General features: G+C 36.1%; 213 protein-coding genes, 16 tRNA genes, 1 rRNA gene, 5 pseudogenes and 2 riboswitches (1 of these 237 cut by a window edge). Of the genes and pseudogenes, 27 read left to right on the top strand and 208 right to left on the bottom strand.

What is annotated here, in order from left to right; translation table 11 throughout:
- The 27 genes and pseudogenes from BQ5371_RS01145 to BQ5371_RS01025 form a co-directional block, all read right to left on the bottom strand.
- Positions 1-1,437, bottom strand: the 5' portion of a protein-coding gene (locus BQ5371_RS01145) for a DEAD/DEAH box helicase (protein WP_205408020.1). It extends 699 nt beyond the left edge of the window; the window shows 1,437 of its 2,136 coding nt (coding positions 1-1,437); the start codon lies at positions 1,435-1,437; its stop codon lies off the left edge, out of view.
- Positions 1,434-2,330 carry a HamA C-terminal domain-containing protein gene (locus BQ5371_RS01140; protein WP_071132124.1) on the bottom strand — a complete coding sequence of 299 codons (897 nt, stop codon included), beginning with the start codon at positions 2,328-2,330 and terminating at the stop codon, positions 1,434-1,436. Before BQ5371_RS01140 ends, BQ5371_RS01145 begins: the two co-directional genes overlap by 4 nt.
- A 491-nt stretch (positions 2,331-2,821) precedes the next feature.
- Positions 2,822-3,583, bottom strand: a complete 762-nt coding sequence (locus BQ5371_RS01135) for a nucleotidyl transferase AbiEii/AbiGii toxin family protein (RefSeq protein WP_071132123.1) — start codon at positions 3,581-3,583, stop codon at positions 2,822-2,824.
- 77 nt (positions 3,584-3,660) lie between these two features.
- Positions 3,661-4,248: a type IV toxin-antitoxin system AbiEi family antitoxin domain-containing protein gene (locus tag BQ5371_RS01130; RefSeq protein ID WP_071132122.1), complete on the bottom strand. Its 588-nt coding sequence runs from the start codon at positions 4,246-4,248 to the stop codon at positions 3,661-3,663.
- 462 nt (positions 4,249-4,710) lie between these two features.
- Positions 4,711-5,487 carry a hypothetical protein gene (locus tag BQ5371_RS01125; RefSeq protein ID WP_071132121.1) on the bottom strand — a complete coding sequence of 259 codons (777 nt, stop codon included), beginning with the start codon at positions 5,485-5,487 and terminating at the stop codon, positions 4,711-4,713.
- Between the two features lie 246 nt (positions 5,488-5,733).
- Complete coding sequence (locus BQ5371_RS07050) at positions 5,734-5,982, bottom strand: recombinase family protein (RefSeq protein ID WP_205408019.1); 249 nt, start codon at positions 5,980-5,982, stop codon at positions 5,734-5,736.
- A gap of 679 nt (positions 5,983-6,661) precedes the next feature.
- Complete coding sequence (locus BQ5371_RS01115; protein ID WP_071132120.1) at positions 6,662-8,338, bottom strand: recombinase family protein; 1,677 nt, start codon at positions 8,336-8,338, stop codon at positions 6,662-6,664.
- An 86-nt stretch (positions 8,339-8,424) separates the two neighbouring features.
- Positions 8,425-8,589 (bottom strand): hypothetical protein, encoded by a 165-nt coding sequence (locus BQ5371_RS07035; RefSeq protein WP_050973567.1) that lies wholly within the window; start codon positions 8,587-8,589, stop codon positions 8,425-8,427.
- 484 nt (positions 8,590-9,073) lie between these two features.
- A pseudogene (locus BQ5371_RS01110) lies at positions 9,074-9,265 on the bottom strand (sigma-70 family RNA polymerase sigma factor); the annotation flags it as partial.
- A gap of 71 nt (positions 9,266-9,336) precedes the next feature.
- Positions 9,337-10,995, bottom strand: a complete 1,659-nt coding sequence (locus tag BQ5371_RS01105) for a recombinase family protein (RefSeq protein ID WP_071132119.1) — start codon at positions 10,993-10,995, stop codon at positions 9,337-9,339.
- 108 nt (positions 10,996-11,103) lie between these two features.
- The gene (locus BQ5371_RS01100; RefSeq protein ID WP_071132118.1) at positions 11,104-11,406 is read right to left on the bottom strand and encodes a hypothetical protein; all 303 of its coding nucleotides are present in this window, start codon (positions 11,404-11,406) and stop codon (positions 11,104-11,106) included.
- A complete protein-coding gene (locus BQ5371_RS01095; RefSeq protein WP_071132117.1) occupies positions 11,403-12,767 on the bottom strand; it encodes a relaxase/mobilization nuclease domain-containing protein in 1,365 nt (454 codons plus the stop codon). Before BQ5371_RS01095 ends, BQ5371_RS01100 begins: the two co-directional genes overlap by 4 nt.
- A 1-nt stretch (position 12,768) precedes the next feature.
- Entirely contained in the window at positions 12,769-13,113 is a 345-nt protein-coding gene (locus tag BQ5371_RS01090) for a plasmid mobilization protein (RefSeq protein ID WP_071132116.1), read from the bottom strand.
- 646 nt (positions 13,114-13,759) lie between these two features.
- The gene (locus tag BQ5371_RS01085; protein ID WP_071132115.1) at positions 13,760-14,185 is read right to left on the bottom strand and encodes a sigma-70 RNA polymerase sigma factor region 4 domain-containing protein; all 426 of its coding nucleotides are present in this window, start codon (positions 14,183-14,185) and stop codon (positions 13,760-13,762) included.
- Positions 14,186-14,693: 508 nt separating this feature from the next.
- The gene (locus BQ5371_RS07185) at positions 14,694-14,792 is read right to left on the bottom strand and encodes a cysteine-rich KTR domain-containing protein (protein WP_258773544.1); all 99 of its coding nucleotides are present in this window, start codon (positions 14,790-14,792) and stop codon (positions 14,694-14,696) included.
- Positions 14,789-14,857: a cysteine-rich KTR domain-containing protein gene (locus tag BQ5371_RS07180; RefSeq protein WP_230315044.1), complete on the bottom strand. Its 69-nt coding sequence runs from the start codon at positions 14,855-14,857 to the stop codon at positions 14,789-14,791. The genes BQ5371_RS07185 and BQ5371_RS07180 overlap by 4 nt, the downstream gene beginning before the upstream one ends.
- Before the next feature lie 72 nt (positions 14,858-14,929).
- On the bottom strand, positions 14,930-16,849 hold the full coding sequence (tet(O), locus tag BQ5371_RS01080; protein ID WP_071132114.1) for a tetracycline resistance ribosomal protection protein Tet(O): 1,920 nt from the start codon (positions 16,847-16,849) through the stop codon (positions 14,930-14,932).
- 366 nt (positions 16,850-17,215) lie between these two features.
- Positions 17,216-17,590, bottom strand: a complete 375-nt coding sequence (locus tag BQ5371_RS01075; RefSeq protein ID WP_054353813.1) for a TnpV protein — start codon at positions 17,588-17,590, stop codon at positions 17,216-17,218.
- Between the two features lie 82 nt (positions 17,591-17,672).
- A pseudogene (locus BQ5371_RS01070) lies at positions 17,673-17,903 on the bottom strand (sigma-70 family RNA polymerase sigma factor); the annotation flags it as partial.
- Positions 17,904-18,214: 311 nt separating this feature from the next.
- Positions 18,215-19,567, bottom strand: coding sequence for an MATE family efflux transporter (locus BQ5371_RS01060; RefSeq protein WP_000806663.1), 1,353 nt, complete (start codon positions 19,565-19,567; stop codon positions 18,215-18,217).
- Positions 19,568-19,593: 26 nt separating this feature from the next.
- Positions 19,594-21,339 (bottom strand): ABC transporter ATP-binding protein, encoded by a 1,746-nt coding sequence (locus tag BQ5371_RS01055; protein WP_071132113.1) that lies wholly within the window; start codon positions 21,337-21,339, stop codon positions 19,594-19,596.
- Positions 21,332-23,122: an ABC transporter ATP-binding protein gene (locus BQ5371_RS01050; protein WP_000933065.1), complete on the bottom strand. Its 1,791-nt coding sequence runs from the start codon at positions 23,120-23,122 to the stop codon at positions 21,332-21,334. Before BQ5371_RS01050 ends, BQ5371_RS01055 begins: the two co-directional genes overlap by 8 nt.
- Complete coding sequence (locus BQ5371_RS01045) at positions 23,112-24,581, bottom strand: ABC transporter ATP-binding protein (RefSeq protein ID WP_019116057.1); 1,470 nt, start codon at positions 24,579-24,581, stop codon at positions 23,112-23,114. Before BQ5371_RS01045 ends, BQ5371_RS01050 begins: the two co-directional genes overlap by 11 nt.
- Positions 24,566-25,279, bottom strand: coding sequence for an energy-coupling factor transporter transmembrane component T family protein (locus BQ5371_RS01040; protein ID WP_071132112.1), 714 nt, complete (start codon positions 25,277-25,279; stop codon positions 24,566-24,568). The genes BQ5371_RS01045 and BQ5371_RS01040 overlap by 16 nt, the downstream gene beginning before the upstream one ends.
- Complete coding sequence (locus BQ5371_RS01035) at positions 25,269-25,865, bottom strand: MptD family putative ECF transporter S component (protein ID WP_001049471.1); 597 nt, start codon at positions 25,863-25,865, stop codon at positions 25,269-25,271. The genes BQ5371_RS01040 and BQ5371_RS01035 overlap by 11 nt, the downstream gene beginning before the upstream one ends.
- 123 nt (positions 25,866-25,988) lie before the next feature.
- Positions 25,989-26,627 (bottom strand): TetR/AcrR family transcriptional regulator, encoded by a 639-nt coding sequence (locus BQ5371_RS01030; protein WP_001273433.1) that lies wholly within the window; start codon positions 26,625-26,627, stop codon positions 25,989-25,991.
- A gap of 287 nt (positions 26,628-26,914) precedes the next feature.
- Entirely contained in the window at positions 26,915-28,192 is a 1,278-nt protein-coding gene (locus BQ5371_RS01025; RefSeq protein ID WP_071132107.1) for an IS110 family RNA-guided transposase, read from the bottom strand.
- 423 nt (positions 28,193-28,615) lie between these two features.
- Between BQ5371_RS01025 and BQ5371_RS01020 the strand changes: the two genes are divergently transcribed.
- From BQ5371_RS01020 to BQ5371_RS06790, 3 genes are read left to right on the top strand one after another with little or no spacing between them, the layout of a single operon-like run.
- Entirely contained in the window at positions 28,616-32,641 is a 4,026-nt protein-coding gene (locus tag BQ5371_RS01020; RefSeq protein WP_071132111.1) for an antirestriction protein ArdA, read from the top strand.
- A 2-nt stretch (positions 32,642-32,643) separates the two neighbouring features.
- Positions 32,644-32,850 carry a transposon-transfer assisting family protein gene (locus BQ5371_RS01015; RefSeq protein WP_071132110.1) on the top strand — a complete coding sequence of 69 codons (207 nt, stop codon included), beginning with the start codon at positions 32,644-32,646 and terminating at the stop codon, positions 32,848-32,850.
- A complete protein-coding gene (locus BQ5371_RS06790) occupies positions 32,847-33,212 on the top strand; it encodes a cysteine-rich VLP domain-containing protein (RefSeq protein WP_083377362.1) in 366 nt (121 codons plus the stop codon). The genes BQ5371_RS01015 and BQ5371_RS06790 overlap by 4 nt, the downstream gene beginning before the upstream one ends.
- A gap of 176 nt (positions 33,213-33,388) precedes the next feature.
- Here BQ5371_RS06790 and BQ5371_RS01010 read toward each other — a convergent pair whose 3' ends face one another.
- From BQ5371_RS01010 to BQ5371_RS01000, 3 genes are read right to left on the bottom strand one after another with little or no spacing between them, the layout of a single operon-like run.
- Complete coding sequence (locus BQ5371_RS01010) at positions 33,389-33,646, bottom strand: hypothetical protein (protein ID WP_071132109.1); 258 nt, start codon at positions 33,644-33,646, stop codon at positions 33,389-33,391.
- 2 nt (positions 33,647-33,648) lie between these two features.
- Positions 33,649-34,995, bottom strand: coding sequence for a relaxase/mobilization nuclease domain-containing protein (locus BQ5371_RS01005; protein ID WP_071132108.1), 1,347 nt, complete (start codon positions 34,993-34,995; stop codon positions 33,649-33,651).
- Positions 34,956-35,285, bottom strand: a complete 330-nt coding sequence (locus BQ5371_RS01000; protein ID WP_009905253.1) for a plasmid mobilization protein — start codon at positions 35,283-35,285, stop codon at positions 34,956-34,958. Before BQ5371_RS01000 ends, BQ5371_RS01005 begins: the two co-directional genes overlap by 40 nt.
- Positions 35,286-35,680: 395 nt before the next feature.
- Between BQ5371_RS01000 and BQ5371_RS00995 the strand changes: the two genes are divergently transcribed.
- Positions 35,681-36,958, top strand: coding sequence for an IS110 family RNA-guided transposase (locus BQ5371_RS00995; RefSeq protein WP_071132107.1), 1,278 nt, complete (start codon positions 35,681-35,683; stop codon positions 36,956-36,958).
- A 272-nt stretch (positions 36,959-37,230) separates the two neighbouring features.
- Here BQ5371_RS00995 and BQ5371_RS00990 read toward each other — a convergent pair whose 3' ends face one another.
- Entirely contained in the window at positions 37,231-37,584 is a 354-nt protein-coding gene (locus BQ5371_RS00990; RefSeq protein WP_009447119.1) for a helix-turn-helix transcriptional regulator, read from the bottom strand.
- A gap of 384 nt (positions 37,585-37,968) precedes the next feature.
- Between BQ5371_RS00990 and BQ5371_RS00985 the strand changes: the two genes are divergently transcribed.
- The 6 genes from BQ5371_RS00985 to BQ5371_RS00960 all read left to right on the top strand — a co-directional run bounded on the left by BQ5371_RS00985 (position 37,969) and on the right by BQ5371_RS00960 (position 42,801).
- Positions 37,969-38,148, top strand: a complete 180-nt coding sequence (locus BQ5371_RS00985) for a cysteine-rich KTR domain-containing protein (RefSeq protein WP_002588768.1) — start codon at positions 37,969-37,971, stop codon at positions 38,146-38,148.
- A 23-nt stretch (positions 38,149-38,171) separates the two neighbouring features.
- Entirely contained in the window at positions 38,172-39,161 is a 990-nt protein-coding gene (rlmN, locus tag BQ5371_RS00980) for a 23S rRNA (adenine(2503)-C(2))-methyltransferase RlmN (protein WP_002569187.1), read from the top strand.
- Positions 39,162-39,697: 536 nt separating this feature from the next.
- The gene (locus BQ5371_RS00975) at positions 39,698-40,138 is read left to right on the top strand and encodes a sigma-70 family RNA polymerase sigma factor (protein ID WP_050636981.1); all 441 of its coding nucleotides are present in this window, start codon (positions 39,698-39,700) and stop codon (positions 40,136-40,138) included.
- Positions 40,119-40,379 carry a helix-turn-helix domain-containing protein gene (locus BQ5371_RS00970; protein ID WP_016289899.1) on the top strand — a complete coding sequence of 87 codons (261 nt, stop codon included), beginning with the start codon at positions 40,119-40,121 and terminating at the stop codon, positions 40,377-40,379. Before BQ5371_RS00975 ends, BQ5371_RS00970 begins: the two co-directional genes overlap by 20 nt.
- Positions 40,380-40,796: 417 nt before the next feature.
- Positions 40,797-41,024 carry a transposon-encoded TnpW family protein gene (locus BQ5371_RS07095; RefSeq protein ID WP_004607973.1) on the top strand — a complete coding sequence of 76 codons (228 nt, stop codon included), beginning with the start codon at positions 40,797-40,799 and terminating at the stop codon, positions 41,022-41,024.
- A gap of 100 nt (positions 41,025-41,124) precedes the next feature.
- A complete protein-coding gene (locus BQ5371_RS00960) occupies positions 41,125-42,801 on the top strand; it encodes a recombinase family protein (RefSeq protein ID WP_009447114.1) in 1,677 nt (558 codons plus the stop codon).
- A gap of 63 nt (positions 42,802-42,864) precedes the next feature.
- On the opposite strand, the pseudogene BQ5371_RS00955 reads toward BQ5371_RS00960, so the two are convergent.
- The 25 genes and pseudogenes from BQ5371_RS00955 to ruvC form a co-directional block, all read right to left on the bottom strand.
- Positions 42,865-43,041, bottom strand: a pseudogene (locus BQ5371_RS00955) (recombinase family protein); the annotation flags it as partial.
- Positions 43,042-43,080: 39 nt separating this feature from the next.
- Positions 43,081-43,575: pseudogene (locus BQ5371_RS00950) on the bottom strand (type IV secretory system conjugative DNA transfer family protein); the annotation flags it as partial.
- 41 nt (positions 43,576-43,616) lie between these two features.
- On the bottom strand, positions 43,617-43,781 hold the full coding sequence (locus BQ5371_RS00945; protein WP_071132104.1) for a transposon-encoded TnpW family protein: 165 nt from the start codon (positions 43,779-43,781) through the stop codon (positions 43,617-43,619).
- Positions 43,782-43,882: 101 nt separating this feature from the next.
- A complete protein-coding gene (locus tag BQ5371_RS00940; protein ID WP_071132103.1) occupies positions 43,883-44,500 on the bottom strand; it encodes an SAP domain-containing protein in 618 nt (205 codons plus the stop codon).
- 23 nt (positions 44,501-44,523) lie between these two features.
- Entirely contained in the window at positions 44,524-44,892 is a 369-nt protein-coding gene (locus BQ5371_RS00935) for a nuclear transport factor 2 family protein (protein ID WP_071132102.1), read from the bottom strand.
- Positions 44,893-44,902: 10 nt separating this feature from the next.
- Positions 44,903-45,322: a nuclear transport factor 2 family protein gene (locus BQ5371_RS00930; protein WP_071132101.1), complete on the bottom strand. Its 420-nt coding sequence runs from the start codon at positions 45,320-45,322 to the stop codon at positions 44,903-44,905.
- Between the two features lie 61 nt (positions 45,323-45,383).
- Positions 45,384-46,844: a MobQ family relaxase gene (gene mobQ, locus BQ5371_RS00925; protein WP_071132100.1), complete on the bottom strand. Its 1,461-nt coding sequence runs from the start codon at positions 46,842-46,844 to the stop codon at positions 45,384-45,386.
- A 242-nt stretch (positions 46,845-47,086) separates the two neighbouring features.
- Positions 47,087-47,407 carry a DUF3847 domain-containing protein gene (locus BQ5371_RS00920; RefSeq protein ID WP_071132099.1) on the bottom strand — a complete coding sequence of 107 codons (321 nt, stop codon included), beginning with the start codon at positions 47,405-47,407 and terminating at the stop codon, positions 47,087-47,089.
- Between the two features lie 108 nt (positions 47,408-47,515).
- Entirely contained in the window at positions 47,516-48,811 is a 1,296-nt protein-coding gene (locus BQ5371_RS00915) for a type II restriction enzyme (protein WP_205408017.1), read from the bottom strand.
- Position 48,812: 1 nt separating this feature from the next.
- Positions 48,813-49,667: a DNA adenine methylase gene (locus BQ5371_RS00910; RefSeq protein ID WP_071132097.1), complete on the bottom strand. Its 855-nt coding sequence runs from the start codon at positions 49,665-49,667 to the stop codon at positions 48,813-48,815.
- A gap of 13 nt (positions 49,668-49,680) precedes the next feature.
- The gene (locus tag BQ5371_RS00905) at positions 49,681-49,893 is read right to left on the bottom strand and encodes a helix-turn-helix domain-containing protein (protein WP_071132096.1); all 213 of its coding nucleotides are present in this window, start codon (positions 49,891-49,893) and stop codon (positions 49,681-49,683) included.
- Between the two features lie 89 nt (positions 49,894-49,982).
- Entirely contained in the window at positions 49,983-51,644 is a 1,662-nt protein-coding gene (locus tag BQ5371_RS00900) for a recombinase family protein (protein WP_071132095.1), read from the bottom strand.
- Between the two features lie 54 nt (positions 51,645-51,698).
- A pseudogene (locus BQ5371_RS00895) lies at positions 51,699-52,256 on the bottom strand (type IV secretory system conjugative DNA transfer family protein); the annotation flags it as partial.
- Positions 52,253-52,738 (bottom strand): PcfB family protein, encoded by a 486-nt coding sequence (locus BQ5371_RS00890; protein ID WP_071132093.1) that lies wholly within the window; start codon positions 52,736-52,738, stop codon positions 52,253-52,255. The pseudogene BQ5371_RS00895 and the gene BQ5371_RS00890, both read right to left, overlap by 4 nt.
- On the bottom strand, positions 52,735-53,586 hold the full coding sequence (locus tag BQ5371_RS00885; RefSeq protein ID WP_071132092.1) for an ATP-binding protein: 852 nt from the start codon (positions 53,584-53,586) through the stop codon (positions 52,735-52,737). Before BQ5371_RS00885 ends, BQ5371_RS00890 begins: the two co-directional genes overlap by 4 nt.
- Entirely contained in the window at positions 53,583-54,353 is a 771-nt protein-coding gene (locus BQ5371_RS00880; protein ID WP_071132091.1) for a replication initiator protein A, read from the bottom strand. Before BQ5371_RS00880 ends, BQ5371_RS00885 begins: the two co-directional genes overlap by 4 nt.
- 87 nt (positions 54,354-54,440) lie before the next feature.
- Entirely contained in the window at positions 54,441-54,722 is a 282-nt protein-coding gene (locus BQ5371_RS00875; RefSeq protein WP_135354778.1) for a CD1845 family protein, read from the bottom strand.
- A gap of 3 nt (positions 54,723-54,725) precedes the next feature.
- The gene (locus BQ5371_RS07025) at positions 54,726-54,887 is read right to left on the bottom strand and encodes a hypothetical protein (protein WP_001843395.1); all 162 of its coding nucleotides are present in this window, start codon (positions 54,885-54,887) and stop codon (positions 54,726-54,728) included.
- Entirely contained in the window at positions 54,884-56,128 is a 1,245-nt protein-coding gene (locus BQ5371_RS00870) for a class I SAM-dependent RNA methyltransferase (RefSeq protein WP_071132089.1), read from the bottom strand. Before BQ5371_RS00870 ends, BQ5371_RS07025 begins: the two co-directional genes overlap by 4 nt.
- Before the next feature lies 1 nt (position 56,129).
- The gene (tgt, locus tag BQ5371_RS00865) at positions 56,130-57,284 is read right to left on the bottom strand and encodes a tRNA guanosine(34) transglycosylase Tgt (protein WP_071132088.1); all 1,155 of its coding nucleotides are present in this window, start codon (positions 57,282-57,284) and stop codon (positions 56,130-56,132) included.
- Entirely contained in the window at positions 57,284-57,814 is a 531-nt protein-coding gene (locus tag BQ5371_RS00860; protein WP_071132087.1) for a GNAT family N-acetyltransferase, read from the bottom strand. The genes tgt and BQ5371_RS00860 overlap by 1 nt, the downstream gene beginning before the upstream one ends.
- A 117-nt stretch (positions 57,815-57,931) precedes the next feature.
- Positions 57,932-59,050, bottom strand: a complete 1,119-nt coding sequence (gene queA / locus BQ5371_RS00855) for a tRNA preQ1(34) S-adenosylmethionine ribosyltransferase-isomerase QueA (protein WP_071132086.1) — start codon at positions 59,048-59,050, stop codon at positions 57,932-57,934.
- A gap of 14 nt (positions 59,051-59,064) precedes the next feature.
- Entirely contained in the window at positions 59,065-60,198 is a 1,134-nt protein-coding gene (gene ruvB / locus BQ5371_RS00850) for a Holliday junction branch migration DNA helicase RuvB (RefSeq protein WP_083377359.1), read from the bottom strand.
- Between the two features lie 125 nt (positions 60,199-60,323).
- The gene (ruvA, locus tag BQ5371_RS00845) at positions 60,324-60,932 is read right to left on the bottom strand and encodes a Holliday junction branch migration protein RuvA (protein ID WP_071132085.1); all 609 of its coding nucleotides are present in this window, start codon (positions 60,930-60,932) and stop codon (positions 60,324-60,326) included.
- Between the two features lie 37 nt (positions 60,933-60,969).
- Positions 60,970-61,482, bottom strand: a complete 513-nt coding sequence (ruvC, locus tag BQ5371_RS00840; protein ID WP_071132084.1) for a crossover junction endodeoxyribonuclease RuvC — start codon at positions 61,480-61,482, stop codon at positions 60,970-60,972.
- Positions 61,483-61,959: 477 nt separating this feature from the next.
- Between ruvC and BQ5371_RS00835 the strand changes: the two genes are divergently transcribed.
- Positions 61,960-62,412, top strand: coding sequence for an arginine repressor (locus BQ5371_RS00835; protein WP_071132083.1), 453 nt, complete (start codon positions 61,960-61,962; stop codon positions 62,410-62,412).
- Between the two features lie 14 nt (positions 62,413-62,426).
- Positions 62,427-64,049 (top strand): DNA repair protein RecN, encoded by a 1,623-nt coding sequence (recN, locus tag BQ5371_RS00830; protein ID WP_071132082.1) that lies wholly within the window; start codon positions 62,427-62,429, stop codon positions 64,047-64,049.
- Positions 64,050-64,238: 189 nt separating this feature from the next.
- Here the strand turns inward: recN and radC are convergent, their stop codons facing one another.
- The 20 genes from radC to BQ5371_RS00735 form a co-directional block, all read right to left on the bottom strand.
- Positions 64,239-64,916, bottom strand: coding sequence for a RadC family protein (gene radC, locus BQ5371_RS00825; RefSeq protein ID WP_205408016.1), 678 nt, complete (start codon positions 64,914-64,916; stop codon positions 64,239-64,241).
- Positions 64,917-65,093: 177 nt separating this feature from the next.
- Positions 65,094-65,801 (bottom strand): (d)CMP kinase, encoded by a 708-nt coding sequence (gene cmk, locus BQ5371_RS00820; protein ID WP_205408015.1) that lies wholly within the window; start codon positions 65,799-65,801, stop codon positions 65,094-65,096.
- Positions 65,802-66,323, bottom strand: coding sequence for a transcriptional regulator NrdR (nrdR, locus tag BQ5371_RS00815; protein WP_071132080.1), 522 nt, complete (start codon positions 66,321-66,323; stop codon positions 65,802-65,804).
- Positions 66,324-66,345: 22 nt separating this feature from the next.
- Positions 66,346-67,428 carry a trigger factor gene (tig, locus tag BQ5371_RS00810; protein ID WP_071132079.1) on the bottom strand — a complete coding sequence of 361 codons (1,083 nt, stop codon included), beginning with the start codon at positions 67,426-67,428 and terminating at the stop codon, positions 66,346-66,348.
- Between the two features lie 426 nt (positions 67,429-67,854).
- Positions 67,855-70,029: a peptidase U32 family protein gene (locus BQ5371_RS00805; RefSeq protein WP_071132078.1), complete on the bottom strand. Its 2,175-nt coding sequence runs from the start codon at positions 70,027-70,029 to the stop codon at positions 67,855-67,857.
- Positions 70,030-70,159: 130 nt separating this feature from the next.
- The gene (locus BQ5371_RS00800) at positions 70,160-71,578 is read right to left on the bottom strand and encodes a sodium-dependent transporter (protein WP_071132077.1); all 1,419 of its coding nucleotides are present in this window, start codon (positions 71,576-71,578) and stop codon (positions 70,160-70,162) included.
- Positions 71,579-71,788: 210 nt separating this feature from the next.
- A complete protein-coding gene (locus BQ5371_RS06980) occupies positions 71,789-71,944 on the bottom strand; it encodes a hypothetical protein (RefSeq protein WP_159428251.1) in 156 nt (51 codons plus the stop codon).
- A gap of 20 nt (positions 71,945-71,964) precedes the next feature.
- Positions 71,965-72,315, bottom strand: a complete 351-nt coding sequence (rplT, locus tag BQ5371_RS00795; protein WP_071132076.1) for a 50S ribosomal protein L20 — start codon at positions 72,313-72,315, stop codon at positions 71,965-71,967.
- Positions 72,316-72,333: 18 nt separating this feature from the next.
- Complete coding sequence (rpmI, locus tag BQ5371_RS00790; RefSeq protein WP_071132075.1) at positions 72,334-72,534, bottom strand: 50S ribosomal protein L35; 201 nt, start codon at positions 72,532-72,534, stop codon at positions 72,334-72,336.
- 20 nt (positions 72,535-72,554) lie between these two features.
- Positions 72,555-73,133, bottom strand: a complete 579-nt coding sequence (gene infC / locus BQ5371_RS00785) for a translation initiation factor IF-3 (protein ID WP_331462925.1) — start codon at positions 73,131-73,133, stop codon at positions 72,555-72,557.
- A 152-nt stretch (positions 73,134-73,285) separates the two neighbouring features.
- The gene (locus BQ5371_RS00780; RefSeq protein ID WP_071132074.1) at positions 73,286-75,037 is read right to left on the bottom strand and encodes a proton-conducting transporter transmembrane domain-containing protein; all 1,752 of its coding nucleotides are present in this window, start codon (positions 75,035-75,037) and stop codon (positions 73,286-73,288) included.
- Positions 75,038-75,226, bottom strand: coding sequence for a hypothetical protein (locus tag BQ5371_RS00775; protein ID WP_071132073.1), 189 nt, complete (start codon positions 75,224-75,226; stop codon positions 75,038-75,040).
- Positions 75,227-75,237: 11 nt separating this feature from the next.
- Complete coding sequence (locus tag BQ5371_RS00770) at positions 75,238-76,731, bottom strand: monovalent cation/H+ antiporter subunit D family protein (RefSeq protein WP_071132072.1); 1,494 nt, start codon at positions 76,729-76,731, stop codon at positions 75,238-75,240.
- On the bottom strand, positions 76,728-78,206 hold the full coding sequence (locus tag BQ5371_RS00765) for a complex I subunit 5 family protein (RefSeq protein WP_159428250.1): 1,479 nt from the start codon (positions 78,204-78,206) through the stop codon (positions 76,728-76,730). Before BQ5371_RS00765 ends, BQ5371_RS00770 begins: the two co-directional genes overlap by 4 nt.
- Positions 78,206-78,580, bottom strand: coding sequence for a sodium:proton antiporter (locus BQ5371_RS00760; RefSeq protein ID WP_071132070.1), 375 nt, complete (start codon positions 78,578-78,580; stop codon positions 78,206-78,208). The genes BQ5371_RS00765 and BQ5371_RS00760 overlap by 1 nt, the downstream gene beginning before the upstream one ends.
- The gene (mbhE, locus tag BQ5371_RS00755) at positions 78,577-79,377 is read right to left on the bottom strand and encodes a hydrogen gas-evolving membrane-bound hydrogenase subunit E (RefSeq protein ID WP_071132069.1); all 801 of its coding nucleotides are present in this window, start codon (positions 79,375-79,377) and stop codon (positions 78,577-78,579) included. The genes BQ5371_RS00760 and mbhE overlap by 4 nt, the downstream gene beginning before the upstream one ends.
- Before the next feature lie 25 nt (positions 79,378-79,402).
- Positions 79,403-79,645: a Na(+)/H(+) antiporter subunit B gene (locus BQ5371_RS00750; RefSeq protein WP_071132068.1), complete on the bottom strand. Its 243-nt coding sequence runs from the start codon at positions 79,643-79,645 to the stop codon at positions 79,403-79,405.
- A gap of 1 nt (position 79,646) precedes the next feature.
- Positions 79,647-80,075: a cation:proton antiporter gene (locus tag BQ5371_RS00745; protein WP_071132067.1), complete on the bottom strand. Its 429-nt coding sequence runs from the start codon at positions 80,073-80,075 to the stop codon at positions 79,647-79,649.
- The gene (locus BQ5371_RS00740; RefSeq protein WP_071132066.1) at positions 80,075-80,335 is read right to left on the bottom strand and encodes a monovalent cation/H+ antiporter complex subunit F; all 261 of its coding nucleotides are present in this window, start codon (positions 80,333-80,335) and stop codon (positions 80,075-80,077) included. Before BQ5371_RS00740 ends, BQ5371_RS00745 begins: the two co-directional genes overlap by 1 nt.
- The gene (locus BQ5371_RS00735; protein WP_135354774.1) at positions 80,328-81,020 is read right to left on the bottom strand and encodes a Na+/H+ antiporter subunit E; all 693 of its coding nucleotides are present in this window, start codon (positions 81,018-81,020) and stop codon (positions 80,328-80,330) included. The genes BQ5371_RS00740 and BQ5371_RS00735 overlap by 8 nt, the downstream gene beginning before the upstream one ends.
- Positions 81,021-81,211: 191 nt before the next feature.
- Here BQ5371_RS00735 and BQ5371_RS00730 point away from each other — a divergent pair, with 191 nt between their 5' ends.
- The 4 genes from BQ5371_RS00730 to BQ5371_RS00715 all read left to right on the top strand — a co-directional run bounded on the left by BQ5371_RS00730 (position 81,212) and on the right by BQ5371_RS00715 (position 85,251).
- Positions 81,212-82,111, top strand: coding sequence for a radical SAM protein (locus BQ5371_RS00730; RefSeq protein ID WP_083377358.1), 900 nt, complete (start codon positions 81,212-81,214; stop codon positions 82,109-82,111).
- A 125-nt stretch (positions 82,112-82,236) separates the two neighbouring features.
- Positions 82,237-82,908: a transcriptional repressor LexA gene (lexA, locus tag BQ5371_RS00725; protein WP_071132064.1), complete on the top strand. Its 672-nt coding sequence runs from the start codon at positions 82,237-82,239 to the stop codon at positions 82,906-82,908.
- A gap of 69 nt (positions 82,909-82,977) precedes the next feature.
- Positions 82,978-84,342: a uracil-xanthine permease family protein gene (locus tag BQ5371_RS00720; RefSeq protein WP_071132063.1), complete on the top strand. Its 1,365-nt coding sequence runs from the start codon at positions 82,978-82,980 to the stop codon at positions 84,340-84,342.
- A 90-nt stretch (positions 84,343-84,432) separates the two neighbouring features.
- Positions 84,433-85,251 (top strand): zinc dependent phospholipase C family protein, encoded by an 819-nt coding sequence (locus BQ5371_RS00715; protein WP_071132062.1) that lies wholly within the window; start codon positions 84,433-84,435, stop codon positions 85,249-85,251.
- Positions 85,252-85,378: 127 nt separating this feature from the next.
- On the opposite strand, the gene rarD is transcribed toward BQ5371_RS00715, so the two are convergent.
- Together rarD and BQ5371_RS00705 are read right to left on the bottom strand one after the other, a co-directional pair.
- The gene (gene rarD / locus BQ5371_RS00710; RefSeq protein ID WP_071132061.1) at positions 85,379-86,257 is read right to left on the bottom strand and encodes an EamA family transporter RarD; all 879 of its coding nucleotides are present in this window, start codon (positions 86,255-86,257) and stop codon (positions 85,379-85,381) included.
- Positions 86,254-86,706: a COG2426 family protein gene (locus BQ5371_RS00705; RefSeq protein ID WP_071132060.1), complete on the bottom strand. Its 453-nt coding sequence runs from the start codon at positions 86,704-86,706 to the stop codon at positions 86,254-86,256. The genes rarD and BQ5371_RS00705 overlap by 4 nt, the downstream gene beginning before the upstream one ends.
- Before the next feature lie 174 nt (positions 86,707-86,880).
- On the opposite strand from BQ5371_RS00705, the gene BQ5371_RS00700 reads away from it, so the two are divergent.
- The gene (locus BQ5371_RS00700; protein ID WP_071132059.1) at positions 86,881-88,260 is read left to right on the top strand and encodes an aminopeptidase; all 1,380 of its coding nucleotides are present in this window, start codon (positions 86,881-86,883) and stop codon (positions 88,258-88,260) included.
- 247 nt (positions 88,261-88,507) lie between these two features.
- Here the strand turns inward: BQ5371_RS00700 and holA are convergent, their stop codons facing one another.
- Both holA and BQ5371_RS00690 read right to left on the bottom strand, forming a co-directional pair.
- On the bottom strand, positions 88,508-89,539 hold the full coding sequence (holA, locus tag BQ5371_RS00695; protein WP_071132058.1) for a DNA polymerase III subunit delta: 1,032 nt from the start codon (positions 89,537-89,539) through the stop codon (positions 88,508-88,510).
- Between the two features lie 131 nt (positions 89,540-89,670).
- On the bottom strand, positions 89,671-92,103 hold the full coding sequence (locus tag BQ5371_RS00690; RefSeq protein ID WP_071132057.1) for a DNA internalization-related competence protein ComEC/Rec2: 2,433 nt from the start codon (positions 92,101-92,103) through the stop codon (positions 89,671-89,673).
- Between the two features lie 146 nt (positions 92,104-92,249).
- Between BQ5371_RS00690 and BQ5371_RS00685 the strand changes: the two genes are divergently transcribed.
- Positions 92,250-95,093, top strand: coding sequence for a transglycosylase domain-containing protein (locus BQ5371_RS00685; RefSeq protein ID WP_071132056.1), 2,844 nt, complete (start codon positions 92,250-92,252; stop codon positions 95,091-95,093).
- A 105-nt stretch (positions 95,094-95,198) separates the two neighbouring features.
- Here the strand turns inward: BQ5371_RS00685 and rpe are convergent, their stop codons facing one another.
- The 12 genes from rpe to BQ5371_RS00625 all read right to left on the bottom strand — a co-directional run bounded on the left by rpe (position 95,199) and on the right by BQ5371_RS00625 (position 107,591).
- Positions 95,199-95,849, bottom strand: coding sequence for a ribulose-phosphate 3-epimerase (rpe, locus tag BQ5371_RS00680; RefSeq protein ID WP_071132055.1), 651 nt, complete (start codon positions 95,847-95,849; stop codon positions 95,199-95,201).
- Positions 95,850-95,867: 18 nt separating this feature from the next.
- The gene (rsgA, locus tag BQ5371_RS00675) at positions 95,868-96,812 is read right to left on the bottom strand and encodes a ribosome small subunit-dependent GTPase A (RefSeq protein WP_071132054.1); all 945 of its coding nucleotides are present in this window, start codon (positions 96,810-96,812) and stop codon (positions 95,868-95,870) included.
- A gap of 6 nt (positions 96,813-96,818) precedes the next feature.
- On the bottom strand, positions 96,819-98,501 hold the full coding sequence (gene pknB, locus BQ5371_RS00670) for a Stk1 family PASTA domain-containing Ser/Thr kinase (protein ID WP_071132053.1): 1,683 nt from the start codon (positions 98,499-98,501) through the stop codon (positions 96,819-96,821).
- A complete protein-coding gene (locus BQ5371_RS00665) occupies positions 98,491-99,255 on the bottom strand; it encodes a Stp1/IreP family PP2C-type Ser/Thr phosphatase (protein WP_083377356.1) in 765 nt (254 codons plus the stop codon). Before BQ5371_RS00665 ends, pknB begins: the two co-directional genes overlap by 11 nt.
- Complete coding sequence (rsmB, locus tag BQ5371_RS00660; RefSeq protein ID WP_071132052.1) at positions 99,234-100,490, bottom strand: 16S rRNA (cytosine(967)-C(5))-methyltransferase RsmB; 1,257 nt, start codon at positions 100,488-100,490, stop codon at positions 99,234-99,236. Before rsmB ends, BQ5371_RS00665 begins: the two co-directional genes overlap by 22 nt.
- Complete coding sequence (locus BQ5371_RS00655; protein WP_071132051.1) at positions 100,487-101,224, bottom strand: zinc metallopeptidase; 738 nt, start codon at positions 101,222-101,224, stop codon at positions 100,487-100,489. The genes rsmB and BQ5371_RS00655 overlap by 4 nt, the downstream gene beginning before the upstream one ends.
- A gap of 28 nt (positions 101,225-101,252) precedes the next feature.
- On the bottom strand, positions 101,253-102,194 hold the full coding sequence (gene fmt / locus BQ5371_RS00650; RefSeq protein ID WP_071132050.1) for a methionyl-tRNA formyltransferase: 942 nt from the start codon (positions 102,192-102,194) through the stop codon (positions 101,253-101,255).
- A complete protein-coding gene (gene def / locus BQ5371_RS00645; protein WP_071132049.1) occupies positions 102,191-102,694 on the bottom strand; it encodes a peptide deformylase in 504 nt (167 codons plus the stop codon). The genes fmt and def overlap by 4 nt, the downstream gene beginning before the upstream one ends.
- Positions 102,695-102,713: 19 nt before the next feature.
- Positions 102,714-104,717, bottom strand: a complete 2,004-nt coding sequence (gene priA, locus BQ5371_RS00640) for a replication restart helicase PriA (RefSeq protein WP_071132048.1) — start codon at positions 104,715-104,717, stop codon at positions 102,714-102,716.
- 32 nt (positions 104,718-104,749) lie between these two features.
- Positions 104,750-105,760, bottom strand: coding sequence for an aspartate--ammonia ligase (gene asnA, locus BQ5371_RS00635; RefSeq protein ID WP_071132047.1), 1,011 nt, complete (start codon positions 105,758-105,760; stop codon positions 104,750-104,752).
- Between the two features lie 143 nt (positions 105,761-105,903).
- A complete protein-coding gene (locus BQ5371_RS00630) occupies positions 105,904-106,563 on the bottom strand; it encodes an epoxyqueuosine reductase QueH (protein ID WP_235821158.1) in 660 nt (219 codons plus the stop codon).
- Between the two features lie 80 nt (positions 106,564-106,643).
- Positions 106,644-107,591 carry an AEC family transporter gene (locus tag BQ5371_RS00625; RefSeq protein WP_071132046.1) on the bottom strand — a complete coding sequence of 316 codons (948 nt, stop codon included), beginning with the start codon at positions 107,589-107,591 and terminating at the stop codon, positions 106,644-106,646.
- A 116-nt stretch (positions 107,592-107,707) separates the two neighbouring features.
- Between BQ5371_RS00625 and BQ5371_RS00620 the strand changes: the two genes are divergently transcribed.
- Positions 107,708-108,694, top strand: a complete 987-nt coding sequence (locus BQ5371_RS00620; protein WP_071132045.1) for a TIGR01212 family radical SAM protein — start codon at positions 107,708-107,710, stop codon at positions 108,692-108,694.
- On the opposite strand, the gene BQ5371_RS00615 is transcribed toward BQ5371_RS00620, so the two are convergent.
- From BQ5371_RS00615 to BQ5371_RS00470, 30 genes are all read right to left on the bottom strand, one after another.
- Positions 108,686-109,480 carry a YibE/F family protein gene (locus BQ5371_RS00615; RefSeq protein ID WP_071132044.1) on the bottom strand — a complete coding sequence of 265 codons (795 nt, stop codon included), beginning with the start codon at positions 109,478-109,480 and terminating at the stop codon, positions 108,686-108,688. The genes BQ5371_RS00620 and BQ5371_RS00615 overlap by 9 nt on opposite strands.
- Positions 109,474-110,511, bottom strand: a complete 1,038-nt coding sequence (locus tag BQ5371_RS00610; RefSeq protein ID WP_135354772.1) for a YibE/F family protein — start codon at positions 110,509-110,511, stop codon at positions 109,474-109,476. Before BQ5371_RS00610 ends, BQ5371_RS00615 begins: the two co-directional genes overlap by 7 nt.
- Before the next feature lie 157 nt (positions 110,512-110,668).
- Positions 110,669-111,283, bottom strand: coding sequence for a thymidine kinase (locus BQ5371_RS00605; protein ID WP_071132042.1), 615 nt, complete (start codon positions 111,281-111,283; stop codon positions 110,669-110,671).
- The gene (locus BQ5371_RS00600; protein ID WP_071132041.1) at positions 111,284-112,444 is read right to left on the bottom strand and encodes a YibE/F family protein; all 1,161 of its coding nucleotides are present in this window, start codon (positions 112,442-112,444) and stop codon (positions 111,284-111,286) included.
- Between the two features lie 136 nt (positions 112,445-112,580).
- Positions 112,581-112,656: transfer RNA gene (locus BQ5371_RS00595), tRNA-Phe, on the bottom strand.
- A gap of 34 nt (positions 112,657-112,690) precedes the next feature.
- Positions 112,691-112,767 (bottom strand) — tRNA-Ile (locus BQ5371_RS00590).
- Positions 112,768-112,788: 21 nt separating this feature from the next.
- Positions 112,789-112,865: transfer RNA gene (locus BQ5371_RS00585), tRNA-Pro, on the bottom strand.
- A 44-nt stretch (positions 112,866-112,909) separates the two neighbouring features.
- Positions 112,910-112,986 (bottom strand) — tRNA-Pro (locus tag BQ5371_RS00580).
- 6 nt (positions 112,987-112,992) lie between these two features.
- Positions 112,993-113,068: transfer RNA gene (locus BQ5371_RS00575), tRNA-Trp, on the bottom strand.
- A 15-nt stretch (positions 113,069-113,083) separates the two neighbouring features.
- Positions 113,084-113,176, bottom strand: a tRNA-Ser gene (locus tag BQ5371_RS00570).
- Between the two features lie 32 nt (positions 113,177-113,208).
- Positions 113,209-113,297, bottom strand: a tRNA-Ser gene (locus BQ5371_RS00565).
- A 4-nt stretch (positions 113,298-113,301) separates the two neighbouring features.
- Positions 113,302-113,377, bottom strand: a tRNA-Lys gene (locus BQ5371_RS00560).
- A gap of 4 nt (positions 113,378-113,381) precedes the next feature.
- Positions 113,382-113,457 (bottom strand) — tRNA-Gln (locus BQ5371_RS00555).
- Positions 113,458-113,481: 24 nt separating this feature from the next.
- A tRNA-Arg gene (locus BQ5371_RS00550) sits at positions 113,482-113,558 on the bottom strand.
- Positions 113,559-113,603: 45 nt separating this feature from the next.
- Positions 113,604-113,677: transfer RNA gene (locus BQ5371_RS00545), tRNA-Gly, on the bottom strand.
- Positions 113,678-113,681: 4 nt separating this feature from the next.
- Positions 113,682-113,756 (bottom strand) — tRNA-Gly (locus BQ5371_RS00540).
- A 9-nt stretch (positions 113,757-113,765) separates the two neighbouring features.
- Positions 113,766-113,850: transfer RNA gene (locus tag BQ5371_RS00535), tRNA-Tyr, on the bottom strand.
- A gap of 6 nt (positions 113,851-113,856) precedes the next feature.
- A tRNA-Thr gene (locus BQ5371_RS00530) sits at positions 113,857-113,931 on the bottom strand.
- A 33-nt stretch (positions 113,932-113,964) separates the two neighbouring features.
- Positions 113,965-114,041, bottom strand: a tRNA-Asp gene (locus BQ5371_RS00525).
- A 3-nt stretch (positions 114,042-114,044) separates the two neighbouring features.
- Positions 114,045-114,120, bottom strand: a tRNA-Val gene (locus tag BQ5371_RS00520).
- Positions 114,121-114,296: 176 nt separating this feature from the next.
- A complete protein-coding gene (locus BQ5371_RS00515; RefSeq protein ID WP_071132040.1) occupies positions 114,297-114,929 on the bottom strand; it encodes a YigZ family protein in 633 nt (210 codons plus the stop codon).
- 2 nt (positions 114,930-114,931) lie between these two features.
- The gene (gene hslU / locus BQ5371_RS00510) at positions 114,932-116,362 is read right to left on the bottom strand and encodes an ATP-dependent protease ATPase subunit HslU (protein ID WP_071132039.1); all 1,431 of its coding nucleotides are present in this window, start codon (positions 116,360-116,362) and stop codon (positions 114,932-114,934) included.
- A gap of 37 nt (positions 116,363-116,399) precedes the next feature.
- Positions 116,400-116,939: an ATP-dependent protease subunit HslV gene (gene hslV, locus BQ5371_RS00505; protein ID WP_071132038.1), complete on the bottom strand. Its 540-nt coding sequence runs from the start codon at positions 116,937-116,939 to the stop codon at positions 116,400-116,402.
- An 11-nt stretch (positions 116,940-116,950) separates the two neighbouring features.
- Positions 116,951-119,041, bottom strand: coding sequence for a type I DNA topoisomerase (gene topA, locus BQ5371_RS00500; RefSeq protein WP_071132037.1), 2,091 nt, complete (start codon positions 119,039-119,041; stop codon positions 116,951-116,953).
- Positions 119,042-119,596: 555 nt separating this feature from the next.
- Positions 119,597-119,809, bottom strand: coding sequence for a DUF3923 family protein (locus BQ5371_RS00495; protein ID WP_071132036.1), 213 nt, complete (start codon positions 119,807-119,809; stop codon positions 119,597-119,599).
- A 223-nt stretch (positions 119,810-120,032) separates the two neighbouring features.
- Positions 120,033-121,964, bottom strand: a complete 1,932-nt coding sequence (gene lysS / locus BQ5371_RS00490; protein WP_071132035.1) for a lysine--tRNA ligase — start codon at positions 121,962-121,964, stop codon at positions 120,033-120,035.
- Positions 121,965-122,132: 168 nt separating this feature from the next.
- Positions 122,133-122,606, bottom strand: coding sequence for a transcription elongation factor GreA (gene greA / locus BQ5371_RS00485; protein ID WP_071132034.1), 474 nt, complete (start codon positions 122,604-122,606; stop codon positions 122,133-122,135).
- Between the two features lie 183 nt (positions 122,607-122,789).
- Entirely contained in the window at positions 122,790-123,908 is a 1,119-nt protein-coding gene (locus tag BQ5371_RS00480) for an alanine racemase (protein ID WP_071132033.1), read from the bottom strand.
- On the bottom strand, positions 123,889-125,709 hold the full coding sequence (locus tag BQ5371_RS00475) for an AMP-dependent synthetase/ligase (RefSeq protein WP_159428249.1): 1,821 nt from the start codon (positions 125,707-125,709) through the stop codon (positions 123,889-123,891). Before BQ5371_RS00475 ends, BQ5371_RS00480 begins: the two co-directional genes overlap by 20 nt.
- A gap of 143 nt (positions 125,710-125,852) precedes the next feature.
- Complete coding sequence (locus BQ5371_RS00470; RefSeq protein WP_071132032.1) at positions 125,853-127,640, bottom strand: AMP-dependent synthetase/ligase; 1,788 nt, start codon at positions 127,638-127,640, stop codon at positions 125,853-125,855.
- A gap of 110 nt (positions 127,641-127,750) precedes the next feature.
- Between BQ5371_RS00470 and BQ5371_RS00465 the strand changes: the two genes are divergently transcribed.
- On the top strand, positions 127,751-128,353 hold the full coding sequence (locus BQ5371_RS00465; protein ID WP_235821157.1) for a phosphoribosyltransferase family protein: 603 nt from the start codon (positions 127,751-127,753) through the stop codon (positions 128,351-128,353).
- 177 nt (positions 128,354-128,530) lie between these two features.
- Here BQ5371_RS00465 and BQ5371_RS00460 read toward each other — a convergent pair whose 3' ends face one another.
- From BQ5371_RS00460 to srtB, 3 genes are all read right to left on the bottom strand, one after another.
- Positions 128,531-129,802 (bottom strand): G5 domain-containing protein, encoded by a 1,272-nt coding sequence (locus BQ5371_RS00460; protein WP_071132031.1) that lies wholly within the window; start codon positions 129,800-129,802, stop codon positions 128,531-128,533.
- Positions 129,803-129,879: 77 nt separating this feature from the next.
- Positions 129,880-131,310, bottom strand: coding sequence for an alanine/glycine:cation symporter family protein (locus BQ5371_RS00455; protein WP_071132030.1), 1,431 nt, complete (start codon positions 131,308-131,310; stop codon positions 129,880-129,882).
- Between the two features lie 253 nt (positions 131,311-131,563).
- A riboswitch (glycine riboswitch) is annotated at positions 131,564-131,661 on the bottom strand.
- A gap of 9 nt (positions 131,662-131,670) precedes the next feature.
- A riboswitch (glycine riboswitch) is annotated at positions 131,671-131,743 on the bottom strand.
- Between the two features lie 113 nt (positions 131,744-131,856).
- Positions 131,857-132,768: a class B sortase gene (gene srtB / locus BQ5371_RS00450; protein ID WP_071132029.1), complete on the bottom strand. Its 912-nt coding sequence runs from the start codon at positions 132,766-132,768 to the stop codon at positions 131,857-131,859.
- A gap of 250 nt (positions 132,769-133,018) precedes the next feature.
- Here srtB and BQ5371_RS00445 point away from each other — a divergent pair, with 250 nt between their 5' ends.
- The gene (locus BQ5371_RS00445) at positions 133,019-134,659 is read left to right on the top strand and encodes a phosphohexomutase domain-containing protein (RefSeq protein WP_071132028.1); all 1,641 of its coding nucleotides are present in this window, start codon (positions 133,019-133,021) and stop codon (positions 134,657-134,659) included.
- Between the two features lie 168 nt (positions 134,660-134,827).
- On the opposite strand, the gene BQ5371_RS00440 is transcribed toward BQ5371_RS00445, so the two are convergent.
- The 7 genes from BQ5371_RS00440 to BQ5371_RS00410 all read right to left on the bottom strand — a co-directional run bounded on the left by BQ5371_RS00440 (position 134,828) and on the right by BQ5371_RS00410 (position 140,490).
- On the bottom strand, positions 134,828-135,064 hold the full coding sequence (locus BQ5371_RS00440; protein ID WP_071132027.1) for a CsbD family protein: 237 nt from the start codon (positions 135,062-135,064) through the stop codon (positions 134,828-134,830).
- Between the two features lie 78 nt (positions 135,065-135,142).
- Complete coding sequence (locus BQ5371_RS00435; RefSeq protein ID WP_071132026.1) at positions 135,143-136,021, bottom strand: diacylglycerol/lipid kinase family protein; 879 nt, start codon at positions 136,019-136,021, stop codon at positions 135,143-135,145.
- A 29-nt stretch (positions 136,022-136,050) separates the two neighbouring features.
- Positions 136,051-136,476, bottom strand: coding sequence for a hypothetical protein (locus tag BQ5371_RS00430; protein ID WP_071132025.1), 426 nt, complete (start codon positions 136,474-136,476; stop codon positions 136,051-136,053).
- Positions 136,477-136,760: 284 nt separating this feature from the next.
- Complete coding sequence (groL, locus tag BQ5371_RS00425; RefSeq protein WP_071132024.1) at positions 136,761-138,386, bottom strand: chaperonin GroEL; 1,626 nt, start codon at positions 138,384-138,386, stop codon at positions 136,761-136,763.
- A gap of 14 nt (positions 138,387-138,400) precedes the next feature.
- Complete coding sequence (locus tag BQ5371_RS00420; protein WP_071132023.1) at positions 138,401-138,682, bottom strand: co-chaperone GroES; 282 nt, start codon at positions 138,680-138,682, stop codon at positions 138,401-138,403.
- A gap of 147 nt (positions 138,683-138,829) precedes the next feature.
- Complete coding sequence (locus tag BQ5371_RS00415) at positions 138,830-139,666, bottom strand: DNA-3-methyladenine glycosylase family protein (RefSeq protein WP_071132022.1); 837 nt, start codon at positions 139,664-139,666, stop codon at positions 138,830-138,832.
- Positions 139,663-140,490 carry a hypothetical protein gene (locus BQ5371_RS00410; protein WP_071132021.1) on the bottom strand — a complete coding sequence of 276 codons (828 nt, stop codon included), beginning with the start codon at positions 140,488-140,490 and terminating at the stop codon, positions 139,663-139,665. The genes BQ5371_RS00415 and BQ5371_RS00410 overlap by 4 nt, the downstream gene beginning before the upstream one ends.
- 83 nt (positions 140,491-140,573) lie before the next feature.
- On the opposite strand from BQ5371_RS00410, the gene BQ5371_RS00405 reads away from it, so the two are divergent.
- Positions 140,574-140,741 carry a 4Fe-4S binding protein gene (locus BQ5371_RS00405; protein ID WP_071132020.1) on the top strand — a complete coding sequence of 56 codons (168 nt, stop codon included), beginning with the start codon at positions 140,574-140,576 and terminating at the stop codon, positions 140,739-140,741.
- Between the two features lie 134 nt (positions 140,742-140,875).
- Here the strand turns inward: BQ5371_RS00405 and BQ5371_RS00400 are convergent, their stop codons facing one another.
- The 18 genes from BQ5371_RS00400 to BQ5371_RS00315 form a co-directional block, all read right to left on the bottom strand.
- A complete protein-coding gene (locus tag BQ5371_RS00400) occupies positions 140,876-141,502 on the bottom strand; it encodes a redox-sensing transcriptional repressor Rex (RefSeq protein ID WP_071132019.1) in 627 nt (208 codons plus the stop codon).
- Between the two features lie 32 nt (positions 141,503-141,534).
- On the bottom strand, positions 141,535-141,768 hold the full coding sequence (acpP, locus tag BQ5371_RS00395; RefSeq protein WP_071132018.1) for an acyl carrier protein: 234 nt from the start codon (positions 141,766-141,768) through the stop codon (positions 141,535-141,537).
- Between the two features lie 160 nt (positions 141,769-141,928).
- On the bottom strand, positions 141,929-143,854 hold the full coding sequence (abc-f, locus tag BQ5371_RS00390; RefSeq protein ID WP_071132017.1) for a ribosomal protection-like ABC-F family protein: 1,926 nt from the start codon (positions 143,852-143,854) through the stop codon (positions 141,929-141,931).
- A 12-nt stretch (positions 143,855-143,866) separates the two neighbouring features.
- Positions 143,867-144,883, bottom strand: a complete 1,017-nt coding sequence (tsaD, locus tag BQ5371_RS00385) for a tRNA (adenosine(37)-N6)-threonylcarbamoyltransferase complex transferase subunit TsaD (protein ID WP_071132016.1) — start codon at positions 144,881-144,883, stop codon at positions 143,867-143,869.
- A gap of 173 nt (positions 144,884-145,056) precedes the next feature.
- Positions 145,057-145,833, bottom strand: a complete 777-nt coding sequence (tsaB, locus tag BQ5371_RS00380) for a tRNA (adenosine(37)-N6)-threonylcarbamoyltransferase complex dimerization subunit type 1 TsaB (RefSeq protein ID WP_071132015.1) — start codon at positions 145,831-145,833, stop codon at positions 145,057-145,059.
- A 94-nt stretch (positions 145,834-145,927) separates the two neighbouring features.
- Positions 145,928-146,395, bottom strand: coding sequence for a tRNA (adenosine(37)-N6)-threonylcarbamoyltransferase complex ATPase subunit type 1 TsaE (gene tsaE, locus BQ5371_RS00375; protein WP_071132014.1), 468 nt, complete (start codon positions 146,393-146,395; stop codon positions 145,928-145,930).
- Positions 146,396-146,416: 21 nt separating this feature from the next.
- Positions 146,417-147,853 (bottom strand): dipeptidase PepV, encoded by a 1,437-nt coding sequence (gene pepV, locus BQ5371_RS00370; RefSeq protein WP_071132013.1) that lies wholly within the window; start codon positions 147,851-147,853, stop codon positions 146,417-146,419.
- A gap of 106 nt (positions 147,854-147,959) precedes the next feature.
- Entirely contained in the window at positions 147,960-149,234 is a 1,275-nt protein-coding gene (locus BQ5371_RS00365) for an ABC transporter substrate-binding protein (RefSeq protein ID WP_071132012.1), read from the bottom strand.
- Entirely contained in the window at positions 149,212-150,159 is a 948-nt protein-coding gene (gene dusB, locus BQ5371_RS00360) for a tRNA dihydrouridine synthase DusB (RefSeq protein ID WP_071132011.1), read from the bottom strand. The genes BQ5371_RS00365 and dusB overlap by 23 nt, the downstream gene beginning before the upstream one ends.
- Positions 150,143-150,961 (bottom strand): type III pantothenate kinase, encoded by an 819-nt coding sequence (locus tag BQ5371_RS00355; protein ID WP_071132010.1) that lies wholly within the window; start codon positions 150,959-150,961, stop codon positions 150,143-150,145. The genes dusB and BQ5371_RS00355 overlap by 17 nt, the downstream gene beginning before the upstream one ends.
- A gap of 1 nt (position 150,962) precedes the next feature.
- Positions 150,963-152,534 carry a helix-turn-helix domain-containing protein gene (locus BQ5371_RS00350; RefSeq protein ID WP_071132009.1) on the bottom strand — a complete coding sequence of 524 codons (1,572 nt, stop codon included), beginning with the start codon at positions 152,532-152,534 and terminating at the stop codon, positions 150,963-150,965.
- A complete protein-coding gene (gene ftsH, locus BQ5371_RS00345) occupies positions 152,531-154,678 on the bottom strand; it encodes an ATP-dependent zinc metalloprotease FtsH (protein ID WP_071132008.1) in 2,148 nt (715 codons plus the stop codon). The genes BQ5371_RS00350 and ftsH overlap by 4 nt, the downstream gene beginning before the upstream one ends.
- Positions 154,679-154,762: 84 nt before the next feature.
- Complete coding sequence (gene tilS / locus BQ5371_RS00340; RefSeq protein WP_071132007.1) at positions 154,763-156,211, bottom strand: tRNA lysidine(34) synthetase TilS; 1,449 nt, start codon at positions 156,209-156,211, stop codon at positions 154,763-154,765.
- An 11-nt stretch (positions 156,212-156,222) separates the two neighbouring features.
- Complete coding sequence (locus BQ5371_RS00335; RefSeq protein WP_235821156.1) at positions 156,223-157,104, bottom strand: TatD family hydrolase; 882 nt, start codon at positions 157,102-157,104, stop codon at positions 156,223-156,225.
- Positions 157,105-157,237: 133 nt separating this feature from the next.
- Positions 157,238-158,848 carry a methionine--tRNA ligase gene (metG, locus tag BQ5371_RS00330; protein ID WP_071132006.1) on the bottom strand — a complete coding sequence of 537 codons (1,611 nt, stop codon included), beginning with the start codon at positions 158,846-158,848 and terminating at the stop codon, positions 157,238-157,240.
- 132 nt (positions 158,849-158,980) lie between these two features.
- Positions 158,981-159,199, bottom strand: a complete 219-nt coding sequence (locus BQ5371_RS00325) for a hypothetical protein (RefSeq protein ID WP_071132005.1) — start codon at positions 159,197-159,199, stop codon at positions 158,981-158,983.
- A gap of 58 nt (positions 159,200-159,257) precedes the next feature.
- Positions 159,258-160,880, bottom strand: a complete 1,623-nt coding sequence (locus BQ5371_RS00320; RefSeq protein ID WP_071132004.1) for a GH25 family lysozyme — start codon at positions 160,878-160,880, stop codon at positions 159,258-159,260.
- A 34-nt stretch (positions 160,881-160,914) separates the two neighbouring features.
- Positions 160,915-161,592, bottom strand: coding sequence for an N-acetylmuramoyl-L-alanine amidase family protein (locus BQ5371_RS00315; RefSeq protein WP_456297575.1), 678 nt, complete (start codon positions 161,590-161,592; stop codon positions 160,915-160,917).
- A gap of 417 nt (positions 161,593-162,009) precedes the next feature.
- Between BQ5371_RS00315 and BQ5371_RS00310 the strand changes: the two genes are divergently transcribed.
- Entirely contained in the window at positions 162,010-162,840 is an 831-nt protein-coding gene (locus tag BQ5371_RS00310) for a pyridoxamine kinase (protein ID WP_071132002.1), read from the top strand.
- A gap of 145 nt (positions 162,841-162,985) precedes the next feature.
- On the opposite strand, the gene BQ5371_RS00305 is transcribed toward BQ5371_RS00310, so the two are convergent.
- The 34 genes from BQ5371_RS00305 to BQ5371_RS00145 form a co-directional block, all read right to left on the bottom strand.
- Positions 162,986-163,411 (bottom strand): hypothetical protein, encoded by a 426-nt coding sequence (locus BQ5371_RS00305; RefSeq protein WP_071132001.1) that lies wholly within the window; start codon positions 163,409-163,411, stop codon positions 162,986-162,988.
- 4 nt (positions 163,412-163,415) lie between these two features.
- Positions 163,416-164,261 carry a metal ABC transporter permease gene (locus tag BQ5371_RS00300; protein ID WP_071132000.1) on the bottom strand — a complete coding sequence of 282 codons (846 nt, stop codon included), beginning with the start codon at positions 164,259-164,261 and terminating at the stop codon, positions 163,416-163,418.
- Positions 164,261-164,938 (bottom strand): metal ABC transporter ATP-binding protein, encoded by a 678-nt coding sequence (locus BQ5371_RS00295; protein WP_071131999.1) that lies wholly within the window; start codon positions 164,936-164,938, stop codon positions 164,261-164,263. Before BQ5371_RS00295 ends, BQ5371_RS00300 begins: the two co-directional genes overlap by 1 nt.
- A 43-nt stretch (positions 164,939-164,981) precedes the next feature.
- Positions 164,982-166,004: a metal ABC transporter substrate-binding protein gene (locus tag BQ5371_RS00290; protein ID WP_135354771.1), complete on the bottom strand. Its 1,023-nt coding sequence runs from the start codon at positions 166,002-166,004 to the stop codon at positions 164,982-164,984.
- Between the two features lie 43 nt (positions 166,005-166,047).
- Positions 166,048-166,449: a Fur family transcriptional regulator gene (locus BQ5371_RS00285; protein WP_071131998.1), complete on the bottom strand. Its 402-nt coding sequence runs from the start codon at positions 166,447-166,449 to the stop codon at positions 166,048-166,050.
- Between the two features lie 189 nt (positions 166,450-166,638).
- On the bottom strand, positions 166,639-167,532 hold the full coding sequence (locus tag BQ5371_RS00280) for an NTP transferase domain-containing protein (RefSeq protein ID WP_071131997.1): 894 nt from the start codon (positions 167,530-167,532) through the stop codon (positions 166,639-166,641).
- 19 nt (positions 167,533-167,551) lie between these two features.
- On the bottom strand, positions 167,552-169,123 hold the full coding sequence (locus BQ5371_RS00275; protein WP_135354770.1) for a BCCT family transporter: 1,572 nt from the start codon (positions 169,121-169,123) through the stop codon (positions 167,552-167,554).
- Positions 169,120-170,898, bottom strand: a complete 1,779-nt coding sequence (locus tag BQ5371_RS00270) for an NTP transferase domain-containing protein (protein ID WP_071131996.1) — start codon at positions 170,896-170,898, stop codon at positions 169,120-169,122. The genes BQ5371_RS00275 and BQ5371_RS00270 overlap by 4 nt, the downstream gene beginning before the upstream one ends.
- 127 nt (positions 170,899-171,025) lie before the next feature.
- Positions 171,026-171,178 carry a hypothetical protein gene (locus BQ5371_RS06975; RefSeq protein ID WP_159428248.1) on the bottom strand — a complete coding sequence of 51 codons (153 nt, stop codon included), beginning with the start codon at positions 171,176-171,178 and terminating at the stop codon, positions 171,026-171,028.
- A 31-nt stretch (positions 171,179-171,209) separates the two neighbouring features.
- On the bottom strand, positions 171,210-172,439 hold the full coding sequence (gene dltD, locus BQ5371_RS00265) for a D-alanyl-lipoteichoic acid biosynthesis protein DltD (RefSeq protein ID WP_071131995.1): 1,230 nt from the start codon (positions 172,437-172,439) through the stop codon (positions 171,210-171,212).
- Complete coding sequence (locus tag BQ5371_RS00260) at positions 172,436-172,675, bottom strand: phosphopantetheine-binding protein (protein ID WP_071131994.1); 240 nt, start codon at positions 172,673-172,675, stop codon at positions 172,436-172,438. Before BQ5371_RS00260 ends, dltD begins: the two co-directional genes overlap by 4 nt.
- 171 nt (positions 172,676-172,846) lie before the next feature.
- Positions 172,847-174,004: a D-alanyl-lipoteichoic acid biosynthesis protein DltB gene (dltB, locus tag BQ5371_RS00255; protein ID WP_205408014.1), complete on the bottom strand. Its 1,158-nt coding sequence runs from the start codon at positions 174,002-174,004 to the stop codon at positions 172,847-172,849.
- Positions 174,005-175,579 carry a D-alanine--poly(phosphoribitol) ligase subunit DltA gene (gene dltA, locus BQ5371_RS00250; RefSeq protein WP_071131993.1) on the bottom strand — a complete coding sequence of 525 codons (1,575 nt, stop codon included), beginning with the start codon at positions 175,577-175,579 and terminating at the stop codon, positions 174,005-174,007.
- Positions 175,580-175,697: 118 nt separating this feature from the next.
- Positions 175,698-176,768: a Gfo/Idh/MocA family protein gene (locus BQ5371_RS00245; RefSeq protein ID WP_071131992.1), complete on the bottom strand. Its 1,071-nt coding sequence runs from the start codon at positions 176,766-176,768 to the stop codon at positions 175,698-175,700.
- A 15-nt stretch (positions 176,769-176,783) separates the two neighbouring features.
- Positions 176,784-177,923, bottom strand: coding sequence for a DegT/DnrJ/EryC1/StrS family aminotransferase (locus BQ5371_RS00240; RefSeq protein ID WP_071131991.1), 1,140 nt, complete (start codon positions 177,921-177,923; stop codon positions 176,784-176,786).
- A 36-nt stretch (positions 177,924-177,959) separates the two neighbouring features.
- Complete coding sequence (gene wecB, locus BQ5371_RS00235) at positions 177,960-179,072, bottom strand: non-hydrolyzing UDP-N-acetylglucosamine 2-epimerase (RefSeq protein ID WP_071131990.1); 1,113 nt, start codon at positions 179,070-179,072, stop codon at positions 177,960-177,962.
- A 34-nt stretch (positions 179,073-179,106) separates the two neighbouring features.
- On the bottom strand, positions 179,107-180,402 hold the full coding sequence (locus tag BQ5371_RS00230) for a lipopolysaccharide biosynthesis protein (protein ID WP_071131989.1): 1,296 nt from the start codon (positions 180,400-180,402) through the stop codon (positions 179,107-179,109).
- An 11-nt stretch (positions 180,403-180,413) separates the two neighbouring features.
- A complete protein-coding gene (locus BQ5371_RS00225) occupies positions 180,414-181,025 on the bottom strand; it encodes a YveK family protein (protein ID WP_071131988.1) in 612 nt (203 codons plus the stop codon).
- On the bottom strand, positions 181,015-182,118 hold the full coding sequence (locus BQ5371_RS00220; RefSeq protein ID WP_071131987.1) for a glycosyltransferase: 1,104 nt from the start codon (positions 182,116-182,118) through the stop codon (positions 181,015-181,017). The genes BQ5371_RS00225 and BQ5371_RS00220 overlap by 11 nt, the downstream gene beginning before the upstream one ends.
- Positions 182,115-183,353: a hypothetical protein gene (locus tag BQ5371_RS00215; RefSeq protein ID WP_071131986.1), complete on the bottom strand. Its 1,239-nt coding sequence runs from the start codon at positions 183,351-183,353 to the stop codon at positions 182,115-182,117. The genes BQ5371_RS00220 and BQ5371_RS00215 overlap by 4 nt, the downstream gene beginning before the upstream one ends.
- 31 nt (positions 183,354-183,384) lie before the next feature.
- On the bottom strand, positions 183,385-184,251 hold the full coding sequence (locus tag BQ5371_RS00210) for a LicD family protein (protein ID WP_071131985.1): 867 nt from the start codon (positions 184,249-184,251) through the stop codon (positions 183,385-183,387).
- A gap of 49 nt (positions 184,252-184,300) precedes the next feature.
- Positions 184,301-185,218 (bottom strand): DapH/DapD/GlmU-related protein, encoded by a 918-nt coding sequence (locus BQ5371_RS00205; RefSeq protein ID WP_071131984.1) that lies wholly within the window; start codon positions 185,216-185,218, stop codon positions 184,301-184,303.
- 10 nt (positions 185,219-185,228) lie between these two features.
- Entirely contained in the window at positions 185,229-186,557 is a 1,329-nt protein-coding gene (locus BQ5371_RS00200; RefSeq protein WP_071131983.1) for a nucleotide sugar dehydrogenase, read from the bottom strand.
- 57 nt (positions 186,558-186,614) lie between these two features.
- Positions 186,615-187,868: a glycosyltransferase family 4 protein gene (locus BQ5371_RS00195; protein ID WP_071131982.1), complete on the bottom strand. Its 1,254-nt coding sequence runs from the start codon at positions 187,866-187,868 to the stop codon at positions 186,615-186,617.
- 15 nt (positions 187,869-187,883) lie between these two features.
- Complete coding sequence (locus tag BQ5371_RS00190) at positions 187,884-188,570, bottom strand: sugar transferase (protein ID WP_331462924.1); 687 nt, start codon at positions 188,568-188,570, stop codon at positions 187,884-187,886.
- Entirely contained in the window at positions 188,567-189,781 is a 1,215-nt protein-coding gene (locus tag BQ5371_RS00185) for a DegT/DnrJ/EryC1/StrS family aminotransferase (protein WP_071131981.1), read from the bottom strand. The genes BQ5371_RS00190 and BQ5371_RS00185 overlap by 4 nt, the downstream gene beginning before the upstream one ends.
- Positions 189,782-189,953: 172 nt before the next feature.
- Positions 189,954-191,840, bottom strand: coding sequence for a polysaccharide biosynthesis protein (locus tag BQ5371_RS00180; RefSeq protein ID WP_235821155.1), 1,887 nt, complete (start codon positions 191,838-191,840; stop codon positions 189,954-189,956).
- Between the two features lie 15 nt (positions 191,841-191,855).
- Complete coding sequence (locus BQ5371_RS00175) at positions 191,856-192,803, bottom strand: transketolase family protein (RefSeq protein WP_071131980.1); 948 nt, start codon at positions 192,801-192,803, stop codon at positions 191,856-191,858.
- On the bottom strand, positions 192,796-193,629 hold the full coding sequence (locus tag BQ5371_RS00170; RefSeq protein ID WP_235821154.1) for a transketolase: 834 nt from the start codon (positions 193,627-193,629) through the stop codon (positions 192,796-192,798). The genes BQ5371_RS00175 and BQ5371_RS00170 overlap by 8 nt, the downstream gene beginning before the upstream one ends.
- Positions 193,630-193,654: 25 nt before the next feature.
- Positions 193,655-195,058, bottom strand: coding sequence for a magnesium transporter (gene mgtE, locus BQ5371_RS00165; protein ID WP_083377351.1), 1,404 nt, complete (start codon positions 195,056-195,058; stop codon positions 193,655-193,657).
- 127 nt (positions 195,059-195,185) lie between these two features.
- Positions 195,186-197,165 carry an NAD-dependent DNA ligase LigA gene (gene ligA / locus BQ5371_RS00160; protein WP_235821153.1) on the bottom strand — a complete coding sequence of 660 codons (1,980 nt, stop codon included), beginning with the start codon at positions 197,163-197,165 and terminating at the stop codon, positions 195,186-195,188.
- A 147-nt stretch (positions 197,166-197,312) separates the two neighbouring features.
- Positions 197,313-199,625, bottom strand: a complete 2,313-nt coding sequence (locus BQ5371_RS00155) for an ATP-dependent helicase (RefSeq protein WP_071131978.1) — start codon at positions 199,623-199,625, stop codon at positions 197,313-197,315.
- Positions 199,626-199,986: 361 nt separating this feature from the next.
- Positions 199,987-202,263, bottom strand: a complete 2,277-nt coding sequence (locus BQ5371_RS00150) for an InlB B-repeat-containing protein (RefSeq protein WP_071131977.1) — start codon at positions 202,261-202,263, stop codon at positions 199,987-199,989.
- A 62-nt stretch (positions 202,264-202,325) separates the two neighbouring features.
- Positions 202,326-204,353 (bottom strand): SpaA isopeptide-forming pilin-related protein, encoded by a 2,028-nt coding sequence (locus tag BQ5371_RS00145; protein WP_071131976.1) that lies wholly within the window; start codon positions 204,351-204,353, stop codon positions 202,326-202,328.
- A gap of 567 nt (positions 204,354-204,920) precedes the next feature.
- Between BQ5371_RS00145 and gdhA the strand changes: the two genes are divergently transcribed.
- Positions 204,921-206,267, top strand: a complete 1,347-nt coding sequence (gdhA, locus tag BQ5371_RS00140; RefSeq protein ID WP_071131975.1) for an NADP-specific glutamate dehydrogenase — start codon at positions 204,921-204,923, stop codon at positions 206,265-206,267.
- A 264-nt stretch (positions 206,268-206,531) separates the two neighbouring features.
- Positions 206,532-207,554, top strand: a complete 1,023-nt coding sequence (locus BQ5371_RS00135) for an MBL fold metallo-hydrolase (RefSeq protein WP_071131974.1) — start codon at positions 206,532-206,534, stop codon at positions 207,552-207,554.
- A 93-nt stretch (positions 207,555-207,647) separates the two neighbouring features.
- On the opposite strand, the gene BQ5371_RS00130 is transcribed toward BQ5371_RS00135, so the two are convergent.
- From BQ5371_RS00130 to BQ5371_RS00115, 4 genes are all read right to left on the bottom strand, one after another.
- Positions 207,648-211,274 (bottom strand): UvrD-helicase domain-containing protein, encoded by a 3,627-nt coding sequence (locus BQ5371_RS00130; RefSeq protein WP_071131973.1) that lies wholly within the window; start codon positions 211,272-211,274, stop codon positions 207,648-207,650.
- Positions 211,275-211,370: 96 nt separating this feature from the next.
- Positions 211,371-212,177, bottom strand: coding sequence for a hypothetical protein (locus BQ5371_RS00125; RefSeq protein ID WP_071131972.1), 807 nt, complete (start codon positions 212,175-212,177; stop codon positions 211,371-211,373).
- Positions 212,171-212,866 (bottom strand): ATP-binding cassette domain-containing protein, encoded by a 696-nt coding sequence (locus BQ5371_RS00120; protein ID WP_071131971.1) that lies wholly within the window; start codon positions 212,864-212,866, stop codon positions 212,171-212,173. The genes BQ5371_RS00125 and BQ5371_RS00120 overlap by 7 nt, the downstream gene beginning before the upstream one ends.
- 1 nt (position 212,867) lies before the next feature.
- Complete coding sequence (locus BQ5371_RS00115) at positions 212,868-213,233, bottom strand: GntR family transcriptional regulator (protein ID WP_071131970.1); 366 nt, start codon at positions 213,231-213,233, stop codon at positions 212,868-212,870.
- Positions 213,234-213,374: 141 nt separating this feature from the next.
- Between BQ5371_RS00115 and gpmI the strand changes: the two genes are divergently transcribed.
- Positions 213,375-214,889: a 2,3-bisphosphoglycerate-independent phosphoglycerate mutase gene (gene gpmI / locus BQ5371_RS00110; RefSeq protein ID WP_071131969.1), complete on the top strand. Its 1,515-nt coding sequence runs from the start codon at positions 213,375-213,377 to the stop codon at positions 214,887-214,889.
- On the opposite strand, the gene BQ5371_RS00105 is transcribed toward gpmI, so the two are convergent.
- The 6 genes from BQ5371_RS00105 to BQ5371_RS00080 all read right to left on the bottom strand — a co-directional run bounded on the left by BQ5371_RS00105 (position 214,881) and on the right by BQ5371_RS00080 (position 219,851).
- Positions 214,881-215,309: a type II 3-dehydroquinate dehydratase gene (locus BQ5371_RS00105; protein WP_071131968.1), complete on the bottom strand. Its 429-nt coding sequence runs from the start codon at positions 215,307-215,309 to the stop codon at positions 214,881-214,883. The genes gpmI and BQ5371_RS00105 overlap by 9 nt on opposite strands.
- Before the next feature lie 3 nt (positions 215,310-215,312).
- Entirely contained in the window at positions 215,313-216,971 is a 1,659-nt protein-coding gene (locus BQ5371_RS00100; protein WP_071131967.1) for a shikimate kinase, read from the bottom strand.
- An 89-nt stretch (positions 216,972-217,060) separates the two neighbouring features.
- A complete protein-coding gene (gene aroF, locus BQ5371_RS00095; protein WP_071131966.1) occupies positions 217,061-217,879 on the bottom strand; it encodes a 3-deoxy-7-phosphoheptulonate synthase in 819 nt (272 codons plus the stop codon).
- A 101-nt stretch (positions 217,880-217,980) separates the two neighbouring features.
- Positions 217,981-218,274: a DNA-directed RNA polymerase subunit omega gene (gene rpoZ, locus BQ5371_RS07125; protein WP_071131965.1), complete on the bottom strand. Its 294-nt coding sequence runs from the start codon at positions 218,272-218,274 to the stop codon at positions 217,981-217,983.
- Between the two features lie 6 nt (positions 218,275-218,280).
- Entirely contained in the window at positions 218,281-218,904 is a 624-nt protein-coding gene (gene gmk / locus BQ5371_RS00085; protein ID WP_205408013.1) for a guanylate kinase, read from the bottom strand.
- Between the two features lie 59 nt (positions 218,905-218,963).
- Entirely contained in the window at positions 218,964-219,851 is an 888-nt protein-coding gene (locus tag BQ5371_RS00080) for a YicC/YloC family endoribonuclease (RefSeq protein ID WP_071131963.1), read from the bottom strand.
- Between the two features lie 154 nt (positions 219,852-220,005).
- Here BQ5371_RS00080 and BQ5371_RS00075 point away from each other — a divergent pair, with 154 nt between their 5' ends.
- A complete protein-coding gene (locus BQ5371_RS00075; RefSeq protein WP_071131962.1) occupies positions 220,006-221,682 on the top strand; it encodes an Rqc2 family fibronectin-binding protein in 1,677 nt (558 codons plus the stop codon).
- On the opposite strand, the gene BQ5371_RS00070 is transcribed toward BQ5371_RS00075, so the two are convergent.
- From BQ5371_RS00070 to rrf, 14 genes are all read right to left on the bottom strand, one after another.
- Positions 221,660-222,628, bottom strand: coding sequence for an RluA family pseudouridine synthase (locus BQ5371_RS00070; protein ID WP_235821152.1), 969 nt, complete (start codon positions 222,626-222,628; stop codon positions 221,660-221,662). The genes BQ5371_RS00075 and BQ5371_RS00070 overlap by 23 nt on opposite strands.
- 27 nt (positions 222,629-222,655) lie before the next feature.
- Positions 222,656-223,126: a signal peptidase II gene (gene lspA, locus BQ5371_RS00065; RefSeq protein ID WP_071131961.1), complete on the bottom strand. Its 471-nt coding sequence runs from the start codon at positions 223,124-223,126 to the stop codon at positions 222,656-222,658.
- A 5-nt stretch (positions 223,127-223,131) separates the two neighbouring features.
- The gene (locus tag BQ5371_RS00060) at positions 223,132-223,896 is read right to left on the bottom strand and encodes a DivIVA domain-containing protein (RefSeq protein WP_071131960.1); all 765 of its coding nucleotides are present in this window, start codon (positions 223,894-223,896) and stop codon (positions 223,132-223,134) included.
- 39 nt (positions 223,897-223,935) lie between these two features.
- Positions 223,936-224,223, bottom strand: a complete 288-nt coding sequence (locus BQ5371_RS00055; protein ID WP_071131959.1) for a YggT family protein — start codon at positions 224,221-224,223, stop codon at positions 223,936-223,938.
- Positions 224,224-224,232: 9 nt separating this feature from the next.
- The gene (locus BQ5371_RS00050; protein ID WP_071131958.1) at positions 224,233-224,745 is read right to left on the bottom strand and encodes a cell division protein SepF; all 513 of its coding nucleotides are present in this window, start codon (positions 224,743-224,745) and stop codon (positions 224,233-224,235) included.
- Positions 224,746-224,831: 86 nt separating this feature from the next.
- Positions 224,832-225,521, bottom strand: a complete 690-nt coding sequence (locus BQ5371_RS00045) for a YggS family pyridoxal phosphate-dependent enzyme (RefSeq protein ID WP_071131957.1) — start codon at positions 225,519-225,521, stop codon at positions 224,832-224,834.
- Between the two features lie 2 nt (positions 225,522-225,523).
- A complete protein-coding gene (locus BQ5371_RS00040) occupies positions 225,524-226,543 on the bottom strand; it encodes an HlyD family efflux transporter periplasmic adaptor subunit (RefSeq protein ID WP_071131956.1) in 1,020 nt (339 codons plus the stop codon).
- Between the two features lie 95 nt (positions 226,544-226,638).
- Positions 226,639-227,373 (bottom strand): tRNA (guanosine(37)-N1)-methyltransferase TrmD, encoded by a 735-nt coding sequence (trmD, locus tag BQ5371_RS00035; RefSeq protein ID WP_071131955.1) that lies wholly within the window; start codon positions 227,371-227,373, stop codon positions 226,639-226,641.
- Positions 227,363-227,986 carry a ribosome maturation factor RimM gene (gene rimM / locus BQ5371_RS00030; protein ID WP_071131954.1) on the bottom strand — a complete coding sequence of 208 codons (624 nt, stop codon included), beginning with the start codon at positions 227,984-227,986 and terminating at the stop codon, positions 227,363-227,365. Before rimM ends, trmD begins: the two co-directional genes overlap by 11 nt.
- A gap of 144 nt (positions 227,987-228,130) precedes the next feature.
- Complete coding sequence (locus tag BQ5371_RS00025; RefSeq protein WP_071131953.1) at positions 228,131-228,364, bottom strand: KH domain-containing protein; 234 nt, start codon at positions 228,362-228,364, stop codon at positions 228,131-228,133.
- Positions 228,365-228,390: 26 nt separating this feature from the next.
- Complete coding sequence (gene rpsP / locus BQ5371_RS00020) at positions 228,391-228,633, bottom strand: 30S ribosomal protein S16 (protein ID WP_071131952.1); 243 nt, start codon at positions 228,631-228,633, stop codon at positions 228,391-228,393.
- Between the two features lie 57 nt (positions 228,634-228,690).
- On the bottom strand, positions 228,691-230,034 hold the full coding sequence (gene ffh / locus BQ5371_RS00015) for a signal recognition particle protein (RefSeq protein WP_071131951.1): 1,344 nt from the start codon (positions 230,032-230,034) through the stop codon (positions 228,691-228,693).
- A gap of 3 nt (positions 230,035-230,037) precedes the next feature.
- On the bottom strand, positions 230,038-230,403 hold the full coding sequence (locus BQ5371_RS00010; protein ID WP_083377349.1) for a sigma factor-like helix-turn-helix DNA-binding protein: 366 nt from the start codon (positions 230,401-230,403) through the stop codon (positions 230,038-230,040).
- A gap of 163 nt (positions 230,404-230,566) precedes the next feature.
- Positions 230,567-230,683, bottom strand: a 5S ribosomal RNA gene (gene rrf, locus BQ5371_RS00005).
- Positions 230,684-230,686 lie beyond the last annotated feature (3 nt).

Raw genomic sequence — 230,686 nt, 5'->3', positions numbered from 1 at the left:
CCTTCTATCTCTATCTTCAACATAATCATCAGGGATATTAAATAAAATCTCATTTGAAATATCTTTTTGATCAATAAAAGGAACATCTATGGAAAAATCTTCAGGTGAAAGTTGTTCATTAAATAAATAAACATTTCCTGTATAATACTTTCCCATTCTTCCCGCCCTTCCTTTGATATTTGCAAAATCAAAAAAATCTATAACTTTAATGCCTTTATTATTACTGAATATTAATATGTTTTTCGCAACCGTATTTACTCCCTCTATTAATGATACAGTGGCAAACAAAATTTGTAGAATCCCTTCATTGAACATTTCAATTTCAGAAGAAACAATATGCCTTGGTAAAGCCCCATTATGAGCTCCAATCCCATACTTCATGAGTTTTTTAAGATCCCATTTTTCAGATATATTTTCATCCATCCATTCAAATATTGGTAAATTTCTATTCACAACATCAACATTTTTAAAGTAGTCTATGTACTCATTTGCTAACTTATATGCTTCATTAGGTGATTTTACGTACACTATACTTGGCTCTTTTAGGCCCTTACGCAATTTAAATAGCTCTTGTTTCTTTTCTTTGTTTTTAAATGGTTTATTGTTCTTTCGAACTTCTATAATATTAGTATTCACCAATGAATAATCTGTCTTGAAAAATTCCACATCATAAATTTTTATAAATTTATCTGAAAGCGAGTTAACAGAAGGTGTTAAAAACAAAGATTGAGGTTTATCATTCATTATCTTCATTATAGAAATATTTAAAGCATCCACTCTATCATCATTTCTCAAATTACTAACCTTATAGAATTCATCAACAATAAAAAAATCAATTTTAGGCATAGCCTCATATTCAAGTACTCTCTCTGCTGTCAAAATAAAAATATTTCTATCTGTAGCTTTTTGTTTGGTGTTAATAACAATATTATAATAATCTAAATATTTACACATATTTTTTCGTGTTTCATCAATTAATGCAAGTGTTGGTTGAATTATCAAAATATTTCTATACTGTTTTCTGGCAACAAACTCTTCAATAAGTAGGCTTTTTCCAAAGCTCGTAGGTGCACTAACCGCAACATTTTTCTTTAAATTAATTGCTATTTCAATTTCCTTTTGTTTCTCATGAAAGTATACACCAGTTAAATATTCAGATTTAAAAAAATTACTTCTAATACTAGATTGCAAAGACTGATTATAATTTTCAATATTTTTAATTTTGTCAATATAATAAGGATAAAAACCTGCTCTTTCAACCAAGTCCAACCAAATTAATTTAGCCTCATTATTTACTTTATCCCAATTTTCTAGTATATTTATTAAAATTTTTCTAGCTTCAGTTGTATCTATAACAGAAGAATAATACTTAGTACATTTCCAATTATATTCAAAATTTTTCAAATATTTAATATTAAATTCCATAACTTCATTCAAATTTGTTGTCCTCCTTTTAATTTTTGATGCAAAGAAGATACAAATTCTCTCTTGTTATCTAAAGGAAACAGTAACAAATAAACATTGAGAGAATCTGACCATGGATGTAATTTTAACAAATTATTCATCCTATTATATAGCTTGTCAACTTCTTTATTTAAAGTTTCCTCAAAACTATCTTTATTAAAATTTGCTAAGCTATCACTTTCAAACGCAGCAAACAAACATACATTAATATTGGCTAATTTTCTGAGAATTTTAGTATTAGGATCTAATAATTCTAAAATAAAATCATCACAAGCTGCTTTAGAATCGTGTATTCGATTTGTAATTATTTGAAATTCGCTGTCTAGAAAATTAACATTAAAATGATTCACTACATCTTTTGCAAGTTCATCAATTGCTGTTTTAGGATTTTTATATAGTTTAGATTCTCCTAACCATATAATTTTTTCTTTAACATCTACATGAACCGCATCAAATCCATGGGCAACACTACCCACACTATCTTTAAAATATATTTTAGATATTAATGCATCGGCTCTAAAGTATTCGTGTAAAAGATGATATAGAAGTAACTCTCCAAATTCTCCTCTCTTGATATATTTGTCTTCTGTTGAATTAGAATTTAAATATTCTCTACTGGCTTCTTGAATTTCTTTTATTGTATATAGTTTTTTCATTGCTTCTCTTACAGTAGGTACTAAACCAATTTTATCTTTTTTCTCGTTCATCACATCAGTACCAAACGCAAAAGCAGGAATATCATCAAAAAGTTCATCATAGAACTTATCTTTTACTTGTCCATATCCACTATCAAGTAAATCAAAACTAATATAATAAATATGTAAATAATTATTTACTTCTATATTTGTTGAATGATTATGACTCAATTTTTTCTCCTTTAATTTTATTTTTGTTATATCTCAACTTAAGAAATTTAATCACTAAAATAATTAATTTAATATATGAAAACTTACTTCTAATTACTAACTCGTATATTATATATAATCTTTATTTATGCACTCTAATATATCTAGCATACCCCAATCAAAAAAATCACAAATTCTAAGAAAAACATCTGCATTTATATTTTCCCGTTCTTCATTTTATAAAACTTACTTTTACTAACTTTTGCCTTTCCCATCAATTCATGACTTATCATGTCTAAATCTATCCGTTTTTTTAATAGATTATAACTAAAAATTCTCAATATGCTCTACGTCAAAAACTACTATTTATTATATTATACCATTAAATTTTCGTTTAATATAAAAACGTTATCCTTGAAATAACATTTGTCTGTTAAAAAAGAAGTAGATTAATTCTACTTCTAATACTTAATATTTTCTTGTCTATAATTTCCAAACAGTACCCTGGAATATTACATCTCACTAACCCTATTTGAAATAATCGTCACTACATCAACCACCTTATCAAAAGTCAAATCTCCAATATACTTATTTTCACTGAGATATACTTCCCATAAGGATCTTAGGTATAAATCTTCTTTTATGTCCTCGATTATTTCCTCATAGTCTTTCATTATCTCCTGACTTCCCCTTTTATTTGAGGTTCTCTCTATTGCTTCTTTTAAAATTTCATAGTTTATCTCATCTTTTTTTAGTTTGTAGAGGGTATACAGGTCGTAAAAGTCTCTCATTCTTGTCGTTGTTATATTTCTTCTGATTATTGTTTCGTATTTTTCAGCTAAAATTGTTTCTAATGGATATGCCATTATTTTTATATTTTCTTTGCTAAAGATACAGGGATATGTGTATTCTATTTCCCTTGGTGTTATTGCATCTCCTGTTGTTAGGTCTAGTTTCATTGGATTTTTAGTTTTCCCAACATTTGCTATTAGTGAAATTCTAAAGTTCTCGTACTCATCATCTTCCCTAATATAACTGATGTCTTTTATTTCAAATTTTATTCCATCATCTACATTGATATTTATTATTTCTTCTACAATTTCTTTTATTTTTTCTTCTTTTAGGGCTATGCCTTTTATGGTTGTGTCCATGTCAATAGTTGTTCTATTTTCAATTCCGATTAATGATGATATAAGGAATCCACCTTTTATTACAAAATTATTTTTGTACTTTGATTTAGATAGCCTTTCTAAAAATCTTTTGAAAAAATATATTTAAAGAACTTCTTGGGATTTTAAATTTTTCTTCTCTGCCATGCTTCTTATCTTGCCCTTTATACTCTCGATATTAATCACGATAATACCTCCATATATTTCCTAATTTCATCTTCTATTTTAAATAGTCTACTGTATTTTATGAGTCGTCTTAGATTTTTATTTGATGATTTAAAGTATCTTTTTAAGGCTTCTGTGAAAATTTGTTTATCTATTTTTTCTCTGTTGATTATAATGTCGCAAATTGTTCGATCAATGTCGTAAACTGGTATAAAATTGCCTTGCGGTGATTTTATTTCTGTCTTTCCGAATTCGTATAGATCTTTTTTTACATAGTGAACTTGTAAATCTTCATATCTTTTTTTGATATGGCTGGCATTATAGCCTTGAGGTACAGATATATGAAATACATTTGGAGTTCTATCTGATAGGTTGTGGAGGTATAGGGCTGTTTGATGGGAAAATATAATTCGATTACTATTTGATGATATTAAAACAAAATCGTCTATAACTTTTCCTTTTAATTGATATAGTCCTGGTCTTAATCTTTCTAATTGTCCACTCTTTGTTAATTCTGATAAATTATGCCTGGTATTTCCAAGTTCTTCTGCTTCTTTGTTTGTGATTACTAATTTTTCTTGTATATATTCTTTAAGTGTATTCATAGTCCGCCCCCCTCTCATTTACGCTTTTATTATATGCTATAAAAGCGAATATGTAAAGTTGGCTATTAGAGTTTTGTATTTTGAAAAGGATGTAGCGAGTCCTTACTCCCTTTAATAAAAAAAGAGTAGCTTATTAAGCTACTCTTGTAGAAAGTACAAAATGAGTTTATATTACTACTTTTATCTTTATGTTTCCTCATACCAGTTGCAAAACTACTCTTACAATCATATGATTTTATTGAGTATTTTTGATGTATCCCTCTTAATCTTTTTCAAAAATAAAATGCTTATAAAACTGCTTAAAATGCAGGATTTCTAAATTTATATCTTTTGTATTAACGCTATGGCTTCCACATGTGATATTTAGGTTATATTCTATCTTGTTATTATTTCATAAAATAGCTAAATATTCTTCTTTTTCATCATTATTGTACGCACTATTATTTATTTTGATTTGGCTATTTATCTGTATAGTAACGAATTGTATTTTACCATCTTTATTTCTGGTGTTCTCCCATAAGAAAAGTCGAGATACCCTAAAATTGCTATATCATATTCTTTATTCTCATCTATTTTATCTTCAATTCTTCCACGAAATACTTTTGTTTTATATCCCCATGTCCCATCTCTTCTTTTGGTATAAATTAATAATTTAAAAAATTCTTCAAATGGCTCGACTCGCCCCTCTTGCTCTGCTTGTTTCACTGGCTCAACCTTTAATTTAACTTTTCCATAGAATATAAAAACTTTATCTTCATATTCTTTATCTAACCACATACTAAGACTCTTTCTTGGGATTGTTCGTTTTATTGAATTTCCCCCGTTAAAACTTTTTATAATAAGTGGATTATCTCCTTGTGTTTGACTTTTTATGCTTATATCTACTGATGAATCTCTATTCATCAGCATATTTAATGCTGATTCGAGCCTATCTTGAATTTGATCTTCACTAATTGTTTCTACATACTCAATTATTTGTTTTTTACTAGCATAATCATAATTATAGGAACAGTTATCTAAATGACTTGAACTAGGTTCTTTTGATAAATATTCACGGCACCTTGATGTTTTATGTGTAAAAGATAGTATAGCTTCTTTACATTCTGGGCATCTCATACGACCTTGAAAAAAAGATATATCTCCATTATTTTTTTCATATCGCTCTTGAACTTCAGCTAATGTATGAATTCTACCGTCATTAATAAAATAAAAATCATTATATTGTTTTCTTTTCACCATTTTACCTCATTTATTTCTGCAATTTTACATTCTCGATTATTAATTATTCTTAACTGTATTTTTTGAACTATATTTTCTACTCTTTCTATTATTCTCTTAATCAAGATTACTTCTACTTGGTTTTTCTTCTTGAACTTTATTAAATACTTCATCAGTAATAATTGATTCATGATTGTCTTTTTGAAGATAATAATTATCTTTATTTACTGAATCTATTAGTTTTACAGAACCTGTATGCTTTACATTTTATAACATGCTCTCAATACTTCTCTTAGGCCATTTGTTTTCCCTGTTGTGGATTTTATTCTCTTTTTCAAGTTCTTTGACAATGCCTATGAAGCTTATCCCATTTAAGTACCAATTAAATATTTTCTTGACTATTTTTGATTGTTGGAATTTTATAATCAAGTCTCCATTTTCATCATGATCATAGCTACAGTATTTTCGATTATAAAGTTTTGATGTGCCTTGTGTCGCTCTTTTTTTAGAACCCATTTTATATTTTCACTTCGCTGTTTATTTTCTGATTGCACTAAAGATTCCATAATGTATATATCATATCTGTATCATCTTCTTGTCTATCTAAGTTTTCTTGTTCAAAGATGATTATTGCAATGGATTGCTTAATTAATTTTAATCCTTCTAAGGCAATTGCTGTGTCTCAACCATATAGGCTAACGCTCTTTGTAACGATTATAATAATGTCTTCTTTCTTTATATATTCAAGCATTCTTAAGAATTCTTTTCTGCTTGATTTAGCCATGCCTGATGCAATATCAATATCTACAAGTTTCCAATTGGAATAATAAGAGTCTAGTTAAAGCAGATATTTGAGCAACCAAGTATTTAACTGGTCTCTATCCGCAATGCTGACTCGTGCATAGATTCCTGCTCGCTGGATTTGTAATTATTTTTTAGGTAATATCATATGCATTTTTTATTCATATTGAACCCTTAATTCAACTTAATTATTATATATTTTTATTATATGATAAGTAGCTCTATATTATCCACCCCGTTAACTCCACCTAAAATAACCATAGTATCCTCACACCCTGCAATAATCTATTCTTGAACTTATCCTACAAGTTGTTTTCCAAATATAAAATTGGCTTTTAAGGCTTCTTTTAAATTCTAAATTCCATTGATTTCAACAGTCTTATAACCCATTATCTTATTTTCTTGACAGCAAACAGACACTCTCAACATGCTCATCATTGTCCAAACTTATATTTAGATCCTCATCAATGATAGGTAGCTTAAAAGTAATGGATTTTAGCCATTGCCCATTTGCCTGCTTCTCTTCATAAATTTGAATTTCAGAGATGAGTGCTTCTATTAGCTGCCTGCGTTCAACATCGTTCATGACTTTATAAAGTTTGTCAAAATAAATCAAAACCTTATATATATTATCGCCAGTAAGTTTTTCAGCTTCAATAGTTTGTTTCTTTGCTTTTGCATCAATTAACAATGATTCTAATTCTTCAATTTTATCGTACATACGATAAAGTCTATCATCTAAATCCTGTTTTCTTCGTTTGTAGTGCTTATCATCAACATCTAAATTATCTATTTCCTCAATGAGCTTAAATTTTGTGGAATGACTTTTCCTTAGCTCTTTTTGATAATTATCTATCTCATTTTCAATCGCTGATGTATCAACCTTCATGTTGATTTTTTCCTTCATCATAGATGCAAATTTAGGATTGCTAACTAACTTGATTATTACCTCAGCGACAGCATCATCTAACAATTCTTCTCTAATTTGTTTGTTATAGGTGCATTTATGTCCTCTATTCATAAGTCTATGCTTACAACCATAGTAATAGAAGTCTTTATACTTCGTCCCATCTTTTTTATATTTTATGGATTTGTTTCCAAACATTCCAGCACCACATATCGGACACTTTACTATTCCTGATAATAAGTGTGTCCTCATGTTCTTGCCCTTATTTACATGTTCATACTTTTTAGCTTGTGCTTTCAGCTTAACTTGTGCAGCCTGCCACAATTCATCTGGGATTATTGCTTCATGAATGCCTTCTGCTACTAAATAATCGTCCTGCTCTACTTGTCTGTATTCATTCCTTGTACCATGAACTTTTTCTAAAGTTCTTCTTCCAAATGCTATTTTCCCATTATATACAGGATTCTTTAATATCTTTCTTATAAGACCTGCATCAAACAAAGGATTCTTTCCGTTCTGTCTTGGGATTTTTCTAATTCCATGATTCTCTAAGTATTTAGATATCCCATTGGCTCCTATCGTAGTATTTACATACTGGTCGAAAATCGTTCTTATGGCAACTGCCTCTTCCTCATTTATAAACAGCTTGCCGTCTTCAAGTTTATAGCCATACGGAGCAAAGCCACCATTCCATTTACCCTCTCTTGCCTTTTGAATACGACCTTCCATTGTTTGGACACGAATGTTTTCTCTTTCTATTTCAGCCACTGCTGATAAAACAGAAATCATTAGTTTCCCAGCATCTTTGGATGAATCAATGCCATCTTCAACGCAGATAAGATTAACTCCATAATCCTGCATTATTTGCAAAGTCGAAAGTACATCAGCAGCATTTCTTGCAAATCTCGATAATTTAAATACAAGAACGAAAGACACCCCATCCTTTCCAGATTTTATATCTTCCATCATACGAGTAAACTGAACTCTACCTTCTATAGATTTTCCAGACTTACCCGCATCTTCGTATTCACCAACAATCTCATAATCATTATAGAGAGCAAAAGCCTTCATTCTTGATTTTTGTGCCTCTAAAGAATAACCGTCTATCTGTATTGATGTAGATACTCTTGTATAGAGGTATACTTTTATTTTTTCTTTTGACATAGCATTAACCTCAATATCCTTTTCTATATCTTTATATTTTTACCAATTGTGGTTTGGACTTATATATCAAGTATATTATAGCACTTTTATCGTTTTTTCTCAATCTGTGTTTTTGCTATGTCAAATTTATTTTTATCTTCTATATTTTTTACTGGAGTTGGATTTGGAAGATTATCTAAATCTAAAACTCCAGCGTACTTTGTAATCAGATTCGCAATTAAATCAGCCAATCCATTCCAGTCATTATCCACTAACACACCTCCTCCGCTTTAAATTTTCCTTAATTAACTATTATTTATCTTACTAAGTTTTATGACATTGGTAGGTGCTTGGCAGCAACATAGGAATCTCACCTCCGCCCCTTATTAAGACGAGCCGGCTTAAACTATTGAAGTATCATTATCACTACTTGTATCACCGAACAGATTGCCACCTCTGTTTTTTATGTATTCTTATTTATCGCTCACTTTCTTGTATCCTTGGCTAACCCAGTATTCATAGAACCGAAATTGCTTTCAGCAGAAAGATCATGGCGTAAGTCATAATTCTCCACAAGTAGATAAAGTCCTACCTTGGTCTATTCAGTTGTCAAAGATCAATATTTGAAAGGGATTATTTTCTTTACATTTTCCTATTTGCCATAAGCAGGCTTCTCTCTTATTGAATAAAGTAAAGGAAGTCAAATTCCCCTTCACTTTACATAAGGAAAATTTGACCCCTTTGGTTACCGAAGTTCTACAGTTCTTCGATGAATTTTTTTAACTTTTCAAGTATTTTGTTTCTTCTTTTGATTAAAGCCGGATGTGTAATACTTTTGATCTTTGCCACTGAACGAACCGTTTCATCATTGAAATACAAGCGTTCAATAATATCCCTTTCTTCAGCATTGAGCCTTGATATAGCATTTCTGACTGTTTCAATCATGAGTTAAACCAGATAGGGATAAAAATAGATATGTATCGGCAGGAGTACAGATTTACTCCTGCTTTCGCCTTTATTCAGGCGGTTTGACGTGTAGTACGCCGCATATATTCCCGCTCCATTTCCCGCATTTCCTCGTCTGTGGGAATATCCACAATCCCGACATAGGAATAGTAAATGTCGATTTGCTGTGTCCGTTTCCCGTCCTTTTTCTCACGCTCATGGATTACGATTTTATCCACAAATGCGTTTAGGATTTCGGGCGTGAGTTCGTCAATGCGGGTATATTTCTTCGTGACGGCTATCAGCTTTGCTACATTGGTCACTTCCATATCGGCTTGGCTGACCTCTGCGGTCAACGCTTCGATTTCACGCTTTAACTGTCCCTGCTCCGCTTCATATCCGTCTGACAGCTTGTAAAAGCGTTCGTCATTCAGTTTTCCGCTGACATTGTCCTCGTAGATTTTGCGGAACAGGCGGTCAAGCTCATCCATCCGCTTTTCGTCTTTTTCTATCTGTTTCTGCTTTGCGGACAGTTCGTATCGGCGTTCCGCAAGGGTGGTGTCTATCTGCCGTCGGATAAATACCCGCTCAAACTGCTGTAAATAGGACAGGAAATGCTGAAGCTGTTTCAAAACCAACTGGTTTAATGCGTCCTCTCGGATATAATGCTGCGTGCAGTTCTGCGTGCGGCTCGTCCGTTTGTACTGCGAACAGCGGAAATGGGCGTATCCGTTGGCAGTGGCAAGGCTTAACTTTGCCCCGCAGTCGGCACAATAGAGCAGTCCAGAAAACATGCTCGTAATCCCGCTTTTGTTCGGTCTGCGTTTGTTTTCCCGTATTATCTGTACCTTTTCCCATATATCCCTGTCAATGATGGGGGCATGGGCATTTTCGATATACGCCCGCCTGTCCTTTGCGGTGGGGATGCGTTTTTTGCTCTTAAAGCCAAGCCTTGTGGATTTGAAGCTTTCCGTTATGCCGATATATGCTACGTTTTCCAGAATGGCGGCTACGGCAGATGTTTCCCAGCAATACGGGTCTTCCGACACTTTTGCAACGCCGATTCCCTTTGACGCTTTGTAGGCTGACGGGGTAAGCGTCCTGTCTTTCCAGAGGGTTGTGGCTATGGCAGACACGCCCTTTCCCTGCATGCAGAGGGAGAATATCCTGCGGACGACTGCCGCCGCTTCCCCGTCCACAAGCCATCGGGTCTTGTCATCTGGATTCCGTAAATATCCATAAGGCGGCGCACCCAGATGTTCGCCTGCAAGCCCCTTCGCTTTCTTAACTTCCTTTACCTTTTTGCTCGTGCTTTTGGGATACCATTCGTTAAAAAGGTTGGTAAAGGCGGCAAATTCATTGCTCTCAAGGCTGCCAGTGTCCACGTTGTCCATGATGGCGATGAACCTCACGCCCGCTTCGGGATAGATGATTTCGGAGTAAGAGCCGACCTCAATATAATTCCTGCCGAAGCGTGACAAATCTTTGACAATGACTGTCTTTACAAGCCCTTTTTCAATATCCGCCGACATTTCCTTAAAGCTTGGGCGGTCAAAATTCGTACCCGTATAGCCGTCGTCCACATAGAATTTCGGGTTAGGGAAACCGTGTTCCTTTGCGTACTTCATCAGATATTCTTTCTGGTTTACAATGCTGTTGCTCTCGCCTTCCCGTCCGTCGTCCTGGCTTAAACGGCAGTACAAGGCGGTAAATTTTTCCTGCTGTCTTTTCATAAGGTTCTCCTTTCCGACAGCAGACACGGTATTGTGAAGTGTAGGTACAGTGTACCATACCTGTCCTCAAACTTCAACGCTTTAAAGCGGTAATTCTTCTGCGGTCTGCTATGCTCCGTCATCGCCACTCCAATCCCCGTCATTATAACATTCATATCCCTGCATGCCACGCATAAAAATATCCGTAAGCTTGGAAAGCAAATCCCGCCCGTCCTTTCGGAAATGGGCGTCGACGGTGTATTCCGTGCCGCCGATTTTCTCGGTAAAGCTCATCTGCTCTGGAACACGGACAAGGGGAGTGACGTTTTGGACGGGCGGCAGAGGGGGATATACTTTATCGGGATTTACCATAGGGGCGTCCCTGTATTCCTCCATGATTGCCTGTATTTCTTCTTCGGACTTTCTGCTCATCGCAATGATTCCTCCCTCCTGCGGTCTGTTTTGCCTGCCCTCCCGTTCTGGTTTGAACGCTGTTTTTCAGCCGTATCGTGGATTTGGTTTAAACAATCATCAATGTGGGCAGAGCGTTTTTCAATTCCATCCGCATATTTCAGCCGCTTTCGCAGTTCTGTTATCTGCTCCGTCACTCCGTTTTTTTCTTCTCGGAGCGTTTCTTTCTCGGCGGGTGAAGCACGCCGTATCTTATTCTGCAAGTGCCGCCGATAGTCGGTAAGCATGTCCATTTCCGTCTGGTTTTTCTCCCTGTCGGCGTGCAAATCGGAGAGGGTGGAGATGTCATGCTCTGACATATAGCGTACCTGTGCGGTAATCTCGTCCAGTTTCCGAAGCTCCTCTTTCATCAGCGGGCTTGTCGGCTTGTAGTCCGTGCCTTTCGGGAATATCCCCAACTGATAGCACCAGTAATAATACAACGCTAAGATTCCCGTGGTTTTCTGGTGCGGTTTCCAAGCCTTTTTATATTCCTCTGGCATATGGGGAGAGTAGGAAATCCTCGCTTTATAGTTCCCGTACCTTGCCCTTGTGCCTAAATGTGAGCGGATAAAATCGGGCGTTAAGCGTTCATCAAGCGTATCTAATCTTGTAAAATGCTTATACTGCGGCAGCTTCATCTTCCAATGCCCGCCCGAAAAATCAACCTCGTAGCCTTTGTCGGTAAGGTATCTCATCATGTGCGGAATATCCCGACTGCCGCTGATTGCCTCCGCCAAATCTTCCAGATAGACGTTGTAGCGTGTCGGCTTGCCGCTCTTTTCATCCAGATACAGCGGTCTTGAAGGGGCTTTCTTCGGGTTCTCAATCACCGATAATCCGTACTCTCTGCACAAGCGGTCTGACGTTTCCCTTAGCCGTTTCTGCTCCGATTTTGAGTAATTATATTTGCTCCCATCCAGATAGGAAACGGAGTTGAAGCAGAAGTGGTTGTGGAGATGCCCCCTGTCAAGGTGGGTGGCAACGATTATCTGGTACTTGTCGCCCCACATCTCCCTTGCCAGTTTCAAGCCGATTTCGTGGCATTGTTCGGGCGTTACCTCGTCTGGCTTGAAGCTCTGGTAGCCGTGCCAAGCGATATACCCGCCTGTCTTCTGGTACTGCTTTTTCGTCAGAATCATCTGCTGTAACGCTGTTTCTTTTAAACAGTTGATGGCGGAAACAAACTCTCCATTGTCCGTTTTCTCTGGATTTTTCACATAGGAGAACACGTCAAAGAAGTCCTGCATCTCCTTATTCGGCACGGTCTTTTCTGGATTTTCCACATAAGAAATCAGGTCTTTCAACCGTCCTTCGATGTGCCAGAGGCTCGTTGCCGCCATATCAGACTACCCCTTTCCCTGCATATTTTTCCATATCAAACGGTTGTGGCATAGTAAATCTCTGCTGCAAATCCATCACTAACTGCTCAATCTCCTTACAGATTTCAGCGGCGGCAGGATAGAAAGGGACGCATTTTCTGAAAGCATCATGCACTTCATAGAGCTTGCCTAGCAGTTCCCAAAACTCGGTTTGCGGCATTGGCTGTGGGGCATTTCCCCTGCATAACTGACGCATAAATTCTGCTGCGGACAGACCGCAGGCGGATGAATACTGCTTTAATTTTTCATGTTCTTCTTCGCTCAATCTAAAAGTAATGCATACTTTTTCTGATTTTTCTCTACTCATTTTTCTTAATCCTCCAGTCTTATTTTTTCTTTTATCGGGGTAGCTAGGGGCGCTGGACGTCCAGTGGACGTCCGCTTAGCGCCGACCGAAGCGGAGCGTAGACCTGTCCCCTAAGTTAGTCCACACGCCTTTAGGCTGTGGATTGGGATTGTGGCTGACACAATCCGATGCTCGCTATCCCTGCGGACATCTCCGCAGGGCAACTTTTCTGTGCAGCGACATTCTTTATACCTGCCCTTACCCTCCGAAAAGAAAATCCTATGTGCTTCCACCTCCGTTCTGGATTTGATTACCTTTGACTTTTGGATAAATGAAAAAGCCGCTGCACCACACCACGAACGACAAGAGGATTCCCTCTCAATCTGATTCGCAATGTTATGTAGCGGCTTTGAAATTCAAAACCCATGTCAGCCTTGTCGATTGACCAACATTTCAATTTTATATCTATGTACTTATTTAATTTTCAATCTTCCAATTTCCCCATTTGTATTTTAGAATACCATAGCGGCAATATGGCTGTCAAGATTTTGCACAAACTTTTTAGTATTCCCTATGGACAGGGATTTTATTCACTTATTCTAAAATTGGGCGGGAGAATTTTATCCCCCACCCAATAGCCCATAAGAAAGCGTGCTGTATTAGATGCCTATAAAATCTTCTGCAACTTTTTTCTGAGATGGTCTAACCGTGCATAGATAGCACCCGTCGTTAAATGCACAAGCGGGGCAATCTCTTTTGTGGAATAGCCCTGCATTTTCAGCAGAACGATTTGCAGAGTACGCCTGTCCACCGTAAGCAATGCCTGATACAGATTTTCATCCTCGATTTCATCTAATAAATCCGTAACGGTCTTTATCTCGGATGATTGCTCTTTGTCTGCCATTCCCTCAAGGTATTCCCCGAAATCGCTTGTCCAATGGTAAAACCGCCTGTTGGAATTAAAGTCTGCCCTGTCGTCTATACGGATTTGTTCAATGGTAGTTTCATCAACTCCATGTTCCCGCAACACTTTTTCCTCGGCTTCTTTCCAGATACGCCACTTCCTGTCCTCACGTCCGTTGTTATATGCCATTCTTTTTTCCTCCAATCAATCTGAATTGAGCAGGCTTTAGCCTGCGATGAAATGTAAAAATCCAGATGGAGAGGCGGGGAACGACACCCAAAACAAGTAACAGCCCTGCGGCGTATTCCGATAAAAAACGACAAAAGAAAAACCGCAAAGGCTCTGTGACCTCTACGGTTATGGGAAATACTAATTCTGTTGTATGGAGATTGTACTTCTACCTTCATGGTGAGAAGTACCGTTGCACTGGCAGGGATTTTTTTAACTGGCTTCCTGCCAGTCCCTGATATGCTATGTATAGATAAACTTTGCTTTATATAAGCAGATGGACAACCGCCCGAAAAAAGGAACATAAAAACCCTCCAAATTTAAAAACAAATTCAGAGGGTAATTTAGGGTATAACAAAATAACCCACCCGAATATCGTTTTTTTATTTGGTGAGTTTGTTCTTTCAAATACGAAACAAAAAGAGCCGATGATTCGTGAATTGTTCCACAATTTCATCGACTCTGCGTCTTAAGCGTCTGGCTCTTTGATGACAGTTATCTTCAAGTTGTCAACTTTAATCAATCTTTCTTGTCTGCATTTTGGACAATAAAGGGGATAATTCTTCAAAACTTCTTCAAAACAGTGTCTTTCCTAATTTTATTACGGGTTTTGCTCCCACAAACAGGGCACAATATCTATTCGCATTTCATCATAATTAGCTTCTAATCCTTTCAAATCTCATTTTATACGACTTTCGCAAGCTGTTAGGCTAACTTGTGGAACATATGCCGAACCTTATCTATACGGCTATTCGGGCGGCGGGGTTGGCAAATAAGTTTACCAGTAGCTGGCTGGTATCCTTTTAACTCTGTCAAGCAGACTCCCTGCCCATTTGTGAAATAAGTTAAATCGTTCCTGTATTCTTGAATACATCTGGCAGGGATTTCTCCTTTCAGAATGACCTCGTCATTCTTTATCTGGGTACTTACAATATCTGCACAATACCTTGGGGCATCATGATACGCCCGTGAGAGATATTCCTGCGGTGCATAAATTTCAAATTGGAGATATGGCTCTAATAGTTCTGTCCCTGCTTTTTTTAAAGCCTGCTCCAATACGATAGGGGAAAGCAGCCGAAAGTCTGCGGGGGTACTTACAGGACTATAATACAATCCATATTCAAAACAGATTTTACAGTCTGTCACTTTCCATCCATACAGCCCCTGCCCGCAGCCATAGAGGACCCCCTCCATAACCGCATTTTGGAACGATTGGTTTAAATATCCAAGTGAAACTCTGCTTTCATACTGCACTCCGCTTCCAATAGGGAGCGGCTCTATGGACAACCCGACAGAAGCCCAGAAAGGGTTTGGCGGGACTTCTATGTGGATGGTATATTCTGCTTTTCTAAGCGGTCTTTCCATATATATAACAGTAGGCTCTTTTATTTCTGCCTCCACATGATATTTTTCCTCAAGGATGGCACAAATGACTTCCATCTGCACTTTCCCCAAAAAAGAAAGTATAATCTCATGCGTTGTAGTATCCACATAATATTTTAAAAGAGGGTCGCCATCTGAAATTTCTGTAAGTGCCCCAAGCAATATTTCCCGCTGTTCAGATTTCTTTACTGCAATCGTTGTTTGGAGCATAGGGAGAGGATTTTCAATAAATGCTCTCTGCGGCAACAGCATTTCGTTCCCCAAAATACTGTTTAGCTGCAAAACATCATTTGGTAAAATTACAATATCACCAGAGCAGGCTGTATCGGATGAACATAATTCCCCGTTTGTCGGAACACACATCTCTGTGATTTTTATTTTCTCTTTTTCAGATATTCTAATAACATCCCTCAAATGCAATGTTCCGCTATATATACGCACATAAACAAAACGCCGCCTTTTCTCCGAATATTCAATCTTAAAAACCTGCCCGCATAGTTCAGATTGACCTTCAGGCGTTGATGAATAAAACTTACTGGCAATCACTTCTATAAGCTGCCGAATCCCAAGATTGTTTTTAGCGCTTCCGTGATAAACGGGAAATAACGTTCCGTTTTGGAATCTCCTGTTTTCTTCCTGTTCCAGTTCTGACATTTTAAACGGTTTCCCTGACATATATTTCTCTAATAGTCCATCGTTTCCCATAATTACCGCATCCCACTGTCCCATATCGTCATTGTCCGTTACATTTATATGGGGATGCTGCCCAACCTTTTGCTTCACTATAATTTCCGAAGAAAGCTTTGCTTTCATTTCCCGATATACCATTGGCAAATCAATCCCCTCTTGGTCAATTTTATTGATGAAAAAAATTGTCGGAATCTTCATTGTCTGTAGTGCATGAAACAGTATGCGGGTCTGTGCCTGTATGCCATCCTTTGCAGAAACTAATAATACTGCTCCGTCTAATACGGATAAAGAACGGTATACTTCCGCCAAAAAATCCATATGGCCTGGCGTATCTATAATGTTGACTTTTACATCCTCCCACTGAAAAGATGCCACTGCTGTCTGGATAGTGATTCCCCTTTGACGCTCCAAATTCATTGTATCTGTCCTTGTTGTGCCTTTATCTACGCTCCCTAGTTCTGCAATTGCACCACTGGTATACAATAAACTCTCCGTTAAGGTTGTCTTTCCTGCGTCAACGTGAGCCAGAATGCCTAAGTTAATTATTTTCATGTGATTTTCCTCCTATCAACACCCAAAAAAGGGCATAAAAATACCCAGTGATAAATACTCCTATCACTGGGTAAATAACTCCCATAGCCCCAAAACACTTATATGTTTTCGGGCATATAAAATTACATGATAAAAGTATTCTTAAACTGGGTACAAAAAACCAAGCCCCATATTAAAAGTGAAACGGGACTGCTACTTTTTGTTCCCACTATCAAATTGACAGTTTATTTAAGAATACCTTGCCGCATATTTATTAACTCCTTGTATAAAACTGAATCTAATTATATTCCTTAACCCTTTATTTGTCAAGCTGACAAACTAAAGCAGAAAAAGTGGCAGGATTTCACCCTGCCACTAATCATCTGTTTATGCAAAAATAATTTCCTTTTCCACAATCTCCCTCGCACAAGCCCTTATGTTATTCATTCTTCCAGTCCATTTTAAGGCGTTTTCTGCCTTTAACTGTTCTGTTATGCCCTGTGCTTGTTTCATGCCCTCTATGAGCCGTTCAAAGCGTTCCTGTGCCTGTCTGTCAATGTCGGCAAGGTAAGCATTGAGCCTGCCGCTTGTGAGAAGATTGGTGTATGTAATTTTGCGGTACTCCCGCAGATAGTCCAAGTGCCGCCGTCCGAATAAGTCTATCGGCTGTTCCTTTTCGGGTGGTATGGTAAGGCAGGGTAAAATGTATTCGCCTTGCCGTTCGTATCTGCCGCCCATTTCCTCAAAGATTGATTGTACCATTTGTTTTTCCTCCAAATAAGATATTCACTCCATAATCATGTCTGCTATCATTAACACAATTTACGTTTTCTCCTTATCTGGTTTCATTCATCATCTGTGTTTCAACAATCTTTTCTACATCAACGCTTTCATCAGCGATGTTATCTACAAAGTGTCCGTCATGATCCAATGATGAAAAAAAGAGCAAGTGGTTTTTTCTGTCCACCTGCTCTAAATACTTCTCGTGTTCTCTTTCTCGCCAGTAGACTTTGTATATCTGCTCACTGACTTTTACCTTTTCTCCTCTGACATAAAGGTAATATTCTCTTGCCATAATGTTTCCTCCATTCTTTTTTTGTCTGCGTTTTCAGGCAAAAAAAGGAGGACTCCTGCATCTTGGCATAAGAAGTCCTCTAAAACGAAAGAAACTTGTTCTTCCTTTAATTATATTTAATTGTTTAGACGAACATATGGAAAGACAAACAGCTATAAAGCTTATAGGAAAAAGGACTATTTTTATTGTGGTTTATTCTTTCAAATAAATATATAGACTTTTCCATTTCTATCCCTCCATTTTATAGCTAACCATTCCTCATAAATTAAGCCTTCTACTATTTCAGGTATTCACGCACATAATAAGAAATTTTATGCTTGTACTTTTTCTTTGCTCATCTTATTTAGTTCTCCAAGCATCATGAAGATTCCAACAACAATCATAATGAAATCAACAAGTGGCTGCGTAAACCAAACTGCTTTTACTCCAAATGCCATTGGCAAAAAGATCATTGCGGGAACAAATAAGAATAACTGTCTAAGCATAACAATAGTTCCGGCTTTCTTTCCGTTTCCGATTGATTGGAAGAAAGTAACAGTCATAACCATTACTCCATACAAGATAAAGACGGAATAGAACAATCTAAAATTTCCAACCCCTTGTGCAATGATGTTTGCTTCTACACCAAATAGCGAAAGTATCTGACTTGACAGCAATAGGGATGGAACCCAAAAGATTCCTGCAAGAACTAAACCGCCAATAGAAAAGACCTTCATAGCTTCTCTTACTCTGTCATACTGTTTTGCCCCAAAGTTTGTTCCAACAACAGGTTGCAAGCCTTGACTCATTCCCCAAAGAGGAATAAATGAAAAGGCATATACACGAAGTGATGCCGCCATCAAAATTCCATTGGTATCTCCGCCATACTTAAATGCCATTTTATAAAGCATAGTTTGTTGTATCATAAATAAAAGCTGCATCATCATAGCTGATGATCCTACCCCAAACATTTCTTTTTTTATCTCCGGATTAGACTTTATCTTATGGATTTTAACAACTTTACTCTTTTTCAAGAAATAATGTAGTGTTGCCACTGCCTGAACAAATTGTGCTGTGATGGTTGCAAGGGCAGCACCTTCAATCGCATATTCACCCATAACAGTCATTAAGATAGGGTCAAGAATAATATTCAGTAATGCCCCAAGTCCCATAATCGTCATAGCTTTTTTCATCAGTCCTTCACCACGCATAACCATGTTTGCGGACTGTGTGAAGTTTACAAACAAAGAGCCTATAAAGATCACTCTAAGGTATCTAATGCCATAGGCTTTGATTTCACCTGTTGCTCCAACCATAGACAAGAAATGTGGAGCAAGAAGTATTCCTCCAACTGTAATAATTACAGAGAAGAAAATCACCCAATAGATTAGGTTGCCCATTATTTTATCTACAGTTTTTTGATCTCCTTTACCGATTGCTCTTGAAAGTACAGATGCAGAACCTACACCAAGTAAAGTTGAAACACCGCTGTTAAAAAAGGTAAGTGGCATTGCAACGCCGCAGGCAGTCATTGCTGTTTGCCCTATGATTTTTCCAGCAAATATTCCATCCATTAACGGATATAAGCCGATAACAATCATTCCGATAACAGCCGGTATAGATAATTGAAATAACAAGTCTATTGGTCTTTTTGTTAATAATTGTTCTTTCATATCTTGTTTCATCGTCTTCTCCTCTCTTAGACCAATTTTTATATAATTTTTAGTCCTTTATTTTTTTCTTGCAGTTGTACCATATTTTTATAGATTCCATCTAAAGTCATTAAATCACTGTGATTTCCTTGTTCTGCAATATTCCCATCTTTTATTACAATAATATTATCAGCCTCTTTGATTGTGCCTAATCTATGGGCAATCACAAGCAATGTCTTGTTTTTTACCAATTCACTGATTGCTTCCTGTATATAGCTTTCATTGTCCACATCAACACTTGCTGTTGCCTCGTCAAGAATTACAATAGGAGCATCTTTTAATATGCAGCGAGCAATAGAAATTCTTTGTTTTTCACCACCGGATAGAGTTGCTCCTCCTTCTCCAATCATTGTGTCAAATCCATCAGGAAGTGCCATAATAAAGTCATAACATCTTGCTTTTTTTGCGGCTTCTATAACTTCTTCTTTCGTCGCATTTTCTTTCCCCATGGCAATATTATTAAAAATCGTATCTTGGAATAAATAAACTCTCTGGAAAACCATACTAATTTCCGACATCAATTCAGATAGTGAAACATCCTTTATATTCACTCCTCTAATCAAAATTTCACCGGAGTCTACATCCCAAAATCTCGCTAAAAGGTTGGCTACTGTAGATTTTCCTCCACCAGATTGTCCAACTAAAGCTGTCATTGTATTCTTTTTCATTTCAAAATTCATATCATGCAAAACCTCTTTTTCTCCATAAGAAAATTTCACATGATTAAAACTAATTTCCGGCTCACCAAACTTAGCCTTTAAGATATGTTTTTTACCTGTATCCTGTAGTTCCGTTTCATTTAATACTTCTTCAATACGATCTAAAGCAGCATTCATAACTGTTAGCCTGCTTGCTTCTCCATAAAGAGTTTTTAATGGACTGAATAAGTCAAATACAAATAGTATCAGTCCTAACACATAAGGAAGTTTCAACATTCCTTGTAAATGAAGATACAAAGCAAGTGCCAAAATAAATGTAATTCCGATACCATAAATGATGTTCAATCCGCTTGTCCAAGGTGTCATCTTCTTTTCAAACTTTATAGAAGTGTCTCTTGATGAAGCAAAGCTATCTGTAAGAGCCTTTGAATTGTCGCCTAAAAGGTTATAGCTTTTGATTACACTAATTCCTTCTGCAAATGACAAAACTGAATCTGTTAGCTTCTCTCCTTGCTCTTGCCTGATAACAGCTTCAGATAAAGACATCTTATTCATGCCGTTTGCAATCAGTGTTGCAACCAATATTACAAACACCGCAATCAATCCAATTCTGTAGTCCAAAACAAACATGAATATAGTAAGCACAACGGTTGAAAGCACATAACTCATCATATTAGCTATGGTACTCATGGATACTTCCTCAATGAATGCCATATCTGAACTTAAAACAGAATTGATTTTTCCTAAATTTCCTGATGTGAAATATCCCATAGGAAGTTTTCTAAGGTGATTTCCAAGCTTCATCCTTTTGTCTGCAAAAATCAGAAAGCCGGCTGCACTTTGCAATTTATCGCTTAAGAAATGAACCACCGCTTGTAATAAAACCACTAAAACAAGTCCTATTCCTACATATAGAAAAGTTTTGGAGGTATTCGTTTTTTCATAAAATCCTATCAAAACGGTAAATGCAATAAATATAGGCATTTTACTTAATATGGATTCAACAAAGGCAAAAACAAATGCCCCTTTAATTCTATTTTTATACTTTCCTGACAAGTTTAAAATTCTTGATATTAGCTTAAACATTCATTTCACCTGCCTTTCTATCAATTTTCCATTCCTTACTAAATATTGTCGCATCCCATAATTTACGGTAGTCTGCTGATGATTCTAACAAGTCCTTATGTTTTCCATTTGCAACTAAACGGCCATGATTCATTACCAATATTTGGTCTGCATCTACAATTGCCGGAAGTTTATGAGCAATTACAATCAATGTTTTACCTTTTACAAGTTCAGCAATCGCAGCTTCCATCTTTTCTTCATTTTCAGGATCTGCATAGGCAGTAGCTTCATCAAGTACAACAATCGGTGCATTTTTTAAGATAGCTCTTGCAAGGGATATTCTTTGTCTCTCTCCACCTGATAACATCTTTCCTGCCTCGCCAGCCAAAGAGTAAATACCATTTGGGAGCTTATCTAAAAATTCCATACACTGAGCTTTCTTTGCAGCTTCTATCACTTCTTCATCCGTAGCTGACAAATTTCCGATACGAATATTTTCTAAGAGTGAAGTATTAAATAAATATTGGTCTTGAGACACATAAGAAATCTCTTTATTCAGTGCCTTAAGACTCATATCCTGTAAATTTTGTCCTCCAATACTAATGCTTCCTTCTAAAACATCATAGTAATGAATTAAGAGTTTCGCTAAGGTGCTTTTACCTGAGCCTGATTCTCCAACAATGGCTGTCTTTTCTCCAACTTTTGCTGTAAAGCTCACATTATGAATCACATTTTTAATGTATGTTTCAGGTTGTCCATTCTCTCCCATCTTGCTTAGTTGATAACCAAATGTAACATTGTCATAGGAAATAGTTTGATCTATACCTTTAAACTTGTTTTCACCTTGTTTTAATGGTTCTATATTTAAAGCATCTTCCAATGCAGATATTTTATAATTAAGCTGTGGCATCGTTGGTAAAAATCCCAAAGCCTTTAAGAGTGGTAAGCCAATACTCAAAGATAGGCATAAAACCAATATCAAATCAGAAAGACTAACATAGCCCATGTAAGCAAAGTAACCGCCAAGCGGCAATGTTAATATAATCGTGCATGGGAGCAAGGCACTATACAATGCCATCCATGGCCATGCAGTCTTATACCAAGCGAGTGCATAATCTCTATAATCTCCAACATCTTTAGAAAATCTTTGATATGATTCCGCTTGCTTGTTAAACACTTTTACTACTTCCATACCATTCACATATTCAATAATGGTATTATTCATTTTTCCACTCGCCATATAATATGGTCCCATTTTTTTCATTCCTGCGGAATACATAATCATCATAGCGACAATGCTTAGTGGAATGGATGCCAAAGACATAAGTGCCAGTCTCCAGTCAACGAAAAACATTGCAATATATACCATTACAGGCACAATTAAATTGGCAATTCCTTCAGGCAATGAGTGTGCCAAAAGAACTTCCAAACTACCAATATCATCTACAAACATCTTTTTAATAGCACCTGTTCCCTTTTCTTCAATAGCTCCTAAGGGAAGATTCTCCATCTTTTTTTGTAGAGATGTTCTAAGTCCAAATAATGTGTTATATGCTGCCTTATGGGACATATTAAGACCCAAACCACCTAATAATGCTTGCAAAACCAAACATATCAAAATACCGGCAAGCAAAATAACTAACCTTTTGAATTCCAAATTTTGTCCTAAAATCAAAGGATTTATAATCTGATAAGCAAATAGAAATGGCACAACTCCCATAATGACACTTAATAGCATAATAAAACTCGCTAAATGTATTGTTTTCTTATGCGAACCAGCATACTCAAAAACCTTATTTAACATCATTCTCCTCCTTAATCAAAGATTTTTTATTATCCATAAAATCCATAATCACTTGTTCATTTCCTTTTACAGATATTTTTTTATAATTTTCTCTGCCAATCATTAAAACAGAATGGCAAGTTTTGAATAGTAGTTCCAAGTCATGCGTAATAATGATAAATGGAACTTCCTCTGATTTTTCTGTAATTAAATCAGATATAATACTCATACTTCTGTAATCAAGTCCAGAGGTCGGTTCATCTAAAACTATCAATTTTCGATTGGATAAAAACGAAGTAATAATCGCAAGTCTTTGTTTTTGACCACCAGACAATTTTTGTGGGTGGCTTACTTTCTTATGCCACAAATTTGTTTGCTTTAAGTAATCTCGTATTTCTTCCAAATCACTTTCCGTATTCTTTTCTTTACAAAATATCAGCTCATTTTCCACAGTGTCTAAAAAAATCTGAGCATCAACATCTTGCAAAACTAAATAAGAATTTTTCAATCGTTCCTTCTTGTTCTTTCCATAATTCACATCTAATCTTTTTTCGGAAAGCCCACACAAAGAATTTGCTAATGTTGTTTTCCCAATTCCATTAGAACCGATAATTCCCATGATTTCTTTTTCTTTAATGTCAAAAGTCAAATCTTTTATCAAAGTTCTTTTCCCTTGGTGAATATTTGCATTGTCGACTTTTATATAGCTTCTGGTTTTTAATGGCTCTTTTTCCGACACAAGTTCTTTTTCATTTAATGTTCTTAATTCCAGTTCTTTACACTTCCGGTTATCGAGTTCACCTTTTTTAAAAATATTTTCTACCGTTCCATCTTTCATATAGACAAGACGATCAAAAATATTTTTAAGGTAATACAATCTATGTTCAGCTATTACAATTGTCTTGCCAATCGCTTTTAACTTAACAAGTATGTTTTCAAATTTCCTTATACTGTCATAATCAAGGCTACTTGAAGGTTCGTCGAAAAAGATAATGTCTGTATCATAAATAAGTGTTCCTGCTATCGCCACCTTTTGTCTTTCTCCACCAGACAATTCAAAGATAGATTTTTTTCTTAGATGACCTATCTCCAATAAATTTAATGCTTTATCTACCTTTTCTTTTAATAAGTTCTCATCTAACCCAAGATTTTCTCCTACCAAAGCAACTTCATCTTCAACCACATCGCAAAAGAACTGATCCTTGGGATTTTGAAATACATTTCCTATATATTTTGCAAGTTCACCTTTCTGATACGAAGATATTTCTTTTCCCAAAAGCTCAATATTACCTTCTAAATTTCCTTCGTAAAAATATGGAATGAGTCCATTTAGAAGTCTTAAAAATGTTGTTTTCCCACATCCTGAAAGACCTGTTAATACAACTATCTCTCCTTTTTTTACAGACAGTTTTAAGTCTTTTAGTACTAAGTCCTCGCCGTATGAAAATTTGCGTATATTTGCTCCTAAGATATTTTCCATACACTCACCAAAACCAAAATTATTCCAATCATTAACATTACAATATCGATAAAAGTAAATTTTACATCATGAAAACTTGTTTTTTTGCCATCATATTCAATGCCTTTTGATATGATTGAACAAGTTAAGGTATCGCTTATATCTATGCACTTATACATAAGAGGAACAAAATATAATTCAAATGTTTTAATTGGTTTGAAAATACTTGCTTTAAATCCTCTAATTTTCATGCCATTGTTTATTTCCTTCATCCTAATAGAAATTTCCGGAATAAAACGAAAGAATACTGTGATTCCTATACCTATTCCACCATCAATACCAATTTTTCTAAATGCAGCAATTAGATGCGAAGAACTATACGAAGACAGCACTTTTCCCAAAATGAAAAGTGGAGCAAATTTCAACACTATAAGTAGCATTGTATATATAGAACCAACCAAAACATTTCCTAAGTGGGGTTTCAGCAAATAAATAAGCCCCCATACTATAAGCAATGAACATATCGTTCTAAATGTCTTTCTTATAGAAAATAAGAATAATAGTCCTAAGACAAAAATAAGGGAAAATAAATATTGTGATTGCTCTCCAACAGTTAGAATAACTGAAAATAGTAAAATCAACCCAACTATAGTAAGTGGGTTGATTTTATCTAATAGTTGGTACCCTTCTATATAGTTTTTTTCACCTTTACAAAACACTTTTTTTCTTCCTGTTGCTAAAGAATTTGTTGTAAATATATGTTCCAAAATTAGCACCAATAATTGATGCAACGATTGCGATCACTACGCAAATTGCAATGTTTTTAGGGGTGTAAAAATTATAAAGAAATGTTGCATAGTCTGTTGTAAACATCTTAGGGAATTGTTTTGTAAGACCTTCGACTCCAAATACGAATGTGAAATACATCGCATGAAGCGAATATATAAACATACCAGCACCAAAACCAAGTCCAACTCTCATATTTTTGTCTGAGTAATTTTCCTTTTTACCAATCACAAGCTCTGCTAATATTCCTGCAATTGCACAAACTACTATTACGGGCCACATTCCCATAAGAGCATAGAACACGCCGAGTAATAAGAAATATAAGAATGCTGTTCCTCTTTGTGCGACTTGTTTACACATTATTACAAAAACTGGTGCGGCAATAATTGTTGCAAGTGCCGATGATAAATACAAACTCGGAATCATTCCAAAAGAACCTGTCAAAAATCCTAATCCCATCGTAAGAACAAATCCAATAACAGAAAATACTGCTATTTTTACAATACCTTTTAAATTCATTTTTCTCCTCCTTGAATACATATAATATTTTTTATCTGCTTATAAAGCAGCATGTTGCCAATTTGTATAAAATTAAATCTTTAATATAACTAAGTTATATTTGATGCAAAAAAATTTTCCATTTTACAAACCTCTTATTTTGCCCCATCCTTCATTAAAGAATTTTGAAATTAGTTTGGCATTTAATTCTACTTCTTCTCTGCTTTTAGAATGAACAGCAACTTCAGATAAAGCATAATAATATGCATGGTTAATTAAGTGAATTCCCATATCGGTTATTACACTACCGACACCATCTTCACCATAAATCATGCTTAATATTTTGATGTGATTTTTATCTTCTATTTCCACGAGTTCATCTAAAAAATTACTGTATTTTGTTCCATAAGAACCAAACACTAATAACTCAAATGCATCTTTATTTTCAAAAAAATACAAGACCATCTTAACAGCGCCATGTGCTTTAAAGTCTAAAATTTTATAAATGGTTTCTTTCCCAAGTGGAACTTCCTTTTTATATGTCTCAAAACTCTTATCCTCATACATAGCATAGTATTTTCGGATTTGGCTTACAATCGGCTCAACTAACTCAGAAAAAAGTGCTTCCTTATCCTCAAAATGACCATAAAACGCCCCAGTAGTAACACCTGCTTCTTTGCAAATAGCTCTTAAATTTGCCTTTTCAAATCCTTGTTCTTTGAAAATTTTCTTACCACTATTAAGAATCCTATTATGAGTTACTTCATAATCTCCGTTTGCCATGATTTGCCCTCCTTTCTTCAAATATAACTTAGTTATATTATAACACTTTTTATGTTTAAAAGTCAAGATATTTATACACATACATTGACTTTTATGTTATAATTATATAACAAATTTGAAAACTTGCTTAACGCTTGCTATCTAATTCATTCTTTTGTAGACCAACTAAGGAAGTCAATAGTTATTTTAAAAATTTTTTTAAAAATTTTTAAGTCACAAAACTTAAAAATGTGCATAGCAAACAAGCCTCATACACTTTCATTTTTTGAGGCAACACTTTTAATAGTTTATGCGACTAACTTACTCTTTTCTCGAATTAGTTTTTGATGCTCTTCGGGTGTTCTTAACTCAAATGATTTTTGATTTCTGAGGACAGCAAAAATAATTTGAACCATCTTTCGCATAATTGCACACATTACAACTTTGTATGGTTTTTCAGCTATCTTCTTTTCAAAATAAGCTCGCATAACAGGATTTAAATACTCTCTGTTGCGATTTGGATACACATTAGATTTAGCCAGCATATGGAGAATTGAGCGAACATGAGGTGATCCTCTTTTAGAGATTTTATTGTTTTTCCTATTGTATGTTCCACTTTGGGTTACTCCTGGATCCAAGCCAAAGAAGGCAACTAATTCTTTCGGTTTCGAGAAATTGGATATATCTCCAAGCTCTGATAAAACAACACATGCTGTATACTCTCCAACTCCTGGAATACTTTGTAAAAGCACTATTTCTTTATGAAACTTTTCATCTAAAAGTGATAGCCTTTTGATTTCATTATCGATTGCTTTCAAAGCTTCCTGTAAACTAAAAATAACCCTCACAGTTGTTTGAATAAGTACTGCTGAACTAAGGCTTACTATACAAACTTCAATAGATTTTTCAGCAGCTTTCAATAGTTTTTCATATTTTACTTCGGCATAGGAGCTGCTTTTATGTGAATTTTCTTTTATCAGTTGAATAATATCTTGCTTATTTTCAGGAGATAAGACTTCCTGTATAGTAGGATATTTTTCAAGCAAAGACAAAGGTGTTTTCCCTTGCAAATCCGCAAATACTTTCTTGAAATCTGGAAAGGAAATATCTAAAAAAGCGATTAATCGGTTGATGTGTTCCACAATTTCATCCGTCAATTCTTTATGCTGTCTGCAAAGCTTTTTGATACTGTTAACGGTATCTGAATGTGTAATTGTTTCGTTGTAATTCTTAATACGATATAGCAACGCTATATTATATGCATCTGTTCTATCTGATTTAATTTTTCGGATATTGATATTTTTCAATGCTCCACTTTGAATCGGATTAATTACAATGACTTCGTAATTATGCTTACGGAAAAAATTAGCTAAAATTTGATGATAGTGTGCAGTAGCTTCCATGATAATTACTGCTCTGTCCTCGTACTCATCTTCTACCTTTTCAAGTACATAGATGAGCGACTTCATACCATTAATATCATTAGAAATTTTAAGTCTTTTGATGATGTCATTATTAGGTGATAGAATACAGATATCACTGAAAGCTTTACTCACATCAATTCCTACAACAATTTTTTCTGACATAATATACCTCCTATAATTTGGGATGCCCTGTTAATCCAAAACCACAACAGGCTCACGAGTTATACAGGTAATCAATGAATGAACCTAACCAACCGAAAAGATGAAAGGCAATGGAATGAGGGTGGAGTCTACCAAATGAGTAATTCCTAAGTTGGAAACCCAGCAAGCACATAAAACAATCCCATTTCATCCCTAATATCTATAATTTTATCATAGATGATTAGGTTCATTTTTAAGAACTATGCTTAAAGCTGTTCTTATACTATTAGTATATGAGCAAGCATAGGAAAAGAGTACCCTTTTCCGTAAAATCCCTGCTTTCTCTACCGAGAACGGCGGGGATTTTTGCTTGTTGGGAAGTTTCCCAAACCCTCTATTTTATGGAGGGTTTTACCCTCTGAAACCGCAGAAAGGAGGTTACACATGGCAAGTTTACGGGACACCGTAAAGGACTATCAAGAAGAATTAAGGGACGGTATCGCTTGGGTGGCGTTTTGGAAAACGGGACGTTCTTGGAACGCCGAATATTTCCACCTTGAAATGAGCGATATTCTCTACCCGGAGGACAGAAGCCGCATGGAAGAAATCAAACAGGCTGACCCTGCCGCCGTTGTGGTAAACGGCTATTATTCCGGCTATCTTGGCGAGGATATGAGCCTTGACGAACTGACCGCCGGGGTGCGCCACCACTACGAAAACGGATATAGCAATATCGGGGAATTTATCGAAGTCCACGACGACAGGCTGCCGTCGGAGCTTATCGAGGAAGCAAGAGCCGCCGCCCACGCTGCGGGGCTTCCATTCTCTGAAAAAGCCTACCGGGACGGCGAAGAACCCGACCCCTATCTATTTGACGGGAGCATGAGCATGGAGGACTACGAACTTATGCACCGCATGATTGAAAACGAAAGGAGTGAACGCATGGCAGAAACGATTTTAAGCGGGTATCTTTCTAATCTTGGAAAGTACACCGAGGGCAGACTTGCGGGCGAATGGGTATCATTCCCCACGACTGCCGAGCATTTGAAAGAAGTCTTTGACCGTATCGGGATAGACGGCAAAAACTACGGGGAGCTGCACATCACAGAATACCAGTCCTCTATTGCGGGACTGGCAGGAAAATTGACCGAGCTTGAAAGCCTTGACGAGCTGAACTATTTGGGCGAACTTTTGAAAATGCAGTTTGACGACGACCGGGAAAAATTTGTTGCAGCTATGGAATACGGCGACCATACAAGGGACTTGCAGGACATTATCAATCTTGCACAAAACCTTGATTGTTACTGGCTTTATCCGTCCGTACAGAGTGAGGAAGATTACGGGTATTATCTGATTGAAGAACTGGACGAGTTGGAGCTGCCCGAAGAAGCAAAAAAATATTTCATGTATGAGGAATACGGGCGGGACGCTGCTATCAATGATGGGGGCAGATTTACCGAGCAGGGCTATATCTACAATAACCGCAACACTTTTACAGAATGGTACGACGGGCGCGACGTGCCGGAGGAATACCGGGTAACGCCGCAGCCGCCAGTACAGGAAAAGGAACAGGCAGACCTTGACGCTTCCGCAGTCATACCGACCGCCGCCACAGAGCAGCCCCCGGTTCTCCCGATTATCCTATCTTCTGAAAAGCCTGCCGATAAAATGAAAGAGATTACCGACCGACTGGAACAAGGAATTTTAGGGCTTTATGAAAGCGACCGTTACGCCGACTATCTGCGTACTATGTCTAAATTCCATGATTACAGCCTTAACAATACAATCCTTATCGCCATGCAGGGCGGCAATCTTGTGAAAGGCTATAAACAATGGGAAAAGGAATTTGACCGCCATGTAAAGCCCGGAGAAAAAGCTATCAAGATACTTGCGCCGTCCCCGTTTACCGTTAAGAAACAGGTGGAAAAAATCGACCCGGACACCCAAAAACCTGTTTTCTACAAGGACGGGAAACCTGTTACCGAGGAAAAGGAAATCAAGATACCCGCTTTTCGTGTGGTATCTGTCTTTGATATTTCACAGACCGAGGGAAAGGAGCTTCCTGCCCTTACCTATGAGCTGACGGGCAACGTGGAACAATACAAGGACTTTTTCGCTGCCCTTGAAAAGACTTCCCCGTTTGCTATGGAATTTGAAGCACTAAGCGGCGGCGTAAAAGGACGCTGCAATTATGAGGAAAAGCGTATCATTATCAACGAGGGTATGGACGAATTGCAGAACATCAAGACCGCAATCCATGAAATCGCCCACGCCACGCTGCATGATACTGCCCTTGCTATGCCGGAACGCCCCGACCGCCGCACCCGCGAGGTACAGGCGGAAAGCGTCGCCTATGCTGTCTGCCAACATTACGGGCTTGATACGTCGGACTATTCTTTTGGATATATCGCCGGGTGGAGCAGCGGAAAAGAACTTGCAGAACTGAAAGGCTCTCTTGAAACAATCCGCAGCACAGCCGCAAAGCTGATTGATACCATAGACGGGCATTTTGCAGAAATCCAAAAGGCACAGGATAAGGAACAGACCACTGAACAGGCACAGCCCGCACAGGAAGCCGCCAAACAGCCCGAAGCAGAAGCAGCCGCGCCGGAGCTTCCCGAAGAAATAGCCCCGGTACAGGAAAAAGAAGCACAGCCGGAACAGGCTGCACCCGCCCCTTATTACACTATCAACGAAGCTGCCGCCAAACGCGCAAAGGATATGAACAGCTTTTCCGATTATAAGCAAGGCAGCGCGACGGCTGAATACAGGCATTATGTAGATGAAGCCGTACAGCTTGCAGAAAGGCAGAAACAACGGGTAGACCCGATGTACCATGAGAAAATCGACAGCCTGCTTGACACCTACGCCCGGAAACTGGCAGCGAACATGAACAAAGGCTATGAGATTGACGCGCGTGTTCCCTCTATCCTGATTGCGGGCGGCTCTAACTTCCCCACAAGGAAGAAAGAAAAGCAGAACGCAGCCCGCGACAGCAATTACCGGGAATGGCAGGACATACAAGGACTTCTTGATAAAATCCGCAGTACCGGCATGGGCGGTATCAGCGCAGACGACCCGCAGGCAGTACAGAAGTTAGAAAAGAAACTGGAAAGCCTTGAAAAATCACAGGAAACCATGAAAGCCGTAAACGCCTATTACCGCAAGCATAAGACCCTTGACGGCTGCCCGCATTTACCGCCGGAGGAACTGGAAAAACTGAAAGCAGACATGGCGAGCAGTTGGCATTTGGAGGACAAGCCCTTTGCGACTTGGGCGTTATCCAACAACAGCGCAGAAATCCGGCGCGTGAAAGACCGTATCAAATCCCTTTCACAGCAAAAAGAAATCGGTTTTGTCGGTTGGGAATTTGACGGCGGCAAGGTGGAAGCAAACACCGAAGCGAACCGACTGCAAATCTTCTTTGAGGATAAGCCGGACGAAGCCACGCGGGAAGCATTAAAAAGTAACGGTTTCCGTTGGTCGCCAAAAGCAGGGGCATGGCAGCGGCAGCTTACCAGTAACGCCTACTATGCGGCTGATTATGTGAAAGCGATTGCACCCCTTACCGGGGAAAAGCCTACCGAGTTACAACGGGCGCATATCCGGGCGCAAAAGGTAGCTGCACAGGAACAACCCACACAGGAGCAGCCGGAACAGGAAGCCCCACAGGACAAAGACACCTTTTCCATTTATCAGATAAAAGGCTGGGACGAAACAAGGGACTTGCGTTTTGAACCTTATGACCGTCTGACTGCCACAGGACACCGGGTAGACGCGAAAAACTATGCGCTTGTCTATTCCGCAGAACTTACGCCGGGGACTTCCCTTGAAGATATTTACACCCGCTTCAATATCGACCACCCGAAAGATTTTAAGGGACACAGCCTTTCCGTTTCCGACGTGGTGGTACTTCATCAGAACGGGCAGGACACCGCCCACTATGTAGACAGCTTCGGTTATAAGGACGTGCCGGAGTTTTTCAAGGAGCAGGAAAAAGCCCTCATTCCCGACGACTTGGAAACGGGCGAAACAATCAAAACACCGAGGGGGACTTTCTATGTAACCACCATGAGCCGCGAGCAAATGGAAGCTGCCGGATATGGATTGCACCACCAGTCCGACGACGGAAAATATCTGATTATGGGGAACGGCACAAGGGCTTTTGCTGTTCCCGTTCAGCCGGAAAACTATCTGAAAGCTGCCGAGCAGACCACCGAGCAAAACTACAATATGATTGACGGGCAGATAAACAACACCCCGACCGTTGCAGAACTGGAAGCAAAGGTAAAGGCAGGAGAAACCATTTCCCTTGTTGACCTTGCGGAAGCTGTCAAGGCTGACAAGGAACGCGGCAAGGCAGCAAAAACGGAAAAGAAGCCCTCTATCCGGGCGCAGCTTAGAGCAGACAAAGAAAAGACCGCACAGAAAAAAGCGGCAAAATCAAAAAATCACGAATTGGAGGTATGAGCATGATTAGACTGACCGTTGAAGAAACAAACCTATTGAGCATTTACAATGAGGGCGGCAAGCGCGGGCTTATGGAAAACATCAACGTCGCGCTGCCGTTCATGGACGAGGATATGCGGGAACTTGCGAAACGTACCCTTGTGAAAATCGCACCTCTGACAGAAAATGAGTATGCGGAGCTTGCCATTTTCGCCGCTGATGAAGTATGACCGGGCTAAAGCGGCTTACGCCTCCCCAAAGCCGGAAAGTCAACAGCCTTGTAAAAAAGGAGTGCTGCAACTGCGATAACGGACACTGTATTTTACTGGACGACGGGGAGGAATGTGTCTGCCCGCAGCTTATTTCCTATTCGCTTCTATGCAAATGGTTTCAGACCGCCGTACTTCCCCTTGATAAGCTGCTGTATGCAGAGCTTTTCAAGACCGAGGATAAAAAGCGTTGTACCGAGTGCGGAGTTTCTTTTGCGTCCACCTCTAACAGCGTCAAATACTGCCCGGACTGCCGAAAGCGGATTACCCGCAGACAGGCAGCGGAGCGCATGAGAAAACGGCGCGCCCTTGTTACGCAATAGGGGCAAAAAAAGCCTTGATTTACAGGGCTTTCAGTGCTTAAAAATGACGCGGCAAGGGTTTTATACCTTATCCCCTAAAAATGATGTTCTATTGCGTAACAGATACCAAAAACGCACCTACATAAAACAGGGCGCGGACAGTCTTTTGTTGGCTGTCTGCGCCCTTTTCTTTTACTTTATTCGTGCAGTTCTTCTATATCCTTTATTCGGTTTCCCAATAGGATATACAGCTCTCCATTCTCTACCCTTATAACCAGAGTATCATTTTCATCGGAATAAGTTCCATATTCCACACATTCTATATATCCGATAAGTGTATTTCCGTCCTCAAAAGTAATTTGGATTTTACTGTCTGCGTCAATATAAGTTTCCACGCCATAACTGCCATTTTCTAATGTTATTCTGTAACATGGTGTAATACCAACCATTTTCATAATTATTCCCGTTCCTTTCCTTTTTCCCGTTCCGGCTCTTTGCCTTGCCGCAAAATGCTGTCTATGTTCTGTTTAATAACGTCGTATTCCTTGACCTGTTTTTTCAGCTTGCCATAATCAGCGTAAAGGGCTTCTTTTTGCGCTTGTAGTTTCCCGTATTCTTCCTGCATGGCGGCAAGGTTGGGGAGTTTGGTAACGCCCGCCGCTTTCAGTGTCTTTACTGCCGCTTCATGGAGTATCAGACTGCTTTCCTGCTTTGCCCGGTATGCGTCCTTATCCTTTGCTCTGCGGTATGCTTCATAGACAGGTTTTGTTTTTTGGTAGGTGGCAACGTGCTTCATCAGCACCGCCATATCTGCAAGACGCTTCTCCACGCTCTTTAATGCGTCTGCTGTCTTTTCATTTTCCGCATTTATTTCCTCAATCCGGCTGACTAAATCTGCGTACTGCTCAATCTTATGTTCTGTCAAGAAATTCATAGTTTTTGCAGCCAGTTTCAGATTATGAATTTTCGCCCACTGTTCATAGCCCCGGCTCTGCGCTGCCTTGATACTGTTTTCAATGTCGATAAGCAGCGATACGCCGCGCTGCTCTTTGGGAGCTTTCGCCGCCTTTGTGCGCTTGCCCGCAATCCGTTCTTTGATTGCTTCTTCTGTATAATCTACACCGAGAGTTTTTAAGCGGGTAAAGCGTTCCTGTCCGGGAGCGCGGCAGGAGATATATTTTCCCGGCTTTATCTCATAGCCCGCTGCCTGTAACCGCTGCAACAATTCTTCAAAACTTGCCACTTGGGTGATAAGCGTATCAACGGTAATTTTCAGCTTGCCTTTCCAACTTGTACCGACCTTTTCTGCGTGATACTCCGCATAGCTCTTTCCCTTGCTGCCTTTACCCGGAACGACGACGGACAGCCCGTTTTCCCGGCACAGCCTATCACTCATGTTCCGTATGCCGTAGTAGCTGCGTTTATTGGAATTGTACTTATGGTAGTCAACAAAATTTACCGCACAAAAAATGATATGGTTATGGATATGCCCTTTGTCTATGTGGGTAGTTAAGACGTATTCGTGCTGTCCCTTTGTTACCGCGTCGGCAAGCTGCTTTCCGATTTCGTGGGCTTTCTCATAGTCTACTTCTCCCGGCTCAAAGGACTGTATCAAATGGTGGGCGAGATTGTTCCCTTTCTCTATGGCTTGTGCAAGCGTAAATCCGAACTCAATATCCGCCGTTTCATAGCTGCACCCAAAGGAGGACACAAGCATTTTCCCGTCTGTTTTATCCGGGTTTTGGATATAGTCAAGGGCTTTACTCAACGTGCTTTTAATAGGCTTAATCTTTGTAACCGCCATATCTCTGCAAGCACCCCCTTTATTTCCTCTATGTCCTCTTGGTAGACGCTGCCTGTCGCATTGACACGCTTTGCAATCTGATTGATGTTGACCCCGATTTTCTGTATTTCCGCTGTCATGGCTTTTATGTCGCTATGGTCTGTCTGAATGATATACCCGTCAATGGCAATCTTGCGAAGATACGCCGCCATGTTCCGGGTGGGGACGAGCTTCATTTTCTGCTCAATCAATGCCCGTTCTTCCTCTGTTACATAGAATTTGATTTGTACTTTTCTTTTGCGTCCGTTCATGCAATCGCTCCTTTCCATTCCGGGGGTTTGGGACACTTCCCAACAAGCAATTTTCAACCGACGCACCGCAGGGCGGGAGAGCGAAAATACGGAAAAGGGTACTCTTTTCCTATGCTTGCTCATATACTAATAGTATAAGAACAGCTTTAAGCATAGTTCTTAAAAATGAACCTAATCATCTATGATAAAATTATAGATATTAGGGATGAAATGGGATTGTTTTATGTGCTTGCTGGGTTTCCAACTTAGGAATTACTCATTTGGTAGACTCCACCCTCATTCCATTGCCTTTCATCTTTTCGGTTGGTTAGGTTCATTCATTGATTACCTGTATAACTCGTGAGCCTGTTGTGGTTTTGGATTAACAGGGCATCCCAAATTATAGGAGGTATATTATGTCAGAAAAAATTGTTGTAGGAATTGATGTGAGTAAAGCTTTCAGTGATATCTGTATTCTATCACCTAATAATGACATCATCAAAAGACTTAAAATTTCTAATGATATTAATGGTATGAAGTCGCTCATCTATGTACTTGAAAAGGTAGAAGATGAGTACGAGGACAGAGCAGTAATTATCATGGAAGCTACTGCACACTATCATCAAATTTTAGCTAATTTTTTCCGTAAGCATAATTACGAAGTCATTGTAATTAATCCGATTCAAAGTGGAGCATTGAAAAATATCAATATCCGAAAAATTAAATCAGATAGAACAGATGCATATAATATAGCGTTGCTATATCGTATTAAGAATTACAACGAAACAATTACACATTCAGATACCGTTAACAGTATCAAAAAGCTTTGCAGACAGCATAAAGAATTGACGGATGAAATTGTGGAACACATCAACCGATTAATCGCTTTTTTAGATATTTCCTTTCCAGATTTCAAGAAAGTATTTGCGGATTTGCAAGGGAAAACACCTTTGTCTTTGCTTGAAAAATATCCTACTATACAGGAAGTCTTATCTCCTGAAAATAAGCAAGATATTATTCAACTGATAAAAGAAAATTCACATAAAAGCAGCTCCTATGCCGAAGTAAAATATGAAAAACTATTGAAAGCTGCTGAAAAATCTATTGAAGTTTGTATAGTAAGCCTTAGTTCAGCAGTACTTATTCAAACAACTGTGAGGGTTATTTTTAGTTTACAGGAAGCTTTGAAAGCAATCGATAATGAAATCAAAAGGCTATCACTTTTAGATGAAAAGTTTCATAAAGAAATAGTGCTTTTACAAAGTATTCCAGGAGTTGGAGAGTATACAGCATGTGTTGTTTTATCAGAGCTTGGAGATATATCCAATTTCTCGAAACCGAAAGAATTAGTTGCCTTCTTTGGCTTGGATCCAGGAGTAACCCAAAGTGGAACATACAATAGGAAAAACAATAAAATCTCTAAAAGAGGATCACCTCATGTTCGCTCAATTCTCCATATGCTGGCTAAATCTAATGTGTATCCAAATCGCAACAGAGAGTATTTAAATCCTGTTATGCGAGCTTATTTTGAAAAGAAGATAGCTGAAAAACCATACAAAGTTGTAATGTGTGCAATTATGCGAAAGATGGTTCAAATTATTTTTGCTGTCCTCAGAAATCAAAAATCATTTGAGTTAAGAACACCCGAAGAGCATCAAAAACTAATTCGAGAAAAGAGTAAGTTAGTCGCATAAACTATTAAAAGTGTTGCCTCAAAAAATGAAAGTGTATGAGGCTTGTTTGCTATGCACATTTTTAAGTTTTGTGACTTAAAAATTTTTAAAAAAATTTTTAAAATAACTATTGACTTCCTTAGTTGGTCTACGAATGTTTTTATCCTTTAGGCTCTTATCCCTTACTACGGAGAAAAAGCGATTTTGCCAAACTTCCGCAAAAGAAAAACGCTGCAATCTCAAAAAAGATTACAACGCTCTCTAAATCCTGTTCAGTTTTAAGCCGGACATTCCTATTCGCCCTCTTTTTCGACTTCGGAAATCTCTTTTGCCGTTGCGGTCACAATCCGTATGCCTGTATCGCTCATACCGTCAAGGAGCGCGTCAAGCTGCCGCCGCTTTGTGTCCTTTGCAGCGGGCGTGTCTAACAGGAATTGGTCTACGGATATATGGTAACGCTGTATCAGCTCAAAGAATATCTGTAAACTTGGGTGCTGCCCCTTGTTCTCAATGTTCGCAAGGTAGCGCGGCGAGATAAACATTTCGTCGCCTACTTTCTTGCGGCTTTCCTTGCGTCCTTCACGCGCTGCCTTTATCGCTGCCCCAAAAGCCTTGAAGTCGTATTTTGGTACTGGTCTTTTTGCCATAGTTATTCACCCTCTTACATTTTACTGTTCCCCTTTCTTCTTGGATATGTCTACATAGTTCTATCAGTTAGCCAAAATAATTCATATATATATATGTTGACAACAAGCTGCTTTTGTATATAATATTATATAAAAGGGGGGGAATGTTTATGTTACATAGCATGCGTATTCGATAAGCATTGAAATCAAAAAAGATTTTTCCCATTTTCAATATGGGCTTTTTTGTCATGCTTATTTTGCGTATGCTATACAACAAAACTAACGACGTATAGACATAGTATAAAAACTATGCCTTAATTTTGTTGTAGTATTATATGTATAAATGCAGGTCAATGCTCATGTTGAGAATTGACCTGCATTTTTTTGCGCAAAAGGAGAAATATTATGCTTGAAAAATATTGGATAAAATGTCCAATTTGTAACGGAAAGACGAGGGTTCAAGTATTTTATAATACGGTATTAAGAAATTTTCCTCTTTTCTGCCCTAAATGTAAATTAACGCATATCGTTGATGTTGAAAAACTAGAAATCATAATCAAAAACTCTGAAAAACAAACTTTTTAATTTTGAAAAGGAAGGATATTTAAATGAAACACTTACCTAAAAGTACACCTACGGAAATATTGAATGACCCATACGGATTTACTTACAAAGAAATGTCGGAAGTAATTGGAGAGGATAAAGCAAGAGCCTTATATACGGAATTGTATAAACAGCCATTTCACAAAGAAAATCTATCAATATCAACAAAAAAAGTCTATAAAAGTAGCGATACTGAAAAGTATGTTTATGAATTGAAAGATAACAGGTATATTGAAACGGTTTTTATTAAACGGCGAGATGGTGGGACTGTTTGCGTAAGTACGCAAGTTGGTTGTTCTGTTGGCTGTATTTTTTGTGAGTCCGGACGCAATGGTTTTGTTCGTAATCTAACACCGTCTGAAATTGTGCAGCAGGTTGTATTGATACGTCAAAAAGTAAATCGTATCGTTTTTATGGGAATGGGAGAACCTTTATTCAATTACGACAACTTGATTGCAGCAATCCATATTCTTCGAGATAGAAATGGACTTAACTTTCCAACCGACGGCATTACCGTATCAACAGTTGGTCCAGTTAATCAATTAAAAAAATTGCGCGAAGAACATCTAAAAATTCAGTTGACAATATCTTTACATGCAGCAACACAGGCTGCGAGAAACTGTATCATTCCTCATATGCACATGTACGCTATTGAAGATGTTGTTAAGCAAGCATTGTCCTATTCTCAAAGGCATAATCGAAAAGTGGTATTTGCGTATTTGCTTTTACCAGGTATAAATGACCGTTCCTCAGATATAAGGCAACTTGCAAAATGGTTTAAGGGCAAAAATGTTATGATTAACGTGCTGCAATACAACCCGACGAGTAATTCAAAAATTAGAGCACCACAAAAACAAGAAATGGTTGCGTTCAAACATCAATTAGAGCAAACAGGACTTGAAGTTACCATGAGAGTTTCTCATGGTAGAGAGATTAAAGCAGCTTGTGGACAGTTAGCTAATACATATAATAAAGCCAAAAAACAACAGAAATAATTTAATTAAAAGAGCCAGACGCACAGACGCAGAGCCGATAATATGCAGTTTGAAATACTGCTGTTATCGGCTCTTTTTTGATTTTAATTTGTGCCCCTAATAACCATATTGGAGCAAAATCAGAACTGTTGCTTGTCGTTCTTTGATTTCCGCAGCAGCTTTGAAAAATCAAAGCCGCCGTTTCTTTTTATCTTCTAATGAAATGACGCGGTATCACTGTTAAAAGCGGCGGCTAAAGGAGGTAGCCGCCATGAAGCACATACCCTATCGACAAAATCCGACGGTCATTGACATATCAAAAAAAGCCCGACCACCGCCGGGAACCTCTCTACCCTTGACTATGAACTGTCTAATCATCTAAATACTGCTTACAATACCTATACGCCTGTCCGGGCTTTTCGGACAGGCGTATTTTGCTGCTCAAAAAATTTTTTGAAAAAATTTCAAAAAATCTTCGGCGTTTTTCAAAAACGCCGTATTGCCCCGCGAAAAGGGGGAAGCACCACCAACTTTCCAACGAGAAAGGAGGTGAGAATGTGGAACCTAATAGCAGGGAGTTTTACAAACAATGTGCTTTTCAGAAGTTTTGTAATACGGTGCTGCACAATGAAGCGTGTGACGCTCACAGGGAGCTGCACAGGCATAAGGCAAGGGAAGTCACCTTTTCCGATTTGCCCTTAGACGAAGCGCGGCAGCTTCATACCTTTGATGAATATTTCAAACGGGAAACCGCCGAAACCGTCTTTGAGAAAGCCGGGAAGAAAATCACGCCGAAGCTGCTTCTTGAAGCAATCCGTACTTTGCCGGAAGAAAAGCGCAAAGCCGTACTCCTGTACTATTTCGAGGGAATGAACGACACCGAGATTGCGAAGTTGTTCAATACATCGAGAAGCACGATACAGTACAGGCGGACAAGCTCTTTTGAGAAATTAAGAAAATATCTGGAGGAAAATGCTGATGAATGGGACGAATGGTAACGAACCCGGCTACCCGGAAAATGCCCTTGTTCCCTATCCTGTCATTGTGGCAGCGACAAAGGGCGACCCGGACGCCATGAAGATTGTCTTGCAGCATTTTAGCGGCTACATAGCCCGCCTCTCCATGCGGAAGCTGTACGACGAGCGCGGGAACGTCTATTTCGGCGTAGACCACGACATTCGGGAACGGCTGCAAGCAAAACTGATGATGGCTGTCCTCACCTTTAGGACAGAGGAATAACCGCAACGGCGGCGGGACGCTTTCTCTCACCCCCTTTTCCGTTCCGCTGTTGACGCGGGTAGCACAGCCATTTTGAACCTTGAAAAAGAAAGCGGCGCAAGATAACGGCGGCGCAGCATAGGGCAAATCGGATACGTTCCTTTTGCGTCGAGCCATACGGCGGGTGCGCCATGACGCTATCCGGGCGAGGTTATCACCGCCCGGACAGCCGAGCGACCAACACCGCGCCGGAAAGCAAGTGTAGCGGTTTGCGGGCAACGACACGCAGAATATACAATGATACTTCCTTACAGCCACAGTCCGAGCGTTAAGAGCGTCGCAGGCAATGGGTAGGGCTGCATGAGAACCATGCCGGGGTGAAATTCCCATGAGGTTATGCTAATAACCGTCCGATTAAAGCCTTTGTTTTATTGAATAGTGGACTTGCTGCTATTCATAGACTGTATTATATGTTTGCGAAAGAAAGGGGGATTTTCTTTGACGCAAAACCAAACGCCCGTTACCACAACGGAGCATAAAATCGGAAAAGTTACTTACCTTGTATGTTCGTCTGCAAGTGAACGCGCAACGGACACACTGGATAAAAAGATAAAAAAGCTCATTCGCAAAGACATGGAGCTGAACCCCGCAAACGCCCGAAAATAGGGCGTTTCTTCACATTTTATACATGACACAGGCAGCGGTATGTGGTATAATATAGACAGTACAAATACCATGCTTGTCTGTCGTCGGAAAGGAGGACAAAATGTTACAGACAGACAAGATTACCGCTTTATATTGCAGATTGAGCCAGGAAGATATGCAGGCCGGGGAAAGCGAGAGCATACAGAACCAAAAGCTGATTTTACAAAAGTACGCTGACGAACACCACTTTTTCAATACGCGCTTTTTTGTAGACGACGGATTTTCCGGCGTGAGTTTCGAGCGTGAGGGGCTTCAAGCCATGCTGCATGAGGTTGAAGCCGGGAACGTGGCGACCGTCATAACAAAAGACCTTTCCCGTCTGGGACGCAATTATCTGAAAACCGGCGAACTGATAGAGATTGTTTTCCCCGAATATGAAGTGCGCTACATTGCCATTAACGACGGTGTAGACACAGCGAGGGAAGATAACGAGTTTACCCCTCTGCGGAACTGGTTCAACGAGTTTTACGCCCGCGACACCTCAAAGAAAATCCGGGCTGTTAAACAGGCAAAGGCACAGAAAGGCGAGCGTGTCAACGGCGAAGTGCCGTATGGTTACATAGCCGACCCAAACGACCGCAATCATCTATTGCCCGACCCGGAAACGGCGCACATTGTAAAACAGATTTTCGCTATGTATGTGCGCGGCGACCGTATCTGCGAAATCCAGAACTGGCTACGGGAACATGAGGTACTTACTGTTTCAGAACTGCGCTACCGTCGTTCCGGCAGTTGCCGCCACCCGCGCCCGCACCCGACCTGTATTTATAACTGGCCGGATAAGACACTGTATGATATTCTTGGACGCAAAGAATATTTGGGGCATACCATTACGGGCAAGAGCTATAAGGTATCTTACAAATCGAAAAAGACGAAAAAGAACCCGGAGGAAAAGCAATACTTTTTCCCCAACACGCACGAACCTTTGATTGACGAAGAAACCTTTGACCTTGCACAGAAACGGATTGCTACCAAACACCGCCCTACAAAGGTTGATGAAATTGACATTTTTTCGGGACTTCTCTTTTGTGGGGATTGCGGCTATAAAATGTATCTGCAACAGGGAGCCGGGACACTGGAACGCAAACACGCCTACACTTGCGGAAAGTACCGAAACAGGATAAGGACTGGCGAGCTTTGCACTACCCATTATATCCGAAAGAGCGTCCTTAAAGAACTTGTCCTTGCTGATTTACAGAGGGTGCTGTCCTATGTGAAAGAGCATGAACAGGAGTTTATCGAAACCGCCAACGAGTGCAGCGCAAAGGCAGTACAAAAGACGCTGACACAGCAGCGGAAAGAGCTTGACAAGGCGCAGAGCCGCATTAGCGAGCTGAACATCTTATTCCGCAAGCTCTACGAGGACAACGCTTTAGGGAAACTTTCTGATGAACAGTTTGCTTTTCTGACTTCCGGCTATGATGAAGAAAAAAAGACGCTGACCCGGAGGATTGCGGAGCTGTCACAGGAAATCGACAACGCCACCGAGCGCAGCGCGGACGTGAAAAGGTTTGTCGCACTGGTACGCAGATACACCGCCATTACCGAACTGACCTACGAAAACGTCCATGAATTTATTGACCGTATTCTTATTCACGAACTGGATAAGGAAACGAACACCCGCAAAATCGAAATCTTTTATAGCTTTGTCGGCAGAGTTGATACGGGCGACAAGCCTACCGAAAGTATCTCCTATTTCAGACAGATAGGAGCCGACGTAAAGAGTTATGCTATCTAACATACATCAAAAAGAGGTAAGATAACGCCCTCTGCAAAAAAGGTTACGTTATCTTACCTCAACAAACTGTGTTCCGCTGATTCCGTCATCTGTAAAGTGAATAATGTTTGACAGGTTATTTTTGCTTGCGTATTCTTCCAATATTTTTTTCTGATTGATGATAGAGTTACTTTCTCCTTGCAGTTCATCATCACGACTTAATCTCTCATAGAGTGCTGTTATCTTTTCAAAATTCCTCATTTTTACCCCCTTTCTCTTAATTTTTCAATAAAAAAAGAATTAAGAAGTACATATTTCACTAAAATAGTGATTAAGTGTTCTCCTTAATTCTATTACTCCAGCAGCCAATTTGTACTTTTTATATTGCTTCACCGCAAAGTGTGTCGGTTCTCTTTTCTCAAGTGCTTCAAAGAGTCTATCAATCGGATTCATGTAGGTTTCATCATCTTCTCTTACCTCTGAAGCGTCTATCATATCAAGTAGTGTTGCAAAGTTCTTTTCTTCTCTTGGAGCCTCATACCAGATGTAGCCGATAAGTGCCGTATAGTAGAGTTTTTCAGCTTTCACCCAAAAATCCTCACCTGCTTTTTCTCCCTCGCCCTTCGTGTTTGCGATGATTGTCTGAACGAGTTTTAGAATATCTTTTTCAGAACGGATATATGCGAATGGATTGTACTTCATAGACTTTTTGAAGTTTATGGTATTTAGAATTTTAATCTCATAGCCATTATCTTCAAGCATCTTGCCACACTCAATCACTATCGTTCCTTTTGGGAAGATTTGTCAAGGACATAAACAAAATTTCTTTGATAAATCTATATCTTTTCTGTTTCTCTCTTAATTAGCTTTAGTATTTTATCCTTGTATGTTTCGCCTGTTCCTTGCTTGAAATATAGATTTACAGTGTATTTTGTCTTTCCAATATCCATAATTAACTGTTTATTAGGTGGTGCTTTTATTTCTCTTTTTTCTTCTTCCATAAGTCCTCCTTTCCGTTTTTTAGGCAAAGAAAAAACAGTAAACCTTTTTTCGATTTACTGTTACTGTGTTAATTTTTATTCAATTACAAGCTGAGAATATTCTACTTACAATACTTTTTTATTTTATCTGCATATTCAGTCAAAAGATTCTTTGAATAAATTTTTTCATTTCTTGAATTTCTAACTTCTTTCCAAAGAATAGCGGCTACTTTTAATTTATTTGAATAGTTGCGACTATTTTCATCTGCACAAAAATCCTTTAAAAATTGATTCCATTGACAAACCGAATTATCATACTTGGCATAATCCGATTTTCCATAATAAACTTTCAGCATATCTTGAATTGTAAAACTCAAATCATTTTCGCTTTTTACTTTTCTCCAAGCAGTAGCCATATCAGCAGTAAATTTAAATGGTGAAACATCTGTTAAAATTGAGAAATATTCTCTAAATTGTGTGTTAAAGGAGAACCCACATTCAAGTAATGGCGTATCTAAGATAATAGTTTCTACTTGTTTCTTTTCATTTTTTATTGATGATTTTTTAATCAAATTGCCCTTAAAGTACTGCTCAATAATATAATTGAGTTCCTGTTTTGTGCCTCTATATTCTAATGATAATGACTTGCATATCTCTGAAAGTTCTTCACGATACCAATAGTATTTTTTAAACTCATCAAACGATGTAATTTTATCAAACTCAGGTCTACTTTCTATCAATATTTTATCTCCTCAAAACCAATTTACCTAATTTGTTTTCCAATTTTCATTTTTCTACGCCATTCTGGCGCTAATCCATCATCAGACCAATATTCATCCATATCAATAATCAAATTATCCTCAAGATGAATAAAACTCACTACATGAAAAGACTCACTATTATCTGTCGGAAAAACTCGACAAGCTAAAATAATGATATCTTCATTTTCTTCAATTCTCTCTATTTCTCCGTTCCAATTCCCCGGATATTCACAATTTGCCTTTATATACTCATCTAAGGTAAATAACTCATTTGTACAATGCCATTTTATAATAGCATCTTTATGAAAATATTTCCTAATTTCTTCTGCATTTTGTGATAAAACTGTTTTAAAAAATCTATCTATATCCATGGTAATCACCTCAAAACCAATTTACTTTTTCATCTCTAAATAAGGGTATTTCACTCTCTTTATAAGGATTGTAGTTATTGCAATTACAGCCAAACTCTTTTAATGCTTTTATCTTATTATCGGCTGTCCAAACAATTAAAGAAATACCGTCAAATTCTTCAACTTTCCCCTCATTCATTTTATTTTTGAAGTGCCATTCTACAATAGTTTGATTATCCTTATGAAAAAATTGCTTTATTTCCCATTCAAGCACTTTTCCTCTTGTATTCCATTCATTAAACCAGTGCTTTACTGTTTGACGGTTTTCATACTTAGGACACCAACTCTCAATATAAATTACATCATCAGAAAAAATTTTATCTATCCCTAAGTCTTGTTGTGTAAGCCACATATCAAACCATAAACGAATGATTTTCTCTCTTTCATTCATAAATTTAAGCACCTCCAAAATCAAATAATTATTTATAATTATACCATTTTTTCGCTTAGTTTTATAGGTCTAACTCATTCCGTTTTACGTGTGATAGTCGCTTTTCTTGTTTCTGTAACTGCTCTATACAGTTCTTAACTTTTTCAGCCTGTTCAACTTCTTCTCGTATTTCTGATATTTGATTGTATAGACTCTTTTTCTCTTTCTTCAAAGTGGCAACTTCTGTTTCCCATTTACTGATGGCTAAGGTCTTACTTTCTCCTAAATGCTCTTTCAGATGTTTCCTTGCACTTTCAAATAAAATAAGTTCTGCTGTATGTTCGTTATAAAGATCTTCCTGTTTGCTTTTCTTTGTCTTGGTATAGGCTTTGTAGGTGTCCTTATACTTCAAATATTTTTCTGATTGGTCGATGAGTTGTGTTTTTTCATCAATTTTTTTCTCAGTATCTTTTAAGGCTCTTGTGGTCTTGTAATTCTTATCTCGTAAGGTAACTATACTTTCTTTTAGCTGGGATAATGAAGTGATATTTTTCTCTTTGAGTAGCTGATAACTATCAATATATTTTTGTAAATCTGCATTATTGTTATCTACATTTTTACGGATAAGATTTTCAAAAATTGATAGCAGATTTTCTTTGGGTGGGAGGGTGGATTTTGTATTTTCGTTTTCTATTTTTTCTTCTTTTCCTATTCCTCTTATCCAATTTAACAAGGCTTTTATTCTTCTTGAAATTTCTCTTAAAATCGCATTTTGATGTTTGATTTCTCTATTGATATTTCCTCTATCTGTAGCTATGCCTTTCTTCTCCATTTGCGTTGCTGATACTCCTAAATGAATAGTCGGGATTTGTTCTATACCTTGTCTTTGATAAGAGCGATGATCTATTTTATCCTGTATGCTGTTTTCTTCAAGATATTTGTTTGTAATGTCTGCCCATGCTTTTCGCCATTCTTCTGCTTTATCTTGCTCGTTCCAATCTGTTGTATTTATCTTTCTTGTTTTGTAATTACCATTTTTGAGTTTGACTTTTTCGCCATTTTCATCAAGGATATATTCCTTTTTTGATTTTGCTCCCCATGTTTTATCTTCGTTTAATGGTCGCATGGTAAGTAGGATATGGCAATGTGGGTTTCCATCATTTTTATCATGTAGAGCAATATCAGCACACATACCTACTTTTACAAAATTTTCTTTTACATATTCTCGTACAAGATTTATTTGTTTTTCTCGGTCTAATTCTTTGGGCAAAGCAACTTCAATTTCTCTTGCAAGTTGTGAGTTTTTACTTTTTTCTATTTTCTCAACACTGTTCCACAATGTCCCTCTATCTGAAAATTCCTGTGGTGCATTTTGTGGTAAAAGAATTTCAGTATGGGCTATTCCGCCTTTTCTTGTAAAGTCATGGACTATTCCGTCATATTCGTTTTTTATCTTTTCGCCACTTCGATAGGCGGAAGCTGCTACTGCACTTTTGCCTTTGCCTCTTGAAATAATCTTTATGCAAAGATGATATATCGCCATAGTCAAAAACCTCCTTTCCATTTTTCGGTATGGTTATGGTGGCGATAAATAAGACTTCCTAAAAAAATCGGATAACTTTTTATCCGATTTCTTTTGGGAAGTACACAAGGGGTAGGAAATTTATTTCCGTAGGGGAGTGTAGCTCCCCTGTATCAGCGTTAGCTGATATGCCCTCTGCTAAGAGCCTTCGGAGAACGCACGCACCTGTTAAGGTGTATATGTGCGCCCTTGTAAACAAGGGACTATTCTTCGATGTCCATTTCTTCATCTTCTTTTCCTATATTTTTACTTTCTGTTTCTTCTCTGCTTTCTATAATTTTCTGTATTTTGAGATTGGCTTCTTCTTTACGAATTAGAGATGTGATTAGCTGATAAAATTCATCTTTGGTTAAATTCTTACTTTCTGTAAATATGCTTTCAAAGACTGCTCCTTTTTCATATATTCTTTTATCTCTCTTTTTTCTTTCTTCCTGTTTCTGCTGACTGATGAGCTTTTTTCTTTTATTTTGTAACTGCTTGATTTCTTCATCTGCCATTAAGATTTTTTCTTCTATGTTTTTCATTTTCTCGTTTCCTCTCTTTCTAATTTTGAGCAACAAAAAAGAGATAACATTTCTGCTATCTCAAAAATAAACTTCTGTTTATACTACATAAAAATACACTTCTATGGTTTATATATTTTGTAAGTTAAATATCCATTTAAGCCATGAATAAACCGAACTGGAACGTCTAACTATCTGCCCCTCATTACATACATTATTTTCTCTCATAATATTTTGAATTTCTTCTTTTGTAGGTAACTCTCCACTATTATAAACTTTTTTAAACAACGTATTAAATATTTCATGTTCTAAAATCAAACTTACCAATTTCAACTGGCGTTCTTTATATCTAAGTTTTACTGTATCTTTTCCTAATTTGGATAATGAAACTTTTTTTACTATCTTTTCTTCATCTTCAACATCTTTCTTTTCAAATAATCCAAGATATTTACCAGCATTATAATAGTAGTCTGACTGCCTTAAGTCAAATTCCATAGTTTCAGCAATTTCTTCAGTGGTTTTATTTTCTTCAAATAAAATCTCCATAAGTGATATAATTCTTTCAAAAGAATTAGCCTGTATAAACGGAATATTGGTATCATTTTGATTATCATCATAAATGACTTTTACATTTGAATACACATCATAAAGTTCATTTAAAGCAATGTCTGTATCTTGTAAAGAATAATTTTTTGATTTAACTAATTTTATTGATGAGTAGTTTTCTTTATCTTCAAACGCATACTCAAATAATCTATATATTTGATTTGAATAAATAGAAAAAACAAGTCTAATAGGCTTGTCCACTTTACTTGCCCATAATCTATACGGATAATAAAGCTGTCTTATGTGAAAATCTGTATGAACAACATTTTTTGCTTCTAAAATAACAACTGAATTATTATTTTCCATCCCTCCATCTATCTCACATTGTGCATTTTTTACATCAACTTGAAATGTTGTTCCTCTATGTCTATCCACGTGAAAGCTAAAAATCCCAGTACCCATTCTTCCATTAAAAGTAGCAACATTATCATCTTCATCTAAAAAATCATCTAATATTTTTGAAAGCATTAGCACATTAATTGCATTCGCTTCTGATGATATATTTCCAATATCAATCGTTTCATATTCAGGAATTTCCACTTTTTGCATTTCAGTTATATGTTCTCCCAATTCTGGAATTGGTTCATATAGCTTAAAATCACTTAAAACGTATCCTGTTCTACTAATGGGCAAGATATTTATATTGTGTTTTTTGAAAATACTTGGCAAATTTTCAGAACTGTCCCATTTTGCCATCAACCTTGGTTCTTTAAATTCCTTTATTTGATTAGCAGTAATATAAAAGGCTCCATCACTCTGAATTTTGCTAAGAATATCATATTTTTCAAAAAGTTTAATCCAAGCTTCATTGACATTCATTTTAATCATAATTCCTTACCAATAATTCATTTATTTCTCCACGTTTATTGCCATTGCTATTTATTGAACGCTTGGCTTTTACGGTAATAATTTCATAATCCTGATACAACTCTCTAATAAAAGGATGATCTGAATTAGACAATAAAAATTTAATACCTTTAACGTTTAATTTATCGCATTCTTTCTTAAGTTCTATTTGCTGCTTTTTATCAAATCCATTCTCTGTATATCCTGTAAAAGAAGATGAAGATGAAATCGGCATATATGGTGGATCAAAATATACAAATGCACCTTTTCTCAAGTTTTTTAGTGCATTTTTGTAATCTCCATCAATTATCTTTATATTATTTTCATTAAAATATTTTGACATAGCTAACACAACAGGCATATTAACTATGTTAGGATTTTTATATTTCCCATAAGGTGAATTAAATTGTCCTGCTTGGTTTACTCTAAATAATCCATTGAAGCACGTTTTATTTAGATAAATAATTCTTGAAGCTTTTTCTATATCTGTCATTCTATTATAGTTTTCATTTCTGTCTAATGCCCTGACTTCATAAAAATATTCCTCTGAATTAAGTCGTTCATGATTTTCTAAAGCTAAAATCAATTCTTGAGGTTTCTCTTTAATCACTTTATAAATATTTATAAGCTCACTATTAAAATCATTTATAATCGCCTTTTTAGGCTGAATATCAAATATAACAGCTCCTCCACCTACAAAAGGCTCAACATAAGTAGAAAAGTTTTTCGGAATAAGTGGAACTATATCACTCAATAGTTGTCTTTTTCCACCAACCCACTTTACTACAGGAGAAAGAACAATATTCTTTTTTCTTGAATTTTTAGTCATAGTCCTATCCTCCTTATCTTTTATCGCTTGTACAGAACTGAAACACATCATTTGGGGTACATTCTAAAGCTTCACATATACGGCTAATATTTGCCATTGAAACATACTTATTATTACCCATATTAGCAACACAATTCTCTGAAATGTTTGCTATCTCAATCAAGTCTTTTTTCTTCATTTTTTTATCTTCTAAAATCTTCCAAAGTGGTTGATAAGATACATTCATTTTATACCCTCCAAACATAATTTATTATAACAAAAAACTTGCAAAATCGCAAGTTTTTATATGTTTCAAAAGATTATTTTCATAAAATTTTAGGCATTATTTTTATTATGTGGAACTTGACAGTTACCTATAAAATTAAAATACACATCAACTTGTTGTTTTCTGTCTTTTCCTTTTCTTCCTCCTGTAGATTCATGGACTACAACTTTTTCTATATACTCATTTATCATTGATACTGTCAATTCCTCAATATCTGTATATTTATCTATCATTTTTAGGAATTTATCAGTATCAACTTTTCTTTGATGATAGCTTTCTATTTCTTGCTCAAAATACTGTATTTGTTTTTCTAAATCTTGTTGCTCAGTATCATAAACATTAAATAATCTATCAAAGTGTTTTACAGGAATTTTCCCAAGTGCATGGTCTTCATACAGTTTTGTAATAAGGGTTGTTAGTTCTGCATTTCTTGACGATAGCTTTTCTAACTTCTCTTTATCTCCTTGATACTTTTCTTCCCTTTTTTCATCGGATAACTCGTTCATCACTTTTATAAATTCTTGCTTTTCTTCTTTTGCAAAGTCGGTGATTTCTTTGATTGATTTTAAGAGAATTTCATTCACTGTTTTTAGTTTAATATAGTGAATACTGCAAGTTCCTTTTCTGTGTCTGTAATGTTGACATACAAAGCAATAATCACAATCATATTTCTTTTCTTTATGTTCTGCCGGCTCTCTGTAACTTAATTTACCGCCACAATCTGCACATATTAATAGTCCTGTAAGTGGATTTGATGTTGTACCATACTTTGGACTTCTTCTAACTGTTTTTCTTAGCCTTTGGGCGTTTTTCCATGTTTCTTCATCAATGATGGATTCATGAGTGTTCTTAAAGATAATCAGTTCATCTTCTTTCGCCTTTCTGCGTTTCTTGGTTTTGTAATCAACACATATTGTTTTACCAAGAACAGTGTGTCCCATGTATTCTCTTTTTTCTAAGATATAGCCAACTGTGGTTGGTGTCCAAAAATATGGATCGTCTATTCCTCTTTTCTTGGAACTGTGGTTATTTTCAGGATAATGTATTTCTGCATAGGCTGACGGTATAAGGACTTTATCTTTGGTTAGTATCTCTGCTATCTGTGTTACTCCATATCCCTCTATAACAAGCCTATAAATGCGTTTTACGACCTTTGAACTCTCTTTATCGACAAGTAGCTCCTGTTTGTTCTTAGGGTTTCTGTAATAGCCGTATGGAACGCTTGGTGATACTCTTTTACCCTCTTCCATTCTTGCTCTAAATATAGATTGTATTTTTCTTGAGGTATCTCTTGCATACCATTCGTTCATAATGTTTAGAAATGGGGTAAAGTCGCTTTCTGCTTGTTTCTCGCTGTCTATTCCGTTGTTGATGGCAATAAACCTTACTCCCTTTTCTTTGAAGAGTATTTCAGTATAAAAACCTACTTTGAGGTAATCTCTGCCAAACCTACTCATATCTTTTACTATCACAGTAGATACTTTGTTTTCTTCTACTGCTTTTATCATCTTTTGAAATCCCTGTCTATCAAAGGTTGTTCCACTTACTCCGTCATCGGTATAATGATAGATATTTATAAAGCCGTTTCTTTTGGCATAGCTTTCAAGTAGCTGCTTCTGATTGGTGATGGAATTGCTTTCTCCTTGCATTTCATCATCACGACTTAAACGCTCATAAAGGGCTGTTTGTCCTGTTCTTTTCATATTTGACATGAGAATTACCTCCTTTCCAAGTTTTTATTATTTTCTCTGTCCTTAAGATGTTAATCCTTTAGGATCGGTCACGCAATATGACGAGTGCATTTGCATTAAGTTCGGTTTTACATAAAATCTTGTCTTTCCGGAGCCTGAACCACCAATAACAAGTACATTCTTATTTCTTGCATACTTTGGATTAGCTGGTCTGCCGTTCATAGTTAATCGTTCTGTTTGTGTAAGCAAGATATTGTTCTGGAACTTTTCATCCATATACGGTTCTATATCTTTTCTCGTACCCCATCTTGCTGAACCATACTCTTTTCCCTGTCTGAACTTTTTTGCATTTTTGCCTTTGCTGTAGACAATGAATTTAATTAAAGCTGCTACTCCTATGCCTATTAGAATGTCAGTTAGATGAATGCTTGGAAGAAAGCTCATGGTGTTAAGCTCTAATATCCCTTGAAAGATTTTGTCTATTACATCGCCACCAGTATAGGCTCGTATATGGTGAGAGAAGATATTGCCAACATAAAAAAATGCAAGATAGGGAATGTTCTGCTTTAGAAACTTTGCCTTATCCTGCACCTTAAACAAGCCTTTGATGTCCTTTAGTATTTTCTCTATCATAGGCTCTGCTCCTTTTGCTTGTTCTTGATTTTATCTTTAGAAACAGAATTTTTAGCCATCTCCTTAAACTTCTCAATGTTTTTATGAATAGATTCTTTCCTTTCCATTTTCTTTTCTGATTCTGAAAGGGCGTGCTTAAATGCTTTGTCCATCACTTTCATATCTTTTGCTTGAAAGAACACTGAGTATTTACCTGATTCTTTATCTTTCATTACCGAAAACTTAACTCCATATCTGTTCAGTTCTTTTTTCAGTTCCTTCAATTCTGTTTCTTCTACTGGTATCTCTTCAAGCTGTCCCTTTTTAACCATATCTTTTAGTTTTACTTCATTCCCTTTACTCCCAACGAGCTTTTCAAGTCCACCGATTTTTTCTGATTCTTTCAGTAACTTCCTTATCAAATCCAAAAGTATCTTGCTTGTTACTTTGCCGGCTCTCACTTCCATGTTGAGCGTTTTTCTTGCAATTTCTTCATTGATCAAGTCCTTTCACCTCCGTTCAGTAATCTATCTTTATTGCGAGTTAGCTTATCCCTTTGAATAAACTTTCTGAAATCCTCGCCTACAAGCATAACGGGAATACACATTTCAATAATTCTTGAATAGATTCTTTGATATTCAACACTGTCCTTGCAGTTTTGAATTGTGTCGTAGGAAAGATTTGTTGTGAAAATTGTTGGTTTCTGTTTTAGGTACCTGCTATTGACAATGTTATATACCTGCTCTTTAGCATAGCTTGTATCCCTTTCAATTCCCAAGTCATCTAAGATAAGAACGGAAGTATTTACAAGGGATTCAATATATGCGTTTTTATCAAAGTCAAAGCTGCTTTTTTGAAGTTCATTGATAATCTGTGCGAAATTTCTAATCTTAACACTTATTTGATACTGTTCAATAAGGCCATTTGCAATGGAGCAGGCAAGATAGGTCTTTCCGCTACCAACCGAACCATAGAACAGGAGTCCGATATTTTCTTTTCTCATCAGCTCATAGTCTTTTACAAAATTCTTTGCGATGATAAGACTCTGATTTTCTTTTCCCTGATAGTTTTCAAAGGTATATGCCCATTGAATCATGGATGTGAAGCAGATACTTTTTAATCTCTCGATTTCAAGCTGCTTTTGTCTTTCTTTTTCTTTCGCTTCCCTATCTCTATCGCATTTACAAGCTGTCTTAAATATCATCTGCTTTCCGAAAAATTCTAATGCTTTTCCATCTTTTCTTTCATGGCACGCTTTACAGTAGGCGTGTCCGTCTTTGATGTATTCTTTTTCAGGATTGAAGCTGTATTCCACATCTTCTATCATCACTTTTTCTAATTCTTTAATCATAAATGTACTCCCTTGTTATATTCCTCCCATGTAGGGATATTGGTTTTTTTCTTACTTCCCTGATCTTTATAAAACCAAGAAAGAATTGTTGCTTTATGGTCTTTATATGTCTTTCCGGTACTTTGAAGATAGGTTGATAATCTCTCAATGTAGTTATCAAGCTCTCCTGCCATTTTTATTTGTAATTCACCTATATCTTCGTCCTTTAAAAAGACATTTTGAAATGTTCCAAGTCCGTTTTCCCCAAAACTATATTCTCTCTTACTATACTTACTCTTATTATTCTCTATATAGTTAGAGTCAACATTTTGAACTTCCTGAAGTTCATTTTCTTTACTTCTGAGGTTAAAATCTCTTACTTCTGAAGTTAAGTTTTTTGACTTCTGAAAGTCATTTTCTTTTACCGCTATTATGCTCATAAAATCTTTGACATAAATGATATTAGGTTTTCCAAGTCCAAGCCTTACTCTTTCAATCAGTCCAATTCCTTTTTTACTGTCTAACTCATCCAATGTTTTTATGGCTGTTGGCTTTGAGATATTTCTTCTTCTCATAATTTCTTCAACGGTAAAATAGATAAATACTCTATTTTCTTTGTCTATCCAGTTATTCTTAAAAGATATTCCCGTTCGTTTTAGAAGCATGGAATAAAGGATAATTGCTTCCGCTGACAACCCCTTAAATTCTTCTCCATCAACTAATATCTCCGGTACTTTAAGAAAATTAAATCTCTCTGCTTCTCTGTTATAGAAATAGTCAAAGTCCATCGCTTCACCTCCTCTCCAAAAAATTTGCAAAGAAAAAGACGATAGTTTTTCTTCTATCGCCTTTGGTAACCATTTTTATGAAATTTTTTAGATTGATTTTATTACCTCATTGGTACCTTGTAAAAAAGCTATAACTGTTGCTCCAACCATTGGTATTCCATATGGACTTAACAGGAATCCTAATATCAATGCTTCTATTCCGATGGTAACTTCTTTTTGCAGAAAAGAGGCAATTGCTCCAAATATGCAAAACATCATCAGCAAATATAGTAGGGCTGTTCCAATACCAAGTAGAAATGTCAGAAATGCTGTGAGGATACTTAACACCAAGCTAATTGGAAACAAGATTATTTTTATTATCCATCTCATCATTTAGTAGTCCTCACTTTCTAAAGCATTCTTTGTATCTCCACACACCATATCAATGCAAACATTCACATCAATATAATTTTTTAAGACTTTTTTTCGTCCTCCCTCTCCGTCTTCTACAAATACATAATGCTTGTAAAACTGCTTAAAATGCAGGATTTTCACAATTTCACTCTTTGTATCAACGCTATGCACTCCACATGCCCTGTCATCGGAAAGTTATCATAAGCCCTCATCTTAACTGGCTCATATCCGAGGTAGTGAAATTGCTCAATATTCATTGCAAGGGTCTTTGGGTTGCAGGAAATATAGAGAATTTCTGAGACTCCGTAACTTGCTAGCATTCTTACGACTTTGTCATGAAGCCCTGCCCTAGGCGGGTCAACTATGATTAAATCCGGCTTTTCCTTCAGTTCATCTAACTTCTCTTTAACATCACCTAAAATATAATGACAGTTTTTTATCCCATTTAGCTCTGTATTTGAAATCGCTGATTTTACTGCATCTTCTGAAATCTCAATTCCATATACCTCCTTGGCTCTTAATGCCGAAAGTTCTGAAATTGTCCCTGTTCCGCAATACAAATCATATACAATTTTTCCATCAATGTCAGGAACGAGTTCAAGTGCTTCCTCGTACAACCTTTCCACTGCTCTGATATTTGTCTGAAAAAAAGCAAAGATACCCACTTTGAATTTAAGTCCTAGAAGCTCTTCCTCATAATAATCTCTTCCATATAAAATCTTTGTTCCTGAATCTATTACAGCATCCGCAAGGCTCGAATTAGTTGTGTGTAGAACGCCTATGATTTCATTTTCTAAATCAAGATTCATAAGCCGCTCAAGATATGCCTTTTCATCGAAGATTCCATTGTCCGAAATCTTTCCAATATATTTTTCTTCCTCGCTTATAGAGACTATTTCGCGGTCGCTAATCATAGCCCTGCCTTCCTTCGATGTAACTATATCAACTAATAATTCATTTGTTTTTACACCATGCCTGATTATCAAATTTCTAAGAAGCCCAATATGCGTTTTTTTATTATAAAAAGAATACTTATTTTCTCTACAAAATTCGAGGGTTGCCTTTAAAATTTTATTGAAATCCTCTGGTACAAGCTGACACATATTTGAAGTCACTATTGACATAAAATGTTTTTTTCTATGCATTCCAAGCTCAAGATTACCACCTTTTTCAAAGTCACCAAAGGTGTATTCCATTTTATTTCTGTATCCATATTTAGAAAAAGAGGGGACAATCCCCTCATATATCGAGCTTTCTATCTTGTGTTTTTGAAGTAGATTTCTAATATTTTTATCCTTATCAGCAAGCTGGTCCATGTAATCTATGCCTTGATATTTACAGCCTCCGCAAAATTCTGCAATTTCACACTTTCTTAAATCCATTTTATATTACTCCATATTTATTATAAAAATCACGCTTGTATTCTTTGAACCTATCCTGCTCAATTGCCTCTCTGATATTTTCCATCATATTTACAAGAAATCTGATATTATGTTCGCTTAAAAGCATAGAACAGAGAATTTCGTTAGTTTTGAAAAGATGCCTAATATAAGCTCTTGAATAATTCTTGCAGGTATAGCAGTCGCAGTCCTTATCTATAGGATCGAAATCTCTTTCAAAGCAGGCATTTTTTATATTTATATTTCCTCTCGATGTCATTGCAACTCCGTGCCTTGCGAGCCTTGTCGGAATTACGCAGTCGAACATATCTACTCCTCTTTCAACACCTTCAAAAATATAATCAGGAGTTCCAACTCCCATCAGATACCTTGGCTTGTTATCTGGGAGATATGAAACGCAGTCGTCAAGCACTTCAATCATTACATCTTTTGGCTCACCAACCGAAAGCCCACCTATCGCGTAACCTGGTAAATCAAGCTCGCTTATCTCCCTAGCACTCTCATATCTCATTTCTTTATACATTCCGCCCTGCATTATTCCAAACAGATTTTGGTTCATAGCAACTTCAGCATCTCTTCCTCTGCCTTCTCTAATTCTATCCAGTTCATCTTTACATCGTTTTAGCCATCTTGAAGTTCTCTTATATGAATTTCTTATATATTTTTCATCTGCAGGATATGGAGCACATTCATCAAAAGCCATTATTATATCCGAACCTAGTGCATTTTGTACCTGAATTGAAGACTCTGGTGTCATAACATGAGGTGAGCCGTCTATATAAGACCTAAATTTAACCCCCTCCTCGCTAATCTTCCTCATTTTACCAAGCGAAAAAACCTGAAAGCCTCCGCTGTCAGTTAGTATTGGTTTATTCCAATTCATGAACTTGTGAAGTCCGCCGGCATCTCTTACAATATCCTCGCCAGGGCGAAGAAGCAGGTGATAGGTGTTGCTCAAAATAATCTCTGCTCCAGTTTTTTCTACATCTTCGGGCTTCATAGCTTTAACCGCTGCCTGAGTTCCTACCGGCATAAAGACTGGCGTCTCAATCTTTCCATGTGGAAGACTTATCCTGCCCCTTCTAGCTTCGGATTTAGCATCTTTGCTTAGAATTTCAAATTTTAAGCTTTCTTTCATTAAAATGTAAACCTCATAATATTTCTTGTCAGCCCGCCATAAATGACCTTTGTCGTTACATATTTAAAACCTGAGCCTTCTATATTATTCAAGCTGTGTGAATTAGCTGGGTCAACCGTGCTTAACACTTCCTCTGCTCCGAGTTTTTTAGCGTCATCAAGACGAATTTTAATCATTCTTCTCTGCATATGATGTCCTCTATGACCCGGTTTTACAAGCGAAAGATCCATTGTTGCAGTCTTTTTCAGCCTTTCTTCGTCATATCCTAAATATGTGCCTGTATTTCGATATGAAACGCGAGGTGCGACTAACATAGAGTAAGCTATCATCTCTCCATCTATTTCGGCACAGTAGCATTTATCTAGTTTTAAAGATTCTTCTATCTCATCTCTTTCTGTAATCGATAGCATATTTTTATCAGGCATATTTTCATATACTATTTCCTGTAATCTTACAATCTCATCTAAATCGTCAAGCGTGCAAGGTCTTATCTTCCCATAATCGTCTTTCCCATTCTCTAAAATACTCATAAATACCTCCTTCTAAAAAAATAAAATATATATTATGCTCTTTTTTAAACTTTGCTCTTTAATAATTTTTATTTTACATTTTTATTCGTTTTCATATCATTTATATAAATTAGTATATTATTTTATAAGCATGGCATCACCATAACTGAAAAATCTATATTTTTCCTTAACTGCTTCCTCATATGCTTCGAGTATTTCTTCTTTATCATATAGGGCTGAAACGAGCATTATGAGCGTTGATTTTGGCAGGTGAAAATTTGTTATTAACGAATCGATTATTTTAAACTTGTATCCGGGATAGATGAAAATCCCCGTGCTTGAACTGCCAGCTTTTACAAAATATTCCTTTTTAACATGGCAGTCACTTTCTTCTTTGAAATTTTTATCTCCTGTGCATATTCCTAGCCTTTCAGCTTCCTCTCTTGTAATCGCTGAGCTCTCCAAGGTTCTTGTCGTCGTCGTTCCAACTGAAATTATCCTTCTACCCTCGGAAATCGCCTTGTTTATAGTCTCTGCATTTTCCTCAGAAATTGAATATTCTTCAAAATGCATCTTGTGTTCTTCTACCTTATCTACTTTAACAGGTCTAAATGTTCCTATACCGACATGGAGCGTGACTTCTGCATAATCTACTCCCATATCTCTTATTTCTTCTAGTAAATTTTCTGTGAAATGAAGCCCTGCCGTCGGTGCTGCTACAGAGCCAAGCTCCTTGCTATAAACCGTCTGATATGTTTCGCTATCTTCGGGTGCAGCCTCTCTTTCAATATATGGCGGAAGTGGCATACTTCCTATTTCTTCAAGCCTTTCCATGAAAATCCCGTCGTAGAAAAACTCAATTGCTCTTGTTCCATTTTCTCTATCTGCATACCCAAGAATGCGTGCAGAAAATTCCCTTTCTGAGTCAAATTGAACAATGTCACCCTCATGTAACCTTTTTCCCGGTCTAACCATGCACTCCCATATGTCACCATCTATTCTTTTTATGAGAAGGAGCTCAATATTTGCACCTGTATTTTTCTTTTTTCCAAAAAGTCTTGCAGGTAGAACCCTTGAGTCGTTAACTACTAGGCAATCTCCCGCCTTTAAATATTCCTTTATATCGTAAAAATGCCTATGCTCTATTGTTCCCTTATTTCTATCAAGAACCATCAGCCTGCACTCATCTCTATGTTCTTCAGGGGTCTGAGCTATAAGTTCCTTGGGTAGTTCGTAATCAAATTCTTCTAGTTTCAAATTCTATTCCCTCATCAATCGTCAGAATCTATCGCACCCATAATTCTCATTTGTCTATCTTCTAATCTGTCTTCTCGTCTATATGCCTTACCCGAATGACTTACGCCATTTGCACCTCTTTCATTATTTTCGCCATTGCCATTTTGCTCATCATAAAAGCTCATAAGTCCTAGGTGCTCATATGCTTTTTTCGTAACCATTCTTCCCTTCTGTGTTCTATACATTAACTCGGCTTGAATGAGATATGGTTCATTTGCGTCTTCGAGAGTGACCCTTTCCTCTCCAATGGCAGAAGCAATGGTTTCAATTCCAACAGGACCTCCATTAAAACTCCTTATTATTGTTTTTAAAATATCTCTGTCGAGTTTTTCAAGTCCCATCTCGTCTACATCGAGTGCCTCCATAGCTTTTTCTGTAATATCAATGTCAATATTTCCATCTGAAATTACATCGCTAAAATCTCTAACTCTCTTTAGCAGTCTATTCCCTATACGAGGTGTTCCTCTCGATCTCCTCGCAATCTCTGTCAGCGATTTATCATCTATATCTATTTCAAGCACCTTTGATGAACGATATAATATATCCCTTAGCTCTTCCATTGTATAAAAATCGAACTTATTTATTATTCCAAATCTGTCTCTAAGAGGAGCACTAAGGCTACCAGCCCTCGTCGTAGCACCTATCAAGGTAAACTTACTAAGGTCTATCCTAAGGGAGCGGGCCGCAGGGCCTTTTCCTATCACAATATCAAGTGCATAATCTTCCATTGCAGAATATAATACTTCTTCAACAGCCCTATTAAGCCTATGTATTTCATCAATAAATAGCACATCATTTTCTCCAAGATTTGTCAAAATCGCTGCGAGATCTCCCGCCTTACTTATGGCAGGCCCAGATGTAACCTTGATGTCAACACCAAGCTCATTGGCGATTATTGATGCAAGCGTTGTCTTTCCAAGTCCTGGTGGACCGTAAAAAAGCACATGGTCGAGTGGCTCTCTTCTCATTCTTGCTGCTTCAATATAAATTGAGAGATTTTTCTTCGCCACGCTCTGACCACAGTATTCGCTTAGATATTGAGGTCTTAGCGTTAATTCATTATTAATGTCTGACGGACTTTGTTTGCTCGATGTAACAATATCTGACATCTATTTCCCTTCCTATAATTTATTTTACTAATATTATTTTCGAATAATTTAAATTCTAATTATATTCGTTGCTTGTTTGTATTCTATTATTTAATGCTTTTCTGATGTTTTTATGACGAATATTGCTAGATTAAATATTTCAGTCCATTTTTGATATATTCTTCGGCTCTTAAGTCTTCTTCTTGAACTTTCATTATAGCATATCTTGCTTCCTCTTTTGAATAACCCAAGGTTGTGAGTGCCATGATAGCTTCTTCTCTTTCTGAATTTAATGCTTTGTTTAAACTCGAAGGCTTGCCCTCTCCATCAATTATCATATCCTCATCAATTAAATCAATTTTATCGCCAAGTTCAAGGATAACCCTTTCTGCGATCTTCTTTCCTATACCGGAAGCTCTAGCTATAAAAGATGAATCCTTTGAAGCAATATAATGCTTGATGACTTCCGTTTCTGCCAATGCCATTATTGAAAGACCTGCCTTTGGACCTACTCCTTTTACTGTTATCAGTTTTTCAAAAAGTTCAAGGCTATCAACATCGTGAAAACCATATAATAACATTCCGTCTTCCTTGACCTGCAAATAGGTGTTTACTGAAATTTCATCACCCTCCCTGTTATTAAGAAGAGGACTTGTTTCCGGAATAAAAATTCTATATCCTACTCCACCTTTGGTTTCAACAACAACAGATGCTCCGTCATAGTATAAATATTTACCTCTAATGAATCTAATCATCTTTCCTCCTGCTGGTATTTAAATTCCCATCTTATTCTTATCTTTGTCTATATGAATTATCAATCTTTTTTCTTAGAGAACCTCCCGACTCATTACCACAGCAAATTGCTGCCGCTACTGCATCGGCTGCATCATCAGGTTTTGGAATTTTGTCTAGATGAAGTATTATTTTTACCATCTCTTGAACCTGTTTTTTATCAGCATTTCCATATCCGCTTACGCTCTGCTTAATTTGAAGAGGTGTGTACTCATTGATTTCAAGTCCGTGATTATAGCATGAAAGAATTGCTATTCCCCTCGCTTGCCCTACCTGTATTGCCGTCTTTGCGTTGTTTTGAAAATAAAGTTCTTCAATTGATGCAACGCTCGGCTCATACTGCTCGATAACTCTATTTATTTCCTCATATATTTGAGCTAGTCTCTCTGGCATTGGCATCCCTGCTGGTGTATCAATACATCCGAACTCTATAAGCGAAAATTTGCTCTTATTATAGTCAACTATGCTCCAGCCCATCAGAGCGTAACCTGGGTCGATACCTAGTATTCGCATTTTGCCTCCATTTTTTTATTATTCCCTATCATCTATTATCACCTTTTATTAATTTTTTATTTAAAATTTGTCTGCAATATATTATTTTTCAAAAATAATGCTTCTTTACTTTAGCTCATAAAAGTTAATTCACAATCATGAGTTTCTAATTTTCAAAAAATTCGCTATATTTGATTGTTGATTGTCGATTCTTTAATATCACTTTGTTACTGTGTATTTCTAATTCGCGAAAATTAATTTTATATTATAAAATTCTAATTCTCAAAAGAAATTCTCTATCATTTTTCATAATTACTGTTAATTATTTTTTGCTTGAGATTTTTTCATGATTTATATTGGTTAATTATAACATATGAGATAGGTACTAAATTGGTAAATTAAAGAACTATTTCAATCCTTTTTATTTATTGAAATAGATTAGCTGTGATATAATATAAAAAAATTTGTTATATCTACGAAAAAAGGAGTGAAGGCTCTATGCGTTATTCAAGGCAAACTAAGATAATGGAGCTAATTGAAGATGAAATAATTGGAACTCAGGAACAGCTCATCAATAGGCTTACTGAGCTTGGATATAGTGCAACTCAAGCGACTGTATCAAGGGACATAAATGAGCTTCAGCTTGTCAAGAGAACTGATGAAAATGGCATTAAGCGTTATGTTAGAGCCTCATCAACAGATAATTCAATATCAGGCAGGTTCATAAGGATATTTCGAGATACGATTGTCTCATATAATAATGCTAAAAATCTGATAATTGTTAAAACTCTGTCTGGCTGTGGTAATGCTGCGGCAGAAGCCATAGATTGCATGAATTTAAAGCATATTGTCGGCTCAGTAGCAGGTGATAACACCCTACTTTTGGTAATTGAGGACGACAAATATGTCCCTGAAATAGTTAAAAAATTTGATGAAATGGTAAATTCCTAGCTTGTGAGGTAATTATGCTTGATAGAATTATTATAGATAATTTTGCTACAATTGAACACGCTGAGGTAGATTTTAACTCATCTTTAAATGTCATAACTGGAGAGAGTGGTGCCGGCAAATCTGTCCTTATAGAAGCAATCAACATGGCTTTGGGTGGTAGAGCTGATATTTCTATGGTTAGAAGTGGTAAAGAAAAAGCCTTAATACAGATTCTTGCTCATGATAATAATGATGACGAGATAATAATATCAAGAGAGCTTTTTTCCTCTGGCAAAAGCTTGTCAAAGTTAAATGGACAACTTATAACTCTATCTGAACTTAGGAATTATTGTTACAGCCTAGTCGATGTACATGGTCAATATGACAATCAAAAGCTTCTAAATCCGGAAACTCATATATCTATGCTCGATTCTTATATATCAGATAATATAAATGATGAACTCGATAGCTTGGAAAATCTTTATCTTGAATATCAGGGTGCAAAAAAGAAATACGATACTCTAATTTCCGAAGAAAAAGAGAGCATTATGAGACAGGATTATTTCCAATTTGAATTCGATTATATTAACAATCTTAATTTAAAAGTGGGTGAAGAAGAAGCCCTCAGAGAATCTGTTGAGCTTATGAAAAATAGCGAGAAGATCTTTAGCTCCATAAGTGAAACTTATTCATATTTAAATGGTTCAGACTCTTCTGCAGTATATCTAATAGGCAAATCTTTAAACCTTATGAAAGATGTTTCTTCTTATACCGATACGCTTTTAGAAATATCTAATACCTTGGAAAATTCATATTATGAACTTGAGGACGCGTCTTCCTCACTTCTTTCGCTTAGGGATTCAATGTATTTTTCTGAAAATGAGCTTAACGATGCACAAGAGCGATTGAGTGAAATTGAAGACGCTATGAGAAAATACAAGATGAGCGTTCAAGATATTCTAAAATATAAGGACGAGCTTAAAGACAAGTTAACAAAGCTGACGGATTTTGAATATCTAAAATCTCGATATAAAAAGGATATGGAAGATAAATTTAGCCTTCTAAGTTCAAAAGCTGAGCTGGTAAGTGAAATTAGGGCTAAATATGGAGAAAAGTTAAAAGAAGAAATCAGCTTAGAGCTAAAAGATTTGAATTTTACAAATTCCGATTTTGAAGTAAAAATTTCAAGGAAGAATACGATCGACAAGCTCGGTTTTGATGATGTTGAATTTCTTATTTCAACGAATCCTGGCGAACCACTCATGCCTCTTGCGAAAATAGCTTCCGGTGGTGAAATATCAAGGATAATGCTTTCTTTTAAATATGTTATAGGTGATAAGTACAATGTGCCTACAATGATATTTGACGAGATAGATTCCGGAATAAGTGGCAAATCAGCTCTGGTTGTCGGTAAAAAGCTAAGAGAAATTGCTAAATTTCATCAGGTAATTTGCATTACTCATCTTCCTCAGATTGCTATATATGGCAAATTCGCTTATCGCATCTCAAAGGATGTTTTAAATGGTAGGACATTTACCTCAATTAAGGAATTAAATGATGATGAAAAGGTAAAAAACATAGCTATGATGATAAGTGGAAGCGATGATAGCAAAGCAGGATTAAAAATGGCAAAAGAGCTTATCTCATCTATTTCCTAGAATTTTTTATGTTACAAGATATTTTTTGTTCCGTGAAAATTATTAATTTTTCAAGATATTTTTTATGTTCAAAAAAATATATTCCAAAAATAACTTGTATTCCAATAAAATATTTAGAACAATTAAATCATCTAGAATATCTAAAATATTTAGAAAATTTTAAGTTTTTATTTTTTAATAACTTATGATTTATATAAGCTGTTCTCCCCTCATGCTTAAAAAGACTCCATCTCCTATTATTATATGGTCTAATACTCTTATCCCAACCATTTCAGAAGCATCTATTAGCTTTTTCGTAGATGATATATCATCTTGACTTGGCGTGGGATCTCCGCTCGGATGATTATGTGCTATTAGTATAGCTGCTGCACTACGCTTAAGTGCCTTGCTCAAAATTTCTCTGGGGTGCATTATTGTATGGTCAAGTGCTCCTATTGAAATGGTTATCTCTGCTTCAACCTCACATTTCATATTTAAAACAAGCATTATCAGGTGTTCTTTTTTCTCATATCTGAGCTTTTTCATCAGCATTTCAGCTGCGTCACTTGCATTTTTTATTAGCGATTTCTTTTCTCTCTTATTAAAGGAGAGCCTTCTTGCAAGTTCTATTGTAGCTACTACAGAGCAAGCTTTTGCAACTCCTATACCCGTGATATTTTGAAGTTCATTAACCTCTATATTATATATTCCTCCTGATTCATTATTTGAATATGCTAACACATCTTCTGCAAGCTGAATCGCACTTTTATCTCTATTTCCCGTGCGAATTATAAGTGCAAGAAGTTCAGATGAGCTTAGACTTGATGCACCACTATAGATAAGCTTTTCCTGCGGTCTTTCACTCTTTGGTAGGTCTTTAATCTGCATTCTTTCTCCCATGGAATAATTTTATTATTTCTTTAATTCATCTCTTATATTATAACCACGACCACTTTTATCTCCTAATTAAAAACAAACTAAAAAAGGCACAATTCCTACAAAATCATGCCTTTTATTCATCTAATTTTTATCGCTTTGCCCGCTCTATTTTTGCTTTATTTCGCCTTAATTAATTTTGTTTCGTTTAATTTTTTCTGCCTCTCTTATTATAAAGTTGACAACTTCTTCAATATTCATATTTGTCGTATCTAATTCAATTGCATCTTCTGCTTTTTTTAATGGATTTAACTCCCTCGCTTGGTCTTGAAAATCTCTCTTTCTTATATCTTCTAAGATCTCATTAAAGTTTTCAATCTTGCCCTTTTCTTTAAGCTCGTCATATCTCCTCTTTGCTCTTACTTTAAGCGAAGCGGTGAGATATATCTTGAGTTCAGCATCTTTAATTATATTGGTGCCTATATCTCTGCCGTCCATGACGACATTATTATCTGAGGCTATTTTTTTCTGAATATCGCCCAAATAAATTCTCACAATGGGTAGCTTAGAAATTCCCGATGCAAGCATTGATATTTCAGGAGTCCTAATTTTATCTTCAACAATTTCTCCGTCGACTCTAATCAAGCCGTCTTTGAAATCAATATCCATCTTCTCGATTATCTCTTTAATCTGCTTATATTCTTCACTATCATTTATTAAATTTAAATCGAGCTCTGATATATGCGGAATTTCTTTTTTTATCTTGTAAGCAGCTGCCCTATACATAGCTCCGGTGTCTATGTATATAATATTGAGAATCTTTGCAACCCGCTTTGCAATAGTGCTCTTCCCTGCTCCGCCTGGTCCGTCAATCGCTACTCTGAACAAGGTCTTCATCTAAATATTCCCTTCGAGGTCGTCCATGCTCTCTTTTACATATACCTCTACAGCCTTTGCTCCGTCATCTTCTTGCTCAAGAAGCTTGTTTATCTCCTTAACAAAGGTATCTACATCGGTAAACTTATGATATACAGAGGCAAATCTTACATACGCAACCTGATCGAGTTTTTTCAACTCATCCATGATGAGTGCTCCAATCATCTTGCTATCTATTTCTTTTTCCATAGTATTATTAAGACCACGCTCTATATTATCTGCAATTTTTTCGACATCGGCATATCCAACCTTTGTCTTTTCACACGCTTTTAGAAGTCCGTTGATTATCTTATTTCTATCGAAGCTCTCCTTAGTTCCGTCACTTTTTATTACAACAAGAAGGGTATTTTCTATCTTTTCAAATGTCGTAAAACGCTTGTGACATCTTTCGCACTCTCTTCTTCTTCTAATTGCGAGTCCTTCTTCTACCGGCCTTGAGTCTACTACCTTAGTATCCGGATTATTGCAATATGGGCATCTCATTTTGCTTATTCCTCCCGATTAACTATTCTGCAACAGATTTCTTAATCACCTTATCCATAACCTTATCATATAAAACGCCAATATAAAGATTGTTCTTATCTGCATATTCTTCTATCGACTGACCTGATAATTTCTTATAACTCTTCTTTGTATAACCTGCATTTTTGAGCATCTTATCAAGCTCCTTATTGTATTCTGCCTTGTCAAGCTTTACATCTAGTTCATCAGCTAGAGCATATATAACCATCTTATCCTTTATGCTAGCCTTAGCCTGCTTGCCTGCTCTCTTTTCTATGTCCTTTTCTGTCATTCCCATCTGCTTAAGGTAATCTTCATATTTAAAGCCTGACGCCTGTGCTGATTTCTTTAGGTTTTCTATTATATTCTTTTTCTCAGCCTCAAGCTCCTTTGATGGATATTTTTTTATCTTTGCTCCAGATGAAATCTGATTAAAGACCTGCTGTTTATCCTTAGCCATCGCTTGATTATCCTTGTCCCTTTTTAGTAATTTTCTTACATTTTCTTCATATTCTTCAGTAGTTTTGAATTTGGAATTTTTCTTTACAAAATCATCATCAAATTCAGGCACTTTTTCAACTACAAGTGACTTTGCATCAATTGTAAATACAGCTTCTTTTCCTGCAAGGTCCTTATTTGTATAATCTGTTGGGAATGTGACATTGATGTCAAAAGTTTCACCAATCCTATGCCCTACCATAGAAGAGGCAAAGCCGTCGATAAAGCTATTCTTAGCAATATTCATCTCGACATTTTTTGCTGTTCCACCTTCAAACTCCTTGCCATCTATCTTACCTTTATAGTCAATCTTTACAGTGCTGTCGCTTTCAATCTCACCTGTCTTGAGATATTCTACCTTTTTCGCCTGCTGACGAGCTGTTGTTATATACTTATCAACTTCTTCCTCGCTAAGCTCTGATGTCGCCTTCTTATACTTAAGCCCCTCATATTTAGGAAGCTTAACATATTCACTCATCTTATAATTAAATTCCTTGGGAACCTTTGCTCCCTTACCGCAAGCAGTCAAACCCACTGCCATGATTAAAGCGATTGAAATAACGATTATCTTATTTAAATTAGCCTTCATAAAAACCCTCTATCCTGTAATTATTCTTTTTAAACTATTCTGCTTTTTAATTTATATCTTATCTAATATTCAACAATGATATTACCACAAACCATAGTTTCTATCAATCAGGTATGTAAATATCTCCTAACATTCCTAATTTACACCTTATAATACCACTGCTCCAATAAATAATCTTAACAAAATATACATAATTTGATGTTAGAATCTTGTTGTCAAAATATTTGACTAATTGATTTCTTAAAATTGTTCTTCCTTGATAAAAATATTTTCGTAGCAACTTAAAGAAAAGAGCTGGGCAGAGTGCCCAGCCTTTTTTCTTTGCTTTTTCTCGAGTCTTTCTTCTCCTCTTTTCTTTTCCCTTTTTACTTTTTTACCTTTTTACTTGTCTTCTTGTTTACTTTTTTAGCTCATTAGCTTTTCACCTTATTTACTAATTATTATATCCTGACTGCTATATGGTCTTTTCACTATCTTTAGATTGTGTGAATAATCAGATTTTAAATCTTCATATTCAAAATTATGCTCTGTAACCATCAGAGGATAGTTCATATCATCTCTATCTCCCACCTCAAGGCTTTTTATAACTGAGTATGCTCCAAGCCTTTTTAGCACCTTTTCAGTTTCTAAATTGTATGAGTTAAGACCATAGTCCGCAATTACCTTTATATTATCGCCAGAAAACCTCTGTAGCCAGCCTAAATTACCTACTAGAACACCACTCTTTTCACATATTTTAAGGCATTTTGAGTAATTTTCTTCGAGAATCATATTTTCTTTTCCTCTGGTGACAACTGAAATATATGGGAGATATTCATCTTCTATATCTAAATTTACATCTATATTTGTTATACATAAGTCTGCCAAGGGAAGAAGCGTGGTACATTCATTCTGACCTCCATTTGATTTCTCCCCCTTTTCTCTGAACTTTAGATATTCATCTATTGTATAAAACAATTTGAAGTTTTTACAATTAACCTCAGCTTTTCCCTTTGACAAATTATTCTTTAGAATTAAATCGTCAAAATTTATATGGGGAGCCTCTCTTTTTATGCAAAGCTTTTTAGATAGCTTATTTAAGCATTCTCTCCTAAGCTCATTTATCTCTGAAATCTTAATTTTTATATTAAAATCTCCCTTAAAATCAATATTTGAAATGGCAAAGCTTGTATTACCAGTCTTTACAAGGGATTTTTTAAATTTATCAATTGATGAGGGTTCTTCATCGATTATGAGAATCTTCCTACTTACCTTGCTTATAATTCCATTTCCCGCATCTGCAATAAGTGTCAATAGTCCATTAGCAGAGATTAGAATTAATTTAATTTCAAGCTTTTTATTGTATTTCTTGTCATCTTTATCAAAAATATCTATATCCTTAAATGTTTTTCTTATTTTCTCAATCTGCTCTACCTGCGATGTCCTATAAGCGTGCTGACCAGCCTTTATATTACCCTTAAAATCGCCTATTATATATGAACCGTCCGCTTCCTTTTTTAAATATGTTATAACTGTGCTCGAAACAATTTCTCCATTTTCTTTTCTTATCTCAAGTCCATCATGTAAGCTTAAATTTAGTTTTGAATTTATATTAATTAATTTGCTTCCCTTTTTTGAAAAAGTCACATCGCCAGCATATATACCATTATTCTTAGGAATTGTATTCGACATAAATTTAGATTCCTCATCTTTATGCAAAAATCCTTCTGTAAAATCACCTCTGTTAAAAATCTGCATCAGAGACTTTCTATCTTCTTCACTTATCTTATATTCCCCATTTTTTAAATATAGGTCTATATATTTTCTATATATCCTTGTTATAACCCCTACATATTCAGGAGATTTCATTCTGCCTTCTATTTTTAGCGATTTTACGCCCGCTTCTATTAGCTCTCCTAAGTTTTCCACTTGGCATAAATCCCTTGGGCTTAAGGCATATATCTTTTTCTCACCATTCTCTTTTTTAACATTTGTTATGTTCGTTGTATTTGTTATATATGGCAATCTGCACGCCTGAGCACAGGTTCCCCTATTACCGCTTCTTCCGCCATATCTTCTGCTAAGTTGACACTGCCCAGAATATGATACGCATATTGCACCATGTACAAATACTTCTACTTCCACATCATCTATATCAGAAATTTCCTTGATTTCATCAAGCGAAAGCTCTCTGCTAAGAACAATCCTCCTATATCCAAGCTCCTTTGCTACTTCAGCCGATTGCCTGTCAGAGATAGTAGCTTGAGTGGAGAGATGAAGTTCAAAATCTGGCAACATATCCCTAACTAAGCTCCCAAAGCCAAGATCCTGAATTATTAACGCGTCTCCTCCTGCCTCATAAATAAATTTTGCATATCTAAGTGCCTCTATAAGCTCTTCATCTTTGATGAGGGTATTCATTGTGACGAACACCTTAACTCCCCTTAAATGGGCATAGTCAATTGCAGCGACCATTGTTTTATCATCAAAATTATTCGCATTCATTCTCGCATTGAAAAGCTTACCGCCTATATATACCGCATCTGCTCCATTTTGAACTGCTGCTACTAATGCACTTACGCTTCCTGCGGGAGCAAGTAATTCAATTTCTCTTTTCTTCATTTACCTTATTCTGCCCTGTCCTTTTTTCTTTTATTCCTCTTATTATAATAAGAATTTAATAATAATCAAAATAAAAGCGGATGCCGAGGCATCCGCTCCCAAATTATCAATTTAATTTTATGGCTTTAGATTATTTACCCCAGAATGATGAAATCTGGTTGTAAACGATCATTGCCATGAAGATAGGTCCAACCCACTTAATGCAGAAGTTGTAGAAGCCTTGTGACTTAAACTTACGAGTTCCGCCATTTGCGATTTCGTCATCAACGTAGTGAGGAACAAACCATCCAAGTAGGATAGCCATGATTAAACCTGTTAGAGGCATCAAGATACCTTCTGCCAAGCAGTCCCAAACATCGAGTACATCAGGCTGACCAAATAGGTTACGGAATCCTACGAGTGCAGCATTCTTTGATCCACCAAGCTGGTCTGCTGTTGTAAGGAAGTTACCAATCCATGCGAAGATTGTCATGATTACAGATACCTGAATTCTGTTAGCAGCTTTACCCTTCTTAATCCTTGAGTCAAGAATTGCAGAGATACCAGCTTCCATCATACCGATTGATGAAGAAAGTGCTGCGAAGAATACTAGTAGCCAGAATAGGAGCTGGAATACCTTACCAATTGTACCCATTGCCTGGAATACTGCTGTCATTGAGATGAAGAGAAGTCCAGGACCTGCACCAGGCTCTAGTCCGTTAGCGAATACTGCAGGCATGATAGCCATACCAGCAAGAACAGCTACTAGAGAGTCACCGATTGTGATGATTGCTGCGTTGCTCTCTAGGTTTTCCTTCTTGCTTAGGTATGAACCATAAGCGATGATACATCCAGAGCAAAGTGATAGTGAGAAGAACATCTGTCCACCAGCACTACCTAGAATATCAAAGAAACCCTTAGCTGTTGACCAACTTTCGAGGTTAGGTTTGAATAGGAATTCAAGACCTGCACCAGCTCCAGGAAGTGTGCAAGATCTGATAACTACTACAACTAGCATTACGAATAATGCAGGCATAGCTACCTTACAGAACTTCTCGATACCGCCGGATACACCACCGAAGATGATTACCATTGTTAGAAGTAGGAATCCTGTCATCCAAGCAACTGCACTGCCTGTTGATGAAATCATTCCACCGAATAGAGCACCTGGGTCGCCAGTGTTAAGTACAGCATCCTTTGAGAATATAGCTGTGATTGACTCAACTAGGTACTTAGTAATGAATCCACCGAATGTGCAGTAGAAGCAAATCAGTAACCAAGGAACGATTGTCTGTAGAATACCATTGAACATAAATGGACGCTTAATCTCCTTGTATGCTTCAATTGCAGCCTTACCAGTCTTACGACCGATAGCGATTTCTGATAGCATTAGCGGATAACCTACGATTACTGCAAGTACTGCGTAAATGAGTAGGAATGCGAATCCACCGCCAACTCCCAGCTTATAAGGGAAAGACCATAGGTTACCAAGACCCACAGCTGAACCTAAAGCTGCCATCAAGAATCCAAAATTGGAATTAAATTGACCTTTTTGATTTTCTTGTTGCATTGTATTACCTCCATTAAATTTATTAACGTTTGATGGCTATATCACCATCACTAGGTGCATTGTACCCTAATTTAATTGTGATGTCAATATGAAGATTGCTATCACTAAGCTTTCACTAAAAACATCATTTATACGCATTTTCTGATATAAATCACAAAACGAGCATGGTTTTCATGCTCGTTTAAATGTTTTTCTTGTATATTTTAACAATTAATCCTTCTTAGAATTATTTTTCTTTCTCCCCTGCATTTTTTTTCTGCGAGACTCTGAATTTTTTACTGTCAGAATTTGCCAAAGCGTCGCAACTCCAGCTACAACGATTGCACCGAAGATTATCGCAGGTATGTGACTTATGAAATATTCCATAATACTATTCCCCCGAGGAATTATCTGGCCTTCTTAGCCTGTTCACATAAGTCTGCAAATCCCTTTGCATCATAAATTGCCATCTCTGAAAGCATCTTCCTGTTGATTTCAATTCCCGACTTCCTTAAGCCATTCATGAGATTGCTATAGTTAATTCCATTTGCTCTTGCTCCTGCATTGATTCTTGCAATCCATAGCCTTCTATACTCTCTCTTCTTATTCTTACGACCAACATATGCCGAAGCGAGGCTTCTCATAACTGCAGGGTTAGCTGCTCTGAAATTTTTGCTCCTCTGTCCGTAGAAACCCTTAGCCTGTTTAATTATCTTCTTATGTCTTTTATGTGCGTTAACACCCTTTTTTACTCTCATCTGAATTACCTCCCCTGTTTATTTAGCAAGCGACCTTAGCATACGCTTGTTGTCTGCACTTGTAAGAATAGTAGCTTTTCTTAGTCCTCTTTTCCTCTTAGCAGTCTTTTTTGTCAATATATGACTCTTATAAGCCTTATTTCTTTTAATCTTGCCAGAGCCTGTCAATTTCATTCTCTTTGCAGCTCCTCTATGAGTCTTCATCTTTCCCTTAGCCATGGTTATACCTCCTAAATATATTATTTCTTATTAGTTTCTTTCTTTGGAGAAAGGAACATCACCATATTCCTGCCCTCCATCTTCGGCTTTTTATCTACATCGCCAAATTCACTGACTAAATCTGCGAAATTATTCATAACTCCATATGCTTTAGTAACATATTCACGCTCTCTACCTCTAAATCTGATGCTCACCTTAACCTTGTCACCCGATTTTAAGAATTTGGAAACCGTATTAGCTTTAACTTCGACATCGTGCTCTTCAATAGATACTGAAAGTCTAACCTCTTTAACCTGAATTTGCTTCTGATTCTTCTTAGACTGCTTCTCCTTCTTTTGAAGTTCATATTGATATTTGCCAAAATCGAGAACTTTACAAACCGGCGGGTTTGCATTAGGTGAAACATTAACCAAATCCAAATTGGCTTCGCTTGCAATCTTTAATGCCTCATCAAGCGACAAAATCCCTACCATATTGCCGTCTTGGTCGATCACCCTCACTTCATCAGCACTGATATTCTCGTTGACCTGTTGCTTCTTATCCTTGTTAATCTCTAATACCTCCGTGAAATCTTCGCATTCAATAAAAATAGCGGACACCGAAGCATCCGCATTAATTACAAGTAAAATGATTTAATCATAAATTATCTGTATCTCTTACCCTGCGGCAAAACCACAAAGGTGGAAGCGGATAGCTTCTTCTTATTACGAGCACTATAATACATTCAAACCTAACCAATGTCAAGGAAAAATTAAATAAGTTTAATTATAATCATCATTATACATAAGGCTGTAACCCCTGCTTGTATGACATCTCCAATAAGCCTATTCTCATTTTCAAATGACATATTCTTAATCTTTATGCTGCGAGAGTTTTCAGTCCAAAGGTATGGATTCGAAAGATGTGAACCCATAAATTGCATACCTTTCAATATATGATTATCAAAGAACTGCATAACTTTATAGATAGCCTTTGAAATTCCTTCAATAAAATTTTTTAATGGCTTTCTATAAAAGTAATCAAAGTCTAGGCTTATCTCATCATGTGGTGCCATCTTCTTTATGTATAGGACAAAAGGTATTGTTCCTCCGATAAATATCGCAATATATTCAACGATGTGATGAATTGTAAAAGGATTTACTACTGTAGCATGGGTTGTATAATTATATAAAGCATCTGGATAAATTCCTAAGAATAGGGTTACTATCGTTCCAAGTGCTATTGCAATGCTCATAGAATTAGGTATCTCATCTACATCAATGTCCCTATCCGTCTTTCCGAAAAATACAAAGTAATTAATCTTAAGTGTAATGGATAATAGTGTTCCTACTCCGGCAGCCGTTACCAAAAGATAAGGTATTGTATATCCTCCCTCGGTAAGGCTTTCCGTAACAAGTGCCTTGCTCGCAAATCCGCTTGAAAATGGAAGCCCCGCTATGGCAAGCGAAGCAACGAGAAAACAAATAGATGTTATAGGCATCTTCTTCCAAAGGCCGCCAAGCTCCGTTATCTTTGACTTTCCAGTAGCATAAATTATAGCTCCCGCACACATTATTAGCACGCCTTTAAACATTATATTGGTAACAGCATGGGCTGAAGCTCCGTCTATTCCAATATCGCTTCCAACAGCAAGTGCTGCGACCATCATTCCAAGCTGGCTTACTATGTGATATGAAAGCAGGCGTCTTATGTCATTTTCCATTATCGCCATGCAGGCTGCGTAGACTGCCATTATCGCTCCTACCCAGATGAGAAATTCAGTTCCTGCAAAGAATCTGATTAGAGCATATATCGCTGCCTTTGTTGTAAAGGAGCCCATGTAAAGCGTTCCTGAAATTGTCGATTCGGGATAAGAGTCTGACAGCCATCCATTGAAAGGAGGAATGGCTGCATTTACAGCAACTCCTATCAAAACAAGCCAGAATGAAATATCTCTTGCACTTGAAATATTTACGAACTCGGTTCCATATTTTGCAATATGCATCATTATTCCGACGAGTAGCATATTTCCACCAAATCCATGCATCATTATATATCTAAATGCCGACTTCGATGATCTTCTCTTCTTATTAGCAAATATTAAATATGTAGATGCAAAGGCAGATATTTCCCAGAAAACTATAAATGCAATGCTGTCTCCTGCAAGGACAATGCCCATTATGCTCCCTGCGTAAAATGCGGACATTCCGCTCTCTTTACGGTCCTGCGTTTCAAGAGAATAAATTGCGGCAATAAGTGAAATTATGACAAAAACTAGCATGAATGCCAGCGTCATCCTATCCACCTTGATTAACTCAACTTTTAGATTATCCGTTATATGGTATGTAAATCTGCTATCCTCATTTAATAGGAAGAAGGCAATGCCTGCACAAATTGGTGCAAGAATTGATAAAAACCTTCTCATAAATTCAGGAAGAACCCAGATGAGCATACCAAACAGCATCATTATCATTCCGGGATGTAAATTATCTAAACCAATTGCACTTAAATACTCAGGATACATTTAACGCTCCTCATCTGATATTTTTACTATCTTTATATTTGACAACATCTTTTCTTCTATATCTCTTTCTTCTTTTTCATAATAATCAATATCTCGCCTTATCAATTTATCCAAAACTATCTTTGAAATAAAGATAAGAATAGCCGAGCTTATAAATGATATGAGTAGATATTTTAAGAAAATAGCCATGCTTATATCTCCTATCCAAATATGCTCTTAGCTGCAATTTCTGCAAGCGTATATAAGTGAAGCCCAAAATTAGGCGATATTCCAAGAATTACCGATATAACTGCAGTAATAACGAGAGGTATTCTCATCATTAAATTTGCATCATCTTTTTTCTGAAATTCTTCATTAATAATATCTTTTTTAAATCCTATTAGCACAACAGGCATTAAATAGGTTAGTGCGAGCAGGGCACTTACCACGAGCGTCATTGAAAATAGCAGGTTGTTAATCTTCATCGCACCAAGTATGATATTTGCTTTGCTGACAAATCCTACGAAGAATGGAAATCCTGCGAGTGCAACTGAAGCAGTCGTAAATGCACCCATTGTTATAGGCATTCTTCTCCCTATTCCAACCATCTCACTAATATTTTTCTTATGTGCTGTAACAAAGATTGCTCCTGCACACATAAATAGAGTAATCTTCATAAATGCGTGTGCAACTATATGATATATAGCCCCCACCGAGCTTTCAGGTGTGAGCATAGATATTCCAAGAATGATATATGAAAGCTGACCGACCGTCGAAAAGGCGAGCCTAGCTTTTAAATTGTCTTTTCTAATAGCGATAAGCGATGATACTATTATGGTTATGACTGCCATATAGGATAGAATTTCTGCTCCATGGCAAGCCTTAGCAGCCTCCGGTCCAAACACATATAGCACCACCCTTAGAGTGCAAAAAGCTCCCGCCTTAACTACTGCAACTGCGTGAAGCAGAGCACTTACAGGAGTAGGGGCAACCATTGCTGCAGGAAGCCAGCTATGAAGTGGCATTAATCCCGCCTTTACAGCTCCTGCACCGACCATCATTATAAATAAGATGAGCATGAGTGGCATAGGGAGCATATCCGGTTTTATAAATCCTCCTGCTTTAAATTCCAGTGTCCCTGTGAACATATATATTATGACGATTGATGCAAAGAAAATCTGCCCACTAATAAGCGTATATGCTAAATATTTTCTGCCTGAACGCCTGCCCTCTTCATCTCTATAATGAACAACCAGAGGATATGTTCCAATCGTCAGTATTTCAAAGAATATGAAAAATGTGATAAGGTTAGCAGAAAAGCATAGCCCAATCGTTGCAAATATACATATTGCAAAAGCTGAAAAGTATCCAGTCTGATTTTTCTCTCCATGCCCTCTCATATATCCTACAGAATAGCATGAGGTGAGAACCCAGAGCGTCGAAGCCACACAGGCAAATACCATGCCGGCAGCATCTATATTAAAAGAAAAATTTACACCTTTTACAATCTCTAAAAATATTATTTCTATTGCTTCGCCTTTAAGAACATGAGGAACGAGCGAGTAAACGCTTATAAGCAAAATAGCTGAAGATATAAAAGTTATTGCCTCCCTAGCATTTTTTCCAATATGTTCTCCTAGGATATAAATTAAAATCGAAGCGATAAGGGGTGCTGAAATAGCTATCAATGGCAAGCATATGTTGATTTCATTCATATTCCAATCCCCCCAAGCGACATGAGTAAAATATTAATTATCTTTACATTAAATAGTCCAAGCCCAAGTATCATAAGTATTGATATAACAATTGGTATCATCATAGTCCATGGAAGCTCCATTACCGAATCCCTTCCAATTGGTTTTAAATCCCTATCCTTAGCCATGAATATCTTTTCTATCATTTTGAAGAAGTATATTGCATTTAATAAGCTTGATATAACAAGGATTGCAATGTAGATATATTCCCTTTCTCCCGCTGCACCGAGGGCTAGGTACCACTTGCTGAAAAAGCCTACCGTAGGAGGTATTCCAATCATCGAAAGTGCTGAAATGCTTAGAAGAGCTGAGGTTAGTGGCATTTTCTTATAAATATATCCAAAATCATTCATGTCAACTATTCCATATTTATACCTGATTGAGCCTGAAGCGAAGAAAAGACCTCCCTTCATAAAGGCGTGACCGAACATATGTAGGAATGAACCTGCAATTGCTATAGGAGTGCCAATGGCAAATCCCAAGGTGATATATGATATTTGTGCAACGCTTGAGTATGCGAGCATCTTCCTTATATCGGTCTGTGCCATAGCTCTAACAGAACCATAGATCATTCCCATGACCGATAGAGCTCCAATTACAATTAGAAAATATCTAAAGTATTTAAATTCCGTGCCATATACGCAGTATAGATACCTGAACATTGCATAGGCAGGAATCTTGCCCATTACACCTGCAATCAGAGGTCTTGCTCCAGTCTGTGCATGAGTGTATGCAGATGGCTGCCAGCCGTGAAATGGGAAGAGTGCCATCTTAATTCCAAAAGCAGCTATGAACATACACATAGCAATGAGCATGGTATCATCATTTGCCCTGCTCGATAAAATATCGTGCATATCCTGCATATTAAGGGTGCCCGTTACAGAGTAAAGCATAGCTACTCCAAGAAGATAGAATGTCGCTGCAACAGTTCCAATAAGAAGATATCTAAATGCTGATACAACTCCCTTGCTTCCGCCAAGAGCGATTAAAACATAACCTGAAAGCGATGTCACCTCTAGAAATACATAGAGATTAAACACATCTCCTGTCGATGTCATTCCGAGCATTCCTACGCAGAGGAGTGCAATTAGAGCGTGTGAACCGCCTATCTTTATCCTATCCTTTGAATTTTCTTCAAAATTCGTCGAAAAAAGGCCTGTCAAAAGCCCGATAATGCATATCATGACCAGCATTATCGCATTTATTGTATCTATCTTAAATTCAATTCCATAAGGCACCGCATAATTTCCGAATTTATAGCTTATAGGACCATTTATGATAACCTCCCTAAGCTGAACTATGGATAAAGCAAGCGAGATGAAAATCGATGTTATCACAAGATTTCTTCCAAGATAGAGGCTAATCTTTGAAAGGAAAACAGATAAAAGAGCTGAAACAAGGGGGAAAATTATTATTAAAGCTGGTAGATTTCGCATCATTTATTCTCCCTTTCTATAATTTCATCTTCTTCGATAGAACCATATTTTTCCTTAATTCTAGTGAGAAGTGCAAGTCCAACTCCCGTGGTACCCATGCTTACTACAATAGCTGTCAGCATAAGTGCATGAGGAAGCGGATTAATATAATCTTCTGCATTTCTCAGATTGGAGAATAGAACAGGAATTGTTCCTCCATCTTTCTGAGCTAGGCAGAGAAATATGAATATGACTGCAACCTGCATTATGTTCATGCAGATTAATTTTTTCATATAATTACCGCAGGTTATCATTCCATATAAGCCTAGGAATAGCAGGAGAAAGGTCAGAAAATATATACCCTTAGCCGCCAAAAATGTTTCAAGCGATGTCATGCGTCCTCCCTCCTCTTAATGGGATCGTCATCAAATCTTACTCTCCCCATAATCGCATTTAAAATTGTTATTATTGTTGCCATTACGCAAATTGTTACTCCAAGCTCTATCATAAGTATCCCTGCGGAGTGTGACTCTGCATGGCTAAGTCCAAATGGGAGCTTGTCATATTCTAAGCATAAGCCTCCTCCTGTCATTGTAAGTATACCTGTTAAAGCATATATAAATGTTCCAATTCCGCCGATGCTAAGAGCATTTCCCTTGTCCAGTGCAAAGAGCTTTTTCCTCCTGCCTGGAACGATCATTACATCTATTATATATGCAAGGCCGAGTACGGCTCCTGCCTGAAACCCTCCGCCGAGAGATATTTCTCCATGAAAATAAACATAGGCTGCATATATCATCATAAGAGGTTCAAAAAGCGTAATCATCACATCTTTATTGATCGTCTTATACCTAGGAGCTCCTATGTTAGGTCTTTGCTTAATATAATTCCTAGGTATTATAAATCTCTTTTTTATATTAGGGCGATTGGATAAAATCAGTACCGCACCAAGTCCTGCGAGGAACATGACAGTCGTTTCAAACATGGTATCAAACCCTCTGAAGTCTGCCAAAATTCCTGTAACCATATTCGGAGAATTTGTCATCTCAACGCTATTTTCTATGTAATAATCCGAAACATGGGTATTAGGTGCCGAATTAGGGTCGCCTATCGATGGCATAATTCCATCAAATAAGAAAGTCGGTATCAATAGAATTATTACCAATGTTATTATCGCTAATACTTTACGCATTATTTCAATTCTACCTTTCCTATAATCATTTAGTATGCCTTCTTATCGTCTTTAATGTCATTATGAAATATATGGTCGATACAACGCCAATTACAGCTTCTGTAAAAGCAACATCGGGTGCTCCCATTACTATGTATAAAAACATCGTTACAAAGCTGAAACTGCAATAGACGATGGTAACTGTCAATAAATCCTTACCGAAGATAATTGTTAGTGTTATTCCTATCAAAATTAACAATAAAACTGCTTCCAAAAATAAGCTTGGCATATTATTGCTCCTTTTCAACCTTTCTTAAAAACTCTCTCAGATTTTTAGCTTCTTTTGCTTCTTTTGCACTGAGCTCTTTTAAAAATGCAACTGCATCTTCGCTTTTCTCAATCTTGCCTGCTGTCTTTTTCTTATTATAATTATGATAATTTGTAGAGCTTATAGCTTCCATTAAAATTACATGGGTTCCAAGTGGGTTGGTTAGCATTAGGATAGCAAGCATGATTATTAGCTTTGCCGTCGTAATGGAAAGTCCCATAAGAATAATCATTCCGAGAACTGTGAGCATCATACCCATCGTCTCGCCAACGCCTGAGGCGTGAAGCCTAGTGTTAAATCCGGGAAAGGTTATTACCCCAATGACACCAATAGCGAGGAATATAAATCCCAAGACGAGGAAAACAGATGCGAGAATATGTGAAAATAACATTATCTTCTTCCTCCTATGTACTTAGCAAGTATGGCTGTGGTTATGAAACCGAGCAGTGAGTAGCTCAAAGCTATGTCGATATACGATTCAAGCCTTCCATGAACAAAGCCTATTACTAGGATAGCTATCACTATTAGCGTGTTCATGACAAGAACTGCATTTAATTTGTCATATATTATCTTACCTTTGAACATGAAAAAGATAATTGAAATTATAAGTATCACTATACCTATAAGAAGAAATATGAATAGACTACTCATCTTTAGACCCTACCTTTCCAAAGCTAGGTTCATCTTTTTCGCTCAAAACCCTAAAACCAAGATTTTTATATTTCTTATCTATAAGCTTTGCATATTTTGTGCCTTCCATCGAATCGTCTGAGATGACCCTTACCACTCCATAATCAATTTCTTCACAAAAGAGCTTCGCAATCTTATTTTGCATGACGCCTGACACCAGCCCATCTCTCGTATTTTCATTTAAACAGTGGCAGGAATAAACTCCGTCGTCAAATATATCAACTGTTATTGTCCCTGGTGTCAAGGTAATTGAATTAGCAAGCAGTGACCTAGCTGACGGATTATCAAAGTCAGCCTTAAACCATACTAGCTGTGGATTCATCTCCTCCGCCTTTATGACAACCTTTGACACTTCAACTGCACTTAGCACAATTTCCTTTACAAGCCATGCGAAATATATAATCATCTTTAATGGATTTACATGGAGTAAAAAATATTCCCTGTCCGTCTTTAATCCGCTAATCACAAATAGCGGTGAAACGACCAGAGAAATTATTATCGATGAAGCAATCCCAAATAAAACGAACTTAGCCTCATGAATTATGCCGGACATCAAAAACCAGAGGACTAGCATCATTGCCAGAACCTCCAGCCAGTGAATTATCGGATTGCATTGAAGCGATTTATTATTAAAAAATTTAAACACTGTATCTCTTCTCCGTAGATTGATAACTTGTTATCATTATACACGAAATCTTCACAGAAACAAAGTCCTATTTTTATTTATAAACAGAGTATTCTTCCTTTATACTTTCCCTTAAATTATGTTATAATAATGCGGTTATATTATTTTTCTAAAGGAATTTTAAATATTTTATTTGACAGGAGCCGTCTCCGATGACAAATTTTTTAAATAATTTTAATAATCTTAATAATGTTAATAATACAGTTAATTTAAACAATACAGGCACTTTAAGCAATGTAGGCAATAAGATTAAAATAGGTCCTACGGTTACAATGTTTGTGCCATATGACTGCAATAATGCTTGCCCATTTTGTGTCAATAAGGACGAATATCGTGATACTTCCGATTTTAGCATTGAAAGATGCTATAAGTCGCTAGATATTTTAAATAGAATTTTTCCCCATAATGACATCGTTCTAACCGGCGGAGAGCCTCTTGCGGACCTAGATATTCTTCAGGACATTTTAGAGCATATTGAAGATACTCATAATATCTATATCAATACAACGCTACCTACGAACGACTCACAAGATGAAAGGCTGATTGCTAAAACTCTTAATAAATTCAAAGACAAGATTTCCTGCGTCAATGTATCAAGGCACCTAAGGCACTATGTAAAAGAGTGTTCCGATGAAATTTTTGATATGCTCGATGTAAGACACAGAATCAACTGCGTTGTATTTGAAGATACGGACGAGCAAAAATTAAAGGCTTTTCTCGACAGGTTTAAAGGGTATGAAATTCAGTTAAGAGCTAATTACTCCAAGCTAAGCCTAGACAATGTCTTTATGACAGAAAACGACGATCTGTTCAAACTGATCTCCTCAGTGGCAAATTACGAAGGACAGCTTGAGCAGGAATTGTTCAGAACAGGCTTTATGTTTAAATATGACGGCGATACTGTGGTAACTTATCATAAGACGCTTCCATATAGCAAAATCAATGGCAAGGTTGGCGACATTATAATAAGACAGACTGGATATATCTACGATGATTGGAATAATTATGGTGAAAAGCTCGACATAAATTCTCTTGTAGAGCTTCCATATTAAATATTAAGATATATTAAGATATATTAAACCAAATTAAAACACATTAAATCATCTGCTCGTTTGAACTGAAATTCTAATTCTTTGGATAATATTTGGATAATCTTTGAGTAAAAAGGAGTTTTTTTATGAAAAAAAGTGAAAAAAGACAAAAGGCCGTGCTTGATTTCATGAAAAATACGATAGATAGCAAGGGATTTCCTCCTACCATTAGAGAAATCTGTCTTGCCCTTGATGTAAAATCTACCTCTACGATCCATTCAGATATAAATGCCCTCATTAAAAAAGGTCTTGTAAAGAAAGACCCAAGCAAGCCTCGTGCAATTTCTCTCGTAGATCACGTTTCAAATTACAAGGGCTCTTATGAGCCTGAACCTCTGATGCCAAACTCGAGCTTATCAAGCGATGTTAGCGTAGTTGAAGTACCTATAATAGGTGATGTCGCTGCCGGAATACCTATTTTAGCTGAATCAAATATCGAAGATTTTCTCCCCCTTCCTGCAAGATTTATAAATGGAGGTAATAATTTTATTCTAATTGTTCACGGTGACAGCATGATAAATGCCGGAATAAATGACGGAGATTATCTGATAGTGCAAGAGGCAAAGGAAGCTAGTAATGGCGAGATAGTCGTTGCCATGATAGATGGGGATTATAATGCGGAAGCAACTGTAAAGAAGTTTTATAAGGAGGACAATCACATTCGCCTGCAACCTGAAAATGACTATATGGAGCCAATTATAGTTAATGACTGTAAGATTGTCGGCAAGGTAAAGGGCGTGTTTAGATATATAAAATAATTTTTTATGAATATATTTTTATCAACTTTTTAATTTACAATATTTTAATTTAAGACACAGGAGAACAATATGTCAAAAGAACAATCAACGCATCTAACAAAGGGTATTTTCAATGCCCGTGAACTCGGATGGGGAAAGACCATTCTACTAGGTATGCAGCACACCTTTGCGATGTTTGGTGCTACCGTGCTCGTTCCGCTCTTAACAGGTCTAAGTATTTCGACTACCTTGCTAATGGCAGGACTTGGAACTCTATTATTTCACCTTATAACTAAGGGCAAGGTTCCTGCTTTCCTAGGGTCGTCATTCGCCTTTCTCGGAGGATATGCCGCAGTAGCACCTCTTATCGACGGCAAGCCTAATACAGAAATGCTTCCATATGCCTGCGGAGGAGTTATATTTGCAGGGCTTGTGTATGTTGTGCTTTCAGCACTGATAAAGCTCTTTACTGTAGAAAAAGTTATGAAATTCTTTCCTCCGGTTGTTACAGGTCCAATTATTATTTCAATCGGACTAATTCTCGCACCGTCTGCAATTTCTAATGCAAAGACAGACTGGACTCTGGCTTTAATTGCAATAGGTTCTATTATCTTCTTCAATATGTGGGGTAAGGGCATGATGAAAATTGTACCAATCCTTCTTGGAATTTTGATTTCCTTTGCCTGTGCCATATTTATGAATAAGGTTGATTTTGCTTCTGTTTCTTCATCTAATTATCTTGCGATGCCTAATATCACCTTTGCAAAATTCGACATAAGTGCAATCATCACCATAATGCCAATAGCACTTGCTACTATGATGGAACATATTGGAGATATATCTGCAATCGGTGCTACGACAGGCAAGAATTATATAGTAAATCCGGGCTTACACCGCACCTTGCTTGGAGACGGCCTTGCAACTGTCATGGCTTCAATGTTCGGAGGACCTGCAAACACGACATATGGAGAAAACACAGGAGTTCTTGCATTGACTAAGGTATACGACCCGCTTGTAATCAGAATAGCAGCTTGCTTTGCTATAATTCTATCCTTTATTCCAAAATTCGCCGGAATAATAGAAGCCATCCCAACTGCTATCATCGGTGGTGTTTCTTTAATACTCTATGGAATGATTTCAGCCATAGGCATAAGAAATTTGGTAGAAAATCAAGTAAATTTCAAAAACACGAGAAATACGATCATAACCGCACTAATCTTAGTATGTGCACTTGGATTTAACAATATCGGCGGTATCACATTCACAATTTCAAGCGTGAAAATCAACCTATCAGGACTTGCTATAGCTTCAATAGTAGGAATTATTGCCAACTGGATACTACCTAACAAGGATTATGTGTTCAATAAGGAAGATGTTCTTGATGACAAGTTCCAGACATATCAGGGAGCTAATCAGAGGGTTCCTGAAACCGAAGAAAATGCTGAAAATATTTAAGATATAAAAAATATAATTATAATAATAAAGATATTTAAAGGTATTTAAAGATATTAAAAATACTAAAGAAGACTAAAGAGGATAAATAATATGCCTTCGTTTTATGCACATTTTCAATTTGGGAAAGAGATAATAAGGAAATCTCCAAAAGGGATAAAAGATATTATAAATACTAATATCAATTCAATAGATGCTTTTATAGTGGGTTTGCAAGGTCCAGACCCACTATATTTTCATAATCCTATTTTTTATACCTCTTTAAATCGAGAGGCAGGAATGGTGCATCACTCATCAGGACTTGATTTTTTCATTCCAGCTTCTAAATATATAAGAGTAAATAAGCACCCCGAGATGATAAGTTATATTCTCGGCTGCATAACCCACTATGCACTGGACTCCTCATGTCACCCCGTCATAATCAAACATCAAAAAGAAGAAAAAATTAGTCATCGAAAGGTTGAAAGAGAATTTGACGATTATATAATGCGAATGAATTTTATGAAGCCAGAGGAAATCGACTTAAATTTTCCGCTTCCTTTGAATAAGAATCTAGGCATCATATGCTCTCCTTTTTATAAGACGGCAAATCCGAGCCTTATGAATACCTCGATAAGGGATATGAGGAACACCCTTGGCAGGCTTAATTCAAGTTCAAAGGTGGTAAGGTATGCCGAATATACCTTCCTTTCTCTAATTCCGCCTATAAAAAGCGTTAGGGATATGATTCCTTTGGAAGAAAATGTTTATGATTTTCCTGATGAGTATTTCAAGAGAAATGAAGAAATCTATTCAGCATTTAATAAATCCATTCCTAGGTCAATTTCTCTAATGGAAGAGATGATTAATTGCATAGAAAAAGGCGAACCCCTTAGTGATGAGTTCAGCCCTGATTACCTCGGTCATTTCTGATAATATTTAATCATTTCTTATTATTTTTCATTTCTGAATCACTTCTTGTCATTTTTAAAATTGGTTAAATTTTTATCCGTCTCAAGCTTATAAATTATTTTCTTTTCGTAAAAAACATGAGCACAATTTATGAATTATTTTCTTTAAACTCTCCAATTGTAAAGAATATTAGTCCAATCCATATGATTAAAAATGCTATAAACTGAAATCTGTCAAATGGTTCGCCAAAGGCAAGAATACCTAGCACAAGCTGAATTGTCGGGCTTATATACTGGGTAACACCAACTGTTACAAGTGGTATTCTTATATTTGCTGCTGCAAAAAGTCCTAGCGGAACCACCGTCATCAAGCCAGAAAGAAGAAGTAGGACGAATTGAAAAGGTCCTGTCATAACTGCCATTGCTCCCATTCCTTTTATCTCTAGATAAATAATTATAATGAGTGCAAATGGTGCATAAAATGCGGTTTCATAAATTAGTGAAATAAAAGCAGGCTGTTTTAATTTCTTCTTGATAACTGAATATGTCGAAAATGAAAGTGCGAGCATTAGTGCTATTAGAGGGAATTTTCCAAAATGCAGTAAGATTAAGCTCACGCTAAGACACGCAAGGCAGATTGCTATAAGCTTATATTTTGTGAGACGCTCATGAAAGATTATGATTCCGAACAATACAACCATAAGTGGCTGGATATAATATCCTATGCTTGTCTCGATTACCTTGTTAGCGTTTACTGCCCATATATATGTGCTCCAATTTATTGTTATAATTCCGCCAGCTATTATGTAGCTTAGCACCATCTTCTTATCTTTTAACGGGCTTAGTATTTCTTCCCAAGTATAAAGCCTTCTTGCAATAATAAGGCTAAAAATAAAGACTGTAAATATCCTATAAATTATGATAATCCAAGAGTTAATAGGTCTTAACATATGCCAGTATATAGGTAGTGCTCCCCATATAAGCTGACTTCCAAATGTCGCGAGTATACCTTTCTTATATTCAGTCATATCAACGCTCCGATTCCATATGTAATAGCTGTAACAATAATAGCAGCAATGATAACGCCAAGAAAAATTGCCAATATGGACTTTTTAAATTCAAGTTCCATTACCGTTGCTACCAAAGCTCCTGTCCAAGCTCCTGTCCCAGGCAGTGGAATTGCAACCAATATCATAAGTCCTATAAATTCGTACTTTTCTACCATGTCCTTGTTTTTTTCAGCCTTTAATTCAAGTCTTTTTACAAAATTATTCAATCCCTCGCTCTTGCTCTTTAAAAATTCAAATACCTTAGAAGTAAAGATTAGCAAAATTGGTATAGGTAAAATATTGCCGATAATTGCAAAAAAAACAGCCGACCCAATGCTGAGTCCCTGCGTTACTCCAAATGGTATCCCGCCTCTCAATTCAATAACAGGAGCCATTGATATAAGCATTGTTAAAATTGCTTTGTTCATCTATACACCTTTACGCCTATAAATCCATACATATATAGAAATAAATCTATTTAAAAATCCATTTAAATATCAATAAAAATTATCGTAATTATAGCATACTGATATTTAGCCTTCAACAGTTCACCTTGCGGGTATCATAAAGCTGTGGTATCCTCAGAAATGGAGGTAAGATAAATGAAAGAAATAAACTCATGGACAAATTATAATAAAAAAGAACTCGGTGAAATCGATAGATTGAGCAAGGATTATATTGACTTTATCAGTGAAAATAAGACCGAGAGAGAGGCAACTTCAGCTCTTATAAGCTTGGCTGAAAAAAATGGATATAGAAATCTTGACGAGATAATTAAAAATGGTGAAAAGCTTGAGCAAGGCAGTAAAATATATGCTGTCAATATGAAGAAGGCTATAGTTATGCTTAACATCGGAAAAGACATAACCCGCGATGGTCTTAATATCCTAGGAGCTCATCTTGACTCTCCTAGGCTTGATACAAAGCAGAATCCACTTTATGAAAAAGACGAGTTCGCATATCTTAATACACAATATTATGGAGGAATAAAGAAATATCAATGGGTGACGATTCCTCTATCGATTCACGGTGTTATCATAAAAAAAGATGGCACTGAGGTGAAGGTGTCTATTGGCGAAAATGATGACGACCCCGTATTATTTATATCTGATCTTCTAATTCATCTGGCTCAGGAACAGATGAAAAAACCTGCAAATGAGGTCATAGAGGGTGAAAATCTTGACATCGTCGTCGGCACGAAGCCTCTTAATGGAGAAGAAAAAGAAGCCGTAAAAGCTAATATATTAAAGCTTTTAAAAGAAAAATATGGAGTTGATGAGGACGACCTTTGGTCCTCTGAACTTGAAATCGTTCCCGCAGGAAGGGCAAGAGAAGCCGGACTTGATAGGAGCCTAATACTTGGATATGGACATGATGATAGATGCTGTGCATACACTTCTGCCCTTGCAATGATGGAGGTAGAAAATCCTACAAAGACTGCCTGCGGACTATTCGTTGACAAGGAAGAAATCGGAAGCGTTGGTGCCACAGGAATGGAATCTAAATTCTTTGAAAATGTTATCGCAGAAGTCTTAGATAGAATGGGCATCTATTCTGAGCTAAATCTCAAGCGTACGCTAAGAAATTCAAGAATGCTATCTTCTGATGTAAGTGCTACCTTTGACCCTCTATACGCAGATAAGTTTGATAAACCAAATGCCGCTCAATATGGCAGAGGAATCGTATTTAATAAATACACTGGTGGCAGAGGCAAATCAAGCTCCAATGATGCAAATGCTGAATATCTGGCAAAATTAAGAAAGATTTTCAATGACAATAATGTAGTATTCCAAAGTGCTGAACTTGGCAGAGTCGATGTTGGCGGTGGCGGAACTATCGCTTATATCCTCTCGCTCTATGGAATGGAGGTTGTTGACAGCGGTATTGCCGTTCTAAGTATGCACTCACCTTGGGAAGCTATTAGCAAGGCGGATTTATATGAAGCGAAAAAAGGTTATGTAGCCTTCCTTAAAGACGCATAATATTTATTTAAAATATTGATATTCTATCTTATATTTATAAAGCATATAATGTGATAGGCATACTTATTAAAAAAAATTAATATGTGAAAATCAATTTGAAAACCTGCACAATTTGCCTGTGCAGGTTTTTTAAATTTTTATCGAGGTTGTTGTTAACGGGCTCACCTCTAAATATTTAAAAAATAATTACCAATTGTCAGCTTTAGGTTGTCAGTTATAGGCTGTCAGCTGTCATACAAGAGCTTAATCAAATATCAAGCAAAAATAATCCCAGACCGTCATCAGCCGAAATATCACCATTTTTAATATCCCTATCTATATTGTAGATTTTTTCTAATATCTCCTTAAGCCTATCTTTTTTAAATCTTCTAGCTGATTTATATGCCTTGTTCAACCTAAATTCGTTGACCTTTAAGCTCTTTGCCATTGATTTAAGCGACGCTCCTTCTCTCTCGAGCTCCAAGCTGTCATACATCATCTCAAATTGTGATGTGAGAAGCGAAATGGTTCTCATCGAAGTATCCTTATCCTTTGCTAATATATTTAAAAACATATTGTATGCCTTTTTATTTTCTCCAGTCATGAGATAGTCTACCAAGTTAAATATGAATTTATCCTCATCGCCTACTAAAAAATCCTGAATATCCTTTGCATTTATATTCGCTTCTTCCTTACTTTCTGCTATCTTCCTTATATCCTTATATAAATCGTCAAGAGAATATTCACTTTCCTTGTTAAAATACCCGCTCATATCAATTAGATAATCAATATCTCTATTGCTCATCAATTTCCCTGACGATTTGAGCTGTTTTATTATAAAAGACCTAAGGGTTTGTCTATCTAATTTTACCATCTTATAAGACTTGCCTGCTTTAATCAGATTCCTCTTAAATTTCGTATCTCCCCTATATTCACTATTAAGTATAAATATTAAAATTGAAGAATCCTGATCGCTTTTTGCAAAATCTATTATCTTTGAAATCTCTGCCTCGGTGGCTACATCTGCCTTTTTATATAATGGCTCAAAATTGTGAACTACAACCACCCTTTTGCCTCCGAAAATTGAATAAGTGCTTGCTGAATTAAGAATATCCATTGCTGATATTCCATTATCACCATATAGCTGAATGAGGTTCAGCTCTTTATCATCTTCTGAAATATATTTATCAATTATTTCTTCTACAGCCCACCTTATAAGATAGTTTTCATCGCCATAGATGAAGATTGTTCCTGCTAAATTGTCATTTTTTTTATCTTTTTCAAAGTCTTTGAATGACATATCTTCCTCCAAAGTCATTATGCACATCAATATAATTATTTTTTTATTATATTTTTTACATATGCTCTATCTCTCATATGCTTTTACTAATTATATGGAATTTAATGGGTAAATTGCAATTTATATATTTTCTATTTCTCATTAATCATCTTATCAATTATAAATTTATTACCGCCCCTTATATCAACTCCTATTGCTCCGCTCTGGTCTGTTCTATAAATATCAATCCCAAGTCTTTTAATTCTCTTTAAAGTTTCCTCATGTGGATGCCCATAGATATTATTTTCTCCTGCTTGTATCACCACTGCCCTAGGGCTTACTGCCCTCAGAAATTTCTCAGAGTTGCTATATCTACTTCCATGATGAGGTGACTTTAAAATATCACACCTAAGCATTTTATAATTACCATAATGTCTTTTGTAATATTCGAGCATCTTCTCCTCGTCCTCACCTGTTAGATCCCCTGTAATCATAAGTTTTATTTTTCTATACCTAAGCATGACCACCATATTCTTATCATTTTCTCCAGTTTTTTCTCCATCATTTTTAATGCCTTTTTCCGCTACCTCATCCGAATTATAATCATCAATATATGGCCATAATACTGTAATCTCTATATCTTTATCTACTTTTATAGCATCGCCTATTTCAAGAAAATTTCGTTCCCTTGAATAAATTTCATTTGGTTTATCATATTTTCCATTTTTCCCATCTTTTCCATCTTTATACAATTTGTCTAAGAAAAGTCTTTCAACGGGAAAATCTCGAGATAGCTCGGACATTCCCTTATAATGGTCCTCATGTAGATGTGAAATAAATGCAAAATCAACCTTACCTGCACCATTTTTCAGGAGATACGGCTTTAATATCTTTTCTCCGACATCATAATCTCTGCTACCTCCGCCGTCAAACATGATATTCCTACCTTTAATAAGCTTATTTGCCGTCCTCACATGGATAGCATCTCCCTGACCCACATCAATGAATACGATTTCATCTCTTCTAAATTTATTATTAAATGGCATGGTTAAAGCTGAGATAAAAAATATCATGGTTAAAAGAGAAATGAAAATTCTCCTTTTATCTCGCCTTATTATCCATATTTTTACCTGCTCTGAGAATATGAATACCAATACACCGATACCTAATGAAAAAAATAAAATCCCCCTGCTCCTCACATTTAAACTTGTGCTACCTCCGAGATATAAAAAATGATTTATGAATATTGTCAGCCTCGAAAGATTTATAATCATTTTTATTAAGACGCCCGCCCAAATATCGAAAATAATATTAAGTAATATTAGAAATAGCCCTAGAGGCACGATTATAGATATTATGAAAACGACCGGAATGTTTATGATTATGCTAAGAGGATTTAAAATGTTAAATGCGAATGCGGAATATGAGGTCATAAGCATTTGAATACCTATTACTCCTCCGATTTTTCCACCAATCAGCTTTCCAAATGAATTGCTAATAAATGTTATTCCAAGCATGGCAAGAAATGACATCTGAAATCCGCTATTAAATAGATAGTATGGACTTATTGACAAAATAAGAATGGACGCCGTGCTAACAGCAGAAAGTAGATCAAAGGGTCTCTTTATATAAAAGGAGATTAGAGCCATAATCGCAATTATAACCGACCTAATTGTCGAAATATTCCAACCTGTTAACTCGCCATATAAGATCAAAATTAAGATTATTAATGCTGTCACTGGCACCGTCTTATTTGATCTTGATAAAAATCTAAGCATTGAAATAATAAATCCTATATGTAAACCGCTTACTGCAAGAACATGGGCTGTTCCATTTTTTCTAAACTCATCACCAATATCATCATCAAGAAGCGATGTATCCCCGAATAAAACTCCCTGAATAAAACCCTGTACCTCTTTATTTTTACCATCATTAGAATCGTCAAACTTCGATATAAATTCTCTCTTTTTAGAATATAATTTTCTCCTAAATTTCCATAACTTGCCTTCCTTTGTTCCATTAATATCAACTCTTTTCGCATTAATTACCGAACTAATTTTTTTAGATTTTAGATAAAGCCTATAATTAAACATCTCAGGATTTCTCGCTAATTTAGGTATTTTTCTCTTTCCACTTACTACTATCTCATCACCTACTTTTATAGATTTCGATAATTCTCTATTATTACCCTCATATCTTGCAAATCCTTTTTTATAATAAATATTACATATAGAATTAATTCCCCTGCCTTCAGATATTACAAGACTAATCTTTTCGTCCTTAATTTCTATATCTTTCACAAATGCCCTTATTTTTATATCACTCGCCTTATCAAACTCATTATATAAATTCGAAAAATAAAAAAATGAGCTACTTAAAACCACCATGCCCGCTAGGGCAAATCCCAAGCAATTTTTTAATTCTGCCATCCTCACAAGCTCTATGTCAAAAAGGATATTTAGGCAAATTGTAAAGATAAAAAATAAGACAATCGCATATACCCTTTCATTTTTTTCAAAGAAGATATATCCAATACTTATTCCTATTATTAATGAAAGATTATACCAAGCAAGCTTTCTTCTCATGTATTTTTTATATCTTTTGAGTCTTCGCCATTCAAGAACCTAGGCATAAAAATGACTTTTATTGCTACAAAAATGAGGTTTAAAACCTTATTGTTTTCTTGTAACAATTTTTATGATAAAATTAAGCATATTTTCTAGGAGGTAATATGAGAAATAAAAATAATAAAAAAAGGATAAAGAGTAAAAATACTAATAGATTTTCATCTCTTTTTACAAAGGATAATCCTAGCTATAAGCCAAGATCCGGAAAATACATAGTTACGAAAGACGGCAAGAAGATTAAAAATAAGAAGCGTGTCTTATCACCTCTTAAAATCATAAGAAATCTTTTCGTTATTTTTCTCGGATTTTGCCTGCTATTTTCAATCTATGCTTTTTGTGTAATCGCAATTTCTCCAAAGATTGATCCTAAACATATATATGATGAAATTTCTCAGAGTTCAGTTATCTACGATGATAAAGGAAATGAGTACGGGTTCCTCACCTCGTCCGAGGAGAGAACTCTTGTAGATTATAAGGAAATACCTGAACATACCAAGAATGCTTTTATTGCACTTGAAGATAAGACTTTCTTAAAGCATAACGGCCTTAATTACAAAAGGCTTGTAGGTGCAACTCTGAACATTTTCAAGGGAAGCTCAATATCGGGAACGAGTACAATAACCCAGCAACTTGCGAGAAATGTTTATCTTCCTAATATTAAAAGCAGAAGAAGCATCAAGCGAAAGGTTCTTGAGATATACTATGCTAAAAAAATCGAGAGAAATTTATCGAAAGATAAGATAATGGAAGCTTATCTAAACAGCATTTATTTCGGTTATGGAAATTATGGAATTGAAAGAGCTGCAAAGGTATATTTTTCAAAGAATGTGAGCGATCTCACCCTCGAAGAAAGTGCAGCCCTAGCCGCTCTACCTCAGGCTCCTGATTCATATGCACTAATTAAGGATTTTGATGGAAAAGAATATGATTCTAATACCTCTACTGTAATTAATGTCGACTCAAGGAACTTGCTCTGTAATGATATATCAGCTGATAGAAGAAACCTCTGCTTAAAGCTGATGAAAGACCAAGGATATATCGATGAAGCGGAGTATAAATCGGCTTCATCTAAAAAGCTTGTCGACTTTATCAATCCTAGCATAAGAGAAGATAATAATACCGATTATTTCAAAGATTACCTTGCAGAAGAAGTCACAAAGAATCTGATAAAAAAATATAAGATGAATGAGGATGAAGCTTATAAGCTTGTCTATAGAGGCGGGTTAAAGATTTATTCAACTGTAGATACACAGGCACAGAATGTTATAGAAAAGGAATTTAACAATAATAGCATCTTCCCTCGCTCTATACCAACAAACAAGGATTCCTCTGGTAATATTTTAAATGATTCCGGAACAATTACCTTATATAAGTATGGTAATCTAATAAATGATAGCGGAGATTTCACCTTTGCCTCTGATGAATGTAAGAAAAATGACGACGGCTCTCTTACAATTTACAAGGGTCACAGGTTAAATATTTATACTACAAAAACTGATTCTGGCAAAGATTACAGCCTTGAATTTAAGCCAATGTATCTTGAAAGAGATGGCAGTATGTATATTTGTCAAGGCGGATATATCAATATCCCTACAGAAGATAAGAAGCTGGATAAGGATGGAAATCTAATTATAAATAAGAAATTTTTCAAGGATAATCCGTCTATGTTCGACTTATCAGGTGATAATGTAATAATTCACAATACAGGATACACCTTGCAGGAACAGTCCATCCAGCCTCAGGCGGCAATGGTAATAAATGACAATGAAACGGGTGCAATCAAGGCAATGGTTGGCGGACGCGGAATTACCGGCCAGCGTTCATTTAATAGAGCTACAAGCCCAAGGCAGCCAGGTTCATCAATAAAGCCACTTGCAATATATAGTTCTGCAATTCAGCATAGCTATGAACTTCAAAGCAAGGGGAAGAAATTTAAGGCAAAAAATATCGGTAATGACACTCAGGGTTCTAAATATTATGGCGATTATCTTACAGAAGCCTCGGTAATCATAGACGAGCCAATCAGGATAGGTGGACGGATATGGCCTTATAATGCAGATAGAAGATTCCGCGGAAAAATGACTATGAAGCAAGCTCTTGAGCAATCAATAAATGTTGCTTCTGTAAAATTATATGAACAGCTCGGAAATGACTACTGCCTTGAAATGGCAAAGAAATTCGGCCTTAAGCACCTTGTTACAAGCGGTGAAACATCTGACTCAAATCCTGCCGCTCTTGCCCTAGGTGCTATGACAAAGGGTGTTACAACTCAGGAAATGGCAGAGGCATATACAGCCTTCCCTAATGGCGGTGTAAGGAAGTCGTCCATTGTTTATACTAAAATTTTGGATAAAGACGGTGTTGAAATTCTAAAGAGCAAACAGAAATCGACAAAGGTTCTCGACGAAGGAGTTGCCTTTATAATGAAGGATATGCTCCAGTCCAATGTATCTCGCGGAATTGCGGGGCCAGCTGCAATAAGCGGGCAGGCTGTCGGTGGTAAGACGGGAACAACAAATGATAATTACGACATATGGTTCTGCGGATTTACAGCAAAATATAGCGGTGCACTTTGGATTGGTAATGATGTAAATATGTATGTCAATGGAGGTTCATCAATCCATAACGCTAGTATATGGAGCAGGATAATGCGTCAGATAGATGGTGCTTTAAATGGTAAATACAAGGGAGTGCCAAGCAATGTTGTAAAGTCCGGAAATGATTACTTCATAAAAGGTACTGTCATGAAATCTCCTGAAACGGAAGAGGAATTAAAGAAAAAAGCCGAGGAAGAAAGGCTAAAGGCTGAAGAGGAAGAGAGAAGAAGGATGGAAGAAGAGGAAAATGAGGACGATGATGAGGATATAGATTCCGGTGAAGATGAGGAAGATCCACCGCTTCCTCCATCGCCTCCGTCACCATCAGACCCACGCCCTCACAATCCATAATTATTTAACATGATTATTTAGGATTTAAATAATCTATTAGAAGTTAAAATAAAAAAGACCTCTTGGTCCACATTCCTTACTGAGAATGCCCCAAGAGGTCTTTGTTTATTTAATACTTTCTATAGCCTTTTTTCTATCGCCCGACTTAAATATATATGAGCCTGCAACTAGAATATCCGCTCCTGCTTCCTTTAGGAGATGAGCATTATCCCCATTTACACCTCCGTCAACTTCTATTAAGAATTTTAGATTTTTTTCTTCTCTAATTCTTGATAATTCTCTTACCTTATCTATCGACTGCGGGATAAATTTCTGGCCGCCAAAACCGGGATTTACAGACATTATGAGAACTAGATCAACCTTATCAATGATGCACGAGAGTAAATCAACTGGTGTAGCAGGGTTTAAAGATACTCCCGCTTTAATTACTCCATTTCCAAGACTTTTAATATGTTCAATTGTCCTATCCAGATGAACACAGGCTTCCTGATGGACTGTAATGAACTCTGTTTTGTCGGTCACAAAAGTATCAAGATATTTATCAGGATCTTCTATCATAAGATGAACATCATATGGAACGCTAGAAATCTCATTAAGGCTTTCCATCACTCCTGCTCCAAAGCTGATATTTGGAACAAAATGACCGTCCATAACATCAACATGAATATAATCAGCTCCAAGCTCGCATATTTCCTTTACCTCATCACCAAGCCTTGAAAAGTCGGCGGATAGTATTGATGGTGATATTTGTATCATTTGCTCCCCTCCTTAGTCCTACCATTTATTTGATAATTTCTCTTCATATTCAAGTATATTAAGATATGAATTATACCTACGCTCCGAGATAATACCTTCTTCCAATGCCCTTTTTACCACGCAGTCAGGTTCATTTATATGCTGACAGTCTTTAAATTTGCACTCGCCTTCTGTAAGCTTCCTAAACTCAGGGAAATAATCTTTTACCATATATTTATCCATTTTGGGTGGCTCGATTGATGTAAATCCAGGTGTATCGAAAAGCATCGTCTCATTTCTTAAAATAATAATTTCCGAATGTCTTGTCGTATGCTTCCCTCGCCTTGTCTTATCACTTAGATTTCCCGTCTTCATATATTCATCCCGTTTGCCACCTAGGATTTTTTCGATTTTATTTTTTTGAGCAAAATCCAAGGATAAAATTTCTATAAGCTTGTTCGTAATGGTCGATTTTCCGACACCGGACGCTCCTGCAAAGGCAACGCTCTTTCCTTTAATAAGATTAAACAAGTCCTCTAATCCATAGTTGCTCATCATATCGGTTTCAATATATGGATAAATCGGTTTATAAATATTTCTTATCTTTAAAAGTTCTTCTTCGCTTGCAGAATTTGATTTATTGATGCAAATTCCTACATCTATTCCCTTATATGAGCAAGATAGAGCGAGCTTATCTATGGCTAAATAATTTGGAAGTGGGTCTTTTGGTGCTGCAACTATAATTATCATATCTATATTTGAAACAGGCGGCCTAATCAAATAATTTCGTCTATCATATACCTTTGTTATGACATATTCATCGTGATTTTCATTTTTTTCAAATTCTACATAATCGCCCACATATAGGATATTATTTTTTGCTTTAAGCCGTCCTCTCGCCTTGCACATAAATATCTCATATGATTCGGGGACCCTACTTACAAAGTAGAATCCCCCTATTCCCTTAATTATTCTGCCACGCATATAATCTTATCTCTCAATATTTCCATTTGTGCTTCCGTCAGAAGATTCTTTACCCTTGCTAACTTCGATGTCAATGGTCGTTCCCTTGTCTAATGAACTTCCCGCAGAATACTGCTGGTACATTACATATCCACTTCCATAAATATCGCTATTATTATAAGATATGTTTCCTACCTGAAAACCTGCCGAAGCTATGGCAGACTTCGCCTGCTCTAGAGTTTTTCCTGTTAAAGTAGGTACAGTACCTTTTTCCTTGCCTTTTCCATCGCTGACAGTAATATTTATCTTCGTTCCCTTGTCTGCTTCTACGCCTCCTTCAGGGTCTTGTTTAAGGATAGTTCCTGCAGGCTCAGTTGATGTAACTTCCTTTACAATACCAAGCTTATAACCATTTTTCTTTATTATCTTTTCTGCCTCATCATACTTCTTACCGATTAGATTTGGCAATGTTCCTGCCTTTGAACCTTTGCTCAGATTAACTGTAATCGTAGAACCCTTTCTATGCTTTGTGCCTGCCTCAAGGCTCTGTTGAGCGACCCTGTCCTTTGCAACATCAGGACTATATACACCGCTTCCTTTTTTGATTTTAAATCCGTCTTTCGTAGCTGTCTTTTCTGCCTGCTCATATGTCATTCCCGATAAATCAGGCACTACCTTTGAATCTCCCCCAAATAATCCTACGCTCTTTCCTATGAAAAATAGTGCAATAAGAAGAACTAAGGCGGCAGCAATCCCGATTATTACCTTCTTTTTCTTGCCTGCTTTCTTTTTCTTTTTTTTGTCACTCTTATTGTCTAATTCATCTGAATCATTCTTTTTTCTTTCAACTGTGGCTGCGGCATCATTGAAGAAGGTGTTTCCTACTATCTTTGTTACAAATTCAATATTATCTAAATCCTCAATAAGCTCGCCTGCACTTGTATATCTATTAGTCTGGAATTTGTTTGCACATTTCATAACAGATCTCTCGAGCTGAGGTGGTATTCCGCTTACCAGTTCACTAGGCGGTTTTATCTCCTCATTTATATGTTTAAGTGCTACAGTAACAGGATTATCTCCGTCGAAAGGCACCTTACCTGTGAGCATTTCATACATTACAATTCCAAGTGAGTAAATATCAGATCTCTCATCTACATAATTTCCCCTAGCTTGCTCAGGTGAAAAATAGTGAACGGAGCCGATTATCTTGCTACCGGTAGAAAGCGTTGCATCATTAACTGCCTTTGCAATACCAAAATCCGCGAGCTTTACAGTCCCATCTTTGGTAATCATGATATTCTGAGGCTTTACATCTCTATGAATAATCTTATTATTATGTGCAACGGAAAGTGCAGAAGCTACCTGCCTTGTAATATCTATTACCTTGCGATAGTCCATAGGAGCCTCTTCAGCTATAATATCGCTTAGTGTTCTGCCGTCTATGAGCTCCATTACTATGTAATTTATGTTGCCTTCTCTACCTACATCATAGACTGCAACTATATTAGGGTGTGAAAGTCCTGCTGCTGCCTGCGACTCTCTTTTGAAATTTTCAACAAATGAGGCATCTTTAGTAAATTCCGGACGAAGAATTTTTATCGCTATATATCTATTAAGCAATTTATCCTTAGCCTTGTATACAACTGCCATACCCCCATCGCCGATTTTTTCAATCAGCTCATATCTGCCCGCAAGTAATTTATTGCTCATCGCTTTCCTCCATCTTATCAATGCAGATTACAGAAATATTGTCATTTCCTCCGTGCAATTTGGCCTTATCTACAAGTGTTCTCGCACAAGTTTTCATATCATCGGCATTAAGCATCTCCCTAAGAAGATCCTCATTGCTAAGCTCTGTGTACAAACCATCTGTGCACATCAAAACTTTATCATCTTTTTCATAATTAACGCTAAAGCAATCAGGTCCGCTATAAGCATCTTCCCCGATAGCCCTCGTTATCACATTTTTTTTATTATGATTAATCGCTTCCTCTTGGGTTATTACTCCCATCTTAATAAGGTCATTTACATATGTATGGTCTTCGGTAATCTGGTAAATCTCATCTCCATGAATAAGGTAAACCCTGCTATCACCTATATTTGATATATATAATGCGTCCTTTCCTATATATGCAAAAACCAGCGTCGTTGCCATTCCATCATATTCAGGCACTCCCTCCGATAATCTGCATACAACTTCATTTACAAAGTTTACAGCATCTTCAAAATAAAGAAACATCTTATCCTTGCCCTGCTCTTCAGGTATTTCATTTTTTAAAATGTAGTCCTCTAAGGCATCGAGGGCAGTTCTGCTCGCAATTTCTCCCGCCTTATTTCCTCCGACTCCGTCTGCAAGCATGAAAAAACGCTTCTGTAATACCACCATTACAGAGTCTTCGTTCTTTAATCTTCTATTTCCTTTATCTGTCAGATAGCCAACTCTCATATTTTTTGCATTATACAATAATAAAAACCTATTTTGTTATTATAAGGTAAAAAACATCTACTTTCAACTATTTCAATATCAGGAATTGATGATAATACCCTAGTAACAAGCTCTTCATTTTCCTCTTTATTTATTGTGCAAGTTGAGTAAATTATATACCCATTATTTTTTAGATATTTTATGCCATTTATAAGTATCTTTTCTTGAATTTTTTTAAGAGAATCCAGTTTTTTTAAATCAACTCTGTACTTTATCTCAGGCTTACTTGGTATTACGCCAAGCCCTGAGCAAGGGACATCAGCAATTACATAATCAAATTTACCTATCATGTCACGATTGAGCACTGCTCCGTCCATTTCTCTTGTTTCTATAATATCTATCTTCGACCTTTTGGCATTTTTATTAATCAGATCTATTCTATGCGGATATATGTCAGAGGCAATTACACTTCCTTCGTTAAGCATATTCTCTGCTGCCGCTATGCTCTTACCACCGGGTGCTGCACAGAGGTCTAAGACCATTGAGCCTCTTTTGGGATTAAGTCTTTCTATAGCTTCTATAGATGACGAAGATTGAACCGAATATAAGCCCTCGTTATACATATCATCTTTTAAAGGCATACCTTGCCTGACTATTATCCCATTTTTAGTTGTTTTATCGAGAATTACGCTATAGCCTTTTTCATTCATTTTTTCAATCAATGAATCCCTGTCTATTAGGCTCTTATTACATCTTAGAACCACGGGCTTTGGCTCATTCAATGCTTCCATTATCTTTATTCCCTCATCCTTATATTGTTTCAAAATGAGTTCATATAATTCTTTTGGAAAAGATAGCCTTATCCTTTCTTCTATCTTATCAATTGAAAATCTATCCTTTTCTCTTAAATAAGACCTTAAAATACCATTTATAAAGCCTGTAGTTCCTCTAGCTAGAGATTTTGATAATAGAGCAGCCTCGTTTACGGTGGCATAATCAGGTATGCTATCCATTGAATTTATTGCAAAAATTGACATTCTCAATATAAGAAGTGGCCTCACATTGACGCTTCTTATACCACGCTTAGCAAGACCATCTATTATGTAATCCAAAAGAATTTGATTCCTTATTACACCTTTTACCATCATCTGTACAAAGGCGGAATCCGCGTCTTTAAATTTCCTTAGGGAATTATTAATTGCAATATTTGAATACGCAGATTCTTTATATACTTTATTAAGTGCGTCAAATGATGCTAACCAATCCTGTTTCATTCACGAGAACCTCTCATAACCAGCACCCTGAGAAGTGCTGCAACAGCTGTTGCAAGTGCTGCGACATATGTCATTGCTGCAGACCTAAGCACCGCCTTGCTTCCCTCGAGATCTCTGTCATCAACAATGCCATATTCCTGCATCTTTGCTATGGCTCTATGGCTTGCATCAAATTCAACAGGTAGGGTGACAAGATGGAAAAGACAGACTACTAAAAAACATATTACGCCAAAATTAAATAGCATATTACCAGCCATGCTCGCTGGATTTTGCCATGTCAAAACAAGTCCTATCATTATAAGCGGCCAAGATATTCCCTGCGTAAAATTAGTAAGAGGAACGAGGGCATTCCTTATTGTGATAGGTGCATATCCCTTATTATGCTGAATTGCGTGTCCAACTTCATGGCAGGCGATGCACATAGATGCAATAGAATAATCATTACCCACCGCCTCCGAGAGATTTAAGCTGTTAGACCTCGGATCATAGTAATTTGTCAGGGCATCTCCCCTTATGATGTTAATTGGAACAGTATCAGATAGTCCCTCTCTGTCAAGAAGAATCCTTGCAGCCTCTACTCCCGTTATATGCTTGCTATTTTCAAGATTTGAATACCTAGCATATGTAGACTTCATCTTTGCCTGAACGAAAAGCGTAAAAATAAAAGCAGGTAGTAGAACTATCATCGATGAAAAATATCCGGAATTAAAACCGTAACCATAATAACCAAACATTTTATACTCCTTTTTATTTTAATCTTTCTTAATCTTTCTTTTTTGTGAACCTATCACCAATTTTTATTTTCGAGCCCCTTAAGAAGTCTTTCGCCTTCATGCGTTTTTTACCCTCTAATTGAAGCTCCTTTATGGCTAAGGCATTCTTACCACATTTTATAATAAAATTGTCATCATTTATATCAATAACCATTCCAAATTTATCTGCATCACTGCTCGAATTAACAATTTCTGCATCGAAGAACTTATATGATTTGCCATCTAAATAACTGTGAAGGACAGGCCACTTGCGAAAAGCTAGAAGCTTATTCATCTCTATTTTTGCATCATCTCTAAAATCGGTCTCTCCATCTGATTTTTTTAAAAGCCTTGTGAATGACGCATCTTCCTCATCTTGCTTCTTATATATCGCCTTGCCACTGATAATATTTGGGATCTCCTCAATCAATAGCTGAGCTCCCGCCCTTGACAGCTCATCAGTCAAGTCAAATATATCCTTACCTGCCAGCGAAATCTCTCTTTTTGATACAATATCCCCTGTGTCAAGTCCCTCGTCCATCTTCATCAGAGTAACTCCGGTATTTGAAATTCCATCTGCTATAGCAAATTGCATTGGTGCAGCTCCCCTATATTTTGGTAGAAGTGAACCATGAATATTAAAACAGCCATATCTTGGAATATCAAGCACCCTCTTTGGGAGAATTTGTCCGAATGAAGCGACAACTATCATTTCTGGCTCTAAATCTTCGAGCATGAGCATAAAATCTTCATCTTTTCTAATTCTTAGGGGCTGTGATATTTTTAATCCATGTTCTAAAGCCACCTCTTTAATTGGAGAAATCTGAATTTTCCCTCTATTACCCCTTCTATCAGGCTGTGTCACAACTAGATCAACCTCATATCCATTTTTAATTAGTTCTTTTAGTGCCGGAACTGCAAATTCCGAGGTTCCCATATAAACTATTTTCATTCTTCTTCATTCTCCGAAATATAATCGTCATATTCTTCCTCTGTCATAAGTAAGTCGGTCTTATCCGTATATAATATGCCTGACAGATGATCGTATTCATGACAGATTACATTTGCCGCAAATCCTTCAAATTCTTCTTCATTCCACTCGCCGTCAAGGTCCTGATATTTTATTCTTATCTTATAAGGTCTATTTACTATTCCTATGTATCCCGGAACGGACAAGCAACCCTCCCTGCACTCCTGCTCTCCCTCTTGATATGTGATTTCAGGATTTATCATAACAAAGGTGTCTGATTTTTCAGGAATGTATGGACAGGCAACGAATAATCTTTTAATAATTCCAACCTGCGGTGATGCAAGTCCCACTCCATTTGAATCTCTCATAGTATCAATTAAATCACCTGCCAGCTCTTTAATTCTAGGCGTGATCTCCTTAACCGGTTTACACTTTTTTGTGAGAATTTCATCTCCTCTTTTTACAATCTTTCTAATTGCCATCGCATCTCCATTTTTTTAATTAATATGGGTTTATATCTATTTCTATATAAAAATTTGCTCTATTTTGAATCAACTTCTGCCTATATTCAGCAAAAGCTCTAACATAATAATTCCTGCTACCTATAGGTGATTTAATAATAAAGGTGACCTTGCTCCTCTCTTTTTTCCCTCTCGAGCGAACTGCTACAGGTTTTAATAATTTTGCATTTTCTGGAGCATTTTTGCTAGTCATCAGCCTATTATAGAAATCATTTGCATAGATGAATAGCATTTCATCATCTCTATCATCTTTATCTTTTACTGCAAATGATACTTCAATTATATCAGAGTATGGTGGGTAATACATGATTTTTCTATGTAGCAACTCATTCATATAGAATTGCTCATAATCACCTTTTGCAGCAGACCTTATTACCTCATTGTCAGGCTGGTATGTCTGAATTATGACTTTACCGCCTCCGTCAGTCCCTCTTCCTGCTCGCCCGCTAACCTGCGTTATAAGCTGGTATGTTCTTTCTGAAGCTCTATAATCAGGTATGTTCAATGATGTGTCTGCTAGCATTACGCCAACCAGCCCAACATTTTTAAAGTCAAGACCCTTTGCAAGAATTTGAGTACCTATCAATATGTCCGTCTTTTTTCCCCTAAAATTAGAGAGAGTTTTGTCAATATCTCTTTGGCTCTTTGCTGTATCCAAATCAAATCTATCAACCGAGTAACCGTCAAAGAGTGCCCTAGCCTCATTTTCAATTTTCTCGGTTCCTGAGCCTATAAATTTAAGGAATTTGCTACCGCACTCAGGACATTCGTGTGGAGCAGGTTCTTTTTTACCACAGTAATGACAGACGACAGCTCTTTCAGATTTGTGATAGGTCATATTTATACCACAATCATCGCATATGAATCTGTGACCGCACGAAAGGCAGGTTATCTGAGTTGAGAAACCCCTTCTATTTAAAAATAAGATCACCTGCTTGCCTTTTTCAAGAGTTTTGTGCATTTCAGACGCAAGCTCTGAGCTAAAATTACCTCTGTTGCCTTTTCTTAGCTCATTACGCATATCTACTATCGAAGTCGTTGGAAATTCTCCTCCACCTATTCTCTCATTCATCTCGATAAGCTTATATATTCCAACTCCCGCTCTATTAAATGAAACGACGCTAGGAGTAGCACTTCCGAGTACCAGCGTTGCTCCATAATAAGCAGTCCTCTTATATGCAATGTCGATTGTGTCATATTTTGGCGTATGATCGCTCTTATATGTCGACTCGTGTTCCTCGTCCATTACTACAAGGCCTATATTATCAAGAGGAGCAAAAATTGCAGTTCTCGCACCTATTACAATCCTCGCATTTCCACCTTTTATTCTATTCCATTCAGTTAGCTTCTGTCCCCTTGTCAGCTTGCTATGAAAAATCGCAACCATGTCATCTCCGAACCTCGCTTTGAAAACCCTTGCCATCTGAGAGGAGAGTGCAATCTCAGGCACCAAAATAATTACATTTTTTCCCTCTCTTATTGCGATCTCTGCACTCTTCATATAAACTTCAGTTTTCCCGCTGTTGGTAACACCTTTTAATAAGAATGTCTGATGTTTTTTACTTAAAATTGATGACGAAATTTCTTCTATTGCATTTTTTTGCTCTTCTGTCAGAGTTGGCACATAATCAGCCTGCTCATAATCTTTTATATCAATGGATTTTTCCCTCTTTCCCTCTGTTGTAAAAAGCTTTATGGCATCTATATATCTAACACCATATCTCATTTTCATCCACTTTGCAGTATCGATAATCTCAGAGTTTAAAGATGCGGATTTATCTACCGACGCTACCTCTTTAATCTTGATTTCTTCAAGGTCTGTCTCATCGTTTACATCAAAAATATACCCAGTAATAGGTTTCTTACGCCTAGCAAAGGGTACACTTATTTTATCGCCAATTTCTACTTCTAAATCAGTCTTATATGTATAAAAAGTGTCTGTGTTATCACTTCTATTGTCAACAATTACATCTACATATTTCATTATTTCACCCTAAAATAGGAATTTTATTAGCTCTATAATAGGAAAATATTATGCTTTTCGCATATACGCTCCATTTCTTCCGGCCATACAGATACCTGAACCTCGCCGATATGTGCTTTTCTTAGGAAGAACATACATAACCTGCTCTGCCCTATTCCTCCACCTATAGTAAGAGGAAGCCTATTCTCAATTACATCTTTATGAAATGGCAGATTTGCCCTATCCATTTTACCAGATAGCTCAAGCTGTTTTTTCATGACATCGGAATTAACCCTGATTCCCATAGAACTTAATTCTATAGGCACTTCAAGAACATCGTCCCATAGGATTATATCACCATTGAGTTCCCAGTCATCGTAGTCAGGAGCTCTGCCGTCGTGAGGCTTACCAGATTTAAGATTTCCACCTATTCTCTTGATAAATATCGCTCCATATTCCCTAGCAGCAAGTTCTTCCCTTTCCTTCGGACTCTTGTCAGGGTATCTATCTTCTAGATCCTGCGAATCTATAAATTCTATTTCATTTGGAATAATCGTCTTAATATCGCGATATAGTCTATTTACATAATCACAGGCATTTTTAATCGCATTATAAATGGTTATAACCGTGTTCTCGAGATAGTATTCATTCCTATCCTCTTCCGTGATAACCTTTTCCCAGTCCCACTGGTCAACATAGATAGAGTGAAGATTGTCAAGCTCCTCATCTCTTCTGATTGCATTCATATCTGTATATATTCCGTGACCGGGCTCAACCTTATATTTATTGAGTGCCATTCTCTTCCATTTTGCAAGGGATTGAACAATCTCTACATCTCTTTCTCCCATGTCTTTTATTGTAAAATCGACACGCCTCTCATATCCATTTAAATTATCATTGAGTCCGGATGCAGGTTCAACAAAAAGAGGTGCTGTAACCCTTCTTAGCTGCAGCCCATATGCGAGTTCAGCTTGAAAATAATCCTTTATCTTCTTTATTGCTCTTTGCGTTTCAGCCTGATCAAGTATCGGTTTATATCCCTCAGGTAAGATGAGATTGGACATTTTATCATTATCCTTTCGTTTATATATTTTCCTTCTACTATTTCTTTTCTTATTTATTATGAATTTCGATTAATTTAACTTGTTTAATGTTTTTTAACTTTATAATTTAATTTTCATCCTCTAATTTGGAAATTTATTGTATTCTATTTTTCGGCATTTCTTGCATATTCGCAGCCACAAAATTTCTGCCTATATAACCCATGCTTTTTTGAGAGTTCAACGCTCCTGCCAAAGCCATTTTTCTTTTTAAAATCTATGTCGAGGAATTTAATTCCTAATTTTGATTCAAGACTTAAGCCGATATGTTTAATATTATCATAATCCTTATGCGGGCTTACTGACATCGTGGTGGTGAAATAATCAGCTCCAATTTCTCTAGCCCTTATTGCTGTCTCAGAAAGCCTCATCTCGAAGCAAATATCACATCTTCTGCCACCTTCAGGTTCATCTTTAAGCCTATCTGCCCTCTTTATAAAATCAATAGGCTCATATCTTCCCTCGATATAGTTCACATGGGTAGTTCCCTTATTTTCTTCGTTAAAAATCTTGATAAATTTAAGCAAGGCCTCTTTTCTTAAATTATATTCTAAAGGATCCATGATATTTGGGTTGTAAAAAAATATAATCACATTGTAGTCAAAGGCAATTCTCTCTATGCAAGATGTCGCACATGGACCGCAGCAAGCGTGAAGAAGAACTGATGGTTTTAAAGGGTCGAGCAAAAGATTAAAGCTCTCTCTCTTACCTTCCTTATTCTCAAATGATGATATATTCATACCAGCTGATAAACTTTTCTTCTCCAAAATGTCCACCCTGTGATGCTTGAAAATTTTCTACTATTTATTGTTAAAATATATAGCAAGGCAATTATAACATAGCCAGGCTATAAATAAAAATAAGTCAGAAGGGCTGCAAAAAGCGGAATTGTGGCGAGAGAAATTACCGTCGTTATTGATACTATTTCAGCCGCCTTATTTCCCTCTATCTTCTGCTGTACTGAGATAGCGGCTGTAACCACTGCAGTAGGAAATATGCTGGAAAATACTGTTATAAGTTTTACCTCGTCATTTAACATAGGGAGAAAATGCACCGATAGGAATGTTATCACGGGAATTATAAACATCCGAACAATGCTCGTTAAATTTACATATTTATCCTTGATTATCTCCTTTAAATTGCTGTCTCCAAGCTGAACTCCTACTATAATCATGGAAATTGGTATTGTTGCATCACTAAGATATTTAACTATGGAATTAATAGCTTCCGGCGGTCTATACTGCATTAGCATAAAAAGAACTCCAACCGTAATTCCGATCATAGCAGGATTAATCATCGACTTAAGATTCGACATTAAGTTCGCCTTTTCTCTATCACGACCGATGTTTAAAACCATAGGCATAATTCCATAAAAGAAAATACAGGTAGGAATATTTATCATGACAAGAAGGTAGAAAATATCATCTCCGAAAATTGCCTGCGTAACTGGAAAACCCATAAATCCGTTATTAGTAGCTATCATAGCTGCTATATAAACTCCCCACTGCTCGCGGGGCTCAAATTTGAAATATTTAACAATCAAATATGCAACCAAAACTCCAATTGCGTAGTATAGGCTGTTAACTATAAGAACTTGAACAGTCGATTCTATCAATCTCGATGATAATTCCTTTGAATAAATCGAATATGCTGCCATGCACGGTGCTGTAATATAAAGCAGTAGCTTTGTAAGCGAATCCTTTGCATCCTTCCCAAATACTCCAAGTCTATATGTGATATATCCCACGAGTATCAAGGAAAAAATTCCGAAAACTCTTCCAAATATTAATAACATTTCATACTTCCTTTTAATTTAAAATTTTATTATCTTCTTTTAACCTTTTTATTATAGATTATTATTCAGTAAAATTGTAGAATATCTATAAGATTTTTTGACTGACGAGGTAAAAAATGCAGGGCGGAGAAAAATATAATTCTATAAGCAATTATCTAATTGATTATTTTGGTAAAAAAACTATTAAAATTCCAATCGATGCAGGATTCACCTGCCCAAATAGAGATGGAAGTTTAAGCAAGCTCGGTTGCACCTTCTGTTCTTCTGACGGCTCAGGAGAGCTCGCTTCCCATGTCGATGCGAAAAATTTTCCAGAACTAAAAAAGCAAATCACAGAATCCATATCAAGTCAAATTGAGATAATGTCAAAGAAGTGGCAAAATGCTGTCTACCTCGGCTACCTGCAGAGTCATACCAATACTTATTCTGACACAGGCACTCTTTATAATATCTACCATGCAATCCTAGATGAGCCTAGAATAAGTGGACTCGTCATAGCGACAAGACCGGACTGCCTCGGAATAGATGAAGATGGCGAAAGCGAGATATTAAACCTCCTTGAAGATATAAATAAGGACAATTTTATGTGGGTAGAGCTTGGACTTCAGACGGGAAATGACATAATACTAAAAGAGCTAAATACCTGTTATTCCTCATCTGATTATGCCAAGGCATCAAAGGAATTAAAGCGAAGAAATATAAGATTTGTAACCCACCTTATACTCGGACTTCCGCATGAAACAAAGGACGATATGCTATCTTCCCTTGACTATGTATGCAATCGCTGTGAAAAGCCATTTGGCATAAAGCTTCATCTGATGAATTTAATAAAAAACTCACCTCTTGCAATGAAAAATGGTGCAATAGATCCTGATAATATAGGAGAATACCAGCCATATTTTAAAAGCATTGATGAATATACCGATTTTGTAGTAGATATGCTCGAGTTAATACCAACTGACATTACCATTCACAGGCTAACCGGCGATGTTCCGAGGAAATTGCTACTTTCTCCTAAATGGAGTTATAAAAAAAGAACTATATTAAATTCGATAAATCGCAAGTTAAAAGAGCGTGATACATATCAGGGTAGGTTAGCATAAGCTATTTTTAAATGCCTTAGGTATATCTCTAATCCTTTCTATATTATTTTCAATACAATATATGCTTATCATCCTTGTTATAGGTATGACGAGAAGCGAGCCACAGCCACTGATAGTTATTGACAAAATACCCTCTGCAAAAGAACTGCTATTAAGCATCTCTGAAAAACTCATATTTTTTACAAATTGCATGATTAAGGTCATAAATTCAGCCATATAGATATAGAATATAGTATGTATAGATGTGCTAAGCACATATCTAGAAATCTCATCAGATGCTTTAATCACATCTTTTCTATCTATCGATAGCGTTTTCTTATTTATCTCAAATATTGATGAAGAAATAGCCATTGCAGTATCACACATAATTCCAATCAATGAAATTATCAAGATTGAATTTTGTATCAAAAGCATATTTATTCCTATGTTTCTCGTATATCCGTTTGAATCAGTTATCTCATATTGAAACTCACTAATTCCATGGCAGGCAAGCTTTTGTGAAAGGATATAAATGAGCGGAATGATTAATATTATTACCGATATAACCGATGCCAAGGCTATCCTCGCCTTAATATCTTCCTCATTTTGATAAATCAATATTGAATAAATGAAGATGATTGATATAGGTATTGTAACAAAGGCAGGATTTACTCCCTTATATATTAAATATATATAAAGGGCTAAGACAGAAATATTTATAACAGTCGTCGCTATTGATTTTGCACCTTTATTTCCACAAAAAATTAATATCAGTGCTATCAAAACAATAGAAAGTTTAATCAGCATATATCCTTACCTTTCTTAAGTAAAATTATCGTAAAAAAGACCGAAATAGGTACTGCGAGCACAATTGCTATGCTACCAGTGAGAAATCTTGCCAGTATAAAGAATGAATGATGCTTAATAATTGAATGTAAAGTCATTGAATTTCTAAGAGAAAGTATAAAAAATGGAATTTCTGTAGCTATATTTGTAAAAAACATTACAGGTATCATCGTTCCAATTATGTCATCTCCGACATTTCTCGAAGAAAAAAATATATCTTTATTACTTATATTCGAATTTTTATCAAGAATCTCCTTTAGCGTAATAATTATTGCAATTGATACATCCATAACTCCTCCCATGCAGGCTATAAGGGTCTCGGAGAAGAATATCCTCCTTGCATCAATTGGTGAATAAGGCTGTAAAATAAAATCCATAAAATCGTAATCGGGCTCAGATGAAAAAGACATGGTGAGATAAGTTATGAGCCCTGTTATAGCGATAGCTGTTATAGAGGAGAGAAAACAGGTCCATGTAATTTTGCCATTTCCATTTAAAAATATAAGCAAGACAAAGGTGAAAAATACTATCATAGGTATGCTGAGATAAAGGATATTAAATCCTTTAAAATATAGAATGATTATTCCATAAAATGCCCCTATATTAATTGCTAAGCTAATAAATGTTAAAAATCCGTCCCTTTTTCCAATCAAAAGAAAGATGGAAAAGAGAAGCGTCAAGGAAATAATTATTATATAATCTCTCTTTATTCCCGAGGGAACGCCTGTTAAAATCCCATCTTTTTCTCTTAGATTATCAACGAAAATATCATCTCTACTTTTATATTTTATATCATATACTTCTGAACTAGCATATTGATTTTTAAGTTCAATCTCTTTTCCCTTGAATTTTCCATTTTTTATAACTGCCCTAATATCCTGTTTATAATATTTTTCACTATAATTATCATCAGGACTTTTTTTAGAATATTGATATGTATTTTTAACCGAAGAAATTGTCGCTATAGTTTTTGAATAGAGCTCGTAATCCATTTTGAGAAAAGAATATATAGATAGAATTATCAATATAGAGATTAAAAGCCTTAAAATCTTAGTCTTTTTTTCTTTTGCATTTGCTAATAAATTTGCTTTTGAATTATTTGCATTCGCTAATAATTTATCTTTTGAATTTTCTGAATTTAAAATACTATTATTTGATCTCTTTATTTTTTATCTCCTTTATAAGCCCATGACCGATCCTGCCGTCCATATAATGCTTCCTGCATAATGACACATACATCTCATTTCCGCCTACCAAGACCTGCTCACCGCTTCTTTTTATTTTACCATCTATAATTCTTGCAACCATTGTAGCTTTTCTTCCGCACCAGCAGATTGTCTTTATTTCTTCAATCTTATCTGCATAGATGAGCAAGTAATATGAGCCTTCAAATAACTCATTTTTAAAATCATTTTTTAGTCCATAGGCGAGAACTGGTATGTCAAAGGTGTCGACAATTTCTGCAAGTTCAAGAATATGATGTTTTTTCAGAAATTGACATTCGTCTACAAGTACGCAGTCCGGTTTTTCCTTTTCCGAAATTCGCATAAATAATTTTAAAATATTTGTATCGTCTTTAACCGAAATTGCATCCCTCTTAAGGCCAATTCTCGAATTAATGATTCCTGATTTATCGCTTTCATTTAGCACCGGTGCTAGGCAGAGAACTTTTTTCCCTCTTTCTTCATAATTATGAGCAACTTTTATCAGTTCAAGCGACTTTCCCGCGTTCATGGTGCTATATCTATAATATAATTGTGCCATTTAAGCCTTTTTTATCCTCCTCTTACCAAGATAGACAATTCCTGCAAGTACAACGGTAAATGGTACGGTTAGAAGTATTGCCATGCTCCCTGCCAGAGCCTGAAGCATATCCGCTATTATAACCTCTCTATTCGCAAGCTCGACAATGGAAGAAGAATAAGTTATAAGTAGCATTATATCGGTCACAGAGCTACCAATATAAGCCAGTATAAGCGTGTTAGACATCGTTCCCATTATATCCCTGCCAATTCTCATTCCGCTCCTAAATAGCTCTGTAAATTTTATATCGGGAACATGAATTACTATTTCATTTAGAGAAGATGAAATGTCCATAGCCACATCCATTATCGCTCCGAGTGCTCCAATTATTATTCCAGAGAAAACTAAAGCAACCAAATCTATTGGCTTATCAGGAAAAAGCATCGTTATATAAATAGAATGCTCATCAGTCATTCCCGTCAAATGCAAAAATATATTTGATATATATGTTACAAGAGCAGCCATTCCCGTTCCAGCAAAACAGCCTAGCATAGTTACTAGAGATTTTTTTGTAGCACCCTCTATAAGAAGCAATGTCATAACAATGGTAAATGTGCAAGTTAACAAAATCCCCAAATAAATATTATATCCATTCATTATCCATGGGAGGAAAACGCAAAATACAAATAAGGCTGTAAATGTCAGTGAAATTAGAGCATTTATTCCTTTTTTTAGACCGATAATGATAAGTCCTATTGCAAAAATAATAGCAAGTATACCTATCTTATCAAGTCTATAATAATCTACAAATTGCCACCCACCGCTGTCAGTGAGAAGGACCCTATCTCCATTTTCTACAATCTTTACTTTTGCAGTTAAGGCATAATTTGAGCTCTTTGTCTGCACCGCATTTACAATTTCATTCTTATGTTTTCCTGAGAGTATTTTGCATTTAAAAGCGATCTCATAGTCCTTTGTTGTTACATCTGTTCCCTGACTTCTCTCATGAATTGTTTTTTTACCTACAGATGTTACAACAGCGTGCTCTGTTACATTGCTATCATATTTAAAAAAGTCGATATTTTTGGTTGTTTTCTTGCTTCCAACTATGATTATAATTGCTGAAACAAGCACTACTATAATCCACAGGAGAGCTTTTTGCAGTTTGCTGTGCTTATTCATCTCAATCCTCCGCCTATACCTTTTATCATATAAATGCCCGATATAAGAACATATTAAAACTTCATCATATTATATCAGAATTTATTATTAAAAATAAGAAACACCAATGTGTTTAATACATCATTGGTGCTTCTCATGGTGCCCAGACTCGGAATCGAACCAAGGACACAGGGATTTTCAGTCCCTTGCTCTACCAACTGAGCTATCTGGGCAAATTTCGATTGTAAAATCTCTTTATTAAATTATTGGTGGGCCATCGGGGACTTGAACCCAGGACCTGCCGGTTATGAGCCGGATGCTCTGACCAACTGAGCTAATGGCCCACAAAATATCATATAGATATGTGGTCGGGGTGGCAGGATTTGAACCCGCGGCCCACTGGTCCCAAACCAGTTGCGCTACCAAGCTGCGCTACACCCCGTTGTCACCAAAGAGTCAAATATTTAAATTTATATTGGTTTCTATTGGTCGGGGTGGCAGGATTTGAACCCGCGGCCCACTGGTCCCAAACCAGTTGCGCTACCAAGCTGCGCTACACCCCGTTAGTGTGGCAGGGGCAGTAGGACTTGAACCCACGGCACGCGGTTTTGGAGACCGCTGCTCTACCAACTGAGCTATACCCCTACATCAAATAAATAGTGGCGGAGAAGAGGGGATTCGAACCCCTGCGGCCCGTATTCGAACCCTAACGGTTTAGCAAACCGTCCTCTTCAGCCTCTTGAGTACTTCTCCTTATGAACGAACTACCTTTGCTACTCCACCTTTGGCGGAGAGGGTGGGATTCGAACCCACGGTCCCTTTCGGAATCACTGGTTTTCAAGACCAGCTCCTTAAACCACTCGGACACCTCTCCAAATTGGTGACCCATCGGAGACTCGAACTCCGGACACCTTGATTAAAAGTCAAGTGCTCTACCGCCTGAGCTAATGGGTCAAGTTGGCTGGGGTAGCAGGAGTCGAACCTGCGAATCACAGAGTCAAAGTCTGTTGCCTTGACCACTTGGCCATACCCCATCATTAAGGGTTATAAATAAATTATGGTGAGCCCGTGGAGATTCGAACTCCAGACACACGGCTTAGAAGGCCGTTGCTCTATCCAGCTGAGCTACGGGCCCATGACTCGCATCTAACTTGACAAATGCCTACTTTATTGTAAAAAATGGAGCGGATGATGAGAATCGAACTCACGCCATCAGCTTGGAAGGCTGAGGTTCTACCATTGAACTACATCCGCACATTGGAGCGGAAGACGAGATTCGAACTCGCGACCCTCGCCTTGGCAAGGCGATGCTCTACCCCTGAGCCACTTCCGCATATTATATTGGTCGAGGGAGATGGATTCGAACCATCGAAAGCAAAGCTAACGGATTTACAGTCCGCCCCCTTTGGCCACTCGGGAATCCCTCGATATATTGGAGCTGATGGAGGGAATCGAACCCCCAACCGTCTGATTACAAATCAGATGCTCTACCGTTGAGCCACATCAGCATATCTTCTTGATAGCCTTGGTGGTTAAAAAAATGGCGACCGGGATCGGGCTCGAACCGACGACCTCCAGCGTGACAGGCTGGCATTCTAACCAGCTGAACTACCCGGCCATATGGTGGACGCAATAGGGCTCGAACCTATGACCCCCTGCTTGTAAGGCAGGTGCTCTCCCAGCTGAGCTATGCGTCCTGAGCAGTTTCCGACTGCAACGATGATAATACCACATATGATATTTTGTGTCAATATTTTATTTTTGCTTTTTTATTTTATCACTCTGGACTTGCTTATTCCTGCTAAATCATATGCCAGTAAAATTAGTTAAACCATATGCAAGTAAAGTCATGTGCTTTATTGAACTTGATAGCTTAGACAAGCCTTTCCTTTATCATCTCTACCCTGCTTTTTGTTAGCAACTCTCTCCCAGAGCAAATATTTTGAACTAAGGATTTTAATGCTTTAGAATTTTCTGTATCAACCGATAATTCCAAAGACACCTTGTCTCTATACTCCGTTGATATAATATTAAAAAGACCATCTTTTTCAGCATTGCTTATCTTTCCAAGCATTGAGTAGTCTATAATATAGGTATGAATAATTTTTTCTTTTACAATACCTATCCCCGCAGTATCAATTGCCTTTCTAGCAGATTCAGAGTACGCTCTTACAAGTCCTCCTGTACCTAGAAGTTTACCACCAAAATATCTTGTAACCACGATTACCGAATTTGTCAATCCCAGCGAAACCATCATCCTTAATATTGGTGGCCCTGATGTCCCAGATGGCTCGCCGTCGTCACTCTCCCATTGAATATTTTGTTTTTCACCGCATACCAGTGCAGGTACATTGTGAGTTGCGTCTTTATATCTTATTTTAATTTCAGATATAAACTCCTGAGCTTCTTCATAACCGTTCACAGGTTTTATATTTGTAATGAATTTAGATTTATTAATTTCAAGCTCTGTTTCTGCTTCATCATATATGGTTTTATATAAAATCATAATTATAAAATATATTTTTCTACATCAACTTCCCTTATCTTTTCACGGAATTTCTCCTTGACCTTTTCTCTATCGATCGTAATTTTATCGATTTTTTCGTCAGGAAGTTCAAAACTTATGTCTTCCAAAAGAATTTCAAGAATTGTATTTAGCCTTCTAGCTCCTATATTTTCAGTTTCCTGATTCATTAGATATGCCATTTCAGCGATTTCGTCGATGGCATCATCAGTAAAGTCTATTATAGCTCCATCTGTCTCAAGGAGGGCCTTTTGCTGTTTTGTAACGGCATTCTCAGGTACCGTGAGTATTTTTTTAAAATCTTCCTTGTCAAGATTTTTAAGCTCAACATTTATAGGGAATCTTCCCTGAAGCTCAGGAATTAAATCCGACGGCTTTGATACATGGAAGGCTCCGGCTCCTATGAATAACATATGGTCTGTCTTTATAGGGCCATGCTTAGTGTTGACAACGCTCCCCTCTACGATAGGTAATATATCTCTTTGCACGCCCTCTCTCGAAACATCGGCAGATGAAGAATTTACAGAATGTCCCGACGCTATCTTGTCAATCTCATCGATAAAAATTATTCCATTTTGTTCAGCATTCTTTAGTGCTTCATCGATAACCTCGTCCATGTCTATGAGATTTTGTGCTTCCTGCTCTCTTAAAATCTTTCTGGCTTCACTTACCTTAACCTTTCTCTTTTTGGTGCGTTTTGGCATCATGTCTCCAAAAATATTCCCAATTGCTATGCTGACTCCCTCATTTTGCATATCAAGCTGGTTTGAGCGAGGCTTATCTTCTACCTCTATCTCTATATATTGATTCTCAAGCTTTCCATCTTTCAAATCTTTTCTAACCTGCTCTCTAGCAAGAATAACATCCTGACTCTCTTTATTGCCCGCCTCGGAAGCTTTCTTTTCTTCATATTCCTGCTTTTGGCTCTTGTATCCTCCGCTGTTTGCAAAGGCATCTAATGGTGAGCTACCTTTCTTTTTCTTTTCCTTTCCTGGGATAATTGCTTGAACTATTAAATCTTCAGCAATTTTATCTGCAGCATCAAGCTTTTCATCTATTCTCTTTTGCTTTGTCAGCCTTATCGAAGCCTCTGCAAGGTCTCTAACCATTGAGTCAACATCTCTACCGACATAACCAACCTCTGTAAATTTTGTCGCCTCAACCTTGACAAAGGGTGCGTCCATTATCCTTGCAAGCCTTCTTGCTATCTCTGTTTTACCAACACCCGTCGGACCAATCATCAATATATTTTTGGGCGTTATCTCCTCTTTCATCTCTTCGGTTAACTTATTTCTTCTATATCTATTCCTAAGTGCTATCGCTACAGATTTTTTTGCCTCATCTTGCCCTATTATATATTTATCAAGCTCTGCCACAATTTGCTTAGGAGTCATATTCTTAATATTTGTAGCCATTTTCTCCTCCATTATTTCAGTCCATATCTAAATATGCCTAAAGCTTTTCAACTGATATATTGTCATTTGTATAAACGCAAATATTCGATGCAATTTCGAGTGATTTTCTAACTATGGATTCGGCATCAAGCTCTGTATTCTCATAAAGAGCCTGTGCAGCGGCGTAGGCATAATTCCCGCCAGACCCTATCGCTATAACATTCTTATCTGGAGAAATTACCTCACCATTTCCAGATATTACAAGTATTTCATCTCTATCTGCTACTATCATAAGTGCTTCGAGATTTCGTGCAGCCTTGTCATTTCTCCATATTTGAGCCAAATCGACTGCAGCCCTCTTTATATTGCCATCGTGCTCCTTTAGCTTTTTTTCAAATTTATCTGTGAGCGAAAAAGCATCTGCAACTGAACCCGCAAAACCTGTTAGCACCTTATTGTTATAAATCTTTTTTACTTTTTTTGCACCATTTTTCATTATGGCAGTTTCACCCATGGTGACCTGACCGTCGCCACCTATACATATGTCACCATCCGGCCTCATAACCGCACAAATTGTTGTCGCATGAAATTCTATCATCTGTATACTCCTTACATTTTCTTATCGCTTTTTAAAGACTCAGTATATTTACATTCAGGATTAGAGCATTTTAATTTCTTTGACCTTCCTTTTTTTATGAGAAGAAGGCTTCCACATTCAGGACATTTTTTATCCACCGGTTCGTCCCAGAAAGAAACTGAACATTCCGGATAACCCGAGCAACCGTAGAATATCCTGCCCTTTCTCGATTTTTTCTCAAGCAAATCTCTGCCACATTCAGGGCATTTTACACCAATTTTCTTAACAATCGGTTTTGTGTTTTTGCACTCAGGATAACCAGTGCAGGCAAGGAATCTACCAAATCTTCCCTCTTTTATAGCCATAGGTTTTCCACATTTTTCACAAATCTCGTCTGTAAGCTCGACTTTCTGCTCAATTCTCTCAGCCTCTTTGTTTGCAATTTCGAGTTCCTTCTCGAAATCCACATAGAAGTCGGACACAACTTCTTTCCACGGTATATTGCTATATTCAATCTTGTCAAGATTATCTTCCATCTCTCCCGTAAATTTTACATCTACAATATCTGTGAAAAATTCTGACAAAATTGTAATTACATCAAATCCAAGCTCTGTTGGAATCAAGGATTTCTTTTCTTTTTTAACATACCTTCTACCAGTAAGAGTGGTTATTACGGAAGCATAAGTGCTTGGGCGACCTATGTTTTTATCCTCCATCTCCTTTACCAAAGATGCCTCAGTATATCTTGGCGGCGGACTTGTGAATTTCTGTTCTAATTTAATATCCTTAAATTCAAGCTTTTCTCCCTCGTTAATATCAGGCAGATTGTTATTGCCGTCCTTTGTCTCAGTCTTATATATCCTTCTAAAGCCGTCAAATTCCATCTTTGAGCCAGAAGCATTAAGCTGATATTTGCCATTCTTAATCTTTATAAGCTTTGTATCATGAATGCAGGTTGACATCTGCGATGAAAGGAATCTAATCCATACTAAATTGTATAGTTTATATTGATCATTTGATAGAGATTCCTTTATATCTTCAGGCGTTAGACTAACATCAACCGGCCTTATCGCCTCATGTGCATCTTGAGATGCCTTATTTTTGTTCTTATAAATATTATTAGAATAATATTCAGAGCCAAGATTTTCTTCTATATATTTTTTTGCTGAGTTTTTCGCCTGATCAGAAATTCTAACCGAGTCTGTTCTATGATAGGTTATAAGTCCCTGCGTTCCAAGTCCTTTTACATCAACTCCCTCATAGAGTTGCTGTGCGATATTCATGGTCTTTTTTGTAGAGAAATTAATTCTAATAGAAGCATCTTGCTGCATTGTGCTCGTCGTATATGGTGCATAAGGTCTGCTCTTTTTCTTTGAGCTTTTAACTTCAGATACAATATATTCATAACCTGCAAGCTCTGTCTCAACATCCTTAGCCTCTTTTTCAGATGAGATTTTTATATTCTTATTGTTTTTCTTCGTAAGTCTTGCTGTAAATCCCTCTTTAAAATTTGCATCTATATTCCAATATTCTTCTGGTTTAAAATCTATTATTTCATTTTCTCTATCGCAGATAATTTTTAATGCTGCACTTTGAACCCTGCCAGCACTTAGCCCACGCTTTATCTTCTTCCAAAGCAGTGGACTTATCTGATAACCAACAAGTCTATCGAGTACTCTTCTCGCCTGCTGAGCATCTACAAGTCCCATATCGATAGGCCTTGGATTCTTTATGGCAGATTTTACCGCTTCCTTATTTATCTCATTAAAGGTAACCCTGCAATTCGATTTGGGATCTATCCCGAGCAAAAATGCAAGTTGCCATGATATTGCCTCTCCCTCACGGTCAGGGTCTGTCGCAAGCAGAACTTTTCCTGCTCCCGCCGCTTCTTTCTTTAGGCTATTTATCGTCTTTGCCTTTCCTCTTATATTTATATAATCCGGCTCGAAATTTTCTTCAATCTTAACTCCGAGCCTGCTTTTCGGCAAATCTCTAATGTGTCCTTCCGACGCCATTACCTTATATGATGAACCGAGATATTTTGATATAACTCGTCCCTTTGAGGGGGATTCTACTATTATCAAGGTCTTTTTTCTTGTTGTTTTGGACTTTGCCTGTGCCATCAAAGACTCCTCCACTATTTTTAATTTCGATATAACATATTTTCGTATAATAAAACAGAATTATAGATTTTGCAAGTTATCGCATTTGTTTAATCTTATTTTTCCGGCATTTGCTATGTAATTTCTTCTTTATTACAAATTTACTGCAAAATTACACCTTAGTGCAAAATTGAACTTTACTACTAAATTGAACACTATATTTTTTATTATTTTATATATTTTATATTTTTACCTTCTAATATATATCGTGAAGAAATGAAACTTCTTAGATATTAAGGTGTTAATTCTTTGAATTTATTTTCAGCTCAAAAATTTCCATAACTCTCCTTATTCCAAAATTTCATCAAAACTGAACCTCTCAAAAAGTTTATGAATATGAGCTATGCTTTTTATTGAGAAATGCTTTCACATACTCTGTTATTTCGTAAATACTTTTTAGAGTATATGAAGTATTATCTTTATCTTGTAGTTTGTGAATATCCGTATAAATAGAAAAAGCCCTTTGAGAAAAGATTTCTCCTCTCTCAAAGGGCAAGTTGGCAAACTGGAAGTTAATTATTTAGAACGCCTTACAATAAAGTAAACCAACCACTCTATCGCTAATACACCCAGATAAAAAATCCCCCATACAGCAAAACTAATCAGCTTTACTTCTAGTGTCTGTACAGCACCATGTCCGTCTACTGTTCTTATAAAAAAGAAAATACTAACAAGTAAGAAAAATATAAATTGAATGATTTGAAAAGTTTTCCATCTTTTGCTTACCATATTGTTCCCTCCTTAACTTTCGATTTGTATTTATGTTTGTTTTAAAAATGGGCAATCCCGATTGAAATAGCCCACTCTTTGTACTAATTATGCGATTTTTTCTTGCTTGCACCGATTTCTGCATCAATTGATGTAAGTTTGATGTAAATCGCTGTTTTCAAATTTTTTTATCAAACGAAATACGATCCGTCTATTCTGTAAAACGATAAATTTTTACATCATCTTAATAAATCTTTGCTCCTGCTGGAATATTTTCATCTAAGATTATCAGGTTAAGCAACTCTCCTCCGCCTTCTTCACAAACTGCTGAAAGCAACATTCCCTGTGATTCTTCACCCATCATCTTTCTAGGCGGAAGATTTGTTATTGCTAAAAGCTTCTTTCCTACCAATTCCTCTGCTGAATAATAATCTTTTATTCCAGAAAGTATAATCCTATCCTCTTTAGAACCATCATCAAGTGTAAACTTTAGCAATTTCTTGCTCTTAGGCACTTCTACGCAATTTTTTACCTTGACAACTCTCATATCTGATTTGCTAAATGTGTCAAAATCAACAAATTCCTCAAATAATGGTTCAACCTTTATCTTTGATAAGTCAATTTTCCTAGCTTCTTCTTTTTTCTCAGAATTCTCCGGCTTCATTGTTGGGAAAAGCTGAACATCTCTGATTGTCTGCTGGTCTGTAAGTAGCATAACTAGCCTGTCAACTCCAATACCAATTCCACCTGTAGGAGGCATTCCAACCTCAAGTGCATTGACAAAGTCCTTATCCATAGGATGGGCTTCATCATCTATTCCAAGATTTAGTTCTCTCTGCTGAGCTTCAAACCTCTCATATTGGTCGATAGGGTCATTTAATTCAGAAAAGGCATTTGATAGTTCCCAGCCATTGATATATGCTTCAAATCTCCTCGTAATTCTTCTGTCTTTCGGATCTTTTTTGGCGAGAGGCGATACCTCAACAGGGTGACCGCACACGAAGCAAGGCCCATCTAAAAATCCAGGAATATCTTCGCAGTATTCCTCAAACATCTCAGCTATAATCTTGCCTCTTGTCATTTCAGCCTCATTCAAATCTTCAAAGCTCATTCCATATTCTTTAGCAGCCTTTATTGCATCTTCGTCCTTATCTATCTCATCAAAAGGAATTCCCGTCACCTTTATAACCGATTCCGTCATATCGATCTTATTCCATGGAGGTGTAACATCAAAAGACTTGTCACCATATTTAATAATAGGAGTTCCATTTACTTCCATGGCACATTTGTAGACAACCTGCTCCATTAATTCCATCATGCTCTCGAGGTTGCCATACGCCATATATGCTTCCATAGATGTAAATTCCGGACTGTGATTTCTATCCATTCCCTCGTTTCGGAATACCTTGCCCATCTCATATACTCTATCAAGTCCACCTACTATCAGCCTTTTTAACTCAAGCTCAAGTGAAATTCTAAGTTTTAGATCAAAGTCAAGAGTATTATGGTGTGTATTAAATGGTCTTGCATTGGCTCCGCCCGCAATAGTCTGAAGAACCGGTGTTTCGACTTCAAGAAAATTATAATCTTCCTCAAGAACCTTTCTTATCATCTTAATTATCTTAGCACGAGCGATAAATGTATCTCTAACCTCTTCATTCACAATTAAATCTACATATCTCTGTCTATATCTAAGATCTGTATCTTGAAGTCCGCTCCACTTGTCAGGAAGAACTTGAAGCGATTTGCATAAGAGATCAATCTTTTCAGCGTGGATTGAAATTTCTCCAGTCTTTGTCTTAAATACTTTTCCCCTAACTCCAATAATATCGCCGATGTCGTATGTCTTAAACCACTTATAATCTTCTTGGCCGATGTCATCACGCCTAACATAAATTTGTAACCTGCCATCTCTATCTTGAATATCGCAAAAAGAAGCCTTTCCCATAACTCTCTTTGTCATAAGTCTGCCAGAGAGGCTTAATTCTTTTCCATCAAATTCTTCAAACCTATCTTTTATTTCCTTGCTATAAGCATCTATATCATAGGTCTCATGGATATATGGATCTCTTCCGGCATTTCTTAAATCTTCGAGCTTTTTTCTCCTTATAAGGCGTTGTTCGCTCAAATCTTGAATTTCAGCATCTTTAGAAATATTTGTTTCTTTATTAGTCATATCTACAGACTTCTCCTAACTATCTAATTTAAAATTTGTTTTTTTAATTTTATATCTTTTATCTTTTTATTTAATTATGATTCTATTTAATTATATTATTTCAATTTAATGTTAATGCCATTTTTTATTTTGACTTTATTTTTACTTCATTTTAATTTTATTTTGATTTTATTTTGATTTTTTGATGTCGAGAATTTGGTATTTTGCCTCTCCTGAAGGGACAGTAAAATGCACCTTATCTCCCTTTTTTCTTCCAAGCAGGTTTCTTCCAACTATGCACTCGCTCGATAGCTTACCTTCAAATGGATCTGACTCGGTATCTCCGACGATTTCATATGTTACCTCTTTATTTTCCACCATATCCTTTAATTTTACAGTTGTTCCAACGCCAACTGTATCGCTTGAAATATCCTCATCTTTTATTACTACAGCATCTCTTAGCTGAATCTGTATTTCACCTATTCTCTCCTCGAGGTTTGCCTGTTCTTCCTTTGCAGCATCATACTCTGAGTTTTCAGAAATATCTCCATATGAGATAGCCTCTTTCAACCTCTCCGCTACCTCTTTTCTTCTTACGGTAATAAGCTCGTTAAGTTCTTTTTGAAGTTCATCATATCCTGCTTGCGTCATCTGTTCTGCCATATGTCCATTCCCCTTTCAATCCTTATCATTTAATATTTTATTTATCTATATATTTCTATATTCATATATTTACTTATAGAAATTTTTATTGATTTACTAATGCAATTTATTACTGCCTTATAATTTTTTTATATGCTTTTTTGTCATTATTGTATCGTTCTTTATCTTATTTATTAATAATTTTCAATTGATGAAAAAAATATCTACATTCTCGCTGGAGCTAAGGTTCAATATCGCAGAGTATTTAATCTTAAATCTCAAAATATCACCTATTTCGTATGACGAATCACAATCTTCAATATCTATAATAGTGTGATCTCCTGAAGCACCAATAAGTTCTACCTTATCATCTTCTGGAATAAGAGAGGATATGTCTCCATAATCTGCTCTACCTATGGCAAGCAAGGCTCTATTGCGAACCCCTCTATCCACATACTTTCCCTTGTTTCCAAAAGCATCTACCCCAAGCTTGCCTATAGGATAAGACGGCTTTTTCTTTATTTCTATGATTTCCGCTTCAAGGTTAAATGGACATTCAAGCTCATCAATTTCTTCTCTGCCATATACGGTTCTAATCTCATCATATGGGCCTGCTATAATTGCTGCCCCAATTCTCAGCATATTAATCCCGTCCATATATTTATCAAAGACACCCATAAGACTTGAGGTTGCACCGCCGGAGACGATTTCAAGCTTTCTTCCTATGGCTTTTTCAACCTTCTCGCTTAATATTCTCAGGTCTTTCATCTTGTCTTTTGTAGGAATTATAGAGCCGTAGCAGCCTAGGTTTGTCCCTACTCCGGCAAGCTCAATTCCATTTAAATCATTTTCTATCTTAATAGCAATGGATATAAGTTCTTCAGCATCAATGAAGCCCTCTCTAAGGTCACCTAAATCTGCCATCAAAACGACCTTATGCCTTCTATGTCCTCTTTTTAAGACCTCATCATTAATTTTTTTTATAACTACGAGCTCGCTATTTAAACTATACTCACAGGTTTCAATAAGCCTTGGCACTTCACTTAGCATAGGTACCCTTAGCATCATAAGCGGTAGCCTAATACCAGAAGCCTTGCATCTTTCGAGTTGCTCAAGCCTTGATGAGGCGATAATTTTCACTCCCCCCGCTTCCATTTCTTTCGCAACTTCTTCTATTCCGCTTGCTCCCTTTATTACTCCGCTTACAAATATCCCCTGCTCATCACACCAAGATACAACTTTTTTTGTATTATTTCTTATGGCTCTCCTATCAATTAAAAGCCTCGGATATTTATCAAGCATCTTATGCCTCTCTATTGTCATCAATAAATCTCTTTACCTTCATAGACGAGCTGACTTCAAAATCTCTTTTTCTTATGATAAAGCGATGAATTTTCTTAAAAAGTGGCTTATCCTTATTAACATCATCTACAATGCCCTGAATCAAATCAGAAAGCTTCTCTTCAGAATAATCAGCCCCAAGCCTTTCAATAACATCTTCTTCTGACGGCTTTATAGTCGCTACTATCTCTCCACTATTAACTCCATCCTTTGCCTCCGCCCATACCATTGCTTCTTCAATATAATTACTGGATTTTAGATAGCCCTCAAGCTCTTCAGGGAAGATATTTTTACCATTTGCTGTTATTATCACATTCTTGCTCCTACCTGTGATATAGACATAATTATCTTCATCGAGGTACCCTAGGTCACCTGTGTGAAGCCATCCATCTATTATGGTCTTTGCTGTATTCTCAGGATCCTTATAATATCCTTTCATCACATTAGGGCCACGGAAGCAGATTTCTCCTATTCCATCTTCATCTTTATTTATTATCTTGCACTCAATTCCCGGTATTACAAATCCTGCAGCTTTTAACTTTATATCTTTTTTTACATCGGGATTTAATGCTACCATCGGTGATGTCTCAGTCAATCCATATCCCTGCACCGATATTATTCCAAGCCCTGCGAAAAAATTGAACACATCTTCAGAGATTGCAGCTCCACCTCCGATAAAAGTTCTAATTCTGCCACCAAAGGTATCTGTTATTTGCTTTGCAAATTTCTTTGAAAGGTCTACTCCTATCTTCTTTGTAAGATTATTTACCTTCATCATCTTGAGAAGAATTTTTTCTTTTCCTTCATTTCTAGCGGTTTTCATTATCTGATTGTAGAATTTCTCATATACAAGTGGTACTGAGAGGAGCATGGTTGGCTTCGCTTCCTGCATATCCTTGACTATATATTTCAGTCCTCTGCATATCGCGATACTAGCTCCGCAGTAGAGAGCTTCTAGATAGGTGCAGGTATTTTCATACGAGTGATGAAGAGGAAGAATTGAAAAGAATAAGTCTCCTACATCTACCCGTAGCACCGTCTGTGCGAGCATGATATTACTGACAAGATTTTTATGTGTTAGCATTACGCCCTTAGCAACTGCAGTTGTGCCAGAGGTAAATAAAATTTCAGCAACATCTGTATTTATAATCTCTGCATCAATAAAGGAGCTATCTCCCTCAAGTATAAGATTACTTCCTTCTTCCATGAGCTTATGCCAAGAAAGCGTTCCCTCGCCAATCTCATGTTCTTCATGACCAACATCTATTATATATTCAATTTGTGTATCCCCGCTGTCCTTGATATTTTTAATCTTGTCATAGTATTTAGGCATTGTAATTATTGCATCAATATCGCCCATAATTGCAAGCTGTTTTAGCTCGCCCTCGCTAAGTTCCTTGTCAAGAGGAATTGCAACGCCTGTGCCGGCTGTAATTGCAAGATATGATTCATACCATTCATAAGCATTTTGACCAATTACTCCTATATGCTTACCCTTTAAGCCGTAGCTTATCATGGCTGTCCCAAGAGAGTTTACATCTCTCAAAAGCTCGGAATATGTAATAGGCGTAAAAGGTTCTACCCCGCTTGGTTTATAAAGGAGAAAAGGTCTTTCTCCATAAAGCTCCACGCTGCTAACAAGCACATCCTTTATATCGGTAACCGTTCTTCTCCACTTATATCTAATGCGATGGTTATTATCATTTCTGACTTTTCCCATCATCTCATCCATTTCCTTAAATTCCAATGCTTTTCTTTCGAGATATTCTTTCTTATTTTCCATATAAACTCCTTGCATACAAATCATATCTTTCTTATTTTTTTCAATTTAGCAATGTTTTCTAATGATTAATATTTTCTAATTGCTAATATTTTCTAATTGCTAATGTTTCCCAATTATTTATTTCCCCCAATTACTAAAAATCTTTAAAAGCGTTTTTTTACAAAATCACTGTCAGCATATTCATAATTATAATTTTCCTCTTCAAATCTCTTTATCTTTAGAGTTGTAGTCTTTATAAATTCTTTCTCCCTTACCTCTATTCTCTTTATTCTCTTATATGGAGGCATCTTTGAATTTGCTTTTTCAATTGCCTCTCTCAAAATAGCACATATATCTTCTGGCTTCTTTGCTCCCTCAGATTCAAGGAATTTAAAATCAGGATATACGATCGCAGTGCATATTAAATCTCCCTTGAAGGAATCTTTTTTACCATAAACTATTGTTTCAACAATGTGTTCGTCAAGTAATAGATAGTATTCCACCTCTTCAGGGAAGATGTTTTTACCACCCTTTGTAACTATTACATTCTTCTTCCTGCCGGTTATATATAAAAAGCCCTCTTCATCTATATATCCATAGTCCCCTGTGTATAGCCAGCCGTCTTTAATCGTTTTTGCAGTATTTTCCGGATCTTTATAATATCCTGCCATAACAGATGGTCCCTTGCAGATAATTTCTCCTATGCCGAATTCATCTTTATCTATTATTCTAACCTCTGTCCCAGGCATCGGTCTTCCTACAGATGAAGCCTTACCATACCTATCCTGATTTACCGCGATTATCGGAGCACATTCTGTCATTCCATATCCCTGAAGCATCGGAATACCCATAGCTTCAAATTCAACTATAACCTTTGGGTCTATCGTGGCTCCACCTGCGATAAATGAGTAAAGCTTAGGTCCAAATATGCTATGAACGGCTTTGAAAATCTTGCGTGTTGCCATTCTATTATTTCTCAGGTTTAATTTTTTTGAGATTGAAATTGCTCTTCTTAGCGTGTCTTTTTTGCCTGTCTTTTCAGCCTGTTTCCAGACCTTTTTGTAGATTGTTTCAAAGATTAGCGGAACTCCAAGCATGATACTGCAATTTGCCTCAAAAAAGTTCTTTTGAATATGCTTTAATCCCTCGCAGATTACGATTGTACCACCTTGATAATATGTCGTCATAATGGAGCAGGTCATCTCGTACGCATGGTGCATCGGAAGAACTGAAAGAACTCTTCCAACATAGTCTTTCTCCATTGGAATTTTAAAATATTTTGACATATTGAATACATTCTGAGACAAATTCATATGGCTTAGCATTACGCCCTTTGCAAGACCAGTTGTTCCTGATGTAAAAAGAATTGTAGAAATGTCATCTTCTTTAACTAGCGCATCTATAAATCTTCTGTCTCCCTCATTTATAAGATGAGAGCCTTTTTCAAGGAGGGCACTAAGCTCTATTATCCTGCTATCTTCAGATGAAAAATCTCTAGGTTCATCTAAAATAACAAGGTTCCTAAGTCCATTCACCTCTTTAAAAGCCTTCGCTACCTTTTCGTGCATCTTGTAAGAAGTGAATACAAGCTCTACATCGGCTCTCTTCATTAAATTTATTATTTCACCAATCTCTAAATTTTTATCTAGCGGAACAATGGTTCCAACTCCTGTTGCGACTGCGAAATATGACATAGCCCACTTATATGAGTTCTCGCCTATTATCGCTATCTTGCTTCCTTTAAAGCCCATATCGATTAGAGTGGTGCCGAGCTCGTCAATATTTTTCTTAAAATCATGATAAGTTATCGCCTTAAAGTCCTTATCTCCTGACTCTTTATACATATATGCAGGTCTATCCGAATACTTAAGCGAGCTATTATTTATTATATCTTTTAAGGTTTCAACATATTCAAATGAATATAGTGCACCAGCGTATTTCTTGCTATTCATATATCTCCAATCTATGCAACCCTCAGCTTTGCATACATATTAGATAATACCATTTTGAGGTCTTTTCGTCAATCTTAAAGAGCTTGCAGTCGAGGGGATAAGCGGGTATAATGTACCTGCTCAATAAAATACTCGATGCGATGATAGAGGGGTTGATTTTCAATATGGATTATAAGATTAATATAGCGGGACTTGATAGGTTTCTCCCTCTTTGCAGGGTAAATGATGATCTATATATCGGAGCTTTTGTAATGTTCGGTGATGTAGAAATTACTATGAAAGCTTCATCCGAGCTTTTAAAAAGGGCTCCGGAATTTGATGTTATCATCACAGCTGAATCAAAGGGAATCCCGCTTGCATATGAAATGTCAAGGATTTCAGGTAAGCCTTATGTTGTAGCTAGAAAAGAATCCAAGCTATATATGAAGGACATTGTTAAGGTTAGCGATAGGTCGATAACGACGGCTCACGATCAGGAGCTATGCCTTGGCAAATCCGACTGCGAGCTGATGGAGGGAAAACAGATTCTTCTAGTCGATGATGTTGTTAGCACAGGTGGTTCAATGGAGGCAATCTCCAATCTGGTTGAAGCTGTTGGTGGAATCGTCGCAGCGAAGATGGCAGTTCTAGCCGAGGGTGATTCGATGATGAGAAAGGATATGATATATCTTGAAAATCTTCCTTTATTCAATCCTGATGGAAGTATAAAATAAGGTTAAGAATTATAAAAGCACTAGAGTTATAAAAGCATAATAATTATATAGGCAAAAGGCGGGAAATATTTGCTCCCGCCTTTTTGTTTTAACTTTTTATTCTAAAAGCTTAGTTCTTTAATTATCTAATCATTTAATTATTTAATTTTAAGCGTATAAATAATCTAATAATCAAACTTATCTATCTTCTTTTCTTTTGTATCCTATTACCGCATATGCTGAGGTAAGAGTGAGAATTAATCCTACTGCAAAAATTCCTAGGTTTTCGCTATCACCTGTCTTTGGAGATGCGTTATTCTGACTATTGCCACTTCCCTGACCTGGATTGGTATCATCTCCAGCTGGCACCTTTTTTGTACCTTTTAAAACAATCTTATTAATAGGTTCAGTCTTTTCAACTACAGGATCTTTTACTTCAAGAATTTTTTCTCCGCCATTTCCGATAGGAAGATAATAATAAGTAGTCTTTGTGACAGTTTTTCCCTTAACGCCTTTCTGTTTAACCTTTGTCTTGCCTACAGGAAGAGTTGGGTCGTCCTCATAAACTGTCTTAAAATCTTCTACTACAACTTCCTCTTTCATGCCCTCTTTAATCTTTGATTTGAGAACAAGATTCCAGCCGTCAAGGTCGTTACCGCTAATAGCAAGAGTGTAACGCTCTTTAAGAACATCCTCTCTATCTCCTGTAAAGTTTGCATGAAGCTTATATTCATTTGCTCTAGGTGTCCATGGATTGAATGTCTGAAGGTTGTTACCATCTATAGCTCTATTAAATGAGTAATCATCATCATATTTATCAAGAGATAAGTCTATTTCTCCTTCTTTAAAATTAAGAGTTCTTTTAATTACATTACCATTTTGAAGATTCTCAAAAGGATATTCCGGATTCTTTCCTTCTTTTATACATTCTACATCAAAAAGCACCGGCATATTATTTTTATCAGATTCAAGGATTATAGAACCATCTTCTACCGACATCTTTGTATGTGTTTCCATATTCTGCTGTAACAATGCCGTAATTTCTTTAGATTTCTCATCTAAAGAAGCCCCGTATTTGGTATTGCCCATGTATACTGGGAGATAAAAGCCATTAAATTCACAATCAGTATAGGTATCACCTTTCTGATCTTTAACGCTCGATAAGTCGATTTCATAAACCTTGGTCTCACCGATCTTACCGCTGTACATTCTCTGAGCAAAAAGACCTGTTTTCATATTTCCATCTTTATCCTTGCCCTTGAAGCCAAAGATATACCAGAAGGAAATGTCCTTTCCTTCATCTGCCGGATTGTAGTAACCCCTGTCACCATTTCGATGCCACTGTATGGTAATCTTACCTATATTATCATTGCCCCCCCCAGCAAAAACTGAAGAAGTTCCAATTAGCATCGAGAAGATAAGCATCATTGTTAGGATTAAAATAGCAGATTTCTTAAAATTCTTTTTCATAATGCTAGTTCATATAAAGCTTATTATGCTTATATGCTCTCCTTTCTCATTTTCTTAAATTTGTGTCTGATATTTTATCACAGTCTAATTTTTCCATCAAGATGCTTGTCCTTATCGAAGAAATCTCTGGTTTCCTTTACAATCACACCACTTAAAGCGAATAATGCGATCATATTAGGTATTGCCATAAGCCCGTTGAAAATGTCCGCAATAGTCCACACTGCACTGACTGTCATATAAGGTCCAATAAAGACTGCTAAAATATAGATATATCTATATCCCTTAATAACCTTGAAATTTGAATCTGTCAAATATTCTAAGCATCTTTCACTATAATAATCCCAGCCAAGAATTGTTGTAAATGCGAAGAAAACAAGACATATCACAAGAACAAATGATGATAGCTGAGCGGGGAATGGCAGTCCATTTCTAAAAGCATAACTCGTAACCTGAACTCCCTCTAAGCCCTCTTGCTTCCATGCACCAGTTAGCACTATGGAAAGACCTGTCATTGTGCATATGACGATCGTGTCTATAAAAGTTCCAGTCATAGATACGAGCCCCTGCCTTACGGGTTCCTTTGTCTGTGCTGCGGCAGCAGCTATTGGAGCACTTCCAAGTCCTGCCTCATTTGAAAATATACCTCTCGCAATTCCCTTTTGCATTGCTACTATCATTGACCCAACTATTCCACCTGTTACAGCAGACGGATTAAATGCAGCTTTTACGATAGTGACAAAGGCCGCCGGTACTTCTTTTATATTAAATATGAGAAGCATTATGCTAAAAATTATATATATTAAAGCCATAAATGGAACGATAACCTGTGCAACACTTGCTATTCTTTTTAAACCGCCTATTATTACCGCAGCAACGCAAAAAGCAAGGATTAGCGAAGATATAATAACAGCCCAAGAATAATTGCCTATTCCAGGTATTTTAACCATATGTAAATCATGAGGGTCAAAGAAGCCTTTAACCGCACTCGCAATTCCATTAACCTGAGTAAAGGTACCAATTCCAAACAAGCCAACTCCAACGCCAAAGAATGCAAAGGCTTTTGCTAGCCACTTGTATTTAACACCCATACCTTTTTCAATATAGTAGAATGGCCCGCCAAGGCTATGTCCGTCCTCTGCAACCGTCCTATATTTAACCGCAAGAAGTCCTTCCGAATACTTCGTAGCCATTCCAAAAAATGCAGCGATTTCCATCCAAAAAAGTGCTCCAGGTCCTCCAGTTGTAATAGCTGTAGCAACTCCAACTATATTTCCAGTTCCAATTGTTGCGGAAAGTGCTGTGCAAAGTGCTGCAAAGCTCGTGACCTCGCCATGACCTCCGTCTTCATTTTTATACATCCACTTTAATGCGAGCGGAAGCCTTCTCATCTGTAAAAGGCCCAGCCTTGCTGTAAGAAGAAAACCGCCGGCAAGAATGAGTACCATAAGAGGAACTCCCCACACGAGATTATCAATCGTTTCAAGTACGCTATTAATTGCAGAAAACATAGTTAAATCCCTTTCTTAATTTAGATATGATTTAGATAAATGTTGTAAAAAAATATAAAATATTATAAAAAATGATTTTTATCTGGAGATAACTTATGACTCCCGCTTAAAGGTCAAAAGACGGATTCTTTGGTCAAAAATTGAGTTTTGGTCAAAAATTAAAAATAGACCGCTAAGCCCGCGATCTATCAGAAATCAAAATTAACAAAGATGAATACATAATTGGCATGGATAATTTGCCAATTAAGATGATATTCAAGTCTCCGTCCTTTTGCCTGAGAGATTGTGCGGTTCTTTCGCCTTGCCCCTTCGGCATCTGATATTAAATCAGACTTCTCCAGAGAAACGATCCATCTGCAGTCTTCATCTCCGTCGAGATACCTGAGAGTTTTACTCCTTCGGTGGTCATAAGACGCTTTCCTGCAAACTTCATTTCGTTATTATGTTAAATAAAATAACACCTCAGATACCGAGGTGTCAATATTTTTATTGTAATTTTTGTCAATTTTTTTATTATTTTTTACAAAGATTTTGTTTAATTGGTATTTATTTTGACAAAGATTCTTTGAATACATCGAAGCCTATCTTAACAGTTTGAAGAAAACTCCTGCCTGCCTTACCAGAATTTGATTTATCACCATTTCCCTTTGTATTTTTCTTTGCTTCATTCATAGCAAGCTTAGCCTTGTTTTCTTCCTCCTTCTTTGCTACCTCAAGCTCTTCCTCTGTCCAAGGCACCATCTTTGTAACTAGAACATATCTCTCATCTCCTGTAGCATATACGCAGGTGCTGAATGTAAGTAGCTTATCGTTAACTGTAGCTTGGTCAGAAGTATTAATAACATTATTTTTTGCAGTAAAGTCCAGCAGTGATTGCTTATCTTGTTCGCTTCCAAAGTAATAATTATAAGCCTCACTTGTAGCGTCTACAAGCTCAAAGCCTATAACCTTAAGGTGATATTTTGCACTAGGTGTTATTAACTCAAGCTGTTTGTGTTTCTCATAAAACTCCTGACTCTTATACTTATCTATTGTAGCGAGCATACTTCCGTCTTTCATATGGTGACCATATACTACAGTATTGAATGTTTCGAAATTGTCAGGAGCATTTGCGTCCATGAAAAGCGTCCCAGCTCCATTATAAGCCTTATTGAACATATGTGTTAGGTAGAAGCTGTTATCGCTACCCCTAACTATAGGATAGTTGATTATGGTTCCGTCAAGGTATACCCAAGCTCTCGCGTCAGAATTCTGTGCCATGAGCGAGTCCCAGTCAAGTTCTCCCGTATAAATTCCCGATGTCTTGGTAGAACCAGCAACTCTGGCAGTATTATTATATTGAGTTCTAGCCTTATAATATTTGGCTAATGACTTATATAGTTGGAATCCACTTATTGAGATTATCACAAGCAATATTATGATGATTAATTTATATAGATAATCCTTGAATTTTTTCATGCTAAGGTCTCCAAATTATAAAATTAATTGATGATTAATGATTATAACATTAATTTATTATTTGCACAAAAATTTGCAAAAAAACAACCTATCGCACCAAGCTTAATACAATAGGTTGATAATTAAATAATAATTGTTTAATGAAAATTTGATATTATGTTAGCTTTTTAAACTGCAATCGTAAATTATATTTTTTTATGTTAAAATTTAAATATAAAAAATTATTATTTCGAGTTAATGAGGTGAGATTATGTCAGATAATCTGTTGAATCTACAAAACGGAAGCGATATAAGGGGTGTTGCCCTAGAAAGCATTTCAGAGGAAAATGTAAATTTAACGCCTAAGGTGGCTTCTTTAATTGGTGAAGCATTTCTAATATGGCTTTCCAAGAGAAAAAATAAAAGAATAGATATGCTAAAAATCTGTATAGGTAGGGATCCAAGACTATCAGGAGAGAATTTGCTAAAAGCTCTAATATCTGGTGCCTCTAAAAAAGGTGCACATATATTTGATGCCGGATTGGCATCGACACCTGCAATGTTCATGTCCTGCATTGACAAAGATTTCGCCTTTGACGGTGCTATCATGATAACTGCAAGTCATCTCCCTTGGAATAGGAATGGATTCAAATTCTTTACTTCGGATGGCGGGCTTGATAAAAAGGACATACGCGAGATATTAATGATCGCTGAATCAATTGAAGTAACTGCTCCAATTGATTTTTCCAAATCCTTTAAGGTTAATGAGTTAATAGAGCCTGCCGACTTGATTGAATCTTATGAGTCAATTGAAAATCCTGAAACTTATGCAAATTATGAAAAAATAAATCTAATGCAAGCATATTCGACGCACCTTAAAAATATCATCTTATCAGGACTTAGCAAATATAATATAAAAAGCCTAGAGAATATGCACATAATTGTTGATGCAGGTAATGGTTCAGGTGGGTTCTTTGCTAACGATGTTCTTCTTCCCCTAGGTGCTGATATAAGTGGCAGTCAGTTTCTTGAGCCAGATGGGAATTTCCCTAATCATGTACCTAATCCGGAAGATGATATAGCAATGAAATCTATTTCATCTGCTGTATTAAAATCAAAGGCTGACCTCGGTATTATATTTGATACAGATGTTGACAGGAGTGCTGCAGTCTCTGGTTCAGGAAAGCCAATTCAAAGAAATGGCGTTATTGCCCTTGCTGCTGCAATAGGACAATCCTCTCACAAGGGGGGAACTGTTGTAACTGACAGCATAACATCAAATGAGTTAAATGAATTTCTTGAGAAAAACTTAGGTCTAAATCACCTCAGATTTAAAAGAGGATATAAGAATGTGATTAATAAAGCTAAGGAAATGAGGAGCGAGGATGCATTTCTTGCAATTGAAACATCTGGTCACGCTGCATATTCTGACAATCACTATCTTGACGACGGTGCTTATCTAGCCTGCCTGATAATAGTCGAAGCTACTAGATTAAAAAAAGAAGGCAAGGATATTCTTAGCCTCATCTCCTCGCTAAAAGAGCCTTGTGAATCGAAGGAATATAGATTTAAGATAATTGAAGAAAAGATTTGGCAAGATTCAGTTTCAAAATCTAGAGGTATCACAGCTTTTTCTGATTATGCGGACATTATAATAGAAAGTCTACGCTATTTTGCAGAAGAAAGCGAAGGTTTTTCTGTAGTCAGTCCCAATTACGAAGGTGTACGCATCAATTATGACCTGCCTATTACCGGAAGCAAAGAAAACGCGAGAGGCTGGCTACTCTTAAGAAAATCACTTCATGACCCAGTAATGCCTATGAATATTGAATCTGACAAGGCGGGTGGTGCTATAATGGTTTTATCGATTATAAAAGATTTCCTCTCACAATTTGATGCAATACAGATATAGACCATGAAATTATATATCGTAAATTAAGGTATACAAAGTTATATATATCAAAGCATATAATGCAAATCTATAGATAGCAAAATCGGCATAATCACAATCCCTATAAGAGATTTAAGATATGCCGATTTTTTTCTTCTTAAATTAAATTTTGTTTAAAAGCTAAAATTCTTATTTGTCGTCCTTATCCATTGCATCTTTAGCCTTATCTGCAGCCTTGCTTGCAGCATCCTTTGCCTTGCCAGCAACTTCGCTTGCTACATCTTTAGCATCAGAAGCAATTTCCTTTGTCTTTCCTACTACCTGATCGATAATTCCTTCAGCCTTCTTTGAATCATCATCTGTAACCTTACCTGTAACTTCCTTAGCCTTACCTTTAACCTTATCTGTGAATCCCTTATCTGTCATGGTCTTTACTCCTTTTTTATCATTGATATAACTTCATATATTTATTATAACACTATGAGCATTTTTTTCAACTCTTAACTAGCTATTCTGTGAATAGACTTCAACCCTCTGCTCAAATATTTCAATATCAACAGGCAATTTATCTCCTTCATCTCCATCTATATCCGTGTCGATGTCTTCAGGCGAACTGATATGAATTTTTTTAGCTCTCATAAATTCAATCTTGTCATTTTGGGTAAGCTCACCTTTTAAGAAATCCGGTAACAGTGAAAACTTAGATAAGATTGATGAATCTTTTAATATAAGAATATTTGCATATCCATCCTTATTACGGCTGAAGATTTTTTTATCTCCAAGCCAGTTTGTTAGTAGTACAATTACATGGCTCGCACTTCCTTTGAAATCTCCATTATCCGTCTCTATCTCAATCTCAAACTCGTTATCATTAACCACAGATTTCATGCTATTTACAAAATATGCAAGAGGTCCGAACTTAGTCTTTTCTTCAGTTTCAACATTGTGTATAGCCTCCGGAACTGAACCTATGCTAAAAATATATCCAAAGAATTTATCATTGCATTTGCCAATGTCCACTTTCTCAGTTCTTTCAAAATCGAGTTCATCTATAGCCTTTTCAGGATTTTGATCTACTCCTACCAGTCTTGACATAAGGTTTACGGTTCCGCCCGGTATAATCCCAAGCTTTGGTATGTATTCCTTTTCTGAAATTCCAGCTATAACTTCATTTACAGTTCCATCTCCTCCAAATGCGAAAACTGCTTCGCATTTATCATCTGCTGCTTCACTTGCAAATTTCGTCGCATCATTTTCTTTCTCAGTTTCCTTTACGATAACTTCATCAAAATATTCCTTTGCCTTGGTGACGAATTTATCCTTATATTCCATTGCCTTTTCATCGCCAGAACTTGGGTTGATAATCAAAACTGCTTTTTTCATCGCTTTCCTCCATTAAATTTTTATAAAATTTATTTTTCTTTTCCTAAGTTAATAAATAATAATATCGCTCCCACTAATACCGCCACTTGGTAAGCGATGGTTAGAAACATTCCAATGCCTATATTTACATCGTTTGATACTGAATTTATGCTGACATATTGCTGAAGGGCTAAAATTACACCCAAGATTGATAATATGAGCACAAATACTCTTTTTTTAAGTAGAGTGAGCAGGATTGTAAAAATCGCTATTATAATAAATATTATCCCTGGTCCAAAGCTTCCATTTGGCTTAATTAAGTTAAAACTTCTGCCATAAATCGATGCAGCAGGCAAAAATACCGCTATAATCTCAAGAACTGATGAAACAATAATAACCATCTGGCTTGAGCGTAATTTTCTCATGCCTCTTTTATCATTTATATCTTGATTATTTTTTATATAATCACTTCTCATCTACTACCCTCCCATTTATGCCAATTTAGATTTAACTCGGATTTAATTTAAAATTCAAACATATTCAAAATATTTCTAATTATCTTTAGTCTGATAAAATATGTGTTAATTATATTTCTAAATTATATTTTAATAGTATTTCAAAAATTTTATTATCTTAGTTAGTGACCTTGCTTAACTCTTTTTTTATTATAACACAAAAGGCCGGAAGCTTATCACTTTCCGACCCTTTATATAATTTAATTTTCTAATTATAGAAATATTATGCCTGCTTTTTATGCTGATTACATCATACCGCCCATTCCACCAGGTGCTACAGGTGGCACTGGAGATTCTTCTTTAATCTCTGTAATCCCTGCCTCTGTAGTTAGCAACATTCCTGCAACTGAAGCAGCATTCTGTAATGCAGATCTAGTAACCTTAACAGGATCAACGATTCCAGCTTCTATCATATCGATGTATGAGTTTGATACCGCATCGAATCCGATGCCCTTACCTGACTCCATAACCTTAGATACAACTACACTACCCTCAAAACCTGCATTCTCTGCTATCTGTCTAACAGGTTCTTCTATCGCTCTTTCAACAATCTTAGCACCTGTCTTGAAATCGCCTTCTTGCTTATCAGCAAAGGCTCTAACCGCATCTATCGTTCCAATCAATGCAGTTCCGCCTCCTGCAACAATTCCCTCCTCAACAGCAGCTCTTGTTGCATTTAATGCGTCCTCAAGTCTTAGCTTCTTTTCCTTGAGTTCTGTCTCTGTAGCAGAACCTGCTTTTATTACAGCAACACCGCCCATTAGCTTAGCAAGCCTTTCCTGTAATTTTTCTTTGTCAAATTCAGAACTTGTATCTGCAATTTCTCCTCTGATCTTCTCTATTCTATTCTCAATCTCAGATTTTTCTCCTGCACCACTTACTATTACGGTTCTGTCCTTATTAACTTTGATAGTTCCTGCACTTCCGAGCATATCAATTGTCGCTTCGCTAAGCTCATATCCAAGCTCACTGCTTATATATGTACCTCCTGTCAGAATCGCAATATCTTCCATCATTGCCTTTCTTCTGTCTCCAAAGCCCGGTGCTTTTACAGCAACTACATCTATAGTTCCTCTAAGCTTGTTAACAACTAAAGTAGCAAGTGCTTCTCCCTCAACATCTTCTGCTATTATCAGAAGTGAACGGCCTGATTTCATTACAGCTTCAAGAAGTGGAATGATTTCCTGAATATTTGAAAGCTTCTTATCTGTTAGAAGAACATATGGATTTTCCATAACTGCTTCCATCTTATCAGTGTTTCCTACCATGTATGGGCTTAGGTAACCTCTGTCGAATTCCATTCCCTCTACAACCTCGAGTGTTGTATCAAGAGACCTCGACTCTTCTACTGTAATAACGCCGTCTTTTCCAACCTTGTCCATTGCCTCTGCAATGAGTCTTCCGATTTCCTCGTCACCAGCGGATATGCTTGCAACCTGTGCTATGCTTTCCTTATCATCTACTGCCTTTGCAGTCTTCTTAAGATTGTCTACAGCGACCTCAACAGCCTTTGAAATTCCAGCTTTAAGAGCCATTGGATTTGCTCCTGCTGTAACATTCTTAAATCCCTCGTGGATCATTGCCTGTGCCAAAAGTGTAGCCGTTGTTGTTCCATCTCCTGCAACATCATTAGTCTTTGTAGCTACCTCTTTTACAAGCTGAGCTCCCATATTTTCAACCTGATCTTCAAGCTCTATTTCCCTAGCAATAGAAACACCGTCATTTGTGATAAGCGGAGATCCAAAGCTCTTTTCAATCAAAACATTTCTTCCCTTAGGTCCTAGAGTTATCTTGACTGTATCTGATAATTTATCTACTCCTGCGAGAATCGCTCTCCTCGATTCTTCTCCATAATGTAATTCCTTAGCCATTTAATCTACCTCCATTATTCACTGATTACAGCAAGAATGTCTTCCTGCTTCATAATCATATAATCTTCTCCCTTATATACTAAATCTTGTCCGCCATATTTCTGGAAAATCACAACATCGCCTACTTTTAGCTCCATAGGTTCTTCTTCAGTTCCTTTTCCCACTGCAACTATCTTTGCATATTGTGGCTTTTCCTTAGCTCCTGCCGATAGAATTATTCCACCCTCTGTCTTATCTTCTTTTTCCATTTTCTTTAGAACTACTCTTGTCCCAAGCGGTTTTATTCCAAAACTCATTATATTACCTCCCGTAACTCATTTTTTCATCTGTTAGCACTCTATATATTTGAGTGCTAACCAGCATGATTATTGTAATCATATTGCTATATTTTGTCAATGTATTTAAAGGAAAAGATTGTGAAGAAATCTTCAAAATCACTAAAATCACTTTTTTATCTTTCTATCCCTGTAATAGTAGAAAAGATATTGCTGTGCCAAACCTCCGAGGCTTCCAAATTTTTCAGCTGCAAATTTCTGCATTCCTGAAATATCCTTCTCATCAAAGCCATACATATGAACCATGATCCGCTTTACCCATGTATCAATCGGAAATGCTTCAAAATCTCTAAGGCCGAATAGGGAAATGCAATTTGCAACCTTTGGGCCAATCCCGTAATAGGATAAAATTTGCTTATATTTCTCATCACTCTTTCCAGAGGGAACTTTTTCTATTTGAAATTTATGAGCTGCTTTTACTATATATGCTGACCTATATCCTAATTTTAATTTCATTAATTCCTCAGAATCTGCTAGGGCAAGTGCATCAGGCGATGGGAATGCAAATCTTTCTCTTCCTTTGATAATTCCAATAGGCTTGCCATAGACTGAGGAAATTGATTCGATACATTTTTTTATTCTCGGAATATTATTATTTTGAGATATTATGAAGGATATAAGCACTTCAAAGAAATCCTGATTTAAAATCCTTATGCCTCCTCCATATAATATCGCATCACTTAGCCTAGGCTCGCCTCTTAAAAGTTCTTCCTTATATTTTGAATAATCTGTGCTCAGATCGAAGTAATTATTCCAAAACTCCTCATCGCCATTAAAACTCTGTATTTTTAGATAGTCTTTTTCATCTTTTGCTAAGCACGCCTTGTCCTCAGCAAATATAAGATATTCTGACTCCTCTATCTTCTCCCACCTAAAGCACTGCCCGCACTCGAGCGTCTGCTTCAAATTAAAGTCTTTGCCTGTCTTTAGCTCTATATTTTTCATCTATAATCTCCAAATACTATCTCAGAAATTTCTATATTAATTCTTATGAGTTCAAAAGCTGTCATCTCCTCAATCACCCTCTTTACTCTCCACTGAAGTTCAGAACATCTATCGATTATTCCGTCTGAAAGCTTGATTTTAATTCTCACAACGAGAAGCAATCCTGAGCCAACTGGGCTGTGGTAATAATCTAATACTCTTATGCTATTTTTAAATCTCAGTGCGGTTATCCTTATAATGTCCTCTATGACCTTTTCGCTTATCTCATATTTGCCAAAATAACTGAACTGCGGTCTCACCACTGTCGGTTCTTCAAATTCTTCACCTTTTTCATGTAGGGCAAAATTCCTAAATATCCTTGCTGGATGCATGAAGTATCCAGGGAAATCTCTTTTAATCTGAATCATAGGAACTGGAATAATATGTTCACCGAATTTATTTCTACTAATACTCGCCTTTTCCCTATCTTCTTTTGTTGTAAAATCTTCTATATAAAGCCTCAAATCTGCCGTATGTAAATCGAGCTCCCTTGTTATCCAGTCAACCATTCTGTCCGAGGTGCCTAATATCATTATCTTTTTTGGCGATAGCAGGCTGAGCTTCAATTTGACATCTCTTTTATGCTCATCATAATTAAACAGCGTTGTCCTCATAGCTTCTGCCTTTGACTTGCATCTCTTTGCAGACCTCCCAGCTACAACCCTGTTGTGATATATCAAAAGACCGTCATCGATGATCGCATCAATACTCATATCTCTTGAAATTTTCATCGCTTGATAGCTTTTTCCCGTGCCACTCTTTCCGGTAAAAGAAATAATATACATAATCACCTCTATGTTGTACTTGTCTAACCGAATATGTGCGTGTTATAATTCCCGCGAGGTATAAATTAAAAGGAGGTAATGAAATGGCTTATAAAATTGAAGAAAATTGCATCAGCTGTGGAGCTTGTGCTGACGGTTGCCCAGTAGATTGCATCACTGAAGGTGCACCATACTCAATTGATGAGAATGCCTGCATCGACTGCGGTAACTGTGCAAGTGTTTGCCCTGTTGGTGCTCCTGTAGAAGCATAATTTACTAAATAATTAATCATTTATGCATAATATGTTTAGAAACCCGTAGCAATGCTACGGGTTTTAAATTAACTAGCTAACTGAGCAATCAAGCAATATGCTTTAGCTATGTCTATAGCCATTTTCATATTTAGTTATTTGTCCTTGCTCATCATAAAGGACAAAACTTGCAAACTATCGGTAATATGTACATTCTCAACGCTCACCGCCTTATTTGTCTTTAAGTCTATTGGGGCAAAATTCCATATTCCCCTAGTACCCATATTGGTGAGCCTGTCAAAAACATCCCTTGCAGATTCCTTATTAACGCAGATTACTCCAATGTCCACCTTATTGTCCTTGGCAAATTTGTCAAAGTCATTGAAATTTTTCACCTCTACGCCCTTAATCTTGCTACCGACAACCTTATCACTCGAGTCAAATAGCCCAATAATATCAAAGCCTAGGTTGTAATTAAAAAGAAAGTTAGTTATAGCCTTACCCATATTGCCGATTCCGACCACTACAACCTTGTATTCGTTATCAAGTCCAAGAATTTTGCTTATTTCATTATAAAGTCGTTCAACGCTATAACCAAAACCCTGTTGTCCAAATCCTCCGAATGTATTAAAGTCTTGTCTAATCTGCGATGCGGTATATCCGATTATTTCACCAAGTTCACTTGATGAAATCTTCTCAACTCCCTTTTCTTTGAGCTCCCCAAGATACCTTCTATACCTAGGAAGTCTTCTCATAACTGCTTCAGAAACCTTGCTTTTCATAATTATCGACAATCCTCTCTTAGAGTAATAACTTATTTATCTAGATTTTCATCAACATAAGCAACTAAGTCGCTTACAGTCTCAAGCTTTTCTGCAACATCGTCAGGTATCTCGATCTCAAATTCATCCTCAACGCCAAGAATTATCTCTACAGCATCGAGAGAATCTGCTTCCAAGTCCTTCATCATATTTGTTTCCATATTTATCATGTCTTCTTCAACGCCGAGCTGGTCAACAATAATTGCTCTAATTTTTTCAAAAGTCATTATAAAATCCTCCTAATTTATCGCGTTTGATAATTATACAACGAACTCGAGTTGCTATTCAATAGCTTTGACGAAAAATCCACAATCTTTGTATAGAGTCGTCAAATATATGTGTAAAAACAATATAAATATTAAATTAATTTAATTTTTCAAGCGAAATTTATTCTGAACTAAGTTCTTCCCATTCTTCATAATATTCATAAAGTTTTTCTTTGAAAATTTTATTCTCCTCGTCACATTTTCTTAAAAAGATTGGATCGCTCACATTGTCCTCTTCGCACATCTTCTTCTCATTTTCTTCTATATCATTTTCAAGTCCTTCAATCAGCTCCTCAAGTTCCAAAATACGCCTTGCCCTTTTTCTCTCCTCTGCCTCTTTTTTCTTCTGAAACTTTCTCTTTTCGGATGAAGATGTAGAAATATCAATATCAAAATCTTTTCTTTGATAATTGTCGAAGTCTCTTTTTATTTTTTCCGCCACTTCTTCGTTTATCTTGGATTTTTTCTCCATATAATAATCGTATTTACCAAGAAATTCATTTAATCCTTCTTTGTTAAGCTCATAAATCTTGTCAGGAACTCTGCTTAGCAAATATCTATCGTGGGAAATAATTAGTGCGGTGCCCTTAAAATCTATAAGTGCTTCTTCTATTGCCTCTTTGGAGTCTATATCAAGGTGGTTGGTCGGTTCATCGAGAAGAAGAGTGTTCGCTCCAGATAGCATCAATTTTAGCAATGAGAGCTTAGATTTTTCTCCTCCTGATAAACTCTTAATCTTCTTAAATACATCATCTCCTTTGAACAAAAATCTCCCGAGAATATTTCTCATCTCCGTATCTCCATATTCGTGATATGCGTTTTGCATCTCTGATAATACGGTTTCTTCATCATCAAGGAGCATTTGTTCTTGGTCAAAATATGCGATATTAACATTGTGTCCGATTTTTAGATAACCTGAGTCCTCTTTTTCTTTCGATGCCAATATTTTCATAAAAGTGCTCTTGCCTGCACCATTCTCACCAACAAGGCAAATATGTTCACCAGACCTAACCTTAAGCTTAATATCATCAAATATTACCTTGCCCTCAAAACTCTTTTTCAACCTCTCAACTTCTATTACATCATTTCCACTCTTATAATCTTGAGTAAAACTTATCTTCATTCCAGCATCGCTTGTCTTTGGCTTGTCTAAGCTCCTCATGGAATCTAGTCTTTTTTCTCTTGACCTTGCCCTCTTAGCGAGCTTTTCAGTTCCCCTCTCCTTGTATCGCCTTATCAGCTCCTCCTGCCTTTTTATCTCATTTAATTCCTTTTCATAGGCATTTATCTGAGCTTCTTCAAGCTGTTTCCTCTTCTCCTTATAATCAGTATAATTTCCTTTATACGACCTTAGGGTTTTATTTCTAATATCAAAAATCCTAGTAGCTACCTTATCCAAAAAGAACCTATCATGTGACACGACAATAATCGTCCCCTTATAGGTAGAAAGCATTTTTTCAAGTGACTCTAGCATGGAAAAATCAAGATGGTTGGTCGGTTCATCAAGTATGAGTAAATCCGGTCGCTCGATAAGGGTGCAAGCTAGAGCGAGCCTAGTCCTTTCACCTCCAGAAAGCATTCCAATTTTTTTATCCCACTCGTCTTCGTTAAATCCCATGGATTTAAGTATTCCCTTAGTTCTTCCTTCTATTGAATAACCACCCATATCACCAAATCTTTCGAGAAGCTCGGTATATTCATCAGCGAGCAGTGGGTCATTTCCCATCTCCAGCTGGAGTTTTAAAAGCCTTTCTTCAAGCAACTTTACCTTTTTGTGAGTCTTTCTTATCTCTTCAATTATGCTACCTTCAGCATCAAACTGGTTTTTCTGGCGAACATATCCAATATCAATATCTTTTTTTATATAAATACTGCCTGATGTTTCTTCGGTTTCTTTAGTTATAATATCAAGAAGAGTAGTTTTTCCTGCACCATTCGGTCCAACAATTCCTACCCTGTCGCCTTTTGATATATTGAAATTAACAGATTCAAGAATTATATCTGCTCCATATGATTTATTTATTTCATTAGCACTTAATATGGTCATCTAAATCTCCAGTTATATCTCAAGTCCAGGAGCTGCATCGAGTTTTAAATTTGAATAATTCCCCTTTAGCGACTCATAATATGCCGATGATGCTATCATAGCTCCATTATCGGTGCATAGAATTTTCGATGGTTTGAAAACCTGAATTCCAGCCTTCGAAGCTCTTTCTATAAGAAGTTCACCAAGCCTCGTATTCGCTGCAACTCCTCCCGATAAGACGAGCTTATCCCTCTTAAATTCGATGCACGCATCTACTGCCTTTTTAGTTATTACATCGACAACGGCTTCCTGAAAAGAGGCGGAGAAGTCGTTAATATCAATATCTCTTCCAGACTGCCTTTCATTATTTATATAATTAAGAGCTGCCGTCTTAATTCCGCTAAAACTAAAATCATAACTGCCCTTTTCAAGCCACACCCTCTTAAAATCGATTGCATTTTTATTGCCATCTCTCGCAGACCTATCCATCTTAGGGCCTCCGGGGTAACCCAGTCCTATGACTCTTGACACCTTGTCGAAGGCTTCACCTGCTGCATCATCTCTCGTTTCACCGATTATCTTACAAGTATTATAATCCTCAATATCCACAATATTGGTATGCCCACCTGATACAATAAGCCCCATAAATGGTGGCTTTAGATCTTTATGCTCTATATAATTAGCTGCTATATGACCGTGCATATGGTTAACACCTACCAATGGTATGTTTTTTGCATATGCTATCATCTTAGCTGTCGCAACTCCTATTAGCAAGGCTCCAACAAGCCCCGGTCCATAGGTAACACCAATTAGATCGACTTCATTTAGGCTAACTCCGGCTTCTTTTAATGCCCTATCTATTACATCATTTATATTTTCAAGATGATGTCTAGATGCTATTTCGGGTACCACACCCCCAAACTTAGTATGTATTGATATTTGAGATGAAATAATATTAGAGAGCATCTCCCTACCGTCAGCTACAACTCCGGCAGCCGTTTCATCACAGCTAGACTCTATTCCAATCGTTATATGTTTGCCATTTAACATCCTTTGCCCGTCCCAATTTAATTCCTTATATTTTTTTCCATCTTAATTTATATAATTTATCCGTTCTGATTTATATCGCTTATCTGTCCTAATTCTATTGATTCTCTTGTTTAATCTTTTGAAATAATAATCCCTTTTAAATTTTATCTTTTGGGAATTTTATTTAAGCTTTTTTAAGAATTTATTTTAATCTTCCCTTCTTCAAGCTTCATCTCTGCCTCTGTCTTTCTCATGTAATCAGGAAGAAGTTCATCATAATCTACAGGCTTTTTCCCCATTTCAATTTGTTGATATGCTTCCCTTGCCACCTCTAATGCACTCTGATACCTCTGATTAAGAGGTGCGATTTCATAATCAAAGGTCTTATTTTTCATCGCTTTCTCTATTTTGTCAAAATAAGCATCTATTCCGTCGCCATAGAAATACACAGGATATTTGCTTTCTTCATTTATTCTTGAAATCTCATCTAATAGATCATCAATCATATATTGACCCTGCTTAAAAGTCTCACTGATATTTCCACTCTCATCAAAAAGCCAGAGAGCGGCATAGGTCTGATTTCTTCTAGCATTGATAATCGTGCAGGCGTAATGCATGAAATCCACTTCTCTATTCCTATCGAGCTCAGCCATCGCTTTTAGAGTTCTTACCGGAATACAGCCAATGCCACAAGCTTGAGAAAGTGCTCTAGCTGTAGACACGCCTATCCTTATTCCTGTAAAAGAGCCAGGTCCTATTGAGGGAGCTACCATGTCTACATCTGATATTTCAATTTCCGCTTTTTTAAGAACAAAATCTATAATTTCCATTAGATCTACGAGATGGTTCATCTCTTTATTCGATTTTTTAAAGAAAACCACCTCATCGTTTGAACCTATTTTTTCCTCTTTTAAAAGAAGTGCTACAGAAGCATATTTTGCAGTTGTTTCAATCGCTAAAATTTTTTTCATATCATCTATCTCTTAATCTTTTCACCATATGAATTTTTTCTGAATATTTCTTCTTTATCTCTTTCTCTAATTATTTATTTGATTCTTTATCTAATCATAAGCTCCGCAAATTTCGCATATCACGCAGTTTAAAAATTCTCTCTCCTAAAGACGCTCCATAATCTATATCTATAAATAAAGTCTCACTTGGCAAAATATCTTCAATTAAATTTGCCCACTCAATTATTGTAATTCCATCACCAAATAGGTAATCCTCTCCTCCTATATTATAAAATTCATCTTCATAAGATAATCTATATAGGTCAAAATGAAAGAGCGGAATGATTCCGCTCCTATATTCTTTTACAATCGTAAAGGTTGGACTGCTCACATTTTCTTTAACCTTTAGTGCCTCTGCAATTGCTTTTGTAAATGTTGTCTTTCCGGCTCCTAAATCTCCAGAAAGAGCAATTACATCACCGGCTTCGAGGTATTTCGCAAGATTCCTCGCATATTTAAATGTATCCTCTTCACATCGTGAAATATAGGGATTTATATTCGCTTTAAAGAAATCGTTATTCATAATTTAATATAATCCTACTTTCTACTCACAGGTAAGCTTATATATTGCCCTGGCATAAATCTTTGTATATCTTATCAGCTTATCAATATTAAGCCTCTCATCACCCTGGTGCATTCTATCCTCATCATTTGGAAATAGGGCTCCATAGGCTAACATTCGATCAATCTTCTTTGCATAAGTGCCAGCGGATGCAACGATAGGCTTGTTAACTCTATCTCCTGTTTCTTCGATATAAGCTTCCATTAATTTTTTTACAAACACCTCGTCTTCCTCGATATATATCGGATCGTCATAGTATTGCTTGATAAATCCTATCTTCGTGCCCTTGAGCCTTTCCTGAATACCTTCTATTACATCAGCTCCTGCAGTTGATACCGGATACCTTAAATTTACTACTATAGATGCAATGTCCTCATTAAACTCAGCCATACCAACATTGAATATGAGATTGCCTGATACCTCATCAGAAAATCCTATTCCCATATCTTCTCCATATAGATTAAATCCTATGTGCTCATTATAAAAAGATATGAAATCATTTATCTCATCTTGAGCAAATTCTATTTTGCCTAGGAAATCGAGCATTATGCTTATGGCATTCAGACCCTCATATGGCTTTGCCCCATGTGCACTTTTCCCCTTTGTCTCTACTACTAGTGATTTGCCAGCCCTCGTTATCTTAACTTCATTTTCATTCTGTTCTTTATAATTCTTAGCCTTTTCTCTTATGAGGTTATAATCATCTTTATTATCTGACATAATGACGGCTCTCGCATAATCCGGAACTATATTAGGTGCAAGCCCTGAATTTAGCTTCTTTAATATAATTCCATCTTTATTATTATTCTTTGAAAGCTTTAAAGCCAATGAAAAATTTAATATTCCCATCTCGCCATTGATAAGTGGAAAATCTCCGTCAGGCGTAATTCCAAAATCAGGAGCACCAGCCTTTTCCAAATAATATTCCATTCCTATTTGATTTGTTTCCTCATCAAGACCTAGGATAAGCCTTATATTCTTCTTAGGTTTAATTCCACATTCCTTAATCGCTTTCATCGCATATAAATTTGCGATAAGAGGACCCTTATCATCAGTAGTTCCCCTTCCATATATGAATCCATCATCAATGTCTGCACTATATGGCTCGTGCTTTGTCCATCCTTTTCCCTCTGGAACAACATCAAGATGTGCTGCAATTCCGAAAGTAAGAGCTCGGGGTTCTTCTGCTTTAAAGTCGATATGCCCGCCGTAGTTGTCAAAATTAGCAATTTCAAACCCCATCTCATTTCCTAGAGATAAAAGGTCCTGATATGCCTCATGAACTCCCTTTCCAAATGGCAAAAATTCTCCATTTTCAAGAGTCACTGCATCTTCTTCAACGCTCTTTATTCTGACTATGTCCTGAACGGACTTAACTATTTCATCCTTATGCTCGTCAATCCATAAAATATAATCCATTATCTATATATCCTATTATCTCCCATTTTTGCTTTTAAATATCAATCTTGTTATATATTAAACTTACCTAATTTTTGCTATATAGTTTTGCTTTGTAATATCTATCTTACTTTGTCTTTATTTTTATCATTCCATCTGCATCTATCGGTGCACCAGTCGTATAAACAGGTTCTACCTTTCCATTCTTAATAGTAGCTAGGTTGACAGACTTTAGTGGATTACCATTTTTATCAAATGAGAAAATTCCGGTTGCACATCTATATCCATTTGTCTTGAAAAGTGCGTCTTTTACATCTTCACCCTTTAAAGATGGCGATGTATTAAGTGCATTCATTATAAGTAGATATGAATCATATCCAAGTGCTACATTATCTGTTGGAACCTTGTCATGTCCATATAAACTCTTGTACTCAATTATAAATTTCTGAGTTTCCGGTGTTATATAGCTAGAATTCTTTTTATACGCATTTACAGTGCTATCTGCAGTAAATGCAATCTTTATCTTAGGATGCGACTTCATCATCTTTATAAATTCCGGATCATTCCACTCTTTTGTTCCAACAAAGGTAATATCCGTCATCTTATTTTTTTCAATCTCTTTGAAGAATAAATCCGCCGTATCCTTTCCAACAGGCATAAACACTCCCTTTACGCTTTTTTTCTTAATCTCTTTGACAATCTGCTTATATTTTATTCCAGATGATTTTAACTCAAATTCCAGCTCAATTGGACTGACATTATTATTAAGTTCGTTTAATTTCTTTTTTACTCCATTGCTTAATGATTCAGCAGTGCTATCCCCCTCAAAGTATATTATAGAAAACTTCCTTATCTTGGGCTTGTTCCAAGCGTAATCTGCAAGTCCTTCTCCTATCTGAGAATCCGTTATGCAGGTTCTGAAATAGTAGTCATTGTCTTCTGTTATCAAGAGGTTCTTTGCTCCCGGTGTTACCGTAGGAATTTTCGCCTTCTTAACAGATTTTGAAGCTATCAGAGATGCGGTCTCTCCTGTATTACCAATTATCGCTACAGGTTTTATTGAAATAAGGCTCTCGATTGCACTCTTTGCTCCACTTGATGTCGATTTTGAATCAACCTTTATAAGCCTTATCTCCTTTCCCTTTATGTTGTGATACATCTTATTTGCAAGCTCTATTCCCTCTATTTCCTCTTTTCCTGCCTGCTTTTGATCTCCTGTTTCAGGCTCATAAACTCCTATATATATAATATTGTCGCCTTTTAATGTCTTTTTTGGAAAAAAAGATGCACGAAAACTGTCTATAGTTGTGCATCCGGTAAATAAGGTAATTATAAATATAATAATGGTAATTATAAATATCTTCAGAATTTTATTTTTTTTAAATTGTTCTAAAACCTGCATTTATTATTTTCCTCATCTCGCTTGCGTCATCGATCTTATTTATCTCATTTCTTATCTTCGCAGCATTCTTCATTCCTTTAACATACCAAGCGATATGCTTTCTCATCTCTCTAACTGCGATATATTCGCCTTTTAAATCCATAAGTCCGTCAAAGTGTTTTAATATAATTTGAATTTTTTCATCAAAGGACGGTGGTGAAAATTCTTCATTAAAATGATAGGCATTTAACTCTTTAAATATCCAAGGATTTCCAAGGGAGGCTCTACCTATCATCACATAATCGCATCCTGTCATTTTAAGCATCAACTCAGCATCTTTAGGTGTGAATATATCTCCATTGCCTATGATGGGAATCTTGCACGCTTTTTTTATCTCCTTTATTATTTCCCAGTCAGCTTCACCACTGTAATATTCTTCCCTAGTTCTTCCGTGAATAGCTATGGCAGCTGCTCCAGCTTCCTCTGCTACCTTTGCTACCTCTATGGCGTTGATACTATCTTCGTTTAATCCCTTCCTAATCTTTATAGTTACTGGCTTCTCTGTATTATTTTTTACCGATTTAATAATCTTATATATTAGCTCAGGATTTTTCATAAGAGCACAGCCATCGCCATTTTTTACAATCTTAGGTGCAGGGCAGCCCATATTTATATCGAGATAATCATGGTTTCTCTTGTCAATCTTTCTTGCCGCTTCACCCATGATATATGGATCACTACCAAAGATCTGTATTGAAGTCATTCCTGCGTCTTTGGGTATGTAAAGAAGTCTATCGGTCTTTATATCATCATAGTAAATGCCCTTTGCACTAACCATCTCGGTATATGTAAGCGAGGCACCCATTGATGAACAAATCTCCCTCATAATAGCATCTGTTATTCCTGCAAGAGGTGCTAAAATAAAAGGATTATTCGCCTTGAACACGCTTGTTCACCCTTGATTTGATATTCTTTTTATATATAATAGCAAGCCCTTCAATAGTTAGCATCTTATCTATGTAATCGATGCACTCTACGCCTTCTTCCATCATGCTTGCCATACCGCCTGTTGCAATGACCTTAATATCTTCTAGTTTTTTCCCATATACACTGACAAGCTCTTTCTTAATTCCTGCTACAATCCTCTCTGTCATACCCATATGTCCATATACCAGCCCCGATTGCATACTCTCTATCGTATTTTTACCAATCGTCTTTGATGGTGTTTCAAGCTCAACATGGGGAAGTTTTGCAGTTTCTTCAAAGAGTGCCTTTGCTGAAATCTTTAAGCCGGGGGCAATTGTTCCACCGATAAATTCACCCTCATCTGTAACAACCGAAATTGTAGTCGCCGTTCCAAAATCTATTACGATTAAGGTACCCTCATACTTTGTATGTGCAGCTACAGAATTTACAATCCTGTCAGAGCCAATCTGCCTAGGATCATCGCATTGAACGCTAAGACCGGTCTTTATTCCTGTTTCTACTATGAAAGGATTTATTTCAAAATATTTAATACTCATATGTTGCAGTGCAAATAGCACAGAAGGAACAACGGTAGCTATGATAATATCATCTATCTTTGTTCTGTCTATGTTGTCATATTCAAATAATTGGAGCACTAAGGTTCCATATTCATCTGCCGTTCTTACCGGATCTGTTGTTAGCCTCCAGCGTTCCACAAGTTTTCCATCGTCAAAAACACCAAGCATAACATTGGTGTTACCTACATCTATAGCTAAAAGCATCTTAGCGATCCTCCAATCTTTTAAGTGCGAGTGCCATTGTCAAGCCTGGAATTACCCTATTTCCTATCATCTCGGTTCCAAGAATTTCATTTATCCTCTTCAATCTGTATTGAACAGTATTATTATGCACTCCCATAAACTCTGCTGTCTTATTGCTATTCATTCCTGCGTCAAGCACAAATGTTTCAAGTGTTTCGAGTAGCAATCTACCCTTGCCCGGTGAAAGCTCTCTTGAAAATGGTTCAAGCAAGTCAAAATACATCTTTTTTAATGCACCATTCTGGAGCTGAATTTCTATGCAATTATATACCATTGACATTTCATATTTTGTAAACACCCTCTTATAAGGGAAAACGCTCTCAACATAACTCCATGTGTCATTGATAAGTCTAAATCCGTCTATTGCATTGTCAAGTTCTTCAACTCCTGTGGAATGAAAAATCCTTACATCTTTTCTTCCGTCTTTAAGCTCCTCATACATACTTAGAATTGCCATCTTTTGCTCATTCCAGTTGTCTATGGAATCATCGGTATAAACCATTCCATAGTATTCATTTTCTTCAATTAGAGGCAAAATATCGCAGCCCGTATTTTCCTTAAATTTATCTATTATGCTCTCGCATTTTTCATTATTAATTCCATTAGCATAAAATACGCTTATAAAGCTCTTGTCTCTAAAACCCGCTTCATCAATTAGGGTGTAGCAGAATGCAACATCTCCCCTGATTGCGGCTTTGATAAATTCTGCTCTAGAATCTCTCTTAGGTGTGTACTTCCACATTCCCATTGCAAGCTCAATGACTTCAGCAAGTTTTTTCATCTCTGTAGCTGAGTAATTATCGTCATTATCAACCAAGAGAAGCATATGCTTAACTCCGTCAATCTCAATACTTCCCCAGTATGTTATAACATCTTTAACAATTATCTGCTTAAATGAGCTTAGGTGTGAAACATCTTGACCCTTTGCAAGCTTTATCGCGTTTTCTACAGTAGCCTTGTGCCTTGTTTCAATCGTGAGAATTGGATTAAATTCAGCCGTCATAAGTACAACCTGATAATCATTATTAATCGCAGCTTCCTGAAGGGCACTTTGGAAATTTGAATGTTTCTCAAAATTCAAGAGATTATATATGGAATTATTTATGATATTGTCGCTATAATTATGTCCATATAAAATCTTATCGAGAACCTGCTCAGTTAGTATTGAATATGTGGTCTTAACATCATCATTTATTGTTATGATTAAAAGTCCGCTATCTTCAGCAGTCTTGAGCACCTTGTGGTCTAGTGCTCTAACTCCCTTATTATTATAGAAAACAACTAAGGCAGCTATATCTTTACGACCAAAACCCGATATAACCTTGCACTGTGCATCGACATCATCTTTGATATTCCAAAAATGCGTCAATACCATTTGTTCGCGGACACCATTTCGTGAGATGCCGTCATCAATATCTTTTTCATCAAATACAGATATTGTTCTTACTCTTTTGTTTAATTTTCTTCTGCAAGTTGCAACATAGCAATCCTTGAAAGCATCAAGCTTTAAACAATCTTCAACAGTAATTCTCATAGGTTTTCTCTCTCTTCTTTTCTAGATTTCTCAGATTCCTCAGAGTTCTTAGATTCCTCAAAATTTTCAGATTCTTCAAGTTCTTCAGGCTCATCAAGTTCCTCTGATTCTTCAGGTTCCTTAGACTCTTCAGGTTCCTTAGACTCCTCTTTTTGATTAAATCCATTAAGTTTATCAATGGCTTCCTGCATTTCCTTGAGCTTAGCCTCTGCAGCACGAAGTCTTTCTTCATCCTCTTTTTTGCTCTGCTTTGCTTCCTCCTCATTGAGGCGTTTTATCTCATCTTCCGCCATCTTAACCTCTAAAGCTAGTTCGTCCGGAGTAATTTCCATATTGTATAATCTTTCAAATTGTTCTCCATCGAGTGTCTCGACTAGTAGCAGTGCCTCAGCGACATTTTCAAGCCTTTCGTCATTTTCTATTAATATTTTCTTAGTTTCAGCATATGATTCTTCAAGTATTTTCTTGATTTCCTTGTCAATCTCAGATGAAATCTCCTCAGAATAGTTCTGCTTTGTCGAAAAATCTCTTCCCAGAAAAACTTCATCATTTGAGCTAAAGCTAACAGGGCCTAGCTTTTTGCTAAAACCATACTTTGTAATCATAGCTCTTGCAATTGCAGTCGACCTCTCTAGGTCATTGCTTGCACCTGTACTTATATCATCTAGCTTGAGTTCTTCTGCCACTCTTCCTCCGAGAAGGTGTTTTATATCATTTAACATATTTCCTCTGGTCTCGAAGAATTTATCTTCAAGAGGGAGCGACATTGTAAAACCACCTGCCATTCCCCTAGGAATAATGGTTATCTGATGAACTGGATCAGAACCTGGTAGCGACCTCATTACTATAGCATGACCAGCTTCGTGGTATGCTGTGAGCCTTCTCTCCTCTTCCGAGATAACCCTTGACTTCTTCTGTGGCCCTGCCATAACCTTTGTCGTCGCTTCTTCTATCTCATCCATTCTTATCATTTTACCATTTCGCCTTGCTGTTAGAAGTGCAGCCTCATTGACGAGATTTTCAATATCAGCAGGTGAAAAACCGGGAGTTCTCTTTGCAAGAATTTCCGGAGAAACATCTTCTGCTAATGGCTTATTCTTAGTATGAACCTTAAATATTTCTTCCCTAGCCTTAATGTCAGGCATTCCTATTACAATCTGTCTATCAAATCTGCCCGGTCTCAAAAGTGCTGGGTCGAGTACATCAGGTCTATTCGTAGCTGCCAAGATGATGATGCCTGAATTTCCATCAAATCCATCCATTTCAACTAGGAGCTGGTTAAGAGTCTGCTCTCTTTCATCATTTCCGCCGCCTAGCCCTGCTCCTCTCTTACGACCAACTGCATCAATTTCATCTATGAAAATTATACATGGTGCATTCTTCTTTGCCTGTTCGAATAAATCCCTTACTCTTGAAGCTCCGACTCCAACAAACATCTCAACAAAGTCCGAACCTGAGATTGTAAAGAAAGGTACTCCTGCTTCTCCTGCCGTAGCCTTGGAAATATAGGTCTTTCCTGTTCCGGGACTTCCTACCATAAGAACTCCCTTAGGTATCCTTGCTCCTAATTTTGTATATTTAATTGGATTTTTGAGGAAATCCACAATCTCCTTTAATTCTTCTTTTTCTTCTTTAAGGCCTGCAACATCTTTGAATGTAATGCTTTTTCCATTGTCCTTATACATCTTAGCCTTATTTTTCCCAAACTGGAACGCCTTACCATTCCCGCCCTGGGTCATCATGAAATATATAAGGAAGATTACCATACCCACCATGATAAATGTTGGAAGCATATTAAGCAGGCTGAATTTGCTCTCCGGCGGATCGCTTTCAAGCTTGAGCTTGCCCTTTTTCACCTGCGGATATACATAATTATCTTCGAGCCAGTTAATCTCTAGTGCTGATGGAGCATAGGCAAATTCGACCTTCCCTCCATTCTTCTTATTATCGAGCTTTGCACTTATCTTCCTATCTGTGATATTAAGCTCTGTATACTTTCCAGCTGCCAAATGCTTTGATAGAGTGGAAAATTTGACCTCCTTTACTCTTCCGGCATTCCCTAAATCCTTGAATATATATGCCGCACTTATTACAATTGCAAAGATCAGAATATATGTTATAAAAACCCTTGAAACCTTCTTCAATACTAAATATCCTTTCTTAAATTCCTCTTAATTTTAATTAATTTGTTATTTTTCACAAATCAGTATGTTATTTTAACACGCATATTATACGATTTCAAGGAAGATTACCTGCCTAGATGTATCCGAAATCTGATATTTTTGTGAAAAAATTCCCTTGATTTTACACATTTCTCTAGTCATAAATTCACTTGGAATTATCCAAAGCACCTCACTACCTATTGTTACGAGTTCAACCTTTTCTCTGTCCGATTTATTAATTTTTTCATCTACGAAAAGATCCTGTATCTTTTTCCTTTTTCCGCCCTTTAGGGCTATGAAGTCACCGCTTTTTCTATTCCTTATTACAATACTCCCTGTTTTACCGCTGTGCTCTTTTTCAAATAAGTCATAATCGAAGGCCGCATGGCACTTGTGCTTATTTTTTTTATATTCTTCTATATTCATAAGGGAAATTACAAGCCTATGGGAAGGTTTATCCTCATAAGATTCGTCATCTTCTTCATCAATGGCTTTTAGTTCAAAAACCATTTCTCCATATCTTCTATGTGCTCTTATCCCTCCTGGTAGCATCATCTCAGCCGACGGATTTATCGATGTCATGACATCAATCGTTTCTTTAACTAGGGAGTAGGTCATCCACTCATCTATCCCAAGCTCTTCAAATACAATCCCAACTATTCTCCTTATAATTGCCGGGTGCATTTCAAGTATTTCATCTAATTTAAGAACTATCTTAAGTCTTTTTTCCTCTTCAAAAATTTCACTACTGCCTTCCATTAGTTCAGCTGCAACGCCTCTCATGCAGTCATCGTCCATATACGCCATCTCGGCGAGATTCCTCAAGTTTTCTTTGATCCTTGGATTGTATTCTTCTTCTATTTTTGGAATTAGCTCAAGCCTTATTTTATTTCTCGTATACCCCGTATCTTCATTGCTTTCATCAATGTTTGGCACTAGGCCTGCCTCTTTTATATATGCTTCTATCTCATCTCTTGTGATATTTAAAAGCGGTCTTATTATTGGATATACCGGATCTAACCTATAAGGTCTTATTCCTGAAAGTCCATGTATTCCCGTGCCTCTTATTATTCTAAAAAGAACGGTTTCGCTTTGGTCGTCTGCATTATGAGCGACGGCTATTGATATAGCTTCTTTATTATTCCCTCTTTCATATAGATCATCAGCTACTTTGTGGAAAAATCCATATCTTATTATTCTTCCTGCCTCTTCTATTGAAATTTTTTCGTCTTTAGCTATCTTTCTGCAATTGGCTTCTATTGAAATAATTGGAATATCGTATGCTTCACATATTTCTTCAATATGTTTCTGCTCCTTATCCGCATTTTTTCTTAATTTGTGATTTATATGCACAGGCACTATCATTAAATTGATATTCTTTGATATTCTAATGAGAGCATCAAGCAGGCAAAGTGAGTCAGGTCCACCTGATAAACCTAGAATAATTATCTGACCGTCATTTACTAATTTTGAATCTCTTATTTTCTTTACCACATTTTCTATAGCTGATGACATCCTAGTCTCCTTTATTTTATTCCAAAAAATCTAATTCCATTTTCGAGCAATTTAAGAGCCGTTTCTTCAAATTCCATATCTTTTAATATGGCAATTCTTCTAACAACATATTCAACATATTGAGATTTATTCATCTTGCCTCTAAAAGGTTCAGGTGTTAAATAAGGGGCATCTGTTTCAGAAAGAAGTCTTTCAATTGGAATTGCCCTGACAACCTCAGCGGTTTTCTTTCCATTCTTAAAAGTAACTGGTCCGCCAACTGAAATTGTAGCACCCAGCTTAACATATTCCATTGCTAGTTCCTTAGAGCCTGAAAAGCAGTGAAGTTGAACTTTTGCTTCAGGATAATCGCCATCTCTGCTAAATTTATCTATTCTTTTCTTCGCAAATACTCCCTCATCTTTTAAAATATCCATGGTCAATTGGTCTGCATCTCTTGAGTGAATCATTATTGGAAGTTCCATTTCTAGTGCGAGTCTTAGCTGTTTCCTAAATAAGATTATCTGTTCTTCCTTATAATCTTTTCCATAGTGAAAATCAAGCCCAATCTCACCTATCGCAACGCATTTCTCATCTTTGGCAAGCATTTTGATTTCATCAATCATCTCGTCACTCGCTTTTTCTGCATACTCAGGGTGGATTCCTGAGGCTGCATAGCACCATTTATACTTTCTTGCATTTTCAAGAGCAAGAATAGACGAGTTAAGATCACAGCCTGCATCTATTATGTATCTAAGGTTTGAATTATCTATCTCCTTAGCAAGTTCTTCTCTTTCACCTTTTGAAAACTCTTCAAAATTTAGATGCGTATGTGCATCGAACAAAAATTTATCTCTTTTATCTCTTTTTTCAATTTCTTCAATTTCTTCCACATTTTCCATATTTTTTTTCATATTATTTTTCATATTTTTCCATAAATTAAATTTCAAATTGTATTTCGGCTTTGTTATTCTTTACTATTCCTTTTTTAAAATAGCCCCAAGGATTTATTTCCTCGAGGCTTTGTATTTCTAACTATCTGATTAATTATTTATGTTTATTCTTCGTTGCCATCTTGTCCTGCTTTACCTCATCTAATTCTTTAAGCTCTTTTTCAATGTCAAGTCTAGGGAAAAGTGCATCTCCTTTGGAGACTGTAACTCCTTTTAGCTTATAAAATTCAAAGGTGTCCTCCCACAATGCAGGTATATCTGAAATTCCAAGTTGCTCTCTCATTCTATCGGAAGTTGAATGCATATATGGAATAATAAGGATTGACACAATTCTAAGTGTTTCCGCAAGATTTCTTAATACTGTATCAAGCTCCTTTTTTCGAGCAGGTTCTTTCGCAAGAGTCCACGGCATTTTTTCATCTATATACTTATTTGCTCTTCTTACCACTTCCCAGATCGCTTCAAGTGCGTTATTAAATTCAAAGGAATCCATTTTGATAGATGCCTTTTTGGAAGCATTTATTGCAATATTAATAAGGTCATCATCTATTTTATCTGAGGTTTCTGCTTCTGGAACAAGACCTCCTGAGTATTTTTCTATCATCGAAACCGTCCTCGAAAGAAGGTTCCCAAGATCATTTGCTAGGTCAAAATTTATCCTTTTTAGCATGACCTCATTTGTATATATCCCGTCCTGCCCAAAGGTATACTCTCTTAATAGGAAATATTTAAGAGCATCTATTCCATATCTTTCTATGAGAATTTCAGGGTCCACCACATTGCCCTTTGATTTAGACATCTTGCCACCATCTATGAGAAGCCAGCCATGACCCAAAATATGCTTAGGAAGTGGCAGGTCTAGTGACATCAGCATTGCGGGCCATATAATTGAATGAAATCTAACTATTTCTTTGCCAACGAGGTGAAAATCCGCAGGCCAATATTTTCTATATAATTCCTCATCTTCTTCATTATCCGACGGATAGCCGAGTGCTGTTATATAGTTAGCAAGTGCGTCAAGCCATACATATATGCTATGCTCTTCATCACCTGGAATACTAATTCCCCACTCAAGCCCCTTTCTTGAAATACAAAGATCGTCTAATCCTTGCTCGATAAAAGAAGTCATTTCCTTTCTTCTAGAATCTGGCTTTAAAAATTCCGGATTCTCATCATATAATTTTAATAATCTATCCGCATATTTGGAGAGCTTGAAAAAATAAGCTTCCTCTTTCATAACCTTAACAGGTCTACCGCAGTCAGGGCATTTTCCTTCTTCAAGCTGTGTCTCTGTCCAATATGACTCGCATGGAGTGCAGTACCAACCCTCATATTCACCCTTGTAAATATCTCCGGTCTCCTGCATTTTTTTAAATATATCTTGAACTCTCTTATAATGCCTTGGCTCCGTAGTCCTGATAAAGTCATCATAGCTTATTTCCATCTTTGCCCAAAGCTTTTTAATTCCGGAGACGACATCGTCAACATATTCCTTTGGGCTAACGCCTGCTTCATCGGCTATGGTTTTAATCTTCTGACCGTGTTCATCTGTTCCGGTCATAAATCTTACATCATAACCGCTAAGCCTTTTGAACCTCGCCATTGCATCCGCCATAACGGTGCAATATGTATGTCCAATATGCAATTTTGCACTAGGATAATAAATTGGCGTTGTAATATAGAAAGTTTCTTTTTTATCTGCCATCTTAAGTGCTACTTCCTCTCTCGTCGCATTTTATCTATGTATTTTTTTAATATCTGCTCAATATCTGAATCGAATTTTATATATAATTATATTTGTAAATAAATTTTTATATAAATAAAATCGCTAATCTTATCAGTCTATATCCATCCCAAATTCTGCATCTTCGTCTCCCCAGTCCATATCTGACCAGTCGTCCTCAACGAAGATTTCATCGAAAACCCTTTTGGTTGCAAGAACAAGAACCGCTGTGCTTAAAATTCCAATTCCAAGTATACGCATTGTAGTCTTTGCAACCGCAGCCTTCCTTGCTTTTTCTTCAGCCTTTCTTCTCCTCTTTTCTTTTCTTAACATCGCGTCCTCCTTTCATTTGTGTAGACATTTAATTATACCCTATTTAATTATACCATATTTAATTATACCATATGTCCATATCCACATTGCCATTTATACCATTAACTCTGCCGGTGCTTGTATATTGCCAGCAATTATATGAACCTCTATAATCTACGCTTGAAGCCCATTGTGCAACCCACACCTTGAATTTTGATAACTTGCTCATATTTAGCTTATTATCTAACCACGAAGTGCTTGCGTAAATCATCGGTGCAAAGCCATTTTTTATAATCTCCTCACAGAATGCTTTGACCACTTCGGTTCGGCTTTCAACGCTTATCGACGAATGCCTGCCTCCACCATCAACGCTCTCTGTATCTATTACGATAGGTAGATCCAAGATATATGATCTAATTTTATTAATTGTAAACCTCGCTTCTTCTATCGCTTCATTTGTGTTTATAGCTTGGGTGAAAAAATATACCCCAACCTTTATTCCATAGGCCTTTGCCTGAGAAATATTATAGCTGAATCTTGAATCGTTATAAATACTTCCGCTAACGCTATATCTTCCACCAACTCTTATAAATGCAAATTTTATACCTGAATTTGCTACCTTCTTCCAATCGATATATCCATTCATCTCCGATACATCTATGCCCAGCATGGTCTTTTCATCAATCTCAATTCGATTTAAAATGAGTCCATTTTTGTCTGTTATATATATATGGTCTTTAAACTTAAATACCCCTAGTAACATTGCTCCGCTTGCACTAAATGCGTATTTGCTTCCCGATATCTCCTTTATGGCATCGCTTACCATAACATAGTTAGGTTCAAAATAGTACCAGCTTCCTCCTATGTACTGCCAGTCCTTCTTTGCTGACCCGTCATTTGCTTTTCCGAAGTAATACCAGCTCCCTTCTATGTTTTGCCATCCGCTTCTCATTACTCCGTCTTCATCAAAGCTGTATTTCAATCCACCGATATTGTGCATTGTATTTTTTATTATCTCGCCATTATCTTCTTTGTAATACCATTTCTTGTTATATAAAATCCAGCCACTATCCTTTATTTCTCCTGTAGGTTCCGTTGCATAGATATCGTCTTTAAACTTAAATGTTCCTAGTAGCATTGCACCGCTTGCACTAAACGCGTATTTGCTTCCCCTTATCTCCTTTATGGTGTCACTTACCATAACATAGCTCGGTTCAAAATAGTACCAGCTTCCTCCTATGTACTCCCAGTCTTTCTTTGCTGACCCGTCATTTGCTTCTCCGAAGTAATACCAGCTCCCTTCTATGTTTTGCCATCCGCTTCTCATTACTCCGTCTTCATCAAAGCTGTATTTCAATCCACCGATATTGTGCATTGTGTTTTTTATTATCTCGCCATTCTCTTCTTTGTAATACCACTTCTTGTTATATAAAATCCAGCCACTATCCTTTATTTCTCCTGTAGGCTCTGTAGTATAGATATCGTCTTTGAATTTAAATGTTCCTAGCAGCATTGCTCCGCTTGCACTAAATGCATATTTGCTTCCCCTTATCTCCTTTATGGCATCGCTTACCATAACATAGCTCGGTTCAAAATAGTACCAGCTTCCTCCTATGTACTCCCAGTCTTTCTTTGCTGACCCGTCATTTGCTTCTCCGAAGTAATACCAGCTCCCGTCTATGTACTGCCACCCGCTTCTCATTACTCCGTCGCTACTGAAATAATATTGTTTGCTATTAATAATNGTGCATTGTGTTTTTTATTATCTCGCCATTCTCTTCTTTGTAATACCACTTCTTGTTATATAAAATCCAGCCACTATCCTTTATTTCTCCTGTAGGCTCTGTAGTATAGATATCGTCTTTGAATTTAAATGTTCCTAGCAGCATTGCTCCGCTTGCACTAAATGCATATTTGCTTCCCCTTATCTCCTTTATGGCATCGCTTACCATAACATAGCTCGGTTCAAAATAGTACCAGCTTCCTCCTATGTACTCCCAGTCTTTCTTTGCTGACCCGTCATTTGCTTCTCCGAAGTAATACCAGCTCCCGTCTATGTACTGCCATCCGCTTCTCATTACTCCGTCGCTACTGAAATAATATTGTTTGCTATTAATAATACAAAATCCCTTTTGCACTATTCCTTCAGAATTATAAAAATGCCAGCCTTGGCTATCTTTTTCCCAGTAACCATTCACATCTTCTTGAATATCAATATTATCATCTTCGTTTTCACTAGGTATTTCATTTTCTATAGCCTCATTAGGCTTATCTATATTTGCATTTTCAATATCTTCATCTTCGATTGGTTCTTCTAATTCTTCTAATTCTTCGCTTGATATTGTTTCAGCTTTTATTTCTTGATTCTCTGCTGGTGTTGCTCCATTGGCGGATAGATAAAAACCTAAAATCATTAATATAGCTAGAAAAACAACTATACACATATTATAAATGGACATTTTTATTAAGCTTATTCCTGACTTTTTCATATCCTTATATTCTCCAATATCTCAAGCGAATATGTTGTTTAATAGAATTTTTCTCGAATCAATTGCAATCATATTTCTGAATGATTCTATAAAATTAATGTTAAATTGTCAAACATGTTTGATGTTTCTAGCCACTTTTAAATAATATTCAAATGCTTTGTGTTAAAATCTTATTTCTTCTGTTGTACTTGCCTACATATGAGCTTTTCTCTGATATTATTTTTTATTATTAATTTCTTTTTACCAGATAGTTTTATATTTTCTTTTTCTATGTACATTAAGAATTTATTATCCTATAATATCAAGGTATTAATTTTTTATTTATTAAGGAGGAAATAATAGATGGATTACAAAAGAATCTTAACAATACAAGATATTTCTTGCGTAGGTCAATGTTCATTAACTGTTGCACTTCCTATTTTATCTGCCTGCGGACTTGAAACTGCAATCCTTCCGTCAGCAGTTCTTTCCACCCATACGATGGAATTTACAGATTTTACAGTTAGGGACCTTTCTGATGATATTCCTAGGATTGCAGCTCACTGGGAAAAAGAGGGTATAAAATTTGATGGTATTTACACAGGTTACCTCGGAAGCACAGACCAAATCGACTATGTTATGGACATCTTTAATAAGTTGATGAATGACGGTGGAAAGAAGATAGTTGACCCTGCAATGGCAGATTTTGGTAAATTATATCCTGCTTTTGATGCAGAATATGTTGAAGCTATGAAAAAGCTAGTTGCAATATCAGATTTAACTATTCCAAATATTACAGAAGCTGCTTTTTTGACAGGTATAGATTATAAAGAAGAATATGACGAAGATTATATAAAAAGTCTGGTAAAAGGCTTGCTTGAACTGGGAGCAAAAGAGGTTGTTCTAACTGGCGTTAGCTATGATGAATCTTCGACCGGAATATTAGTTGCAAGTGATAGCAATTATCAATATTATAAGCATGAAAAATTACCTATCTCTTGCCATGGAACTGGAGATGTTTATGCTTCGGCATTCGTTGGGGCATATTTGCATGGTAAATCAACCTATGAAGCTGCAGGAATCGCTGGCGAGTATACTGTGAAATGTATAAAAAATACGATAGGCGATGATTCGCACTGGTATGGAGTAAAATTTGAGCCTGTTCTTCCAGAACTAATAAAAGTGCTTTACTAAATTGTGGTTTCTATGCTGCGATTTTAAATTATTGATTGTTAATAATTAATTTTTAACTATTAATTTTAAACTATTGGTTTTTAATTTGATTTCAACTAATTTAAAGCTATAAAAAAGGCGTAGCTGCTCAAATCAGTTACGCTTTTTATGTGATTATCTTTGCTTCATCAAGTCTATAAAATTTGTTCTTTCCATCTTTGTGCTCTTTAAAAATGCCCTCTACAACGATCTCATCTCCCTCGCTCGGATAATCAGCTTCATCTTTAAGCCTGAACTCCATGCCCTGCTCACAGCATTTCATAGCATCGGGAATAATGCAGAAATAGTATGTTTCGCCACTCTTCCCATCATCACCTTTTGCAAAATATCCTTTGACCTTGATTTTTTTACCTATTTTTTCTTTTGGAGATGACATTATATCAAATACTGCTGCATATGTTGCATTGCTATTAAGCTCAGTCAGGTCAATGGAGCTATCTTCTTTTTTAGAAGAAGTAGAAGAATTGCAAGCGGTTAAAGAAAGCATAAAGGTCGCTAAGATTATTGATAATATGATTTTTCTTTTATTCATATATTTATTTACCTAAAACTTTTCCTGTAATAGAAAATCCTGCAAATATTATAGCATCCGCTCCAACGATCGTTGCACCGACAGGTGTTCCAACATAGATTGAAAATATTAGACCTATAAGTGCTCCAATAAATGAAACCACAAGAGAGCAGATGATTACTGATAAAAATGTTTTATAAATGCTCATTGCGGAAAGTGCCGGAAAAATTATCAATGCCGATATTAAAAGTGCTCCTACAAGACGCATACCAAGAACAATGATTACTGCTATTATTATCGCTATAATCAGGTTGTACAAATCGGTCTTAGTCCCTACTGCTTTTGCAAAATCCTCATCAAATGTAACATCAAATATGCTGTGATATAGAAAAATAAATGATGAAATAATAAGGACAGATAGTATTATGCAGATAATTACATCTCTTTCTGTAAGAGTTAATATTGATGTTGAGCCAAATAAGGTTGTACAGACATCACCTGATACATTTGAGCTCGCAGAGAAGATGTTAAGAAGAAGGTATCCAAAGGCAAGTGCTGATACAGATAACATGGCGATAGCAGCATCACCTTTAATCTTTGCATTTTGCCCTGATTTAAGTAAGACCACAGCAGAAATAATAGTTATTGGAAGCGTCAATAACATATTATCAGCTAGATTAAGCACAGTTCCTATTGCCATTGCACCAAAAGCTACATGGGATAGTCCATCGCCTATAAAGGAAAACCTCTTAAGCACAAGTGTTACGCCTATAAGCGACGAGCATATTGCTATCAATAAGCCAACGATTATTGCATATCTTACAAATGAATGTTCTAGATAATTATTCATAATTTCTATGAAGGTGCTCACTACTTATCTCCTCTTATATATTTTTTATAATCTTCATTTGTACCTACGAACACCTTGTTCCCAAGGTGAAGAACTCTGCTTGCATATCTAATAGTGGCAGAGGCATCATGTGAAATCATAACAATGGTGACGCCTGCATCATTTAACTCATTAATTATCTTATACATTTCTTCAGTTGTTTCTTTATCAAGACCTGTAACAGGCTCGTCAAGCAAAATTATTTTGTCTGTGGCACAAAGTGCTCTTGAAATGAGGACTCTCTGCTGCTGACCTCCGGAAAGCTCGCCGAAAGATTGCTTTTTAATATCTAATATCCCTAGCCTTTTCATATTTTTATCTGCAATTTCTTTTTCCTTATTGTTGTAAAATGGTCTAAATCCCCTTTTTTTCTGAAATCCTGAAATTACAACCTCATATACAGAAGCTGGGAAATTCTTTTGTAGAGACTTTTGCTGTGGGAGATAACCTATTCCTGTTTTTATATCATTAGATTTGGTAATCTTGCCCTCGGCTGGCTCTTTCATGCCCAAGATGGCATTCATAAGCGTGGTTTTTCCGCTTCCATTTTCTCCTGCAATGCAAAAATAATCACCCTCATAAATGCTAAAATTTAAATCTTTAAACAAAACTCTATTTCCATATCTTAGAGATAAATTTTCAAAACGAATGAGCTCCATTTTCTCTCCTAATAACTAATAAATAACTAATATAAGTTCGCTTTTAATTCAGTGCTTTTTTCAAAATTTCCAGATTCTTTTTCATTGTATCTATATAATCTGCTCCATCTTTGACATCATCAAAAGTAGTGCTCTGCATTGAGTCTAGGGTTAAAATATCCGCGTCTTTTTTCGCTGTATTTTTAATAATAGTTTTTGCGAGCTTCTTATCGCTCTTTTCAATCTTCATTATGTGTTTAAGTCCAAGTCTATCAATTTTATCTGATAAAAATTTAATTGTGCTAAAACTAGCCTCTGTTTCCGCAGAGCAGCCGACGAATGCTGCATAATAATCAAGATTGTAATCATTTACTAAATATCTAAAAGGAAATCTATCTCCAAATATCAGCGTCTTATTTTTTGCTTCTAAAATAGCAAGCTCATACTCCTTGTCAAGTTTAGAAAGCTTTTCTTTATATTCTTCAAGATTCTTTTTATACACATCTTTATTTGCTGGATCAGCTTCCGAAATAGCTTTTTCTATTGCTTCAGAACATTTAATCGCATTTTTTAAAGAAAGCCATATGTGTTCGTCATATTCTATTTCATCATCGTCTTTATCGTCATGGACATCATGATCGTTATCGTCAGCATGTTCGTCTTCAGCTGTCATTCCCTCTTTTACTTCTTCCTCCTTTAGAGAATCACGAAGAATGTCCATTAGATTAACAACTTTCATATCCTTATTATTTGCTTCTTCTAACACATCGTTAACCCATTCGTCTGATTCTCCGCCCACATAAATGAATACATCACAATTTGAAATCTTTTTTATATCTTTAGCTGTAGGTTGATAGCTGTGAAGATCTACTCCATTAGAAAGGAGCATCGTTAAATCCATATCTCCTGCCTTATCGCCTAGTATCTTCTTTGTCCAGTCGTATTCAGGGAAAATGGTAGTGACAACCTTCAGTTTTCCATCATCTTTATCTTTTTTATCTTTTCTATCGCAGCCCGTAACTAGTCCGAGAATTAGTGAAATAGAAATTACAACTGCTATTAGCGATCTAATTTTTAATCTGTTCAATATTTTTCTCCTTTTTTATTATCCAATAATTTGTTCGGCACATTTATGCCCTACATTCATCGCAAATTCCGTAAAGTATAACTCTCCTTATATCAATTTGAAAATTATGTTCTTCAGAAAGATGCTTCCAGAGGGAGCTGGCTTCACTGCAATTAAAATGAATGATTTTACCACATTTATTGCATTTGAGATGGTAGCGGACATCTTCTTCATCGCTATTTCCAATATATTCAAAAAAAGCTGAACTATTATCATCAATAATATGTTTTTTTACAATTCCGCCTGCGACCAGTTCTTCAATCTTTCTATAAATCGTAGTTTTCCCGATCGGCTTACCTTGTGAAGAAAAATATTCATAGATTTGATTAATAGTAAAATGTTCTCCCTTTTGTGAAGATAAAAATTCTTCAATCTCTTTCATTGAGTGGGTATTATATTTAGCCATTCTTCCCTCGTTTTTTTAGCAGTAAAAAATTCTGTTGCAATTTGAAAATGATTGTCAAATTGTAACAGATTTGAAAATGATTGTCAATTTTATTAATTATTAGGTTGCACAATCTATTTTAAGCTTTTAATTAATTGGATACATGCATTATCCTAACTCATTTTTTGTGATCATAACATATCTTTTAAATTATTGTTTTTTTTCTTTGATAAGATTTTTATCCGCGTATTCATAGTAATACCAAGTTCTTGTCTTGTCATTTTTAATTCTGAACTTAAATCGAGCAGGCTCATCTATCGTTTTTTCCTTTACTTCCATAAAATCAATCATATTGCCCTCTTTGATGGATAGTCTTTCAGATATTTCATGAATTATTTGAGACCTCGTTTCATCAATATATGTATGGTCAAATTTTCTTAATTCATCGAGCGAATCAAATTCATAAATATCCCCATCATCATATTTTCTTATACCCATCATCAATCTATTTAAATTTGCCCTGTAAACATCTTCCCAAAGCAAGTCCTTTGTCTCAGGATTTTCATATACCTCTTCAAGAATTTTTATAAATTCCCTGCTAAAATTTTCTGACCAAAATGTGTGACCTATCATATACCAAGACTTTGAGCCACCAATATTTACTTCATTTATATAACCATTTTCATCTAAGCTTACACACCATTCCTTTGTATAGTCATCGCTATAAAGTGTAGCATAGTATGAATCATTCACCTCTTTTTCAAATGGATTTATGGAAAAATAATTGTCTGCTGAACATATATAAGTATTCTTAATATGTTCTCTAGCAACATAGATGCTTGAATGATTATTTCTCACATAATATTCATTATTTAATAAGAGCTTTACTCCGAACTTTTTCTCAAGATATTTAAACTGCTCAGATTTATATCCTGTAACAATATAGATGTCAGATATTCCCGCTTCTTTTATCTGTCTTATCTGCCTTTCTATTAATATTTCTCCTTTTACCTCAATAAGAGATTTAGGTTTTTCGTGAGATAATGGAGCAAATCGTCTTGATAAGCCCGCTGCCAATATTACCGCATTATCAACTTTATACATTAAATTTTTCCTCTTAATCTTAATTATTTTTATTTTGTTCTTTTAGAAAATTATCTGCATCCTTTAGAAAACTTATAGCTATCATAACTATTACTGCTCCGAGCGGAAATGCCGCAATTATGCTAACCGACTGAATATTACTCATTGAGCTCTCAGAAAAAAGAAGTGCAATAGGAAGAATAATCAGAAGCAAGCACCAAATAAGCTGAATTATTTTATTCGGATTCTCATTTTCTTCCAAATAATGATAACTGTAGCAAGACGCAATGAGTGCAATAGAATCAAATGATGTAGCATAGAAGGCAATCATAGTAGCAATCAGCAAGATTAATACGAGGGTTGAAAGTGGCAAAGTTCTTACTATCTTTATAATAAGTTCGTATAGGTCACCTCCATTTTGATAAATAGATATGAAATCATATCCTCCCTTTATCTGTTTTCCCATAGAATAATTACCTAAAATTATGAAACTGCTAAGCGTTGAACCCACTCCAAAAACATATCCGCCTATAATGGTCTCTCTTATCGTTCTCCCTTGAGAAATATGACCTATGAAAAATGGAGCTGCAACGCACCAAACCATCCAATATGCCCAGTAATAAATAGTCCAATTCTGTGGAAATGAAGTCTTTCTAAGCGGGTCAGTATTTGTGGCAAGCCCAAAGAAATTTTGAACCATCCTCCCAAAAGATGACACCCCTGTATCGATGATATATGTAAACTCTCCTCCAAATAAGAGCACATATATAAGCAGTGAAAAAAATAGATATATGCACACCTTTGCAAGTATGCTAATTCCCTTAAATCCTCGTAAAAGCGAATATGTGTAGATAAAGCAGGTTATTATTAAAATCACTATAGTGACCGCCGTCCTATTCATATTAACTTTAAATATCTCATTGATAATCTCTGATATTAGTGGTGTTGCTACGCTAAATGTCGTCGCAGTGCCAGCTATTAAAGCAAATACTGCAAGTAAATCGACAAATCTTCCAGCAAATTTATCAACTCTAGATCCAAGCATAGGCCTTAAAGCTTCCGAGAATTTCTGCCTTTTTCTCTTTCTAACATGAAGCATAAATCCAAATGATACTGCTAGAACAAGGTAAAATCCCCAAGGAATAAAACTCCAGTGAAAATATGCGAAAACGGAAGCCCAGTCCTGTATACTTCCGAGCCCTTTGACATAATCTTCCGAAGAATAAATTACCCATTCTGAATATGAATAAAACAAAATATCAGCGGCAAGACCGCAGGTAAACATCATAGCTCCCCATGTAAAAAATGAATACTTCGGTTTTTCTTCCTGACTTCCAAGCACAATCTTTCCATATTTTGAAAAGGCAATAAAAATGGAGAGTATAAAAATTCCTAAGCCTATAATTAGATAATATGTTCCAAATGTATCTCCGAAGAAAAATCTAACCTTGGAAAGTGCTTCGTTAGAGCTCTTTGGATACATAAAAAAGAGAATACTCAATGCTATTATCGTAAAAAGTGGCAATATTGTTATTACCCAATCTATTCTATTATTTGATTGTCCTTTTATATTGCATGGATTCTTTATGCTATTTTCTGATTGTTTTTTCATATTATTTGTTTCCTTCTTAATATTTCTTCAGCATATCTATAATATTCCTTGGCATATCTATACTGGTTAAGTGAATACTCGCCAAATTCAACCCCAAGGCTACTCTTGTACTCCGCCCAGTTAGACCATAACAATCCACACTGTGATATATAGGCATAAATTTTTGCTCTTGTTAGAATATCTTCATTATTTTCAAAATAAAGATTGATTAACCAGTCAATCCTTGATTTATCATAAAGGCTATAGATGGCAAACATCGCTATGTCTATGTGCGGATCCTGCAATCCGGCATATTCCCAGTCTATTAACTGAACTCTCTTTTCTCCATTTTCTTCATAAATTAAGAAATTATCCGGAACTGCATCTATGTGAGTAAGACATTTTTCATTTACCATTGAATCTATAAAAGGTTTAAGGCTCAATATTTTTTCTTTCGTCTTCTTATAATCTCTAAATGACGAGCCCTTCCCACTTAGTAAGGATTCATAGAAATCAATCTCCTTATATATATTAAACTCATGTTTAACCCTTAATTTCTGATTATGAAATTCTTTTAACTTTTTCATACATAAAGATACATCACGATCATCAAAAGGATTGCAATTTCTAGTTCTTTCTAGGTATCTTGTAATTTTATAACCGCTATTTTTATCTAAATATATAGGATTTTCGCAGAGATTCTTATCCCTTATCGCCTCATATACCGAGGCTTCATTATCTCTATTAATGAGTTTTTCCGTTCCCTCACCTGGTATTCTCATTATGTATTTTTCGCCCTTGCATGAAAATACGAATGACCTATTAGTCATTCCCTTTTTTAATACTAAAATATTTTTTATGTCCTTATCTTTTGCTCCAAATACATCTTTGATAATTTCTATTGATTTTTCATCTAAATTCTTAGAATCCGAATCTATCTCCCTCAAATCCTCATATGTATTTATCCCAATTACAGAATCATCGCTCACCTCTCGTCCTCTTATAATATATCTGCTATTATTTGCATCTTTTAAAGCGTCTTCCCAAAACAAATTATAGTGGTTAATATCCTCTGCCATTTTTTCTAATCTGTCTTTCAATCTTATTCCATCTTCCTTAGTAAGATATGCTAACCCTTTTTTCTTATTTCCATTTTTTTCTTTAGTAATAACTAAATCCATCTTTCTATTCAGTCTGATTTCACTTGAACCGCTTTTTTCATCGCTAACCATATACCAAGAATAAAATTCACTTTCATTAAATGGATTTTCTCTGCTCCATATGTCGCATGGAACTATATATGCGTTTTCAAGATGTTCTTTTGCAAGAAAAAGCGAATGCAAATTCTCCCTAGTTGAATATTCAGTATTTACTATTAAATTTACCCCATATTCATCTATCAAAAATTCAAGTTGCTCTTTCATAAATCCTATGACAACATATATCTCATATATATTTACCTCGTGAAGATGGCGAATAATTCTCTCTATCAGAGTCTCTTTGTGTACTTCAATGAGAGCCTTAGGCGAGATAGTATTAATTGGAACCATCCTCGTCCCTCCTCCAGCAGCCAAGATTATTGCACGATGAGGTTTAATTGATTTAATGAGTTCATATGCGTCATCTGTTAAACAACACGAATTATCAATCAATCCTAACTGATTCAATTCCTTAATTGAACGATTTACGAGTCCTAGAGAATGACCTATATTTCTCGATAACTCCCTTTGATTTTTATATTTATTTTTAAATAAATATTTTAATATATCCGATGCACAAGGTGATATATGTTTCATAATAAGATTCTCCTGTTTTTTAAAACAAAAAATTGCTTGTTCATGAACAATTATAATACGTTTTTTATGAACAAGCAATACTCAATTTTGTTTTTCGCAATAACTTTATATACAGTAGTTTTTATGATTAAAAATTATTATATATAAATGATATTTCCGCATTTTCCATATGAATAATAGTAATTATTATTGAAATTATAGCAAAAGACCAAAAAGCAATTTTTAATAAAGCCTTTGCTTTCTCATTTGAAGATACCATTAAAACCAATTTATTAAACAAATTTTCATCCTCCCTATTAGCTAAATATTAATCAATTGTTTCCAAAATATGAGGTTAGTTCTTCAGTTAAATAAATCCATCCTCTCCAACCTAGATGCATTACATCTTGGAATAGATAAGGCTCATTTTCCTTAGGAATAAGCCCATTATAAACCGGAAAACCATTGTCCTCGGCTATATCTGATATTCGATCATAATAAGGCTTTCTCTTATCCAAGGTTAGCCCTACATAGTCGTAATATCTTGGATTGCAAGGGACATTTATTATAAGTGGCTTTAAATTTAAATCTTTACAAACGCTGAGTAAAAATTCATAATCTTTCCACTCTTTTGATTCAAGGAGAGGCATATCTTTTTTGCTATCTTTCAATGAATCCCACCAATCTTTTAGATATTCATTATAATAGGCGTCATATACGAGTAAGTCGTTATTTGTGCAAGCAGACCTTCCCTGTCTTGTGGCTTCTTCTAATTGTTTATCCCAGTCCGTTTTAAACTCCGGTTTATCATACTTATCATTTAAATCTCTAAAATACTTATATGTGATATTCTTGTCCCTTAGGAGTAGCATCTTATATTCAGCATAATAATAAGGTCTCATAAGTTGATAAACTAATCTATATACTTTATTATCCGAGGAGTAAATCTTCGCTAGTATGTGTACCCTTGGATATTCATAACCTACATCTTTATTCTTCTCTCTTACTTCTAGCATCCTTAGGCTTTCTAGTTCCAAAAATCTTTTGCAGAGATAATCTTTGTTCTTCTCTGAAATTAAATCATTTTGCATGAACTCATAGAACTGAAGATCTGAAAAGTTTGCAATAAAAGCATTTGCATCCTTTTCCATACCATAAAACCATTGCATTGATTCGATAACAACTAGGTTCTTGCCTTTAAAAGACTTATAATTGGCTCCTAGATTAATCGAATGGAGCATATTCTGTACATGGGCTTTTCCCATACATGATATGTTCCCGATATACTTATCATTAGGGAAATTGTTTTTTATATTTTGCTTTACGATTGAGCTAAACTCAGATGAGCCGAAAACTCCAAGATTATCACCCATCATAGACCTATCAATCCAAGCAGTCCCCTTATTTTTCAATGGAGTATTATATGTGGATAAAATATCTTCTTTTTCTTTATATAATTCTTCTATCTTATTATCTAGATAATTGGAATATCCTATGTAAAATATGCAAACTATTGCGATGATGCCAATTATTGAAATTGCTAATTTAAAAAATTTTCTCATTTAATATTTCCCAGAAATTCAATTAAGCTATTTATTGATGATATATCTTCCTTCTTTATATCAGTCGGTTGCAATTTTTTGCCTGTTCTTTCTTCAATCTCAAGAATTACACTGAGTAGAGCAAAGGAATCTATAAATCCCTCGTCAACAAGATCCATGTCATAATCTTCAAATATTTCATCAGTTTCACAAACTTTTTCAAGTATCTCCCTAGCTAATTTTTCATTATCTCCCATCATCTTACCCCCTATTTTATATATAATTCATTTATATCATCCGCTTATATATCTATAATTATATTATTATCTGATTTCTGACATCTAATTTTTTATTTTTTATTTTAATATATAACTCAGTCTATGTCGATTATCACATAAATTATCTTTTATATTTTCTTATATCTTTTCTTAAATTGAAATAAGGAAACCTGAGAATATTAACATTCCAAAGGCAACTATATGAAAGGTTATTAATCTGCTTATCAAATTATAATATTTCATCTTTTTTACCTTGCGAAATGTCTTTGTCTTAAGCCACTTATCTGTTAATACCAGCCATATGCCATGATATAAGCCATATAGGATATAGTGCAAATAGAGCCCGTGCCAGATTCCCATGGTCATCATGGTTACTACATATCCCCACCTAGCAGCCTTCTTCGTATCTTTAAATCTTCCATTTCTCATATTCCTAAGCACAAAACGGCTGAATAGAAAATCGTTAAACCATGTTGATAGCGATATATGCCAACGCTCCCAGAACTCCTTGATATTTCTCGCAAGAAAAGGCTTGTTGAAATTGTCAATCATCTTTATGCCCATAAGGTATGATGTTCCAACTGCCATAAGTGAGTATCCTGCGAAGTCAAAGAAAAGGTAAAGCGTATATGCGTAAAAATATGCTATTGCTCCTTTAGCACTTAACTCCGTATATCTTGACAGAATATATTCATTGATTATAAATGCTATGGAAAATTTATAAAAAGCTCCGAGTATAATTTTCTTAATACCTGGCACTAGATAATCATAAAAATATTCTTTTCTATCAATGCTCTTGCTTGATTCTTCTATAAATAAATCATATCTCATTATTGGGCCCGAACTAAATGGTGGTGCAAATATGAGAAAGCCAAGAGTATCTATGAATTTCATTCTTTCAATTCTGCCATCGTAAATTTGTATTATAAGCTCCCATATTTTAAAACTTATATATGAAATACCTACAAAGCCTATGACATCAGCAAATTTGCCATGAGCCGAGAATTTAACAATGGCTAGTGGAAGTATCGAAATTAGCAAAATTAGATAGTAAATCCATTTGCTATCTGTCTTTTTTCGTATTAAAAAATAGATATAAATAAGTAATAGTTCGCATATCAGAAACACACACACTTCTCTCATCTGAATAGATTCAAGACGAAATAGCAAGCTAAGCATAACAACGCTTATTGCTAGATTAAGTATCTTTGATTTTTTCCCGAGAAGCGATATTATAACCACTGGGATAACGAGCAATATGTATATATATATGTTAAACAAACTATTATATTGTTCTATTTGAATCATTTAGAGCTCTGCCTCCAATTTTTTTCGATCAACTTTGCCATTTGCCGTCACAGGAAGCGATTCTCTAAATACGAACTTCCTTGGAATCATATATTCTGGAATGTATTTTTTTAGCTCCTCTCTTATCCTTCTTCTCTCCTTGAGAGTGCTTATAACTTCATTTTTAGGAACAATATAGGCAGTTAGAGAATTAACCTCTCCATCAATGTATTCTGGCATCACGACCGCTTTTTCAATATCTGAAACATTAAGCAAATTGCTCTCAATATCTTCTATTTCTATACGGTACCCATGAAGCTTTATCTGTAGATCAAGCCTGCCACAGTAAAATAAAAATCCGTCCTTATAATATCCCTTGTCTCTAGTATGATAAAGTCTATATTTAATTCCATCTACCGTCATTGAATCAAAGGCTTCTCTCGTCTTTTCTTCATTATTCCAGTAGCCCGAGCTTACGGTATCTCCTACTATAACAATCTCGCCTTTTTCTCCATCATTTAAGATATTTCTATCTTCGTCCATTATATATATGTATGTCCCTTGCTTAGGTATACCTATAGGCAAAGGATTATATTTCTCTATAATATCTTCATCAATTATAATTCCAGTAACTGCAACCGTAGATTCAGTTGGTCCAAATGTGTTTACAACTATTGCCTTTGGGAATCTATTTATAAGCTTACCTGCGGTCTTATGTGTCAGGGTTTCCCCGCAAAAAATAAACTCTTCGATATTTGGCATCAATTCTTGATTGAATATATCCGCCATAAGTGCAATTTCCGAAAATGACGGTGTGGAAATCCATATATTCGGATTCATTCGTTTAAGAAATCTATATAGTTCCTCGTTATCAGATTGCATATCCTTTGTAATTGCTCCAATAGTTCCTCCTGTAAAAAGTGATGTATATAAATCAAATACCGAGAGGTCAAAAGAGTATGGAGCTTGATTGATATAAACCCTATGCTTTTCGTCATCAAGTCTGCCATCTTCTCTGAGCGTCACAGCCCAGTCTATAAAATTATCAAGGCAATTTGATGTGAGCCTTACACCCTTAGGTCTTCCCGTGCTTCCGGAGGTGAAAATTATATAATAATCATCTTCCCCATTAACCCATGTTGATTCATCATCTTGATATTCTTCTTTGCTTATAATCTTTTCTATATCAGTAATGTCAATGCTTTGAATAGCGGAATTATTTTGAATCAAACTATCTTTACATATTGAATTATCTGTAATAATAATTAGCTCCGGCTCTACTGCTTCAATAATGTCCTTAATTCTCGCAGCTGGAAATCCGCTATCTACAGGAACATAAGCCCTTCCACTCCTTGAGCAAGCAACAAATGAAGTGATTAGATAAGGATGTTTATGTCCAATTACAATTACAGGTTTTTTTGAATTTAAATTATTTTCTAGATATCCAGAGATTCTCGCAGAATAAATATCCAGATATCCATATGTAAGCTCCAAACTTTCATATCCATTATCTGTTTTTATCTCCGTGGTATAAAATATTCTATCCGGAAATGATTTAGCATTTTCTATAAATTTTTTTAAAACTCTACTTGGCATATATTCTCCTTTAAGATTATGGTTGTAAAGAGTTATCCAATAAGCATAAAAATTCATAAAGCCTTTGCATTTAAATGAGCTTTATGAATATTAATATGTTGATAAGATATATTTAACTTCAGTCAAATCTGCCGGTGAAATCTGTCGTTTTGCAATTATTAAGTGGCAATTCTATTACTCTATGCTCCGCTGCAGATTTATAAATAGCAAGTATTAGCTCTAGTGCCTTCCTTGCGTCGCTTGCCGTACATATTTTATCATCATTTCCATTGATTACATCAACTGCATATCTATATAGAGGTATATGCCCACTTCCCATATCTTTGATATTATATTCCTTAATAGCTTCATCTCTGCCCTTAGGTCCTGATTCGAAATTCCAAGCTTTTACATCGTCAAGCGTCTTACCTTCTAAAGAAACAGTACCTTTATCTCCAAAAATTGCCATCGAATCCGAAAGGTTCTTAGGAAAAACATTAACAGTCCCCTCAATAGAAGCATACGCTCCATTCTTAAATTTTAAAATGGCAAGTCCAAGGTCTTCTGCTTCAATATATGGATGCGTCATTCTGTCCGTATATGCAAAAACTTCCGAAACTTCGCTTCCCAAAACCCACTGAAGTAGATCGGTATAATGTATGCACTGGTTCATCAAAGTACCACCATCCTCGGCCCATGTTCCTCTCCACTTGCCGGCATCAAAATAAGCTTTATTTCTATTTCGCCTAACTTGAACAGTTCCGTGCAAAATTTTACCAAACTCTCCGTTTTCAGATTCTTTCTTAAGAGCCCTTACAGTGTTTCCAAACCTTAGTTGATGATTAATTATAAGCTTTAGCCCTAATTCATTTGCTGTATTGATCATAGCATCGGCGTCTTCAAGGGAAAGTGCGATGGGTTTTTCAACTATTACATTAGCTCCAGCCCTCATGCAATCTATTGAAAGCTTTCTCTTAAGTCCGCTACCAAGTGCAATCGCAACAAGCTCGGGTTTTACTTCCTTAAGCATCTCTTGGTGATCAGAATATAGTTTTATTCCACTCCTTTTGTCTTCAGGAATTAATTCAAATGCTTTTTGCCTATTTTCTTCTACCAAATCACACAATGCCACAATTTCAAGGTCGCTGGCAAGTGCCGCCTTAATATGGTTTGGTGAGATCATTCCGCAGCCGATGAGTGCATATTTCAATTTATCTTCCTCCAATTACTTCAAATTCTTTTCAATGGCTGATACTACTGTATTTATATCATCTTCTGTAATATATGGATGAATCGGAAGTGATAGAACTGTGTCGCATAGAGCATCTGTGCCCTCTGTATTAAATTCATATTCACCTTTTATCTCAAATGCCTCTTGATTATGCATAGGCTTAGGATAGTATACCATTGATGGAATGCCTTCTTCTTTAAGTGCAGACTGAAGCGAATCTCTCGTGTCCTTATCTTTCAGCTGAATGGTGTACTGTGCCCACGAAGATAAATAACCTTTTGGAATAAATGGAATGATTATCTTATCTCCAAGTTTTTCCTTAATTAACTCGTCATATTTTTTTGCAGCCTTGTTAACATCGGCTACCTCATATTCTTTGAAAGCTTTAAATTTAACTTGAAGAATAGCAGCTTGAATGGAGTCTAGCCTTGAATTTAGACCTATCCTCACATTGTCATATTTCATCTTACCTTTTCCATGAACCTTGATTGACTGCATCTTCATCGCAAGCTCATCATCATCTGTAAATATAGCACCGCCATCACCATAACAGCCAAGCGGTTTTGCAGGGAAGAATGAGGTCGTACCAATATCACCAAAACTGCACGCCTTCCTGCCATTGATCTCTCCTCCGAACCCTTGAGCTCCATCTTCAAGAATTTTCAATCCATATTTGTCTGCGATTTTTTGAAGCTCATCATAATTTGCAGGAAGTCCAAATAGATCTACGGAAACGATGACCTTAGGTTCTAATTTGCCATCTGAAATAACCTTTTCAATGGCATCTACTAATGAACTAGGATCGATATTATAAGTTTTTCTATCAACATCTACAAATATCGGTGTTCCGCCTGCATGAGATACAACTTCTCCAGATGAAAAGAATGTGAAATCTGGAACAAATACCGCATCACCCTCTTTAATATCCCAAGCCATCATGGCAATATATAGTGCATCAGTTCCATTGGCACAGCTTATACAATGTTTAACTCCAACATATTCAGCAAGCTCAGTTTCAAGTTCTTTTACCCAAGGACCATTAATATACTTTCCTGAACCTGCCACATCGAGAACTGCCTTATCCATCTCATCTTTTAATACTTCATACTGTTTTTTTAAATCCCTAAATTGCATAAATTTCCTCCTAAAAATGGCATTAAATAGTCAATTTCATTTATTTTTGTATTTTTTTTCTATCTCATCTACAATCTTCTTGCTTGAAAAGCCATCACCGTATGGATTAATCGCTTTAGACATTTTAATATATTCTTCTTCATCATCTAAAAGCTGTTTTACAGCTTTATATATTTCATTTTTATTTGTACCTACAAGTTTAAGTGTCCCAGCTTCTACACCTTCTGGCCTTTCTGTGGTATCTCTCAAAACAAGAACCGGTTTCCCTAAAGAAGGAGCCTCTTCTTGAATACCCCCACTATCTGTCATGATTAAATAAGATGCTTTTTGAAAATTATGGAAATCAAAAACATCTAATGGCTCAATCATTTTTACATTATCATTATTAGCAAATTTTTGGTTGGCAATTTTTCTAACCTCAGGATTTAGGTGAACTGGGAATATAACTTTTACATCCGAAAATTCATCTGTAATTTTATTCACAGCCTCAAATATGTTTTCCATTGGCTTACCAATATTTTCTCTTCTGTGAGCCGTCAAAAGTATAAGCCTACTACCTTTTGCCCATTCTAGATTTTCATGATTATAATTGCTATTAATCGTTGTCTTCATTGCATCAATAACAGTATTACCTGTTACAAAAATCTTAGAATTATCTATGCTCTCATCAATTAAATTCTGTTTACTTTTAATTGTAGGTGCAAAATACATATCGGTCATACAATCAACCATTTGTCTATTCATTTCTTCTGGGAATGGTGAATACTTGTTTCTAGTCCTTAGTCCAGCTTCAACATGCCCAATGTCAATTTTCTCGTAAAAAGCTGCAAGCCCTGCAGCAAATGTTGTCGTTGTATCTCCATGAACAAGCACAATATCTGGTTTTTCAATTTTTAATATTTTAGTCATTTCTGACATTACGCATTTCGTAATATCAGTCAATGATTGTCCACTTTTCATTATATTAAAATCATAGTCAGGATTTATTTTAAATATATTTAATACCTGATCAAGCATTTCTCTATGTTGTGCAGTGACACATACAATAGATTTAATTTGCTTTCTTGATTCCAACTCTTTTACTAAAGGAGCCATTTTTATAGCTTCTGGTCTAGTGCCAAATACTGACATAACCTTTATCTGTTTCAATTTAAGTCCTCCTAAAATGCATAATCATGTATATCTATTCTTTTTTTATAGTCTTAATAAATACCGGAACCAAAATTATCGTAGTAAATGCCATTGTGGAAAGTGTAGCAAATGCTGCACCAAAAGATCCATATTTACTAATCAGTATATAATTTAGCAATATATCAAGAGCTCCGGAAATGATATTTACAATTAACACTGTTTTTACTTTTCTTAATGCATTCATAATATATATTATATTGTATCTAAAAGTAGCTGATATAAAGTAATTTATGGCTAAGATTCTAAGTGGGAATACCGAAGTAATATATTTTTTCCCCCATAATATAGTTATCAGATATGGAGCAATAATTATAAGAAATAATACAATAATTACATTGAGCATTGATGAATATATCAAAAGCTTCTTTGTGCTCTCCATAATCCATTTTTTATCATCTTTATATTTTGCGAAATAAGGATAAAAAAACATCAGAATAGAATCAGGGATAAACATCAATGCTAGCGGAATTACTGTTGCGACTTTATAAACTGCCACATCTTTAGGATTAGAAATTATTGTTCCTATCAAAAGAACATCCGCAAATCCAACCAAATTGGTGACAACTTGATTAAAAGATGTGAAAATTGAATACTTTAAAAACTCTTTTTTTTCAGAATTTTCAAGTTTTAAAGATAAGTTGTCAAAATCAATTTTATTTTCATTTTCATAGCCTTTATGACATGATTCAATATATTTATATCCCAAATAAGAAGAGATTATTGTAGCCATATATAGTGCAATTACTATTGCTATCTCATTTATAAAATATGTTCCTACTATTTCACAAGTGGCATAGATGAAGGCATTAATATTTCTAATCTTTGCATATTGTTTATTTTTGTCATAACACCTTAATATTACACAATAATATGTAAAAAGATAGTATGTGGTTGGGTATAAAGAATAAACTAAGAACACAGTTCTTGATGCATTTATAGAAAAATACCCAAATAACGAATAAAGTATGCAAAATGCAGAAAATGCAAGGCTTATTATCAAACCCCAGAATAATCCATATTTCTCATATTTCCTTTTGTGAGTTTCATCATCACTTTCACAGCAAAACTGAAGCACACCATTGGTAATTCCTAGACCATTTAAGGTGATTATGAATGCCATTATACTATCTGCATATCCAAATGCACCATATTCGGATTTTGATAAAAATCTTACTGCAAAGATATTGCCTACGAAGAAAAATGTCTTATTTAGCAATCCAGAGCCAATTATATCGAAAAGCCCTTTCCTATATAATTTTTTTATTTTTTCTATTATTTCTGTAATCAATTTTTAAAATTTTACTCACTACGAAAATTTAAGCTATCTTTCAAATATAGTAGAAACCACGAAATAAGAAATCCTGCTATAAATCCAATAATTGCATACATCTTGTTATTAACTCTGTTTACTTCAGGTTTATTAGGCTTTTGAGGCGAGCTAATAATCTCTAACTTCTGTTCTCCAACAATGTCTTTTGAAATCTTTGATAAACTCTTTATTTCAGCATTTGCAATTTTAAATGCAAAATCTTTGTTCGGATTTTTAACTTCTATATCAAAGGTGCTGGATGCTTCATCAGGTGTTGCGATTATCATCTCTTTTAAATTATCTACATTTAGATTCTTTGTATCTAATTCTTTAATTACTTCTGTAAGCACAATGTTTGATGTTGACAATTTACTATAAATTCCAACAAGCTTTTGATTTTTTTGAATATCTTTCAATGTGCTATTTTCCCCATAACCATCAATGTTATTAATCAAAATTGTAGCCTTTGCTGAATATTCTTTTTTTACAGTTTTTTTATTGTATACCAGAGCAAAAGCACCTGCTAAAATAGAAATGATAAGAATTATTAGAAAATATTTTTTTAGTGTAATCAACATCTTATATTCAAAATTATTTTTCAAAATTTACCTCCATGCAATATTTTTTTAATTTTATTGAAAATTCCTTTTGTTTATTTTCAACAATGTTTTTATCTATAAATGTATTCACATTGTTTTTTAGTTCCTTATGACGAACATATACTTCTTCCAATGCTTTATGTATATCTGAGCTACATATTCCCACCTTGTAATCGTTAACTAAATTAATAAGTGGCGGATTGTCTGAAACTGCAACCGGAAGTCCTTCATATATGTACTCATAGACCTTTCCAGATGCACAATAAAGATTGTTAGCATTTTTTTTATGATAAATAGCAATTCCAGCATCACATTTAGAAAGAAAATATTTCAGTTCATTTTGGCTAAGCTTAGGTATAAAATATATACTCTTTATATTATATTGCTCCTTTAAATTTTCTATAATCAGTTTATCTGAACCTTCTTTAGATCCAACAAGGAAAAGACTATATTTGTAACTTAGTTTTGCACAAGCAGATACAAGTCTATCTGTTCCTCTGTCAAGATCACAACCCCCTGTTGAAACAATACGAAATCCTGTATTATTAAAATATTTTGTGAACTTCTTTTCAATGTTTTTTTTATCAATATTTTGTGAATATTCTAATTTGCGAAAATTTTCAAAGACAAGAAAATCAGTGTTGACATATCTGCTTTCCATAATTTTTCGTCGCTCTTCATTTGCACAAATGACCAAATTTGATTTATTTATCATCTTTTCTTCAAATATGCATCCAATTTTGCTATAAATAGTATTCATTTCTTCGCGTAAATACAATTCTCTAGCATCATAAATTGTAATCTTTGGATTAATTATATTTTTTAATTTTAAGCCTGCAATTGTAGCTTTTCTATTATCAATAAATAAGCAATCTATGTCTTTGTGTTTTTTAGCAATTTTAATGCTTTTTTTCAAAAATTTATAATAATCCATTGAATTATTTAATCGCAGATGATACTCATTACTGGAATAGTATTCTTCATCCTTTGCTGCCGTTATCTCTATTACATCAGCAAAAGTTTTAACTAGGTCAATCAATACTCTAGTTCTTCCATCGTAATTTTTATCTGCAGTACTGATAAATAATAATTTCATAATAATGAATTCCTCCTAGAGCAGAAAAGCCAATAAGTCGCTTCTAAAACAAACCAGCCTATAATAAAATTAAAAATTGCATTATACATTGCTCCTCGTCCAAGAAGAACAAACATTGTGCATCCCATACTTATTTTCATAACTCTAATCATAGGATCTTGAGTTCTTTTTATATTTTCGTCTATAAAGATTATAAATAATCCGTAAAGCAAGCCCATAAAGCATCCAGCAAAACCAAAGTTTGCAAATGTATCACCATAAAGTGTCGGATGCATAGTGCCTCTAGGATTATCAACATGTGTCCATTCTTTATACATATCTATTGCGAAATCTCTAGGTTTGGATTTCAATATAGCACTTGGTATTAGTAAAAGCAATAATCTTATATATCCCAGTCCCTCTCCGAAATTTACAAAATTATTATTCTTTTCTATAAAATAATAAAAAGCCTTTAGTAGCCCAAATTCTCCTCCGCCTTCTTTCATATATTCAAAAGAGCGTCTTAATATTTCTCCTGCTCCAACAGATGATACAAGTGTAACATCTTGAAGCCAGCGAATTTGCTGAAAAACAAAGACTAAAAGAACTAAAAACACTCCACTTGTAATTCCTAAAACAACCTTTCTTTTATCTTTATTGAAAATAAAAAATATAATGAATGGTGTAATAAATCCAAGCAAATTATATCTGGATTTTGACCACAGCAAACAGAATATATATATCCCAAGGCAAATTACAAAATGCAGTTTTTTGTTTTTAGATAGACACACAAATCCAAGCCCAGAAAATGCAACTACTAATTGACCTGTAATTACTTCAATCATTGTCTGTTTCATATACAAGGTGTCAGACCATGAGGATCCTAGCAATGTAAAACCTTTTCCATAAAATGTAATTGCAGTAAATAAAAAGCAAACTAAATAAACTGCGAATACCATATTGAAAAGTTTTTCTGGTGTCTCGTAACAATCTCTAAAATTAAATTCAATTACAGGGGAATCAGCATAATAAAAATAGATAAATCTGATTATAGAATATAAGAAAATAAAAATAATAGCATATACCGTAGCTGTGTCTAGCACAGTTTTGTCGTAATCTCCAATATATAGATGAACACTGTGAGGTAATGTAAATACCACAAAAAGCATGGCCCAAAGAACCGTGCCCAGTGATTTTTTTCTCCACTCATAAAAAAGCACATATAGATTTAGTAACCATAATACGACTAATAACATCTAGTTTTTCCTTTAATTAACTTCATACAAATTACCTACTAAAAATTTCTTTATCAAAAGAAATAACCTGTGGTCTGTGACCAATTCTATCTTCTTCTTTTGGAAGTTGCATATAGTTACCATATAAAATCTTCAGATACGCATCACAGTCAGCTGGAGCATAGAATTTATGTCCTTCAAAATCCATTTCCTTGGGCGGGAACATAATTTCTGATGGTAAAACTGTCTTTGTTGCATATGAATGCGAAATGCAATCATTGCCATCAAACCCTCTAGAATTATATTTTGAAAATTCCTCATTAATTTCCCTGTCAATAGATTTTGCCGAGATCAAACAGAGTAAATAGTGCTGCACCCTTCTCGAAAGTGCACCAATAATCCATTTAATATTTTTTTCCGGAATAGATGCCCTATCAGGAATCATTCTTTTAACTAGTTTATTATTTAGCCTATAACACTTTTCTATATATTTTTCCCTATAGTCCAAATCCCTTGGTAAAACATCCAGTGGAAAAATATCAATGAAAATTCCATGATGCATTTTTATATTTCTTTTATTCCATTCAAGAAAAGTTGTATTATTTTTCCTAATTTTTGCAAATGAAAAAGGTGAATTAGGGTCTGTGTTTCTATTTTGCAAAAAATATTCATCTCCTAATTGTTCTTGTCCAATCTCCATAAAGGTGTCATAATCATTTCGTGGCATATTAACATCAATATCATCATCCCAAGGTATAAACCCCTTATGTCTGGCTGCTCCAAGAGCAGTTCCACCATCAAGACAATAGGTTAAGTTATTCTCTCTACAAATCTTGTCAAATTTTAATAATATATCAAGCTCTGTGTCTTGTACTTTTTTTAATTCCAATGAGTAAAAATCTTCACTGCTCGCAGTCATTTTTAATCCCTTCTTAAAAAATTATATACACAATAATGTATAGTCTGCTTTAGCTATCCTTATATCTTTTCATCTCTTGAATCATCTTTGAGTGTTCTCTTGCAAAATTACCGCTAACGCTTGCACCATCAGGTACATCAAGGGTTACAACTGCTCCGATATTAACTCTTGCATTGTCACCTATCTTTATCCCATTTCTTATTGCAGTGTTTGGACCAATCCAGACGCCTTTTCCAATTTTAACTCTGCCCTGTATTCCTGCATTTGATACGACTTCAGTGTCTATATCGATTTTAACGCCGTGTGCTATTTGAACCTGACTATTTATTCTTACCCCATCTGATAAGATGGTATCATCCCAAGGATAAATTGCCTTGTCAATGGTAGCACTCTGCTGTATTTCAACATTGTTTCCAATTATTACTCCACCGATGTGAGTAACCGTCCAAAGACGATCGTCGCTATTTTTTATTTCAAATCCTGTTCCACCTATAATACTTCCTGCTCTGATAACGCTATTGTCTCCGATTATCGTATTTTCTTTAATTGAGACAAATTCCTCAATAACAACATTGTTTCCAATCTTTACATTTTTATCCGAAATATAAGCCAGTTTACTTATCTTTGCAGAATCGCTTATGATGCTTTTATGCTCTTTTCTTTTGTATTCATCATTTTGGCAGAGTGCGTTATGAAGTTTAAAATATGTGATTCTAGGATCTTCAACTATACAAATTCCATATTTATCATCAATCTTCTTCTGGTCTAGAAGTTCATCATAGACACTTTTTGATGTGATTATCATCGAAATGCCTTCACTTATTCCATCGGCATACTTACTTGCTGCAAGAAAGGTGCAAACATCTTTACCATCATTATATCCTGCAAGCCCAAGAGAGCTGAAGCTCTTTTCGTTAAAGCATTTACAATCGATACTTATTTTTTTTAGTTCCTCACTTAAATACATCTATACCTCTCTATAATCTCCAAAATTTCATTCCTGATGCTTCAAGCTCATCAATTCTATAAAGGCTCTTTACATCGATTAGAACTTTTTCTGAGTCATCCAGGTCATCTTTGAACAATTCCTTTATCTTCATCATCGGTAATGATCTATATTCATTATGTCCTACTGCAACTATAACGCAGTCAGCCTTTGGCAAGCTATCGTAATCTACAAGGTTTACTCCATACTCCTTCTTCGCAATCTCTCTATCAGCCCAGTCATCGCTTACAATCGGCTCTATTTCAAATTCCTTAAGGCGATTTATTATATCTACGACCTTGCTATTTCTCGTATCAGGGCAGTTCTCCTTAAATGTGATTCCAAGAAGAACGACTGTCGCCTTCTTCGGTGCCATGCCCGCCTCAATCATCTGCTTGATAGCAGCGTCAGCAACGTAAGCTCCCATGCTGTCATTAACTTTTCTTCCATTGAGAATAATTTGGCTGTGGTAGCCTAGCTTTTCCGCTGCATTTGTCAGGTAATATGGGTCAACCCCTATGCAATGACCACCTACAAGCCCCGGCTTAAAGCCTAGAGCATTCCACTTGGTATTCATTCCTGCTAATACCTCATTTGTGTCAATGCCCATTCTGTCACATATCATAGCTACCTCGTTCATAAATGCTATATTAATGTCCCTTTGACTATTCTCAACAACCTTTACAGCTTCAGCCGTCCTAAGAGTTGATACTGGGAATGTTCCAGCCTTTATTACTATGTCATACACTTTTTTGATTTCTCTAGCGGACTCTTCGTCCATTCCTGATACAACCTTTTTGATGTTGGTGAGAGTATGAACTCTATCTCCTGGGTTTATTCTCTCAGGAGAATATCCTATCTTCCAATCCGTTCCGCATTTTAGACCGGACTCTTCCTCTATTATAGGAACGCATATATCCTCTGTAACTCCGGGATATACAGTTGACTCAAATACTACGATTGAACCCTTTGTCAAATTCTGTCCAATTGTCTTTGACGCCCCTTTTACCGGCCTTAGATCAGGGCTATTGTCCTCCTTGACTGGTGTAGGAACAGCAACAATTATAAATTTAGCTTCAGAAAGTCTTTTTGCATCTGAGGTAAAATCTACATTCGTATCCTTTATAGCTTCTCCAACTTCATTTGTTGAATCAATGCCCGACTTATATTCTTCAATTCTTTTTTCATTGATGTCAAAACCTATTACACTTATGTGTTTTGCAAACTCAACGGCAATTGGCATTCCTACATAACCAAGCCCAACTAGAGCAAGTTTTTCACTGCCTTTAACAAGTCTTGAATAAATATTGTTAAATTCCATTTTCACCTCTCACTTATTTCTAAATAAAATAATTATATTATCCCTATATTTTTTATTTTATTGCTCCATTACAAGCAAAAATTTCTCTGCTAATATCCTATAATCATAGTGAGAAAGGACGTATTCTTTTCCCCTCTCTCCCATCTCATTTCTTTCTTTTTTACTCAAAGCCTTTAATTCCAATATGGCATTGAAGATCTCATCGGGATTTTCTGGCTCAATCACAATTCCGCACTTTGCTTCCTCTATATCATTATTTGCAGCCAAAACAGCGTAAATGATAGGCTTCGCTGACATCATGTAATCATACACCTTGTTCATTGATACGCCGAACCTATAAAGGCTTGATTTTTCTGCTCCTACATATAAGGCATCTGCCATGCTTAAAAGTGCAGGGACCTTAGTCTTCTGTATTGGCGGAAGAAAGAATATATTACCAAGCCCTTCTGCTTTTGCGATTTGTCTAAGCCTATCCTTTTCCATCCCATCACCAACAAGAACATAGCTAATATCTTCATTATGTCTTGAAATCTTTGCAGCTTTAATCAAATATATGAGAGCGTTTGAAATTGCATGACCTCCAAGATAACAGACGATGAATTTTCCATCTCTTTTGAGTCTTTCTAGTAAATTCCTATGCTCTTCATCTAAATTCTTATATTCTTCATCAATATTCTCTGCCTCGGTCCATTCGCTTAAGGAAATTCCATTTGGAATGCAGCTATATTTATCCATGTTTTGCAATCCATGCTTAAGCATATGTTCATATGCCTTAGGGAATAGAGAAATCACTGCATCTGAATTTTTATATGCGGATTTTTCAGCCTTTCCCATCGCAATTACAAATGGATGAAATTTGCTCATTCCTCCAACTTCAACAAGTGTGAGCGGCCATAGGTCATGTGCTTCGTGAATATATTTGCATTTTGAAATCTTAGCTATCCTCTGCGACGGATAGGTGTCAAATGTATATGTTGACGACGAAATTACAACGCTCGGCTTATATTTTCTCGAAATATTCTTTGCATTTTTATATATTTTCTTACAAAAATCCACCATGCTCATTGCCCTTGCTGAGCCATTAGACGAATATGACCTTGTCTTTATCCACACATATCTTATACCATCTATAATTTCTTCTGTAAAATCTTTATCTACTATTGGATTTTCTTTTCTAAGATGTGAATATGAACCTGCAATTATAGTCACATCGTGACCCTTATTTATCCACTCTTTTGCTAAATAATAAGGCCTGAATTCCATTCCCATCTTTGGCGAACCGGCATAATGATTTATATAAAGGATATTCATTTTTTCCCTGCCTTTCTACCTGCTAACCGCTCTTACTGTCTTTAATAGAAGAAGGATTTCATAGGCAATTGAAAAATTCTTTAGCTGGTTAAGGTTATATTCCATCTTCTTCGGCAAAATCTCTTCAACATAGACTTTGTCTGCATCATTTTCCTTTGATATGAATTTATCCTCATCTTTAAACATAATGCTCGCTTCTGATGTTACGCCAGCTGGAAGTAGCAAGGTTGCCATCATCTCATCTGTATATTTTTCAACATATTTAGGCACCTCAGGTCTTGTTCCGACAAAGGTCATCTCTCCTATCAAAATGTTGAAAAGCTGTGGTAATTCATCAAGGCGATATTTCCTCAGAGTTTTTCCTACCCTTGTTATCCTACTGTCTTCATTTCTCGTTACAAGTGAGCCTATCTTGTCAGCCCCCTCTACCATTGTACGAAATTTAAAAATCTTAAATTCCTTGCCATATTGCGTTATTCTGACCTGTCTATAAAATACGCTCCCGCCATCTTCTTTCTTGATTATTATGGATATAATTATCAAGACTGGCGATAGAATAAGTATTAATATTAGCGACATAATAACATCGAAGAGCCTCTTAAGCATCAAAGAAAACGATTTTTTTCTAAGCCCCTCATAATATATATGAACTTCGTCTTTTCTTAGATTTTCTGGAAGTTTTTCCCAATTCTTAATAATCAAGAGATTAAGCTCCTATTTTTAAGACAGGAAATAAATGTGTCTATAACATATCTATTTTCCTCATCTGTCATCTTTGAAAATATTGGTATCGAAATTAAATTTTTATATTGATTATATGAATTTGGATAATCTTTAATATCAAATCCCATATTCTTATATGCACTCATCATTGGTAGCGGTTTATAGTGAACATTGCAAGCAATGCCTCTTTCTGCCATATCGATTATTATCTGATTTCTATCTTCCTCGCTTGCTTTTGGTATTCTAACTAGGTATAGATGTCCTGTGGACTTCATAGGTTCTTCGTAATGCTTCATTAATTTTAACCCATGTTTTGAAAATGCCTCATCATAACGCTCGTTAAGCTCTTTTCTTCTTTGAAGCATTACCTCATATCTTTCAAGCTGTGCAAGCCCTATCGCCGCCTGAATATTGGTCATATTGCACTTATATGCGGGATATAATATGTCATATTCCCAAGCACCAGCCTTGTTCTTTGCAAGGGCATCCTTTGACTGACCATGTAGGGAGTACAATTGAAGTTCTCTATAAATATCTTCATCATTTATTCCATCAATGCTCCTCCATGTCAAAGCTCCTCCCTCTGCAGTTGTTAGATTTTTTACCGCATGAAAAGAAAATGACGAAAAATCTGCAATATTCCCTGCCTTTTTATTGCCTAAAGAAGCTCCGAATGAATGTGCCGAATCAGCTATTATTGCTATTCTGCCTAAAGCTCTTTGGATAGGGTTGTCTGACGGGGTGAAAGAATCCCTATTCTTTATTGCGATCTCATATAAGCTGTCATAATCAGCGATAATGCCACCGAGATCAACGGCAATGATCGCCTTGGTTCTTTCATTAATCATTGTGCCTAGCTGGCTCAAATCCATCTCGAAGCTATCTTCTGCCACATCACAGATTCTAAGTTTTGCTCCAACATGGACTACTGGACTTGCGGTAGCAGTATATGTATAAGCCGGAACTATTACCTCATCTCCCTCACCTATACCTAGAATCCTTAGTGCTCCCTCAAGTGAAGCAGTTGCGGAAGAAAGTGCTACTGCCTTACCCGTTCCAATATATTTAGATATTTCATCTTCAAATTCCTTTACTACCGGACCTGTTGTTATCCAGCCTGATTTAAGCACATCGGTTACTTTTTCAATTTCAAGCTCCCCAATATCCGGCGGAGAAAAAGGTATCTTCATCTTAAAACCCTCTGCTAATTTATATTTGAATTATGTGTATTGATATTTATGTATTGATATTAAATTTGCTTATATGAAAAATTATTATAATTATTTTTATATTTGTAAATGCTAATTTACAACCCACCAATTTTAACATCAAAATACTAAAAATTTGTGTAGTTTTTATAAACTATGCCTTAACTTGCTCATTTTGAATTTTATAAGTAGGACAAATTAATTTTATCTCTTTTCTAATATCTCTATCATCTTCTTTGGCGAGTTCAATTAATCTATCAAGCTTTCTGAAGAACTCCTCCTCATTTAATTCAATCGGCTTTCCTATGTGGATTAACTTGTTTTCTGTTTCCTTAAGCCCCTCTTCGTCCATGAGGAGCTCCTCATATAATTTTTCTCCCGGTCTAAGTCCAACTATGTCAATCTGAATATCCTTACCAGGTTCGTATCCTTTCATTTTAATCAAATTGCAAGCTAAATCGTATATCTTAACAGGTTCTCCCATGTCGAGTATAAATATTTCACCGCCCTTAGCCATCAAGCCGGCTTCAAGGACAAGAGAGACTGCCTCTGGAATTGTCATAAAAAACCTTGTTATCTCTCTATGCGTTAAGGTGACCGGTCCTCCCATTTCAATCTGCTTTAAGAAAAATGGAATAACCGATCCGTTGCTCCCAAGTACATTTCCAAATCTAACAGCCACATATTCAGTATCAGATTTTTTATTATATGATTGAACAATCATCTCGCATATTCTCTTTGATGCACCCATGACATTTGTTGGTCTAACAGCCTTGTCTGTCGATATTAGAACCATTCTTTTTACGCCATAAATGTCCGCAAGTTTAACTATGTTCAGAGTGCCCTTGCAATTGTTTTTAATTGCCTCATTAGGAGAATATTCCATAAGAGGAACATGTTTATGTGCTGCCGCATGGTAGATTATGTCAGGTTTATATTCAGAAAAGATGCTCTCAAGTCTGTCATAATCCCTTACAGAAGCGATTAATACCACCTTGTCAACTTCCGGATAGTATTTATCAAGCTCTCTTTCAAGTTCATATGTAGTGTTTTCATAAATATCGAGAATCAGAAGTTTTTTTGGCTTATTAGCGGCAATCTGTCTTGATAACTCAGAGCCAATACTTCCTCCTCCGCCTGTTACAAGAACCGTCTTGTCTTTAACAAAATCTTTTAGCTCTCTATTTGCAATAAGAACCGGCTCTCTACCAAGTAAATCCTCGTAACTAATATCTCTTATCGTTCTATATATTGAAGAAGTTAGGGTGTCAGCAATTGCAGGCATAATCTTAACCTTTGCCTTTGTTTCCTGACATATCTGAATAATATCTCTAATTTCGGACGGTTTTGCAGACGGGATCGCAATAATAATTTCATCTATTGCATATTTAAGCACATTTGCAGGAATCGTATCTCTCATGCCCACTATAGGGACATTGTGAATTAGCTTACCTTTTTTTGCTCTGTTGTCATCTATTATGCAGACAGCCTTTGAGTTGCCATAGCTTTCTCTCATCTCTTTAATGAGAATTGATGCCGCAGCACCCCCACCTATTATCATGAGCCTACGCCTATTGTCATTTTTGAGAAATCTATTCCTAAGCCTTCTCACGAATCTAATAGCTGCTCTAGAAGCACATAATAGAATTAAAAGGATCATCCAGTTAAATGGATAAAATGACCTGAACATTCTAATTCCAAAGATGGTCTTATAAATAATATATATTGCCTCTATGATGATGCTCGCTTTAAAGCAGTCTATCATTTCTTCAATGCTTGCAAATGCCCAGACCCTGTTATATAGCTTGTTAACTGCTATTACAGATAATGCTATCAATATATCGACAACCAGCCATGTCTTTGCTAGTTCAACATATTGATAATCTATGTTAAATAAACCGAACCTCCATACCATAGGCATGAATATACTTATGATGACTGTAATTACATCGGCTATTGCAAAACAAGCGATTCTAATATACTTTTTTCTTTTATTGGTCCCTTGCATTTTTTCAGCATCGGGATTTACATTGCTCATCATGAGTGCTCCTCTTATTTATTTCAGAATATCTTTTACAGCATCTACTATATCATCTGCTGTCATCTTGTACTTTTTTCTTAGTTCATCAGGTTTGCCCGATTCTCCAAATGTATCATGCTGACCTACGAAAGCCATCTTTGTCGGTAATTTTTGAGCTAAAACCTCAGCTACAGCACTGCCAAGTCCGCCTATTACGCTGTGCTCCTCTGCCGTAACTACTTTTCCTGTCTTTTTTGCTGAAGCGATTACAGCGTCTTCATCTAATGGCTTTATCGTATGAATATCAATAACCTCTGCATCAATATTCATTTCGCTCAGAATTTTTTCTGCCTTTATTGCACTGTCAACCATTATTCCTGTTGCCAAAATCGTTACATCTTTACCGCTTTTTATTATATTTGCCTTGCCTATTTCAATCGCATCATTTTCATCATAAATGACAGGAACTCCTGACCTTCCAAGCCTTATATATGCTGGTCCATTAAATTCCATTGATTTCCCAAGCAATTTTCTTGCACTTACAGCGTCTGCTGGATTTATTACGGTCATTTCCGGTAAAATTCTCATGAGTGATATATCCTCAAATGTCTGATGACTCGCACCGTCCTCTCCGACGGTAATTCCTGCATGGGTTGCACAAATTTTTACATCAAGACCATTAGCTGCAATTGAATTTCTAATTATCTCATATGCTCTTCCTGTGGCAAACATCGCAAATGAACTTGCACATACTGTATGCCCAGTTGCTGCAATTCCAGCGGCCTCTCCCATTAAATCCTGCTCTGATATTCCGGACTGAACAAATCTCTTTGGATACTTCTTTGCAAAAGCCTTGGTCTTGGTTGAACCCGAAAGGTCGGCATCCATAACTATGAGGTCTTCTTTCAAAAGTCCCTCATCTACTAAGAAATCGCTATACGCCTGCCTAGTAGCTATCTTTTCGCCTTTTTTATATTTACTCATGAATTTCACCTCCGAGCTCCTTCATTGCTTTTTTAAATTGTTCATCATCAGGTGCTTTTCCATGCCAGCCCGCTTCATTTTCCATAAAGCTGACTCCCTTGCCTTTTACAGTTTTTGCAATAATTACAACCGGACGATCAACGATTTTTCTTCCTGTAACAAGGGATTTTACTATATCCCTCATATCGTGACCATCTGTCATGATCGTATACCATCCGAATGTAGCAAATTTTTCATCTATAGGAGTGACCCTTTTTACATCATCAACTCTTCCATCAATTTGCAAACCATTCCAGTCTACGATTGCTACTAAATTTCCAAGCTTTCTATGAGCTGCGGACATGGCAGCTTCCCATACAATTCCTTCTTGAAGTTCGCCATCTCCTAGCATTACATATACATGGGCAGGATTGTCATCAATCTTTAAAGCTGTAGCCATTCCCACTGCTGCGGAGAAGCCCTGTCCCAATGAACCTGTTGACATATCAACTCCTGGAATGGATAGCATGCTTGGGTGCCCTTGAAAATCGCTATCAATTTTTCTAAGGCTCATCATTTCCTCTACTGGAAAAAATCCTCTCTCTCCAAGTGCCGCATAAAGGGCAGGAGCTGCATGACCTTTAGATAAAACAAATCTATCCCTTTCAGGCATATTTGGATTCTCAGGATCTATATTCATAACAGTCATATAAAGTGCTGAAAGAATGTCCGCCGAGCTAAGTGAACCTCCTGGGTGCCCTGAACCTGCCTCGTGAATTGCCTTTACCGAATTAATTCTAATATTTCGAGCGTGTTCTTCTAATTTCTCAATACTTAAATTTGCCACCTTGTACCTCCTGCTCATTATTTATTTAAATCCCTAGGAAAATCATAGCCATAAGGAAATATGTCAAAAGCGAAATCATATCAGTTATTGATGACATCATAGGACCTGCCATAAGTGCCGGATCTATACCGATTTTCTTTGCAAGCATCGGAAGCGAAGCTCCTATTAATTTTGCAATTATTACGACAAGCGTCATCGCACATGATACCGTTAGTGCAACTCCAATGCTATTATGATCTATAAAAATTATTCTTATCACATTTATTATGCTTACGCATATTCCAATTATTAAACCTATCCTCAGCTCTTTCCAAATAACCTTTATCCAGTCAGATGTATCAATGTCACCAGTCGCCATTCCACGAATTATCAGGGTTGACGACTGAGAGCCGGAATTACCTCCCGTACCCATCAGCATAGGCATATAGATTACAAGTGCGATTACCTTTGAAAGCGTTTGCTCAAAAGAAGATATAATTCCTCCTGTTATAAAGTATGAACACATGAGAAGCAAGAGCCAAGGAAGCCTCGCCTTAACATGACCCATTATGGAAATGTCTAGATATTCCCTATTATGAGTATCGATGACACCACCCATTCTCTCAATATCCTCTGTTGTTTCTTCTTCCATTACATCGAGAATATCGTCGATAGTAATTATACCAACAAGCCTTCTCTCATTATCTACTACCGGAACTGCAAGAAATCCATATCTTTTGAATATGTCTGCAACTTCTTCCTGATCATCATTAACATGGACATAGATAATATCTTCTCTCATTAGATCGGATACCTTCATATCATAGTCTGATATGACAAGGGTTCTAAGAGAAACTATCCCCTCGAGCTTTCTCCCCTTTTCGAGCACATAACAGGTATATATGGTTTCAGACTCAAGCCCAATCTCCTTGATATGGTCAAGTGCCTGCCTTACTGTCATATTTTTTCCGAGATTAATATAATCAGGTGTCATCAGCGAGCCTGCACTGTCTTCCTTATACATTAGGAAGGTGTTTATTAGCTTTCTTTCTGATGACGGAGTTTTTTCTAAAATTTTATCAACCAAATTAGAAGGCATCTCTTCTAGAATATCTATCTTATCGTCAAAGTCGAGCTCTTCTACGATATTTTTTATCTCTGCATCTGTAATGACATCTATTATTCCAAGCTGATTATCAACGCTAAATCTTGAAAAAACTTCGACGGCTGAATCCTTAGGAAGTGTCCTAAAAAGTATTACCGCCATCTGCATTCCGAAATCTCTGATAACATCCTCGAGGATTTCAGACATTTCAACTTCATCTCTTTTGAGGAGTTCATCTCTGCATTCAAAGTATTTATGTTCTTCAATCAGATTGAAGATTTTATTTTCGGAATCATCAAATTCCTTGCCCTGCTCGGCAATTGTATTTAAATTGTTTTCTTCCATGCAAGATTCCTCCTTTCTTTTCTTAAATAATCTCAGATTGGTTGATGTAAAAATCAATTATAGTACGCTATTACAATATGATTTTTAAATTAAATTATATTATACTATATTGTTTTCTTATTGTGAACTATAGAAGTTCCAACATCTCCATTATCTTTTCTTCCGTTATAATTTGGATTCCGAGTTCTCTAGCTTTCTTATTCTTAGACGAACCTGAGCTTGGGTTATTCGTTATGAGATAATCGGTATTATTGCTAACTGATGACGCAACCTTTCCTCCAGACTTTTCAATACTATCCTTTAGCTCTTTTCGATTTGAGAAATGCTCTAAGTCGCCCGTTATTACAAATGTTTTATTTTGAAGCTTATCCCCGGCTTCTTCATATTTTTCATCTATATTTAATTTTAAAACCAGCTTTTTAACCATATCTTTGTTTTCTTCATTTGAAAAAAACTTGGTAAAATCTTTAGCTATTACACTTCCTATGCCATCTATTTTGATTAGTTCATCTTCGCTTAGCGAAACAATCTCATTCCACTTGTTATGACAATATTTTGATATTAGCGATGATGTAGCATATCCAATGCCTGTTATTCCGAGTGCATATAATAGCCTTGCAGGTGAGGTGTTCCTTGATTTTTCTATCGAGTCCATAAGCTTTTCATATGATTTTTTGCCAAAGCCTTCGAGTGCCATTATCTCATCACCATATTTTTCAAGCTCATATATGTCTTTGAAGCTTTTTATATAACCATATCCCATAAATTTAAGAATAGTTTGCTCTGAGAGGCCCTCAATATTCATCGCCTCTCTAGAGACGAAATGAGTAAACCTTCCTGACATCTTGGCAGGACATTCCTCATTTAGGCACATCAGTATCTCGGTTTTTCCTGAAAATCTTAACTCCGTCTTTCCCTTGCAAATTGGACATTCTTTTGGAATTTCCAAATTACCGCTCCTTGTTAGATTATCTGCTATCTGCGGGATTATCATATTTGCCTTATATACGGTAATCGTATCTCCTATCCCAAGCTCAAGACTTTTAAGTATATTCACATTGTGAACCGAGGCTCTCTTGACTGTGGTTCCCTCAAGTTCAACCGGATCGAATAAGGCGACTGGGTTTAACAAGCCGGTCCTCGACGGGCTCCATTCAATCCGCCTGAGGACGGTCTCCTCGTTTTTGTCCTCCCACTTGAAGGCGATTGAATGCCTCGGGAACCTCGCGGTAGCCCCGAGGGTGCTCGCAAGCTCGAGGTCGTCAAGTGCGAGCACGAGCCCGTCTGACGGTATGATAAAGCCGGCTACCTTCTCTTCAAATTCCCCGACTTTATCAATTAGATTAAGTGCGTCGACACCTTCATATGGAACAATTTCAAAGCCTTGTTCGTCTAGCCATTTTAACTGATTTTCCTTGCTATTATTAAAATCTACGCCTTCTGACTTAGTTATTGCAAAGGCATAAAATCTGATATTCCTAGAAGCTGTCACCCTGCTATCGAGCTGCCTTAAGCTTCCGCTACATAAATTTCTCGGATTTTTATATTTTGCATCTGCTTCAGGAATCATGCTATTAATTTTATCAAAGTCGCTATATAAAATTACAGCTTCTCCCCTGATAGTGAGCTCTCCCTTATATGGTATGCTTAGTGGTAAATTTTTAAATGTTTTCGCATTATCTGTTACAACTTCTCCAACTTCGCCATCTCCCCTTGTAACCGCCTCGTAAAGGGAGCCATTTTTATATGTTATAATTACGGTAAGACCGTCAAGCTTCCATGAGAGGATTCCCTTATTACTTCCAAGCCAGCTAAGAAGCTCTTCCTTATTCTTAGTCTTATCTAGGCTAAGCATCTTAGTTCCATGTGCCTTCTTAGGTAGCTCCGAGCGAACGCTATATCCTACATTTCTTGTAGGGCTTGTTGCCATCACTATCCCCGTCTTTTTCTCAAGTTCCACTAATTCGTCATATAAGGCATCATATTCAAAATTACTCATAATTTCACTTGCTTCATCATAATATGCCCTTGACGCATTATTAAGAATAGAAATTAATTCTTCTAATCTCTTTTTGTCCTGATTATTTATATTCATATTGCTGCCCATGAATTCCCCTCATTTTTCTAATTTTTTTATTTCAGGTCTTGCTTCTTAATCTTGTATTCGAAGTTTAACAAGCCTCTTTTATGTTCTTCCTTAATATAAATTGTATATCAATTGTGTTTAAAATCTCCTGCACTTAATTGACTGCACTTAATCTGCCCTTACAATTTTCACAAATCCCTTGCCTATTTTTTTCTTGCCAAATTCGTCAAATTCTATTGTCATAGTTTTTTTATCTTGCACTTTAAGCACTCCTACTCCGAACTTTGGATGCCTTAACCTGTCACCTATTTCAAATTCTTCTTTCCCTCTTTCATTTATATTATCAGTCGCATTCCTTAGCACATCAAATGGCTTTCTAGAAATAGGATTTGAATATCCATCGCTCGTTCCATAATTTCTTCCCTTGAATTTATGACTTCCAAACATTCTTTCGCCCTCATCTTCATCATCAAAAAGAAGTGCCGGCTTATTTGTCCCAAACAATTTTTTATCCATCTCTCCTAGGAACATCGATTCCCTCGTATAATCGGTTTTTCCATATAACATTCTCATTGTGGCGGAGGTAAGATATAAAATTTTCTTCGCCCTTGTAATTCCAACATAACAAAGCCTTCTCTCTTCCTCTAATTTCTCCCTGTCATCAAAGGCTGCTACCCCTGGAAAAATCCCGTCCTCCATTCCAGGCATGAATACAACCTTAAATTCGAGTCCCTTTGCACTGTGCATTGTCATTAGAGATACGGCGTCCTCATCGCTATTCTTATTATCTATATCAGACATCAGCGTTATGTTTTCAAGAAAATGTCCTAGCTCAGTATTCTCTTCTAATTCAAATCCGCTTTCAATTAATTCTTTTCTTTCTTTTTCTACTTCCTCCTCGAGAGAAGATATTTCTCCCATTCTCAAATTATTTTCAAATTCTTCAATAACGGACTTAAATTCCATAATATTCTCAATTCTAGTATCCGCTTCAACCGTATCCGCATTCTCAAGTGCTGTAAGATAACCGCTCCTCTTTAGAATATTGTCATATAAATCCGAAATTCTCATATTATCTATTTCATTTGAACAATCCTCTATCATCTGCACCAGATTTCTCAGTGCGGACCCCGCCTTTTTAGGAATGTATTCATACGCCGTCCCTGCTCTAAGTAGTTCAAAAATGCTAATCCCTTGATTAGACGCCTCCTCAGTTAAGATGCCAAGAGTCTTAGGTCCTATTCCCCTCTTTGGTTCATTTATAATCCTGAGCATCGAATTATCGTCATCTTGATTGTCGACAAGCCTCATATATGCCATTACATCTTTGACTTCTTTTCTATCATAATATCTCATTCCTCCTACAACCCTATAAGGGATGCCCCTGAATGAAAATTTTTCTTCAAAAGCTCTAGACTGTGCGTTTTTCCTATAAAGTATTGCAATATCGCTAAAATCAGTTCCCTCTTTTTTTAATCTCTCTATCTCTGTTCCAATATAATATGCTTCAAGTTTTTCATCTCCGCATCTCTTGTACTCTATCTTTGATCCATCGCTCTTTTCTGTCCAAAGCTTCTTTTTCTTTCTCCTTGAATTATTTTTTATTATAGAATTTGCAAGGGACAGAATATTTCCATCGGAGCGGTAATTTTGTTCGAGCCTTATTGTTTTAACGCTTGGAAAATCCTTTTCAAAATCAAGGATATTTCTTATATCAGCTCCTCTCCACTGATATATGCACTGGTCATCATCGCCTACGACGCAAAGGTTGTCATAACCACCAGATAGGTACTTTACTAATTTATACTGCAAAAAATTTGTATCCTGATATTCGTCAACCATGACATATTTAAATCTATCCTGATAGAATTTGAGGACGCTTTCATCTTTTTCAAGCAATTTAACCCCATTCAAAAGCAGGTCATCAAAGTCCATAGCATTATTAGAGATGAGTTCGTCCATGTATTCTCTATAAATATTATAAATAGTTTCTGCTCTGAAATCGCCTGAATTTAGCTCATAATATTTCTCAGGATCTTCTTCCGCTTCCTTGCACTTGCTTATGGTATTCATGATAAGGCTCACAGGATAATTTTTGTCATTGATATTTAGCTTCTTTATTATTCTCTTTATAAGGCTCTTTTTGTCAGATTCATCATAGATGGTAAATCCCTTTTTATATCCCAAAACCTCTGCATGATACCTCAAAATTCTAAGGCACATCGCATGAAAGGTCATTATCCAAAGCCCCCTCGTATCAGGTGTTAATTTTTCAACCCTTTGACGCATTTCAGCAGCCGCCTTATTGGTAAAAGTGACGGCTAAAATGTTATATGGGTCAGTTCCCTTCTCAATAATATTTGCAATCCTATGGGTCATCGCCATCGTCTTGCCACTTCCTGCTCCTGCTAGTATTAATAATGGTCCCTCTGTATGTTCAACTGCCTCTAGCTGCTCTTTGTTTAATCTGCTCTTATCCATTCCCTCTCCACTGTTCTTCTATTTATATTTTTATTTATATTTTTATTTATATTTTTTATCCTAATTTCACTTCTTAGTGCTCTTTATAACCTGTTAATGCTCTTTTATTAAAATAATTATTCCCTTTATTTTTTATAGAAATATTTTAACATAAAAGCTAGGTTGCTACCATGAAGCCTTGCTAATTATTTATATTAAAACACTTAAAAAGGGAGCTATCAAAGCTCCCAAATTCTCTATCTTCTCTAACTTAATACTCGTCACATGATATAAATTCGCTTATTTTATATTTTACATTTTTTATTGCATTATAATATAAATTGTAAAGCTATCTCACGCACCAAGTCTTTATATTAACCAATTATTTATCGCCTTTTTTCTTCTTGATAATTAGAATTAGGCTAATCAAGATAATCGCTAAAATTACAATTGAAATATAAATTGCAGTATGCGAGTTATCTCCTGTCAATGGTGAAATCTTTCCTCCCTTGTTTCCTGATGCATCCCCAGTTTTATTAATTTTTTTCCACTTAGCTACAAATGTGACATCACCAGTAAGCTTATATGATTCACCAGCCTTGAACTGCTTGCCATCGCTTTCCCAGTATAAGAACTCATATCCGTCACGCTTAGGAGCATCTATAAGTTTAATTTCATCATTAACCTTATGTTCTGCAACGGCTTTCCCTTTGCCATCAGGAAATTTACCGCCATTACCATCATAGGTAATAACTCTATAATCATTTTTATAATTTACATCGTAATTATTTAAAAGGCTCTCTCTAATCAGCGTTTCATGCTTTACATCTGAATCCTTGCTATATTTTAAATTTTCAAATTCTTTATAATTGGTAGGTGGATTGAACTTCCCTGCACCAGCCTTATTACCTCTAAATAGCGTAGTTTCGTCAGTTGCAAGATTCTTATAAGCCTTGCTATCAGTTATCTTTATCTCATATTCGTAAGGCTCTATATAAATTGCTCCACCACAAGCTACCTTTGCAGTATTTGACTTGAACTTAGTATTTTCAGATATGTTTAAGCTTATGCTGTCCTTAGCTCCTTTTATACTTCCATCATCATCTGCATCATAGCCCTCGGCATAAATTGCTCCGCCGGAGCCAAATGCAGTATTTCCCTCATAATTGGTATTTTTAATCTTCGTATTGCCATCTAGAATATACAAAGCACCACCGCAGCCTGAAGAATGTGGGTCCTTTTGATTATCCTGAGGATTAACATCAGCAAAATTATTAACGAAGTTAGAATTATTTATCTCTGTAGGAAAAGCTGTGAAAACTCCTGCTCCAAGAAGTCCCTTGTTTTCTATTATTTTAACCTCGTCTAGCTTCATCGCTGTATTTGCAATATCAATATTTGCACTGCTTGAACTCGATATAGCACCGCCATAAGCACCTTCATTATTTTTAAATTCGGATTTGCTTATTTCCATCTTTGAATTTTTATCTTGATAGATTGCTCCGCCGAACTTAGCTAAGCTTTCCTTAAACTCGCTTTCCTTTATATTGCAAGTAATATTATTTTCTTCTGAAATATATATAGCTCCTCCCTTACGATTTGCTACATTCTTTTCAAATGACGAATTATTTACATCGGCATCGGATACAAGATATATTGCTCCGCCGGATATACTTGCCTTGTTTTCTCCAAAGGTGTTATTTGATGAAACTAATTTCTTCTTTGAGAAAATAGCACCGCCATAAGCGGCTTTATTTTTATTAAATTTCGTATTGCTTACATCAATTTCGCTCCAATTTAATATTGCACCACCCTGACTGGCACTATTCCCCTCAAATATTGCATTCTCTATACTAGTATTTGCCTTCTTAAAGCTAGCAATTGCACCGCCATAAGTGGCTTTGTTATTTTCAAATCTTCCACCTTTTATATTAAGATTACCCCAAGTGCCTATAACTCCGCCATACTTATTACAGGAGTTGTTTCTAAAAATACCGCCATTTACATTTATTGTTGTTTCTTCGCTATTAGCCTCGAAGACACCACCATTCTTTTTTCCTATGTTATTCTCAACAATTACACCGTCCTCAATATTTAATATCGAATTTCCTGACATATATATTGCAGGACCATCAAGCTTTTCTTCATCAAGGAAATTTCTAAAAATAGTTCCTTTGTCAAAGGTCAAATTACCATTTTCAGCAATGAAAAATGCTTGACCATCATTATTTCCATCAAGGATTACATTTTGAACAATTATTTTGCAATTTTTATATAGAGTGCAATAATCTCTATAACCTTTTCTTCTAAGCGTATACTGATTATTTCCTGAAGAACGCAATAGGATACTTACCTCGCTCTTGCCCAATGTCATCTCATCTTCAGGAATATCATAATCCCTATTCATTGTGATTACATACTGATTGGACAAGTCCTCCTGTTTGCAATTTTTCATCGCATCATAGAAGGTGTCATATTCTCCAACTACTAGCCCATCTCCTGTGCTTCCTGCAGGTCTTTTAGTAAGGGTAAATGTCTTAACTCCATTAGCCTGCGGACTTCTTGCAATTTCCATATTATCATTTGCCATGATATTTGTTGGCAAGATTAGAATCCCTATCATAAATAGAGAAATGATTATTGCACTAAATCTTTTCATCCTTATTCTCCTTTTTTCATTAGTTCTTAGTCTTTATTGGTTTAGATTTTTATTATTTATAATTACTTATTAATATCCCTTTTTTTAGCTTTTATTAGCAATCCTGTCATAAAACCTGTCAATGTTATTATAAATATTAAATTTTCATTATCTCCCGTTTGTGGATTGCTACCCTTATTGGTTTCGCCTTTGCCATGTGTATCTGGTTTTATTGGTTCATCAGGCTTTAATGGCGTGGATGGCTCATCAGGCTTACCTGGAGCAGGAGGATTTTCTGGTTTTGGTTCTTCCGGTTTTGGATCTTCTGGTTTTGGATTTTCTCCTTTTTTCTTATTTGCTATAAATATGCTATTTGCCTTATAGCTAATTGTTACCAAGGTATCCTCGTTAATAATCTCATATCCCCTAGGAGCATCTATCTCATGGAATATATAATATCCTTTATCAAGTTTCAGCTTTATTTTATTTCCATCTTTCGTTAACTTTCCATCCTTATCAGTTATTAGATTTTCGAGCGAGATGTCCTCTTTGTTCTTTGCTATTTCTATTTTGTTACCCTGTGCATCTCCTTTATAAATTGTGAATTTTGCACCACCTAATGGCTTGTTGTTTAGTGCGTTTCCATTTTCATCGGCTTCTACTTTTGTAAATTCAAGCTCTGGTATTTTAACATCTGCACCAATTGTTCCAGGCTTAACATCGTTTTCAATAGGTTTTTCAGGAGAGCCCCAATCATTTGTTTTTGTTTTTTCACTCTTTATTGGTACGCATTTTTCATCATCAGGATCGCAGGTTGGTATCTCATCTGCATAATATGTTGCAAAATTCTTATATACCGGATTGCCAGCAGAATTAAGCTTTGGTGAAGGATTCTTTATCCTCATCTTATACACAAGGGTTATATGTCCACCTTTTTCTAAATAATTGCTCTTATAATCGGTTATTGTTACCTTAAATCCCTTTCCAACTTTTTTATATAATCCGCCTGCCTCATCTATTTTCTTTTGTTCTTCATCTGTAAGCTTAGCTCCAAGTGGTTTTTCAAACAAAATATTCTTTGGAACCGATGCATTTTCCATGCTATCTATGTTTCCGCCTTTGACATCATCTCTTTTGAATGTTAGCGTTTTTTCTTCCCATTCAGGTACTCTTATATCATTAGCTAAAACTGGTTCCTTTGCTACATAGTAAACATCATAAGCCTTAACCTTAGTTCCATTGTCATTATATTGATAATCGGTGAATTTAGAATTAGGATCGGTATTATAATTGCTAAATATTCTTTTGGTAAGCTGTCCTGAGTTTTCGCCATCTGCTACATATAGGTATCCCTCAAATCCAAGATTAACATCAGGTGCATCATAAATGACATATTCGTTTGGAGAACGAAGCTCTGTATCAATATTTATATTATATAAGAAGTATCCATCTCCAAGCTCACCTTCTCTATTATATACTCCATTGGTTTTTCCAAATTTCTGATGAGCTGTGCCTGGCTTGGGCTTTTTTACTATATATTCTAATACCTTACCTTCTACATCTTTGCCATTTATCTGTAACTTATATTTAAATGTCACCTCATTTTCATTAGGATTTTTCTTGAAATATTCTGTTATCTTTGTATTTCTATATATAAAAGGCAATTTCATATTGGCATCAAATTCCACATCTTCTCCTATAAAGGTAAAATCTGCTCCATGCCTTCCCGTCATATCAATGTCCGCAACTTTTTCAGGGGGATTTTTACTATTATCAACTAACTCATTTAATATAGATGTATTATAATCCATATAAATGAAATCCTTGTTGCTGTCTACTGGCACAATTTCTATCTTTAGCTTATCTCCTCTTTTTATGGGGGTTTTCATTGTATTTCTATCGTAAGATAATCTTATATTTAAACTATCTCCGTTAAACTCCCTAGGACTTTTCCCAAAGTGATCTTCTCCGCCACTAATCATCTCCACGCTTTTAACTATTGGACATAGATCATTCGAGTTTTCATCAACTGGAGCCGCAATTATAGGCGTTATAAATGTACCTAATATCATTGCCACCGTTATAAATAAGCTAAATTTTCTCATCTTCATCTTAATAAGCCTCCATATTGAATGTTTTTTATATAAAAGTTTGTTTAAAAATTATACAAATAAAAAATCTCCTCTAGTAAGGAGATTAAATGCCAATGCCAAAAAGAGCGATAAGTTCATCCCTAAGATTATCAAGGAATGAGAAAGTATTCGCCTGTCTGTCTGTCTGTCTGTCTGTCTGTCTGTCTGTCTGTCTGTCTCATAATTCTGTTAAATAATGCCCCCTTTTGTCAAGCATTAATCAAGCAATAATGATAATAATTATTATTTATATATTATTTTTACATATATGTTATTTTTACAAATTAATAATGTTTACCTTAATGGTAGGATAATTGTATCAAAAATAATCTTCTTTGCAAGCAAAACCTTTATCGCTTCATCATTTTAAAAATTCAAATCAATCTACATTAATAAGCAAAGATTTGTAAATAATATTATCACCGTTATATATTGAATAAATTATCGGTTAGTGTTATCATATAGCTGTTGGTAGTTTGCCGACATATTTTAATTATTTTTAATATTTAATTAATTTTATTATCTTAATTTTTTAAGGAGTAGAAAATGGCTAATATTTCACAGAAGTACATTGAGATTGCTAAGAAAAATTATCCTAACGAGCCTGAATTTTTGCAGACTGTTGAAGAAGTATTGACTTCTATCGAGCCTGTTCTTGAAGCTCATCCAGAGTATGAGAAGGCAGGTCTAGTTGAAAGACTAATCGAGCCTGAGAGAATGATTTCTTTCAGAGTTCCTTGGGTTGATGACAAGGGTCAGGTTCAGGTTAACAGAGGTTACAGAGTTCAATACAACAGTGCTCTTGGACCTTACAAGGGTGGTCTAAGATTCCAGGCTAATGTTTACCCTGGTATCCTCAAGTTCCTAGGATTTGAACAGATTTTCAAGAACTCTCTAACAGGTCTACCTATCGGTGGCGGTAAGGGTGGTTCAGACTTCGATCCAGCAGGTAAATCTGATGCAGAAGTAATGAGATTCTGCCAGAGCTTCATGACTGAGCTATTCAGACATGTTGGTCCTAACACTGACTCTCCAGCAGGAGACATGGGTGTTGGCGGTAGAGAAATCGGTTACATGATGGGTCAATTCAAGAGACTAACTAATGCTTACGATGGAACAATGACAGGTAAAGGACCTACTAACGGTGGTCTAAACGGAAGAACTGAAGCTACAGGTTTTGGTATTGTATTCTTCGCAAGAGAGGTACTAAAGCACTTCGGTGAGACACTTGAAGGAAAGACTGCAGTTGTTTCAGGTTTTGGTAATGTTTCTTGGGGAACTATCACAAAGCTTGTTGAGCTAGGTGCTAAGCCTATCACAATTTCTGGTCCTGACGGATATATCCTTGATGAAGAAGGTATTACAACACCTGAGAAGATCAATATGCTTCTTGAGCTTCGTAACTCAGGCAAGAATATCTGCCAGCCATATGTTGAGAAATTCCCTAATGCTAAGTTCATCCCTGGAATGAGACCTTGGGAAGTTAAGGCTGATCTTTATATGCCATGTGCTATGCAGAATGACATCAACATGAACTGGGCTAAGGAAATGGTTAAGAATGGTGCAAGATACCTAATCGAAGGTGCTAACATGCCTACAACAAATGAGGCTGTTGCTTACCTAATGGAGAATGGTGTTGTTGTTGCTCCTTCAAAGGCTGCTAATGCAGGTGGAGTTGCTTGCTCATGTCTAGAGATGGCTCAGAATGCAGAGCACCTCATCTGGAACAAGTCAAGAGTATATGAAGAGCTAGAAAATATCATGATTCATATCTTTAAGATTACAGCTGAAGCTTGTGCTAAATACGATCTTGGTGACAACTTCGTAGCTGGTGCTAACATCGCTGGATTCGAGAGAGTTGCAGATGCTATGATGATGCAGGGTATTGTATAATATACTCACACCTACTATTTGACTAATTACGGCACTAAGTTTAACTTTGTGCCGTTTTTTTATTAAAATTTGATTTTATTTCATATTATGATTTTTATGAAAAAGTCGGACTTGTCATAAATTAAGATTTTATCATTTTGTAATTTCATTTCTTATTAAGTTTTTTTGCAATTTAAAAGGAATATGTATACACTTTGAAATATGGACATTTCATATTAAAATAAACATATTAGTAAGTAACGCTCAAATTATAGAGGATATTTTATGAAAGAGCTATATAAGGATATATATAAATTTGAAATTCCGCTTCCAAAAAGTGCCTTAAAAGAAATCAATATATATGTTATTAAATCCGAAGGTCGGTCGCTTGTAATCGATACAGGATATAATAATGATGAATCAAAAAAATATATGAAGGAAAACTTGGCAAAGATCGGTCTTGAAATTAAAGATTGCGACCTCTTCCTTACTCATCTTCATGCAGACCATACGGGGCTCGCAACCTTTTTTGAAGATAATGGGTCAAGCGTTTATACAGGCAAGAAAGAAGGTGCTCTGATAAATGATAATACAAAGGATAGCTACTGGGAATATTTCATGACATTTCCTGCTCTCTATGATATGGCTGGAGTGCTAACTTTAGAAGATTATATTGGTCATAAATTTAAATTATCACACGAGCTGAATTTTATAGGGCTTGAAATTGGCGAAATTTTTAAGGTCGGCGATTATGAATTTGAAGTTCTTGACTTAAGAGGACATACCCCTTGGCATATCGGATTATATGAGAAAAATCACAAGTTCCTTTTCGGAGGTGATACGGTTCTAGATCCAATAACGCCAAATATAACATTTTGGGGATTTGAATATGGTAATATTCTCGGTTTATATATAAATACACTTAAAAAGCTTATGACTGTTGGCATCGATGTAATCTTATCTTCTCATAGAGCTCCAATATCAAATCCAAATAAAAGAATATCAGAAATCATCTACCACCATTATCTAAGATTTCAAGAAATACTAGATTCAATGAATTGTGATAGGGACGATTATACCATCAGAGAAATTTCTTCAAAAATAACTTGGAGAATTAGAGCTAACAGCTGGGAAGAATTCCCGATTGAGCAAAAATGGTTTGCAGTCGGAGAGACAATGGTTCATATGGTCTACCTTATGGAATATGGATATGTCGAATGTAAAAAAGTGGGTGGAGCCTTAAAATTTAAAAAGATAAAAAGCGATATTATGGAAGAATATGAAGAATATAAAAAGGGAGAAATATAATTTCTCCCTTTTTGACTGTGTGAGATTTTTTCTGTAAATTGCCTTATATTGTAATTCTTTGAATGGTAATTCTTATAAAAGTAGTTTTATATTTTAGACTTTAATAAATTCTTCTATATCAAATAAGTATAAATAAGAATCTATCTTTTCAATATTCAGTCCTTTTATTACCGCTTCCTCATATATCTTTACCTGAGCCTTGTACATTTCCTTAATTCTATTTTTCTCCTCTTGAGAATTATCCCTCATCTTATTGCTCTTATAATCTATGAGAACTCCCCTATCACCTTCCAAAAATAGACAGTCAATTATTCCTTGAACAAGAATTGAACTTCCATCTCTATCCATCTCAAGCGTGAAAGCTTTTTCCTTATAAATTCTGTCATTTTTAGATGCTAGTCCTGCCTCTCTTCCAATCTCAGAATTAAAGAAATTACAAATTTTATCTAGGTCAATTGATTTGGCAAGCTCCTCTGATATTGCCTTAGTGCTTACCAGATATTCTAGGCTATCCTCAATATATTCTGAAGCATCTTCTCTATCTTTTCTGTCTCCTCTATCTTTTGATGTTTCTCCTACTAGCTTTCCGAAGTCCAAATATTCCATAAGCCTGTGATATGCTGTTCCAAGCTCCGCCGAAAAAATTCTTGAGGTAGCATTTTTTGCAAGTTCATCGCCCTCTTTCCTTGCTAAATTTATATACCTATCTTCTTTTGCATCTTCTTCTAAATTTAATTTGCTATTTAGTTCACTAACGGAGTATTTTGCTTTTAGCATGGTGTCTTTTTTATATTCATAAATATAATCTAATCTTCTTTCCACCTCATCTAACAATTCTTCAGGCGGGATTATCTCTCCTCTATCACTTTTTTCAAAATATTCAAGGGCTCTCCTCTTTCTGCTCCTTTTCGAATTAGACATATTGCTAGATATATGTATATCACACAATTCTTTTCTTAGACCATTTCTCATCATTGAAATAAAATTTTCTTCGCTTGGATTATTCCACGGTTTATCAAGAAATGAGTCAGCTTCAAGTCTGTCACCAACTGTTGCTGTCAATATGAGCTTTTGGCGAGCCCTCGTCAATGCAACATATAATACCCTTATCTCTTCTTCAATATCTTTTTTCTTTATGCTATTTAGGATAAGCTCCTGCATCAAAGATGACCGCCTATATCCTTTATCTCTATCAACATATGACAAACCAAGTCCGATAGACGAGTCCATAATCATTCCTCTATCTCGCCTTTCCGTCCTTAATTTCTTAGACAAGCCAGAGACAATTACAAATGGAAATTCAAGCCCCTTGCTCTTATGAATAGTCATAATTCTCACGAGGTTATCATTTTCTCCTGCAATTGTTGCTTCGCCCGTCTTGACATTGTTCTTCTTTAAAATATTAAGATATTTTATATATCCTCCAAGCGTTGTAATTCCATTAAGCCTGTAATTAAGTGCTCTATCTATTAAAACTCTTAGATTTGCCTGCCTCTGCACACCATCGTTCATCGCTCCTGCGTAGATATAATATCTTGATTCTTTCATCAAATACCATAGATAGTCCTCAATTGGCATAAGACCATTATAAGACCTCCACTCCCTTATCTTGAGAAAGGCATTTCTTATCTTCTCCGATAATTTGTTTTTCTTATTTTCCTCATACCATAAAAGTGCCATTCTGTACGAATTATCCCTTTTGCGATTTTCTAAGGCAAGCTCATCAGCCATATTATATTCAGCTCTGACCTCTGCAAGTTCATCAGCTGTAAAATTAAAAATTTCAGAATGAAGAACTGCGACGAGCGGGACTTCTTTTGTATCATTATCTATTACATTTAAAAGTGCCAGAAAAACTTCTATTTCAACCGTATCAAAGAACCCGTCCTCTTCATTTACATATGATGAAATACCTCTTTCAAGGAGCTTTCTATAAATTGTACCACCCATTTTCTTGACAGACCTCATGAGCACAACAATATCCTTCGGTTGAATCTCCCTTATGACTCCAAGCTTTGAATCGTAGAACTTCTTGCCGAGCATATCATCGATAATATCAGCTATGTACTCGGCTTCCTTTTCATCCTTTGTTATACTAATCTTATTATTTTCATCTGCTCCACTTTTTCCATCATTTTCCTGAATCTTTTCTTTATTACCCTTGTCATCCTCATTATCTAAGCAGATAAAATGCACCTCCGGCTTGTAGTCATAGTCACCAAAACCGCTTAGCCCCGCGTTTAAAGCTGAGTTTTCATCATATCCTTTCATAAGTGGCTTAAATATTTCATTTATGAAATCTATAGTCCTAGGATTGCTCCTAAAATTATGGCTTAAAATGATATTAGATGATTCTTCCTCTTTCTCATATCTATCCATAGTTTCTATAAAAATTTGTGGCTGAGCCTGCCTAAATCTGTAAATACTCTGTTTTACATCTCCAACCTTAAAAAGATTATTTTCTCTTGCAATCTTTGATATGATGCTTTCTTGAAGATAATTTGTGTCCTGATATTCATCTATGAAAATATATTTAAATCTTTTCCTCAATATGGCTCTTGCTTCATCATCATTTAAAATCTTCAAGGCAAAATGATTGACATCCGCAAAGTCCATCATGCCTTCTATTTTCTTTCTTTCGCTATATATCTCCTCAAATCTTCTAAGCAAATCTATATAATACTTTGAATACCTTTGAGTTCTTTCATTTTCAACAAATAGATCTTCCCTATTAATCTTTTCTATCTCTTTATTGATATTTTTTATAAGCTTTTTCGTCTTATCTCTAACCTGCTTTACCTCGTTTGATATTTCCTTTATATGCTCTTTTTCGTCTTTCGTACCTCTCAAGGTTACAAATTTAAATTCAGATAATCTCTTTCTTATTAATTCAAAGACATTTTCGCTAAATTCCTCGCTTTCGCTAAGCTTTGCTATCTCTCTTAATTCTTCTCTTTCAGCTTCAAGTTTGCTCCTAATCTTTGGCACCAAGCTTTCGTCAAATAGGGGAATATAGAGATTTTCGATCTTAGATGCTTCAATTATTTCGCCTCTAATATTTTGAATAAATTCCTTATATACTGCCGACTCCTTATATCCGCCCTCGGGAATTTTTAATAATTCAAGTTTTTCCTCTGCCCACGAAAAATAATTAGGGATGCTTCTTAGCTTTTTATATATGAAAATCATCTGCTTTTTTAATTCTTCTTCGCTCTTAACATCGGAATATGTCCTTAAAAATTCCTTAAAAGATATACCAGATATTGCTAAATCATTTTGAAACATCTCATCAAAAAGAGCTGTCACAGCATCTCGCATGAACAGCTCCTCTCTTATATTGTCGCAGATTGAATAATTCGGGCTTACCTCTACCTTGTAAAAAAACTCTTTAATAATCCTGCCGGAAAACTTATCAAAGGTCGAAATATATGCACGATATAATTTATCTGACTGGGAAGAAAGCCTCTCTCTAATATCTGAATCCCTAGCCATAGCCTTTTTCAAAGCTCTATTAATTTTTAATTTCATCTCCGTTGCAGCAAGGTTAGTAAATGTGACTATGAGCATTTCGTCAACATCTGCTTCACCTTCGGTGATGAGTTCGAGAATCCTGTCGACCAGCACCATTGTTTTACCTGAGCCTGCTGCAGCTGAAACGAGTAAGTTCTTATTCCTTGTCCTAATTGCAGTTCTTTGAGCTTCGGTATATTTTTCTGACATCTGGCGATTTCTCCATCAATTTAATGTTTTTAATTTTCTATTTCATTATTATATTATTATTCATATATTATTATATTTTAAATAATGATATGTGCACTATATATCTAATTTATTCTTCATATATAGGTTTGTTATGATAAAGTATATCACACATAATATCATGATGAAAATTATAAATAATAGCATGAACAAATCAACGCCTTGAATGCTGCGAAACATTCTACTTGTTAAATCACTTATAAATTTCAAATTATCAAATATGCTAATTACAATCGTGATTACAGTGCTTTCTATAAATCCGAATCCCATATAGAGTGCGACTGCGAGCAGGTTATTATGATTTCTGGATGCCTGACCGAATGTTAGGGCAGCATATATCGTAAGTGTAGTTTTTATAATGCTTAATATTGCTAAAATCACAAATTCTATCATTAGTATAATTAGGAAAAATAAATCATTACCAGATAATTCTAAAAGCTCCTCGTAAATAGGTCTTAGAGCAAGGAAGATATTTCCCCTATATGTAATAATGCCTATGAGCATCATTGACAGAACTGCTGCTATTAATGAGAAAAGCGTCCAAATTACAGCTGAGATCGTCTTAGAAGCAATATGCGTTTCCATCTTTACCGGAAGAGTCAGCATATAGTATCCCGAGTTCCCAAGCAAGCTCTTCTTATATCTGCTTATTATAACAACGAGGGTTACAACGGCTGTAGCTATTAAGATAATTCCATATAAGCTGCCTGATAAGCTCCAGAGAATTGAACCAACTACCGTTTGCTCTGGAATAAATCTCAAATTAATTCCGAATATAAGTGTCGAAAACAGAAGAGCTATATAGAATAGTGGAAGTATTCTTCCCATTGCCTTAAAATCATATTTCAATACCTTGCTTAGCATTTGAATACCTCCCTAAATAATTCATCTACTCCCTTAGCATACTCTTCACGAATTAAATCAGGTGACTTGTGTAATACTATTTCTCCATTTTTAATAAATATTACATCGTCCAGCACCGATTCAATCTCTGAAATGAGGTGGGTCGAAATAATAACTACGGACTCTGGATTGTAATTGCTTATTATTGTTTTTAAAATATAATCCCTTGCAGCAGGGTCAACTCCTCCAATCGGCTCATCGAGCAGGTACACCTTCGCTTTTCTGCTCATTACAAGTGCAAGTTGAACTTTCTCACCCATACCCTTGGATAGAGATTTGAATCTCATATTGGTATTTATTCCGAGATCTTCGATCATTGAATTTGCTTTTTCTATATCAAAGTCTTTGAAAAAATCAGCCTGCATATTGATTAAATCTTTGATTTTCATATAGTCCGGAAGTGAGTTCCTGTCAGGAAGATAGGCAACCACTTCCTTTGTTTCAGTCGAAGGGTTTTTCCCATCTATTAGAATACTTCCTCTATCCGCCTTAAGCAGGTCATTCAATATCTTTATTAGTGTTGTCTTGCCTGAACCATTTGGTCCAAGAAGTCCAACAATCTGTCCGCCCTCGAGGGATAGGTTTAAATTATTTAGTGCTAACAGCTTATTGTACGATTTATACAATCCCTCAATTTCAATTAAAGCCATTCTATACCTCCTCTAACCATCTTTTTATCGCATTTAGGATTTCTTCATCGCTCATCTTAAGTTTACGCATTCTTGTAACGAGTTCCTCAATATATCGTTTGGAAAGCTTCGCCCTGAGCTCTGACAAAACCTTTTCATCGTCTGTAACATATCTACCATTTGTTCTATCAACATGAACTATCCCCATAGACTCCATTGTGCTAAATGCTCTCTGAAGCGTATTGGGGTTAACGCCTATGTCAACAGCAAATTCCCTTACCGATGGCAACTTATCGCCCGGTGCATATTTACCGCTGGCAATGCTAATAGATAATTCATCTATTATCTGCAAATATATAGGTATGCCATTTTTAAATTTATATGCCATATTATCTCCCCTTTATAGCAGTATTTTTATATTGTATTATTTCCTTAATACAATAGTTCAATTTCCCCTTATTGTCAATACCTTTTTTAAAATATTGTGATATAATCTTAGTGTTCTAATCTTAAATGGAGGTTTAAACACATGAAACACAGACCAACAATGCTTATGATTTTAGATGGATTCGGCTGGCGAAATAATTCTCATGGTAATGCAATTTCTAATGCAAATACACCTAATTTCGACCGAATTTTTTCAAAATATCCTTTTATAACTCTAGAAGCGAGCGGAAAAGCTGTCGGCTTACCTGATGGCCAAATTGGTAATTCTGAGGTTGGTCACCTAAATATAGGAGCAGGAAATGTAATTCTTCAAGATTTACCAAGAATAAATAAGTCCATCGAAGATGGAGATTTTTTTAGAAATGAAGCTCTAAAAGATGCAATATCTCACTCTGCTAAAGGGCACGCCCTTCATATAATGGGGCTAATCTCTGACGGTGGTGTGCACAGCCATATCAACCACCTTATTTCACTAATGGATATGGCAAAAATTAATAATGTTAAAGAGATGTATATTCACTGTTTTTTGGACGGTCGAGATGTTCCACCAAAGAGTGCCCTTCCTTTTGTACGCAGGGTTGAAGAACATGCAAAAGAAATTTCCCTTGGAAAGATTGGTATCATATCCGGCCGTTTTTATGCAATGGATAGAGACAAGCGTTGGGATAGACTTAAGCTGGCTTATGAGGCTTTAACAGAATCAAAAGGTCTAAAGGCGTCAACTCCTTTAGAAGCAATAGAAAATAGTTATTCAAGGGGAGAAACTGATGAATTTGTAATCCCTACTATTATTAACCAAGCACCTATCAAAGACGATGATTCCGTAATCTTTATCAATTTCAGACCTGACCGTGCTAGAGAGATTACTAGAGCACTTACCGACCCTAACTTTGATGGTTTTGAAAGAGAGATTTTCCCAAAGAACCTAAACTTCGTATGTATGACAGAATACGATGCAAGTATGCCAAATGTTAAACTTGCATATCCGCCTGAGAGTGTTGATATAACCCTTGGAAAAGTGATCTCTCTCAATGGATTACGCCAATTGCACATAGCTGAAACTGAAAAATATGCCCATGTTACATTCTTTTTCAACGGGGGTGTGGAAACCCCATATAGGGGTGAGGATAGAATTTTAGTTCCTTCTCCCAAGGTTGCAACCTATGATCGGAGGCCTGAGATGAGTGCTCCTGAGGTTACAGAAAAGGTTCTAGCGGCAATTTCATCTGATAAATACGATCTGTATATTTTAAATTTTGCAAATCCTGATATGGTTGGGCATACAGGAGTCTATGATGCTACTATTAAAGCTATAGAAGTCCTAGATGGATTGGTCGGAAAGATTGTTCAGTCGATATTAGAAAAGGATGGTCAAATTCTTCTTACCGCAGATCATGGTAACGCCGATTACATGATTGACGATAAAGATGAGGTTGTCACAAAACACAGCCTGTCGGTTGTTCCACTCTGCCACATATGTAATGAGCCTGTTAATTTCAAAAAAAATACCGGCAAACTAGCCGATATTTCACCAACGCTTTTGACCCTTATGGATATTCCTGTGCCAGAAGAAATGAAAGGCAATGTCCTAGTCTAGCTCATGTAAAATATTAAGAGCTTCTATATATCCATCGAAGCCCTTACCCGTAATTGTAGCTACAGTTGCATCTTCAACTAAGGATTTGCTTCTGTAGCTCTCTCTTGCCTTAATATCCGATATATGCACCTCAACAGCTGGAACCTTAATAGCTTTCAATGCGTCGGCAATCCCTATGCTTGTATGAGTATATGCTGCCGGATTAATTATTATTCCATCAAAGTTTTCAAAATATGCCCTTTGAATATAATCAATAATATCTCCCTCGTGATTTGATTGAACAAAGATAAGTTCATCAGAAAGCTCTGCACCCTCTTTGATAAATTCTATTAAATCTTCATATGACCTGCTTCCATATATGTCCGGCTCTCTAATTCCGAGCATATTAATATTTGGACCATTAATTATAAGTATTTTCATTTTTTAATCACCAGAAATATCCCTTGCCATATTTTTAATTTCTGCTTCTATAATTTCCCTTAGTTCAGCTGCAAAAGTATTAATATCTTTATTATATGCCTTGCTTCTTCCTCCAAGGCCTATGCCCCCAAATCTCCTGTCGTTAAATATGAGTATGTCTGCGGTGTTTTCATACATCTTTGCCCTTTTTTTATATATATTTAACACTCCCTCTCTTATGCTTATAGGTCTATTCTTTGTTGTTATCAATTTTAGAGGTCGCTTCATATATATGACTATGCTATTTTCTCTAATGCAATTCCTATTCACCCTTCGTATTATCGAGCCACCGCCTGTTGCAATCACTTTTCCAGCTTCCTTACATTCCCTTGCTAAAACGGATGTTTCAATTTTTCTAAAATACTCTTCTCCTAGATTTTCATCATTTATAACATCAGCTATGCTAGTTCCCATTTCCTTTTCTGCGAGCCTGTCAATATCTATAAATTCCCTGCCCATGATGCCTGCAAGTCTTCTCGAAATTGAAGATTTCCCGCTGCCTGGCATACCTATAAATGTTATATTTAAATTGTTTAGTAGACATCTAGCAATTATAATCTCTGCAAGATGCTCTTTGTCTATATCCTCTGGAAGCCTTTCCCATATCTCCTCTGATCTTATCGCCTGCCATACGAGCATTGGAAGTCCAGATATGATTTTTTTGCCATAATCCTTATATATCAAAAGAAATCTCGTTCTATATGGGTTATATATAAGGTCTATCGCCCAGCTGAGTTTTTCAAAGGTTGGAACCTTTTTCCCTTGAATGTCAAAAGGAGTCCTTCCATTATATGGATACATACCAATCCTCGTTGCATTTATTATAATATCTATGTCCTCATATTTTGAAATTTCGTCATAGGATATTATCTCGTCCGCAAGTCCCGCTACCCTGTCTTTTGCTCTAAGCGGATTCCTTGATGCCAGTATAATTTTCTTCGCCTTGAGATTTCTCATTCCGATGCAGGAAGCCATCGCTCCACCGCCAGAACCTAGGATTAGTATGTTTTTATCAGCTGGGGAGCTTATCCTAGCTAATTTCTCAAATCCATAAATATCTGTATTATATCCAATAAGCCTTCCATCTTTTGTTCGCTTTATTGTATTTACTGCATTTACAAGGCTTGCCTCATAGCTTATTTCGTCGAGATATTTTATAATTTCCCTTTTATAAGGACTTGTGACATTGAATCCTAGGAAGCTTTTATCATAAAGTATATCTTTTAATTCTTCTAAATCTTTAATATCTAATAGCTCGTAATTCACCACTCCTAACATTCTGTGAACTTCGGGTGAAATGCTATGCTCAAGACCCCTTCCTATAAGTCCATATCTTCCTTTCTCAATTATTTCATTCTGACGATTTTTACTCTCTTCACTTAAAATTTTATATATATTAATATTTGTCCTTCTAACATCTAAGGTGCTACTTTCAGAAATATCTTTTATCTTATTATTTTCTCTAAGAGCGTCAAATATAGGCAACCCTGAGCTTTTTTTAATCTCTGCAATATCTTCAGAAATTTTTAATCGCTCGCCAAGCAAGCTAAATATCTGACTATCTATTTCGTCAATTTTATTCCTGAATTTTTCAAGCTCATTTAGCTTATCTTCGTTCTTCATTTTCCGCGTTTTCGCTCCAATTTATTAATTTTATTATGATTATAAAAATTATCGTATTTATGAAACTTATTCTAATTATGGTGATTTTACTATCCTAGCACCTCAATTATTTTTTTCGATTTTTCTACAATATTTGAAAGTTCACTCGGCGTCACCGCCTGCTCTTTATCTGACAATGCTTTACTAGGATTTTTATGCACTTCAATTATAAGTCCATTTGCCCCTGCAGCAGCTGCTCCTAGTGAAACAGGCTCTACCAATTCACTTCTACCTGTAGAGTGACTAGGGTCAACGATTATTGGAAGATTCGTAAAATTTTTTAACGCTGGTACGGCGGATATATCTAAGGTATTTCTGGTATAATTCTCAAATGTCCTTATGCCTCTTTCACAAAGAATAACATTTGAATTGCCCTCGGACATAATATATTCAGCTGCAAATAGCAATTCTTCATAAGTCGAGTCCATGCCCCTCTTAAGAAGGACTGGAATATCGCCTCTTCCAAGCTCTCTAAGTAGGGTATAATTTTTCATATTTCTTGCACCGACCTGAATCATATCTAGATCAGCATAATAATCAATATGCCTTACATCAATTATTTCAGATACAGTAGGAAGATTTTCCTTCTTTCCAGCAGACACCAAATAATTCAGTGCCACCTTTCCAAGCCCTTGAAAATCATATGGCGAAGTTCTAAGCTTAAATGCACCGCCTCTAAGTATACCTGCCCCTGCCTTTTTTATATCATGAGCCAGTTCAAAGATATGGTCTTCAGATTCTATAGAGCAAGGTCCTGCGATAATATTAAAATTTTTATTGCTAAATAAGGCATCTCCTACAGATATTTTAATATCTGTCATTCTCTTATTTGAAAACTCGTATTCCTTTGTATTTTCCCTTTTTTCCATGCTGATTTTAAATTTTAAATTTTATAATTTTAACTACCCAAAATAATTATGACTAGAATAAAAAATGGAAATCTGACGATTTCCACCTGCCATGCCCTCGGTTACTTTACTTCTTCAATTTGAGCTTCGTTTCCCGCAGGTTCTGCTATTTCTGTCGCCTTGGTATTATCATCTCTGCTCATCAAATATTCTTCATCAGTCAGCCTTTTATATGAAATATAGCCCTCTGAAATTTCATTTGTAGCAAGACTTACAGGTCTCACATCGTCAACATCTGTGAGTACAGGTTTTCCTGCAATTATATCTCTAGCCCTCTTGGCTGCTAACATAACAAGGGTATACCTGCTGTCCGTCTTATCGTTAAGATCTTCATTTATTGATGGATATAACATCATGATAATCTATTCCTCCTCATACTGTCTAATTATTGGTTTAACCTTTGGTGGTACTCTTAGCCTCTCGGCATCTACTATGCTTAATGCCTCGCCAACTGCTTTCTCGAGGTCATCATTTACAATATAATAATCATACTCCCCTATGAATCTAATTTCATCTAATGCCTTGCTAAGCCTTTTTTCTATCGCTTCTATGGATTCCGTTCCCCTCGAATTTAAGCGATTTTTTAACTCCTCAAGGGACGGCGGAAGTATGAATATTAGAACGGAGTCTTCCGGCATCTTGCTTCTAACTTGTAAGCCTCCTTGAATATCAATCTCAAGAATAACATCAATCCCTCGCTCAAGTCTTGAAATCACCTTATCCTTAGGCGTCCCATAGTAATTGTCAAAGACTTTTGCATACTCGAGCATCTTATCTTCTTTAATCTTATTTTCAAATTCTTCTTTTGTTACAAAATAATAACTTTGCCCGTCTTTTTCTCCATCTCTCGGTGCTCTTGTCGTCATTGATATTGAAAGGCTAAGCTTTCTCTCCTCCATAATCCTCGAACAAATAGTTCCCTTGCCGGTTCCTGACGGACCGGAAATTATATAAAGCTTGCCCCTAGTCTTAATTCTCTTGCTCATAATAATTCCTCATCAAAGTTGCTAAGTATTATAACATGAATTATCTATAAATATCCAGATTATTCTATATTCTGTACCTGCTCTCTGATTTTTTCAATTTCCGCCTTCAGATCAATTACGCACCCTGTAATTCTATCATCATTTGCCTTTGAACCTATGGTGTTTGCTTCTCTATTCATCTCCTGTACTAGAAAGTCTATCTTTTTCCCAAGAGCTGGTTCATCGCTTTTCACATAATTAATTAACTGCTGAACATGGCTTTTTAACCTTACGACTTCTTCTGTGACATCGGATTTATCCGCCAATATGGCAGCTTCAACTGCAATTCTATCCTCCGGAATTTCAATGCTATCTTTTAAAAGTTCCTCTATCCTAAGCTTTAACTTATCCTGATATTTTGATGTAGAGTCCTTTGTAATTTCTTCAACTTTATCCCTTATCGAATCTATATTTTCTGCCCTATTAATTATATCTATTGCTAGTTTTTTGCCCTCTGATTCCCTCATAAGGCACATACTTTCAAGCGAGTCATTTAGTGGTTTCATTATCAGATTTTTAACCAGCTCCTTGTCTGTCGCAAGTGGTAGAGACTTTATTACATCGGGCATTCCTGCAAGCATTTCTAGGCTTATATTTTTATCTGATAAATCATATTTGCTACCAAGCTCTCTTAATGCAAGGTAGTATTTATCTGCCAAATCATTATTTAATCTTATATCGCTTTCTGATTCTCCAAATATATCAAACCTTATCGATATGTCTATTTTACCCCTTAGCAATCTCTCTTTGACTATTCTGATTACATCTTTTTCTAGGAAGGCATATCTATATGGCAACCTTACATTTATATCGCAATATCTGTGATTAACAGATTTCATCTCAATTGTTATGCTTCTAATATCATCACTATATTCGCCTCGTCCATATCCTGTCATGCTTTTAATCATGCTATCTCCTCACTGTACAATCGTTTTTATCTTCTATTAATTTCTATATAATAGTTTATAATAGTTTCAATAAAAAATTCGCTATTTATTATATCATTTTTATTCTATTATGACAGCACTTGCAAGGAATTAATACTGATGTTATATTGTACGCATGGCTTATGATGGAATAATTACATATGGGATCACAAAAGAGCTTAGCTCTCTTTTAAAACTAGGAAAGATTGACAAGATATATCAACCTGCTAAGGAAATGATAATAATTCAGTTCCATACGACGGCAGGCAATTTTAGATTGCTTGCTTCTTGCAATGGAATGTCCTCAAGGCTCTGCTTGACAGAAAATAAATACGAAAACCCAGTTAATCCTCCTAATTTTTGCATGGTTTTAAGAAAATATCTGCTCGGAGGCAGGGTTATAGAGATAAGGCAAAAGGATTCTGAGAGAATTATCGAGATGGATATTGAAGCTTTATCTGAGATGGGATTTACAATATCGAGAAAGCTCATCTTTGAACTAATGGGAAAGCATAGCAATATTATTTTGATCGATATGGATACGAACAAGATAATAGATGCTTGTAAAAGAATTTCTATTGATGTTAATCAATATAGGCAAACTCTTGCTGGAGCTATATATAAATATCCACCTGTTCAAGATAAGATACCATTTAAAGGAATAACAGGGCAAACAGATATAGGGGAAAATGCAAAAATCATCATAGGCAAGGTAGCAGGTATATCTCCTGCAATAGCAAGGGAAATATCAAATTATAATCCTCCTGCAAAAAGGCTTGATGAAATCATCTCCTCGGTCGATAAGATGTCTTTTAAGGCTAGAATTTACTTTGATAAAGGTGTTCCAATAGAATTTCACTTGGCTGATTTGTCAGAATATAAAGACCTCGACATCAAATATTATGGAAGCCTTAGTGAGTGCGTAGAATATTTTTATTTTCATAAGGAAAATACCAACCTATTAAAGCAGAAATCTGCTCCCCTACATAGGAATGTTAAAAAGCTTTTGGACAAGGCAGGATTAAAGAAAAAGCGTCTAAATGAAGATATTTTAAGTGCTGAAAAATCAAAGTCTTGCAAGCTATATGGTGAGCTTTTGACGGCAAACTTACATATGGTTAAAGGTGGTGAGCCTACAGTCGAGCTTTTGAATTGGTATGATGGTAGCCTTGTTAAAATACCGCTGGATACCAGATTAAGCCCTGCTAAAAATGCACAGAGATTTTTTAAAAAATATTCAAAATCAAAGGTTGCATTGAAAGAAAAGAAAATTCAGCTCATCGATGTCGATAGGGATATTGAATACCTTGAGTCAGTTCTTTTGTCAATTGACAATGCAAAATCAGTAGATGACCTTGCTCTTATCCGCTCAGAGCTAGAAGACGAGGGTTATATGAGAGCCCAAAACCAGAAAAATAATAAAAATAAAAGAAATTTGTACAAGCCTAGTCCATTAAAATATGTTCTTAGCTCGGGATATACCGCCTATGTGGGAAGAAATAATCGTGAAAATGATTATCTAACAATAAAATTTGCCAAAAAAACCGACCTATGGCTTCATACCAAAGACATTGCCGGTTCTCATGTAATTGTATCTCTTCCTAATGATGTTCAAATTTCTGATTTGGACCCCGATATTATATATGAAGCAGCTTCAATTGCCGCATATCATAGCAAGGCGTCTAAGGGTGAAAATGTTCCTGTAGACTATGTATCCGTTAGACGAGTTAAAAAGCCTAAGAATGCAAAGCCCGGAATGGTTATCTTTGATTCAAATAAGACCGTATATGTCAATCCCTCTTTGCCAACCTAAGCTTCCTTATAACTTCTGAAAATACGCTTGGGATTTCCGAGCTAAATTCCATATATTCGCCATTTCTAGGGTGGATAAATCCCAGCGTCTTTGCGTGGAGCAATTGACCATCTATTTTATATAACTGCTTTTTCATAGGCAGTCCATATAAGGTATCACCTACCAACGGGTGCTTTATATATGCCATATGCACCCTTATCTGATGAGTCCTTCCGGTATCAAGCCTTGCCTCAAATAGGGTATATCTTCCAAATCTTTCTATAATATGGATATGTGTAACAGCTTCTTTTGGATTGCTTCCGTTGATTTGACGCCTGAGTCTATTCTTTTTATCCCTTCCTATAGGCACATCTATTATCAAATCATCCTCTTTTATATTATCTATGGCAAGCCCTATATACTTCCTAACCACGGTGTGATCTTTTAACTGTTTTGCAAGGGCTTCATGAGCCATATCATTCTTTGCTACTACTAAAAGTCCGCTCGTATCCTTGTCAATTCTATGAACTATCCCAGCCCTTATATCTCCATTAGTCGTGCTTAAATTATCACCATACCTATATTTTAAAGCATTAACAAGGGTCCCTCTGTAGTTCCCATTCCCAGGGTGGACAACCATTCCTCTTGGCTTATTTACAACTAAAAGATCTTCATCTTCATACACAATCTCAATTTCAATTCTTTCAGGCAGAATTTCTTCGCTTTCTATCTTTGGTAATTTGATTTTTACTTCCTGACCAATTTTAACCTTGACCTTTTTTGAGAACTCAAGTTTATTATCAAGGTAAACAAGGCCTTCACTTATTAGATTCTGAGCATAGCTCCTCGATATATCTTTGCTAAGCTCGCTTATTGCAATATCAAGCCTGTTGTTAGACTGCTCCTCATCTATAATTAGTATCTTAATCTCTTTTTCCATATTTTTTACTGCCTTAAGCTTTATCATTATTCTTTACTGCCTTCAGCCTTATCATTATTCTTTACTGCCTTCAGCCTTATCATTTTCCCCATTAAATGGTATAAATATAGATATAATAATAAAGATGCAACCCAAAGTAACTGCAATATCAGCGATATTAAAGACAGGGAAAAATCTGAAATCAATCATATCTGTTACATATCCAAAAATTACTCTATCAATCAGATTGCTAAGTCCCCCAGCGATTATGAGAGACATGGAAATTAACATCGCTTTTGAAGTTTTATTCTTATAATGTATCAGAAAAGCCATGGTAAGAACGATTATTATAATCGGTATTAGAATTGTTACAATCTCTATATTTTCAAATATGCTAAAAGCCGCTCCCCTATTTCTCACATATGTTAAATGGAATATGTCTGAAATAATGGGAAGCGTCTCTCCCTCTTGAAAATTAATTCTTATTAAATACTTTGTTATCTGGTCTATTAAGATAAGTGCAAATATTATAATTGTAATAGTCACAATCTTTATTTAATTATTATCGTGTCGTCCAGCGATTCCTTTTTTTCTGCTAGAGATTTAATAATATCCTCCGTAAGTTCAGCAGGCTCTCCATTAGGATTTTCTTCGAGATTGTTATTTAAATCTTCATCAGATTTTTCAGCAGGATTTTCACCTAGACCCATATTTATAGCATTTTCTATCTCGTCACCATCTTTGCCTGTAATAGTATCTTTCATATTTTTCTTTTTCATTACCAGAGTTTCATCAGAAAGTGCATATGCCCTTTCCTCAAATTCACTCTCGATTTCAGGAATATCACTCCTGTCTAGTTCAGGTAAAAGGCTATATTCGTCGCCTTCAAGTTTTTCAAGCTCTGACTTAAGCATATGCTTAAGATTTGCTCTAAGCCTTTCAACCTTATGTTTTAATACAAGGTGTTCATCATTAATGCTTCTAACTGTGTTCTTAGCTTCGAGAATCATATTCTCTGATTCAAGCTGTGCATCTCTCATCATGAGCTCAGCTCTCCTCTCAGCACTTGCAGAAATGTCAGCCATAAGCCTCTTTGCAGTTTCGAGAGTATCAAGCATTGCCGTATCCGATCTCTGAGATTCTTCAAGCTGTTTTTCTAAGAATTTTATCTTATGTGCCATGCTTCTGTTATCTTGAAGCACTTTCTCATAATCAACGATTATCAGATCCAAAAATGTATCTACTTCTGTAGCATTATAAAATCCTCTTTTATCACGACTGAATTCTTTTTTTTCAATATCGATTGGCAGTATCATAAGTATAACCTCTTACCTTTCTATTCTATTAAAAATATTTTATAAAATAATCGTCACAAGCTGAATCAAAACCCGTGCTATAAATCTTATTAAAATAAATGCCAGCAAAATGGACCAGTCTATCATACCGGAACCAAGATTTAACTTTTGCAAAAGAGTCCTGCAAGGCGAAACAAATGGCTCTGTGAGTAATGCCAGCGACTCATATATCCTAGCTATTGATTTATTACCGCTAACCATCAGAAAACTCAGGAAAGTTCTAATTAATAGCATGAAAATCAAGATGTCCGCAAACCAACTTATGGCTTTTAACAGAACTATCTTCATAACTTGAATTTACTCCCAAGGACTTTTATCTGAGCCAAAGACATTATCTTCAACTGTTTCTTTATTAACCTTTGCTGCTATATCAACATTTGCAGGTGCAAAGATGAAAATATTTGATGTAACCCTCTGAACATTACCATTTAAAGCATAAACAGCTCCGCTCAAGAAATCAAACATCTTTCTTGCCTGTTCTGTTTCAACCTTTTCAAGATTGATTATAACAGGTTTTCTTGATTTCAAATTGTCTACAAGCTTCTTGCACTCCTCAAGGTTCTTTGGTTCAATTACAATCATCTTAAATGGAGCTGAACCATTCATCGAGTACTTATTAACCCTTCCCTTAGGTGCAAGCGGTGCAATACCACTGTAGTGATTGTCCGCCTGAAGATTGCTCGTGGATTTTTCCTCTTTTTTCATCTTTTCTTTTTCTTCAGCAATTTCCTCTTCAGTAGGTTCAATGTCGAATTCATCTTCCATATCTTCATATCCGACAAGCTTAGTCAAAACATCTTTGATCCCCATTCTCTACTCCTCCATTTCGGTTAAATCTGTTTTTGCCTTTCGCATTTCATATTTTGCTGTATTTATTATGCTTTATCTATTTTGCTTTATCTATATTCCCTAGCTCCAAAGATCGCTGTCCCGACTCTTACCACTGTCGCACCTTCTTCAATGGCAACTTCGTAATCTCCCGACATTCCCATGGACAAAGTGTCGAAGTATTCATCTTCTGACAGCTCTTTAATTGATTCAAATATATCCTTAAGCTTCCTAAAATATCTCCTTGAATTTTCGGGATTATCTGTGATAGGAGGAACGCACATAAGTCCTCTTACCCTTAGATTTTGATATTCATCTCTTATCTTTTTTATCAAATCTCTAGCTTCTTCTTCGGTTGCTCCGGACTTGCTATCTTCCATGCCGATATTTATCTCGACAAGTATGTCCATAACAACTCCGCTCGATTTTGCTCTTTTATCTATCTCCGATGCCAATTTGTCAGAATCAACCGAATGTATCATGACAACCTTGTCAATAATTGTCTTAACTTTATTTGTCTGTAGATGCCCTATGAAATGCCATCTAACCGGTTTAACATCATCATATTTATTGCATAACTCCTGTGCCTTATTCTCACCAATATCTTTTGCACCGGCATCAATCGCTTCATTTATAAGCTCTGCTCCATGGGTCTTTGTCACGGAGATAAGTGTTATATCTTCCGGATTTCTTCCCGACCTCTCGCAAGCTTTTTTTATATTATCTAATACTATTTCATACCTATCTTTAACTGTCATAATTAATCTATATTATTTGGAAGCTCAGATGCTTCTTTAATCTCCTTTTTATTTGGACGCCTGAGTATTCTATCATATATAGTCAGCGTTTCGACAAATTGACCTCTTTCATCTACATATATATCATCGTAGACTGCTGACTTTATCCCATCATCTGCAATTATGCTAATAGGTTTAAATACATTCTTCCCGACCTTATTTTTTACGATAACTCCAGTCTTCCCATTCTTCTTAACAATGCTGGAATTTCTAATTATAAGTCCTCTGCCTCTCGATACGGGAATTTTAATCTTTGCCTCTCTCATTTCAAGCAGTTCCTTGAAATGGTCCTGACTCTGAACTACAACCCTAGTTTTTTCTTTTTTCTCCTCTTTGGCTACAACCTTACCCCTGATTATATTCTTAGTTTCCTTAAATTCTATATCGAAGTCTTGCCCGACATAAAAATCATCTTTATCTTTATTGCTTACAAAAAATATTATTCCCCAAGGACCATTTTCTGAAATTTTAAAAATTGGCGTGTTTTTCCTAGCCAAGGATTTTGGAAATTTAGTTGTCTTAATCTTCGCATGATCAGAAAGATATTTCTCTGACATCTTCGGTAATCCGCTAGGAGAAAAAATATTCTCAAGCCCATCTGCCTTATACATTACAAAGCCGGCATCTACCGCTTTCCCATCGTCTGTAGTTTGCACGCTTTCGCCGGCATCTCTGAGCAAATCACCATATTGAGTGCCTGCCACCGCTCTTCCTGATTCACTTAGCTTGACTATCTCATCTCCTGAGCTTACGAGTGCACCCTCTTTAGCAACCCTCTCTATGGAATAGGTGTCTTTCGCTGTATAAATTGTTTCTTTTCTTATAAGGTATCCATTGAGATCTATATTTTTCTTTATCTCTCCCGGCTTTGCCGTGTAATTACCTTTAATAAAACCTGAAATCGACGGAATACCATATATTATTACCGCCAGCAAAAGAACAATTATTATATATATAGCTATCCAACCGGCTCTCTTTCTCATGCCCACTCCTACCACTTAATTTTACCTTAAAATCTTTTCCATTACAATATATATTTATTAATATGGCAAATTAAGGGCTTATTTAGTGGTTTGTCTTATTTATCGCTACTAACTTCTTCTATTATCTTTTTCTCTTTTTTTGAAAATTTTCTTCCTGAATTTATATACTCCGTAAATAAATCCGGTCTTATTTCTTTGGTAAGCCTTAGACTTTGCTCAAATCTCCAAAGCCTTATTAGCTCATGATTGCCGCTAAGCAAAACCTCTGGCACTTCCCTTTCAATGATTTCTCTTGGCTTCGTATACTGAGGATATTCTAAAAGTCCTGAATATATCGACTCATCTTCCATGCTCTCCTCACTGCTTAAAACGCCATCTATAAATCTTGAAACGCAGTCAATAAGTAGCATAGCGGGAAGTTCTCCTCCTGTTAGAATAAAGTCGCCTACCGAGATTTCCTCTGCATGAAGCTCATCAAGAACCCGCTGGTCAATTCCCTCATAATGTCCGCATATCATTGTAATCTCATCTTTTGTCGATAATTCTCTCGCCTTTTCCTCATTTAGAATCTTCCCTCTTGGCGACATATATATAAATTTGCCCTTAAGCTCCTTATCTCTTATCGCCGATATTATAGGGTCAACCTGAAGAATCATTCCTGCTCCGCCACCGTAAGGAGTATCATCAACTCTATTATGTTTATCTTTTGTATAATCTCTAAAATTAATAATATTAAATTCTATTATTCCATTTTCCGAAGCTCTGCCTAGCATACTTTCCCTTAAGGGTGTAAACATTTCTGGGAAAATGGTGAGAATATTATATTTCATCTTCTATAAATCCCGCTATAAGCTCAAATTCAATAACTCTTTTTTCTAAATCAATATCTTTTATAAATTGAGGCACGCCTGGCACCAAAATATCCTTCTTCTTATTTGATTCAATAACATAGATGGGCTGAGCTGTGTTCGTCAAAACATCTTTAATCTTACCAATTTCTTTTTCGCTTCTTATGTCATAGGCTGTCATTCCTATCAGGTCCATAACATAGAATTCATCTTCTTTGAGTTTTTTCATGTCTTTTTTTTGCAAAAAAATACCCTTACCTGTTAATTTGGATACCTCTGTTCGATCTGATATTTCATTAAATCTCACTATCGGAAATCCCTTTTGTATTCTCACAGAATTTATCTCAAGCTCAATCATGTTCTCGCTATCTATCTTATCTGATAATATAATCTTCTGACCAGTGAAGATGTTTCTATCACTTCCAGAATATAGGTTAAGCCTTACCTCACCACTTATGCCTACCGCCGAGCCAAGTGTTCCTATTTCGATAAGCGGAAATGCTTTTTTTTGAGGTGCCTTTGATTCGCTTTTTGATTGGATTTCCGTTTCGCCTTTTGAGTATATTTTTGATTCACTTTTTAATTGAATTTTCATTTTTTCTTTAATTAAAATTATTAATCTGTTTTATTTTTCTTTGTAGCTTAATTTACATTCGCTTTTTTATATTAAATATTTTACGCACTAAAAGGGCATGTGTCAATCTTACACATGCCTAGTCTTATAAGGTCTATATCGCCATCAATCATCGACAATATCAACTGTTACCTTTTTATTCTGTTTTACAGCTGCCGCTCTCACAACAGTTCTAATCGCCTTTGCTATTCTTCCCTGTTTTCCTATAACCTTTCCCATATCGTCCTTGTCTACATTGAGTTTTACTAGGACATTAGATCCATTCTCCTCAACATCTGTTCTGACTCCATCGGGATTAGATACGAGAGCTTTGGCGATGAGTTCTACTAATTCACCCATATACCTATCCTCTCTACTTATTAAAATTATTCAATGCAACCGCTCTTTTTGAGAAGTGCTCTTACCGTATCCGTAGGCTGTGCACCAGTCTGAATCCACTTTACTGCCTTATCCTTGTCAATCTTAATTTCAGCAGGGTCCTTTAGAGGATCGTAAGTTCCAATTTCTTCGATAAATCTACCATTTCTTGGTGTGCGTGAATCCGCAACAACAACTCTGTAAAAAGGTCTTTTGTGTGTTCCCATTCTCTTTAGTCTAATCTTTACCATTTTGTAAAATCTCCTTTAATATATATTATATAAAATTTATCATTAATGAACTTATTCTTAGAAAAGTCCTTTAAAAAGCTTGTTTCGCCTGAGTAGAGACGGATTTGAATTTATTTTTTTCATCATCCCTCTCACTTCATTATATCTCTTCATCAGTTGATTAATAGCAGATACGCTTTGCCCAGAACCTTTTGCAATTCTTTTTCTCCTGCTGGCATTTAAAATTGCAGGATTGCTTCTTTCCTCAGCAGTCATCGATTGAATTATCGCCTTCATATTTTCAAATTCCTTAGCACTCCTATCTAGGTCAATTTGATTTTTTTGTGCCTGTCCGATTCCCGGCACCATGTCGAGAATTTTAGCAATTCCCCCCATTTTATTGAGCTGCCCAATCTGTTCTAAAAAATCATTTAAGTCAAACTTGTTTTTTCTGAACTTTTCTGCCATTTTTTCAGCTTCGGCTTCAGTATATGAAGCTTCGGCTTTCTCTATTAGGCTCATCACATCGCCCATACCCAAAATTCTTGAAGCGATTCTATCGGGATGGAAAGGTTCAAGAGAATTGTATTTTTCCCCTGTTCCCATGAATTTGATAGGCTTACCCGTGACTGCCTTTGTCGATAGAGCTGCACCGCCTCGAGAGTCACCATCCATCTTTGTCATTATTATTCCATCAACTCCAAGGGCATCGTTAAAGCCTTCTGCTACATTGACTGCATCTTGACCTGTGAGTGCATCTACTACAAGTAGAATTTCGTGGGGTTTAATTCCCTTTTTTAATATTTTTAATTCTTGCATGAGATTTTCATCAATTTGTAGCCTTCCTGCCGTATCGATGATTAGGGCATTATATCCCTTTTTCTCTGCTATTTTTCTCGCTTTACTTGCTATATCAAGTACATCTTTATTGTCTCTATCTGTATAAACCTCAGTCTTTACAGCCTTTCCTACAATTTCAAGCTGGTCTATCGCAGCAGGCCTATATATGTCGCAGGCACAGAGCATTGGTTTCTTGCCACTTTCTTTTAAATAATTCGCAAGCTTACCGCAGGTTGTCGTCTTACCCGTTCCCTGTAGTCCTACAAGCATATATGTAGTAAATCCACTCGGTGAATATGTGAGTTTGCTGCCAGAGCCACCCATCATGTCAATAAGCTCTTCTTTAACTATCTTTAAAACTTGCTGACCTGGCGTCAGACTTTTCATGACTTCTTCGCCCAAAGCTTTTTCTTTAATGCGAGCCACAAAGTCTTTTACTACTTTGAAGTTTACATCGGCTTCAAGAAGTGCAAGCCTAACTTCACGCATAGCTGAATCTATGTCCTTTTCACCTATGACACCTTTGCCTGATAAATTTCTAAATGTATTTTGTAATTTTTCTGCTAAACCCTCAAATGCCAATTTTTAATCCACCATTTCATCTATGATACAAATTATATCTTCCAAATTTTTTTTCGATATATCTTTCAATTCTTCCGTAGATAGTATTTCTCTTATATGTTTATTTATAATATTTGCTCTCTCAATATTTTTTAAATATGTAGGGATAAGATTTAAAACATCATCAAACTTTTTTAATTCAGATTCAGCCTTTTTTAGATTGTAATGCACCGCCTGTCTTGACTGTCCTATTTCTTTTGAAATTTCGGATAGTGAGAGGTTCTCATCATGATATAAGCTCATAATATCCCTCTTATTTTCATCAAGTAGCTCGCCATAAAAATCATATAAGAGGCTTGCATATTCAATTTCATCAATCTTCCTAACCATACTAGCGAACTATAACACATAAAAAAAATGCTGTCAAGTATTTTCTTTGACAGGCAGGTAATTTGATTATGAACTTCATAGAAGTATTTGAAAGTTTCTTATATTTGATTAGCATATGGATAAATTGTTTGAGCGTTTAATGTTTTATTTTTTGCAATAAAAAAACCGGCGACGACCTACTTTCCCGGGCGGCTGCCCACCAAGTATCCTCAGCGCAAAGGAGCTTAACTTCTGTGTTCGGGATGGGAACAGGTGTATCCTCCTCGCTATTGTCACCGGATAT

The organism is Alterileibacterium massiliense, from assembly GCF_900104645.1.
GTDB lineage: Bacteria > Bacillota > Clostridia > Peptostreptococcales > Anaerovoracaceae > Alterileibacterium > Alterileibacterium massiliense.
Note: the sequence above shows the minus strand (reverse complement) of the source record. Positions and strands in the feature narration are given on the sequence as shown.

What these genes read in the sequence shown, in the direction of transcription:
- BQ5371_RS01130 (WP_071132122.1), bottom strand. Translation starts at nt 4,248, where the DNA reads ATGAATACACTTAAAGAATATATACAAGAAAAATTAGTAATCACAAAC.
- BQ5371_RS01125 (WP_071132121.1), bottom strand. Translation starts at nt 5,487, where the DNA reads ATGGTGAAAAGAAAACAATATAATGATTTTTATTTTATTAATGACGGT.
- BQ5371_RS07050 (WP_205408019.1), bottom strand. Translation starts at nt 5,982, where the DNA reads ATGGGTTCTAAAAAAAGAGCGACACAAGGCACATCAAAACTTTATAAT.
- BQ5371_RS01115 (WP_071132120.1), bottom strand. Translation starts at nt 8,338, where the DNA reads ATGTCAAAAGAAAAAATAAAAGTATACCTCTATACAAGAGTATCTACA.
- BQ5371_RS01105 (WP_071132119.1), bottom strand. Translation starts at nt 10,995, where the DNA reads ATGAAAAGACAGCAGGAAAAATTTACCGCCTTGTACTGCCGTTTAAGC.
- BQ5371_RS01100 (WP_071132118.1), bottom strand. Translation starts at nt 11,406, where the DNA reads ATGAGCAGAAAGTCCGAAGAAGAAATACAGGCAATCATGGAGGAATAC.
- BQ5371_RS01095 (WP_071132117.1), bottom strand. Translation starts at nt 12,767, where the DNA reads ATGGCGGCAACGAGCCTCTGGCACATCGAAGGACGGTTGAAAGACCTG.
- BQ5371_RS01090 (WP_071132116.1), bottom strand. Translation starts at nt 13,113, where the DNA reads ATGAGTAGAGAAAAATCAGAAAAAGTATGCATTACTTTTAGATTGAGC.
- BQ5371_RS01085 (WP_071132115.1), bottom strand. Translation starts at nt 14,185, where the DNA reads ATGGCATATAACAACGGACGTGAGGACAGGAAGTGGCGTATCTGGAAA.
- BQ5371_RS01075 (WP_054353813.1), bottom strand. Translation starts at nt 17,590, where the DNA reads ATGGTACAATCAATCTTTGAGGAAATGGGCGGCAGATACGAACGGCAA.
- BQ5371_RS01060 (WP_000806663.1), bottom strand. Translation starts at nt 19,567, where the DNA reads ATGAAACAAGATATGAAAGAACAATTATTAACAAAAAGACCAATAGAC.
- BQ5371_RS01055 (WP_071132113.1), bottom strand. Translation starts at nt 21,339, where the DNA reads ATGTTTAAGCTAATATCAAGAATTTTAAACTTGTCAGGAAAGTATAAA.
- BQ5371_RS01050 (WP_000933065.1), bottom strand. Translation starts at nt 23,122, where the DNA reads ATGTTAAATAAGGTTTTTGAGTATGCTGGTTCGCATAAGAAAACAATA.
- BQ5371_RS01045 (WP_019116057.1), bottom strand. Translation starts at nt 24,581, where the DNA reads ATGGAAAATATCTTAGGAGCAAATATACGCAAATTTTCATACGGCGAG.
- BQ5371_RS01035 (WP_001049471.1), bottom strand. Translation starts at nt 25,865, where the DNA reads ATGAATTTAAAAGGTATTGTAAAAATAGCAGTATTTTCTGTTATTGGA.
- BQ5371_RS01030 (WP_001273433.1), bottom strand. Translation starts at nt 26,627, where the DNA reads ATGGCAAACGGAGATTATGAAGTAACTCATAATAGGATTCTTAATAGT.
- BQ5371_RS01025 (WP_071132107.1), bottom strand. Translation starts at nt 28,192, where the DNA reads ATGTCAGAAAAAATTGTTGTAGGAATTGATGTGAGTAAAGCTTTCAGT.
- BQ5371_RS01020 (WP_071132111.1), top strand. Translation starts at nt 28,616, where the DNA reads ATGGCAAGTTTACGGGACACCGTAAAGGACTATCAAGAAGAATTAAGG.
- BQ5371_RS01015 (WP_071132110.1), top strand. Translation starts at nt 32,644, where the DNA reads ATGATTAGACTGACCGTTGAAGAAACAAACCTATTGAGCATTTACAAT.
- BQ5371_RS06790 (WP_083377362.1), top strand. Translation starts at nt 32,847, where the DNA reads ATGACCGGGCTAAAGCGGCTTACGCCTCCCCAAAGCCGGAAAGTCAAC.
- BQ5371_RS01010 (WP_071132109.1), bottom strand. Translation starts at nt 33,646, where the DNA reads ATGAAAATGGTTGGTATTACACCATGTTACAGAATAACATTAGAAAAT.
- BQ5371_RS01005 (WP_071132108.1), bottom strand. Translation starts at nt 34,995, where the DNA reads ATGGCGGTTACAAAGATTAAGCCTATTAAAAGCACGTTGAGTAAAGCC.
- BQ5371_RS01000 (WP_009905253.1), bottom strand. Translation starts at nt 35,285, where the DNA reads ATGAACGGACGCAAAAGAAAAGTACAAATCAAATTCTATGTAACAGAG.
- BQ5371_RS00995 (WP_071132107.1), top strand. Translation starts at nt 35,681, where the DNA reads ATGTCAGAAAAAATTGTTGTAGGAATTGATGTGAGTAAAGCTTTCAGT.
- BQ5371_RS00990 (WP_009447119.1), bottom strand. Translation starts at nt 37,584, where the DNA reads ATGGCAAAAAGACCAGTACCAAAATACGACTTCAAGGCTTTTGGGGCA.
- BQ5371_RS00985 (WP_002588768.1), top strand. Translation starts at nt 37,969, where the DNA reads ATGCTTGAAAAATATTGGATAAAATGTCCAATTTGTAACGGAAAGACG.
- rlmN (WP_002569187.1), top strand. Translation starts at nt 38,172, where the DNA reads ATGAAACACTTACCTAAAAGTACACCTACGGAAATATTGAATGACCCA.
- BQ5371_RS00970 (WP_016289899.1), top strand. Translation starts at nt 40,119, where the DNA reads ATGAATGGGACGAATGGTAACGAACCCGGCTACCCGGAAAATGCCCTT.
- BQ5371_RS00960 (WP_009447114.1), top strand. Translation starts at nt 41,125, where the DNA reads ATGTTACAGACAGACAAGATTACCGCTTTATATTGCAGATTGAGCCAG.
- BQ5371_RS00945 (WP_071132104.1), bottom strand. Translation starts at nt 43,781, where the DNA reads ATGGAAGAAGAAAAAAGAGAAATAAAAGCACCACCTAATAAACAGTTA.
- BQ5371_RS00935 (WP_071132102.1), bottom strand. Translation starts at nt 44,892, where the DNA reads ATGGATATAGATAGATTTTTTAAAACAGTTTTATCACAAAATGCAGAA.
- BQ5371_RS00930 (WP_071132101.1), bottom strand. Translation starts at nt 45,322, where the DNA reads ATGAATGAAAGAGAGAAAATCATTCGTTTATGGTTTGATATGTGGCTT.
- mobQ (WP_071132100.1), bottom strand. Translation starts at nt 46,844, where the DNA reads ATGGCGATATATCATCTTTGCATAAAGATTATTTCAAGAGGCAAAGGC.
- BQ5371_RS00920 (WP_071132099.1), bottom strand. Translation starts at nt 47,407, where the DNA reads ATGAAAAACATAGAAGAAAAAATCTTAATGGCAGATGAAGAAATCAAG.
- BQ5371_RS00915 (WP_205408017.1), bottom strand. Translation starts at nt 48,811, where the DNA reads ATGAATGTCAATGAAGCTTGGATTAAACTTTTTGAAAAATATGATATT.
- BQ5371_RS00910 (WP_071132097.1), bottom strand. Translation starts at nt 49,667, where the DNA reads ATGACTAAAAATTCAAGAAAAAAGAATATTGTTCTTTCTCCTGTAGTA.
- BQ5371_RS00905 (WP_071132096.1), bottom strand. Translation starts at nt 49,893, where the DNA reads ATGAATGTATCTTATCAACCACTTTGGAAGATTTTAGAAGATAAAAAA.
- BQ5371_RS00900 (WP_071132095.1), bottom strand. Translation starts at nt 51,644, where the DNA reads ATGTCAAATATGAAAAGAACAGGACAAACAGCCCTTTATGAGCGTTTA.
- BQ5371_RS00885 (WP_071132092.1), bottom strand. Translation starts at nt 53,586, where the DNA reads ATGATTAAAGAATTAGAAAAAGTGATGATAGAAGATGTGGAATACAGC.
- BQ5371_RS00880 (WP_071132091.1), bottom strand. Translation starts at nt 54,353, where the DNA reads ATGGACTTTGACTATTTCTATAACAGAGAAGCAGAGAGATTTAATTTT.
- BQ5371_RS00875 (WP_135354778.1), bottom strand. Translation starts at nt 54,722, where the DNA reads ATGAGATGGATAATAAAAATAATCTTGTTTCCAATTAGCTTGGTGTTA.
- BQ5371_RS00870 (WP_071132089.1), bottom strand. Translation starts at nt 56,128, where the DNA reads ATGGATTTAAGAAAGTGTGAAATTGCAGAATTTTGCGGAGGCTGTAAA.
- tgt (WP_071132088.1), bottom strand. Translation starts at nt 57,284, where the DNA reads ATGAAAGAAAGCTTAAAATTTGAAATTCTAAGCAAAGATGCTAAATCC.
- BQ5371_RS00860 (WP_071132087.1), bottom strand. Translation starts at nt 57,814, where the DNA reads ATGAGTATTTTAGAGAATGGGAAAGACGATTATGGGAAGATAAGACCT.
- ruvB (WP_083377359.1), bottom strand. Translation starts at nt 60,198, where the DNA reads ATGTCAGATATTGTTACATCGAGCAAACAAAGTCCGTCAGACATTAAT.
- ruvA (WP_071132085.1), bottom strand. Translation starts at nt 60,932, where the DNA reads ATGATTAGATTCATTAGAGGTAAATATTTATACTATGACGGAGCATCT.
- ruvC (WP_071132084.1), bottom strand. Translation starts at nt 61,482, where the DNA reads ATGCGAATACTAGGTATCGACCCAGGTTACGCTCTGATGGGCTGGAGC.
- BQ5371_RS00835 (WP_071132083.1), top strand. Translation starts at nt 61,960, where the DNA reads ATGCGTTATTCAAGGCAAACTAAGATAATGGAGCTAATTGAAGATGAA.
- recN (WP_071132082.1), top strand. Translation starts at nt 62,427, where the DNA reads ATGCTTGATAGAATTATTATAGATAATTTTGCTACAATTGAACACGCT.
- radC (WP_205408016.1), bottom strand. Translation starts at nt 64,916, where the DNA reads ATGCAGATTAAAGACCTACCAAAGAGTGAAAGACCGCAGGAAAAGCTT.
- cmk (WP_205408015.1), bottom strand. Translation starts at nt 65,801, where the DNA reads ATGAAGACCTTGTTCAGAGTAGCGATTGACGGACCAGGCGGAGCAGGG.
- nrdR (WP_071132080.1), bottom strand. Translation starts at nt 66,323, where the DNA reads ATGAGATGCCCATATTGCAATAATCCGGATACTAAGGTAGTAGACTCA.
- tig (WP_071132079.1), bottom strand. Translation starts at nt 67,428, where the DNA reads ATGAAGGCTAATTTAAATAAGATAATCGTTATTTCAATCGCTTTAATC.
- BQ5371_RS00805 (WP_071132078.1), bottom strand. Translation starts at nt 70,029, where the DNA reads ATGAAGAAAAGAGAAATTGAATTACTTGCTCCCGCAGGAAGCGTAAGT.
- BQ5371_RS00800 (WP_071132077.1), bottom strand. Translation starts at nt 71,578, where the DNA reads ATGCAACAAGAAAATCAAAAAGGTCAATTTAATTCCAATTTTGGATTC.
- BQ5371_RS06980 (WP_159428251.1), bottom strand. Translation starts at nt 71,944, where the DNA reads ATGGAATATTTCATAAGTCACATACCTGCGATAATCTTCGGTGCAATC.
- rplT (WP_071132076.1), bottom strand. Translation starts at nt 72,315, where the DNA reads ATGAGAGTAAAAAAGGGTGTTAACGCACATAAAAGACATAAGAAGATA.
- rpmI (WP_071132075.1), bottom strand. Translation starts at nt 72,534, where the DNA reads ATGGCTAAGGGAAAGATGAAGACTCATAGAGGAGCTGCAAAGAGAATG.
- BQ5371_RS00780 (WP_071132074.1), bottom strand. Translation starts at nt 75,037, where the DNA reads ATGTATCCTGAGTATTTAAGTGCAATTGGTTTAGATAATTTACATCCC.
- BQ5371_RS00775 (WP_071132073.1), bottom strand. Translation starts at nt 75,226, where the DNA reads ATGGCTATTTTCTTAAAATATCTACTCATATCATTTATAAGCTCGGCT.
- BQ5371_RS00770 (WP_071132072.1), bottom strand. Translation starts at nt 76,731, where the DNA reads ATGAATGAAATCAACATATGCTTGCCATTGATAGCTATTTCAGCACCC.
- BQ5371_RS00765 (WP_159428250.1), bottom strand. Translation starts at nt 78,206, where the DNA reads ATGCGAAATCTACCAGCTTTAATAATAATTTTCCCCCTTGTTTCAGCT.
- BQ5371_RS00760 (WP_071132070.1), bottom strand. Translation starts at nt 78,580, where the DNA reads ATGACATCGCTTGAAACATTTTTGGCGGCTAAGGGTATATATTTTCTG.
- mbhE (WP_071132069.1), bottom strand. Translation starts at nt 79,377, where the DNA reads ATGCGTAAAGTATTAGCGATAATAACATTGGTAATAATTCTATTGATA.
- BQ5371_RS00750 (WP_071132068.1), bottom strand. Translation starts at nt 79,645, where the DNA reads ATGCCAAGCTTATTTTTGGAAGCAGTTTTATTGTTAATTTTGATAGGA.
- BQ5371_RS00745 (WP_071132067.1), bottom strand. Translation starts at nt 80,075, where the DNA reads ATGTTATTTTCACATATTCTCGCATCTGTTTTCCTCGTCTTGGGATTT.
- BQ5371_RS00740 (WP_071132066.1), bottom strand. Translation starts at nt 80,335, where the DNA reads ATGAGTAGTCTATTCATATTTCTTCTTATAGGTATAGTGATACTTATA.
- BQ5371_RS00730 (WP_083377358.1), top strand. Translation starts at nt 81,212, where the DNA reads ATGACAAATTTTTTAAATAATTTTAATAATCTTAATAATGTTAATAAT.
- lexA (WP_071132064.1), top strand. Translation starts at nt 82,237, where the DNA reads ATGAAAAAAAGTGAAAAAAGACAAAAGGCCGTGCTTGATTTCATGAAA.
- BQ5371_RS00720 (WP_071132063.1), top strand. Translation starts at nt 82,978, where the DNA reads ATGTCAAAAGAACAATCAACGCATCTAACAAAGGGTATTTTCAATGCC.
- BQ5371_RS00715 (WP_071132062.1), top strand. Translation starts at nt 84,433, where the DNA reads ATGCCTTCGTTTTATGCACATTTTCAATTTGGGAAAGAGATAATAAGG.
- rarD (WP_071132061.1), bottom strand. Translation starts at nt 86,257, where the DNA reads ATGACTGAATATAAGAAAGGTATACTCGCGACATTTGGAAGTCAGCTT.
- BQ5371_RS00705 (WP_071132060.1), bottom strand. Translation starts at nt 86,706, where the DNA reads ATGAACAAAGCAATTTTAACAATGCTTATATCAATGGCTCCTGTTATT.
- BQ5371_RS00700 (WP_071132059.1), top strand. Translation starts at nt 86,881, where the DNA reads ATGAAAGAAATAAACTCATGGACAAATTATAATAAAAAAGAACTCGGT.
- holA (WP_071132058.1), bottom strand. Translation starts at nt 89,539, where the DNA reads ATGTCATTCAAAGACTTTGAAAAAGATAAAAAAAATGACAATTTAGCA.
- BQ5371_RS00690 (WP_071132057.1), bottom strand. Translation starts at nt 92,103, where the DNA reads ATGAGAAGAAAGCTTGCTTGGTATAATCTTTCATTAATAATAGGAATA.
- BQ5371_RS00685 (WP_071132056.1), top strand. Translation starts at nt 92,250, where the DNA reads ATGAGAAATAAAAATAATAAAAAAAGGATAAAGAGTAAAAATACTAAT.
- rpe (WP_071132055.1), bottom strand. Translation starts at nt 95,849, where the DNA reads ATGATACAAATATCACCATCAATACTATCCGCCGACTTTTCAAGGCTT.
- rsgA (WP_071132054.1), bottom strand. Translation starts at nt 96,812, where the DNA reads ATGCGTGGCAGAATAATTAAGGGAATAGGGGGATTCTACTTTGTAAGT.
- pknB (WP_071132053.1), bottom strand. Translation starts at nt 98,501, where the DNA reads ATGAGCAATAAATTACTTGCGGGCAGATATGAGCTGATTGAAAAAATC.
- rsmB (WP_071132052.1), bottom strand. Translation starts at nt 100,490, where the DNA reads ATGAAACAGGATTGGTTAGCATCATTTGACGCACTTAATAAAGTATAT.
- BQ5371_RS00655 (WP_071132051.1), bottom strand. Translation starts at nt 101,224, where the DNA reads ATGTTTGGTTATTATGGTTACGGTTTTAATTCCGGATATTTTTCATCG.
- fmt (WP_071132050.1), bottom strand. Translation starts at nt 102,194, where the DNA reads ATGAAAATAGTTTATATGGGAACCTCGGAATTTGCAGTTCCGGCACTA.
- def (WP_071132049.1), bottom strand. Translation starts at nt 102,694, where the DNA reads ATGGCAATTAGAAAGATTGTAAAAAGAGGAGATGAAATTCTCACAAAA.
- priA (WP_071132048.1), bottom strand. Translation starts at nt 104,717, where the DNA reads ATGAAATATGTAGATGTAATTGTTGACAATAGAAGTGATAACACAGAC.
- asnA (WP_071132047.1), bottom strand. Translation starts at nt 105,760, where the DNA reads ATGTCCAATCTCATCTTACCTGAGGGATATAAACCGATACTTGATCAG.
- BQ5371_RS00625 (WP_071132046.1), bottom strand. Translation starts at nt 107,591, where the DNA reads ATGTTATTAATATTTGGAAGAGTTTTCGGAATTTTTTCCTTGATACTC.
- BQ5371_RS00620 (WP_071132045.1), top strand. Translation starts at nt 107,708, where the DNA reads ATGCAGGGCGGAGAAAAATATAATTCTATAAGCAATTATCTAATTGAT.
- BQ5371_RS00615 (WP_071132044.1), bottom strand. Translation starts at nt 109,480, where the DNA reads ATGCTGATTAAACTTTCTATTGTTTTGATAGCACTGATATTAATTTTT.
- BQ5371_RS00610 (WP_135354772.1), bottom strand. Translation starts at nt 110,511, where the DNA reads ATGGATTACGAGCTCTATTCAAAAACTATAGCGACAATTTCTTCGGTT.
- BQ5371_RS00605 (WP_071132042.1), bottom strand. Translation starts at nt 111,283, where the DNA reads ATGGCACAATTATATTATAGATATAGCACCATGAACGCGGGAAAGTCG.
- BQ5371_RS00600 (WP_071132041.1), bottom strand. Translation starts at nt 112,444, where the DNA reads ATGAATAAGCACAGCAAACTGCAAAAAGCTCTCCTGTGGATTATAGTA.
- BQ5371_RS00515 (WP_071132040.1), bottom strand. Translation starts at nt 114,929, where the DNA reads ATGATTTTATATAAAACCATATATGATGAAGCAGAAACAGAGCTTGAA.
- hslU (WP_071132039.1), bottom strand. Translation starts at nt 116,362, where the DNA reads ATGGCTACAAATATTAAGAATATGACTCCTAAGCAAATTGTGGCAGAG.
- hslV (WP_071132038.1), bottom strand. Translation starts at nt 116,939, where the DNA reads ATGATAGAATTTCATGCGACAACAATTTGTGCGGTTATGAGGCCGGAT.
- topA (WP_071132037.1), bottom strand. Translation starts at nt 119,041, where the DNA reads ATGGCACAGGCAAAGTCCAAAACAACAAGAAAAAAGACCTTGATAATA.
- BQ5371_RS00495 (WP_071132036.1), bottom strand. Translation starts at nt 119,809, where the DNA reads ATGGTAAGCAAAAGATGGAAAACTTTTCAAATCATTCAATTTATATTT.
- lysS (WP_071132035.1), bottom strand. Translation starts at nt 121,964, where the DNA reads ATGACTAATAAAGAAACAAATATTTCTAAAGATGCTGAAATTCAAGAT.
- greA (WP_071132034.1), bottom strand. Translation starts at nt 122,606, where the DNA reads ATGGCAGAACAGATGACGCAAGCAGGATATGATGAACTTCAAAAAGAA.
- BQ5371_RS00480 (WP_071132033.1), bottom strand. Translation starts at nt 123,908, where the DNA reads ATGACAATAGAGAGGCATAAGATGCTTGATAAATATCCGAGGCTTTTA.
- BQ5371_RS00475 (WP_159428249.1), bottom strand. Translation starts at nt 125,709, where the DNA reads ATGGAAAATAAGAAAGAATATCTCGAAAGAAAAGCATTGGAATTTAAG.
- BQ5371_RS00470 (WP_071132032.1), bottom strand. Translation starts at nt 127,640, where the DNA reads ATGAATAGCAAGAAATACGCTGGTGCACTATATTCATTTGAATATGTT.
- BQ5371_RS00465 (WP_235821157.1), top strand. Translation starts at nt 127,751, where the DNA reads ATGTACCTGCTCAATAAAATACTCGATGCGATGATAGAGGGGTTGATT.
- BQ5371_RS00460 (WP_071132031.1), bottom strand. Translation starts at nt 129,802, where the DNA reads ATGAAAAAGAATTTTAAGAAATCTGCTATTTTAATCCTAACAATGATG.
- BQ5371_RS00455 (WP_071132030.1), bottom strand. Translation starts at nt 131,310, where the DNA reads ATGTTTTCTGCAATTAATAGCGTACTTGAAACGATTGATAATCTCGTG.
- srtB (WP_071132029.1), bottom strand. Translation starts at nt 132,768, where the DNA reads ATGAAAAAATTCAAGGATTATCTATATAAATTAATCATCATAATATTG.
- BQ5371_RS00445 (WP_071132028.1), top strand. Translation starts at nt 133,019, where the DNA reads ATGTCAGATAATCTGTTGAATCTACAAAACGGAAGCGATATAAGGGGT.
- BQ5371_RS00440 (WP_071132027.1), bottom strand. Translation starts at nt 135,064, where the DNA reads ATGACAGATAAGGGATTCACAGATAAGGTTAAAGGTAAGGCTAAGGAA.
- BQ5371_RS00435 (WP_071132026.1), bottom strand. Translation starts at nt 136,021, where the DNA reads ATGAAAAAAGCAGTTTTGATTATCAACCCAAGTTCTGGCGATGAAAAG.
- BQ5371_RS00430 (WP_071132025.1), bottom strand. Translation starts at nt 136,476, where the DNA reads ATGAGAAGTGATTATATAAAAAATAATCAAGATATAAATGATAAAAGA.
- groL (WP_071132024.1), bottom strand. Translation starts at nt 138,386, where the DNA reads ATGGCTAAGGAATTACATTATGGAGAAGAATCGAGGAGAGCGATTCTC.
- BQ5371_RS00420 (WP_071132023.1), bottom strand. Translation starts at nt 138,682, where the DNA reads ATGAGTTTTGGAATAAAACCGCTTGGGACAAGAGTAGTTCTAAAGAAA.
- BQ5371_RS00415 (WP_071132022.1), bottom strand. Translation starts at nt 139,666, where the DNA reads ATGAAAAATATAGAGCTAAAGACAGGCAAAGACTTTAATTTGAAGCAG.
- BQ5371_RS00410 (WP_071132021.1), bottom strand. Translation starts at nt 140,490, where the DNA reads ATGTATATTATTTCTTTTACCGGAAAGAGTGGCACGGGAAAAAGCTAT.
- BQ5371_RS00405 (WP_071132020.1), top strand. Translation starts at nt 140,574, where the DNA reads ATGGCTTATAAAATTGAAGAAAATTGCATCAGCTGTGGAGCTTGTGCT.
- BQ5371_RS00400 (WP_071132019.1), bottom strand. Translation starts at nt 141,502, where the DNA reads ATGAAAAGCAAGGTTTCTGAAGCAGTTATGAGAAGACTTCCTAGGTAT.
- acpP (WP_071132018.1), bottom strand. Translation starts at nt 141,768, where the DNA reads ATGACTTTTGAAAAAATTAGAGCAATTATTGTTGACCAGCTCGGCGTT.
- abc-f (WP_071132017.1), bottom strand. Translation starts at nt 143,854, where the DNA reads ATGACCATATTAAGTGCTAATGAAATAAATAAATCATATGGAGCAGAT.
- tsaD (WP_071132016.1), bottom strand. Translation starts at nt 144,883, where the DNA reads ATGTTAAATGGCAAACATATAACGATTGGAATAGAGTCTAGCTGTGAT.
- tsaB (WP_071132015.1), bottom strand. Translation starts at nt 145,833, where the DNA reads ATGAAAAAAATTTTAGCGATTGAAACAACTGCAAAATATGCTTCTGTA.
- tsaE (WP_071132014.1), bottom strand. Translation starts at nt 146,395, where the DNA reads ATGAATAACGATTTCTTTAAAGCGAATATAAATCCCTATATTTCACGA.
- pepV (WP_071132013.1), bottom strand. Translation starts at nt 147,853, where the DNA reads ATGGATTATATTTTATGGATTGACGAGCATAAGGATGAAATAGTTAAG.
- BQ5371_RS00365 (WP_071132012.1), bottom strand. Translation starts at nt 149,234, where the DNA reads ATGCAGGTTTTAGAACAATTTAAAAAAAATAAAATTCTGAAGATATTT.
- BQ5371_RS00355 (WP_071132010.1), bottom strand. Translation starts at nt 150,961, where the DNA reads ATGCTTTTAGCTATAGATGTAGGTAACACCAATGTTATGCTTGGTGTT.
- BQ5371_RS00350 (WP_071132009.1), bottom strand. Translation starts at nt 152,534, where the DNA reads ATGAGAATTACTGTTGAAGATTGTTTAAAGCTTGATGCTTTCAAGGAT.
- tilS (WP_071132007.1), bottom strand. Translation starts at nt 156,211, where the DNA reads ATGTCATCAGCTATAGAAAATGTGGTAAAGAAAATAAGAGATTCAAAA.
- BQ5371_RS00335 (WP_235821156.1), bottom strand. Translation starts at nt 157,104, where the DNA reads ATGAAAAAAAATATGGAAAATGTGGAAGAAATTGAAGAAATTGAAAAA.
- metG (WP_071132006.1), bottom strand. Translation starts at nt 158,848, where the DNA reads ATGGCAGATAAAAAAGAAACTTTCTATATTACAACGCCAATTTATTAT.
- BQ5371_RS00325 (WP_071132005.1), bottom strand. Translation starts at nt 159,199, where the DNA reads ATGTTAAGAAAAGAAAAGAGGAGAAGAAAGGCTGAAGAAAAAGCAAGG.
- BQ5371_RS00320 (WP_071132004.1), bottom strand. Translation starts at nt 160,880, where the DNA reads ATGAGAAGCGGGTGGCAGTACATAGACGGGAGCTGGTATTACTTCGGA.
- BQ5371_RS00310 (WP_071132002.1), top strand. Translation starts at nt 162,010, where the DNA reads ATGGATTACAAAAGAATCTTAACAATACAAGATATTTCTTGCGTAGGT.
- BQ5371_RS00305 (WP_071132001.1), bottom strand. Translation starts at nt 163,411, where the DNA reads ATGAATAAAAGAAAAATCATATTATCAATAATCTTAGCGACCTTTATG.
- BQ5371_RS00295 (WP_071131999.1), bottom strand. Translation starts at nt 164,938, where the DNA reads ATGGAGCTCATTCGTTTTGAAAATTTATCTCTAAGATATGGAAATAGA.
- BQ5371_RS00285 (WP_071131998.1), bottom strand. Translation starts at nt 166,449, where the DNA reads ATGGCTAAATATAATACCCACTCAATGAAAGAGATTGAAGAATTTTTA.
- BQ5371_RS00280 (WP_071131997.1), bottom strand. Translation starts at nt 167,532, where the DNA reads ATGTATAAAGTTGATAATGCGGTAATATTGGCAGCGGGCTTATCAAGA.
- BQ5371_RS00275 (WP_135354770.1), bottom strand. Translation starts at nt 169,123, where the DNA reads ATGAAAAAACAATCAGAAAATAGCATAAAGAATCCATGCAATATAAAA.
- BQ5371_RS00270 (WP_071131996.1), bottom strand. Translation starts at nt 170,898, where the DNA reads ATGAAACATATATCACCTTGTGCATCGGATATATTAAAATATTTATTT.
- dltD (WP_071131995.1), bottom strand. Translation starts at nt 172,439, where the DNA reads ATGAGAAAATTTTTTAAATTAGCAATTTCAATAATTGGCATCATCGCA.
- BQ5371_RS00260 (WP_071131994.1), bottom strand. Translation starts at nt 172,675, where the DNA reads ATGGGAGATAATGAAAAATTAGCTAGGGAGATACTTGAAAAAGTTTGT.
- dltB (WP_205408014.1), bottom strand. Translation starts at nt 174,004, where the DNA reads ATGATTCAAATAGAACAATATAATAGTTTGTTTAACATATATATATAC.
- dltA (WP_071131993.1), bottom strand. Translation starts at nt 175,579, where the DNA reads ATGCCAAGTAGAGTTTTAAAAAAATTTATAGAAAATGCTAAATCATTT.
- BQ5371_RS00240 (WP_071131991.1), bottom strand. Translation starts at nt 177,923, where the DNA reads ATGCAATTTAGGGATTTAAAAAAACAGTATGAAGTATTAAAAGATGAG.
- BQ5371_RS00220 (WP_071131987.1), bottom strand. Translation starts at nt 182,118, where the DNA reads ATGAAATTATTATTTATCAGTACTGCAGATAAAAATTACGATGGAAGA.
- BQ5371_RS00215 (WP_071131986.1), bottom strand. Translation starts at nt 183,353, where the DNA reads ATGTTATTAGTCGTATTATGGTTACTAAATCTATATGTGCTTTTTTAT.
- BQ5371_RS00210 (WP_071131985.1), bottom strand. Translation starts at nt 184,251, where the DNA reads ATGACTGCGAGCAGTGAAGATTTTTACTCATTGGAATTAAAAAAAGTA.
- BQ5371_RS00205 (WP_071131984.1), bottom strand. Translation starts at nt 185,218, where the DNA reads ATGTATTTAAGTGAGGAACTAAAAAAAATAAGTATCGATTGTAAATGC.
- BQ5371_RS00200 (WP_071131983.1), bottom strand. Translation starts at nt 186,557, where the DNA reads ATGGAATTTAACAATATTTATTCAAGACTTGTTAAAGGCAGTGAAAAA.
- BQ5371_RS00195 (WP_071131982.1), bottom strand. Translation starts at nt 187,868, where the DNA reads ATGAATATCCTTTATATAAATCATTATGCCGGTTCGCCAAAGATGGGA.
- BQ5371_RS00185 (WP_071131981.1), bottom strand. Translation starts at nt 189,781, where the DNA reads ATGAAGATACCTTTTTCTCCGCCGGATATTGGGGAGCTTGAAATTGAA.
- BQ5371_RS00180 (WP_235821155.1), bottom strand. Translation starts at nt 191,840, where the DNA reads ATGATGAGCAATGTAAATCCCGATGCTGAAAAAATGCAAGGGACCAAT.
- BQ5371_RS00175 (WP_071131980.1), bottom strand. Translation starts at nt 192,803, where the DNA reads ATGAGTAAATATAAAAAAGGCGAAAAGATAGCTACTAGGCAGGCGTAT.
- mgtE (WP_083377351.1), bottom strand. Translation starts at nt 195,058, where the DNA reads ATGGAAGAAAACAATTTAAATACAATTGCCGAGCAGGGCAAGGAATTT.
- ligA (WP_235821153.1), bottom strand. Translation starts at nt 197,165, where the DNA reads ATGGGCAGCAATATGAATATAAATAATCAGGACAAAAAGAGATTAGAA.
- BQ5371_RS00155 (WP_071131978.1), bottom strand. Translation starts at nt 199,625, where the DNA reads ATGGATAAGAGCAGATTAAACAAAGAGCAGCTAGAGGCAGTTGAACAT.
- BQ5371_RS00150 (WP_071131977.1), bottom strand. Translation starts at nt 202,263, where the DNA reads ATGAAAAGATTTAGTGCAATAATCATTTCTCTATTTATGATAGGGATT.
- BQ5371_RS00145 (WP_071131976.1), bottom strand. Translation starts at nt 204,353, where the DNA reads ATGAAGATGAGAAAATTTAGCTTATTTATAACGGTGGCAATGATATTA.
- gdhA (WP_071131975.1), top strand. Translation starts at nt 204,921, where the DNA reads ATGGCTAATATTTCACAGAAGTACATTGAGATTGCTAAGAAAAATTAT.
- BQ5371_RS00135 (WP_071131974.1), top strand. Translation starts at nt 206,532, where the DNA reads ATGAAAGAGCTATATAAGGATATATATAAATTTGAAATTCCGCTTCCA.
- BQ5371_RS00130 (WP_071131973.1), bottom strand. Translation starts at nt 211,274, where the DNA reads ATGTCAGAAAAATATACCGAAGCTCAAAGAACTGCAATTAGGACAAGG.
- BQ5371_RS00125 (WP_071131972.1), bottom strand. Translation starts at nt 212,177, where the DNA reads ATGCTAAGCAAGGTATTGAAATATGATTTTAAGGCAATGGGAAGAATA.
- BQ5371_RS00120 (WP_071131971.1), bottom strand. Translation starts at nt 212,866, where the DNA reads ATGGCTTTAATTGAAATTGAGGGATTGTATAAATCGTACAATAAGCTG.
- BQ5371_RS00115 (WP_071131970.1), bottom strand. Translation starts at nt 213,233, where the DNA reads ATGGCATATAAATTTAAAAATGGCATACCTATATATTTGCAGATAATA.
- gpmI (WP_071131969.1), top strand. Translation starts at nt 213,375, where the DNA reads ATGAAACACAGACCAACAATGCTTATGATTTTAGATGGATTCGGCTGG.
- BQ5371_RS00105 (WP_071131968.1), bottom strand. Translation starts at nt 215,309, where the DNA reads ATGAAAATACTTATAATTAATGGTCCAAATATTAATATGCTCGGAATT.
- BQ5371_RS00100 (WP_071131967.1), bottom strand. Translation starts at nt 216,971, where the DNA reads ATGAAGAACGAAGATAAGCTAAATGAGCTTGAAAAATTCAGGAATAAA.
- aroF (WP_071131966.1), bottom strand. Translation starts at nt 217,879, where the DNA reads ATGGAAAAAAGGGAAAATACAAAGGAATACGAGTTTTCAAATAAGAGA.
- rpoZ (WP_071131965.1), bottom strand. Translation starts at nt 218,274, where the DNA reads ATGATGTTATATCCATCAATAAATGAAGATCTTAACGATAAGACGGAC.
- gmk (WP_205408013.1), bottom strand. Translation starts at nt 218,904, where the DNA reads ATGAGCAAGAGAATTAAGACTAGGGGCAAGCTTTATATAATTTCCGGT.
- BQ5371_RS00080 (WP_071131963.1), bottom strand. Translation starts at nt 219,851, where the DNA reads ATGATTAAAAGCATGACAGGATATGGACGAGGCGAATATAGTGATGAT.
- BQ5371_RS00075 (WP_071131962.1), top strand. Translation starts at nt 220,006, where the DNA reads ATGGCTTATGATGGAATAATTACATATGGGATCACAAAAGAGCTTAGC.
- BQ5371_RS00070 (WP_235821152.1), bottom strand. Translation starts at nt 222,628, where the DNA reads ATGATAAAGCTTAAGGCAGTAAAAAATATGGAAAAAGAGATTAAGATA.
- BQ5371_RS00060 (WP_071131960.1), bottom strand. Translation starts at nt 223,896, where the DNA reads ATGATACTGCCAATCGATATTGAAAAAAAAGAATTCAGTCGTGATAAA.
- BQ5371_RS00055 (WP_071131959.1), bottom strand. Translation starts at nt 224,223, where the DNA reads ATGAAGATAGTTCTGTTAAAAGCCATAAGTTGGTTTGCGGACATCTTG.
- BQ5371_RS00050 (WP_071131958.1), bottom strand. Translation starts at nt 224,745, where the DNA reads ATGGGGATCAAAGATGTTTTGACTAAGCTTGTCGGATATGAAGATATG.
- BQ5371_RS00045 (WP_071131957.1), bottom strand. Translation starts at nt 225,521, where the DNA reads ATGACAGTTAAAGATAGGTATGAAATAGTATTAGATAATATAAAAAAA.
- BQ5371_RS00040 (WP_071131956.1), bottom strand. Translation starts at nt 226,543, where the DNA reads ATGAGAAAGAGAGCCGGTTGGATAGCTATATATATAATAATTGTTCTT.
- trmD (WP_071131955.1), bottom strand. Translation starts at nt 227,373, where the DNA reads ATGAAATATAATATTCTCACCATTTTCCCAGAAATGTTTACACCCTTA.
- rimM (WP_071131954.1), bottom strand. Translation starts at nt 227,986, where the DNA reads ATGAAAATTCAATTAAAAAGTGAATCAAAAATATACTCAAAAGGCGAA.
- BQ5371_RS00025 (WP_071131953.1), bottom strand. Translation starts at nt 228,364, where the DNA reads ATGGGTGAATTAGTAGAACTCATCGCCAAAGCTCTCGTATCTAATCCC.
- rpsP (WP_071131952.1), bottom strand. Translation starts at nt 228,633, where the DNA reads ATGGTAAAGATTAGACTAAAGAGAATGGGAACACACAAAAGACCTTTT.
- BQ5371_RS00010 (WP_083377349.1), bottom strand. Translation starts at nt 230,403, where the DNA reads ATGGTTAGGAAGATTGATGAAATTGAATATGCAAGCCTCTTATATGAT.